A 162806-nucleotide genomic window follows, 5' to 3' on the forward strand; every position below is an offset into this window, starting at 1 on the left:
GACGGGCGGCTAACTCAGCCTTCGCTATGCAAGTAACAGGTGAAGATAGCGTTAGGAGCGCCCCGTAACCATGCCCCGCCAAGACACTGCAACTGCGCCTTATATACCAGTAACGATCTCGGACGCTGGTGGATGCCCGAGAAACGCAGTCGGGCTGGCGCTCGCCCCGTAGGCGCCGGCCATGAAGATCGCGATCAGGTCGCCGACGTGGACGGGGGGGAGCGCGACCTTGTCGCCGAGCCGGTCGAGCGGGGTGCAGAGCGGGCCGACGACGGAGACGGTTTCGGTTGGGGCGTGGCCCATCCGCGCGGCGACCGCGATCGGGTAGTTGCGGCGGACGACGGTGCCGAAATTGCCGCTGGCGGCGAGCTGGTGGTTGAGGCCGCCGTCGACGACGACGAAGGTCTCGCCCTGGCTCAGCTTTATGTCGATGACGCGGGTGAGGTAGACGCCGGCTTCGGCGACGAGCCAGCGGCCGAGTTCGATCGCGAATCGGGTTTTGGCGAGGATCGCGGGGCGGGATGCGAGCGCTTCGGCCAGCGCCTTGCCGACCCGTTCGACGTCGAGCGTCGCGTCGCCGGCGAAGTACGGCACGCCGAAGCCGCCACCAAGATTGACGAGCGGCGGTGCGACGCTCGCCTCCTCGGCCAACCGCGCCGCGAGCGCGATCGTCGCGGCCTGCGTCTCGATGATCGCACCGGCATCGAGCGCTTGGCTGCCGGCGTAGATGTGGAACCCGCGCCAGTCCGCGCCCGCTGCGACGATCGCTTTCACAAGCGCTGCCGCCCGTACCGCATCGACTCCGAACGGCGATGCGCGACCGCCCATTCGCATGCCCGAACCGCGGAGTTCGATGTCGGGGTTTACGCGGACCGCCATGTGCGGTGTTTGTCCGAGGCGGTCGCCGATCGCGAACGCCCGTGCCGCCTCGCCTTCCGATTCGACGTTGAGCGTGGCGCCGGCGGTGATCGCGGCGGCGAGTTCGTCGTCACGCTTGCCGGGCCCGGCGAAACTGATCGAGACAGCCGGTTTGACCGCTAGCGCTTTCGCAAGTTCGCCCGATGAGGCGACGTCGAGCCCGTCGACCAGCGGCGCGATGGCGGTCAGCAGGTCGGCGTGTGGATTGGCCTTGATGGCGTAATGGAGGTCGATCGCCGGCATCGCTGCACGAAACCACGCGATGCGGGCAGCGACGATCGCCATGTCGTAGACGAACAACGGCGTGTCGCCAGTGTACGCGGCCCAGTCGTCAGCCGTCCGTCCGCTGATTATCAGCGAACCATTTTGCTGCGCGAACTCCCGAGGAAGGGGACCCATCGGTTTCATGACGCACTCCCCTCCTTGTTCCCCCGCGAAGGCGGGGGCCCAGACTGGACTCCCGCCTTCGCGGGAGAACAAGCTTTCACCTCCGACGCAATGGCAGACCGGTCCAGCTTCCCATTGGCATTACGCGGTAATTCGTCCCGCCAGAGGTATATCCCCGGCTGCATGAAGCTCGGTAGAGCTGTCCGCAATCGCGCCCGCAACGCCGGCTCCTCACCCGCATCCCCGGCCAGCATCACGACGATCGCCTGCCCCAGCCGCTCGTCCGGCACACCGACTGCGACTGCCTCGCGCGCTTCGCCGCCTGCCAGCACCGCCTCCTCGATTTCGAGCGGGCTGATCCGGTTGCCTGCGCTCTTGATCATCTCGTCATCGCGGCCGACGAATCGGAGCAGGCCGTCCTGGCCCTCGACGACGGTATCCCCCGACCAGACCGCCATGCCGCTGCCACCGGGCGCCGGGCGGAACCGCTCCCTCGTCCGCTCCGCGTCCTGCCAATAGCCTTGCGCGACGAGTGGCCCCGAATGCACGAGTTCCCCCGCCTCCCCCGGCGCAGCGCGCGTGCCGCCGGGTTTCACCACCGAAACCTCGGCGAACGGGATTGCACGCCCCATCGCGTCGGGATGCGTATCGATCAGCGCCGGGTCGAGATACGTCGATCGGAACGCCTCGGTCAGTCCGTACATCGCGTACACTTCCGCCGCCGGGAACCGCTCCCGCAGGCCCCGCACGAGTCGCGGCGTCAGTGCGCCGCCCGAGTTGGTCAGCCGCTTCAGCCGAGCGGCGGTTTCCACCGGCCACTCCGCTTCCAGTAGCTGAACCCACAAGGGCGGCACGCCCGCCAAGGTCGTCGCCTCGACCCGCTCGACCGCCTTCACCACGTCGCGTGCGACGAGGTAGTCGAGCGGCGCTACCGACGCGCCGGCTGCCCATGTGGAGAATAGCTGGTTCTGGCCGTAGTCGAACGACAAAGGGAGTACGCCGAGTACGCGGTCTTCAGACGTCAGCTCTAGATAGTGCGCGACGGAGATCGCGCCGAGCCACAGGTTGGCATGGCTTAGCATCACGCCCTTGGGCCGGCCGGTGGAGCCGGACGTGTAGAGGATCGCGGCCAGGGTATCGGGGTCGGCGTCGGAGGGACCCATCATTCCATTCCCCCGCGAAGGCGGGAGGCCAGGAATCACGGGCGTCGCGCTCTGCAATCCTGGGCCCCCGCGTTCGCGAGGGAAAAGAGAAAGAAGATCGGCCTCGTCCACGATCGCGCAGCCATCCGGTACGTCGCCATCGTCTAGCGTCCCGGCCCGCGCGCTTTGGGTCACCAGTAGGCGAGCGCCGCTATCCCCCAGGATATGCGCGACCTGCGCTCGGCGGAGCAGAGGGTTGACCGGGACATGCACCAGCCCCGCTCGCGCCACGGCGAGCGGCATCAGGCAGGCGATGCGCGTCTTCGGTAGCCACGTCGCGACGCGGTCGCCCACCGACAGCCCTCGGCCAGCGAGCCACCCCGCCAATGCACCGACCCCTGCCTCAAGCTCGGCAAACGTCATCGCCCCCGCCTTGTCGACCAGCGCGACGGCATCCGGCGCGCCACGCAGCGCGATGTGGTCGATAGGGTACGGCTTGGGGTCGAGCGCGATCATGCGCCCCTAATAGCGCCAAGCCCCGTTAGCGCGAACCCGTTGCCGAATTCACCCCCACACGCTAGCGGGGCCGGGTTCCTAACCGTTCAGGCGATGCTCGTGATCTTCGAAGGCACTTCCCAAGTCGAAACGACGGTACGCGCCGTCCTGGCCGATATCCTCGGTCTCAGCGCCGATCGCGTCGCTGCGTTCACGCCGGACACGCCGCTGTTCGGCGCGCTGCCCGAGCTCGATTCGATGGCGGTGGCAAGCGTGCTGACCGAACTCGAAGACCGGCTCGGCATCCTGATCGAGGACGACGAGATCGATGGCGAGATGCTCGAGACGTTCGGCGCGCTGGTGACGTTTGCCGCGGGTAAAGCGCTGGTCTAGCTTCGACCATGATGTCCGGTCTGCGCTTCGATACATATGACTGGACCGGTGGCCGCGAAGCGATGCTCCGATTCGGCCCCGATACCGGCCCGATCGTCATCGCCGCCCTCCCCTTGTTCGAGGAAGCGAATCGCACACGCCAGTTCGCCTGCACGATCCTGCGCGCGCTGGTAGGCCACGGGATCGCCAGCGTCCTCCCCGACTTTCCCGGCACCGGTGAGAGCGAGGTCGCGACCGTAGAAGCCAGACTGTCCGACCAGCGCAGAGCCTATACCGATCTATCCCAACACCTTGGCACGCGAAGTTATGCGCTTTCGATAAGAAGCGGGGCGCTTCTCGATGTCGACGCGGACGTCGCCGGTCGCTGGCAACTTGCACCTCAGACGGGCGGGAACCTCGTCCGAGACCTCGAACGTACGCGCGCCACCGGCAAATCCGCCCGCGCGCCCGAGGGCGAATACGCAGGCAACCATGTGTCCCTCGATATGCTCGACGAATTGCGCGGCGCCACACCGCGTGACGATGGCCGATACCGGGTCGTGCGCCTGGATACCGATCCCCGGCCCTCCGATGCGACCTATGCCGGCGCACCGCTCTGGCGCCGATCGGAACCGGATAACGATGTCGTTCTCGCACAGCACCTTGCGGACGATATCTCGTACTGGATCGCATCGTGCGAAGGCTGATCGGTTTCACTTGCGGAGGCGAAAGCCTCGCCGCCACGCTGGACGAGGGACATGGCTCGACCGGTCTGATCATCGTATCCGGCGGCAATGAAATTCGCAGCGGGGCGCACCGCGGCATGGCGATGCTCGCGCACCGTCTGGCCGCCACCGGCACGCCCGTGTTCCGCTACGATCGCCGCGGTGTCGGCGACTCGACCGGCGACAATCGCGGCTTCCTCGGCGCAAAACCCGACCTGATCGCCGCCGCCACCGCCTTCCGATCCGCCGCTCCCCACCTCACGCGGCTGATAGGCTTCGGCAATTGCGATGCCGCCACCACGCTCGCCTTGTTCGGCCGATCGGCAGCGATCGACCGGATCATCGTTGCCAACCCCTGGGTCGTCGAACCGATCGACGACCTTCCTCCCGCCGCCGCGATCCGCGCCCGTTACAGAACAGCGCTACGCGATCCTGCGACGTGGCGCAGGGCCCTGCTGGGCAGCATAAGCTTTCGCAAGTTAATTAGAGGCTTACAGCGCATATATGCCTCTCAGCCTGAGCTACTCACGACGCGAGTCCTGACGGAACTGGCGCGCTGGCACACCAACGCCGCGGTCATCCTGGCCCGCGGCGATGCGACCGCCATCGCGTTCGCCGCAGCCGCCGGGGCCATCGTCCCAGCCGAGACGATCGACACCGAATCGCACAGCTTCACCGGCCCGGCAGGCGCCGCGCTGGAGACCGCACTTAGGCGTAACCTGGCCTAAACTACTTTCCCGATTACGCCGCTTATTCAGCGGCTTCGGCAAGCTCCGCAAACTCGGCCGCCGCGAGGAAGCGCTCGGCATCCAGTGCCGCCATGCAGCCCGTGCCAGCCGCGGTCACGGCCTGCCGATACACCTTGTCCGCGACGTCGCCGCACGCGAACACACCCTCGACGCTGGTCCGCGTCGAGCCAGTCTCGACCGAGATATAGCCGTCCGAATCGAGAGCGATATGCCCCCGGAACAGCTCGGTCGCCGGGTGATGCCCGATCGCCACGAACCCGCCATCGACCGCCAGCCGCGAGCGCTCGCCCGTCACCGTGTCCTCGAGCTCCAGCGCGACGAGCCCCGCATTGCCGCCACCATCGACGAACTCGCGAACCTCCTTGTTCCAGAGCACCGTCACGCCCTTGTGCGCGAACAGGCGCTCCTGGAGGATCTTCTCCGACCGCAGCGAATCGCGACGGTGGATCAGCGTCACGTCGGGCGAATGGTTGGTGAGGTACAGCGCCTCCTCGACCGCAGTGTTGCCGCCGCCTATCACCGCCACCTTCTTGCCGCGGTAGAAAAACCCGTCGCAGGTCGCGCAGGCGCTGACGCCCTTGCCCTTCATCGGCTCCTCGCTGTCGATGCCGAGCCACTTCGCCTGCGCGCCAGTCGCGATCACCAGCGTATCGCCCTCGTACACGTCGCCGCTGTCGCCGATCAGGCGGAACGGGCGGCTGGTCAGGTCGACCTGCACGATCGTATCCCACATCATCCGCGTGCCGACATGCTCGGCCTGTGCCTGCATCTGCTCCATCAGCCACGGCCCCTGGATCACGTCCTTGAAGCCGGGATAATTCTCGACATCGGTGGTGGTGGTCAGCTGGCCGCCGGGCTGGATGCCCTGCACGACGATCGGCGCCATCCCGGCACGCGCGCCATAGATCGCGGCGGAGAGCCCGGCGGGGCCCGAGCCGAGGATAAGCATGCGGGTCGTGTGCGTCGTCATCGGAGTTCCTTGGAGATTCGAGACTGCATCTAGGGGATGCGCGGCCGGATTTGAACCGCCGGTAAATCTGTGTCGCCTGCATCGAAAGCTTTGCCACTGCGTTGGACCATAAAAGCGGAGATGAGCATGAGCGACGACCGGACCGTAGAGATCGAGGATTACACGGCACCAGCAGGCGGCTGGGGTTCGATGAAGTCGCTCGTCGAGATTTCCGCGCGCGAGAAGGTCGGGCCGGAAGTGATCCGCGAACTCGCCCGGCAGAACAAGCCGGATGGCTTTGCGTGCGTCAGTTGCGCGTGGGGTAAGCCCGCGCATCCGCACGTCGCGGAGTTCTGCGAGAATGGCGCGAAGGCGACGGCGTGGGAGCTGACCTCGTTCCGCGTGACGCCTGCGTTCTTCGAGCAGCATACGGTCAGCGAGTTGATCGGCTGGAAGGACTACGATCTCGAACAGGCGGGGCGGCTCACGCACCCGCTAAAGTATGATGCCGCGACCGACAAATACGCGGCGTGCAGTTGGGACGAGGCGTTCGCGGGCATCGGCGCAAAGCTGAAGACGTACGATCCGACCAAGGTCATCTTCTACGCGTCGGGCCGCGCCAGCCTCGAGACGTCGTACATGTATAGCCTGCTCGCACGGATGTATGGCAGCCAGAACCTGCCGGACAGTTCGAACATGTGCCACGAGACGACCTCGGTCGGGCTCAAGTCGGCGATCGGTTCGGCGGTCGGCACGATTCACCTGTCGGACTATGAGAAGTGCGACGCGATCTTCTATTTCGGGCAGAATCCCGGTGTGAACAGCCCGCGGTTCCTGCATCCGTTGCGCGATTGTGCGAAGCGTGGCGTCGAGATCGTCGTGTTCAACCCGCTCAAGGAGCGTGGGCTGGAGAAATTCCAGGATCCTCAAAACCCGATCGAGATGGTGACGGGCAAGTCGACGTCGATCGCCTCGCAATACCACCAGTTGAAGACCGGTGGCGACGTCGGCGCGATCATGGGGATGTGCAAATATTTGATCGAAGCCGACGACAACGCCAAGCGGATCAACGGCTCGCCGGTGCTCGATCATGCGTTTCTTGCAGAGCACACCACCGGGTTCGAGGCGTTCGCCGATGTCGCGCGCGCAACCGAGTGGGCGACAATCGAGCATGAGAGCGGCCTGCCCCGCACCGAGATCGAGGCGGCGGCGAAGGTCTATGCCAAGTCCAAGGCGGTCATCGCTGTGTACGGCATGGGGCTGACCCAGCATGTCGGCGGGATCGACAACGTGCACATGCTCGTCAATTTGATGCTGCTCCGCGGGAATATCGGCAAGCTCGGAGCGGGCATGGGGCCGGTCCGTGGTCATTCGAACGTCCAGGGCCAGCGCACGGTCGGCATTACTGAGAAGCCCGAACTCGCGCCGCTCGACAAGCTTGCCGAGCAATACGGGTTCGAACCGCCGCGCGAGAAGGGTTGGGATACGGTCGAGGCGTGCGAGGCGGTGCTCGATGGCAGCGCGCAGGCGTTCGTCGGGCTTGGCGGCAACTTCGTGCGGGCGATCCCGGATCATGCGCGGATGGAGCCCAAGTGGCGCGCGCTCGACCTGACGGTGCATATCGCGACCAAGCTCAACCGTTCGCACCTGCTACCCGGCGAGACGTCGTATTTGCTCCCCTGCCTCGGCCGGATCGAGACCGACATGCAGGGCACTGGGCCGCAGAGCGTGTCAATCGAGGATTCGTTCAGCCAGATTTACGGCTCGAAGGGCAAGGCTACGCCAGCGTCCGAGACGTTGCTGTCCGAGCCCGCGATCGTCGCGGGAATCGCCAAAGCGACGCTCGCGCCCAATCCGAAGCTCGATTGGGATGCGTGGGTGCGCGATTATGCGCGGGTTCGCGATGCGATCGAGGTGACGTATCCGGACCTGTTCAAGAACTTCAACGACCAGATGTTCACGCCCGGTGGCTTCTGGAAGGGCGTGCCGGCGGCACATCGCGAGTGGAAGACGAAGAGCGGCAAGGCGGAGATCAACGTGCCGCAGTCGCTGAACGTGACTGGGTTCGAGGAGGCGGAGGGCCGTTTCCGGCTAATGACGCTCCGGTCGAACGATCAGTTCAACACGACCGTCTACGGCTATCACGACCGCTTCCGCGGCGTGAAGGGCACACGCGACATCGTGTTCATGAACCGCAGCGACATGATCCGGATGGGGTTCACCGATGGCGACGACGTCGATCTGGTCGGCGACGCAGGCGACAATTCGGATCGCCGCCTGAACAAGCTGCGCGTGGTCGAATATGCAATTCCCGAGGGCTGTCTCGGCGCGTATTACCCTGAGTGCAATTTGCTCATACCGGTTGCTCACCATGCCCGCGAAAGTCATGTTCCGGCAGCGAAATCGGTCCCGGTGCGGATCGAGAAGACGCGCTGACCGAGCAGCGTATTCTCGGCGTCGTACTGGCGGGCGGGCGGTCGTCTCGCTTCGGGTCCGACAAGGCGATGGCGATGTTGGACGGACGCGTGCTGGCCGAGCATGCGCGGGCGCTGCTGGTGCCTCATGTCGAGACCGCGGTGATCGCGGGACGCGATGGGGCGATCCCGGACCTGCCAAGAGGGGATATCGGGCCACTGGGGGGCATCGCAGGCGCGCTCAGTTATGCGGCCTCGCGCGGGTTCACGTCGGTGCTGACAGTTGCGTGCGACATGCCTTGGTTGCCGGAAGGGTTGCTGACGGCACTCTCCCGTCGAACCTCTGCCTACTGCCCCGACGCCCCGGTGCTGGGGCACTGGGAGACGAGTCTGCTCGGCAACCTGCTCATCCATATCGAAACCGTACCGCGGCGATCGGTGCGCGGGTGGGCGGAGGCGATCGGGGCTATCCCGATCCCGGCGGGTGCGCCTATCCCGAACGTCAACACGCCGCAGGACCTCGATACCTTATGACCACGTCGCGCAACCAAGCGATCAAGATGCTGCGGCCGGACTCGATTGCCGCGGGCGAGCGCGCCATCGCGATCGAAGTCCCGGTCGCGATCGAGATCGACGGGCTGGGCTATGCGGTGATGATGATGACGCCCGCCGACCTGGCCGAGTTCACCACCGGCTTCCTGCTGACCGAGCGGCTCGCGGACAGTGCCGACGACGTGCGCGACATCGATATATTCGAGGCGGAGGCTGGCTGGATCGTCCGCGTCGAGCTTTCCGATCGCTGCAAAGGCCGCATCCACGACCGTGTCCGCCACCGGACCAGCGACACGAGTTGCGGGCTATGCGGCATCTCCGGGCTCGAACAACTCCGCAAACCGGTCCCGAGGACGCCGCCAAAGCCCGACACGCCTGTCGACGCGCTGTTCGCCGCGCTGGATGGTCTGCGCGCTCATCAGCCTCTTAACGCGGCTACAGGCGCGATCCATGCCGCCGCTGCCTGCGACCGTGAGGGTCGTATCGTTGCGGCGTATGAAGACGTCGGCCGTCACAATGCGCTGGACAAGCTCGTCGGCGGCATCGCGATCAGCAGGCAGCCGATCGACGGCTTCATCCTCGTCACGTCGCGGATCAGTTTCGAGATGGTCGACAAGGCGCTGATCGCCGGGGCCCCGATGCTGGTTGGGATCTCCGCGCCGACCAGTCTGGCGATTGATCATGCACGCGAGCACGGCCTGACGCTGCTCGCGCTGGCCCGAAGCGACGCGATCCTGGTGGTCAACGATCCGTGGGAGGTGTTCGCGTAGCAGCAGGCTCGCCGCTGCCACGCGAAACCGGGATTACTTAGCGGCCTGTACCGCGTCCGTCTTCGACGCGACCAGATAGCCGCCGACGACGAAGACCAAGGCACCGATCGTGTTACCCACCGTGACGATCGCAAGGTTGCGGATCATGCCGGCGAGGTCGATCGACGAGTTGGGCACCAGCAGGCCGAGCGTCAGCGCGGTCATGTTGGCGACCGAATGCTCGAACCCGGCGGCGACGAACGCGAGCAGGATCCAGGCCATCGCGATGCACTTGGCGGTGTCGCCGGTCATCCGGGCCGCGGTCCAGATCGCGAGGCAGACGAGCCAATTGCACAGGATTGCACGGGCCATCAGCGCGGTCGCGTCGACCGACACCTTGTGCAGGACATAGCCGTGGAACATCGTATCGGCGTTGGCGAAGATCGCGCCGCCGCCGCCCGCCGCGAACACCAGCGATAGAACGACACCACCGACGAGATTGCCGATCCACACGACGACGGCGAGCTTGAGCGCGTCTCCGATCGTGATCGTCCGGCGCGCCAGGCCGAAGCCGAGATACATCACGTAACCGGTGAACAGTTCAGCCCCGGCGAACACCGTCAGGATCAGCCCGAGCCCGAAGGTCGCGCCCATCACCAGTGGTCGTACGCCGGGTTCGAGGCCCGAGCCCGTGCTGAGCGCGAGGATCATCGCGATGCCGATATACGTGCCCGCAAGGATCGCGCCGGCGAAGAACCCCGCGGGAGAGCGCCGCAACGCCTCCGCCTTGGTCGCTGCGAGGGTCGCGTAGGTGTCGATCGTCGACGAATAGCCGGTGCTCATGCGTGTACTTTACTCTCGTGCCCGACGATCCCCGCGCGCACCACGCCGCGATCCGACCCCAGGTCGGCGGCGGCGGGACGGACGGTCACCGGGATGGATTTATAGGAGGGGGTGAAGCTCTGCGGATCGTGATCCTCGAGCGCGATCAGCGGCTGCGTCTCGGGGTAATAGGAGGCGACGCAGCCGTCGGGCAGCGCGTACCGCACCAGCATCAGCTTCTGCACGACGCGATCGGGCCGCGCGAACTGGAGCGCGGTGGCGATGTCGACGACGTCGCCTTCCTTGTGCCCGAGCCGTGCCATGTCGCGCTCGTTCATGAACAGGATGTCGCGGCGCCCGAACACGCCACGATAGCGATCGTCGAGGCTGTAGACGGTGGTGTTGTACTGATCGTGCGCGCGCAGCGTGGTGAGCCGCAGCACGGTCGGATCGCCTGCGCTCTCGTCCTCCTCGACGCCCTTGGCGACGAGGAAGTTCGCCTTGCCGCTATCCGTCTTCCACTCGCGCATCGCCGCCGAGTTCGGCAGATGGAAACCACCCGGCTTGCGGATACGTGCGTTGTAGTCGGCGAACGCGGGGAACACCGCCTCGATCTTGTCGCGGATCAGGCTGTAATCGCCGACGTAGGCGTCCCAGTCGATCTCGACCGGCGTGTGGCCCTTGGCGGCGAAGGTCGCCTTGGCGATCTCGCCGACGATCCAGATTTCCGACTTCACGTGATCGCCCGGCGGCATCAGGAAGCCGCGCGAGGCGTGGACCATCGACATCGAATCCTCGACCGTCACCGATTGCTGGCCAGTCGCCTGCATGTCGAGTTCGGTCCGACCGAGGCACGGCAGGACGTAGGTCGCCTTCGCCATCAGCAACTGCGTGCGATTGAGCTTGGTGGTGATGTGGACCGCGAGATCCAGGTTGCGGAACCCTTCCGCGCACGCCTGCGGATCGGACGACGCGATCGCGAGGTTGCCGCCGAGGCAGACGATCGCCTTGGCATGGCCGTCGCGCATCGCGGCGATGCTCTCGACCACCGAATGGCCATGCTCGCGTGGCGGCTCGAACCCGAACACGTCGCGCATGTTGTCGAGCAGCAAGGGCATCGGCCGCTCGGTGATGCCGACGGTACGGTCGCCCTGGACGTTGCTGTGGCCACGCAGCGGACAGATGCCCGCGCCTGGCCGGCCCATATTGCCGCGCAGGAGAAGCAGGTTCGCGATCTGCTGGACGTTTGTCGTGCCGGTGCGGTGCTGGGTGACGCCCATGCCGTAGCAGCAGATCGTCGACTTCGACTTCGAATAGGCGAGCGCGACTTCTTCCAAGTCACTGCGGGAGAGGCCGCTGGAACGCTCGATATCCGCCCACTCGGTCGTCGCGAGGTCCGCGATATAGTCGTCGAGGCCCGCGGTATGCTCGGCGATGAACGCGTGATCGAGCGCGCGCTCGGTGCCGGAGACCATGGCCGCCTCGTCGAGCGCAACCAGCGCCTTGGCGATGCCCTTCAGTGCGGCCGCGTCGCCGCCGACCTTTACCTGGTAATAGCTGCTGGCGATCGGGGTTGCCGACATTGTCGCCATCTCGACCACCGACTGCGGCGATTCGAAGCGTTCGAGCGAGCGTTCCTTGAGCGGGTTGAAGACGATGATCTTGCCACCGCGCTTCGACACTTCGCGCAGGGTCGCCATCATCCGCGGATGGTTGGTGCCGGGGTTGTGGCCGATCGACAGGATCAGGTCGGCGTGGTCGAAATCCTCGAGGCTGACGGTGCCCTTGCCGATGCCGATCGACTTCGGCAGCCCGACCGACGTCGCCTCGTGGCACATGTTCGAGCAGTCGGGGAAGTTGTTGGTGCCGTAGAGCCGCACGAACAGCTGGAACAGGAACGCCGCCTCGTTCGAGCAGCGGCCCGAGGTGTAGAACTCGGCCTGGTTCGGATCGGGGACGGCGGCGAGGCCTGCGCCGATCTCGCGCATCGCGTCCGCCCAGCTCACGACTTCATAGTGATCGGTGGCGGCGTTGTAGCGGAGCGGCTCGGTGACGCGGCCCTGGTCCTCGATCCAGTGATCGCTCTGCTTCCAGATGTCGGACACGCTATGCTTGGCGAAGAAGTCCGCGCCGATCGTCTTGGCGGTGGATTCCCACGCGACAGCCTTCGCGCCGTTCTCGCAGAATTCGAACGAGGAGGTATGTTTCGGGTCGGGCCATGCGCAGCTCGGGCAATCGAAGCCGTCGGGCTGGTTCGACTTAAGCAGCGTCTGGCCGCCGCGGACGACGATCTGCTGCGCCTTGAGCGAGACGGCGACCGCCTTCAGCGCACCCCAGCCACCAGCCGGACCCGTATAATCGGCAATCCCATCAGGGCGTTTGTCGCGCATACTCGTATCTCCCGAACGGCCGGGCCGACGCGTGCGCCCAAGATGCGGCACACTGGCTGACCATTAACCCAAGGCAATAGAAGCGCATTTTCGATTGCGAAGACGAGTTTCCCGCAGTTGGTGATCGCTTGCGTCGGTCTGCGGGGATGTGCCGGCGGCGCCATGCGCCAGGTCTGAAATGGTAGCGAAGGAGGGACTTGAACCCCCGACCCCAGGATTATGATTCCCGTGCTCTAACCAACTGAGCTACTTCGCCGTACCGTCCGTCAGGGAAGCGTTCTTCCCTGCGAGGCGCGGCCTATAGGAAGCGGTTTCGAGGCGGTCAAGCGAACATGTGCCGGGAAATCGCTTCCCATGGTCCGCCGCGATACCACCACGCGCCCAGACCGGCGATTTCCACGTCTTTCGGGGTGAAATCGCGCTGCAGATTGCCGAGCAGAAGCTTGGCGACTTGCGGGCTGACCTTGTTCTGGATCGTGACGTGCGGACGCCAGCCGCCGGCGTCCTGCGGGGTGAGCATGCCGGTGAATGCGTCGGCGAGGCGCGCCCGGATGCCGACAAGCTCGGGGGACTCGATCCGGTAGGCCACACCCCGCCCTAGCGACATCAGGCCGCCCACCCGGGCCTGTGGAGCACGGATGCCGCGCGTTTCCTGGTTGAGGCGGTGCTTGAGCTCGTCGAGGCCCGAGGGCGGCAGGTGGTGAAACAGCGTCAGGTGCGCGTCGAGCTGGTTACGCTCGGGCGGGAAATGCTCGCGGCGCATTGAGTCGAAGAACGCGGTGTCTTTGCGGCCGAATAGCGCGGTGACGATGATCGGGGCGACTTCGGTTGGGCCGGTCATCATAGAGGCTCCCCCCCGGCGGCGGCCGGGGTCCAATTGGGGGACGTCAATGACGATCGCTGCGCTTCGTTACTGCAACCTCTCCAATTGGGCCCCGGCCTTCGCCGGGGGGGTATTACTGTTTGCAGATGATACGTGCCTATCAAGCTGAGGCTTACGAGGTGGACCGAAGGAGCCATCAAATCTCGACCTGGCTACCCAGCTCGACCACGCGATTCGTCGGCAGGCGGAAGAACTCCATCGCGCTTTCCGCGTTGCGCAGCATCCACGCGAACAGCTTTTCCCGCCAGATCATCATGCCGGGCTTGTCCGACGCGAGCAGCGTCTGGCGCGACAGGAAGAAGCTGGTGTCCATCATCTTGAAGTCCGCACCGCAATTATGGACCTGCCGCAGCGCCGCGGGCACGTCGGCGTCCTCCATGAAGCCGTAGCGCAGCACGAGGCGGTGGAAGCCGTCGCCAAGCTCCTCGCGCACCGCACGGTCGTTGGCGGGCCAATAGGGCTGGCCGACGATCTTGACGGTGAGCAGGATGACGCGCTCGTGCAGCACCTTGTTGTGCTTGAGGTTGTGAAGCAGCGCATGCGGCACGCCGTCCGCGGTCGAGGTCATGAATACCGCGGTGCCCGGCACGCGCGACGCGGAACTGGCCGCCGAGCCGATGAACACCTTTATCGGCATCGCCGCTTCGTGCATCCGGTCGATCATCAGCTGCCGACCCTTCGACCAGGTCGTCAGGAAGGTGAAAATGATGAAGCCGACCAGCAGCGGGAACCAGCCACCGGCGGGCACCTTGGTCAGGTTGGCCGCGAAATAGGCGCCGTCGACCGTGAAGAAGATCGCCAGCAGCGGGATCGCGGCGATCTTCGGCCAGTTCCAGAGGCGGAACAGCACCACGCCGAGCAGGCACGTGTCGATGAACATCGCCCCGGTCACCGCGATCCCGTACGCGCTCGTCAGGTTCGACGAGGTGCGGAAGAACAGCACGAGCAGGATCACCATCACCATCAGCGCGCCGTTGACGAGCGGGATGTAGATCTGGCCCGCGGTCGAGGCGCTGGTGTGCTCGATCCGCAGGCGCGGAATGAAGCCGAGCTGAATCGCCTGCTGCGTCACCGAGAACGCGCCGGAGATCACCGCCTGCGACGCGATCACCGCCGCCATCGTCGCGAGGATGACGAGCGGGAGCTGCAGGCTTTCGGGGGCAAGGTTGTAGAACGGGCTGACCAGCGCCTCGCGGCCTTCGCGGAACAGCAGCGCGCCCTGCCCCATATAGTTGAGGATCAGTGCGGGGAGCACGAAGAACAGCCACGACAGGCCGATCGGCTTGCGGCCGAAATGGCCCATGTCCGCGTACAGCGCCTCCGCGCCGGTGACCGCGAGTACGACAGAACCCAGTGCGAGGAACGCCCGCTCGGGATCGATGATGAAGAACTCGACCGCGTAGTGCGGCGACAGCGCCCACAGCACCTCGGGGGTCTGAACGATGCTGAGAATGCCGAGCACCGCGATGACGCTGAAATACACCAGCATGATCGGCCCGAACACGAGGCCGATGCGCGCGGTGCCGCTCTTCTGCACCCAGAACAGCCCGATCAGGATGACGATCACGATCGGCAGCACGAGGCCGCCAAAAGCGGGCGCGGCGACGGCGAGGCCTTCGACCGCGGACAGCACCGAGACGGCGGGCGTGATCATGCTGTCGCCATAGAACAGCGCCGTTGCGAACACGCCGAGCAGGATGATGCCCTTGCTCCACCGCTTCGTCTTGGTCTTGCCCGAGACAAGCGCGAGCAGCGCGAGGCTACCCCCCTCGCCCTTGTTGTCCGCGCGCATGATGATGATGACGTACTTGACGGTCACGACGATCATCATCGACCAGAACATCAGGCTGATGACGCCCATGATGTGCGCCGCGTCGAGCGCGAGCTTGTGATGGCCGGCGAAGGTCTCGCGGAAGGCGTAGAGCGGGCTGGTGCCGATATCGCCGAAGACGATGCCGATCGCACCAAAGGCGAGCTTCAGCGTGCCGTCGGAGTTGTGATGCCCCGTCTCGAGATCGAGATTGGCGGGTGGCACGGTCGAGGCCGCGGCGGTCTGGTCGACGCTCACTGGACGGTGAATCGACCCGGAAGTGCAGCAATCTTCATCGAATTTCCGATTTCACCCTGTGCCCCAAGCGCGCGCATTTAGCATGCGGGCTGGAAGGCGGCAACGGCGAGGCGGGCAACGTGGATTAACTGGGGCTGATCGGTATAGTATCGAAGCGTTGCCTACACTTGCTCCCCTCCCGGGAAGGGAGGGGTTGGGGGTGGGTCGGCCTGCTTGTGCCGCCGACGTTCGGTAATGCGGAAGCCAACCCACCCCCGCCCCCTCCCTTCCAGGGAGGGGAGAAGAATTGCGTATGCGCCGAACGTCCGGCCGCCAGAATCTAGCGCCTGATGACTTCACGGATGACGAAGTGCGACGCCAGCCGCGTTACCCCGGGCAGTTGCGACAAGGTCTCGCGGTGGATGCGCTCGAACGTCTCGCCGTGGCGGATCTCGACGTGGAGCATGTAGTCCGCCTCCCCGCTCATCAGGAAGCATTGCACGACCTGCGGACACTCGACGATTACCGCCTCGAACGCCGCCATCGTCTCCTTGCGCTGATCCCGCAGCGTGACGTTGACGAGGACGATGCTGGGATCGCCGCGCGCCGCCTGCGACAGCACCGCACGATACCCCGTGATCGCGCCGCTTTCCCGCAACTGCGCGACCCGGCGATGCGCGGCGCTCGCCGACAGGCCTACCGCATCGCCGAGCTCGGCGCTGGTCAGGTCGGAATTGGCGGCGAGCAGGTCCAGTATCCTGCGTTCGATCGTGATGCTCAAGAATATCCCGTTTCGGCGTCGACGGATGCAATCATCTTGCAGATGCGGTATCGCACCGATACGAGTTTGCGAACCCTTCCCGTCCAAGGCGCGCTACTATCGCGCAAACGATAATGGAGTGGAATCAATGCGCGTCGGTGTCCCCAAGGAAATCAAGAACCACGAATATCGCGTCGGCCTGACCCCGCCATCGGTCGCCGAACTGGTCGCAGCCGGTCACGAGGTCGTCGTGGAGACGCAGGCCGGATCGGGCATCGATTTCGAGGACCAGGACTATGTCGAGGCGGGCGCGACGATCCTGCCGACGGCCGCCGCGGTGTTCGCCGGCGCCGACATGATCGTGAAGGTCAAGGAGCCGCAGCCGAGCGAGATCGCAATGCTCGAGCCGCGCCATCTGCTGTTCACCTACCTCCACCTTGCCGCGGACAAGCCGCAGGCCGAGGGGCTGATGAAGTCCGGCGCGACCTGCATCGCGTACGAGACCGTCACCGACAATCGCCGCGGGCTGCCGTTGCTCAAGCCGATGTCCGAGGTCGCGGGCCGCATGTCGGTGCAGGTCGGCGCGCATTACCTCGAGAAGGAGCAGGGCGGACGTGGCGTCCTGCTCGGCGGCGTCCCCGGTGTGGCTCCGGCCAAGGTCGCGATCCTCGGTGGCGGCGTGTCGGGCGTCAACGCCGCGCAGATGGCGGTCGGCATGCGCGCCGACGTGACGATCTACGACATCTCGAACGATCGCTTGGCCGAACTCGACATGTTCTTCTCCAGCCAGATCAAGACGGCGTATGCGTCGAAGGCTGCGATCGCGGCAGCGGTGAAGAACGCGCATCTGGTGATCGGTGCGGTGCTGGTGCCGGGCGCCGCTGCGCCGAAGCTCGTCACGCGCGAGATGCTGAAGACGATGAAGCGCGGTTCGGTGCTGGTCGACATCGCGATCGACCAGGGCGGGTGCTTTGAAACGTCGCACGCCACCACGCATGAGGATCCGGTTTTCGAGGTCGACGGCGTGATCCATTACTGCGTCGCCAACATGCCGGGCGCGGTGGCGCGGACCTCGGCGTTTGCGCTGAACAATGCGACTCTGCCGTTCGCGCTCAAGCTGGCGAATCTGGGGGCCGAGGCAGCTATGAAGGCCGACCCTCACCTCGCCAACGGGCTGAACGTCTACAATGGCAAGATCGCGTACAAGGCGGTCGCCGATGATCTAGGTTTACCTTACGAAGCATGGGCTGGCTGACTCGGGAACGGATACGGAACATGGGTGTTGGACAGGGGAAAGGAATTTCCAATGTCCGACACCCCGAACCCCAAGTCCGAACCCTTCTCGAACGCCGAGAAGGACCCGGACGACTGGACCACCGGCGACGAGAAGATGACCGGTGCGCAGGCGAGTTACCTCAAGACGCTGTCCGAGGAGGCGCATGAGGAATTCGACGAGACGCTGACCAAGGCGGATGCGTCGAAGAAGATCGACGAATTGCAGTCGAAGACTGGCCGCGGACAGTAAGTGCTTCATCCCGTCATCCTGGGCTTGCCCCAGGATGACGGGATTATTTTTGGCCGGCGTCCGGCGTATCCTGCATAGCCAGAAACCGATCCAGCAGCGCGAGCCGAGTGGCGATCTCGCCCCGGTATGAGATGTTGGCTGGCGTCAATGCCAGCGCCTTTGCCCAATACGGGCGAGCCGTCGCGAACTCTCCCGCTCGCACATAGGCCAGTCCGAGAAAGAACGGTGGAGCGGGATGCTTCGGCGCCAATCGCATCGCTTGCTGGAAGGCGAACAGCGCGGGCGGCGAAACCTGGTTGGCATCGTGCGCCGCCAGCGCGTTGGCGAGCCCGGTCCACATCACCACGCTCTTTGGGGCGATCCTGAGCCCCCCGAGCAATACCTGCACAGCCGCGCGACGGTCGCCGATCCGCGTCATCGCGTCTGCGGCAACCAGGTACGCTGCGGCGCCCGTATACCGCTCGAGCATCTGATCGCGCAGTTCGAGCATGGCGCTGTCGTCCGGCGTTGCCGCAAGTCCGGGCGACACTTCGTGGCCGGCGAGTCCTGGCTGCCCCTGCCACGCGTATCCCGCCGCACCGAGCATCAGCGCCGCCGCGACCATCGTCCAAAGAACGCGGTTCACCTTCAGCACCGCGAGCAGCGCGAACGCTCCCACCCCGATGGCAGCCAGCCAGAAATACCCCATCAGCGTGTCCTCCGCCGGAAGCTCGACCGCGCGATCCAGCCGCCGATGCCAAGCAGCAGGATCGGCGCTAGCCACAACGGCCATGTCAGGCCGGATAGGGGGGGATCGTACGTCACGTAGTCGCCGTAGCGCGCGATCAGCCAGTCGCGGATCGAGGCAGGCTTTTCGCCACGCTCGATCCGCTCGCGGACTAGCGCGCGCATGTCGGCCGCCATGTCCGCGTCGCTGTCGGCGATCGACTGGCCCTGGCAGACGAGGCAGCGCAGCGTTTCCATCAGCGCGCGTGCGGAAGCTTCCTGCGCGGGGTCGGTAAGTTGCACGTTGGCGTAATGCGCTGGTGGTGCAACCGGCTGGGCGAAAGCCGGCGAGATGCAGAGCAACATTGCGGCAAGAACCTCCCCTCCCGCTCGCGGGAGGGGTCGGGGGAGGGCATGACGCGAACGTGCGGTTGGTGAGGCATGAGAAGCCCCTCCCCTAACCCCTCCCGCAAGCGGGAGGGGAACTTGGTTAGCCCCCCTCACCGCGCGTCCTTCAACGCTTGCACGATCTCGGGCACATTCTCCGGCCGGATATCGCCGATGATCTGCTTCACTACGATCCCGCGACCATCGATCACGAACGTCTCCGGCACCCCCGACGAGCCCAGCGCCAACTGCACCTGGCTGGCCCGATCGCTGCCGATCCGCTCGTACGGATCACCGTTGCGGCGGAGGAACCCGGCGATCGCCGGCGCGGTGTCACGGATCGCGATCGCGTCGATCGGCACGCCCATCGCCTTCAGACGCATCAGTTGCGGCGCCTCGGCGATGCACGGGACGCACCAGCTCGCGAAGACGTTGAGCAACCGCGGCTTGCCCTGCCGGAACGACGCGCTGGCCAGGCCCGGTTTGCCGGGGACCATCGCGGGCAGCGCGAAATCGGGGAGCGGTTTGCCGACCATCGCCGACCGCACCACCTTCTCTGCCGGCCGGAACAGCCCGCTCGCCACCACTGCGAACAGCAGCGCGAAGATCGCAAGCGGCGCCCAGAGTGCGAACCGCTTCATGCCCATTCGGGCCGTATCGCGGCCCGTCGCTCGCGCAGCACCCGACCGATCAACGACAGCATACCGCCGAGCGCGATCAGCACCCCGCCGAACCAGATCAGCGTCACGAACGGCTTCCACCAGAGGCGGAGTTGCCAGCGCCCCTGCCCGTCCGGCTGGCCGAGCACGGTATAAAGCTGCCCGTCGAGCACCGTCAGGATGGCGGACTCGTTCGTGCTCGTCGGCGGGTTGGCAAAGAAGCGGAGTTGCGGGCGCAGGATGCTCTCGCTGCCCCCGCGCGTCGCGGTCAGCCGTGCTTCCAGGGCCGACCAGTTCTCACCGATCACCGGAGAAATGCCGTCGAGCGTCACGGTGTACGGCCCGACCCGTGCTGGTTCGCCCGCGCGCACTGCGACCAGCGTTTCCTTCGTGAAGGCGCTGTCCGACGCCATCCCGGCGAGACTGACCGCGATACCGAGGTGCGCGATGACCATGCCGTAGGTGAAGAGCGGCGTGCGCTTGAGATTGCGCTGCCACAACGGCGCGACGCTTGCGACCGCAAGCCCTGCGGCAAGCGACAGCCCGGCCCAGGGCAACACGCCCGGCCAGACGAACAGCAACGCGATTGCCGCCACCAACGTCGCGCCGATCGGCAGCATCACGCGGCCGAGCACCGCTTTCGCATCGTCCCGTCGCCAGCGAAGCAGCGGCCCGACCGCCATCACCGCGACGAGAAGCAACGCGATCGGCCCCGCTGCCTTGTTGAAGAACGGCGGCCCGACCGACAGCTGCACGCCGAAGCTGGCCGCGACGATCGGGTAGAGCGTGCCGATCAGGACGATCCCTAGGATCACCGACAATAGCAGGTTGTTCGCGACCAGCCCGCCCTCGCGACTGATCGGATCGAAGGTCGTGCCAGCACGGACGGTGCCGATCCGCGCGGCGAACAGCGCCAGCGCCCCGCCGATGTAGATTGCGAGCAACGCCAGGATGAACGCGCCGCGCTCCGGGTCGACCGCGAAAGCGTGGACGCTCGTCAGGATGCCCGATCGCACCAAAAACGTGCCGATCATCGACATCGAGAACGCGACGACCGCCAGCATGATCGTCCACGCGCGCAGGCCGTCGCGGGTCGCGAGTACGGTCACGGAATGGAGCAGCGCGGTGGCGGCTAGCCACGGCATCAGCGAGGCGTTCTCGACCGGATCCCAGAACCACCAGCCGCCCCAGCCGAGCTCGTAATACGCCCAGTACGATCCGGCGGTGATGCCGAGCGTCAGGAATATCCACGCGATCAGCACCCAGGGGCGCATCGCTTTCGCGAACGCCGGCCCGACATCGCGCGTGACGAGCGCACCGACCGCGAACGAGAACGCGACCGAGAGGCCGACATAGCCGGTGTAGAGCGTCGGCGGATGGAACGCCAAGCCGGGGTCCTGCAACAGCGGGTTAAGCCCGAGGCCATCGGCGGCAGCGGGATTGAGCCGCGCGAACGGGTTCGAGGAGAAGAGCAGGAACGCGTAGAAACCGAGCGCGATCGTCGCCTGCGCGCCGAGCGTCGCGGTGAGCGTGCGTTCGGGCAGCGAGCGCTCGAAGATCGCGACCGCACCGCCGGCCAGCCCGAGGATCGTCACCCAGAGCAGCATCGAGCCTTCGTGATTTCCCCACGCCCCGGCGAACTTGTAGAGCCAGGGCTTGGCCGAATGGCTGTTCTCGACGACCAGTTTGACGGACATGTCGGAGTCGAGGAACAGTTCGATCAGCAGCGCCATCACCAGCAATGCGAGCAGCCCCTGGACGATCGCCACCGGCCGGACCGCCGCCGCAACATCGTCACGACCGCGTGCGATGCCGATCGCTGCCATCACGAGCTGCAATGCCGCGAGCGCGCCCGCGAACCAGAGCGCGGCGAGGCCTGCTTCGGCGATCACTGCTTGGCGTCCGGTTCGAGAGTCTTGGTCTCATGCATCTTGCCGGCCATTTCCGGCGGCATGTATTTCTCGTCGTGCTTAGCGAGCAGGTTCGACGCGACGAAGCTGCCGTTGGGCTGGAACTGGCCTTCGGCGACGACGCCCGATTTCTCGCGGAACAGGTCCGGGACGATGCCGGCAAAGACGACCGGTGTGGTTGCCCGGCCGTCGGTGACGGTGAAATGCACGGTGATGCCGTCCGCGGCGCGTTTTACCGAGCCGCCTTCGACCATCCCGCCGAGTCTTACCGCGCGTCCGAGCGGGAGGCCGTCGCGACGCACGTCTGAGGGCGCATAGAAGAACGCGGCCTGGTCCTTCAGCGCGGACAGCGCGAGCAAGCCCGCGACGACGACCGCACCGAGTGCCAGGAGCGCTAGCGTCAGGCGTTGATGCTTGGCCTTCATTTCTCGGCCCTGCGCATCGCGAGGTAGCTCAGCAATGCGATGATCGCGCCGCCACCCAGCGTCACGACATACGCGGCAGTCACGAACGGCCAGGGGTTCATGCTCTTGCCATCCGGCGCATGCGGGCTTCGGACTTCGCCACGGCCAGCATCGTCCGCATCCGCATCAGCACGATGCCGGCGAACACGAAGGTGAAGCCGGCTAGCATGATCGGCAGCGGCCAGAGGATCGAACCGTCGATGGTCGATTGCGTGAGGCCGATGCTCGGCCCCTGGTGCAGCGTGTTCCACCACACCACCGAATAGCGGATGATCGGCAGCAGAACCGACCCGGCGATCCCGTAGAGCGCCGGCACGCGCCCGTCGCCGCCACGATCCGCATCGGCCTTCGCGAGCGCCACGTAGCCGAGATAGACGAAGAACAGCAGCAACATCGAGGTCAGCCGGCCGTCCCACTGCCACCACGTTCCCCAGGTCGGACGGCCCCAGATCGAGCCGGTCATCAGGCACAGTGCGGCGAACACCGCGCCCGGCAGAGCGATCGCGCGCGCGGCCACATTGGCGAGCGGGTGGCGCCAGACGAGGAACATGATGCTGGAGATCGCGATCCCACTCCACCCGCCCATGCCGAGCCAGGCGGCGGGGACGTGGATGTAGAGGATGCGGACGGTCTCGCCCTGGAGATAGTCGGGCGGGGTTTGCGTCAGGCCTGCCCAGCAGCCCAGCACGATCAGCGCGACGCCAGCCCAGAACAGCGCTGGCGTCAACGGCTTGGCGATCTTCAGGAAGCGCGCCGGGTTTGCGAAGGCGTGTAGGGTGGCCACTGGGGACAGCCATTATGGCAAGTCATCGCGGACTTAAAGCCCCTCTCCCGTCGAGGAGAGGGAGGGGCCCGCCCCACTTGCGGTGGGAGGGTGAGGGGGAGTGAGGCTAGGGTCGTTTACCAAACCGCCCCTCATCCGGCACTGCGTGCCACCTTCTCCCCGGAGGGGAGAAGGACCGTTACCGACCGATCAGGCGCTTGGCGATCGAGTCCGACACGTCCGACGCCGGCTGGCCGGTGCGGTCGCTCTCGTTCCAGACTTCGATCAGGCGCTCGGGGATACGCGCGATCCGGGCCTTCACCTCGGCTTCGTCGCCGTGACCCAGATACTCGAGGCCGACGTTGATGATCCCGCCTGCGTTGATCACGTAGTCCGGCGCGTACAGGATCCCGCGAGCATGCAGACGCGCACCGTCTTCGCGGACGCTCAACTGGTTGTTCGCACCGCCCGCGACGACCTTCGCCTTCAGCGCAGCGATCGACATCTCGGTCAGGATCGCACCGAGCGCGTTCGGGCTGAAGATGTCCGCCTCGGTCGTCAGGATCGCCTCGGCCGCCACCGCGGTCGCGCCGAGTTCACCGGCCAGCTTCTGCGCACGGCCCTCGTCGACGTCCGCCAGCGTCAGCACCGCGCCGTCCTTCGCGAGCAACCGCGCGAGCCCGCCGCCGACCGAACCGACGCCCTGGATCGCGACGCGCACGCCCTTCATGTCGGTCGCGCCGAGGCCACGCTGTGCGGCTGCCTTCACGCCGAGATAGATGCCGAGCGCGGTGTACGGCCCGGGATCGCCACCCGCAGCGCCGCTCGCGACCGGCAGGCCGGAGACGTAGCGCGTCTGGCTGGCGATCACCTTCATGCGGTCTTCGGACATGCCGACGTCTTCGGCCGTCACGTAGCGCCCGCCGAGCGAATCGACCGCACGACCGAACGCCTCGAGCTGGGCGGTCGTGATGACCTCGCCGGGCTTGGCCGCGAGGACCACGCCCTTGCCGCCGCCGAGTTCCAGACCCGCCATCGCGTTCTTGAAGCTCATGCCGCGCGACAGGCGCAGCGCGTCGGTCACCGCGCGGCCATTGTCGGCATAATGCCAGAAGCGTGCACCGCCCGCTGCCGGCCCGAGCTTGGTCGAGTGCACCGCGATCACCGCGTGCAGCCCCGATTCGGGATCGGTGAAGGCATGAACGCCCTCGTGGTCGTCGAAATCGGGAAGGTCCCAAACCGCTGTCATCGCCGGCTCCTGAGGAGAATAAAATTACCGGGAAGCGAAATATTATTTTCCGGCCGGTTTTACCAGCCCAAAGCGCTCACGTTTAGGAGGCTCGGAAAAATAACGGGAAAATGGGGCGACCGACGGGACTTGAACCCGCAACATCCGGCATCACAAGCCGACGCTCTAACCAATTGAACTACGACCGCCGCGTAGGCATCGCCCCCTAGCGGGGGTCGCCGGGCGGCGTCAACCGTCGACTTGCCAAAAAGACGTCAAAAACGTCCTTCGATGGCGAGCTTGTACCCGTTCGGGCCGCTCACGAAGCCCGCCTGCTCAAGCTTCTGGACCGCCAGCGGATCGGACGGACGCAGCGACAGCTCGGCGCGATAGGTCCCTGCCCCCTCGATCCGAAGCGCGATGCTTTCGGTCCCGGACTGGCTCGCCAGCGGCAACAGCAGCGCGGTGCCGTCGCAGCGTGCGGTGCCGCTGACCGACTGCGGCAAGGTGATCCCCCCGACGTCACCCGCCAGCGTTGCGCGGACGCGGCCCTCGGCGGCTTCGCACTGGCCATCGCGGAAGCGGACCGAGACGTCGTCGAGGTCGAGCGCGGAGACGGGCACCGGCGCGAACAGCCGGCCGGTCGCGACGCTGGCGGTCATATGGTCGACGCCGAAGCCGTGGCGACTGACGCTCGCCGACCCGCGCAACGGCTTGGCCGACACCGACTCGGGACCGGCAAAGACGATCGTCGCGCGGCCGACCAGCAGCGGCAGGGGCGACAGCCGCGCGTGCAGGTCGCCGAGCGCGAGATCGCCGAACCGCGCTTCGGTCAGCGTCGCGCCCCAGATCGTCCCCGACACGCGCCGCGCGACCAGCCCCTCGTCGCCGACGCCGACCCAGCCGAGCACCGCGCGCATCGGCAGGAAGACGATCAGCGCGATCAGCAGCATCCCGCCGAACAGCGCGGCCGGGCCGGTACGCAAACGGATCCGCCTCATGCCGCGCGTGCCTTCAACGTGAGCGCGACGCCGACGGTCTTGTCGCCCTTGTCGGTCATCGCCACCGAATCGACGAGGATGCCGAGCCGTTCGAGGCGCGCGAGCCACGCGACCAGTGCAGCAGGACGTGCCGGCTGGATACTAACCCGCACCCGGCTGGCCCCGTCCTGATCGAGCGAGGCGAGCACGAAGCCGGCCTGTTCCGCCTCGGCGCGCACCGCGTCGGCGAGCGTGCCGGTCAGCGGGGTGGCGCGCGTCCGCTGGATGTCGCGCAACGTCGCGACTTGCGCGCGCGTCTCGCCGAGCCGGGCGACGGCATCGGCGTGACGCTCGCGCGCACTCGACAGGCCGTCGCCGACCGGGCGGATGATCAGCGCCCACAGCAACGTCAACACCGCGAGCGCCGCCATCACGAGCAGCAATCGCCGCTCCCGCAGCGAGCGACCTTCGAACCACGTCTTCAGTCCGGTCATCGTCCGCTCTCCGGGCTGATCGTGAGTTCCCCCGTCACGCGGCCGGCTGCCGCCTGGAACACGCCGGCGCGGACCGAGAGGCCGGCAGCTTCGAGGGCGCGCTTCAGATCGGTCGCCAAGGCCTCCCGCTCGACCGCCACCGACAGGCGCAGGTCGCCGTTCGCCTGAAAATCGAGCGCGGTGACTTCGGTGCCGGGGGTTGCGCGCACCGCTGCGAACACCGCCGCGGTCGTGCTGGTGAAGCCTAGCCCCGGTCCCCGCACGCGCGACAGGCGCTCGTCGAGCTGACGGCTGGCGTCGACGACCGTCTCGCCGCGCGGCAGGCCAGTGACCGCCACCGTGTTGGCTTCCGCCTCCAACGCATCCGCGCCGAAACTGTACTTGGCGATACGAACGAGCGAGATCGCCAGCGTCACGGCCAGGATCGTCAGCGACAACAGCGCCAGCCGACGGATCAGCCCCCAGTCGATTGCGAACCTTCGCCGCCGCGCGAACGGCCCTTGTCGAAGATCCAGCGGGGGTGACGCGACGGCGGCAACGATCGCTGCCTCCAGCGTGTCGCGGTCGATCGTCGCGGGCGCGGTGCCGCCGGTCACCAGCTCCGTCAGTCGCGCCTCGTCAGCGAACCCGCTCGACGTGCCACGCACGACACCGCTGCCAGCGAGTTCCGCCCGCGCGTACCCCTCTTCGGGTCGCGGAAGGAGCATCGGCGCCGGAATGACCGCGACCGGATCCACGCCTGCCTCCGCCAGCATCAGCAGCCAGTCGCGCATCGTCGCGGCACCGACGACCCCGATCGGCCGGTCGCTGGCGCCTTCGTCACCGACTGCGACGTGGAGTTCGGCGAGTGGCGATGCACTCGCCTCGCTCGCCAGGATACGCGCAGCCGCCGTTGCCTGCGCCGCAGACCGCGACGGCAGTTCCGCCCAGTGCAACGTCACCGCGTCGGCGGGCGCGACCGCGATCGTCTCGCCATCGGCGGCGATGTCGGGAATCCCCTCCCCCTCCTCGACTACGCGCGCGTCCGCAACGCGCATCCAGCGATATCCGGTCTCGCCGGCGGGGAGGAACAGCAAAGTCGTCATGATGGCTCGCCCCATTGCCGCGATACGAGCTGCGCGGGAAGCCGGTTCGCGTCGATCAGTGCACGTTCCTGCATTTGAGTGGTGCCGAGCGTCACGTCGATATCGAGCGTGAACCATTTCGACAGCACCTGCGCGTCCGCGCCGGGCGCGATATTGGCGGCGCCGAGCAACGACGCGCCCTTCTGCATTTCGTCGAAGGTCGCATAGCCCTGCACCGGTCGCCGCAGCAGCAGTTGCTGGGCGGCACCGACCGACAGCGTATCGGGATACATCATCGCCAGCAGCACGGACTGTTCGGGCAGCAGCGTGTTGACGTTGATCGGCGAGGGCCTGGCGGAGGGCAGCGTGCAGATCCACGGCCGGATCTTCGTGTAGATCTCAGGCGTCATCCCGGCGATCGCGCGCAGTTCGCTGGGGTCGCTCATCAGCGTGCCGGCGGTGCGGTACGACGGCACGCGGCCAAGATATGCGCCGTCCTCGGCCCCCATCGGTGACTGGTCCTGATCGCTGTCGATCCAGTCGGTCGTGCCCGCCGCGACCTGTTCCGCGACCTGCACGGGTACGTCGAGCAACCGCATCAGGCGGACGAACTGCGGCCGCACGTCGCCACGCGCGACGTAGACGCCGGGGGTTGTCATGCCGACGAGAGAGTTCAGGTTGAAGCAGTTCGCCCCGTCGCGGACGCGCGCGGTTGCGAAGCCTCCGGGTACCGGGAGGCCGAACGGGGTGTTGCTCCAGCCGCCGGCCAGCGTGACCCGCGCAGGCTTTGGCGCGAGCAGGTTGGAGACGCGGGTCAGCGCCATCGTCTCCGCCGCGAGTGCATAGGCGCGCGCCTGCTCGCCGGTCGCGGCGTTGCTCGCGAGCCGGGTCGACAGCCGGAGTTTTTCCAGCGCCGCGCCGGCCATCACCGCGATGATCGCGACGAGCATCAGCACGGTGAGCAGCGCTGCACCCCGCTCTTGCCCGCGCGGAATGCCGCGATCAGGTGCGCGCACCGGGCGTCTCCTGTCCCGGAGGGGTGCCCGCCGGTGGCGTGACGGCGGGCCCGGTTCCATCAGATGGCGCCGGCACGTAGCTGGTGCCGACGAGGAACATCTGGCGGAACTGCGTACCGTCGTCGCGCTGGACGGTAAGTTCCATCGCGTCGGGCAAGGGCCTGCCGCTCGCACCATCCCAGCGATCGCTCCAGGCGCCCGCGATGCGATAGCGGAGTGCGACCTGGCGGACTTTGGTGAGCAACGCGGCAGGCGGCAGGGGTTGCGCGCCGTCGACCATTGGATACGCGATCCGCTGGAACACGCCGCCATCGACGCGGTAGGCGACCTTCTGCATGCTGGAACGCGCGGCCCCATCGATGTTGCTCCAGCCGGCGCGGACCAAACGCAGCATCGGCGTGACGCCCGATCCGCTCTCGCCGATGAATGCGGGAACGCTGGTGCCCGCCTCGTCGCGGGTAGCGCGGTTGGTGGCTTGGGCAAGATCGCCGGACAGGATCGACATCGTCCGGGTGAGCGCGCTGATGTCGTCGAGCTTGGCGCCGGTCGAACTCTGCGCCTTCACGCTGAACGACAGGATCGCGACGCCCGCTGCGGCGATCATGCCGAAAATCATGAGCGACACCATGACTTCGATAAGCGTGAAACCGGCCTCGGTTTTCGGAGGCGTCACATCACCATCCGCGGCGCTGGTCGCACCATGGTCAGGCGGCCGAGTTGCGTGCCGGTCCGGTCGGCGACCGCCACGTCGATCCGCAGCACGCTCGATCCGCCGAGCGCGATGACCTGGCGCGTCCACGTCCAGGGCTGGCCGCCGTTCGTCTCGATGCCGGTGACGCGGCCTGCGGTCGGGGGCTGCGCGCTGGTGACCGCATCGATCGCGACGTTGCGCGCGACCATCTGCGCGACGAGCGTTTCGTCGAGGATCGAGGCGCCGCGGATCGTCGCGCTTTCCAGACGCACGAGCGCCATCGCCGCAAGGCTGAACACCGCCAGCGCGACCATGATTTCGATCAACGTGAAGCCGTGTTCGGCGTAACGTCGACGAAGGGTAAATCCGCGCTCAGCCTGCATCGGCTCTTACGCTGCCGTCGGCGTCGATGTGGACGGTCGCCGCGACGCCGCCGCGATCCAGGCGGATCTCCGCGGGGCGGTCGACGAGGCCGGTCGGGTCGAACGTCACGCGCATCCGGCCGCTGGTGTCGTCGATGCTGGCCCTGGTGCCTTCGTTCCAGCGTTCGACTCGCATCGGTTTCTCCGCGATTGGGGTCCAGCCACCAGCGAGTCGACGGTCGAATCCATAACCGCCGCCGCTGATCCAGACGCTTACCGGGCGAGCTTCGACGATCGCCGAATCGTGCGCCGCGCGGGTGCGCAGGGCGAAACGCGTCGCCTCGTCGAGCACGCGGCCGCGCGGGTCGGGCATGACGAGGACGGCCACCGCCGATGCGAGCCCGATGATCGTGACGACGACCATCAGCTCGACCAGCGTGAAACCGACTTCGCGCTTATTGCCAGCTGCCGATATCGGCATCGATCCCCTCGCCGCCTTCCTTGCCGTCCGCGCCGAAGGTCCAGACGTCGGCCTCGCCGTGTGCGCCGGGCGAGGCATAGAGATACGGGCGCCCCCAGGGATCGTTCGGCAGCTTCTTGAGATACCCGCCACGCTGATACCGCGACGGATCGGCGAGACCCGCGGGCGCCGTGACGAGCGCGTTCAGCCCCTGCGTGGTGTTGGGGAAGGTCATGTTCTGGAGCTTGTAGAGCTCCAGCCCGCCCTCGATCTGGGCGATGTCGGCCTTCGCCTTCTGGATCCGCGCGGTGTCGCCCGAGGGCAGCACGTTGAGCGCGACGATCGTGGCGAGCAGGCCGATGATGACGATCACGACCATCAGCTCGACGAGGGTGAAGCCGGCCTCGCGGCGCTTCTTTTTATCTTCGGGACGCATACGAAACCTCATTGTCCGGCCAGCGTGTTGAGCTGGAGGATCGGGAGCAGGATGGATAGCACGATCGTCGCGACGATGCCGCCCATCACGACGATGATCAGCGGTTCGAGCAGCGAAAGTGCGGTGGCGGTGAAACGGTCGAACTCGCGTTCGAGATAGTCGGCGGCGCGCTCGAGCATCTCGTCGAGGCGACCAGCGGCTTCACCCGACGCCGCAAGATAGGTCAGCAGCGGCGGGAAGACGCCCGCGCGGCGCATCGCGGCTGAGAGCGAGCCGCCGCCGCGGATCGCGTCGACGATCTGGTCCGAGGCCTGGCGGAGGCGGCGGTTGTGGATCGTGCTGGCGGTGAGGTTGAGGCCGTCGAGCAGCGGCAGGCGGCTCGCGACCATCGTGCCGAGCGTGCGCGCCATGCGGGCCGCGTGAAGGTCTCGGATCAGGCGGCCGAGCAGCGGAATGCGGAGCAGCCAGCCGTCGAAGGCGAGCCTGAGCGTCGGGTCCTTGAGCGTCCGCCACCCGGCCAGGCCGCCACCGACGACGATCAGCAGCATCACCCACCAGTATCCGACGAGGAACGCCGAGAACGCCATCACCATCCGCGTCAGCAGCGGGAGTTGCTGACCGACCGTGTCGAACTGCTCGACGACCTGCGGCACGACGAACATCATAAGCGCGGTGACGACGCCGAACGCGACGAGCGCGAGGATCGAGGGATAGGCGAGGGCGGTGATGAGCTTGCCGCGGATCTCGGCCTGGCGTTCGAGCAGGGCGGCGAGCCGGTCGAGGATCGTCGGGAGCGAGCCCGAGCTTTCGCCGGCGGACACCATCGCGCGGTAGAGCGGCGGGAAGCTTTTCGGCTCGCGCGCCATCGCATCGGCGAGGCGGCGGCCTTCGACGACGCCGGCGTGGACGTGCTGGACTATCGTGCGGACGCTGTCCTGTTCGGTCTGGCGCGTGATCGTGCGGAGGGATTCTTCCAGCGGCGAGACGCGGTTCAGGGTGGCGAGCTGGCGAGTGAAGAGCGTGAGGTTCTTGCCCGACATCTTCGGTGTGCCGAGTTGGAGGCCGAACAGCGGGCGGCCCTTGGTGGCCTGTGGCGGCGCGCCGGGCGTGATCTTCACGACATAGAATTTGCGTGCGTCGAGAGTAGCGCGCGCGACGTCGATGTCCGAAGCGGCGACGTGACCGCGGCGTTCGGCGCCCTTGGTATCGATCGCGATATAGTCGAAATCAGCCATCATCCTCCCCTGCAAGGGGAGGGGGACCGCCGCGAAGCGGTGGTGGAGGGGGCGTGCCGCGAACGTTGCGTTGCGCTGCTGGCGGCGTACGGCTGATGGTGCGAGCGTGGTGAGCCCCCTCCACCAGCTTCGCTGGTTCCCCTCCCCGTTCCGGGGAGGAATTGCCGCGCGCTACGCAACTGCTGTATCCTCGACAACTTCAGTGGTGTCGCGTCGGGATACTCGGACGGCTTCTTCTGCGGTGGTCTGGCCGGAGAGGACCAGGTCGCGGGCCGACTGTGCCAGGTTCGGGGACTTCGCGAATGCGTGCGCTGTTATCTCCGATTCGTGACCGTCGGTGTTGATCAGGCGGCGGATCGTGTCGTCGATGCGGACGGCTTCGAAGACGCCGATGCGGCCCTTGTATCCGGTCTGGTTGCAGTCTTCGCAGCCTTGCGCGACGTAGACGACCGCGTCCGAGGCGATGCCGAGCAGCGGGGCTACCGTATCCGAAGCGGGCACGGCCTTGCGACACGTCGGGCAGAGCCGCCGCACGAGGCGCTGGGCGATCACTGCACGCAGCGTGGAGGCGAGCAGGAAGCTCTCGACCTTCATATCGCGCATGCGGGTGATCGCGCCGATCGCGTCGTTGGTGTGGACCGTCGACAGCACGAGATGGCCGGTCAGCGACGCCTGCACCGCGATCTCGGCGGTCTCGCGGTCGCGGATTTCGCCGACCATCACGACGTCGGGATCCTGGCGGAGGATCGCGCGCAACCCTGCCGCGAAGGTGAGGCCGACCTTGGGATTCACCTGGGTCTGGCCGACGCCGTCGACGGCATACTCCACCGGGTCCTCGACGGTGAGGATGTTGCGGCTGCCGTCGTTGAGCAGGCGGAGCGCGGCGTAGAGCGACGTCGTCTTGCCCGATCCGGTCGGGCCGGTGACGAGAATGATGCCATTGGGTTCGCTCAGTGCCTCGTTGAGCAACGCGAACAATGCGGGCGGCAGGCCGAGCGCTTCGAGGTCGATGCCGGCGTTTTCCTTGTCGAGGATACGCAGCACCACGCGCTCCCCTGCGCGCGACGGCAGCGTCGACACGCGGACGTCGAGCAGCTTGCCCCCGAGCGTCAGTCCCATGCGGCCGTCCTGCGGGACGCGGCGCTCGGCGATGTCGAGGCGCGCCATGACCTTGATGCGGCTGACGACGACGGGCGCGACGTTGGGCGGCATGCGCAGCGTTTCGCGGAGCACACCGTCGATGCGCATGCGGACGACGAGGCCGGACTCATACGGCTCGATGTGGATATCCGACACGCCGTTGCGTGCAGCGTCGGCGATGATGCCGTTGATGAGACGGATAGCGGGGGCATCGTCGGCGGTGTCGAGCAGGTCCTCCGCGGTCGGCATGTCGCCGGCGAGCAGGTCGAGTTCGTCGCCCATGCCGACTGCGGCGAGCGCGTTGGCCTGACCGTCCATCGCGTAGACGTTCGACAGAAGGCGATCGAACGCGACCTGCTCGACGAAGGTCACGTCGAACGGACGCGCGAGGTAGCGGCGGAGTTCGAGCAGGACCTTCGGGTCCGCGCCGGCGCGCATGGCGATCGTTAGGTGGGAATCGGTGTCGGTGTGGTCGACGACGACGCCGAACTTTCGGGCGAAGGCGTAGGGGATGGTGATCTGGGGGAGGTCACTGCTCCCCTCCCGCTCGCGGGAGGGGTTGGGGGAGGGAATGACATATCCCTCGATCGCGTCGTCCGTGAGTAAGGCAGCCCCTCCCCCGACCCCTCCCGCAAGCGGGAGGGGAGCAGTTGCGTCGATCTCGTGGCCTTCGCGGATGATCATTTCCTGGGCCGCACGACCATCGTCGAGGTGCGGACCGGCACCGCGATGCGCGGGTCTTCGATGTTGCCGGGGATCGGCGCGCTCGGGATCGGCGGGGCGGCACCCATGTAATCGCGGACGAGCTGGTCGATCGACGGCTCCGCACCGGGCTCCTGCAAGCCCTGTTGCAGGCGGACATAACCGTAGCGCTGCTCGGTCAGCTTGCGGCTGTCCTCCGCGGTGCGCAGGATCGTCGGGCGGATGAAGATCATCAAATTGGTCTTCGACCGCTGTTTCGCCTTCGACGTGAACAGGTGGCCGAGCACGGGCAGGTCGCCGAGCAGCGGGATCTTCTCGATCGTCCGGCGTTCGTTATCGTCCAGCAGGCCGCTGATCACCGCGATCTGCCCGTCGTCGACGGTGCGGACGGTCTCCACCTCACGCTTGTTGAGGATCAGGTCGCTGTTGTCGCTCGATACCGGCCCGGCGATCGAGCTGACCTCGAGCCGCAGATTGAGCTTCACCGTACCGGACGAGTTCACCTGCGGGCGCACGGTCAGCTCAATACCGACATTCTGGCGCTGCGTGGTGCGGAAGGCGTTGTCGAAATTGGTGCTGAGTGCCTGTCCCGTGGTGATCGGAATCTCCTGCCCGACGAGGCTGTGCGCCTCCTGGTTGTCGAGCGTGACGAGGTGCGGGACCTGGAGCAGGTTCGACGTCGTGTCGCTCTTCACCGCGTTGATGATCGCGCCGAAGAACGTGCTGCCGATCTTGCCGCCGAACCCACCAAAGCCACCGGCAGCCGCGAGGATCGAGGCGATTGCCGACTGCTGGAGCGTATCGGCTGCCGGACTGGTCGTGTTCGTGACGGTCGTGCTGCCATCGGTGTTGGTCGTCGTGGTGCTCGACGTATTGAGCTGGGTAGCGCCGATCGCGCCGGCGATCTGAAGGATGTTCGGTGCAGAGTTCGAGAAGGTCGACGCGCCAAACGCGCCGCCGCTGGGATCGCCGACGATGAACTGCGCGCCGAGCGTTTTCGCCGTCGAGTCCGATACTTCGGCGACGATCGCCTCGACCAGCACCTGTTCGCGGCGCGTGTCGAGCTGTCGGACGACCTCGTTCAGCTGCCGTTGGATCTCGGCAGGCGCGGCGATGACGATCGCGTTGGCGCCAGCAAAGCGCGTGACGACCACGGCCGACCGGCCAGCAGACGTGATCGCGGCTTGACCGGAGCCGGACGCGCCGCCGGATGAGGGGCCAGACTGTGGGATCTGCGGTTGCGAAACATTCGACTGGCCGCCGGACGCGCCATTGGTGCTGCTCGATCCGAAGTTCGAGCGCGACAAGGCGGTCTGCACCGGCTGCGTCGGAGTCTGGCCGACCAGTTCCTGCAACACCGGCAGCAACTGTTCGGCATCGGCGTTCTCGAGGAAGACGACCTTGATCTCGGTGCCATTACGCGCCTTCTGGTCGAGGTCGGCGGCGACCTGCGCGAGGCGGGCGACGGTGGTCGGATCGCCCCGCAGGGCGACCGCGTTCGAGCCCTCGACCGCGACGACCGAAGCGCTCGGACCGGAGCCAGCACCCCCGCCCTGCCCACCTTGACCGCCGCCGGTGCCAGCACCGATCAGACCCTGAAGCGCAGTCGCGATCTCCTTGGCACTGGCGTTCTTCAGCGCGACGACGCGGGTGGAGGACGTGTCGGTGTCGATCCGGCGAAGGACTTCGCGGATGCGGCGGATGTTGTCGGCGAAATCGACCACGACGAGACTGTTGCCGCCACGGTTCGCGCTGACCGAGCCCTGCGCGCTGACCAGCGGGCGAACGGTCTCGACCGCGGACTGCGCGTCGATCGCGCGGAGTCGGATGATCTCGGTGACGTAGCTGTTGCGCGCGGCGCCAGCGACGCCGATCCGGCTCGGCTGCGATGCGGCATTGTCGAGCGGCTGGACGCGGAACGCACCGCCCGAGGTCGGCACCGCGACGAGGCCGTTGGCGCGCAACGTCGAAAGGAATATCTCGAAATATTCGGAGCGCGACAGCGGGCGATCGGTGACCACCGTCACCTTGCCGGCGACGCGGTTGTCGATGATGAAGGTGCGCCCGGTGACCTTGGCGGCATCGGCGATGAACGCGCGGATATCGGCATCGCGGACGTTGAGCGTGGTCTGGGCATGAACGCCAGCCGCCAGCGCGAGAGCCACGACGGGGCCGAGAAACAGTTTTTTCATTGGGGGGGCGCGATCGTGATGGCGAGCGGCAGGGTATCCTGGCCGCGTTCTACGGTAATGGGGACGTTGCCGCCGCCCGCGAAATCCTTGGCGATGCGGTCGAGATCGCCGGGACCGGAAACGGGACGCCCGCCGATCGAGGTGACGACGTCGCCGTCCTTGAGCCCTGCGGAGCGGAACGCGTTGCCCGAGCCTTGCGAGCGGACGGTGAGCCCGCTGATGCGGCCGCCGTCGATGCGGGGGATGAAGCCGATCTCGCTGCGCAACTGCGCGACGGGGATGCCGACGACGGGGGCAACAGCACCGGCCGCACCCGCCGGTGCCGCGCCTGGGACGACCGGCGTGACGGCGCCCGACTGATCGAGGAACAGGTCCTCGTCGGCACCGCCCCGGTCGATCGTGACGTGATCGAAGGCGACCGCTTTGAGACGCACGCCGGGCTGAATCTCATCGCCGACCGCGACGCTCTGCTGGACGCCGTCGGGACCGGCGATGATCGCGGAACTGCGGCCCATCGCTTCATCCATCCGCGTGCCGAACAGGGTCAACTGGAGCGACGTGACGGTGGCGGGTGCGCCAGCCGCGCCACCGAGGCGGAAAAACGGATCGAAACCGCGCAGGATATCGGCGGGCGAGCCCACCACCATCGGCGCGGCCGGGCGCCAGTCGCCGAGCGGCGTGATCGGCGTCACGATCGTCCACGCCAGCCGCGCGCACTGCACCGCCAGCCCGGCCAGCAGCGCGAGTTCGACAACACTATAGACATTCACGACCGGCATACGCCGCAAGATACGGCGCGCCCGCGCGTCCAGCTTCAATCGCATCCGCGACCCACCCCAATTTCCCGCTCTCTTCGTCGCGTAGGCATGCCATGTTACAATTCCGCGTCAATGGCTTGCGCGTTGGTTGCTTCGATTCTGATGGGGTAGCGCTTCGCGTCGGCGATGGGCAGAAGACGCTCATGTCCGATCCTCTCCCGTCCAGCGGCTCCGGCCTGCCTCCCGAAGCGATCATCGCGCGGCTGTCCGTGCCTGGCGTGCAGCGCGTACCAAGCCCCAAGCTCGACCTGTTCGTGCGGCGCGACTTCCTGCCGCCGGACCTGTGCGCGACTCTGATCGAGCGGATCGACGCGGTGCGACGGCCGTCGACGATCTCCGATTCGAACGGCGATGCGAACTATCGGACGAGCGAGACGGGCGATCTGTCGCCGCTCGATCCGGTCGCGATCGAGGTCGAGCGCCGGATCGCGGCACTGACCGGACTCGACCCGGTGTACGGCGAACCGCTCCAGGGGCAGCGCTATGCGGTCGGGCAGGAGTTCAAGGGACACACCGATTATTTCGAGCCGAACGGCGTCGATTATCAACGCTATTGCGGGGTCGCGGGCAATCGGACGTGGACCGTCATGATCTACCTCAACCAGCCGGAAGCCGGCGGCGCGACGCGGTTCAAGGCGATCGACAAGATCGTCCAGCCGGAAACGGGCAAGCTGCTCGCTTGGAACAACCGGCGTGCGGATGGGAGCATGAACCCGGCGACGCTGCATCACGGGATGAAGGTGCGCGCGGGGGTCAAGTATGTGATCACCAAATGGTTTCGCGAGAAGCCCTGGGGTTAGGCTTGGTCTAGGACCATGATTGGTCCGGCGAGAACGGGCGGATTGGCGCAGCGGCGACTCCCGCAACTCAGCACCTAGCAATCTCAAAGCACCTCCCCGGCGAAGGCCGGGGTCCAGTTGGGCAACGTTGCTGACGGAGGACGGCGCTACGTTACACCGACCTTTCCAACTGGGCCCCGGCCTTCGCCGGGGAGGTTGCTCTTCTTGGGAGGTAGGTCGCTCCGACTGCGCTCCCCACTGGAGCGGAACCCGAACGACCGCCCCCTTCCTCAGAACGTCGTGCTGATCCCCAGCGTGAACACCTGACCCAGGTTATACCGGTTGATGTACACCTTGTTGCCGTTCTCGAACGTCTGGCCCTCGGTGAAGCGCGTCTTGGTGAGGTTGCGGGCCTCGGCCTTCACCTCGAACTTGGCGCCGCGCAGTTCGACACCCTGACGGGCGACGAGATCGAGGCGGATGCCGGGCTTTTCGATGATGTCGGGCAGAAAGCCCGTGCCGCCGAGGTTCGACGGGCCGCGGTTGGTTACGCGGTCGCTGGCGTAGTTGAACAACAACGTGATCTGCGACAGCCGCTTGGTATCCTCCAACCCGAGCTGGACGTTGACGAGGTGGTCCGACTGGCCGGTGAGCGGCGCGCCGTCGCGGAAGTTACCCGTGGCGGGCGCGAAGCCGGCCTGGCAGCCCGCGACCTTGGTCGTCTGGTCTACCACGTTCGGGACGCAGCTGCCGTCCACCGTGATCGACGACTGCGTATAGGTGTAGTTGGCGATGAACAGCAGGCGGCGCGTCGCGAAGAAATCGCTGCCGAGCGTGTCGAGCGGCACGTATTTCTGGAACTCGACCTCGCCGCCGTACAGCTTGGCCTTGGGCAGGTTGGTGAAGCCGGTCTGGAGACGATCGTCGGCGCCGGTGTAGAAACCGACCTGCTCGATCGGCTTGTCGATCCGCTTGTAGAACGCGCCGAGCGTGAAGCGCTGGTCACGCGCGAAGAACCACTCGTACCGCGCATCGAGATTGTAGAGCTTGGTATCCTGCAACAGCGGGTTACCGAAGAACAGGCGATCCGATTCGGGATCGCGGAACTGCTGTGGTGCAAGCTCGCGGAACTGCGGGCGCGAGATCGTCTTCGAGGCGCTGGCGCGAAGCTGCATGTCGGGCGCGAAGTTCCAGGTCAGCGTCGAGGCCGGCAGGAAATAATCGTTCTTCAGACGCGTCGTGGTCGCACCGATCGGGGTAACCCGCTCGTCCGCCGTCTCGTAGCGCACGCCGATCGTCGCGCGGACGCCGTCGGTCGCCTCGGCCTCGGCCTGGACATAGCCCGCATGGATCCGCAGCGACGCATCATATTGATACGCACCGAGCGGGGTGTTGAACTGCAATTCGAGCGAGTTGAGCGGATCGTTGGTATCGATCGCCAGCAGGTAATCCGGACGGAGCAGATTGTACGGATAGCCCGGCGCCGTGCCACCACCGCGCGGCGTCTGGTAGTTGAACTGGAGGCGCGACGACGTACGCTTCGTATCCGAGTAGAAATAGCCGGTCGACAGCGTCATCGGCCGATCGGTCGACAGCTTGTACGCCGCGTCCGCCTGCCCGCTGTAAAGGTCTTCCTTCAGTTCGCTGAAGATGATCGACGCGAACGGCGAGAAGCGCTGCGTCACCTGGTACGCGCCGTTGCACTGCGCGCCGCCGGTCCCGTTCGGATCCTGCACCGTGATCGGCTGGCCGGTCGTGGTGGTGTTCGAGCAGAGATAGTCGAACTGCCGCTCGTACGGCGCGTTACGCTTCGAATTGGCGTACGCTCCGCGGACATCGAGCGTCAGCGCATCGACGGGCTTGAACGCGCCGACCAGCTGGCTCTCGAACAGCTGGCGTTCGAACCAGTTGGTGTTCTGCTGGAAGCGCAGACCGCTCGAGTTGTTGTAGGTGGTCGCCGCCGACCCACGCGCCTGCTTCAGCGTGTCGTGGATGTAGACGTTGGTCAGCTTGATGCTGTTCTCGCCGAACTCGTAGCCTACGCCGATCAGCGCGTTGGCGACGATCCGGTTGTCGGTCAGCAGGGTCTGGAAATCGTTGCGGAGCAGCCCTTCGTTGGTGACCGAATCCTGCTGCGTGATGCTGCGTGTGCGGAAGGTGTTGCTCGCGCTGACCGACGCGATCACGCCAAGCCGGCCCGAACCGATGTCGAACACCGAGCCGCCGCTGATCTCGCCCGAGAAATTAGCGGGGAGCTGGTTGTTGCGCTGGAGCAGCGAGGTCGAGGCGTTGCTGAGCGTCGCGGCCTGCGCGGCCGAGATGTTGCCGGTGCCGCTCGGCGCGTTCTTGATGAAGCTCGGCACTTTCCGCGTGCCGTCGTCGAAGCCGATCCAGTCGGCATCGCCACCGTAATAGGTGTAGCCGAGTTCGCTGGTGGTCGCGGTGTCGGCCGAGACCGAGCCGCCGAACGATAGGAAGTTCTTGTCCGGGATCGCCTTGGTCGTGAGGTTGATCACGCCGCCGCCGAATTCACCGGGATAGTTCACCGAATAGGTCTTCTGGACCAGCGCAGAACCGACGATCGTGGTCGGGAAGATGTCGAGCGGGACCGAACGACGCAGCGGCTCGGGGCTCGGCAATGGCGAGCCATTCAGCAGCGACGACGAGTAGCGATCGCCGAGACCGCGGACATAGACGAAGCCATTGCCGACGATGCTGAGACCGGTAACGCGCGACAGCGCGCCGGCGATGTCGCCTTCGCCAGTGCGTGCGATGTCTTCGGTCGACAGGATCGAGACGACCTGCGGGGTCGCGCGGACGAAATTCGGGATGTTGCGGCCAACGACGACGATGTCCTCGCCGCCATTGGGATCATAGCCCGGCGTCGACACTTCGGCCTCTGCTCCGGCTGCTTGTGGCGCAGACACGTCCACCGGCGTCGAGGTCGGACCGGTCTGCGTCGTCGAGGCGGGTGGCGAGGCGGCTGGAGCGGGTGCAGCGCCGCCGGTCTGGGCGAGCACCGCGGGCGCGACCAGCTGCGAGGTCAGGAGAAGTAAGGTGGCATAGCCGAAGCGCGTTTGCATGGCCGAATATCCAGATCAGGGGGTCTATGGGCGAATGCCGGGGTGGTCTTTGGAACCACCCCGGCATCGCTGCTCACATCATCGACTGCGGAGAGCCGACCGGAAGCGTTACCGGCCGTTGCAGTTGAAGTAGACCGAGGTGAAGATCGGCGGGCCCTGGTCCTGTTTCGAGGCATCGGCCGCGCGGATCGTCGAGCGATCGGCCTGGCTGGTTTCCTGCGCGATCAGGTTGAGACAGGCGACGGTCGCCGGCGACTTCACGATGCCGTTGATGAAGCGCATGTCCGAACCACCACGCTGGCGGATCGCTGCCGGCGCAAGCGCGGTCTGCACGAACGTGAAGTTCGAATACTGACCGAAGGTACGGGGCAGCAGGTCCTCGGCACCGTTCGAGTCGATCTCGGTCGAGAATGAGTCGGCGGTCGCACCCAGCAGGCGCTGTGCGGCGATGATGAACTGCATGAAGCCGCGATAGCCGTTGTCGATATCGTAGCCGTCGTCGTCTGCGCCGGTGACCGCGAAATACTTGATGTTCGTGGTGCCGCCGAAGATCTCGATGCCGTCATCGGCCGAGTTGTGGCTCTGGACGTGATCGATCGTCGTGCCCGAACCGGTACCGCCGAGCGTCAGGCCCTGAAGCTCGTTGCCGTCGCTGATCGCGATGCCGCTGTAGCGGATCTGGACATACTGCATCGTGCCGCTGTTGTCGGCTGCCGTCGGGCCACCGTAGAAGCGCCCGGTGACGCCTTCGATCGCCTGCTGGCAGGTCGTGCTCGTGCCGCCGGCGTTGTTCGGGCCGGTTCCGGTGGCGCAGACCGCGACGGGTGCGCGACCGAGCAGGATGATCCCGCCCCACTGGCCCTGCGTCGCATCGCTGACGCCGTTGGCGGTCAGGTTCTGCTGCGACGTGAAGATGATCGGTGCATCGCGCGTACCGACGGCGCTGATCTTCGACCCGCGATTGACGAGCAGGAGATCGGCGGTGACTTCGGTCGAGTCCGCGGCGACGACGACGCCCGGTGCGATCGTCAGCGTCACGCCGGTATCGGCACCGGTCGTGCCGACATCGGCGCCGACTTCGGTCTGGCCGCGCAGGCGGTAGAACACGCCGGCGATCTTCGGCAGCGTCAGGCTGGACGTGATGTTGGTCGGCAGGCGGCAGGCGCGGAACGTCTGGACCAGGCCGTCATCGATCGTGCCGGTCGGGCACGCTGCGGCCGAACCGCCAGCGCCGACGGCAGGAACCGCGGTGCAGCGCGCGGTCGTGCTGCCGCCGAACTCGGCCGACGTGGAGGCGCAGGTCCAGCCCTGGAACGCGGTGTCGGTCGGGCCGTTGAGCGCGCCGACGAAGTTGGTGCTGGCGAAGAACGGGTTGATCGACGACGGGTCGGTCGCGGTCGTGGCGGACGTCGCGGCGGTCGGGTACACGCCGGTCAGGACGTTGGTGCCGCTGACGTTGTTGTTGGTGCCGGCGTTGACGATCGCAAGCTGCTCATCGGCGCTGATCGTGATCGTGCCGTCCGAGCGGCCGCCCGAGGTCGAGGCGAACTGCGCTGCCGTGATCGCCGACGGGGTTGGCGTCGGGGTGGACGGCGTCGGGGTCGGCGTAGCTGGCGGGGTGATGATCACCGTGCCTGCGCCCGGCGAAGCGACGTCGTCGGCACCGCCGCAAGCGGTGAGTGCGAGGCAGGCCGTGCCGGTCAGCAGGATCGTGCCGAGGCGAGTAAAGCTGGTCATGCGAAGGACTCCCGAGTCGTACCGTTGATTGTTCGGATCGACCCAGGCTCCCCCCTGCCGACCGTGACATGGCGGTTAGGCTGGCCAGATGACGCCGCGATGCGATTTCGATGACGCTTGCATGACTATGATATGACGGTTCGATGACTGTCGATTGGGGCGCCGCTGGCGTTCGGGGTTGAAAACCGCGCTATCGAACACATCTCTTCCGATCCGGCGCGCGATGATTTACAGGCGCTGCTAGAGTCACTGCCCACGCATTCCTGCGTGCGGACGGTCAGACCGATATTACAGGATTATCTCACGACAATGGCCTCTTTCAAGGACCCCAGCTTCCAGGACCGTACGAGCAGCGCAGCCGCCGCCAAGCAGAAGGCGCTCGAAGCGCTGCGCGCCAAGCCGCCGATCGACGAAGCCGTCGTAGCCGAGCGCCTTGCCGCGCGCGAGGCCAAGGAATTGGCCGAGCGCGAGAAGCGCGCTGCGAAGCGTGCTGCAGAGGATGAGGCCAAGGCTGTGAAGAAGGCTGAGGCCGAGGCTGCTGCTGCCAAGAAGCGCGAGGCTGAGGCTAAGGTCGAATTGACCGACGCCGAGAAGAAGGCGATTCGTGACGCTAAGTATGCGGCGCGGAAGAACAAGAAGAAGTGATTTTGGGCGGTCGTTTGGCCACCCATTTTTGATTTGCCCATTACCCGCTTGAAGCAACCGTCTCCAAAAAGACCGCCACCCCGGCGAAGGCCGGGGCCCAGTTGGCAAGGTCGAGGTAACGAAGCGCAGTCTACCGTTGGCAACGTCCCCCAGCTGGGCCCCGGCCTTCGCCGGGGTGGTGGCTAAGGAATGGACGAACCCCACCAACTAACTTGTTCTCCCGCGAAGGCGGGAGCCCAGTCTGGGCTCCCGCCTTCGCGGGAGAACAACTAAGTGTGAGTAACAGAAGGGTTGAAGCGGCCCCTACTCCGCCTGCTCCCAACCACCACCCAGCGCCTTGAACAGCGCCACCGTCAGCTGCCGCAACTGCGCGTCGCTCGACACCAGCTGTTCGCGCGCTGTCAGCACGTCCGTCTCCGCATTCAGCAGCGTCGTCTGCGCCACGAAGCCGGTCCGGTACTGCGACTCCGCCGCCTTCGCGCTGCTCTGCGCATCGACCACCGCGCGCTGCAAAGCCGCGTTCCGCCGCCGCTCGGCAGCAATCTGCGCGAGCGGATCCTCGACGTCGCGCAACGCCTGCAACACCGTCGAGCGATAGCGCAGATACGCCTGCTCGCGGTCTTCCTCGCGCGACTTCACGGTCGACTTGCGCCGGCCCCAGTCGAGCAACGGGAACTGCGCAGCGCCCGATGCGGTCAGCTGGAGGCTGTCACCCGAAAACAGATTGCCCAAAGCGGTCGAGATCAGCTGACTCATGCCGGTGAGGCTGAACTTCGGATACATATCCGCCACCGCAACGCCGATATCCGCAGTCGAAGCCGCCAGATCGCGTTCGGCTGCGCGGATGTCGGGGCGACGACGCAACAGCTCCGACGGCAATCCCGCCGGGATCGTTGGCACACCGAGCGGTGCGACCGACGGCGCCGCGAGTTCGGCCATCAGCGTCGCGGGCGGCTCGCCGAGCAGGATCGCCAGCGCGTGCATGCGGACGTCGACATCGGCGCGGACCGGCTCGGCTCGCGCTTCGGTCGAGGTGATCGACGCGCGCTGACGCGTGACGTCGATCGGCGGGACGAGGCCGACCTTGGCCGTGTTGCCCGCGATCTCGAGCGCCCGACGCTGGCGGACGATCTCGCCCTCGATCGTCGCGATCTGCGCCTGGTCGAGCCGCAACGCGAAATAGGCCTGCGCGACTTCCGCGGCCAAAGTCACTGCTGCGTCGCGCTTCGACCAGACCGCCGCTTCGGTCCGCGCCCGCGCGCCTTCGGTGCTGCGCCGGACTCCACCGAACAGGTCGAGCTCCCAGCTTGCATCGAAGCCGACCGAGTAGGTCGTGATCCCGCTGCCGGGGAGCGCGATGCCGCCGGTCGAGCCGGTGCCCCCTGCCCCCGTGCCGCCGCTGAACGCGCGTGCGATCGACGAGAGGCCGGCATTCTTGCTGAACTCGATATGGCTTGGGCTGGCGCTGGCGTTGACGCTCGGCAACCCTTGCGAGCGTGCGACGATCTCCTGCAACCGCGCCTGGCGCACGCGCGAGGCGGCGATCGCGATGTCAGGATTGCCCTTCAGCGCGCGCTCGACCAGCCCGTCGAGTTGCGGATCGCCGAATACCGACCACCAGCGGGCCAGGTCAACCGAAGTACCGACGCTAGCCTGCGGACCGACGAACGCCGGCGGTACCGCCATTTCGGGGGCGACGTAATTCGGGCCGACGGTGCACCCCGCGAGCAGGGTCGCAACCGCAACCACCATGAACCGCGCACGCATCAATGCATCCCTCCCGAGGGGGCGCTGCCGGTCTTGCCGGAGCGCATGAATAGAACCAGTGGCGCGACGACCAGCACGACTACCATCATCGCGCGGAACACGTCGAGGAACGCGAGCATCGTCGCCTGCCGCTGCATCTGGCTGTAGAGAACGGCCAAGGGCGTCGTCGCATCGCCCTGCCCGCCGAACACGCTCGTCGCCTTCTGCATCCAGTCGTTATAGTTCGGATCGAGCGGGTTGAGCGTCTGCGTCAGTTCCGACTGGTGACGCTGCAATCCGCCCGCGAGCTGAGTCTGCGCGAAGCAGATGCCAATCGTGCCGCCAAGATTGCGCGAGACGTTGAGCAGGCTCGATGCCTGCGCGGTCTGCGTCTGCTTGAGCCCGACATAGGCGATCGCGTTGATCGGCACGAACAGGAATGGCAGCGCCATCGCCTGGAACAGCCGCGCGAACGCCGCGTCGGAGAAGGCGATGTCGGCGGTCAGGTGGCTCATGTTCCACAGCGCGAACGCCTGCACCAGCAACGCCGGGAACAGCAGGAAGCGAACGTCGACCAGCCCGCTCAGCCGGCCCGCGAACGGCACCATGACAAGCGTCGCGAGACCGCCGGCGGTCAGCGCGAGCCCTGCATCGAGCGAGCTGTAGCCGAGCACCTGTTGCAGCATCTGCGGAATCAGCTGCGTGGTGCCGAACAAGATCATGCCGGTGACGCCCATTACGCCGATCGTCAGCGCGAAGTTGCGGTTCTTCAGCAGCTTGAGGTCGATCACCGGGTCCTCGTGGTTCAGCTCCCAGATGACGAGCGTGACCAGCGACACCGCGGCGATGATCGCCGACATGACGATGAACCCACTCGAAAACCAATCCTCGCGCTCGCCGCGATCGAAGGTGAGTTCGAGGAAGCCGAGCCCGAGCGCGACCAGCGCGACGCCGACATAGTCGATCGTCAGGCCGTTCTTGAAGCGCTCGTCACGGTCCTTCTTCACCTGGTCCGGCTCGTCGACGAAGGTCTCGACCAGGAACCACGCGGCGATGCCGACCGGCACGTTGATCAGGAAGACCCAGTGCCAGCTCGAATATTCGACGATGTAGCCGCCGAGCGTCGGCCCGAGCACGGGGCCGACGACGACGACGATCGCGAAGGCGGCGAACGCCATCCCGCGTTGTTTCGGCGGGAAGGTGTCGGCGAGGATCGACTGCTCGACCGGCGCCAGGCCACCGCCGCCAATGCCTTGCAGCACGCGGGCGACGACGAGCGTAGCGATATTGGGCGCAAGGCCGCACATCAGCGAGGCAAGCGTGAACAGGGCGATCGACAGCAGGAAATACCGCTTTCGACCGATCGCGTCCGACAGCCAGCCCGAGATCGGGATGACGATCGCGTTGGCGACGAGGTAGCTGGTCAGCACCCAGGTCGCCTGATCGGTGGTGATCGACAGCCCGCCCGAGATATGATCGAGCGCGACGTTGGCGATCGAGGTGTCGAGCACCTCCATGAAGGTCGGGATCGAGATGATCGCGACGATCAGCCACGGGCTGTACTTGCCCGCCGCCGACCGGCTTGGCGACCAGACATGGCCGCCGCCCGCATCAGCTTTCGCGGGAGCTTTCGCCACCTCAGCGGACCTTGACGGTCGGCACCACCGACATGCCGGGGCCGATCGGATAGCGCTTCGGATCGGGGCCGTTCTTGGCGTCGAACACGATCCGTACGGGGACGCGCTGGACGACCTTCACATAGTTGCCGGTCGCGTTCTGCGGGGGCAGCAGGGCGAACGCCTGGCCAGCGCCGCGCTGGATCGAGTCGACATGACCCTTGAAGTCGACGCCGGGATACGCGTCGACATGGATCTCGACGGGCTGGCCGATCTTCATCAGCGTGAGCTGCGTTTCCTTGAAGTTGGCCGTCACCCACATTTTATCAGGGACGATCGCCATCAGCTGCGTGCCGGGCGCGACATAGGAGCCGACATTGACCGAGCGGTTGACGACCTGGCCCGCGACCGGCGCGGTCAGGCGGAGATCGCCGATCGTTACGTTCGCCTGATCGACCTGCGCGCGGCGGGCGTCGATCACCGACTTGGCCGCACCCACCTGCTTCCTGGCGACGCTGATCTGGGCGGTGGCGGTGTCGATCTGCTCGCGGGCGGCGGCGGCATCGGCGGCGGTCTGGCGCGCGGTGGCGCGCGCCTGATCGAGCTGTTGGCCGGCGACCGCGCTCGGATCGAGCCGCAGCAACGCCTCGTAGCGCGCGAGATCCTGCTGGGCCTTTACCGCGGCGGCCATTGGGACGCGTGCCTGTGCCGCGGCCTGCTGGCGTTGCGCTTCGGCAGCGGTGACCTGCGCCTGAGCCTGCGCGAACTGTGCGCGGGCCTGCGATTCGTTCGCCTGCGCCTCGGCGACCTGCGCGTCGCGGCCGGATGCCTTGATGACCGCGAGCAGGCGGCCCGCCTCGACGTGGCGGTTGTCGATGTCCGCGACCTGCACCAGCGTGCCCGCGACCTGGGGCGCGAGGCGGACGATGTGCGTGTCGACGAACGCGTCGTCGGTCGACTCGAACTGGCGCGCGTGGAGCCAGTAAAGCACGCCGCCGATGATCAGCCCGCCGACGACGATGACAAGGATGATCCAGAACAGCGGCTTCTTGAAGACCGACGGCTTCTTGTCGGCCTCGTCCTCAGACTCGTCCTGCTGATCGGTATCGGACTGCTGGTCCTCGCCGTTCGGATCGTCTTTGCGATCCTCATCGTCATGGTTGGCGTCGGAGTGGTTCGTCTGGTCGGTCATGCCTGGCCCTGTTCTTCAGCACGCATCGAATCGAGAATGGCGTCGATATTGGCGTCGATACGCGCCTTGATATCGAGGATGTCGTTGGGTTCGAGCACATCGCGCTCGAGCAGTTTGAGACAGGTCGCGCGGTTCGCCCGCAGCGTGATGACCTGCCCCATCAAGGTGATCGTCGCGATCCTGCCGGTGCGGATCTCGGCGCAGCCGGTGGCGATGCAGACCAGGTCGCTCAGCCTGCGCACCATCTGGCCCATCACGCCGCCATAGATGCGCTCGAACGCCTCGCCCGGCTTCATCTGTTCGCGGAGCACGAACAGCGTCCAGTCGGCGCTTTCGTTGCTGGCCATCTTGTCCGCGAGTCGGCCGAAGATGCGGTGGATCTGGGCGCGCGCTTCGCTGGCGTCGTCCGCTGCTACGTCGTGCGACAGCTCGGATGGGTCGCCCATCACGGCCGACATACGCTCGGCGATCCGGTCGGCGGCGGCGAGGTACAAGCCCTCCTTGCCACCGTAATGATAGGTGATCGAGGACATCGCGGTGCCCGCGGCGGCGGCAATGCCGCGCGTGCTCGCCCCCTCCAGCCCCTTGATGCCGAATTCGCTGATTGCGATGTCTAGGAGTCGGGACTGGACCACGGAGGGCGTTTAGTTCGATCGAACGAACCAGCCTAATGAAGAAGCTGTCATGTTGCGTTGAGAGCTTACGTCGGAACCCCTTCCTCGCCGATGTCGTCATCCCGGCGCAGGCGGGGATCCATACCGGCGAACGTCACGCGTCTATCGCTCACGCTTGAGTTTATCGGTTCCCGCCTCCGCGGGAATGACGGCAGTGCCGTGCACGCCAGAAACAGCAACGCCGGCCCCTTCGTGCGAAGGAACCGGCGTAAATCTGGTGGGCGCGGCTGGGATTGAACCAGCGACCCCACCCGTGTGAAGGGTGTGCTCTACCACTGAGCTACGCGCCCGAAACTCGTTCGGAAGCGGGCCTTTAGGCAGGGGATGCCCGCCTGTCCAGCCCTTTGACGTCGATCACTTCGATCCTCCCCCGCAAGGGGGAGGTGGCGCCGAAGGCGACGGAGGGGGAGGACCACGCAACGAAGGGTACCGCTTACCGCCCCCTCCGTCAGGCTACCGCCTGCCACCTCCCCCTGGCGGGGGAGGATCGAGGGGTTGTTAGTTGACCGCGTCCTTCAGGCCCTTGCCGGCCTTGAACTTTGGCTGGGTCGAGGCCTTGATCGTCATCGGCTCGCCGGTGCGGGGATTGCGGCCGGTCGACGCCTTGCGCTTCGAGATCGAGAACGTGCCGAAACCGACCAGGCGAACCTCGTCGCCCTTCTTGAGCGATGCCTCGATCGCGTCGAACACCGCCTCGACCGCCTTGACTGCGTCGGCTTTTACCAGACCGGACGTATCGGCGACCGTCGCGATCAGCTCCTGCTTGTTCATATAATCCCCCGGAAAAACTCGAATCGGCCACGATAGACTCGCGACCGCAATCAGCGCGCAATAATGCGGCGGCCCCGTCTGCTGTCAAACGAAACCGCCGTATTGTCGCTTACGATCCAAACATGGATCAGTGGTGAAGACCACCCCCAACCGGTGCGATCGGTGCCGGCGGCAGTGCCGCCAGCTCGTCCGCATCGGTCCACTCGATTGCTTCCAGCGGTTCGGTCAGCGCCAAACGAAGCACCTCGTCGACGTGCGAAACGGGGATGATCTTGAGCCCCGCCTTGATGTTCACCGGGATCTCCGCGAGGTCCTTCTCGTTTTCGGCCGGGATCAGCACCGTCTCGATGCCCCCGCGCAACGCCGCGAGCAGCTTCTCCTTGAGGCCACCGATCGGCAGCACGCGACCACGCAGCGTCACCTCGCCGGTCATCGCCACCTCGCGGCGGATCGGCACGCCTGTGAGTGTCGAGACGATCGACGTGACCATGCCGATACCCGCCGACGGACCATCCTTCGGCACCGCACCCTCGGGCAGATGGATGTGGATATCCTTCCGCGCGAAAAGGCTCGGCTTGATCCCGTAGCTCGGCGCACGTGCCTTCACATAGCTGAACGCGGTCTCGATCGACTCCTTCATCACGTCGCCGAGCGTACCGGTAAGCTTGGCCTGCCCCTTGCCCGCGACCGTGACGCTCTCGATCGTCAGCAACTCACCGCCGACTTCGGTCCAGGCGAGGCCGGTGACCGCACCGATCTGGTTCTCGGTTTCGCCGAGGCCATGGCGATACTTCTGCACGCCGGCATATTCGCCGATGTTCTCGGGCGTGATCGTGACGCTGGTGGTCTTGTTCTCGAGAATCTGGCGCAGCGCCTTGCGGCACAGCTTGGCGATCTCGCGCTCCAGCGTACGCACGCCGGCCTCCCGCGTGTATTGCTGGATGAGCGTGCGAAGCCCCTCCTGCGTCAACGTGAACTCACCCGGCTTCAGGCCATGTGCCTCGATCTGCTTCTCGACCAGATGACGCTCGGCGATCTCGACCTTCTCGTCCTCGGTGTAGCCCTCCAGACGGATGATCTCCATGCGGTCGAGCAGCGCCTGCGGCAGATTGAGAGAGTTGGCCGTGCAGACGAACATCACGTCTGAAAGGTCGATATCGACCTCCAGATAGTGATCCTGGAACTTGCCGTTCTGCTCAGGATCAAGAACCTCGAGCAGCGCCGAGGCGGGATCGCCACGGAAGTCTTGGCCGAGCTTGTCGATCTCGTCGAGCAGGAACAGCGGGTTCGACGTGCCGGCCTTTTTGAGGTTCGTCACGATCTTGCCCGGCAGCGAGCCGATATAGGTGCGGCGATGCCCGCGGATCTCGGCTTCGTCACGCACGCCACCCAGCGACTGGCGGATGAACTCGCGCCCGGTCGCCTTGGCGATCGACTTGCCGAGCGAGGTCTTGCCGACGCCGGGAGGGCCGACGAGGCACAGGATCGGCCCCTTCAGCTTGTTGGTGCGCGCCTGCACGGCGAGATACTCAACGATCCGGTCCTTGACCTTCTCGAGCGCGTAATGATCCTCGTCCAGCGTCACCTGTGCGGCGGCGATGTCCTTCTTGATCTTCGACTTCTTGCCCCAGGGGAGCCCGAGCAGCACGTCGAGATAATTGCGTACGACGGTCGCCTCGGCGCTCATCGGCGCCATCGTCTTGAGCTTCTTCAGCTCCGACGTCGCCTTGCCGCGCGCCTCCTTGCTCATCTTGAGCGTCGCGATCTTCTGCGTCAACTCGGCGATCTCGTCGCCTTCGCCCTCGCCGTCCTCGTTGCCGAGTTCGCGCTGGATCGCCTTCAACTGCTCGTTGAGGTAATATTCGCGCTGCGTCTTCTCCATCTGGCGCTTGACGCGGCTCTTGATCTTCTTTTCGACCTGCAGGACGCCCAGCTCGCCCTCCATCGCCGCGAACGCCATTTCGAGGCGCTTCGACGGGTTGGTTTCGAGCAGGATCGCCTGCTTCTCGGCGACCTTGATTTGGACGTTGGCGATCACCGCGTCGGAGAGCTTCGACGCGTCCTCGATCTCCGACAGCTGCACCGAGGTTTCCGACGAGAGCTTGCGGTTGAGCTTGGCGTAGTTCTCGAACTGGTCGACCACCGAGCGCATCAGCGCGATGAGTTCTGGCCCTTCGACCTCGGCATCGGCGACCGGCTCGACCGTCGCGGTGAGGAAGTCGCCGCTCTCGTCGAGCGTTTCCAGAGTCGCGCGGCCCTTACCCTCGACCAGCACGCGGACGGTGCCATCGGGCAGCTTCAGCAACTGGAGTACGGTCGCGGTGACACCCATCGAATACAGGTCGTCGCGCGAGGGATCGTCCTCTGCGGGATCGACCTGCGCGACGAGATAGATCTCCTTGTCCGCCGCCATCGCCGCTTCGAGCGCGGCAACGGACTTATCGCGGCCGACGAACAGCGGCACGATCATGTGCGGGAACACGACGATGTCGCGAAGGGGAAGGACGGGGTACTGGGTCATGAACGCTCCGGTGGGTGCCTGCATGGGGGCATAATCTACAGCTTATATGGTGAGGATGAACCGTCCATCAATTGGTTGGCGGTGGTTAGGGGTTTTGGCGCCTTGCCCGAAGGCCTGCCGTTCTCCTGCGAACGCAGGAGTCCAGGGTAACGGGCGGCGGTTTTCGTGATCCTGGGCTCCTGCGTTCGCAGGAGAACGGAAGATGCTGGATCGCACTTGTATGCGTGCCGCTCAGGCGCGAGAACGCGGCATGATTGCACGCCTTCTACTTGCCGCCAGCGCCACCGCACTCCTTGCAGCCGCCCCGCTTCCCAAGAAGGGCGAGCCCGCGATTACCGCGCAGACGCAGCGGTCTGGCGGGGTGCTGACACCCGAGCAGACTGCGCTTCGGTTCGACAGCGCCGACCTTGCGTTCGAAGTGCTGCCCGAGACGGAGAGCCTGAACGGCGTCGCGACATTGGTGTTCACCGCGAAGGCCCCCCTCACCCGCCTGCCGATCGACCTCGACCGCAATCTGCCGGTGAGCGCGATCGCGATCGACGGCGTCCCGCTCGCTTCGTCGGCGTGGAGCAATCCCGAGGGACGGCTGACGATCACGCTGCCAAAGCCCGTCCCGGCGGGCGGCAAGGTCACCGCGAAGATCACCTATGGCGGCACGCCGCACGTCGCGGTGAAGGCGCCGTGGGACGACGGGATGGTCTGGTCGAAGACGCCCGACGGCCGCACGTGGTTCGCGACGACCGCGGAGGGCTATGGCTGCGACCTGTTCTGGCCGTGCCTCGACTTCCCGACCGGCGAGCCCGCGCTGGTGACGCTCCACATCACCGTGCCCAAGGGGCTGAAGGCGCCATCGAACGGCGTGCTGCTCGGGGTCGATACGCTGGCGGACGGCCGGACGACGTGGAACTGGCGTGCCAAGCATCCCAATACCTATGGCATCGCGCTGAACGTCGGGCCGTATGAGGAGATCAGCGGCACCTACAAGAGCCGCTTCGGCGACAGCATTCCGATGTATTACTGGTATTTGCCGGGCGAGAAGGTGCAGGCGGAAAAGCTGTTCGCCGAGTTCGCGCCGACGCTCGACTTCTTCGAGAGCATGATCGGCCCCTACCCGTTTGGCGACGAGAAGGTCGGCGTGGTCGAGACGCCGCACAAGGGCATGGAGCACCAGACGATCAACGCGTACGGCAACGAATACGCGAAGGCGCCGGAGGGGTTCGACTGGCTGTTCCAGCACGAGTTCGCGCATGAGTGGTTCGGCAACCAGCTGACCGCCGCGAACTGGGACGATTACTGGCTGCACGAGGGGTATGGAACCTACATGCAGCCGCTCTACGGCCAGTGGCGCGAGGGGCGTGCGCGCTATGCGGCGATGATGCAGGGCGAGCGCACCTCGATCATGAACCTCAAGCCGATCACGCAGCAGCGCGTCACCACCGAGGAGGAGGTGTACGAACTCGACAAGGGCGGCGCGGGGCAGGACATCTACTACAAGGGCTCGTGGATGCTCCACACACTGCGGGCGCTGATCGGCGACAAGGCGTTTTTCGACGTCACGCGGCTGGCGGTGTACGGGCGCGCGGATCCGAGGCCGGGCAATTTCGCGCCGCGGTTCGGGTCGACGAAGGAATATGAAGCGCTCGTCCGGAAGGTGACGGGGAAGGACTATGCGTGGTTCTTCGACGTGTATCTTCGGCAGGCGGCTTTGCCTGAACTGGTCGAGACGCGGACGGGAAATACGCTGGCTTTGGCCTGGAAGGTGCCGGGTAATGGCCCCTTCCCGCTGCCGGTGCAGGTGCAGATCGACGGCAAGACGCGGACCTTGCCGATGACTGGGGGGAAGGCGAGCTTGTCGGTCCCGGCGGGCGCGCATGTCGTGATCGACCCGGATGCGCTGGTCCTCCGCCGCAGCATTGCGCTGGAAGACGTGGCCGCCTGGAAAGCCGAGCAAGCCGCGAAGGCCAAGCCCCAATGACCTCTCCACCGTTCCCCCGCGAAGGCGGGGGCCCAGGGTCCCAGGAGACGACGCCCGTAACTCCTGGACTCCTGCGTGCGCAGGAGAACATCTGGGCGTCTCGCGCGGCAGAGATGGCTGCCATCTTCATGGTTGGGGACGGGTTGATCGGCTTGCTCCAACCCAGCCGCCATGTCGATCTCTGGAAAGACGATGCGCTTGGCACCGAGAAACTGGTGAAGCCCTTCGTCGACCGGCCCGGCCGCCGTCGCCTCTACGCCGTCGTGCAGATCGCCGCCGGTCTCGCCTTGGCCGCACGTCAGAAGCGATGACCCTGCCGCGGTGGCCCCTGCTGGCGCTGGCGCTCGCCGGCTGCGGTTCGAGCCCCGACGCCGGCACGACCAGCCAGATCGCCAGCGGCGAACGCGTCTTCCGCCGCTGCACCGCCTGCCACACGATCGGGCAATATGCGGGCGATACCGATGGGCCGAACCTCTATGCGGTCATGGGCAACCCGATCGGCGAGCGGCGCCCGCGCTTCTCCTACACCGCCGGGCTGAAGGCGCTTGGTGGCAACTGGGACGCCAAGCGCATGGACGTTTGGCTCACCAACCCGCGCAAGATGGTGCCCGGCACGACCATGGCGTTCGCGGGCCTGCCCGACCCTCAGGACCGCGCCGACGTCATCGCCTATCTGTCGACGCAGGGCCCCTGAGCTTACGGCACCACCGTCGTGAACAGATAGGCCGCAAAGATCACGAGGTGGACGACGCCCTGCAACACCGTCGTCCGCCCTGTGCCTAGCGACAGCGTCGCAACAAACAACGACAGCGCGAGCAGCGTCATGCTCTTCGCATCGATGCCGAGCGCGAGCGGTAGGTCGAGCACTAGCGACACGATCGCGACACTCGGGATCGTGAGCCCGATCGTCGCCAGCGCCGAACCGAGCGCGAGGTTGAGGCTGGTCTGCAACCGGTTGCGCCGCGCCGACTTGTATGCGGCAAGGCTCTCGGGCGCGAGCACCAGCGCCGCGATTACGACACCAACCACCGTCAGCGGCAGGCCGGCACCGAGCACCGCAGCCTCGATCGTCGGCGACAGCGTCTTCGCGAGCAGTACCACCGACACCAGCGCCACCAGCAACGCGGCGAAGGCGATACCCGTTGCGCGGCCCGATGGCGGCGCGGCGTGGTCGTCCTTGTCGTCGGTCGAGGGCAGGAAATAATCGCGGTGGCGCACCGTCTGTACCAGCACGAACGTCCCGTAGAGGATCAGCGAGACGACCGCGACGAACATCAACTGCGATGCCGCGTAGGTCGGGCCCTGTGTCGACGACGTATAGTTCGGCAGGATCAGCGACAGCACGGCCATCGCCGCGAGCACGCCGAGCGCCGCCGTCATGCCCTTCAGCGTGAACCGCTGCTCATGATGCCGCACCGCGCCCGCGAGCAGGCAGATGCCGATGATGAAATTGAGGATGATCATGATCGCCGCGAACACCGTGTCGCGCGCGAGCGTGGTGGCGTCGCCGGCGTTGGAGAGCATCAGCGAGACGATCAGCGACACCTCGATCACGGTAACCGCGATCGCGAGGACGAGCGTGCCGAACGGCTCTCCGACCTTGTGCGCGATCACTTCGGCGTGATGGACCGCGGCGAGCACGCTGCCGATCAGCACGATCACGGCGGCGGCGGTGCCGAGCGGGCCCATTTTCGCGAGGCCGACGAGGACGGCGAGCAGCCCCAGGCCCGGCGCGATCACCGTCCAGATCGGCAGTGCCAGACGGTCCGGCATCGTCTCCACCACGTGTTCGTTCGGTCGGTCGGCCACTTCGATCGTCATGCATGCTCCCTCGTTCCACTTGGACAACGAATGCGTGAAGGCCGATAAGGGTCCGAGTCGGGGCGATTGCGGGGCGGTCAGGATCGGGTAGGTTGCGGCGATGCTGTCCGCCGATCTTTGCCAGACTCTCGTCATGACCGCCGATGCGATGCGGGATGCTCGATACCCGTGGTGGGTCATTTCCAGCGCTGCGGTCGCGCTGCACGGGGTGACGCCGGTCGAGGTCGGCGATGTCGATGTGCTCATGAGCGTGGCAGATGCCCAGCGGGCGATGGACCGGCTCGGGGTCGTGCCCATCGAAGACGGTGCAAGCGCGCTCTTCCGGTCGATGCTGTTCGGGCGGTGGGAGACGCCGCCTTTGGTCGTCGAGATCATGGCGGGGTTTCATGTTGCGACAAGCGCGGGTTGGGCGGAGGTACTGCCTCGGACGCGCGTGCCGATCTTTGTGGATGAGCGCGTTGTTTATGTGCCTGACCGAGCGGAACTGGCCGAGATGCTCAGGCTGTTCGGACGTCCCAAGGATTTGGAGCGGGTTCGGCTTTTGACCTTGTAGTTCTGTCCTTACTTCCTCAAGGCGACGGGTGAGACAAGGCAACACGGTTTGGTGGTACGCCCCCTCCCGTCATCCTGACGAAAGTCAGGATCCAGGGTAACTAGCGCGAGCCTTAATGGCTCTGGATCCTGACTTTCGTCAGGATGACGGACCAGGGTCTCTGGGGCGCGTATGCCCCAAACGAAAAAGGGGCGCCGATCGCTCGACGCCCTCTCCCGTATCTCAAACCAGTCCCGCTTTAAGCAGCGTCGCCGGTCTTCTTCTTCTCGGCATAGACGCGGATCGGTTCCTTGCGGCCTTCGATCACGTCCTTGTCGATCATCACCTCGTCGACGCCGTCCATGCCGGGCAGGTCGAACATCGTGTCGAGCAGGATGCTCTCCAGGATCGAGCGAAGCCCGCGGGCGCCGGTCTTGCGTTCGATGCCCTTCTTGGCGACCGAGACCAGTGCGTCGTCGGTGAAGCCGAGCGCGACGTCCTCCATCTCGAACAGCTTCTGGTACTGCTTGACCAGCGCGTTCTTCGGCTCCTTCAGGATCTTCACCAGCGCGTCGACATCGAGATCCTCGAGCGTCGCGATGACCGGCAGGCGGCCGACGAACTCGGGGATAAGCCCGAACTTCAGGAGATCTTCGGGCTCGACCGACTTCAGCGTCTCGCCCGTCTTGCGCTCGTCCGGCCCGGCGACATACGCGCCGAAACCGATCGACTTGCCCTGGAGACGATCGCCGATGATCTTCTCGAGACCCGAGAACGCGCCGCCGCAGATGAACAGGATGTTGGTCGTATCCACCTGCAGGAATTCCTGCTGCGGATGTTTCCGGCCACCCTGCGGAGGAACCGACGCCGTCGTCCCTTCCATCAGCTTGAGCAACGCCTGCTGCACGCCTTCGCCCGACACGTCGCGCGTGATCGAGGGGTTCTCCGCCTTGCGCGAGATCTTGTCGATCTCGTCGATATAGACGATCCCGCGCTGCGCCCGCTCGACGTTGTAGTCCGACGCCTGAAGCAGCTTGAGGATGATATTCTCGACATCCTCGCCGACGTAACCCGCTTCGGTCAGCGTCGTCGCATCGGCCATCGTGAACGGCACGTCGAGGATGCGGGCGAGCGTCTGCGCGAGCAAAGTCTTGCCGCAACCGGTCGGGCCGACGAGCAGAATGTTCGACTTGGACAGCTCGACATCGGCACCCTTGGCGCCGTGGTTGAGCCGCTTGTAGTGATTGTGCACCGCCACCGACAGCACGCGCTTGGCGCGCTTCTGGCCGATCACGTAATCATCGAGGACGTCGCAGATCTCCTGCGGAGTCGGCACGCCGCCGTCCTTCTTGGACACCAGCGCAGACTTCGTCTCCTCACGGATGATGTCGTTGCATAGCTCGACGCACTCGTCGCAGATGAAGACCGTCGGCCCGGCGATCAACTTGCGGACCTCGTGCTGCGACTTCCCGCAGAACGAGCAATAGAGGGTGCTCTTCGAGTCGCCACCGCTCAGCTTCGTCATTCAATCACCTCTCGCGCATGTCGGTGCACGTGCCGTTTCCGGGGCCGCTACCGTAACGCACCCCGGAGTTCCTACAATCAAATAAACCGGCGGGGTTTACGATTCGCCCCATGCCAGTGTCGCTTAGGCGGGTTTCGCACCATCCTCGGATACCGCCGGACGCTTGTCGAACACCTCGTCGATCAGCCCGAAATCCTTCGCCTCGTTCGCTTCGAGGAACGTATCGCGGTCCATCCGGCGCTCGATCTCTTCGATCGGCTGGCCGGTATACTGCGAATACAGTTCGTTCATGCGCTTGCGGATGCGCAGGATCTCGCGGGCCTGGATCTCGATGTCGCTGGCCATGCCCTGTGCACCACCCGATGGCTGATGGATCATGATGCGTGCGTTGGTCATCGCAACGCGCATGCCGGGCTCGCCACTCGCGAGCAGGAAGCTGCCCATCGACGCGGCCTGGCCGATGCACACCGTGCCGACGCGCGGACGGATGTACCGCATCGTGTCGTGGATCGCCATGCCCGCCGTGACGACGCCGCCCGGCGAGTTGATGTACATGAAGATGTCCTTCTTCGGGTTCTCGGACTCGAGGAAGAGCAACTGCGCGGTGATCAGCGACGCCATGCCGTCCTCGACGCCACCGGTCACGAAGATGATGCGCTCGCGGAGCAGGCGCGAGAAGATGTCGAACGAACGCTCGCCGCGGTTCGACTGCTCGATGACGATGGGAACCAGGCCTGCTTGCGTCTGCGGCAGGCCGAGCCCGGCGCTGGCCAACGGGCTCGCGAAATCGCCGGTCTCGAACGGATTGTGCATGGAAATCTCTCTTATGCCCCAGTGAACCGCTAACATCGGCGGTCCGAGAGGGGAGTTCAAGCCCTCCTTAACCCTCGCCCCTCCGGGGAGAGGGAGGGGCCCGCCCGTACTTGCGGGTGGGAGGGTGAGGGGCGGTTGGGATCCGCCAACCGCCCCTCACCCTCCCGTCGCCAAGTGGCTCCTCCTTCCCTCTCCCCGGAGGGGCGAGGGAGTCAGATGCCTGGGGCGGGGTAGGCCAGGTACGCCAGGCGGCGGACTTCTCGGCGGCCTCTTACGACCGTGTCCAGGATCAGGCCGGTGAAGACGTTGAGCGCGGCGAATATGCCGAGGCCGGTGATCAGGATCGCAGTCGGGAAGCGGGGGACCTGGTGGATCTCGATGTAGGTGAGTACCAGTGGGATGCCGAGGATCAGCGCGAGCAGGCCGAACACGCTGCCGATCGCGCCGAAGAACCACAGCGGCCGCTCGATCCGGTACAGCGTCATGATCGTGCGGAGGATGCGCCAGCCGTCGCCGTAGGTGCTGAGCTTCGATTCGGAGCCTTCGGGACGCGCGTAATAGGGCGTCTCGACCTCACCGATCGGCATCTTCAATTCGAGCGCGTGGACGCTGATCTCGGTCTCGATCTCGAACCCGGCGGACAGCGACGGGAAGCTTTTCACGAACCGGCGCGAGAACACGCGGTAGCCCGAGAGGATGTCGGTGAAGCTCCGGCCGAACAGGCGGGCGAGCATGCCAGTGAGCAGCGCGTTGCCGAAGCGGTGCCCGCGGCGATAGCTTTCCTGGACCTGGCTGATGCGCGAGCCGACGACCATGTCGAGTTGCTCCTCGAGGACGCGAACGACCAAATTCGGGGCAGAGGCGGCGTCATAGGTCGCGTCGCCGTCGGCCATGACGTAGATGTCCGCATCGATATCGGCGAACATGCGGCGGACGACCGCGCCCTTGCCCTGGATGCGCTCGGTTCGGACGACGGCTCCAGCGGCGCGTGCGACCTCGATCGTGCGGTCGGCGCTGTTGTTGTCGTAGACGTAGATCGTGGCGCCCGGCAGCGCATCGCGGAACCCGGCGATCGTCTGCGCGATCGCGGCTTCCTCGTTGTAGCAGGGGAGCAGGACGGCGATTCTCGGTTCGGTCATGGCCTGCCCTGCCCAGCGAAGTTTAAAACGGTATTATCGGCCACCGAACCACCCTGAAAACGCACTTCCCCGGCGGAGGCCGGGGCCCAATTGGGAAAGGTCCATAACGAAGCATCGCGCATCGTTACAGCTACCTTTCCAATTGGACCCCGGCCTCCGCCGGGGAGGTGACCCGGTGGGCTAGAGCGCCTCAATTACTGAGGCGCTCGAACGTAAGTTACCCCTCGGTCTTGGTCGGAGCCTTCTTCGCGCGCGGCTTCTTCGCCGGTGCGTCTGCGGCTTCGGCGCCCTCTGCGTTCTCGGCAGCAACCGGCGACGACTCCGTCACGGCGGTCTCCGCTTCGACAGGAGCCGCCTTCTTCTTAGCAGGCGCCTTCTTCGCAGGCTTGGCCTCTTCCGTCGCGTCCGAAGCAGCTGCCTCGTCCGTCACGGCGTCATCCGAAGCAGCCTCGTCCGAAGCTGGCTTGGCCTTCTTGGCAGCGGCCTTCTTCTTCGGCTTGTGGTTGTCGTGATCATGCGTGTGGGTGCCGCTGGCGAACCCGTCCTCGCTCTCGATCGCGGCCTCAAGCTCCTCGCGCGTGGCTTCACGGTCAGTGATCTCGGCCTTCTCGAACAGGAAGTCGACGACTTTGTCCTCATACAGCGGCGCGCGCAGCTGGGCAGCTGCCATCGGCTCCTGCTGGACGTACTGCATGAACTGCTGGCGCTGTTCGGCAGGATACTGCTGCGCGGCCTGTGCGAGCAGACGCTGCATCTCCTGGTTCGAAACCTCGACGCCGTTCGCCTGACCGATCTCGGACAGGAGCAGGCCAAGGCGCACGCGACGCTCGGCGATCTTGCGGTAATCGTCGCGCTCGCCTTCCATCTCGGCCATCGCGGCCTCGGGATCGGCTTCGTGCGTGGCTTCATGCTGGAGCTGCGACCAGATCTGGTTGAACTCGGCTTCAACCATCGACGGCGGCACTTCGAAGTCATGACCCTCGGCGAGCTGGTCGAGCAGCTTGCGCTTCATGTGCGTGCGCGTGAGACCGTTATGCTCCTGCTCGATCTGACCCTTCAACAGCCCCGTGAGCTGCTCGAGGCTCTCGAGACCCAGCGACTTCGCCAGATCCTCGTCGATCTTGCTCTCGCCCGCGGTCTTCACCGACTTGACGGTGATGTCGAACGTCGCCGGCTGGCCCGCGAGCGACTTCTCCTGATACTCTTCGGGGAAGGTCACGTTCAGGACCTTGTCGTCGCCGGTCTTCACGCCGACGAGCTGATCCTCGAAGCCGGGGATCAGACGGCCCGAACCAAGCTCGACGCCCATGTCGGTGCCCGTGCCGCCCTCGAACGCGACGCCGTCGGCGGTCTTGCCGGCGAAATCGACGGTAACGAGATCGCCCATCGCCGCGACGTAATCGTCGGCCGCGTCATCCCACTTCTTCTGCTGGTCGGCAAACTTCTGGAGCTGCTCGGTGACCGCGTCGTCCGCGACGGGCACGGTCAGGCGCTCGAGCTTGATGCCGTCGATCGCGGGTGCGGGGACCTGCGGAAGGACCTCCATCTCGACCTTGACCACGGCGTCCTTGCCGAGGTCATAGCCGTCTTCCAGCTCGACCGAAGGCTGCATCGCGGGGCGAAGCTGCTTCTCGGCGACGAGCGTCTGGACGCTCTCCTGGATCGCCGCGTTCAGCGCGTCCTGCGTCAGCGCCGGACCGTGCATCTTGCGGATGAGGTTCGCCGGCACCTTGCCCGGACGGAAGCCCGGCATCTTCATCTGCGGCGCGAGGCGCTTCAGCTCGACATCGACCTTGGCATCGATATCCTTCGCGGTGATGGTGAGCGTAAAGGCGCGCTTGAGGCCCTCGTTCAACGTCTCGACAGTCTGCATGTCCGGCCTTTGTCTAAAAGAGCATTCAGGATAATTCTTCGGGCGGTCGCCTCGCCTGCGCGGCGGGCTGGTGCGGGCGAAGGGACTCGAACCCCCACATCTTGCGATACTTGGACCTAAACCAAGCGCGTCTACCAGTTCCGCCACGCCCGCACAGGACATCGCCGTAGCGGGCGCGTCTATACCAACGTTGCATGCGGGGGCAAGCAGATAGGCAACTCCCAATGATTACAGGCGTTGAACATTTAGAAGGAGAGACATCATGGCTACCCAACCCCCGGCAGAATTCCCGACCCCGACGTCGCCCGTCGAGCCGACGGCGCCGCCGCCCGAGTTCAATCCGCCCGCGCCGGACATCGACGTCCCTGCCCCCGGAACGCCGTCGAGCGATCCCGCACCCGTCCAGCCGGAGTTTTGAACGTGAATGATCCGCATTCCGGCACGAACCCCGAAACGCTCCCCAGGATCGTGACGAGGATACTCGCAGCGATATCGAACAGGCGGTGGATTCGCGCTCCGACGCGGTCGAGCGCGGCGAAGGCGGCGACGAGCCTGAGACGTTCACGGATACCGGCCTGCCCGATGGCGTCGGCGGCACCGGCGGCGTCGTGAAGAACCAGGACAACGACGCGCAGTAAGCTGGCGTCAGCAACCATACAGGCGGGGGTGGCTATCTATACGATACCATCCCCACCAATCAGGACCCGATAATCTCTACGATTCCCACCTTTGCCGAGCACGAGAGCCTGTATATCGTGCTCGGGATTGCCGTATTGCTGCTGATCCTGGCTCAGCGCATCCCGATCATTCGCACGCTCGTCAATCTGGCGATGACGCTTGTCCTTGTCGGACTGCTGTTCGTCGCGATCGACCAGCGGCGTCAGTTCGATCCCTATGTCGGCAAGATCGCGCGGTTCTTGAAGATCGAGGACCAACAGGTGGTCGGCGGCGAGGTGCGTATCCGGATGTCGCCGGATGGGCATTTCTGGGCACGTGCTACGATCGACGGGGTAAGCCAGCGGCTGCTGATCGATAGCGGCGCGACGATTACCGCTATTTCGGAGAAGACGGCGGAGGCTGCGGGAATTGAGGCCCGGGTTGGCGTGGTGCCGATCGTGTTGCAGACTGCCAATGGGTCTATCGCGGCGAAGACAGGGACGGTTGCCTCGCTACGGCTCGGCGCGATCGTCGCGCGGGATTTGCAGGTGGTGGTATCGCCAGCGTTTGGCGCGACCAACGTGCTGGGGATGAACTTCCTGTCGCGCCTCGCGTCGTGGCGGGTGGAGGAGAACACGCTGATCCTCGTGCCGCATCATCCGCAGAAGGTGGACGGGTAACGCTCCTCCGTACACAGGTGCTCCCCGACTCCACCCAACTACTCCCACCCCGGCGGAGGCCGGGGCCCAGTTGGAAAGGCCGCAGTAACGAAGCGCCGCGCTCAGTCAGCAACGTTCCCCAACTGGGCCCCGGCCTTTGCCGGGGTGGTGCCTGTCGAGAGCGGGCGAACTACACTTCTGCTAGTTCCCTCGCGAACGCGGGGGCCCAGGAATCAAGCAGCGCCGCGTTTCGTTACCCTGGACTCCCGCCTTTGCGGGAGAACGGACATGGGCGGGAAACCGGTAGGTGCGGGAAAGAGAGAAAGTCGATAGCTTTACGAAGCCACCGACTTCCCAAGCATCCCCTTCAAAACCTCGTTTACGACAGCAGGGTTAGCCTTCCCCCCCATCGCCTTCATCGTCTGGCCCACAAAGAACCCGAACAGCTTGTCCTTACCGCCCCGGTAATCCGCAACCTTGTCAGCGTTCGCCGCCATCACGTCGGCGATCACAGCCTCGATAGCCCCGGTATCGCTGGTCTGCTTCAACCCGCGATCCTCGACCACCTTCGCCGCGCCGTCGCCGGTCTCGAGCATCACCTCGAACACCTGCTTGGCAAGACTCCCCGACAACGTGCCGTCCGCGATGAGCCCCAGCAACTCAGCCGCCTGCGCCGGCGACACCGGCGAATTCTCGATATCCTTGCCAGTCCGGTTCAGCGCACCGAACAGCTCCGACGTCGTCCAGTTCGCAGCCGCCGCCGGCTTCACGCCCGCGTCGAGCAACGCATCGAACCACCGCGCCGCCTCGACCTCGGCGGTCAGCACCGTCGCCTGATACGCGGTGATCCCGAGCGCCTCGTACCGCGCGCGCTTGGCATCCGGCAGTTCCGGCAACGAAGCACGACACTCGGCGAGGAACGCATCGTCGAGCACCAGCGGCAACAGGTCCGGATCGGGGAAGTAGCGGTAATCATGCGCGTCTTCCTTCGACCGCATCGAGCGCGTCTCGTTGCGATCGGGATCGTAGAGCCGCGTTTCCTGCTGGATCTTGCCACCGGCCTCCAGCACCTCGACCTGACGCTTGGCCTCCTGCTCGACCACCGCCATCACGAAGCGCACCGAATTGACGTTCTTCGTTTCGGTCCGCGTGCCGAGCTCGTCGCCGGGCTTGCGCACGCTGACGTTGACGTCGGCGCGCATCGAGCCCTCTTCCATATTGCCGTCGCACGATCCGACATAGCGCAGGATCGATCGCAACTTCCGCAGGTAAGCCCCTGTTTCCGCTGGCGATGCCAAGTCGGGCTTCGATACGATCTCCATCAGAGCAACGCCCGACCGGTTGAGATCGACGTACGACTGCGTTGGATGCTGGTCGTGCATCAGCTTGCCCGCATCCTGCTCGACATGGATTCGCTCGACGCCGATCCGCTTGCCCGCAGCATCGGGGTTCTTCTCGTCGAGGCTGATGTCGATCGCGCCTTCACCGACGATCGGATGATAGAGCTGGCTGATCTGATAGCCCTGAGGCAGATCGGCGTAGAAGTAATTCTTCCGGTCGAACCGCGACCATTTGTTGATCTGCGCCTCGATCGCCATGCCGGTGCGGACCGCCTGGCGGATGCACTCGCGGTTCGGCACCGGCAGCATGCCCGGCATCGCAGCATCGACCAGCGACACCTGCGTATTGGGCTCTGCGCCGAACGCGGTTGCCGCACCCGAGAAGAGTTTGGCGTTCGACGTCACCTGCGCGTGCACTTCGAGGCCGACCACGACCTCCCACTCGCCGGTTTCGCCCTGGATACGATAATCGCTCATGTTACCACCAAGCCTCTGGTCGCGCGGTAAATCCTGCTCGCTGTTCGATCGCGAGCCCTGCGTTCAGCACGCCTTGCTCGTCGAGCGGCTTGCCGATGATCTGCAGCCCGAGCGGCAGGCCCTGCTTGTCGAGACCACCCGGCACCGACATCGCCGGCAACCCGGCGAGCGACGACGGCACGGTAAAGACGTCGTTCAAATACATCGCGATCGGATCGGCCGACTTCTCGCCGAGCGCGAAAGCCGCCGACGGTGCGGTCGGCGTCAGCAGGACGTCGCACGTCTCCCAAGCCCGCTCGAAATCGCGCGCGATCAGCGTCCGGACCTTCTGCGCCTGCGTGTAATACGCGTCGTAGAAGCCGGCCGAGAGGACGTACGTGCCGATCATGATGCGGCGCTTGACCTCGGGGCCGAAGCCGTCGGCGCGGGTCGCTGCGTACATGTCCTGCAGGCCGGCACCGGTCGGCAGGTCGCGGATCCCGTAGCGGACGCCGTCATAGCGCGCGAGGTTCGACGAGGCTTCGGCGGGCGCGATGATGTAATAGGCGGGGAGTGCGTATTTGGTGTGCGGGAGCGAGACCTCGACGATCGTCGCGCCGGCATCCTTCAGCCAGTCGATGCCCTGCTGCCAGAGCGCCTCGATCTCCTCGGGCATCCCGTCGACGCGATATTCCTTGGGAATACCGACGCGCAGACCGTTGAGATTGCCGGACAAACCCGCTTCCCACTTCGGCACTTCGAGCTGCAACGAGGTGCCGTCCTTGGCGTCGAACCCGGCCATCGCCTCGAGCAGGATCGCGCAGTCGCGGACGTCGCGTGCCATCGGTCCGGCCTGGTCGAGCGACGAAGCGAACGCGATCGTCCCCCAGCGCGAGCAGCGGCCATAGGTCGGCTTGATGCCGCTGATGCCGGTGAAGGCGGCGGGCTGGCGGATCGAGCCGCCGGTGTCGGTGCCGGTCGCGCCGGGGCAGAGCCGTGCGGCGACTGCCGACGACGAACCGCCCGACGAGCCGCCGGGGGCGAGCGAGGCGTTACCGCCGTCGTTGCGCTTCCAAGGCGAGATCACGTTGCCGAACGCGGAGGTCTCGTTCGACGAGCCCATCGCGAACTGGTCCATGTTCAGCTTGCCGAGCATCCCGGCGCCCGCGTCCCACAAATTCTGCGAGACGGTCGATTCGTAGGTCGGCGTGAAGCCTTCGAGGATGTGGCTCGCCGCGGTCGTCGTGACGCCCTTGGTGCAGAACAGGTCCTTCATGCCGATTGGCACGCCCGCCAGAGGCTTGAGCGTCTCGCCGGCTTCGCGCGCGGTATCGGCAGCATTCGCGGCGGCGATCGCGTGCTCAGGAGTTTCGACTAGAAACGCGTTCAACGCCTTGGCCTGGCTCACCTTTACGATGAACGCATCGGCGACTTCGCGCGCCTTGAAGCTGCCGTCGCGGACGCCGTCGCGGATGCCTGCGATCCCGAGATCTGTAAGGTCGGTCATTATTCGATCACCTTCGGCACGGCGAAGAACCCGTGTTCGGCCACGGGTGCATTGGCGAGGACCTGCTCGCGGATGCCGCCGCCGGTCAGCGGGTCGGCGTTGACGACGTCGTCGCGCAGCCGCAGCGTGTTGGGGATGACGGCGGTCATCGGCTCGATACCGGTCGTATCGACCTCTTCGAGCATCTCGATCCAGCCAAGGATGTTTCCGAGTTCCGGCGCCATGCGGGCGGCGTCCTCGTCGGTGATCGCGATGCGCGCAAGGCTCGCGATCCGCTTCACGGTTGCAGTATCTACGGACATGCCGTGCGGCTAGCACCGGGCGCGGCGGGGGCGCAACACCCTTCTAGCGCAGCATCCTCTTCTGGTTCCCCCGCGGAGGCGGGGGCCTAGGATTACAAACGATACCGCCCGAGATCCTGGGCCCCCGCCTCCGCGGGGGAACGAGGGATTTCCGCGCCGCCGCCAGTTTCCCCAATAAGAACGCACCGATTGCAACCTTCCCCCGCATACGGCACGGGAGCGGGACCGCCTGCACGGAAGGTCCCGCTTGGCCCGCAAGTTTCTCTATTTCGTCGCCGCGATGATCGTCCTCGCGATCGCCGCCCTGCTCGCCTACCGCCTGTTCGGCACGCAGTTGATGCGCGCAGTGATGGTGCCGAGCGAGACTTTCCAGGCGCAACGCGAAGCCCCGCACAACATCTATGCGCGGAAAATCATGTGGCTCGCCCGCCCCGACGCGCCCGGCAACCCAGCGCTCTGGACGCCCCCCGGCTACACCGCCGGCAGGCCCGGCACGGGCGCGGCGATCTTCTTCATTCACCCGACCTCGTACATCAACCGCGACCATTGGAACGCACCGATCGACGATCCCGAGACCAACGCGCGGGCGGAGTTGTTCCTGCGCGGCCAGGCGAGCGCGTTCAACGAGGCCGGCGACATCTGGGCGCCACGCTACCGTCAGGCGACGTTCGGCGCGTTCCTGACCAGCGTTGCGGACAGCGAACGCGCACTGGCATTGGCTTACGGGGATGTTTCTGCGGCGTTCGACCGGTTCCTCAAGGAAGCCGGCCCGACCCGTCCGATCATCCTTGCCGGGCATAGCCAGGGCGCATTGCACCTCACTCGCCTGCTCCGCGACCGCGTTGCGAACGACCCGAAGCTGAAGGCGCGGATCGTTGCGGCGTATGTCGTCGGCTGGCCCGTCTCACGCGCGACCGATCTTCCGAAGATGGGCCTCGCCGAATGCCGCACTGCCGATCAGACCGGCTGTATCCTGTCGTGGGAAAGCTTTGCCGAACCTGCCGATCCGTCGCTGATCGTCGATGCCTATGACCAGACCACCGGCTTCAACGGCCAGCCGCGGAAAGCCACGCCGATGGTATGCACCAACCCGCTGACCGGCACCGCCGACGCGACCGCGCCCGCGACCGCCAACCTCGGCACGCTCGTCCCGTCCGCGGACCTCAAGACCGCGACGATGGCGATCGGCAGCGTACCCGCACGCTGTGCCGACCGCGGCTTCCTGCTGATCGGCGAGAGCCCGAACCTCGGACCGTACGTGCTGCCCGGCAACAACTATCACGTCTACGACTACAGCCTGTTCTGGGCGAACGTCCGCGCCGACGCCAACCGCAGACTGGCGGCCTTCAAATGATTACGCTCTCCGCCGCCCTTTTCCGCGACTCACTCCCGAACGGCGGCCGGCTGATCGGTCTCGACGTCGGCACCAAGACGATCGGCACCGCGCTCTGCGATGCGGGCTGGAGCTTCGCGAGTCCCGCGCTCCTGATCCGCCGCACCAAGTTCCAGAAGGACAAGGCCGCGCTCGCCGAGATCATCAAGGCGCAGGCGGTCGTCGGGCTCGTCATCGGCCTGCCGATCAACCTCGACGGCAGCGAAAGCCCGCGGTCGCAGTCGACGCGGGCGTTCGCGCAGAACCTCAAGGACATGGGCCTCCCGATCCTGCTCCAGGACGAGCGCTGGTCGACCGTCGCGGTCACCCGCACGCTGATCGAACAGGACGCCAGCCGTGCCAAACGCGCCGAACTCGTCGACAAGATGGCCGCCGCCTACATTCTCCAGGGTGCGATCGACGCGCTGGTGACGGCGCAGATCTAGCGCGCGACCCGGTATAGGGTGGACTGGCCATCGGTCCAGATGACGCGCAGGTCGGCGGCCTTTGCAGCCCCTGGCGGGAAGCCGATCGTCCAGACGTGTGTGAACGCGGCGCGGGGAAACCGTGCGATCGCCTTGGCGAAGTTGGAGCCGACGGTCGAACAGATCGACGGAAAGACGCTCTGGGTCGGGTCCCCGGTATAGGGTGCGGCGATCGCGTAGCGGATGTGCAGCGATTGCTGTCCTTCGATCGCCCATTGGTCGTTGGTAAATACGTCGCGTCGGACGATCGCGAGGGCTGGAAGGTGATTGCGCCGCGCGTCGTCCCACGCGCCTCCACATGGCAACTCGACTAACGAGAGTACCGCAGCGCCGTGCGGGATGGCTGCAACGGCCGCGAGTTCGCGTTGTTGATCGCTGGAGCGTTCGACAAAGCTCAGCGTCGTGCCTGCCAAGCGCAGGACCAGGAATGCAGTGGCCATCACGGCCAGCGTGCGTGCCATTCGCGAATCTCGCGGCGCAATCGCGATCAATCCCAGCATCACCGCGGCGGGAGCCATCCGCATGTCGACATAGGCGCCCCCCATCAGCAATCGTGGGAGGACGACGAACGCTGCGAGGCACAACAGCGCGGGTATGCCCAGCAGCGGCGAGAACCCGAGGCGAGCGCTCCGCATTCCCGCATACAGCATGGCGATCAACGGCAGCAGCGAGAGAAGATCGAACCATGGCCAGTGATCGCGGAACAGCGAAACGAGCCATACCAGCTTCACCGGTGCGTCGAACCAGCCCTCGCCACCGAGCCCGCCCGCTGCCGCGCCCGTCCCGGCCCCGATAGACGCCAGCATGACGAGGAGCGGGACCGTCATCGACAGACACTGGATCGCCGCGCCGACGAGCGCCGCCGGCCAGCCACGGCCTGCCGTGCGGAGCCGCGCGATGTCGGCGCCTGCTGCCATCAGCCCCAGAAGCCCCCAGCCGAAGCTGTGCGAAATCCATATCACGCATGCGATGGGTACGAAGAGCAGCGCGCGTACGATCAGGCGATCCTGTCGCCCTAGCCGGATCCACAGTGCCAGTGCGCAGAACGCCAGCGCCTGAGACAGCGCGAAATTGACGAAGCCGAACTGGAACGGCCAGGCATAGGCGAGCGGCAACGCGAACATCGCGGTCGGCGGTATTCGCCCATGCGCCTCGCGCGCGGCCCACAACAGTCCGGTGGCGGTCAGCATCGGGATCGCGATCACCGCCAGCTTGGTCGCGACCTCGAACGGGAACAGGTGCGACAGCGCTGGTACGAGCAGGTCCATGCCCAGGTTGGGGATGAGCGCCCAGTGATATGCGTAATAACGCTGCAGATCGGGGGAAGTCGGCAGCGCCATGGCGATATGCCAGCGCCCCATATGGCCGGGCAGATCGCCGAGCGGGGGCAGCGCCGGCCATAGCAACGGCACCGCTGACGCCAGGACGAGTGCCAGCGCGAACCACCGCGTTTCCCACCATCGCCCCATCGCCCGTACCGCTGCGTCCTGCATCATTTTCCCCGTTCGCCATCGCCATCCCATGCCCGCGCTAAAATGCAGTTAACCATGCGGTTGTGGCGAGGCGTCGCGACGCTTGCTCCCTGCCCCCGCGGACACTATCCCGCGGCTTTAATGCGAACCTCAGATCACCGCCCCGCCGCCCTCATCGAAGGCGGCGCCGTCTTCCCGCACCGGCATCTCACCGGTATCGACGGGCTCCAGCCACACGAGATCGCGTTCCTGCTCGACGAGGCGGAGACGTGGGTAGAGGCGAACCGGACTCATGCCACGCCGGACAAGCGGCTTGCGGGGCTTACCCAGATCAACGCGTTTTTCGAGAACAGCACGCGGACTTTGCTGTCGTTCGAGATCGCGGGGAAGCGGCTGGGGGCGGATGTCGTCAACATGCATGCGGCGCAGTCGAGCGTGAAGAAGGGCGAGACGCTGATCGACACGGCGATGACGTTGAACGCGATGCGGGCGGACGTGATCGTGATCCGGCATATGTCTAGCGGCGCGGTGCGGTTGATCGCGGACAAGGTCGATTGTCCGGTATTGAACGCGGGCGACGGGCGGCATGAGCATCCGACGCAGGCGTTGCTCGATGCATTGACGATCCGGCGGCGGAAGGGCTCTATCGCGGGGCAGCGTGTCGTGATCTGCGGGGATCTGCTGCACAGCCGGGTCGCGCGGTCTAACATCCTAGCGCTCACCGCGCTTGCAGCCGAGGTCCGCGTCTGTGCGCCGTCGACGCTGATGCCGCCGATGATCGAGCGGATGGGCGTGCGTGCCTTCACCGATTTCGACAAGGCGTTGGAGGGTGCGGACGTGGTGATGATGCTGCGATTGCAGAACGAGCGGATGGATGGGGCTTATGTGCCCTCCACGCGCGAATACCGTATGCGCTACGGCCTGACCCTCGACCGGTTAGCGAAGGCGGCGCCCGACGCGCTGGTGATGCATCCTGGGCCGATGAACCGGGGTGTGGAGATCGACTCTGCTGTCGCCGATCACGCTCGCTCGGCGATTACCGAGCAGGTCGAGATGGGGGTGGCCGTCCGGATGGCGTGCCTTGACGTGCTGACGCGAAGAGCGCGCGGCGTGGAGGGTTGGGCATGATCCTCGCACTCACCAACGCGACGCTCGCCTGCCCGGTCGGCGGCGTGACGAAGGGTAATGTGCTGGTTCGCGACGGTGTGATCGTCGCGACCGGGATCGTCGATATTCCTGCCGATGCGGACATCGTCGACTGTGGCGGCAAGACGGTCGCGCCGGGGATCGTCGATCTCGGCGTGGCAAAGGTCGACCGTGCCGCCTTCCGCGCTGGCGGGATCGTGCGGATCGGTCTCATGCCCGACCAGTCGCCGGTGCTGGACGACCCCGGTATCGTCCAGCGCGCTGCCTTGATCGGCAAGCCCGACCTCTGGATCCACCCGATCGCCGCCGCCACGCGCGGACTTGCAGGCCATGACCTTGCCGAGATGGCGATCTGTCTTTCGGCTGGCGCGAAGGCGGTGGGCACGGGCAAGCACTGGATCGCCGATAGTGGCGTGATGCGGCGCGTGCTGGCCTATGCGCGCGATCTCGACGTGACGGTCATGGCGCATGCCGAGGACGGGGGACTTACCGCCGGCGCGGTTGCGACCGAGGGCGAGACGGCGACCCGGCTCGGCCTGCCTGCCGCACCGGCGGTGGCGGAGGCGTTGGCGATCGCGCGCGACCTGATGCTTGCCGAGGATACCGGGGCGCGGATCCACATTCGCCAGGTGACGACGGCGGCCGGGTTCGACCTGATCCGTGCGGCGAAGCGTCGTGGCGTGTCGGTGACCTGCGGGATCACGCCGGCGCATCTGCATCTGTCGGAGATCGCTGTCAGTGATTTCCGGTCGTTTGCGCTGCTATCGCCGCCTTTGCGGGGCGAAAGCGACCGTCGTGCGGCGCTCGATGCTATCGCCGATGGTACGATCGACGTGCTGTGTTCGGGGCATGAACCGCGCGGGCCGGAGGAGAAGCGGCTGCCGTTCACCGATTCGAGTAGCGGGATGGCGGGGGCGGAGACGCTGTTGCCGCTCGCGCTGATGCTGGTGCGTGACGAGTTGTTGACGCTGGAGCGGCTATTCGCGCTGTTAGCGAGCAATCCGGCGCGGGTGCTGGGGCTGGATACGGGGACGCTGGAGGTCGGCAAGCCGGCCGACCTGATGCTGTTCGACCAGCAGGCGCCTTGGCAGATCGTCGGGGAGGCGTTCCTTGCCGAGGCGGGGAATACGCCGTTCGATGGCTTGCCGGTTCAGGGGCGGGTGTTGCGATTGTGGAAGGGTGGGCGCGAGGTTCGGTGAGTTCGTCAGACACCTGATCCATTGTGCACCACCCCGGCGGAGGCCGGGGCCCAGTTGGAAAGGTCGGCGTAACGAAGGGCCGGCTTCAATTAGCGACGTTCCCCGACTGGGCCCCGGCCTTCGCCGGGGTGGTACCCTAAGAATGGGTAGGCCTTTTAGACGCCGGTTATCGCGACGCCATCTGCATGCCGGGCTTGCGCAACCATTGCGCCATGACGTCGCCCGCGCCTTGGCGGACGAAGCAAGCGCCGCCCTTCGTCCGGTACTGGCGGCACATCGCATTCGCTGCCGACTTGCTGAACCCGCCGACCGAGAGGCGATAGACATCCTCACCCTTCGCCTTGAACGTCATGCCGTTCGGCGAATAACTGGCAAGTACCGCGAACCGGCGTGCGGCGCGTGCCCAGCCGTCCCTTGCGACCCCCGCGCTCTCGAAGGCGCCGAGTTGGACGTACCAATTGCCGGTCGCCGGCGCCTTCACCTGATACGCCGCAGTCGCCATGGCGCGACCCGACGACGCGGGTGTGGCCGCGACCTTGATCGGGCCGCCGGCCTGACGGAGCATCATCGTCGGCAACGCCTGGACGATTTCCTGTCGCGGTCCGAACGCGATTCTCGAGACGCCAGCTGCTGATACCGAAGCGATCTGCACAGGGGCGGCTTCGGTCGGCGCGACGACCGGATCCGCTGCCGCCAAGGCCTGTTCGGGAACACCCGGTGTCTCCGGCGAACGCGCGTTCAACGCCAGCGCGACTGGCTGTCCTGCATCCGCCACTGCGCGAACGCCGAGCAGGCTCGCCACCTGGTCCGACGCCTTGGCCGGCTGAGCGAACAGCGCCCATTGCTCGAGCCGCGCGTCGACGTCTGCTGGTGCCATGTCCGTTGCCGCGACCACGCGTGCCTCCTGCCAGCGTCCCGCCAGTGCGAAGCTGAGCGCGAGGTTCTGGCGCACCTTTGCGTTCGACGCGGGCGAACGGGCGGCTTCGGTCAGGACCGCGATCCCGCCCGCGGTATCGCCCGCGAGCGACAGGGCAAGGCCACGATCGACCGCCGGGATGATCGCGGCGTTCGCTTCAAGGCCGTGGCGCGCCGACTGCCAGTCTCCGGTCGCGATCTGCGACAGCGCGAGGTTGAGCGCCGCCCTGCCGTTGGTCGGCGATAGTTGCAGCGCGTCGGCGAACGCGTGCGAGGCCGAGGCGAATCGCCCGCCCTTGAGATAGCTCTGCCCGAGCAGCATCCGGTAGTCCGCCTGCTGCGGCATCAGCGCCACCGCACGCTCCGCATAGCCGATCGCCACAGGACCATCGTTGCGCGCGAGTGCCGCCTGTGCCTGCCCCGCATCGCCCGCCGCGCCCTTTGTCGCGAGTGCTGCGTTGCGATCGCTGGCAGACGCGATGCCGCCCCCGTTCGCGGCACAGCCGACCATCGTACCCCCGAGCAGGAGGGCGGAGATGCCGCCGAGGAGGAGAGCGCGCGTGGTCATCGGGGCAATCCCTGTTTCATGGCAAACGCTAGACCGCACATAGTTCCCACTCCCGGTATTCGCGTACGGAGTGCCATGTCGGTTTAAAGAAGCGGTTAACGCGACTTCATAATGACTTACCGAAGCGCGATGTTGGGCATCGGGAACGGTCGCCCTTTGCCTTGCGCGACGAACGGCGGCATGGTGGCGGCGAGACGGTATGAGGGATGGCGATGACGGTTCGGCGTAAGCTTTTGGTGGGTGCGATCGCGTTGAGCGGAATGCTGGCCGCCGCCCCCGCGTTTGCCGATGTGAAGGCCGGCGTCGATGCCTGGGCGAAGGGCGATTATCCGCGTGCGATCACCGAGTGGCGCCCGCTGGCGGTGGCGGGCGATGCGGATGCGCAGTTCAACCTGGCGCAGGCGTACAAGCTCGGGCGCGGCGTACCGCTGGATCCGGTGCTGGCTGAGAGCTGGTTCCGGAAGGCGGCGATGCAGGGGCATGTGCAGGCCGCCGACAATTACGGGCTCGCGTTGTTCCAGGCCGGAAAGAAGACGGATGCGCTGCCGTGGCTGCAGAAATCGGTCGCGCATGGTGAACCGCGGGCGCAGCTGGTGCTCGGGACGATGCTGTTCAACGGCGACGGCATACCGCGCGATTTCCCGCGGGCCTATGCGCTGATGACGCGGGCCTCGGCGTCGGGCTTGCAGTCGGCCTCGCAGACGCTCGCGCAGATGGACCAGTATATCTCGCCCACCGACCGCGAGAAGGGCACCGCGCTGGCGCAGCAATATGCGTTGCAGTCCCCGCCGCCGGGGCCTTCGCGTGCGACGGTCGGGCAAACGCCGATGGCGCCGCCGCGTACCGCCAGCGCGCCGCGTCCGTCGAAGCTGCCACCGAGTTCGCTTCCCGCGCGCATTCCCGGGCCGACCCGCGAACCGGCCCCGACGCGGGAACCGACGCCGACGCGCGAGCCGGCACCGGTCAGGCAGGCGCAGGTGAAGCCGCCCAAGCCTGTGCCGGCAAAACCTGCGCCGGCAAAAGCTGTTGCGGCCAAGCCCGCGCCGGTGCGTAAGAAGGGCAATTGGCGCGTGCAGCTTGGCGCGTTCCGCGACCAGGGCAATGCCGAGACGCAGTGGAACAAGGTTCGCGGCAAGCTGCGCGGTGCACAGCCCTTCTACGCGAAGGCGGGCGGCGTGACGCGTCTCCAAGCGGGTGGTTTTGCTTCGAAGGCGGATGCGACGCGGGCTTGCTCGGCGTCTGGCGTGGCGTGCGTGATCGTCGCGCCCTGAGCGGATGTGCGGGTCTGCGGCGATACTGATGACGAGGATGTTCGTATGTTCTTCCTGACCTTGGCGTTGTTGTCCGCGCCATCGACTAGCACCGAGATCAAGCAGCTGTGTCGCGCGTGTCCTACCTCGGGTAGCGTCAAAGGGTGTTCGACGGTCGGGATTGCGTGCCAACCGACGCGTCGCATCTGCGAACCTGCCGGGCCGCCGAAGTCCGTCGCGCGGGCGGACCGGGTGGCTGACAAGAAGGCGCGCTGAGCGATCGGGCCTTTGCCCGGCGGGCGGGCGATCGGGTGCGGCAGGGATCAAATAGCCGGACCGGTCGTTTCGTTCCGACATCGACCGGGAGCTAGATGCATGATTTCGAAGACCTTGGCGCTGGCAGTTGCCGGCGCAACGCTGTTGGTCGCGTGTTCTGGCGAGCAGCCTGCGACGACTATGAGCAACGACGCGATGGTGGATAATGGCGTGTCGTTGCGCAATCTGGCCGAGACCGAGGTGGCGGTGCCCAAGCCCGAGCAACTGACCGTGAAGGGGCGGCTGATCCCTACCCCGTCCGATCCGACGTCACGGCATTTCCTGTTGCGGGAGCGGAAAGCGGCAAGCGGCACGATCATCGCGATCCTGCGGCAGGAGCATGATGGCAAGGTCGCCTATGCGCGTACCGAGACCGATTGCGGCAAGCGGCTGTTCCATGTGCTGGGCGTCGGCCCGAACCGCGCGCTGGTCGAGACCAACGTAGCGCACGACGGCCCTCTGCGGCCGATCAAGGGGCTGCCGTTGCGCGAGGAACTCGCGACGTATGTTTGCGAAGCGAGCGGCACGCCGCTGGCGAAGGGGTAAACCTCAATCCAGCTTCACTTCTGTACCCCTCCCTGGAAGGGAGGGGTTGGGGGTGGGTTGGCCGGCTCGAGCCACGACGGTCCGAACTCGCGGAAACCGACCCACCCCCTGCCCCTCCCTTCCAGGGAGGGGTAAGAACTTAGTCCAGCACCCAGTGCTGCTTCGCGATACCCTGCGCATAGAGAAGCACCGTCAGATCCCCATGATCGATCCGCGCGGCGGCTGCCGCGGCAACGATCGGCTTGGCGTGATACGCTACCCCCAGCCCGGCCGCCTCGATCATCGCCAGATCGTTCGCGCCGTCACCAACCGCGAGTGATTCCTCCACAGTAATCCCCCGCTCGGCGATCGCAGCACGCAGCGTCGTCAGCTTTGTGTTCGACCCGACGATCGGCTTGGTCACCTTGCCCTTCAGGACGCTACTCTCGATCTCCAGCACGTTGGCGATCGCGCGATCGAACCCTATCTGCTTCGCCACCGGCTCCGCGAAGCGCGTGAAGCCCCCCGACACCAGCACCGCCAGCGCGCCGCGCGACCGCATCGTTCGCACCAGCGCCTTCGCGCCCGGCATGATCGTGACCCGTTCGGCCAGACAGCGTTCAATGTCGCTTTCCGCCAGCCCCTTGAGCAGAGCCACGCGAGCATCGAGCGCCGCCTCGAAATCGAGTTCACCGCGCATAGCGCGCTCGGTGATCTCCGCGATCTGCGGCTTGATACCGGCATAGTCGGCGAGTTCGTCGATGCATTCGACGGTGATCATCGTCGAGTCCATGTCGGCGACCAGCAGCTTCTTGGTGCGCGTCAGGCTCGACTGCACGATCACGTCTGTCGCGGGGAATGCGCCCTCGAGCGCAGTCCGCGCCGTATCGGGCGCCACCCCGAAGATCAGGTCGGCAGCCTCGCCCTCGTCGATCCAGCCGCTCGCGCCCGGTGCGCAGCCTGCGTCGCGCAAGCGGTCCATCGCGGTTGAAATATCGCCTGCGGTCAGCGTGCCCGAGGCTATAAGCGTTGCCGTGAACATAGAACATCTCCCGAAGGTCGCGCTCATCGCAGGGCCGACCGCGAGCGGCAAGTCCGCGCTCGCGCTGGCCATCGCCGCGCGCCACGACGGCGTCGTCATCAACGCCGATTCCGCGCAGGTCTACGCCGACCTCCGCATCCTGACCGCGCGGCCTTCGGTCGAAGAGGAGGCGAGTGCCCCGCACCGGCTGTTCGGCCATGTCGATGCCGCCGACGCGACCTACTCCGCCGCGCGCTGGGCCGCCGAGGCAACGCTGGCGATCCGCGATACGCTCGCCGAGGGGAAGCTGCCGATTTTGGTGGGTGGCACGGGGCTTTATATCCGCACCTTGCTCGACGGTATTGCGCCCGTCCCAGAAATCGACCCAGCCCTTCGCGAGCAAGTCCGCGCCCTCCCCGTAGCCGGAGCGCACGCCGCACTCGCGCAACTCGACCCGCAGGCTGCCCAGAAACTGAACGCAGCCGACACCACCCGCGTCGCCCGCGCGCTCGAAGTCGTCCGCGGGACCGGCAGGACGCTTGCCGACTGGCAGACCGAGAAGGTCGGGGGGATCGGCGATACGATCGACGTCCGCGCGCTCATCCTGATCCCCGACCGCGACTGGCTCAACGCTCGCATCGACCAGCGTTTTGCAGAGATGGCCGACACCAGCCGCGACGAAATCGCCGCGCTGCTCGCCCGCACCGATATCCCGCAGGACGCCCCGATCCGCCGCGCGATCGGTGTGCCCGAGATCGCCGCCCTGGTCCGCGGCGAGACCTCGAAACCCGACGCCATCGCCGCCGGATCGCTCGCCACGCGGCGCTATGCCAAGCGGCAATATACGTGGCTTCGACACCAGCCGCCGCCCGAATGGAACCGCACCGAAGCCCTCAATCTCTCAACGCGCCTGCAGCAATTTGAAACTATATTGCGCAGATGATGTTTGACACGCATCTTTAATATCGGTAGCTGGCCCCTCCACGAGACGCTAAAGGCAGCGTTCTCGCAAAGGATGATATGAAATGACCGAGAAGAGTGGAGCCGATATCCTGATCGAGGCGCTGTGCGATCTCGGCGTGGAGGTCGTCTTCGGCTATCCGGGTGGTGCCGTGCTGCCGATCTACGACGCGCTGTTCCGCAGCGGCCGGATCAAGCACATCCTCGTGCGCCACGAACAGGCTGCAACGCATGCCGCGGAAGGCTATGCCCGCTCCACCGGCAAGCCCGGCGTGGTGCTCGTCACCTCGGGCCCCGGCGCGACCAACGCGGTCACCGGGATCACCGACGCGCTGATGGATTCGGTCCCGATGGTCGTGATCACCGGCCAGGTGCCGACCGCGCTGATCGGCACCGACGCGTTCCAGGAAGCCGATACGGTCGGCATCACGCGCCATTGCTCGAAGCATAATTACCTCGTGAAGGATCCCGCCCGCCTGGGCGACGTGATCCACGAGGCGTTCCACATCGCCACCTCGGGGCGTCCGGGACCGGTGGTCGTCGACATTCCCAAGGACGTGCAGGTCGCCACCGCGCGCTACAAGAAGCCGGGGCCGATCCAGCACAAGACCTATCGCCCGCAGGTGAAGGCCGACCAGTCGCAGATCGAGCAGCTCGTCGACATGCTCGCGGCAGCCGAACGCCCGATCCTGTACACCGGCGGCGGCATCATCAATTCGGGCCCGGCCGCGAGCCAATTGCTGTGCGAACTCGTCCGCATCACCGGCGCGCCGGTGACGTCGACGCTGATGGGCCTCGGCGCCTATCCAGCCTCCGGGCCGCAGTGGCTCGGCATGCTCGGGATGCACGGCACGTACGAGGCCAACATGGCGATGAACCAGGCCGACCTCGTCGTCGCGCTCGGGTCGCGCTTCGACGACCGCGTGACCGGGCGGCTGGACGCGTTCAGCCCGAACTCGAGGAAGGTGCATATCGACATCGATCGCTCGTCGGTGAACAAGACCGTGCGCGTCGATCTCGGGATCATCGCGGATGTCGGCCATGCGCTCGAGGACATGGTGCGGATCTGGAAGAGCCGCCAGCATCCGAAGCCCGACACGACCGACTGGCAGCGGCGGATCGCCGGCTGGCGCGCGGTGAAGTGTCTCGATTTCCCCGAGAACGACCCGAACGAGATCATGCCGCAGCGTGCGATCCGCGCGCTGTTCGACGCGACGCACGCGCGCTCGCCGATCATCACGACCGAGGTCGGCCAGCACCAGATGTGGGCGGCGCAGCATTTTGGGTTCGAGAAGCCGAACAAGTGGCTGACCAGCGGTGGTCTCGGCACGATGGGGTACGGCCTGCCCGCGGCGATCGGCGCGCAGCTCGGCAACCCGAACGCGCTGGTGATCGACATCGCCGGCGAGGCGTCGATCCAGATGAACATCCAGGAGCTGGCTACCGCCACGCAATACCGGTTGCCGGTGAAGATCTTCATCCTCAACAACCAGTATATGGGCATGGTCCGCCAGTGGCAGGAGCTCACTTATGAGAGCCGCTATGCCGAGAGCTATTCGGATTCGCTGCCCGATTTCGTCAAGCTGGGCGAGGCGTATGGCTGGAAGGGCATCCTGATCGAGACGCGCGACCAGCTCGACAGCGGGATCGCGGAGATGCTCGCCTATGACGGCCCGGTGATCGTCGATTGCCGCGTGTCGCAGCTGACCAACTGCTTCCCGATGATACCGTCGGGGGCGGCGCATACCGACATGATCCTTCAGGCGAACGAAGTGTCCGGCACGATGGACGACGAAGCGAAGGCGCTGGTGTGATGACGGCCCAGATCGCAACAGAATCCCCCTCCCGCTTGCGGGAGGGGTTAGGGGAGGGCCTGATGACCACGTCGTCGGCAGCCCTCGCCTCCCCTCCCCCGACCCCTCCCGCAAGCGGAAGGGGAGAGTAAGAAACCATGCACATTTCCCAGGAAAAGGCCGAGCGGCACACGCTCGCCGTCATCGTCGACAACGAACCCGGCATCCTCGCCCGGATCGCCGGTCTATTCACCGCGCGCGGCTATAATATCGAGAGCCTGACGGTGAGCGAGATCACCGCCGACAAGTCGGTCAGCCGGATCACGATCGTCACCAGCGCGTCGCCGGCGACGATGGAGCAGATCATCGCGCAGCTCGACCGGCTCGTGCCGGTGCACAAGGTCACCGACCTCACCGCACAGGGCGCGCACGTCGAACGCGAGCTCGCCCTAGTGAAGGTCCGCGGTACCGGCGACCACCGGATCGAGGCGCTGCGCCTCGCCGACGTCTACCGGGCGCGCGTCGTCGATGCGACGACGTCGAGCTTCGTGTTCGAGGTCACCGGCGGCATCGACAAGATCGACAAGTTCGTCGAACTCATGGGTGAAGTCGGTCTGATCGAAGTCGCCCGAACCGGCATCGTCGCGATCGCCCGCGGCAAAGAGCCGGCCTGAATTACTGCGTCATCCTGACGAAAATCAGGATCCAGAGCCACAATCGGCGCCGCCTGCAACCCTGGGTTCCGGCGTCCGCCGGAATGACGAAAGAAGGAAGAATCCAATGCGTGTGTATTACGATCGCGACGCCGACCTGAACCTCATCACCGACAAGAAGATCGCGATCGTCGGTTACGGCTCGCAGGGTCATGCGCACGCGCAGAACCTCCGCGATTCGGGCGTCAAGGACGTCGCGATCGCGCTGCGCGAAGGCTCGGCCACCTCCAAGAAGGCGATCGAGGCGGGCTTTGCGGTCAAGTCGAACAAGGAAGCTGCCGCCTGGGCCGACATCGTCATGATCCTCGCGCCCGACGAGCATCAGGCGGCAATCTATGCTGCCGACCTGCACGACAACCTCAAGCAGGGTGCGACGATTGCGTTCGCACACGGCCTCAACGTTCATTTCGGCTTGATCGAGCCGCGCGCCGATCTCGACGTCATCATGATCGCGCCCAAGGGCCCCGGCCACACCGTGCGCAGCGAATATGTCCGCGGCGGCGGCGTCCCCTGCCTGATCGCGATCGATCAGGACAAGTCCGGCAACGCGCATGACATCGCGCTCGCCTATGCCAGCGGCGTCGGCGGTGGTCGCTCGGGCATCATCGAAACCAACTTCCGTGAGGAATGCGAAACCGACCTGTTCGGCGAGCAGGCCGTGCTGTGCGGCGGCATCACCCACCTGATCCAGGCCGGGTTCGAAACGCTGGTCGAGGCCGGTTACGCGCCCGAGATGGCGTATTTCGAGTGCCTCCACGAGACCAAGCTGATCGTCGACCTGCTGTATGAGGGCGGCATCGCCAACATGCGCTATTCGATCTCGAACACCGCCGAATATGGTGACATCACCACGGGTCCGCGGATCATCACGTCGGAGACCAAGGCCGAGATGAAGCGCGTGCTGGCCGACATCCAGTCGGGGCGGTTCGTGAAGAACTTTATCCTCGATAATCGCGCGGGGCAGCCTGAACTGAAGGCGGCTCGGAAGCAGGCGCTGGCGCATCCGATCGAGAAGATCGGGTCGGAGTTGCGCGGGATGATGCCTTGGATCGGGAAGAATGCTCTCGTTGATAAGGCGAAGAACTGACGCGAGCGAGCGTTAGCGCGTGAGCGCGGCCGGCACGGCGAAGCCTGCCCATAGGGCACGGCTTCGCCGGGTCCGACGGGCTGGCGTGAGGAAAATCCTGAGGTCAGCGTGAAGCCTGCCCCCACCCTACCACCCCGGCGAAGGCCGGGGCCCAGTTGGGGGACGTTGCTAACGGACGACTACGCTCCGTTACCTCGACCTTTCCAACTGGGCCCCGGCCTTCGCCGGGGTGGTGGCGTTTTGGGAGAAGCGTCAATCGCTGCCTAACCTGTTCCCTCGCGAACGGGGGGGGCCAGGATCTCGGGCGGTGCTCGTGGTTTTAGCTGGGCCCCCGCGTCCGCGGGGGAACGAGCGCTGGCGGTGCACTCTACCGAGAGCGGGAGCGCGACGCCCCACCGACCCAATTCCGAAACACAGCGTTGGCATAACGTCGTTTGACGCGCCCGCCCCGCTCGGCCAGCATCGCGCGTCAAACAGGAGACCCCGCATGCGCCTAGTCCTAGCCACGATCCTCGCCCTCACCGCCGCGCCCATCATGGCGCAGACCGCCGCCATCCCCGGCGCCCCCGTCAAGGCACGCGTCGCCGCCGGCACCTACGCGGTCGATCCCAACCACACGCAGGTCACGTGGGCCGTCAACCACATGGGCTTCTCGATGCTGGAAGGGCAGCTCGGCGCATCGGGGGGCAGCATCACGATCGATCCCGCCAAGCCGAACGCGACCAAGGTCGAAGTGAACTTCGCGATCGACCAGCTTTCGGTCACCGCTGCACCGTTCGCCGGCCATCTGAAGTCGAAGGACTTCTTCGACGCCGCGACCTACCCGACTGCCAAGTTCGTCTCGACCAAGGTCGTCGCGACCGGCGACAAGGCGACGATCACCGGCGACCTCACGCTCAAGGGCGTCACCAAGCCGGTCGTGCTCCAGGCGACCTTCATCGGTGCCGGCGCGAACCCGATGAACAAGAAGCTCAACTTCGGCTTCCGCGCGACGACGTCGATCAAGCGCAGCGACTTCAATATCGGTGCTTACGCTCCGGTCGTGTCGGACAAGGTCGACCTGACGATCAACGCCGCGTTCTCGGCGCAATAATCTGTCAAAATTTCTATCGCGCTGGACACGGGACGTGTCCGCGCGATAGGACGCCATCAATGACGCACGGCCGCCTCCTGCTGCTTCGACTTACGCGCCCTTAGGCGCGCCGATCGTTTGCGCGGTGGCCATGCCCCGCGCCTCGCGCCTAAGGGCTGACCCTAACGCTCCCGACGACACGAGAGACTGGCCATGCTGCGCGACCCATCGACCAAATACCGACCCTTCCCGCAAGTCGACCTGCCCGACCGCCAATGGCCGTCGAAGACGATCGTCAAGCCGCCCCGCTGGCTTTCCACCGATCTGCGCGACGGCAATCAGGCGCTGATCGACCCGATGGATGCGGAGAAAAAGACGCGCTTCTTCGACCTGCTCTGCAAGGTCGGGCTGAAGGAGATCGAGGTCGGCTTCCCGAGCGCCGGCGCGACCGAATTCGACTTCATCTCGGGCCTCGTGAAGACCGGCCGCATCCCTGACGACGTATCGATCCAGGTGCTGACCCAGTCACGCCGCGACCTGATCGAGACGAGCTTTGCCAGCCTCGTCGGCGCTAAGACCGCGATCGTGCACCTCTACAACGCGGTGTCGCCGGCATGGCGCAAGATCGTGTTCGGGATGGACCGCGCGCAGGTGAAGCAGATCGCGATCGACGGCGCCAAGGTGCTGCGCGACGAAGCCGCCAAGCAGCCTAACGTCCGCTGGCAGTTCGAATATTCGCCGGAAACCTTCTCGACCGCCGAACTCGATTTCTCGCTGGAAGTTTGCGAGGCGGTGATGGACGTGCTGATGCCAACGTCCGACAATCCGATCATCTTCAACCTGCCCGCGACCGTCGAGTGCGCGACGCCGAACATCTATGCCGACCAGATCGAATGGTTCGGCCGCAACATCCGCAACCGTGACGCGGTGGCGATCTCGCTGCACACGCACAACGACCGCGGCACCGGCGTCGCGGCGGCTGAGCTCGGCATGATGGCGGGCGCGGACCGCGTCGAGGGCTGCCTGCTCGGCAATGGCGAGCGCACCGGCAATTGCGATCTCGTGACCGTCGCGCTCAACATGTACACGCAGGGCGTCGATCCGAAGCTCGACCTGTCGGACATCGACGGCGTCGTGAACACGGTCAATTACTGCACCAACATCCCCGTCCACCCGCGCACGCCCTATGCCGGCGACCTGGTCTTCACCGCGTTTTCCGGGTCGCACCAAGACGCGATCAAGAAGGGGTTTGCGGCGCAGGAGGCGAAGAACGACACGCTGTGGGAGGTGCCGTATCTCCCGATCGACCCCGCCGATCTGGGCCGCAGCTACGAGGCGGTGATCCGCGTCAATTCGCAATCCGGCAAGGGCGGCGTCGCCTGGGTGATCGAGCAGGACAAGGGGCTGAAGCTGCCCAAGCGGTTGCAGGCCGACTTCAGCCGGCACGTCCAAGCCTATGCCGACGAGACCAGCCGCGAACTGAACGCGGCCGACATCTGGAGCCTGTTCGAGCGGACGTACATGCCGCAGGCGGACGACCGCGTGGAGCTGCGCGACTACGAGGAGAGCGGTGCGTCGGGGCAGCGCGTGTTCATCGGCCGCGTTGCGATCGACGGCGAGGAGCGGTCGATCTCGGGGCGCGGCAACGGGCTGATCTCGGGCGTGATCGCGGCGATCGCGGAGTCGACCGGGCCTACGCTCGACGTCGTCGATTATAACGAGCACGCGATCGGCCACGGGGCGGACGCGCAGGCGGCGGCGTATGTCGAATGCCGGACTGCCGAGGGTCGGACGGTGTTCGGCGTCGGCATGGATACCGACATCGCGACTGCCTCGGTGCGTGCGGTCCTGAGCGCCGCCAACCGCGCCTGACCTTATGAAAGACGGCCACCGGCTGAACCGGTGGCCGTTTCTCCTTACGCCAGCTTCGCCAGCAACGCCTGTGCCGCCTTTGCCGACGAGGCGGGGTTCTGGCCGGTGATCAGCAAACCGTCCTCGACCACGTACACACCCCAGTCGGCGGTCTTCGAGTAGGTGCCGCCCTTCTGCTGCAGCATGTCCTCGACCAGGAACGGCACGACATCGCTGAGCCCGACCGCGGCCTCCTCGCTGTTGGTGAAGCCGGTGACCGTCTTGCCCTTCACGAGCGGCGTGCAGTCGGCAGCCTTCACGTCGCGCAACACGCCGGGTGCGTGGCAGACCAGCGCGACGGGCTTGCCTGCGCCGATCGCGGTTTCGATCAACGCGATCGATGCCGGATCGTTGGCGAGATCCCAGAGCGGCCCGTGCCCACCGGGATAGAACACTGCATCATAATCGGCGATCTGCATATCGGACAGCACGCGCGTATCGGCGAGCGCCGCAGTGGCATCTGCGTCTGCCTCGAAGCGCCGCGTCGCATCGGTCTGCGCGTCGGGCTTGGCGCTGCTTGGATCGAGCGGCGGTTGGCCACCGGCCGGCGACGCGAGCGTCATGTCGGCACCCGCATCCTTGAACACGTAATAGGGCGCGGCGAGTTCCTCGAGCCAGAAGCCGGTCTTGCGGCCGGTATCGCCGAGATCGGCATGCGAGGTGAGGACGACGAGAATTTTCAAGATTGATCTCCGGATCGGGTTCGTGGGGAGAGAACGAACCGGCTCTAGGATCGGCGCCTTCCGACTGTGAAACCAAATGCGCCCGGTCGAAGGACTATCGCTCTCGGTCGATCCGTCGCTCGCGTACGATCCGGCAGCCGATCGCGGCGTCTGGGTAGACGTCGGTCTTCATCGTCTCGATCTCGACCCGCCGCACCCGCTCGTCACTCAAGCACAACGCGGCGATCGCTTCGCACAGCGTCTCCTGCAGCGCGAACGGGCGCTCCGCTACCATTGCCAGGATGCCTGCGCGGACGAAGTCGTAATCGAGCACTTCCTCGATCGCATCCTCGCCGAGCGGGTCTGGATACATCACCGTCATCTCGACCGAGACGACTACGCGTTGCGGCACGACCTCGTGCGGGTGGATGCCCAGCCGCATCATGACCTCAAGCCCGTCGAGGATCGTCGTGAACTCAGCCATGTCGTCCCTCAAACATCACGTCGCCATCGCGGCGAAGAAACCGCTGCCCGCAATCGACGAACACATTCTGCCCCGTCACGCCCCTCGTGGTCAGCAGCCACGCGACCGCATCGGCCACTGCCTCCGCGCCGACCGGCCGCTTTAGCAGATTGTCGCTCGCCACCGCCGCGAACTCTTCCTCACTCTGGTCCCCGCTCGGCAAGGTCAGCCCCGGCGATACCGCGTTCACCGCGATGCGCGACCCGAGTGCCTGCGCCAGCATCGTCGTCGCCCCCTCCAGCGCGATCTTGCCGCAGCTGTACGAGAAGAAGTCCGGATTGAGGTTCGCCACCTTCTGGTCGAGCACATTGACCACCGCGCCGTCCGCGACGTCGTCCTGCGACGCGAGCGCCGACGCGAGCAGCACCGGCGCGCCGCAATTGATCGCGCCAAGCTCGGCGAACAACGCCGGATCGACGGCCGGTGGTCGATCGAACTCGAACTTCGACGCGCAGTTCACCAGGCCGCCGATCGGCTCGCCGATTGCCGACCGTGCTGCCGCGAACAGCTCGCCGATCGTGCTCAGATCGCTCAAATCGCCCGCTACCGAAACGCCACGACCGCCCTTGTCAACGATCTCCGCCACCAGCGCCGCCGCCTCGTCGGGCGAATGTCCCTGATGCACGACCACGGCATGCCCGTCCGCAGCCAGCCGCCGGACGATCGCCGCGCCCAGCCGCTTCGCCCCGCCCGTCACCAGGACGGTTCGCATCAAACGCCACGCCCCATCAAGGCCAGCACTTCCTTGCGGCTGCGCTCGTCGTCGCGGAACACGCCCATCATGCGGCTCGTGACCATCGTCACCCCCGGCGTGCGGACACCGCGCGCGGTCATGCAGGCATGGCTCGCCTCGATCACCACCGCGACGCCCTGCGGCTTGAGATTGTCCCAGATGCAGTCGGCCACCTCCGCGGTCAGCCGCTCCTGCACCTGCAGCCGCCGCGCGAACCCGTGCAGCACGCGCGCGAGCTTCGAGATGCCGACGACATGGTCGCGCGGCAGGTACGCGATGTGCGCCTTGCCGATGATCGGCGCCATGTGATGCTCGCAATGCGACTGGAACGGAATGTCCTTCAGCAGGACGATCTCGTCATACCCGCCGACTTCCTCGAACACGCGTTCGAGGTGTTTCGCAGGATCGTCGCCATAGCCCGCGCAATATTCCTTCCACGCACGTGCAACACGACGCGGCGTATCAAGCAGGCCCTCACGGGTCGGATCGTCACCCGCCCAGCGTATCAGCGTACGGATCGCCGACGCTACGTCATCGGGCACAATTACCTTGCCGTCGGGACCGATCACATCGTCTTCAACCGGCCGCTCGTCGGACCCGTTCAGTTCATCCCGCATCGCAACACCCTTTGACAGCATACCCAAACATCGGAACATGGGTCCTCTTTTGCAACTGTTTCATTTCAGCAACGCACCGTAAATCCCAGTAATCCGGGGTTCAAAATGCGTTGACGCTAGATTGTTTTCGTCGTTACTTCGCCATACCTGAAAAACTAAATCGTGAATCGGCATAGACCGGCACGATCGGGGAGAGGACTGACATGGCCAAGTTCGAATTGCTCGCCGCCTCGGCGATGATACTCCTGTCGATTGCGCCGGCAATGGCCCAGACGGCCACCACATCGGTTGGAAACGCTGGCCCCACCAACGGCCCCGGGCAGGAAGCGCCGTCGACGCCCAGCACATCGACGCAGACCACCCCCGCCGAGACCGCAGCCAGCGCCTATGCGTCGCAGGATATCGTGGTTACCGCGCAACGCCAATCGCAACGTTTGCAGGATGTTCCGATCGCAGTGAGCGCTTTTACCGCGGACGCGATCTCGAAGCAGCAGATCGTCAACCCGAGTGCGCTCCAGCAGACGTTGCCCAACGTCACCTTCACCAAGACCAATTTCACCACGTCGAGCTTCACGATCCGCGGCATCGGCGATCTCTGCGTCGGCGCGACCTGCGACCAGGCGACCGCGATCCACGTCAACGACATGCCGCTGGTCACCACGCGACTGTTCGAAAGCGAGTTCTTCGATCTGGAGCGGATCGAGGTTTTGCGCGGACCGCAGGGTACGCTGTTCGGCCGCAACGCGACGTCGGGCGTGGTCAACTTCATCACCGCCAAGCCGGACCTGTCGGGCATCCACGCCGCCGCCGAGGCCGAGTACGGCAATTACGATTCGAAGCGCGCGCGGGCGATGATCAACCTGCCCTTCACCGACACGCTCGGCATCCGCGTCGCGGGCACGTATCTCAACCGCGACGGCTATACCAAGAACACCTATGACAATTCGAAGATCGACGGGCGCGACCTGTATTCGATCCGCGGCACGTTGTCGTGGGAGCCGACCAGCGATACCCGCGTCGACCTGATCGGCTATTATTTCCGCGAGAAGGACAATCGCAGCCGCATCCAGAAGCAGCTCTGCCACCGCGATCCGACCGGCATCCTGGGCTGCCTTCCCGATCGGCTCGCCAACGAGACGCCGAACGGCAACTCGACATTGGCCGCGACGCTCGCCTCGACACAGTATTTCGGGATTGCCGGCACGCAGCTCGGGCACCCGGAGATTGCCGCGATCGGCTTGCAGAACCTGTATGCGACCGACACCTATGCCGGGGTCGTCAATCCCGGCGACGTCCGCACCGTCCGGATCGATTCCAACCCGACCTATTTCGCCGAGGAAGAGCAGTACACCGCCAAGATCTTCCATGATTTCGGTCCGGTCTCGTTCAACTTCACCGGCGGGTTCTCCCGCAACACGGTCGACAGTACAACCGACTTCAACCTCGCGGTCGAGAACCCGCTCGCGGGCAATGTCGGCCTGAACACGCTGAACGCGATCGGACGCCCCGGCGTCGTGATCCCGCTACCCGGCGGTGCGCTGGTCAATACCGGCTATCTCAATGGCGTCCGCTCCGTGCTGATCCCCAATGGCCCCGCCGGCGGCGCGTGCCAGTCGGGCGCCGATCCGAACAATGTCGGCGTGTTCGGCGGCAACGGCATCGGCTGTTATGCGCAGAGCCTCGACGTCGATCGCTCGCGCCAGGTGAACCGGCAATATTCGGCCGAAGCGCATATCGACAGCTCGTTCGACGGCATGTTCAACTTCCTGCTCGGCGGCATCTATGTGGACTCGCGTAGCCAGAACACCGACTATTTCGTCAACGCGTTCGGGCTGGATTACGCATCGGGCGTGCTCGGCGCGGCCAGCTCGGCGGCGATCCCGGGCGTCAACGGCAACGCGTTCCTCGCGACGCCGTTCTACCGCAACGACGGCGACGATTTCCGCCTGAAATCCTACGGCATCTTTGGCGAGACCTATTTCGAGTTCAACGACAAGCTGAAGCTGACGCTCGGCCTGCGCTACAACCACGACGAGAAGGACGTGAAGGCGCGCAACATCACGCTGAACGTGCTGACCCCGATCGGCGCGTCGAACATGACGCAGGGGCTGAACTACACCACCACCGACTTCGACTCGACGCGCGCCGGGGTGCAGGAATATGCGCTCGACAAGGTCAGCTTCTCGCGGCTGACGGGGCGTGCGGTGATCGACTACAAGATCTCGCCCGACAATCTGATCTACGCGTCCTATTCCCGCGGCTACAAGTCGGGCGGCATCAATCCGCCCTTGCCCGCGACGTTCTCGGTGCCGACGACGTTCACGCCCGAGAAGATCGACTCGTTCGAGATCGGCTCGAAGAATACCTTCGGCAACGGCGCGTTGCGGCTCAACGTCACGGGGTTCTATTACAAGTACAAGCAGTTGCAGCTGAGCCGGATCGTCGCGCGGACCGCGGTCAACGACAATGTCGACGCCAATGTCTACGGCGTCGAGGCGGAGGCGATCCTCAGCCCGATCCCAGCGTTCGTCGTCAACATGAACGCGAGCTACCTCCACAGCGAGGTGTCGGCGGACAAGTTCCTGGTCAATCCGCGCGATCCGTCGGGCGGCCGCTCCGACGCGGTGATCATCAAGGACCTGCAGAGCGCCGCCAACTGCGCGGTCGTGCCGACCACCGCAGGCAATATCGTCGGGGTGAACACCTATGTCGGCGCGGTGAACTCAGGTCTCGGCTTGCGCGCACCCGTGGCGATCCCGACGACCAACACCACCGGTGCGTACAGCCTGTGTTCGGTGCTGGCGTCGACTGCGGCCAATCCTCCGGCGGCGCTGCGTGCGCTGTTCGGCGTGCCGACCGGTGCCCTGCCATACAGCGTCATCGACGGCGTCGGCGTCAACATCCGCGGCGGCAAGCTGCCCCAGGCGCCGACCTATAAATTCTCGGCGGGCGCGCAGTACACCATCGCGTTCGGCAACGGCATGTCGTTCGTGCCGCGCGTGGACCTCAACTACACCGGCGGCTTCACAGCATCGATCTTCAACCAGCTGGTCGACCGCGTACAGGGCTATGAGGTGATCAACGCGCAGGTGCAGCTGAACGGCGCCGAAGACCGCTGGTTCCTGCGCGGCTTCGTGCAGAACTTGACGAACAATGACTCGATCACGGGCCAGGCGGTCGGCGACCAGTCGTCGGGGCTGTTCACGAATATCTTCACGATCGATCCCCGCCGGTATGGCATCGCGGCTGGGTTCAAGTTCTGAGGGGGGACATAAACGATCCTCCCCCGCCAGGGGGAGGTGGCACCGAAGGTGAGGGAGGGGGCGGACAAGGAGCAGAGGTTGGCGTGTGCCTCCCCCTCCGTCTGGCAAGGGCCAGCCACCTCCCCCTTGCGGGGGAGGATTTCAAGGAGGCCTCCCCTTTCGCAAGGGCGGGGACGCTGACAGGGCTCCCGCCTGCGTGGCGGAACCGGGAAGAGTAGGGTCGCGTACAACCACCAACCCTTATGGTCCGAAGGGGCTATCCACCGATTTTCTCCCCTCCCTGGAAGGGAGGGGTTGGGGGTGGGTCGGTCTGGATTGGCCGCGGCGTTTACCAAGCAGCCTACCCACCCCCGGCCCCTCCCTTTCAGGGAGGGGGGAAGATAGCAAATGCCCCACCTTACCGGTGAGGGGAGACGATCACTTCAGGCGCTTGGCGTGCCACGCGACATGATCCGCCATGAAGGTCGAGATGAAGTTGTAGCTGTGGTCATACCCCGGCTGCATTCGTAGCGTCAGGTCGATCCCCGCCGCCTTGCAAGCGTCCGCCAGCAACTCCGGCCTCAACTGCTCGACCAGGAAGCCATCGGCTTCGCCCTGATCGACCAGGATGTCCTCCACCCGCGCGCCATCTTCGATCAGCGCGCACGCGTCGTACGCCCGCCACGCCGTCCGGTCCGGCCCGAGATATCCGCCGAGCGCCTTCTCGCCCCAGGCGCACTGCAACGGCGCGACGATCGGGGCGAACGCAGACACGCTCCGGAAGCGATCTGGATTGCGCAGCGCGATCGTCAGCGCACCATGGCCGCCCATCGAGTGGCCAAAGATCCCCTGCCGCGCCATGTCCGCCATCGAAAACTCCACCGCGATCAACGCCGGCAGTTCGTCCTCGACATAAGACCGCATGCGAAAATTCTTCGCCCAGGGCTCCTCGGTCGCATCGACGTAGAAGCCTGCGCCCTTGCCGAAGTCGTACGCATCGTCGTCCGGCACGTCGTCCCCGCGTGGCGAGGTATCCGGCGCGACAAGAATCACGCCTAGTTCGGCACAAGCGCGGCGATACTCGCCCTTGTCCATGACGTTGGCGTGCGTGCAGGTCAGCCCCGACAGGAACCACAACACCGGCAACCGCGCGCCCTCGTCGTGCGGCGGCACGTACACCGCGAAGGTCATGTCGGTGCCGGTCGCGGTCGAGGCGTGGCGGTAGACTGCCTGCGTGCCGCCATACGCCTTGCTGGTAGAGACGGTCTCCATCATGAGACCCGGTGCAATGCGCAAAGCTTGTTGCCCGACGGATCGCGCAGATAGGCGAGATAGAGCGTGCGGCCGGCGGTACCCTGTCGGATACCGGGAGGGCTCTCGCACGCGGTCCCGCCGTTCGCGAGACCAGCGGCGTGCCACGCATCGGCGGCCTCGGGCGAGGTTGCGACGAAGCCCATCGTGCTGCCGTTGCCATGGCTCGCAGGCTGCCCGTCGATCGGCTTGGTCAGCAGGAAGCGGCCGCCGGCGTGGGCGTAGACCACCCGCCCCCATTCATCGACGACGCCTTCCGGCACGCCGAGCGCGCCCAGCGCCGCGTCGTAGAACGCCTTCGACGCCGCGATATCGTCGGCGCCGAGCATGATATGGCTGAACATGGCCCCGCTTCTCAATAGATCACGACGGAGCGGATGCTCTCGCCGGCGTGCATCAGGTCGAAGCCCTTGTTGATCTCGTCGAGCGTCAGGCGGTGCGTGATCATCGGGTCGATCTCGATCATCCCGTTCATGTACCAGTCGACGATCTTCGGCGTATCGGTCCGCCCCCGCGCCCCAGTCGTTGAAGTCGCCGACCACNTTGATCTCGTCGAGCGTCAGGCGGTGCGTGATCATCGGGTCGATCTCGATCATCCCGTTCATGTACCAGTCGACGATCTTCGGCGTATCGGTCCGCCCGCGCGCGCCGCCGAACGCGGTGCCGCGCCAGTTGCGCCCGGTGACCAGCTGGAACGGCCGCGTCGAGATCTCCTTGCCCGCCTCGGCCACGCCGATCACGATCGAGGTGCCCCAGCCGCGATGGCACGCCTCCAGCGCCTGCCGCATCACCGTCGTGTTGCCGGTCGCGTCGAAGGTGTAGTCCGCGCCGCCGTCTGTGAGCGCGACGATGTGCTGGACGATGTCGCCCACATCCTTGGGGTTCGCGAAGTGCGTCATGCCGAAGCGACGGCCCCATTCCTCGCGGTCGGGATTGATGTCGACACCGACGATCATCCCCGCGCCGGCCAGCCGTGCACCCTGGATCACGTTCAACCCGATCCCGCCGAGCCCGAACACGACAACCGTGTCACCCGGCTGCACCTTCGCCGTATGCACCACCGCGCCGACCCCCGTCGTCACGCCGCAGCCGACGTAGCACGAGGTATCGAATGGCGCGTCCTCGCGGATCTTCGCGACCGCGATTTCGGGCAGCACGGTGAAGTTCGAGAAGGTCGAGCAGCCCATGTAGTGGAAGATCGGCTGGCCCTTGTAGCTGAACCGCGTCGTCCCGTCGGGCATCAGCCCCTTGCCCTGCGTCGCGCGGATCGCGGTGCACAAATTGGTCTTCTGGCTGAGGCACGACTTACACTGGCGGCATTCGGGCGTGTAGAGCGGGATGACGTGATCGCCGACCGCGACGCTGGTCACGCCCGCGCCGATCTCGCGCACGATGCCGGCACCCTCATGGCCGAGCACGCTCGGAAACAACCCTTCCGAATCAAGCCCGTCGAGCGTGTACGCGTCGGTATGGCAGATGCCCGTCGCCATGATTTCGACGAGCACTTCGCCGAATTTTGGTCCTTCGAGGTCGAGTTCGACGATCTCGAGCGGTTTTTTTGCCTCGAAGGCAACAGCGGCGCGGGTCTTCATGGGTGGGTCTCCTTGATTGCCGCCCTGATGGCCCCCGTGCCCTGCGTCTGCAACCCATACGCGATGCAACCAATGCCGCGTTGCCGCGCTTGATCCTTTCAAATCAAGGAGATGGCGCGATGAAGGATCCGAAGAAGGGCGACGAGGTCACCTGGAAATCGCACGGCGGCGAGGCGCACGGCACGGTCGAGAAGAAGCAGACCACCGATACGAAGATCAAGGGACACACCGTCAAGGCGTCCAAGGAGGAGCCGCAGTTCATCGTAAGGAGTGACAAGGGCGGCAAGGCAGCGCACAAGGCGGACGCGCTCACCAAGGCGTGACCACGCGCGCAGTGCCCAACGCACGCGCGCAACAGGAAGGAATGCTTATGGCTACAGCTCCCAAGACCGGCGGCATCCACGCCCCCGTCCAGCCCTCTCCCGAGCTCGGCGAGATCGTCGGCAATGACAAGCTGCCGCGCAGCGAAGTGATCAGCAAGGTGTGGGTCTACATCAAGGCCCACAACCTGCAGAACCCCGAGAACAAGCGCGAGATTCTGGCTGACGAGAAGCTGAAGAAGGTCTTCGGGCGTGACAAGTGCACGATGTTCGAGATGAACAAGTACATCTCGCAGCACGTCAAGGCCTAACCGCCCGCACTGCACGGCAAGCGGCGACGGGGCATCGTAAGCGATACCCGTCGCCCCTTGATCGAACCCCGCATAGGGTTCCTAATATCGAGATCATCGTCGTGGCTCGAACGTTACCGCGCACGACCGGACGCTAGCCCCGCGCTTGATCGTCCCACCCGACCGGCGTATTGCGCCCGCCAATGCCCCCGTAGCTCAGCCGGATAGAGCGACGGTTTCCTAAACCGTAGGCCGCGTGTTCAAATCTCGCCGGGGGCACCAGCTTTTCCGCCACATGCCGCTGCCGTTTTCGGTGGCATCCGGACGCCGGACGGCCGGCACTTCTATCCGCAGCAGCGTTTGGATTTCTTCCCCGAGCCGCAGGGGCACGGATCGTTTCGGCCGATCTTCGTCGGCGTGGCGACCACCGGTGTGTCTGATGATGCACCCGCGTTCTGGGAATGCGCGGCATGGAGTTTCAGGATGGCGGCGACGATCTGCGCTGGGGCGTGCGCGTCGAGAGCGTTGACCTCGACGCTGTCGAGCGTGGTCTCGTTGGTGACGATCGCGATCAGCGCCATGATCTGCGCCATGGCGTCGGCGGTATCGGGCTCGGTGGCGTCGCCCAAGGCCGTCCAGCTTTCTGGCCTCAGCGCCACCGCTTCGGCGAAACCGTCGATCCAGGCTTCCCAGAGGACATCGCCATTGCGGTCGTCGGTGTCGAAGATCGGCTGAGGCTTGCCGCGGATCAGGTCGCGAACGATCTCGGCGTAGCGTGCCGTTACCGCATCGACGAACCACTGGACGTCGGCGGGATCGTCGAACGGCGGGTCGACGCTATCGTCCGAACCCCAGATACTCTGGAGCCACTCGCTCTGCGGGATCGTGTCGGGGCCAACCACCAAGCCTGTCAGAAAGCCGTCGAGTTCGGTGAGCAGCATCGGCTCCTCGAGCGGAAGATCGGCGAGCGCGCCGTCGAGGCGACGGAAACGGGAGGGAAGGTTTTTCATGGGTTCGGGTCGGCTGCCTTGGAGAATGCAGTGCGTCATAGCCTGCCGATGATGTGCGCTGCCAGTGACGAGTGGTGCAAAGCCCTGCGCCAACCGGAATGGACGGGGCGCGTGACACTTGCCTCGTGCGGGCGATCCTTCCATTGCATTCGCGTCGCCCACCGGATCGGGAAATTCGTACGTGATCAGAACCCTTTGCCGTTTCGCCGGGCTGGCCTCGATCGCGACGATGGCTCCCGCACAGCAGACTTCGTCTTCGTCGGTTCGATCACCCGCCGACCTCTACGGCGCGCTGTTCGAGGCCGTGCAGCAAGGCCAAGTGTTCGCGGATGGGAAGACGTTCGTCGACGCGGTGCCGAAGCGTCCGGCCGAGGCGATCATGGTCGACTATGTGCGGGCTAAACCTGCCGGCCCGGCACTAAAGGCGTTCGTGCTCGCCAATTTCGTGGTGCCTCGCGAGAATGACCGTGGCTCGGGCGATCTCAGGACGCATGTCCGGACGCTCTGGCCGCAACTCGTGCGCCAGCCGGTCGCGCCGGTGGCGGGTAGTTCCGCGCTGCCGCTCCCGGCCCCCTATGTCGTGCCGGGCGGGCGCTTCCGCGAGATCTATTACTGGGACAGCTATTTCACGATGCTCGGGCTGAAGGTCGATGGTCAGCAGCCGCTGGTAGAGTCGATGCTCGAGGATTTCACCAGCCTGATCGAGCGCTATGGGCATATCCCGAACGGGACGCGGACCTATTATCTCAGCCGGTCGCAGCCGCCTTATTATGCGCTGATGCTCGACCTTTCGAGCAACACCGACCCCGTGGTTGCGAAGCGTCGACTGGCGGCGCTGCGGGTCGAGCACGCGTTCTGGATGAAGGGCACGGGCTGCTTCGACGGCAAGCCTGCCTGCTCACGCGTGGTGCGGATGCCCGACGGGAGCGTGCTGAACCGCTATTACGACGACCGCGATACGCCGCGTGACGAATCCTATGCCGAGGACGTCGCGACCGCGGCGAAGGCGGCGCCTCGACCCGTTGCCGACACGCAGCGCAACCTCCGGGCGGGTGCGGAAAGCGGGTGGGATTTCAGTTCGCGCTGGCTGCGTGATCCGCAGTCGCTCGCGACGGTCCATACCACCGACATCGTGCCGGTCGATCTCAACAGTCTTTTATGGGCGATGGAGCGCCGCATCGCCGAGCGCTGCCAAACTGTGGGCGACGCGCCGTGCGCCACCAGTTTCACGACGCTCGCGGCGAAGCGTAAGACGGCGATCGACCGCTATCTCTGGCAGGCGACCACCGCGCGCTACGCCGACTGGGACCTGTCGATGCGCAAGCCCACCGCGAGCATCAACGCAGCCATGCTGCACCCGCTGTTCGTAGGTCTCGCCTCGGCTACGCAGGCGAAAGCCGTGGCCGCGACGGTGCGCAAATCGCTGCTAGCGGAGGGCGGCTTGCGGACGACGACGCTGAACACCGGGCAGCAATGGGACGAGCCCAATGGCTGGGCGCCGCTGCAATGGGTGGCGATCGCCGGGCTGGCGCGGAACGGCGAACCGGCGCTTGCGAAGGACATCGCCAAGCGCTGGCTCGGGACGGTTGGCGCGGCCTATGCCGAAACGGGCAAGATGCTGGAGAAATACAATATCGAGCAGCGTACGCCGGGTGGTGGCGGCGAATATCCGGTGCAGGACGGCTTCGGGTGGACCAACGGCGTGACCAGCGCGATCCTCGACCGCTATCCCGACCTGGCGCAGAAGGCGAAGTAAGGCAGGCGCCAGCGAACGTTCCGGCGGCAATGGTTGCTTACGGCACCCGGCGCCACATATGGACGTGCAATGCTCGACCCAGCGCCCGCCAGCCAGACCGACGTCGCCGATATGCTCACACCGGATTTCGTCGTCATCGACGTCGAGACGGCATGCTCGCGCGTCAGTAGCATCTGCCAGGTGGGGATCGTCGGGTTTCGCGACGGCCGCGAGATCTTCGAGTACGAGACGCTGGTCGACCCGCGCGACGAGTTCAACGTGTTCAACACCCGGATCCACGGGATCACCGAACAGGACGTCACGGGCAAGCCGTGCTTCGGCGACATCCACGGCATCGTCGACGGTCATTTGTCGGGCCGGACGACGGTGGCGCATTCCTATTTCGACAAGGGCGCGCTCGCCGCGGCGTGCCGCATCCATGACCGTCCCCCGATCGAGACGGTCTGGCTCGACAGCGTCCGCGTCGCGCAGCGCGCCTGGCCCGATCTGGCGAGCCACCGGCTGGGCGGCCTCGCGCAATATCTCGGGATCGCGCACCAGCATCATGACGCGCTGAGCGATGCGCGCGCCGCCGGCTGGGTAATCGTCAAGGCGATCGACCATACCGGCATCGCGCTCGACGAATGGCTGAAACCACCGCGCAAGCCCGGCCCGGCCCCGCGCCCCGCTCCCACCGGACCGCTCAGCGGCGAACGCATCGCGATCCTTGGCGAGCCTCGCGATGGGCGGCTTGCCAACGCGATTGCGGCGCTTGGCGGAAGGATCGTATCGGCGGTCGGCAACACGACGACGATGCTGGTCATCACCGGGCGTGCGCCGTTCAGCTATTCGGTGCGCAACAGCGGCGCGTATCGTCGCGCGGAGCAGTATCGGCGGCTTGGCGGAACGATCCGTGTGGTATCCGAGGTCGAGCTCGATCTGCCGGCTATCGCGGCCAGCTTTACGGCAGCCTGAGCAGGCGCGTGCTGCCGGCAATGTGAAGGAATAGCGACCGTCCGCCTTGGCAAACGCCGGGTGGGGTGCGACCATCGTACCAAAGCGATAGCGGAGGGCGATATGCGGTGGGCGACTTGGGGAATGGCGGTCGGCTTGCTGGCCGCACCGGCGATGGCGCAGCGCGTGCAAGTCACGAGCGGAACGCTCGAAGGCACGCACGTTTCGACCGCCGCAACGCCGATCGATGCGTATCTCGGCATCCCCTATGCGGCGGCACCGATCGGCCCGTTGCGGTGGCAGCCGCCGCGGCCGGCCGCGCAATGGACGGGTATGCGCAAGGCAGATCGGTTCGGTGCGCGTTGCATGCAGCAGCCGCTATTCGCCGACATGAAGTTCCGCTCGCCGGGTATCAGCGAGGACTGCCTGACGCTCAACGTCTGGACGCCGGCGGCCGCAAAACCGGGCGCGCGGCTGCCCGTGTTGTTCTACATCCACGGTGGCGGCGCGATCGCGGGTGACGGGTCGGAACTGCGCTATGACGGGGCGGCGATGGCGCAGAAGGGCATGGTCGTCGTGACGATCAACTACCGGCTCGGCGCGTTCGGGTTCCTCGCGACCAGCGCGCTGGCCGCGGAATCGCCAACGCATTCCGCGGGGAATTACGGTTTGCTGGATCAAGCCGCGGCGCTGGCCTGGGTCCGTCGCAACGCCGCCGCGTTCGGGGGCGATCCCGCGCGGATCACGATCGGCGGGGAGAGCGCGGGTTCCATGTCGGTTAGTGTGCTGATGACATCGCCGCTGACCCGCACGCAGTTCGCCGGGGCGATCGGCGAGAGCGGTGGTGTGCTGCCGCCGACCTTCCGCCCCAAGCCTCTCGCGGTGGCGACGAAGGATGGCGATGCGTTCGCGGTGGCGGCGAGGGCGCCATCGCTCGACGCGCTTCGGGCGATGCCGGCCGAGGCTTTGCTTGCTGCGCAAGGGACGCAGCGGTTCCGCGCAGACTTCATCGTCGACGGGCAGTTTCTGACGGAGCCGCCGATCGACACCTACGTGGCGGGGCGCGCGGCGCGCGTGCCGTTGCTGGTCGGTGCGAACTCGCAGGAGGGAAGCTGGACGAGCATCCTTGCCGGGCAACCACCGACGGTGGCGAATTACCGCGCAGGCGTCGCGAAGCTCTTTACCGATCCGGATGCGCTGCTCGCCTTGTACCCGGCGAAGTCGGATGCCGACGTGCCCGTCGCGGCGACCGCGCTGGCAAGCGATGCGTTTCTCGGCGCGTCGACGTGGCAGTGGTTCGACCTGCACCGCCGGACGCGCCAGCCAACCTATTATTATCATTTCGCGCATCCCCGCCCTGCCGCACTGCCGCCGCTGACCAACCCCGACGTGCCGCCGATCGGGGCGGTGCACAGCGCGGAGATCGAATACGCGCTGGGCAACCTCCACACGAACCCGGCCTATGCCTGGACGGCGGACGATCGCCGGATTTCGACAGTGTTCCAGGGGTATTTCGCCGCGTTCATCAAGACCGGCAACCCGAACGCGGCCGGGTTGCCGAACTGGTCGCCTGCACCGCCCGCGGGGGGCGTCATTCCGCGCCAGATCGTCGACGTACAGACGCGTTCGGAACCGTTCGTCGAGCAGGCACGCTATGTCGCGGCGACGCCGTTGCTCGAACGGCGAGTGCCCTGAACTAGCGGACGCGTTCTAGATCTGGCCGACGAAGACCGCGCCTGGCACAGACAGCGTCCGTCCGGTTGCGGTCAGCCGGCCATCGGGTTCGATCCTGAAGATCGCCAACGTGCCTGATCGCTCGTTGCCGACGAGGACACGGCGCTGCGCTTCGAGAACTAGCAGGAAGCGCGGCCACTTGCCGCCGCTGGGGATATGCTGGAGCAGGCTCGGCACGCCTGACGCGTCGAGCGCGAAGACGGCGACGCTGTCATGGCCGCGGTTCGAGACGTAGAGCCGCCGCCTGGCCTGGTCGATCGCAATATGCGCGGCCTGCGAGGCGCCCTCGTACCCGTTCGGCAGTGTCGACCCCGTGTGGCGGGTCGCGAAACTGCCGTCTGGGCGGGCGTCGAGCATGATGACCGTATTGGACAGTTCGCATACGACGTAGGCGAGTGGACGGCGTGGATGATGGACGAGATGGCGCGGCCCAGCTCCCGGCGGCGCTCGCCATGCGGCGATCGGCTCGGCCAGTGCGCGCGCGCGCGGATCGAAGCGATAGGCGAAGATCGTGTCCGTCCCCAGGTCGACCGAGTGCAGCCATCGGCGATCCGGACTGAAGCCGACCCAGTGCGCATGCGGGGCCTCCTGTCGGGCCTTGTTCGGGCCATGCCCCGTGTGGCGGAACACGACCGGTTCGCCTGGCACGCCGGTGCGCGGGTCGAGGCGGTGGAACGCGACGCTGCCGCTTGAATAATTGGCGACCGCGAGGCAGGCACTGGCGCGGTCGATCGCGACGTAACACGGGTCGGCGCCTGCCGTAGGAGCGATGCCGCGGTGCGACCAGTTGGGCGCATAGGCAGCGATCTCGCCCGCGGCCTTCTCACGGACGAAGTAATACGCGTCGCCCGGCCCGCCGCCGACGCCGAACGAAGCGTCGTCGATCCCCGATATCGGCGCGCCGACCTGCCACGTGTCACGATCCGGGTCGAACGAGATCGGATACACGCCCTTGCCGCCTTCGCGCGCGTAGGTTCCGGCGATCAGCCGTACCGCTCGCTTGCCGCGGCCGGCCGCGACCGCCGGGAAGGCGAGCGTTGCCGCCATCGCGGTCAGGGCCGACCGTCGTGTCATGGTCCAGTCGGTCATGCCCGTTCCTTTGCAGCTATCGGCGCGTGTCATGCTTCAGCGGTGCCACCGAGGCAACGAACGCGGCTCAGGTTTCGACCGCGTAGAGCGCGTGGTGCGCCAGGATGAACAGCGTGCGGCCGTTCGCGCCGCCGAAGATCAGTTGCAGCGGCCGTTCGGGCACGTCGATCCGTCCGGACTCGCGTCCATCCGCGTCGTGGACGAACACCTGGCCGTTCGCGAGGTAGACGCGGCCGTCCGGGCCGACTGCAACGCTTTCGCCGCCGCGATTGGCGAACGGCTTCAGATCGGTGACACTGCCGCCGGCGCCGAGCAGCCCGCTATAGGTTTTGGCTTCGGAGCCGTTGCTGACGAACACGCGCTCGCCGAGCTTGGCCTTCACGAAGCCGTAGGTGTCGAGTGCGTCCGAGAAGCGCCAGCCGAGGTGGTTGGCTGGCCCCTGCTGGACGGTGCGATACGCGGGCAGGACCAGCGAGCCGTCGGGCGAGACATATTCGCGGGGTTTGGGCACGGCCATGTCGCGCGCGAACATCTCGCCGAGCGTCGTGAACTGGTAGGTCGTCGGATCGATCTGATCCTTGAACTCGCCATTGACCCAGAAATTGCCCGGTAGCGCGATGTTCGCATCGCGGTGCGGAGTCACCGGCGTCGGGGGGATCACGGCGATGCTGTCCGGATCGCCGGGCTTGATGCTGTAGACCGTCCCCGCCGCGCCGTCCGACGACAGCACCATGAGGTTACCCGAGCGATCGACCGCGAGGTTGACCGGATCGACGGGCGCATCGGCGGCGACCGTCAGCCCCTCGCCCGCCGTCCAGCCATAGATGCGGTGAGTATTATGCTCGACGAAGTAGAGCTTGCCCTTCGCATCCACCGCCGCACCGGCGATCGAGTAGAACCCGTCTTCCAGCTTGCGAACGGCCGGGCCAGTGGTCGTCGCGACAAGCGTGGCGCTGCGTTTCACGTCCAGCACCGCGAACTCGCGTTCGCGCACCTCCGCCCCGGAGGTCATGTCCTGGATCGCGTTCTCGTACGGGAACTTGCTCGCGCGCAGGTCGGTGCCGCAGCCTTCCGCATCGCAGAACGCCAGCCCGCTTTCCCCGTTCACATGCACGTTGCGGAAGCGGATATCGTCGGAATTGTAGATCCTCACCGCCGATGGTGCCGGCTGGAGCGACCGCGTCACGCGGTAGGCGTGATAGTTCGCGAACAGGATGTTGCTCGAATTGCGAACCTCGAGCGACAGCGCGTTGCGGCTTTCTCCCGCCTCTTCCTCGGTCTGCGGTGCGAGGAACTCCCAGTTCTTGACGCCGTCCAGGACGATCTCGGCGCGTGCGTGATGCTCGGCGGACATCTCGTATACGTGGCCGGGCGTGCTGGTGTTCGAGACGTGGAGCCCGGCGGCGGCGAAGGTGTTGGGGGTCCACAAATTGTTGAACGTGCCGCCGCCGCCATCGGTGACCGACAGGCTCGCATATTGCCCGTCCCAGCGCTTGCGCGGATCGGCGTCGCCGGTGTGGTCGGCGTTGTACGGATCGATCCGACTGCCGTCGGCGCGGCTGGTACCATGGCCGCCGTGGAAGCGGACGTCGTCGACCAGCGAGTCCGCGCCGGCCTTCCATAGCAACGCGGTCGCGCGTGGGTTGATGCCGCCGGTGGTCAGGCCGATGCCGGAGACGATCGCGGCGCCACCCTTCACGCTTTCGATCAGCCCCTTGACGGCACCGATGCCGCGGAACGCCGGCGTGTCGTCGGCGAGCACGATCTGGGTCATGTCCGGGTGCAGGCCGATCAGCACCGTGTCGGGCCGCAGCTTGAGCGTATCGGAAACGCGGTAAAAGCCGGTGGGGAAATAGACCACGCGGTGCGTATCGATTGCGTGCTGGATCGCCGCTGTATCGTCGGTCGCATCGTCGCCCTTCGCGCCCGCGCTCCGCACGTCGAACCACTGCGCGACAGGCGGCAGCGCGCGGATCGCCGGCGGTATCCGCTTGGGCATCGCCGGGATCGGCGCGGCATCGACGCGCGTCTCGTACTTGCCGGTCGCGCCGAGCCCCGGCAGCGTCAGGCCATAGCTGAACGCCTTTACCCGGTATCGCGCGCCCTGCCCGGCCACGGTCTTCCCGCTGTCACGGAACCGCGCGAAGATCGGCACCGCGCTGGCAGTGGCGTCCTGGAAGCCGATCTGCGTGTAGACATTGTCCTCGTTGCTGATGACTACGGCGGCGTCCGAGACGTTCTCGAACCGCACGTCGCGGCCCCATAGCCAGTCGCCATAGCCACGGTCGATCTCGATCCCGACGGGGACGTTGTGGATACTGGTGTTGACGAGCGTCAGCCCCGCCTCATGCTCGCGGATCGCGGCGTCGCGCTGGCCCTCGAACGACGAATCCAACAATGTGTACTGCCATGCGGGTGAGGTCTTCTCGCTGAGGATGCCGTAGCGCCCGCCGAAGAAGCGCAGGTCCTGCCCGACATTGCCGACTTGATAGATACCGGCTAGCCCGGAGCCGATGTGAAAGTCGACATGGCTCAGATACGCGTGCTGCGCCAAGTGGAACCGCACTGCGGTCGCCGCCGGATTGCCGTCGCCGATCTCGAAATCGACGTTGCTGAGCGCGGAATAGAACGTCCCCGAATTGGCGTCGGCGATGGTCGCGTCGAACGGTACGCTGGTCGGCGGTGGCACCGGCACCTTTGGCGGCGCGGCCCGAGTGTCGGCGCGCGAACCGGTGAAGAACAGCATGTTCGCCACGCCGGTCTGGAAACCGGGGGTCGCCGCGCCGAGCGTGATGACGGGGCGCGTCTTGCCCGTGCCGAACACGCGCACGCCCGGCCAGACGAAGATCGTCCGCGAGATGCGGTAGCGGCCGGCGGGCAGGAAGACGATGCCCTCGCCCCCTTTAGCGCTTGCCGCGCTATTGATCGCGGCCTGGATCGCGGCGGTATCGTCTGCTCGGCCGTCACCGCGCGCCCGTACCGTGACCGAACGCGGATCTGCCGGTGCGGTCAAGAACGCGGACTTTGAGGGCAAGGCCGAACGGGGGGCCGCGAAGGCTGGAACCGTCGTCCCCAGAAGCGCGATCGCTAGCGTCAGTTTCACAGGCTCACCCGAAATTGGTGTGGGACGCGCCGGACGATGTCCGCCAGTCTGCACCGCAGGTAGAGATGCATGCGACCATAGGCGATCACGACCAAGGTCGTAGTAGCCGATCCCGCGTGCTCGGACGATAGACGGTGACGAACCGACCGCGCGCAGCTTATGGAGAGCCAGTGCCTCCTTCCCCCGAAACGATCCCCAATCCGGCCGACGCGCTACCCTATGCCATCATAGTCATGGGCGTCAGCGGCAGCGGCAAGTCTACGCTGGGTGCCGAACTTGCGCGGCGTCTGCGCTGCGAATTCCTCGAAGGGGATGCCTTCCATAGTGCCGACAGCGTCGCGAAGATGCGGTCGGGCCAGCCGCTCGACGACCAGGATCGCTGGCCTTGGCTCGATAGGATCGCAGCCGGATTGCACGATGCGGCCCGGACGGATGGTACTGCGGTTGCAGCGTGTTCGGCGCTGAAGCGGGCCTATCGCGATCGACTAGTCCACGCCGTCGGTATGCCGTTGCTGTTCGTGTTCCTCGATACGAAGGACAGCGGCGAACTCGCCCGACGGCTGGTCCACCGTGCGGACCATTACATGCCGGCCAGCCTGCTCGCGAGCCAGCTCGATACGTTGGAAGCACTCGGCCCCGACGAGCGCGCCGTCACGCTCGATGCGGAAGATGCGCCCGATCGGCTTTGCGCCGAAGCGCTCGGGTGGATCGGACGCGAGATGTCTGGCGCGTCCAAGATACCGGAAGACGCACGACGAAGGTCGTAATAGCCAAGGCGACCGGCAAGGCCGACACTCGGTGGCAGTACTCGCGCAGGAGTGCGGTCGAGGGTCGTTGATGTCGCTACGCGTTGCTTTCGCCCTCATGCTGGTAGCAGCGCCCGCCGCTGCGCAACAGGCGCCCGTCGTGGCGCTCTGGCCGAACGGTGCACCCGGATCGGAAGCGCGGCGGACCGAAGCCGAGACGGTAAAGGACAGCTATGTCAGCAACGTCCACAACCCGACGCTGACGATCCACCGCCCCGCCCCGAGCCATGCCAACGGCGCCGCGGTGATCATCGCGCCCGGTGGCGGTCACCGCATGCTGGTGTGGATCAACGAGGGCGAGGGGCCCGCCAAAGCGCTCAACCGCTACGGCGTCACGACGTTCGTCCTGAAATACCGCCTCGCGCGTGATCCCGGCTCATCGTACGATATCGAGCGCGACGCGGCAGCCGATCTGCGGCGCGCTGTCCGGTGGGTCCGCGCGCATGCGATCGACTACACGATCGATCCTGCCCGGATCGGCGTGATGGGCTTTTCGGCAGGCGACGAACTCGTGTCGCTCGTCGCCGACAACCCTGCGCCGGCGCAGACGCCGACGGACTCGGTCGACCGCGTGAGTGCACGGCCGGACTTCCAGGTGCTCGTCTATCCGGGGCCGCTCGGCACGCCGGCCAAGGCCGTCGCAAACGCGCCGCCGGCATTCCTCGTTGCGGGGTCGCTCGACCAGTGCTGCGCGACATCGGCCATGACGCTGTATTCGCAGCTCCGCGCGGCGGGCGTTTCGGCGGAGCTGCACCTTTACGCGGACACCGATCATGCGTTCAATCTCGGCACGCGGTCGGAGCGCATCTCGATCCAGCATTGGCCGGATCGGTTGGCTGACTGGCTTGCCGACGGAGGCTGGCTCGTCCCTCGCGGATCGGCGAAGATACCCCCAGTTTCTCGAAAGGAACCCTGATGGAATTCGGCAGGCGTGATCTCCTGGTCGCCGCGGCAACGCTGGCCATAACGTCGAGCGGCGTGGCCCGTGCCGCCCCCGATCGCAAGCTCGGCTATGCGATCGTCGGACTCGGCTATTACGGGTTGCAGACGATCCTGCCGCAGTTCGTCAATTGCGAGCATTCGCGCGTGACTGCGCTGGTCAGCGGAGACCGAGCCAAGGCGCTCGCAACCGCAACGAAGTACGGCGTGCCCGAGCGGTCGATCTATACCTACGCCGATTTCGACCGCATCCGCGACAATCCGGACGTCGACATCGTCTATGTCTGCCTGCCCAATTCGATGCATGCCGAATACACCATTCGCGCGGCGAAAGCGGGCAAGCACGTCATGTGCGAGAAGCCGATGGCGATCTCGATCGCCGAATGCGAGGCGATGATCCGGGCGTCCAAGACCGCGGGCAAGAAGCTGATGATCGGCTATCGCTGCCACTTCGAGCCGTTCAATCTCGAAGCGATGCGGCTCGCTAAGACGGGCGCGGCGGGCAAGATCCGCTACGTCCGTTCGGAGCATGGTTTCGTCCAGGGCGATCCGAACAAATGGCGGCTCAAGCGCGCACTGTCCGGTGGCGGATCGCTGATGGACATGGGCATCTACAGCCTGCAAGCGGCGCGCTACATGACCGGCGAGGAGCCGATCGCGGTCACGGCCCGCGAATCCACCGACCGCCGCGATCCGCGGTTTCGCGAAGTCGAGGACATGATCGAGTGGACGCTCGAATTCCCGTCGGGCGCGATCGCCGGGTGCCAGTCGATGTACAGCGCCAACCAGAACCATATCCTGCTGATGGGCGACAAGGGCCGCATCGAGCTGGAGCCGGCGACGCGCTATGACGGTAACAAGATGTGGACTGGCCGTGATGGTCGCGAGACCGCGATCACCAGCCCCCCGCCCGGCCCTGGCAAGACGCAGTTCGCGGGGCAGCTCGATCATCTGGCCGAATGCATCCTCGACGGGCGCGAACCGATCGTCTCGGGCGAAGAGGGCTTGCGCGACATGCGCATCGTCGAGGCGATCTATCGGTCCGTGCGCGAAGGCCGGACGGTGAAGCTGTGATGCGGCCGTTGCTTGCGGTCGTGCTAGCTATTGGCGCGACCTCCTCCCTGCCCGCACAGACCACCAGCGATCCGACGAGCTTCGCTGCATCGGCCGACGTTCGCGCGCGGATCGTTGCGCTCGAGAAGACGATGAAGCCGGGCCAGGGGTTCGCCATGGCGCCGCTGGTGCAGGCGGACGTGACGAGTGCCTCGCTCGAATATTGGAAGGCGCCGGGCAAGCCTGCGGTGCATCCGGACGAGGCCGAATACGCGACCGTGATGGCGGGATCGGGGACGCTCGTCTCCGGTGGTACGCTGGTCGCGCCGAAGCTGCGCTTTCCGGGGCTGGTCGAAGGCGACCGGATCGAGGGTGGCACGACGCGGAAGCTTGCGGTCGGCGACGTGTTCCTGATCCCGGCGGGGACGCCGCACTGGTTCGGCATCGATGGCAAGCTGGTCATGCTCGGGACGAAGATCAGGACATCAGGTCAGCGGAAGCCCAGCCAGTAGAGCAAGCCGATATTGACCGCGAGCAACGGCAGCGCGGTCGGTATCTGCGCGCGGATGACCGCGTTCTTGTCCTTGAGATCGAGCAAGGCGGCGGGGACGAGATTGAAGTTGGCGGCCATCGGCGTCATCAGCGTGCCGCAGAACCCGCTGAGCATGCCGATCGCTGCGACCACCGCCGGGTCGCCGCCGTAATGGCGGACGAGCAGCGGGATGCCGATCGCCGCCGCCATCACCGGGAACGCCGCGAACGCGTTGCCCATGACCATCGTGAACAGCGCCATGCCGAGTGTGTAGGCGAGCACTGCGCCGATCAGGCTGCCCTCCGGGATCGCGTGGCCGGCGAGACCGCCGACGACGTCGCCGACGCCGGCGAGCGCGAATACTGCGCCCAGGCTCGCCAGCATCTGGGGTAGGACGGCGGCCCAGCCGATTGCGTCCATCAGCCTGACGCCTTCCGCGAGCGGCGTGGCGATACGGGGGCGGAACCATAGGTGCATCGCGACCAGCGCGATCAGGACGCCGCAGGTTAGCGCGACGAGCGTTGCTTGCTTGGGATCGACGAGGCTGGGGACTGCGCGGAACAGGACCGTTCCGCCGAGTGCTGCGGCCGGGATGATCAGTGCGGGTAGGAATATCCGGTTGCCGAGCCTTGCGGCTTCGGTGCGACGCTCGTCGAGTGTGGTAGTGGCACGCCCGCCCCGACCCATCGCGCCCGAGCCGGCGATTGCGACGAGCGCCAGGACGAGAACGCCGTTGCCGATATCACCCAGCCGCCCGCCGAGCAGGAAGCTGATCGCCAGCACCGCGTAGAACGCCGCGTTGCCGAAGCGCTTTGGGTTGGCGTTGTCGGTCGCGCTCAGGATCGCGAATGCCGCGAACATCAGGCCGGCGATGCCGTAGATAAAGCCGGTGCCGATCATGCCGATCATCGGCCGCGCGCCAGTCGGCGGTCGAGCAGCCAGAGGCGGAAGCCGTGGATCACGAACGCGGCGATCGCGGTCGGGATCGCCCACATAGAGAGGTGGAGCGGCTGGATGACGATGCCGTAGCCTTCGAGGACGCCCTTCATCAGCAGGATGGAGCCGATCGCGATGAAGATATCCTCGCCGAAGAAGAGCCCGAGATTGTCCGTGGCGGCGGCCATTGCGGGGATGCGGTCGCCGCCTGGCGCAATGCCCTGCGCTTCGGCGGCGGCTTCGGCCATCGGTGCGACCAGGGGGCGGACGCTTTGTGCGGGGCCGGCGATCGAGGTCAGGCCGAGCGCTGCGGTGAGCTGGCGGAACAGCAGGTAGCCGGTGAGGAAACGCCCCACGGTGGCGCCCTTGAGCTTGCCGATCGCGAGCCGGGCGCGTTCCTGAAGTCCTTGGCGTTCGAGCATCCCAATCACCGGGAGGACGATGTAGATCACCGTGACGTAGCGGTTCTCGTTGAACGCTTTCCCGAACGCGGCGAGGATCGCTAGCGGGGCGAGTCCAGCGGCAAGGCCGGTGACGAGCGCGGAGACGGCGACGACGAGCAGCGGATTGAACCGGAGCAGGAAGCCCGCGACGATCACCGCGATGCCGCAAAGGACCAGCATCGCCGCTCAGCGCGCCTGCTTGGCGAGATCGGTGTCGAACGCGGTCTTGGCCTTCGCGACGATCTTAGGGAGCAACGTCGGATCGACGAACACGGTCGTGTCGCCGGCTTGGCGACGTTTGCCCTTGGCGATCACGTCGGCGAGTTCGGGGTGCGATGGCAGAAGGATGTCGGCGTGCAACGTGCCGAGCATCGCGATGCTGCGGCGGTAGTCGGCGACGATGCCGGGATACGCGCGGTTGCCGATCAGGCGGTTGCCTGCGACGCTGACGCTGCACGGGAAGACGACGTCGAGCGGGCGCGGCTTGGCGGGGATTCGCATCGTCCAGGTCGTGCAGCCGGGCGTGTGTCCCGGCGTGGCGCGTGCGGTCAGCGTGACATTGCCGAGCGTGACCTTGTCCCCATCGTGGACGCCGCGATCGACATGGACGGGCGGGAAACGGATGACGCCGTAGCTGGTCTCGCCGGGTGGCACGCCGGTTTCGAGCGCGCGGACGTCGCGGGCGCCAGCAACTACGCGAGCGCCGGTTGCGCGCTTGAGCGCGGCTACACCTGCCGCGTGATCGAAGTGCGCGTGCGTGACGAGGATCAGCTTTACGTCGCGGGGGCGGACTCCGGCGTTGGCGATGTTGCGTTCGATCATGCCGGCATTCTCTGCGAGCGTACCGTCGATCAGGATCGCGCCGGCGCTGGTCTTGATGAGGTAGGCGGCGATACCTTCGCTGCCGACATAGGTAATTGGGCCGGCGATCGGGAACGGCGCCTGCGGGCGCGTCCACGTGGGAGGATCGGCCGCGCCGAGAAGCAGCGGTGCGCTGGTAGCGATTGCTAGGACGCCGACCCATGACCTAACGCGGGAGCCGAGCGATCCTCCCCCGCTAGGGGGAGGTGGCAGGCGTAGCCTGACGGAGGGGGCGGTAAGTGGTAACCTCTGCATCTTATCCTCCCCCTCCGTCTGGCAAGTGCCAGCCACCTCCCCCTTGCGGGGGAGGATTACATGCTTCGACTTATTCCCACTCGATCGTGCCGGGCGGCTTCGAGGTGTAGTCGTAGGTCACCCGGTTGATGCCCTTGACCTCGTTGATAATCCGGGTCGCAACGCGCGGGAGGAAGTCGCCGGGGAACTGGAACGCCTGAGCGGTCATGCCGTCGGTCGAGGTGACCGCGCGCAACGCCAGCACGTTGTCGTAGGTGCGGCCGTCGCCCATCACGCCGACGCTGCGGACCGGGAGCAGCACCGCGAACGCCTGCCAGATCGTGTCGTAGAGCCCCGCCGCGCGGATCTCCTCGAGGTAGATCGCATCCGCCTTGCGCAGGATGTCGCAGCGTTCCTTGGTGACTTCGCCCGGGATGCGGATCGCGAGGCCCGGTCCGGGGAACGGGTGACGGCCGACGAAGATCTCGGGAAGGCCGAGTTCGCGCCCCAACACGCGGACCTCGTCCTTGAACAGCTCGCGCAACGGCTCGACCAGCTTCATGTTCATGCGCTCGGGAAGGCCGCCGACATTGTGGTGGCTCTTGATCGTCACCGACGGACCGCCGGTGAAGCTGACGCTCTCGATCACGTCCGGGTACAGCGTGCCCTGCGCGAGGAACTCCGCACCGCCGAGCTTCTTCGCCTCGGTATCGAACACGTCGATGAACGTCTTGCCGATAAACTTGCGCTTCAACTCGGGGTCCGTGATCCCGGCGAGACCGCTGAGGAACAGCTCCTCGACGTTCACGTGGATCAGCGGGATGTTGTAGGCGCCGCGGAACAGGCTGACGACCTGCTCACTCTCGCCCGCGCGCATCAGGCCGTGGTCGACATAGACGCAGGTAAGCTGCTCGCCGATCGCCTCGTGGATCAACACCGCGGCCACCGCCGAGTCGACGCCGCCCGACAGGCCGCAGATGACGCGGCCCTTGCCGACCTGCGCGCGGATTTCGGCGATCTTGGTCTCGCGGAACTCGGCCATCGTCCAGTCGCCGCTGAGCCCGCAGACGTGGCGCGCGAAATTGGCGATGAGCTTGCCGCCATCGGGGGTGTGGACGACCTCGGGGTGGAACTGGACGCCGTAGAAGCGCCGCGCTTCGTCGGCGACGATCGCATAGGGCGCGCCGGTCGAGGTCGCGACGGGGGTGAAGCCGGGCGGGATCGCGTCGACCTTGTCGCCGTGGCTCATCCAGACCTGGTGGCGCTCGCCCTCGGCCCAGAGACCGTCGAACAGCGCGCAGTTGGACTTGACCTCAATGAAGGCGCTGCCGAACTCGCCGCCATCGCCCGAGACGATCACGTTGCCGCCGAGCTGCGCGGACATGACCTGCTGGCCGTAGCAGATGCCGAGGATCGGGATGCCCGCCTCGAAGAAGCGCTGCGGCACGCGCGGCGAGTTCTCGGTGGTGACTGACGCGGGGCCGCCAGAGAGGATGATGCCCTTGGGCTGCATCCGGTCGAACGCGGCCTCGGCGGACTGGAAGGGGGCGATCTCGCTGTAGACGCCAGCCTCGCGCACGCGGCGGGCGATCAGCTGGGTTACCTGGCTGCCGAAATCGACGATGAGAATGCTGTCTGGGTGCTCCATGTCGGGCGCATAGCCGGATGGGACCCGTAACGAAAGAGGCCGCGCCCATTGCTGGACGCGGCCCTTACGGTTTCCATGTTCTCCTGCGAACGCAGGAGGCCAGGGTAACGGACGATTTCGCTTGTGATCCTGGGCTTCTGCGTTCGCAGGAGAACAGTCTTACGCTGCGTCGTCGTACTCAGCGTCCGACATCACCGGACCCGAATCCTGGCCCTTCGCCGAGACGTCGCGGTCGACGAACTCGATGACGGCCATCGGCGAGGCGTCCGACATGCGGATACCGGCCTTGATGACGCGGGTGTAGCCGCCGTTGCGATCCGCATAACGGGTCGCGAGCGTGTCGAACAACTTGATCAGCTGCGCATCGTCGAGCAGCTTGCCGTGCGCGAGACGACGGTTGGACAGGCCACCCTTCTTGGCGAGCGTGATCAGCTTCTCAACGTAAGGACGCAGTTCCTTCGCCTTGGCGACGGTGGTGGTGATCTGCTCGTGCTTGATGAGCGCAGCGCTCATGTTGCGGAACAGAGCAAGACGGTGGGCCGAGGTCCGCTGAAGCTTACGGCCGCCTACGCGATGGCGCATGTTTAATACCTTTTCGTTCGTTCAGGGGCCGTATGAGGTACCCGGGAGCAGGTCGCCGTTTAGGCCGCGACCGATCGCCTTTCCGTTCAAAAGTTAGGATAAGGTTGCGCCTGGACGCTTCCTTTGCCCTTCCCTTCGTCTCCAGCCGGATGGCGACCCGGCAAAGCCGTGTCGTCGAACGGGTCGGTCTAGACCGACCCGCCTGCCGGGCTGTTTGGTCTCCGGTGCAGCAGCGCTGCACCGGTGCCAAATCAGCCCATTATCTCTTGCTCGAGCTTCTTGGCCATCTCTTCGATGTTCTCAGGTGGCCAGCCGGGGATTTCCATACCCAGGCGAAGACCCATCGACGACAGCACTTCCTTAATTTCGTTCAAGGACTTGCGGCCGAAGTTAGGCGTACGCAGCATCTCGGCTTCGGTCTTGCCGACCAGATCGCCGATATAGATGATGTTGTCGTTCTTGAGGCAGTTCGCCGAACGCACCGACAGTTCCAGCTCGTCGACCTTCTTGAGAAGGTAACGGTTGATCTGCTGGGTGTCGCCTGCGGGCTCAGCACCACCGGCAGCGGGAGCTGCCTGGCCGATCGGGGCCGATGAACGCGTCACCGACGAATCGTCGAAGTGGACGAACAGCGCGAGCTGGTCCTGGAGGATGCGACCGGCATAGCCGACTGCGTCTTCCGGGGTGATCGTGCCGTCGGTTTCGATCGTCAGCGTCAGCTTGTCGTAATCCAGGTCCTGACCGACGCGGGTCGGGTCGACCTTGTACGAAACCTGACGTACCGGCGAATACAGCGCATCGACCGGGATCAGACCGATCGGCGCATCGGCCGGGCGGTTTGCGGTCGCGGGCACGTAACCCTTACCGATGTCGGCGGTCAGCTCCATGTTGAGCGTCGCACCCTCATCGAGGTGGCAGATCACGAGATCCTTGTTCATGATCTCGATGTCGCCCGAGACGGCGATGTCGCCGGCCTTGACTTCACCCGGACCCGTTGCCGAAAGCTGGAGGCGCTTGGGCCCCTCGCCCTGCATGCGAATCGCGATCTGCTTCACGTTGAGGACGATGTCGGTCACGTCCTCGCGGACGCCGGCCAGAGACGAGAACTCATGCAGCACGTTCTCGATCTTGATCGAGGTGACGGCCGCACCCTGCAGCGACGAGAGCAACACGCGACGCAGCGCGTTGCCGAGCGTCAGGCCGAAGCCACGCTCGAGCGGCTCGGCGATGAAGGTCGCCTTGCGCTTGGTGTCGCCACCGGCCTTTTTCTCCAGGCCGCTGGGCTTCTTGAGTTCCTGCCAGTTCTTTGCGTTGACAGACACATGCTTCCCCTAATTTGGGGGCCGACGGAAAGGACTTCCGCCGGCCATTAAAATGCATCCGCGACGCACGTTCGACCTGATCAGGGACGACCGCGCGCGGACAACGTCGGAGAAATCAGACGCGACGACGCTTCGAAGGGCGCACGCCGTTGTGCGGGATCGAGGTCACATCGCGGATCGACGTGATCTGGAAACCGACTGCCTGAAGCGCGCGCAGTGCCGATTCGCGACCCGAGCCGGGGCCCTTGACCTCGACTTCGATCGTGCGGACGCCGTGCTCGGCGGCCTTCTTGCCGGCGTCTTCCGCTGCGACCTGGGCCGCGTACGGAGTCGACTTGCGCGAGCCCTTGAAGCCCATTGCGCCGGCCGACGACCACGAGATCGCGTTACCCTGGGCATCGGTGATCGTGATCATGGTGTTGTTGAAGCTGGCATTCACGTGAGCGACGCCAGAGGTGATGTTCTTGCGCTCGCGCCGCTTAATGCGCTGAGGTTCGCGTGCCATGGTGTATTTCCTGACCTGTATCTGCGTGACGCCGGGCGGCCCGTTGGGATCAGCGCCGGCGGAGTAATCCATTGAAAAAGTGGATTACTTCTTCTTGCCGGCGATCGGCTTGGCCTTGCCCTTGCGGGTGCGCGCATTGGTATGCGTGCGCTGGCCGCGGACCGGGAGGCCCTTGCGATGACGCAGGCCGCGATAGCAGGCGAGATCCATCAGGCGCTTGATGTTCATCGAGGTCTGGCGGCGCAGATCGCCCTCGACGGTGTGATCGGCGTCGATCGTCTCGCGGATGTGCAGGACTTCCTGGTCGGTCAGGTCCTGGACGCGGGCGGTATCGGCGATGCCGAGCTTCGCGACGATTTCCTTGGCCTTGGTCGAACCGATGCCGTGAATATAGGTCAGCGCGATCACCACGCGCTTGTTGGTCGGGATATTAACACCCGCGATACGTGCCATGAACTTGGTTCTCCTGCTCCACGAGGTCCGGCATGGCTGCACAGACCCCATCTCTTAGCGATGAACCGAAACGCACGATAGCGACGAACGCAAACAAGCGCCGCCGGAACCGTCGTGTCGGGGAGAGTTCAACTAGGCCCGGGCGAACGCAGTGTCAAGCGAGCGGTTCCACGGCGGACGGTGCATCCTGTCGCAGATTGAGCCAGCGACGGAACGAGACGACCGTCCAGATCAGCTCGACCACCCCGAACGGCCACGCACCCTGGAGGAAGCCGTAGATCGAGCCGAGCACACAGCCGAATGCGAAACCGAGCGTCCACCAGTGCGACCCGGCTTCCTTGGCGTAGCATAGCAGGGTGAACGATACCGCGGCTAGGCCGAATAGGGAAAGTGCGTCCATTTGCGACGCTGTGCCCCCATTAAGAAAAAAGCGCCATGCCCTCACCCGCTATTCACCACGGGAAGTAGAGCGGCGCCACGCTATAGCGATCGAATTGACGCATTTACGAAAAAGGCCTCCGCCAACCGGCAGAGGCCTTTTCCATTACGCGAGGCGCGATTTACTTCTCGCCATTGTCCTTCACGCCGATCGTCGGAACGTCGACGGTTTCCGTCTCGGTCTTGACCTTCGGGACTTCGACCTTGGTCTTCGATGTTCCGACGACGACTTCCTTCGAGTCCATGTCGACCTTGGGCAATGCCCCGCCCTTGACCGAGACCTCGGGAAGCGCACCACTCTTGGTGACGTTGGCGCTCCAGAAGCCGGTGGCGAACAGCAGGCCGACGATCACGACGATGACGAGCAAGACGATGGCGATCGTGGTACCCGGGCCGCGGCGTTTCACGACTACGGTATCGGTGGTGCGGTAATCTGACATTATACTCTCCCTGTTACTGTCCGGAAAACACCCGGAAGAACAGGTTGTTCCGTCGGCGCAACGGTAGGAGCGAAAGCCCGCATTTGCTCGACGAAACCACCTTGAGCATCTTGCGCGCGCCAGGCGTTTACGGCCGAACAGCATTCCGATGTGGCCGCGCGTAAATTTCACCCAGGCCAAGGTCACAATCGCAACCATGCGTTCCGACGGTGAATGTCCGAAATGGGAAGGAAAGCGGACGCGCTGCTACTCTTTCAGGTAGCGAACCTTCGCGCCGCCCGGCACGACAGATGCGACACGGGAAGCTAGGTTTTCTCCCTCGGCGTTCAGTCGGGCGATGGCGCTCGAAGTCTCGGTATCTGCAAGCACCGCCTCGCCCATTCTCTCGTTCCACGAGAGCAAGTCTGCTAGGAGTTCAGGGGGAAGACTCACGGGCATCTCAGGACCGCGCAGTTCATTCTCGGCCCCGAGAGGGCGATCACCGGCGAGGTCGCAGCTCAAGACCAAGTACATCATGTCGCACTCTTACGGCTTGATGGACCGCTTGGCCACGACCGGCTTTGGGCGGAAGCGGTCGTTCCGTGGTGGTTCCAAGACCTTTACTATGACCACCGAGCAAAATTCGTAAGCCGTTCACTTACGCCCGAAGAGCTTCTCGATATCCGAATGCGCGAGCTTCACCCAGGTGGGGCGGCCGTGGTTGCATTGGCCGGAGTGGGGGGTGACTTCCATTTCGCGGAGGAGCGCGTTCATTTCTGGGACCGACAGGATGCGGCCGGCGCGGACGGAGCCGTGGCAGGCCATCGTACCGGCTACCGCGTCGAGGCGCTCCTTCAGGGAGAGGGCTTCGTCGAACGCGGCGAGTTCGTCGGCTAGGTCGGTGACTAGGCCCTTTGGGTCGCTTTGGCCGAGCAAAGCTGGGGTGGCGCGGACCAGCATCGCGTGGGGGCCGAAGCGTTCCAGGTCCAGGCCGAATTCCGACAGCTCTTCGGCGCGGGATTCGAGGCGGTCGCAGGCGGATTCGTCGAGTTCTACGACTTCGGGGATCAGCAGGGCTTGGCTCGCGATGGTGCCGCCGATCAGAGCAGCGCGCATGCGTTCGAGGACGAGGCGTTCGTGGGCGGCGTGCTGGTCGACCAGGACGAGGCCATCTTCTGCTTCGGCGACTATGTAGGTCTTGGCGACCTGGCCTCTTGCTACGCCCATGGGGAAGGCCGCGGTTTGTGGTGGAGGTGCCCAGGCGGGTTCGGCTCTTGCCTGCGGGGGCGCAGCGAAGAAGGTCGGACGGGCTTCGTTGACGGTGCTGTAGCTGCGGCTTTCCAGCGGGAGCCTTTGGGGCGTGCCCTCACCTTCCCATCCGCTTTGCGGACGGGACCCTTCCTCTCCCCCGGGGGGAGAGGAGATGTTTTCCGGTTGCCACATCGAGAGGGCGGATTCGCTGGCGCGTTGGCTGCGGTGGCCGGCGGCGTCAAGGGCTCGGCGTAGGCCAGAGACTATGAGGCCTCTGACCATCGCGGGGTCGCGGAAGCGGACTTCGGTCTTGGCGGGGTGGACGTTGACGTCGACCTGGTCGGTAGGGATGTCGAGGAACAGCGCCACCACCGCGTGGCGGTCGCGCGGGAGCATCTCGGCATAGGCGCCGCGGATCGCGCCCATCAGCAGGCGGTCCTTTACCGGGCGGCCGTTGACGAAGAGATACTGGTGGTCGGCTATGCCGCGATTGTACGTCGGCAGGCTGGCGACGCCGCCGAGCACCAGGCCTTCGCGTTCGAGGTCGATCGCGACCGAATTGTCGGCGAGTGCGCGGTCGGTGAGCGTGGCCACCCTGCCCGGCCGGTCCTCGACTTGCGTCGCGGATAGCGCGCGGCGGCCGTCATGCTCCAGCGTGAAGCCGATGTCGGGGCGTGCCATTGCGAGCCGGCGGACGACGTCGAGACAGGCGGCATATTCGGCTCGGGGGGAGCGGAGGAACTTGCGGCGCGCGGGGACGCGGGCGAACAGGTCCTCGACTACGACGCGGGTGCCGGGCGGGAGCGCGGCGGGGCCTTCGCGCTCGACCTTGCCATTGTCGACGGTGCGCGCCCAGCCTTCGGCGCCGCGGATCCGGCTTTCGATCGTCAGCCGTGCGACGCTCGCGATCGAGGGCAACGCCTCGCCGCGAAAACCGAGCGTCACGACCGATTCGATATACTCGTCGGGCAGCTTGGAGGTCGCGTGGCGTTCGAGCGCCAAGGCCATGTCCGCGGGGGTCATGCCGCAGCCGTCATCGGCGACTTCGATCCGCGACGTGCCGCCCTCAACGAGGAGAATCGCGATGCGTCCTGCCCCTGCGTCGATGGCGTTTTCGACTAACTCCTTCAACGCGCTGGCGGGTCTTTCCACCACTTCACCGGCGGCGATGCGATTGACCAGATGCTCGGGGAGACGCCGTATTGACATGGGTTTGCGTCTAGACCAAGCGACGGCATCCCGCGACCCGCAAACGCCATTTAAACAGGCACCCGGTGCTCGACATCACCGGCGGGTCACGCGAGATGATGTGTGCGATGTGCCGCCCGTCCGGCGGCCAGGATTACGGGACCCTGATTGAATGGCCTTCTACTCGCGTTTCTTCAAGTTCATGTCGCACGACATGGCGATCGACCTCGGCACCGCGAACACCGTCGTCTACGTCCGTGGCCGCGGCATCGTCCTGAACGAGCCGTCGGTGGTCGCGGTCGAGACGATCAACGGCATCAAGCGCGTGAAGGCGGTCGGTGACGACGCCAAGATGATGATGGGCAAGACGCCGGGTAACATCGAGGCGATCCGGCCTTTGCGCGACGGCGTGATCGCGGACATCGACGTCGCCGAGCAGATGATCAAGTATTTCATCCAGAAGGTCCACGGCCCGCGCAAGTTCGCGCGCTGGCCCGAGATCGTGATCTGCGTGCCGTCGGGCTCCACCAAGGTCGAGCGCCGCGCGATCCGCGATGCCGCATCGAACGCGGGCGCGTCGCAGGTGTGGCTGATCGAGGAGCCGATGGCGGCGGCGATCGGCGCGGACATGCCGGTCACCGAGCCGATCGGTTCGATGGTCGTCGATATCGGTGGCGGCACGACCGAAGTCGCGGTGTTGTCGCTGCGCGGTCTCGCCTACACGACCTCGGTGCGCGTCGGCGGCGACAAGATGGACGAGGCGATCGTCTCGTACGTCCGCCGCAACCATAACCTGCTGATCGGCGAAGCGACCGCGGAGCGGATCAAGAAGGAGGTCGGCATCGCCAAGCCGCCGGTCGACGGCATCGGCATGATCATCCAGATCAAGGGCCGCGATCTCGTCAACGGCGTGCCCAAGGAGATCCAGATCAACCAGGGCCAGATCGCCGAAGCACTCAGCGAGCCGGTCGCGACGATCGTCGAGGGCGTCCGCGTCGCGCTCGAGAACACCGCGCCGGAACTGGCCGCGGACATCGTCGACCAGGGCATCGTGCTGACCGGTGGCGGCGCGCTGCTCCAGGGTCTGGACGAAGTATTGCGCGACGAGACCGGGCTGCCGGTGACGGTCGCCGAGGACCCGCTGACCTGCGTCGCGCTCGGCACCGGTCGCGCGCTCGAGGACCCGCTGTTCCGCGGCGTGCTGATGAGCGGCTAAGGGTTTGTTTTTGCTTTAAGACACGCGGACACGAAATCGCGTCGTCCGAGTCGCGGGGGTAGGTCCCCCTGCGCTTTGGCGGCGCCCGAGACAGGGGGACAGGCGCATGGCGCCAGCCCGCGACCGGCGCACGGGGTTTTCCCGGCGTCGGCAATATGGTGTGTTCATGGGCTATGTGCTCGCCGTCGCTGGTGCGGTGGTGGGCCTGGTGCTGCTCGTCGCGTCGACCTTCAATCCGCCGGCGTTTTCGGCGCTGCGGATGGGCGTGGCGGGGGTGACGACGCCGGTTTCGACGGGGCTTGCGACAGTCGGATCGTCGATCTCGGGCATTCCCGATGCGATCGGCAACTATTTCTTCGTGAAGCAGGAGAACGTCGCGTTGCGGGCCGATCGCGAGCGGACACGGGCGCTGCTGATGCGCGCGCGGACGATCGCGTATGACAATCGCCGGTTGCGCAGCCTGCTCGCAATCCGCGAACGCTCGACCGCGCCCGTCGTGACCGCGCGGCTGGTTAGTTCGAGCGCGTCGAGTGGGCGGCGCTACGCGTTGCTCAATGCGGGTCGTTGGAACGGCGTATTGCCCGGCATGCCGGTGCGTGGCCCCGACGGTCTGATCGGTCGCGTCGTCGAGACTGGCCCCAACGCGGCGCGCATCCTGTTGCTCAGCGACGGGGACAGCATCGTGCCCGTCCGCCGCACGCGCGACGGGATGCCCGCGATCGCGGCAGGACGCGGCGACGGGATGATCGACATCCGCTCGGTCAACGCCACCAACGTGCGCTTCAATGCGGGCGACCTGTTCGTGACGACGGGCACCGGCGGGATCTACGCACCCGGCGTGCCTGTTGCGCGCGTGACCAAGGCGGGCTCGGACTCGGTGATGGCGCGCGCGTTCGCCGATCCCGACACGCTCGACTTCGCGCTGGTCGAGCGGATGTTCATGCCGGTCCCGCCCCCTCGCCCGGTGACCGAGCAATGAGTCGCGCCCGCGTCGTCGATAGCGTCGACTACAAGCCGTTCGAGACCAAGATCCCGGCTGGCCGGTCGCGCGTGATCCCCTGGGCGACCGTCATGGCGGGATCGCTGATCACGATCATCCCGGTGGTCGCGACGATTCCCCTCCTCCCCCCGTTCGGGTTCGTCATGCTGCTCGCGTGGCGGTTGCTCGCGCGGTTCGCGTTCAAGCCCTGGGCCGCCGCGCCGCTCGGTTTGTTCGACGACCTCGTCAGTGGCCAGCCGCTTGGCAGCGCCGTGCTGATGTGGTCGCTCGCGTTCGTCGCGATCGACATGATCGAACAACGCTTAGCCTTCCGCGACTATTGGCAGGACTGGCTGATCGCCGGCGGGCTGATCGCCGCGTGCATCCTGGTCGGGCGCTTCATCGCGGTGCCGGTCGGGGCGCATGTCGACACCATCCTGATCGCGCAGATCGCGGTGACGATCCTGATGTTCCCGCTGGCGGCCCGCATCGTCGCGGCGATCCAGAACAAACGGGGCGCCGAGTGAGGAATACCCCGCGGATCGTCACCGAGATGTCGCAGGCGTACAGCTTCTCGCGCCGCGCGTGGATGCTGGGCGCGGCGCAAGGCAGCGTCGGGCTGCTGCTTGCGGGGCGTATGGCGTGGCTGTCGATCGCGCAGAACGAGCGCTACACGCAAATGTCGGAGAGCAACCGCGTCAACATGACGTTGTTGCCGCCGCGCCGCGGCTGGATCGTCGACCGCCACGGCGTGCCGATCGCCAACAACCGCACCGATTTCCGCGTCGACATCATTCCCGACCGCCTGCGCGACAAGGAGCGCGTGCTGCCGCTGCTCGGTCGCATCCTCCAGCTGCCGCCCGAGGAAGTCGAGCGGATCGCGATCGACCTGGAACACGCCGCCGGGTTCCAGCCCGTCCAGGTCGCGGAGAATCTCGACTGGGAGCGGTTCGCCGCGGTAAGCGTGCGGTTGCCCGAACTGCCCGGCGTCGCGCCCACGCGGGGGTTCGCGCGGAGCTATCCAGCAGGCGCGGCGGTCGCGCACCTGACCGGCTATGTCGGCGTCCCCAACGCGGAGCAGTACAAGAAGACGCACGACCCGCTGCTCGTCACCCCCGGCTTCAAGCTCGGCAAGGACGGGCTCGAGAAGATGCTCGAGGCCGAACTCCGCGGCGTCGCCGGTGCCAAGCGCGTCGAGGTGACCGCGCGCGGCAAGCTGGTCGCCGAACTCGCGACCAAGCCCGACGTCCCCGGCAAGACCGCACGGCTGACGATCGACGTGGGGCTTCAGGAATACGCGGCAAGGCGCCTCGGCACGAACTCCGGTTCGGTCGTCGTGCTCGACACCCGCACCGGCGAGATGCTCGCGATGGTGTCGATGCCGGCCTATGATCCGAACAGCTTTTCGGACGGGATCAGCCATCTCGAATGGCAGATGCTGAGCGACGACGATCACGTGCCGCTGATGAACAAGGTCACGCAGGGGCTGTATCCGCCGGGTTCGACGGTCAAGCCGATGAATGGCCTCGCGCTGATGAATGCGGGCGTCGATCCATCGACGCGCGTCAATTGCTCGGGGGCGATGCGGCTCGGGACCAGCGTGTTCCACTGCCACAAGAAAAGCGGCCACGGTCCGCTCGATCTCAAGAACGCGATCATGCAGAGCTGCGACATCTATTTCTATGAGATGGCGCGGCGGGTCGGCTACAACGCGATCGCGCCGATCGCGCGGACGCTGGGGATGGGCCAGAAGTTCGACCTGCCCTTCTCGACGCAGCGTTACGGCACGGTCCCCGATCCGGCGTGGAAGCTGAAGAAGTACAAGCACGACTGGACCGTCGCGGATTCACTCAACGCGTCGATCGGCCAGGGCTATGTGCTGGCGAACCCGTTGCAACTCGCGGTGATGGCGGCGCGGCTCGCGTCGGGGCGCGCATTGCAGCCGAGTATCCTCGCTGCCCAAGTCCACCGCGACTCCCCTGCCCTCGCGATCGACTCCGAGCATCTCGCGCGCGTCCGCGATGCGATGTTCGGCGTGATCAACCAGGGCGGTACCGGCGGCGCGGCGAAACTGCTGATCCCCGGTGTCGCGATCGCGGGCAAGACCGGCACCGCGCAGGTCCGCCGCATCACGATGGCGGAGCGGCGCTCGGGCGTGCTCAAGAACGGGCAGCTGCCGTTCAAGATGCGCGACCACGCGCTGTTCATCGGCTTCGCGCCCGCCGATAATCCTCGTTACGCGCTCGCGGTGGTGCTCGAGCATAACGGCCACACCGTGCGCAATCTCGACACGCCGATGATCGGCCGCGACATCATGACCTACATGCTCGACCGCGAGCGCGCGTTGAAGTCGCTTGCAGAGGTCGAACCGACCTGGGGTGGCGACATCCGCACGCGCATGGCGGCGACCGCGGAGACGTACCGCAAGGCGCAGTCCGCACCGCCTGCTGCGATCGCCACCAAGACCGACGCAATCGTGCCCAGCGACGCCCCCGCAGTCGAGAACGCGACCGACATGGCCAACGCCACGCAGGAAGCGCTGACGGCACCGGGCGCCACCGTGGCAGAGGACGATTCGCGGGACCGCCAGCAATGATCACATCCAAGCCATGCCCATGAACCGTATCGTCCCCGAACCGCTCGCCAAGCTGCCGTGGCGCGTCCTCCTGCTGGTGGTCGCGATCGGCTGTTTTGGCCAGGTCGTGCTGTATTCCGCGGCCGGCGGCTCGCTCAAGCCCTGGGCGCTGTCGCAGGGCATCCGCTTCTTCGTCCTGCTCGCCGGTGCGATCGCCTTGTCCTACGTCCCCGAGCGGACGTGGAAGGCGGGCTCGCTGCCGGCCTATGCGCTGATCGTCGTGTCGCTGGTCGCGGTCGAGATTCTCGGCAAGGTCTCGGGCGGGTCGCAGCGCTGGCTCGACCTAGGCTTCATCCGCCTGCAACCGTCCGAATTCATGAAGCCGGCGATCGTGCTCGCCTGCGCCAAATTCTACGACATGCTCCCGCCCGGCGAGACGCGACGGTTCAGCGCGGTCTGGCCCGCGGCGCTACTGATCGGCGTCCCCGCCGCGATCGTCATGAAGCAGCCCGATCTCGGCACCGCGCTGATGATCTGCGCGGGCGGCGCGACGGTGATGTTCCTCGCGGGGATCCCGCTGCGCCTGTTCGTCGGTGGCGCGATCACCGCCGCAGTGGCCATCCCGCTCGCGATCAACTTCGCGCTGCACGATTACCAGCGCAACCGCATCCTGATCTTCCTGGATCCAGAGAGCGACCCGCTCGGCACCGGCTATCACATCAGCCAGTCGAAGATCGCGATCGGTTCGGGCGGGATCTGGGGCAAGGGCTTCCTCCAGGGCACGCAGAGCCATCTCGACTACCTTCCCGAGGGCCATACCGACTTCGTCTTCGCGACGATGGCGGAGGAATGGGGCCTGGTCGGCGGCTGCCTGCTGATCCTCGCCTTCCTGCTGGTGATCCGCTGGGGCATCGAGGTCGGCCAGCGCGCACAGACCCGCTTCGGCCGGCTGACCGCCGCCGGGCTGTCGACGACGATATTTTTCTACGTCGCGATCAACCTGATGATGGTGATGGGCCTCGCCCCCGTCGTCGGCATCCCGCTGCCGCTGGTGAGCTTCGGAAGCTCGGCGCAGATGACCGTGCTGCTGTGCCTCGGCATCCTGATGTCGATCGACCGCCAGAACCGCAAGACGGTCGGCTGGTGACCCGAAAACCCGCTTAATTCGCGAAAAAGCGGCCTGATCGAGCAAAACGGACTCGGATCGACGAAAAGGGGGTTGCGGCCCCCGATGAGTCTGCTAACAGCGCGCCTCCAGCAGCGGGGCGCCACACCAGGGCGCCACTCAAAACCGCCCCGGAATGGACGCATAGCTCAGTTGGTAGAGCAGCTGACTCTTAATCAGCGGGTCCTTGGTTCGAGCCCAAGTGCGTCCACCATCCACCACCATGAAAATAAACGATTTTCCCGGTGGCGGAGCTTTGTTCTCCCGACATGTTCCGACACGGTCTTCCGACAAATATCGGTACAAACCACAGCAGATTGCTGCACGATGCGGAGCTTGGGCACGCACAAGACAGCCGAGGAAGTTCATGCCGGCCTAATCGCGTTGATGATGGCTGCCTGGGCTAGACGCAGGCTGTAGCTTGATAAGGGGGTATGGACGCGGTCAACTAGAACCACCCTAACTTCGCCCGCCGAGTGCTAGCCCAGAAGCTTGTCCAGGTCGTCCCAGCCGGTCGAGAAGTCCAACGTTTGAATGAACGTGACCGGGTGCATCCATTGCACGTTGCAATCGTCACAAACGTCCGGAACATGCCTACGCGGCCCGGTACGCTTCGCCTTAGAAACTTCCGCGGTCACAACGCAGCGAACTGTATGGCCGAGAGCGGCGGCAATGAGGAATGGGTCCTGCCCGATCGTGATCAGGTCGGACTCGTTGAGCAGGCTCCCGTAGCGAGCGAGGACAGCCTGCACCTTCTGAGGATCGCTCGTTTCGTTTAGCAGTAAAGCTTTTCTGGAGCTTGCGTCCTTCATCCAAGTCGCTAGCTCATCCTTGCCGGTTTCTACTTCAGCGTAGATTTCAGCCGGCATCTTGAGCGCGTTCAAACCGCCGTGATAGCGAAGCCAACTCCAGAACTCCGGCACCCGTTTCATACCGTACCAAGTCCGGTGAGCGGATATTAGCGCGTTGGCGTCCAGCAGGTAGAGCATCAGGCGGCAACTCGCCTAGTCTCGGCGAGCAACGGATAGACGTTCATTGGATTGACCCCCAACATCTTGGCGGCACGAGTCGGCGTCAGGGAGCCGTCTGCCATTCCTTGGCGAGCGACTGCGAGGAGCGCGGCGCCTAAACGATGACGTCGAACGATGTACCAACTTGGGCCGCCGTCAGTGGTACGGTTCCGTTCCTTGTCCCGATCCTTCTTGGCCAACCACTCCGCTTGAAAGGCGTCCCTGAGGCCTTCCCATACGACCAGAGTTATCCGACCGGCGCGGTACAGTTGGTACGCTATCATCGCACGGCTAACCTTTGCTCGGTCGGCAAGGGCGTTAATGTGCCGTAAGTCGGCCACCCCACCCTCCAAGGGGAGATCCCTGATTTCGGAGATAGAGATCAGTGTTGCCGCGGCAGTGTCGTTACACAGCTGCTCCACAGCGCCTTGCGGCGGTCCGCCGCTCACACCGCTTTCGCCGAGCAAAAGATGGGCTAACTCATGGAGCAACGTAAACGACCAGGCAGACTTTGCGTCTTGATCATTAACGACAACAAACGGCGCCAAAGCATCAGCAATCGCAAAGCCGCGAAACACGCTCACATCGATCGCCGTGGACCAATGCCCACAGTCGCCTGCCAAAAGTACGAACACTCCGCGCGCTTCGACTAAAGCCCTCAGATAGCTAAAAGCTTCTTCCGCCGAGCTACGAGCACGATAAGCTTCGCGATCAAACCCGATCGCGTCTATGAGAGCGTCAGATAGGCGCCCTGCGTTACGCGTCGAGACCTCTGCGCCAACGAGTTGAACCGGCGTAACATCGTCGTCATCTTCAAGAGCTTCTCGAACAAGCGCTTGCCGGGCCTTCACATCGCGCAAAAGGGTCTCAAGCAGCGCATTGGATGGATCGCTTCGGTCAGGAAGCGTCCGGAAGTCCTGACCGACGTTCACTCGGGCAGGAACCTCCGCCATGTAGAACGTCAGCAGGGGCCGATGATATTGCTGCGCCATCCTCTTGAGCAGTGTTGGGGAAGGAACCTCGTCCCCTGCTTCAAACTCGGCGAGCCGATCGGCTCCGGTCAATCCGCGAGCAGGACCTAGGGCGATCTTGCGGGCAGCGGCGTCCAGGCCGAGACCAGCAGTCTCGCGCGCCCATTTCAGGATCTCGGGATTAAGCCCAGCCACGGTACATGCATGCACCCGAACGGGCTAACATGTCATTGCGAAAATCGATGCTACCTAACGAGAACCGACGTCAGTTAGCTTATAGCCTGCCTTCGGGTGGTGAAGTTACGGCAAGAACGGCTTAAACGTCGGCTAGCTCTCTCACATGAGCCCGGCGAACTGTCGCTATCCTCCGCGCTTTGTCGGCATTAGCCTTGTTGTATATGCGAGTGACCGCAAGCGTCTTATGACCGGAAACGGCCCGCACATCGTCTTCACCAGCGTCACCAATCTCGGTGATCCCACCGTGCCGGAACCCGGTGAAAGTCATATCCTTGGGTAGACCGGCCTCCACGCAGATTTTGCGATGGACCGACGACATGCGCCGCTCCCGATACTTCTTCCCGCTGCGCTCCTCGAGCACGATCACCTCGGCGTCGGCGGCAACCACCGCGCGCGATCTGGCCAGCTCTTCCTCCAGTTCGGGATAGAGCGACACCGTCTCCGGTTTGCCGTCCTCGCCGATCACAACGATCGACAGTGGTAAGGTCACCGGGTTGCCGGTCTTTGACTGAACCAGGCTAATTTCCTGGCTCGGTCGATACCCTGCCCATTCGATGCCGCGGTGTTCCCTGCCGTCCGGATCCTCGAACCCGAACGCATCCCATACGCGCTGACAGCATTCGAAGCATAACGCGGCGGCGGTCGCCATCGACTGGAAGCCCAACTTACGTGCGGTTTCGCGGTAGAGGTTGTACTCGGCTCGGCTAGTCTCGCGGTTGCCCTTGGCGGCCGTACTGGAGAGCCCCATGCCTTTGAACGGGTTCTCCTTTACGCCGGTCACCCGATGATGACGAGCCGCCCAGGTCCAAACGAGCCGGCAGACCTGCATGGCATACGACGCCTGTCGATCGCCCTTCTCCTTGAGCTTCTGGTACAGCTTGTCCGCGACGGTCGCGTTGACCTTTGACGCCATGCGCTTACCGAGCGGCGGCTGACCGGCTTTCGGTTCGAACGCCACCAGCATGTCCATCAGCGCCTTGTAGTCCTTTCGCGTCTTCGCCTTGTTCTTGGTGAAGCGCTCCTGCTCACGGTACCACTGGAACAGCCAGGCGACGCTACCCTCGGCGATACGCCCCTGCCCCATCTCGCCGGTCCGCCATTCGCGCAGTGCCGCGTTCAGAGCTGCGCCCTTCGCATGAACCTGCGCTAGGTCAGTGCCGAGCGCTGTCGAGATCACCGGGCATGCTTGGCCATGACGCACGGCAGGTGCCAGCTTGCCGGTCTTTGGATCTTTCGTCGGCCGCGCCCAGGCCGGGAGCTCGAAATAGTAGCCGGTCTTGTCGCCAGCGAGCTTCATCGGCCGTACGTATGCCGGCAGTCGCGCGATCGCCATCAGTCGAACTCGATCGCGCCATCGTCGGCCGCGCCGGCGAACAAGCTCTGCACGGCAGCGTCGAGCGACGAACGGGCTGCGATCGCCGCGCCACGAGGTCCGCGCATACAGAAACGAACGGTGCCGCGACGCTCCCATTCGCGCAGCTGGGCATCAGCTACGCCGGTGTAGGCGAGCGCCATCTCCCGAGTCATCGCAACCGGCCAGTCGGGCAGTCGTTCCAATGCAAGGCCCATCAGCGGAGGCTCCCGGATGTTAACGTGGGATAGGACGTTCGATCGGCCCCTGCCCGCGCCGTTCGCGCGTTGTTACCGTTCCAGCACAGGAGCGGACCATGAGCGACAGCGAACCCAACTCCGACGAAGGCGCGAGCCCCGCCGAGGATATCAAGAAGCAGAACCCGACTGGCACGACCACCGGCGATCAAACCGGAGAGTCCGGCGATGATCACAAGGTCGAGGATCTGGCCAAGGCGGGCCGCGACGACATGGATACCGACGACGAAGCCGAATAGCCGGCTAACCAAAACCCAACTGTAAAGGAGCAGACCATGACCGACGGCAAGCAGACCGACCCGAGCAAAGCTGACTTCAAGGATACGGCCCGGAAGAGTGCGGAAGCTGGCATCGCGGACGAAAGCGCTGCGTACGAGCAGGCGATCGGAGGCGACGACGACACGGTCGCCGAGGGTAAATGGAAGTCGACCGACGACGGTAGCGGCACGAGCGAAACCGACTGAACTACCAGTGATTGGCATGCTCTGCTGGTCTAAAGGCCGCAGAGCGTGACCGTCCCTTGCAACAGTACAATTCCACCGTGTGACAACCGCTCCGCCTCCGTCTTGCGGCAAATCAATTCCAATTCTTGAGTGCGCCGGTAAAGGAAGCAGCAGAACGGAATGAAGGGGGAACACGGTGGGCATTCCATGGAATGAACTGGCGACGCTCATTCGGATCAAGGGTCGAACGAACGAGGCCGAGGCTGACCGTGAGATCCTTTTTGAAGGACCGCTATATCGGGTGATCGAGAAGGTCGCTGGAACACCGGTGGAAGCCCGGCGCGGTTTCTCGGTATCCTTGCCCGATCGCAAAGTAAGACCGCACACGTTTGATGGGCATGCCCTCCTTGCACTGATTGCCGATCTCAAACGTCCACGAACTCGGGACGACAAATCCGGCTGATAACGGCGTTGATCGACCGCAGCCTGACGTTGCAATCGCTGCGGTATCATGCGGCGATCCGTCGGAATGGCATAACGTTGGCGTCGATCTCGCCGCCCTGCCCTACTCGCTCCCCACCATCTGGCCCACCACGCGGGCCCGCCCACCGCCCGCAGCCGCGAGAAGCCAAAGTCTCAGGGAAATAGCTCCCCTGTATCCCCGCCTGCCGAACCACGATGGGCGGGGCGATCGTGCAGGTGCCGATCTCGGGATCGGCACCTGCCGCGCGGCGGAAGCCGGTGGCAAGCGGCGGTTGCTCGTTCGACCACCAGGCGCAGCTGGCGCAGGTCCGCTCGCAAGTCATGCCGCCATCTCGCGATGACGTGCGTCCGCCGCGGCATTGAGCGAACCAATGCCAACAACACGGCGAGCATCGATCAGCGCGGACGCGCACCAGTCGGGATCTGGTGAGCTACCTTCGAGAGCGGTCTGGACGATAAGCGCGAGCTTGGCGATCACTCCAGAGGCCGATCCCGCCGGCGTGGCGGCAATGTCGCCCTCTAGTGCGGTTGCAATAGAGCACTGCTCGCTAGCCAGTTCCTCACTCAACTGGGCCTCGGTCGCACGATTGACCTTGAGCAGGGCGAGGTTCCGGTCTGCCAGCCACGAGGCATGGGGATCGGCGGGGGTGGGGGCATTTGCGAGGTGCCTGATATCGGCCACGATGCCGCGGGCGTGATCGCCGAAAAGCACGTCTTCGAAGCACTCTGCTCGGCCAGCCGCAAAGTCCAGTTTGAGGCTCAGTGCCGCCAGATTGGGGGCACGAACTTTCTCAATTAGATAGTCCATCGCCTCACAACACGCGTCGACCTTCTCGTCCGCTTGGGGATCGTCCGGCAGCATGACATTGCACAGGTGATCAGCTGCTATATACGCGCCCATGGCGGCATCCCATGACGTCCCCTGTTCGACGTCGACATTCTCACGTTGGGCGGCGGCCGAAAACGCACCGACGATCATAGCGCCGACCGGCCGCGCGAACGGAAAGCCCAGCCCAGGCGGTGAGTAGGATGATGCCCGGCGCGAGAGGCGCTCGATGGCCGCGATCAGTGGAGATAGCACTGTCAGGTCACTACCCAGGCCGGTGGCGACGCGATTAAGGGCATACGACGAGTCTTCGGGTCGAAAGCGCAGTGGCCCGAAGGAATGGCTGTCGGAAATCTCGAGATTGAGTAGCCAAGCTTTGAAGAGGATGTCCTGCAAGCCGTGAGCAGGCACGGCCGACAGATTGCCAAGCGCCTCCATCAACGCCGCGCAGAGACCGTCACTCAATCCATCGTCGCGGTCCGTCTCGAACGCGACGGCGGCCCGGCCCCATTTGAGGAACGCCGTGTACATGCCTGGCGACAGGACGGGCTTCGCCTCGGCGATCGTCGAGGATGCCCATTCTCCGATCGAGAGCTCGTCCAGCGTTGCTTCGGGGACTTCGGCCGGCAGTTTCGCCAAGGCGGTATCCACTGCGATCGCAGCATCGCCGGCGATGAAAGCTATCCGGACAGTAGGCTTGCCCATGACAGGTGCAGGCGGGTTGTACGACTGATAAAGCGAATGCGTTGCCATAACCACCTCGGTAGACTAAGAACAACCTTGTTCTACCTATTCCGTCAACTCCGCGCAAGGGAAAAGATCAATCATGTTCTCTACGCCTGATGGCTGCTTCAATGTCGACTCGTGGACCGTGGTCTCGGGGGTATACTCCAAATTCCGCCTTGTATTCCTCATCGTCTGCAGCGCGTTCCGCGTCGTCCCAATCTAAATACGCCGTTCTAAGACCGGCGAAGTCACCCGAATAGTGAGCGATGCTATCAAGAACGATGGTAAGGTTTATAAGTGCCAAACGCCGCCACTCCAGTCGCTTACTGTCGGTAAGTTGGCGTGCCATCTCCGGCGCAGAAGTGTAGAAGAATGTGTCATCAGTAGGATCTTCTTCCGCGTCAGTTAGACTCGACAACGATTTTGGATCGCAAAATAAAAATACATCGAATCCACCGTTATCATCTTTTACCAGGGTAGTAAGCTCAGGGTGAGCATTAATCGCGAGTGATGTAGCGGTTCTAATATTATACCAATTTTTCTTGAGAAGCTTCGCTGCTCGCTCTGGCGTTACTCCGATTTGGAGAAGCTCAAACCCTAGGCAAAGCTTCAGTACCGCGCCAAAGTCATAGGATGCGGCCTTACCTTTCCCCGTGTTGGTTCCCCCAGGCCAGCCATTGCGCTGAAAATGTTTGATGCGACCTTGCAATGCAACTCGATTTTGAGGCGCCACGTCGTGCATCTCAGCTAGCAGGTCTTCGAGACCGCGATATGTCAGCCGCACGCGTACCCTCCGTTAAAAGAAGGCCTTTGATCTTCCCCCTTGCACGGAGTCAACGGAAACCATATAAAGGAGAAGAACAGTCTTATTCTGCAGGAGCGCATATGTTATCGTCCGATCTACTTGTGGGGGCTAAGGCGGCTGCTACCTTCACTGGGCTGACCGAGAGAGCGATCTATCACCTTGTAGAGACCGAGCGATTGCCGGTAATTCGGAAAGGTAGAAGCCTTTTTTTTCTTCGCAGTTCGCTCGAGCGAGCCTTCTCGGAGGTGACCACGAACTCCCCCACGAAGTTAAGATGATGGGGTTTATCACTCGGGGAACGGCTATCGCGCCGCCGAGCGATGGGGCACCCCCTTCGGAGGGCGGCGCTCTCTTGCCCTTCCCCACCGAACAGAGAACCCGGCTGCGCAGAATCGTGCAGGAAGAATGCTTCCAACATCGGCGTGGCTTGCCAATCTCTCCCGGTTCAGCCGCTATGCGCGCCGCGCCTGGCGCGACGGATGCCCCGGTCATCGCGCTCCCCAAGATGCCTGCGGTGATCCCACCCTCAGTCATTGTCTGCCACCGTCCCCCGAATAACATCGACAAAATCGCCCATAATGGCCGCGGGCATCCCGGACAGACTGACGGAGTTGAGTGCGGTGAGGCGATCCAAGAAATCATGAATAATGTCGTTCGGTACGCCAACGTCCCGCATCGCATCGACTATCGCCGCCAGCATGTTTGCCAGCGCCATTACGGTGACATGAGTCTCGGCACGCGCTTTCTTGTCCTTCGCCATGCAGAGGCAATTGCCGCATGAACGCACCGTACATCCACGGACGCCGTCGTACGTTCTCCGCGTCAGCCGCGGTCGATACGCAGAACGTCGTAATCACTTCGATCAAGACGGACGACGGCGCAACCTGGGGCGACATGGGTCGCGTGCTGGGCAAGTCGGAAGATCGGGCGGCGGCGTATGCCAACACCGCATCGCCGATCGATCTGCCGACATTCCTCGCTGGTTGCCATGAGTGGGGCGGCAGGTTCGCGGACCCGCTGCTGGCGCTAGTCGGCGGTCGCTGGGCGGATGCCGGTTCGGTATGCTCGGGCGACGACCCTGCGTCAGTTACCCTCGCTACGTTGCTGCCGTCGATCATTCGCGCCGAACTGGACGGTGAAACGACAGTCGAAGAAGTGGCACCGCATGAGGCCCTGATTCGCCGTGCACACGCGATCACCTGCCAGTGGCTCGAGATGATCGCAGCTTCCAAAGGCGGCGCGAAGTGAGCCGCAATACGGCTCGGGCAGAACGCGATGCCGCCTTTCGCCAAGCGGTGGACGAGGCCAAGCAGCGCTACAACATCAGCGACGTCGTCGCCCGCACCCGCAAGGTCGTCCGCGCTGGCAAGAACGAGAAGCGTGCCCTGTGCGCCTTCCATCACGAGCGCACGCCATCGATGCAGTTGAACGATGCCAAGGGCACGTATCACTGCTTCGGCTGCGGTGCGTTCGGCGACATCGTCAAGTACGTGATGACGACCGAGAACATCGGCTTTCTCGAAGCGATGAAGTGGCTGGGTGCCGCCAGCCTGCCCGGTGTGGATCCGGCGCAGCGCGCTAGGGCGGCAGCCGAGGACGAAGATGATCGGCAACGTGCCATCGATCGCGCGCAGTCAGTCTGGGACAAAGCGATCCCCGCCCCCGGCACGCCTGCTGAGGTCTATCTGCGCAGCCGCGGCATCATCATGCCGGCTCCTCATACGATCCGGTTCTCGAAGACGCCCGCCTGGTACGACGATGATACGGGTCAGTGTGGTCCCGACCTGCCCGCCCTTGTCGGTGCGGTGGTCGATGGTGACGATCAGCTTATTGGCCTGCAGCGGATCTTTCTCGCCGACGGTGGCAAACATAAGGCGCGCATGGAGAAGCCCAAGCGGAGCCTTGGTCGGATCAAGGGCGGCGCGCTCCGGTTCAACTCTGACGCTTACAGTGTCGGTGACGAACTGATCGTGACGGAGGGGCCTGAGGACGGGCTGAGCCTAGCGCAGGAACTGGGTGCCGAAGTCTGGGTCACGCTTGGCACCGCGATGATGCCGTACATCGAATACCCCCGTCGGATCGTCTCGATCGTGATCGCCGGCCAGAACGATGCTGCCGGTCGCGCCGCGGTCGAGAAGGTCGAGGAAGAGCTGATCGAGCAAGGTTACTCGACGCGGATCATGTGGCCTGCCGACGGCTTCAAGGATTGGAACGATCAACTCCGGGGTATCCGGGCATGAGCGGCGCGTTCGAAGAGCAGTTCGCGACTGCCGAGACCGCCAGCCCACTTCACAACGTCGAGGCAGAGATCGGCTTTCTCGGTGACCTGCTGGCGAACAACCGGCTGATCGATGAGGTCGCCGATCGCTGCCGCCCGGCCGACTTCTCGGTCTCGCTGTACGGTCGCATCTACGGCAAGATGATTGAGCAGTCCGCGTCGGGCGCGGTCGACGTGGTGACGCTGGCGCCTCACTTCGCTGAGGATGAGGAATGGCCGCGCGCATATTCGGTGCTGGCCGCAGCCAACCTCAACGCAGGGCCCAAGGCACGGACCAGGGCGTACTTCGACCAGATCACTATGCTGTCGAGCCGCCGGCGGATGGTTGCAGGCCTGAAAGATGTTGTCGCCTCAGCGCGCGACCTGTCAGTGACGCGAGAGGAACTGGTTGCGAACGCAGATGAAGCAGTCGCCGAGTTGGCGGAGCAGGTCGTCACCGCGCAGGGATCCGTTGGTCAGTATGCCGACGCGGTCATTAACAGCTTCGGCAAACCGATCATTGGCGTCCGCTGCGGGACCATCAACTCGCTCGACAACGCCATCGGCGTGTTGCGCCCGTCGAACCTAGTCGTCGTCGGTGGCCGTCCCGGTATGGGCAAGACCTCTCTGGTCACATCATACTCAATCGGTGCGGCTGGCATGGGACACGGGGTCCTTATTTTCTCGCTCGAGATGAGCGCCGACGAGCTCACCCGCCGCATGCTCGCTGACATGACGTTCTCGCCACGCGGCGGCGTACCGTACGAACACGTTCGCGATGGGACGGTTCGCTCGCATGAAATAGGCGCCGTCATCGCAGCCAAAGAACGGTTCGACGAACTGCCGATCGAGATCAACGAAACCTCGGGCCTGACGCTCGCCAAGCTGATCCGCCAGGCGCGCAGCCACAAGCGCCGCCTCGCCGCCCAAAGCGAGAAGCTCGAGTTGGTCGTCGTCGATTACCTTCAACTGATGGCGCACAGCCGCAAGGGCATGTCGCCGTACGAGCATGCCAGCGAGGTCAGCGTCGGGCTCAAGCAGTTCGCCAAGTCCGAGGGTCTTGTGGTGATGGCGGTGGCGCAGCTCAGCCGCGACGTCGAGAAGCGTCCGGACAAGCGCCCAATGCCGTCCGACCTCCGCGACAGCGGACAGATCGAGCAGGACGCTGACGTGATCCTCTTCGTCTACCGCGAGGAGGAATACCTGAAGAAGCAGGAGCCGGACGACCAGTTCGGCGCCAAGTACGAGGCGTGGCGGACCGACATGGAAGCCGTGCGCAACAAGGTCGAGTTCCTCGTCCCCAAGCGCCGCAGCGGCCCGTCGGGGAAGGCTCTCGGCTGGTTCTTCGGCGCAAACTCAGCCGTCCGAGGCAGCGATTTCTACAGTTCGAGGGAAGGTGCATAATGGCGCGTATTAGATCGATCCATCCCGGCCTCTGGACCGACGAGACCTATGTCTCGCTGTCGCCCTTCGCGCGGCTCATGTTCCTCGGCATCTGGAACGAATGCGACGACATGGGCTCATTCGAGTGGTCGCCGATTAAGCTGAAGATGCGGCTGCTGCCGGCGGACAGCGTCGATGCTGTCGCGCTGCTGGATGAACTGGCCGAGGCGCGCTGCATCATGTCGTACGAGGCTAGCGGCAAGCGCTACGGCGCGGTGCGCAACTTCTGCCAGTACCAGCGCCCCAAGAAGCCTACTTCGACATATCCGCAGACGGAAGCGGTTCGGAACTGGGTGAACATCAAGGCCCGTTCAACACGCGACGGTGGTGAACTGGACACCGCTTCAACTAAGCCCAGTGGGGAACTTACCCCCCCTTCAACCAAAGCCAGTGGGGAACCGAAGGCCCGTAAAGGGGGTGCCAGTGGGGAAGCGGTGGGGAACCAGTTACCCACCAGTGGGGAAAAGTCTCGCCAGAGGAAGGAGGGAGGAGATAGTTCAGTAGATAAATCTACTGACGCTGTCGCGTCGCCGATCGATCCGAAAAAAGCTTTGTTCGACGCTGGTGTCGCACTGCTGGGCGTAGCGGGTCTGTCGGCCAAGTCGGCTAGAGCCCTAATCGCCAAGTGGTTCAACACTCACGGCGAGGAGGCGACGAACGCAGCGTTGCTCAGCGCTGCCGGGCGCGCTGAGCCCGTCTCGTGGATCGAGGCACGGTTGCGAATGAAGGTTGCGGCGCAGGACGAGGCCCGGGAGGCCAGTCGGTCAACCGCAGAACGCTACCGTCGAATGGCCATACCGGGTCCGCCAGCCGACCAGCGCAAGCTGGAGGAGCACGCGTGACCTTGGCCGCTAAATCGTGTTCAGGGGTTGTCGCCGGAGGTTCGGCGTTCGCCGTGCCCGCTGGGGCCGGACTCCGGGATATCTCCTCGGGCCCAGCGTCCCAGCATTTTCAGATAATCAGCTTGGTCGGAGGGAGAGCGGTTGATCGGATGCTCGCCGCTGTTCGAGCTGTTGCTGTCCGTTGGCATGCGCTGCTCCCCCAAATTCGTGATCGAAATCGCTCTTTTGACTTAATTTCGATCTACTTTTTCAATCCTTACAATTACTTAAAGACTGGAAGATCAGTCCTCTGGACCGCTCCGCGACGTGTCGAGATCGATATCCTCGCCGGGGTTGCCACCACCGGCCCCCGATCCGCTACCGTGCACTTCACCGGTTTTGTTGTCGATGTAGGCGCGCTTGCCAGCTTCCGGCGGGATGTCGCGACCGTCGGCAGGCTCGTCGGCTCCTGCGTTGTGAGCACCATCACGGTTCTGCAGGTGGCGTTCCGCCGCATGGTCCGCGCTGTCGTATTCGTCGCCGGAGTAGCCCTTGCCTTTGCCGAAGCCGTCAGCGGTTCGATCGGCATCGCCCGACTTGATGCTGACGTTGTCGACGGGCTCGGGCACGTTCTTGTCGGTCATGATGATCTCCGTGGTTTGGAACCCGTCAACGCACGACGAGCCGGAAATCGGCAGGCGAGCGGTGCGCCCCCGCGACATTCTCGAACAAAGGCAGGACTGAACTCATGAGCCGGGGAAATGACTGGTGCATTCTTCGAACCGGAGCGTCTCGTACGCTGCCGCTGGTCGCCTCGCTTCAGGCGGCCGGCTTCGACGTATGGAGTCCGGTGCAAACGCTGACCCGGCGCCATGGCCCTGCCCGGGGTCGCGTTGAGTACGCAGCTCCGATCATGCCGACGTTTGTCTTCGCCCGTGCCGACCGCCGGAATGAGCTTGCGCAGATCGCCGCACAGCCGTTCTCGGAACATCCGAGTTTCTCAGTCTTCCGCTACCTCGGCGCGATCCCGACGATCGCCGACGCAGAGATCGCTGAAGCAAGGCGCGTCGAGGAGCGCGGCCAGCGCGCTGCTCGCATGGGTCAGCGGAAGGCGTTCACGATCGGTCAGCCCGTCACGGTTACGGAGGGCCCCGGCGCCGGTTTGTCAGGCGAGGTTGTAAAGGACGGCGACGGCAAGTTCGTGCTGGTTGCGTTCGCCGGCATCAATATGAAGATTGGGTCTTGGCTGCTTGGAACGGATACGGTACAAGATACGCCTATTGCCGCATAAGCGGACCGCGATGATCGCAGTGGCATGCCACCGTCATCCCCTAAGCAGGAGTAGCGCTCCGAGCGATTGTCCTACGGTATGGAAGCGTTCATTGGTCGTTCGCTGAATATCGGCGCGTATTCTCGATTGTTGGCTCACCGAAGATCGATGCCTTGATACGACGTGAGCACATGCTTGCGGCTCCGATCCCAACCGAGGCAACCGCGGACGTGCCCCACACGTACTTCGCTGCGATGAGTAGCATAGCGATCATAACCGACTCCCCCTGCTGCACTGCAACAATGGTGGAGACCTTCGCGAATACTAATCTTGTTCGGTGGAATGCCCGAAATACGGGCCACTTTGGTTCCAATCGCTGCAATCTTTGCAACGGAGGTTAACATGGCAGCGCCGCAATCGAGGCTCACCACCGCTGACCACGTCGAGGCGATTGGCATGCGCGTTTTGCGTATTGCCGAGGACATGGCCTCAGGGTCACGTAATCAGGGGCACAGCGAGCGCCTGATCGAGCAGGCTGAGCAGGCAGCGATTGACCTTCGGGCTGCCGTGCGAGGGAGGTGACCCTACCGCCCGTCTACACCGCAGCTGCGGCGTGACGGGCTATCGGATCAGACTTTTATACGTCCGCCAGTATGGCGGTTAAGCGGCACATCAGTCGTGGCAACGGATGTGGTGGCGCAGCTTGTAGTCATTGCAATGCCAGGGATACGCGCTTTGCGGCAGGTTACGCCGTACGCGGGTGTTGTGGTTGCCATACCGGCCGCTCTGACCGTGCGCATTGCGGTAGGCGCCGCGATCGCGCTGGTTGTATTCACCGGACCGATCATAGTGGCGTTGCGCATCCGCAACCGACGGGACGGTAACACTAGCGGCCATCATTGCCAGGGCGGCTAAACCTGTGAGCTTCATCGTACCAACTCCGGCCCGGTGATCGGGCGAAGACGCAACTACGACGGCGAAACAAGCCTTTTGCTGAACCAACCTGTAGGCCTTCGTACATCTTGATGCACTTGGCTGACCGGGCAGGCTCAGAAGGCAGCGATTGACCTGCGCGCAACGGACGGGAACGCTGATGGGTAAGCTCCGATCTCTTCCTAACCGCCTTGGCACGCTACCCTCTCGCTTAACGACGTTCCAAAGCGGGGATCAGGGAAGGCGCGAGGCTGCACCGTGGCGCGCATGGTACAACACCTCAGCCTGGCGGCGCCTTCGCTGGGAAGTTCTTACTCGTGACTTGTTCACCTGCCAGTGGCCTGGGTGCGGTCGCGTCGAGTCCGACACGTCACAGCTAGTAGCTGACCACCGCGAGCCACATCGCGGTGACGTAGGTAGCTTCTGGGACAAGGCCAACCTTCAGACGCTCTGCAAGCCCTGCCACGACGGCCCGAAGGCGAAGGTTGAGGCGCGCTACGGCATCTGACCCAGGGGGGGTGGACCGAAAACCACCCATCCCCTGCTGCCCTATACCGCATCCGTCGCACGCGCGGATAATTTTCCTCTCAGCATTCGGGCTGCGAACTTCCGCCGGAGGGCGACCCTGATGGCGACCCGCAAAACTTCTTCGGACTGGGACCGGATCGAGCTCGAATACTTATCCGGTGAAGTATCGATCCGCGAAATTGCTGATCGGCACGAGATTTCGGACACGGCTATTCGCAAGCGCGCCAAGGCCGAAGGCTGGGTTCGCGCGGTTAGCAGGGCGAAAACTGCGCGAACTTGCGAACTTTCGCCCCGCGAACCGCGCGCGCCGCACGAACCCGCACCTGAAGCCTCAGTGATCGCCGAGCGTGGGCGTGGCCTCGTCGCGCGGATGCTCGACGAGCTTGACGCCACCACGACGCATCTCGGCGAGCTTGAAGAGATGATCGAAGAGATCACGGCGGACGATCGTGGAGCGGCGCGACGTGACGGCATGATGGCGGCCATCAGTCTGACCGGTCGCGCGAAAACGCTGAAGGAACTCGCGACCGCGTTCAAGACGATCAACGAAGCCTCCGCGCCGCAGGGCAAGAAAGCTGCCCAGCAGGAGAAGGCTGACCAGATCGCCAACCGCTTCCGCGGTGTCGGGCCACCGACGTTGAAGGCGGTCAAGTAGCTTGCCGACCTGGTCAACATCCTGCCCCGACTGGAAGGAGCGCATTCGGGGGCGCCGCTCGCTGATCCCATTCGACCCGCTGTTCCCCGAGGTGGCAGAAGCCAAGATGGCGCTGTTCACGTCACTGCGGCTGATGGACGTCACCGGCCAGCCGACGATCGGCGAGTCCTGTGACAAATGGCTGCTCGATTTCGTCGCGACGGTGTTCGGCGCGTACGATCCCGACCTCGGCGAGCAGATGATCAAAGAGTTCCTGCTGCTCGTCAGCAAGAAGAACACGAAGTCGACGATTGCCGCGGGCATCATGGTCACCGAGCTAGCGCTCGGCTGGCGGCACGAAGACGAGAACCTGATCCTCGCGCCGACGAAGGAGGTCGCCGACAACAGCTTCAAGCCGGCGGCAGCAATGATCCGCGCCGACGAAGAGCTAAACGACCTCCTGCACATTCAGGATCACATCAAACTGATCACGCAGCGGTCGACGAAGGCGACCATGAAGGTGGTCGCTGCGGACAGCGCTACCGTGTCGGGCAAGAAAGCCAGCCGCGTACTTATCGACGAGCTCTGGCTCTTTGGTAAAGTCGCAACGGCAGACTCAATGTTCCAGGAAGCGACCGGCGGGCAGGCGTCACGGCCGGAAGGCTACACGCTGTTCCTGACCACGCAGTCTGACCAGCCACCTCAGGGCGTGTTCAAGAGCGAGCTCAAGGAATACCGCGGCATTCGAGACGGCACGGTCAACGCGCCGACCAAGCTGCCAGTGCTTTACGAGTTTCCGCCCGAGATGATCGCGGCGGAAGAGCATATCGACCCGGCGAATTTCTACATCACCAACCCGAACCTTGGCCGGTCCGTCAGCCAGCCGTGGCTGCAGAACAAGTTCGAAGAAGCGCAGCGCGCCGAAATGTCGGAACGGCAGGTTTTCTACGCGAAGCACCTCAATGTTGAGATGGGCGTCGGCCTGCTGCACGATGCATGGGCCGGCGCGCTCTACTGGTTGAAGGCTACCGCGTCGCCGTTGGTCTGGGACGGCACGCTCGATCACTTCCTTGTGATCGTCGAGGTCGCAGTCGGCGGCATCGATGGCGGCGGGCTCGACGATCTGCTCGGGCTGACCCTAATCGGCCGGCACAGGGTCACGAAGCAGTGGCTGACATGGTCGCATGCGTGGGGACAGCTGGACGTTTGGGAGCGCCGCAAGGATATCGTGAGCGCGCTCGACGGCTTCGTTGCCGAGGGCACGCTCACCAAGTGCGACAACCCGACGCAGGATCTGATCGAACTCGCCGACATACTGGAACGGGTTAAGGATGCCGGGCTGTTCCCCGAGGAATATGCCATTGGCCTGGACCCTGCCGGGATCGCGGCGATTGTCGATGAGCTCTCCGGACGCGGCTTCACCGAGAAGCAAATGCTGGCGATCAGCCAGGGCTTCCGGCTTTCGGGCGCGGTTTGGGGTGCTGAGCGAAAGCTGAAAGACGGCACCATGATTCACGCCGAGCAATCGTTGATGACCTGGTGCGTGGGCAACGCAAAGGCCGAGCAGCGCGGCAACGCGGTCATCATCACCAAGCAGATCGCGGGCAAGGCCAAGATCGATCCTCTCATCGCGCTGTTCAACGCGGTCATGCTCATGGCTCGTAACCCTGAAGCGGCTGCGTCCTTCGACATCTCGTCAATGATCGCCTGATCCGGAGTATCTTATGGACGTAATGCATAAGGCCTCCGCGCGTGCGGCAGGCGCAAACCCCCTAACCTTCGTCATGAGCGATGCCACGGTCGATCGCTACGGCGACATCGTCGAACCGAAAGGCTGGGTTCTGGAGGCGTTTCGCCAGAACCCCAAGGCGCTGTTCAATCACAACTCGGACATGCCGATCGGCGAATGGGAAAACGTGCGCGTCGAGGCCGGCGCGCTGGTCGGCGACCTGAAGTTTGGGCCGGTCGGCGCGTGCCCGACGACCGACAAGATGCGAGCCTTCGTCGAGGCTGGCATGATGCGCGCCGTATCGGTCGGCTTCCGCGGCCTGAAGGCCGACCCGATCCCGGGTGGCGGCATTCGCTACACGAAAAGCGAGCTGGTCGAATGCTCCCTTGTGAGCATCCCAGCCAACCCGAACGCGCTCCAGAAGGCAGCGCAACTCAACCTTTCGCGCGAAGCAAAGCAGCTGATCTTTGGCGAGTCTGCCGACGAGATCAGCAGCGTGACGCGCGGCGTAACCGGCGAGCCCGCCTTGAACCTGACCCTTTCGAGGAACACCAACATGACGACCCTTTCCCAGCGCATCGAGTCCGCGCAGAACGAACTGACTCAGGCGCGCACCAACCTCGAGACTGCAGTCGAAACCGGCGGCGACATCGACGCGCTCACGACGGAGATCGAGACCAAGGACGCATCGCTCGTCTCGCTCAAGCGCGCAGAAGCAGCACTCGCTGGCGGCAATGGCAATGCGCTCACCATCGTCACCCCGCCCGCGGGGACCGTGACGATCGAACAGCGGAGCGTCGATCATCGCCGCCCCTTTGCCGTCCCGGCAAAGAAGATCGCGCCTGTCGACCACATCTTCCGTGCGATGACCGTCGGCCTGCTCACGCACGCGCTCGGCGGCACCGCCGTCGACATGATGAAGTCGCGCTACGGCGACGACGTCGCCACCAAGGCGGTGATGGACGTGCTGATGCGATCGACCACCGTGCCGGCCGACACCGTCACGCCGGCTTGGGCGGGCGCGCTCGTCGAGACCGCGATCGGCGAGTTCTTCGACCTCCTGCTCCCTACGTCGGTTTACCCGCGGTTGTCGGCGATCGGCGGGCGGTTCGGCTTCGGACGCGCCGGGAAGGTAAGCCTTCCGTCGCGGTCGGCTACGCCCACGATCGCAGGCTCTTTCGTTGGTGAAGGCGCTCCGATCCCGGTCCGTCAGGCCGGCTTCGTCAGCACCACGATCACGCCGAAGAAGATGGCAGTGATCACCACCATGACCCGCGAGATCACGGAGCACTCGACGCCCCAGATCGAGCAGATCCTGCGCGACGCGATCCAAGAAGACACCTCGATCGCGCTCGACGTCGTGCTGCTCGACGCCAACCCGGCGACCACGGTGCGTCCAGGCGGCATTCGCAACGGTGCAACGACCGCTGCGGGAACGGCTGGCGGCAACATGGCGGCGCTGGTCGCCGACGTGAAGGGCATGCTCTCCGACCTGACCACGAACACGTTGGGCAACCTGCGCAATCCGGTCTGGCTGATGAACCCGGCGCAGTCGATCAGCGCTGGTCTGATTCAGGACGGGACGGGGCAGTTCCCGTTCAAGGCGGAACTCGCGAACGGCAACTTCATGGGCTACCCGGCGATCATCTCGTCGACCGTCCCTGTGGGCGTCCTCGTGCTCGTCGACGCCGCTGACTTCATGTCGGCAACCGGCGATGTCCCGCGCTTCGACGTCAGCAGCCAGACGGTCCTGCACATGGAGGATACCGCACCCGCGCAGATCGCTTCGGCGGGTGCCGTCCCGACGGGCGGTTCGGTCCGCTCCATGTTCCAGACCGACAGTCTGGCGCTTCGCATGATCATGGATGTCTCGTGGGCGATGCGCCGCGCCGGCACCGTGATCGTGCGCACCGCGGTCACCTGGTAAAACCCACCGGCCGGGTACCCCACCCGGCCGGTCCCTCTTGAAGAAGGACGAGCAGATGCCGACCACCGCAGAATTGCTTGAGCAGTCCCGCAAGGACCTCGAAGCGCAGAACAAAGCCGCGATGGAACGGATGGACAACGTCCAGCCGACGCCAACGCAGTTCGAAGTGGACTCCGCCAAGATCAGCACGCCGACGCTCGACGAGCTCGACAGCAAGGAAGATCACGGCGCCCCCGAAGAGCGCTCGCTCGAAGGCGGTAACGCTGCCGAGTACCGCACCCGCGCGAGCCGCGCGGGCCGCGGGGCAAAGTCGACCTCGGCGGAATAATACGTGGCTGGGTCCCTCTCCATGGTGAAGTCGTTCTTCGGCTTCGGCGACACGACGACGAAGTCGGCAGAGGGACCCTCCCAGGTTATTTCCATCGGTGGTGGGCGCGCAGCGGATGCGCCGGTCAACTGGTGGCAGATGGGCATGGACATCTCGCGGGAAGGTCGCTCGTCGATGGTCGAGGCATGTGTCTCGGCGTACGCGCAGACCACCGCGATGTGCCCCGGCAACCACTGGCGCTCTAGTCCCGAGAAGGGCCGCGAGCGCGTGACCACGTCCGCGCTGACGCGGATCCTGCGCTATCCAAACGACTATCAGTCGATCTCGGATTTTCTGCTGAACGCGGTGCGTTTCCTGCTGGATGACGGCAACGCCTATGCGCTCGTCGTCCGCAATAACCGGTTCGAGCCGATTGAATTGCATCTGATGAGCTCGGCAATGTCAGGGCCGCAGATCGCATATGACGGCAGCATTTTCTATCACATGGGCGGCAACCCAATCGTCGATGCTCGCTACGGGACGCAGATTGTCGTTCCGGCCCGCGACGTGCTTCACCTCAAGTTACATACCCCTCGCCACCCGTTGGTCGGCGAAACGCCAATGGCAGCAGCGGCTCTGCAACTCGCAGCCGGCAACGCAGCGCTGACGAGCCAAATTACGTTCTTTCTGAATCAGTCGCGCCCCTCGTTCGTGCTGACGACCGACCAAAAGCTTACGCCCGAACAAGTCCAGCAGCTTCGAACGCTTTGGGACGATCAGTCCAAGGGCATGAACACCGGCGGCACGCCGATCCTCACCGCTGGCCTTGGCCCCAAGCCAATCGGCTCGTCGGCGAAAGACGCCGAACTTGCAGCCATCCTCAAGCTTTCCGATCAGGCGATTGCGCATGTCTTTCGCGTTCCCCTCCAGGTTCTCGGGACCGGCGACACACCTTTTGCCTCCACTGAGGCCCTAATGCATTCGTGGCGCGCTGGCGGGCTCGGCTTCATCCTTAATCACATCGAAGAAGCGATAGGCTTGCTCTTTCGCCTCTCCGGGCAGCCCGAAGAATATGTTGAGTTCGACACTAGCGCGCTGCTTCGCTCTGCGTTTGCGCAGCGGGTTGAAGGTTGGGCCACTGGCGTGAAGGCGGGAATCTTTGACCGTAATGTAGCACGCGCCGATTTCGAGCTGGCGCCGGTTGCAGGCGGGGAAGAGCCATGGGTCCAACAGCAGGACATCCCGCTTAGCGTCGCTGCCCAGATGGCGAAGAGCCCGCCCCCTGCACCAGCGCCCACAGCCCCGGCAGAGACGACCAACGAGGAGCCGGAAATGAGTAGCGACGAGGTATCCGCGTCAATCATGGCTTCCGTGCAGCGCCACTGGCCGGTGGAGGCGGCATGATCGAACGTGATCTCACCGCAATCATGGCCGGTGTTACACCGGTCCTGCGCGACCACTTTCACGGCTTGGCAACGCGACTGCTGCGCGAGGCGGAACAGGCGGAAACGCTCCGGGCGTCCGAGCATCGAGCTATAATGGCCGAGCATCGCGCCTGGATTGTCGAGGAGCGCGCCGCGCTCGCAGACCTCACCCGGCAAGTGAATGAGCGCCTCGCAACCGTTCGAGACGGAGTCGACGGCCAGAATGGCACTGACGGAACGCATGGACGCGATGGTGTCGACGGGAAAGATGGCGCAGACGGCGCGCCCGGCACAAATGGCAACGACGGACGTGACGGTGTTGATGGTCGCGACGGGGAAGCCAAGGACGGGATTGACGGTCAGAACGGTGTCGATGGCGCACCCGGACGCGATGGCATTGATGGTGCAAACGGCAATGACGGCGCACCCGGCCGCGATGGCGCAGACGGGAAACACGGTACCGATGGCGTTGACGGCGCTCCAGGCCGCGATGGCGTTGATGGAAAAGACGGCACGAACGGTACCGATGGTGCTCCCGGCATCGACGGAAAAGACGGCGCGAACGGCGTTGACGGCAGAGATGCCTACGCCGGTGAAGCCCGCGGACTTTATGACGAGACCGGGCTCTATCGTGCGCTCGACGTCGTCAGTTTCAATGGTTCCGAGTGGCGGGCCAAGACAGACAACCCCGGTGCGCTGCCAGGCGACGGCTGGATGTTGTCGGCGCAACGCGGCAAGCGCGGTGACCGCGGCGAGCAGGGGCCGATCGGTAAGGCCGGTGCTCCCGGCCCGGCTATCATCGCCGGCAAGGCGGATGGCTCGTCGATGCAACTCACGCTCGCGCGAGACGACGGCGAAGCCGTTACCGTAGATCTGTACGACCTCGCTGACGCGATTCGGAGCGTCTGATGATCACGATTATTGAGCCCCCCAAGCCAGTCGTCACGTGGGAGGACATGGCACCGCAGCTGGCGCTTGAAGCCGATGATATACGAAAGCCGCTGGTCGAGGCCTACGTCGCTGCGGCAACCTCTCACATCGATGGTCCGACCGGATGGCTGCAGCGTTGTATCGGCGTCCAAACGTTAGAGATCAGGTTCGAGGCGGCTCGCAGCCGATGCGTTGCACTCCCCTGCCCCCCGGTCATTGATATCGTCAGCCTATCCTATCTCGATCTTGACGGCGTGCTGCAGGAGGCTTCGGTCGACGGCGTTGAATTGGTCGATGGCACGCTGCACCCGATCACTGGCGCCTGGTCGTGGGAAACCGCATCGGCCCGTCGCGACGCCGTTCGGGTTCGCTATCGTGCCGGTTACGAAACCGTGCCGCCATCGATCAAGGTCGCGATCATGATGATGGCGACGGACCTGTTCCGTAACCGTGGCACGGTCGCTGTCGGGTTGTCCGCGACGTCCGTTCCAATGTCGACGACGGTAGAGGCGCTGTTAGGCCCCTTCCAGGTGTTTCGATGATCGTCGACCCGGGTTCTCTCAATCGCCGGCTACGGATCGAGAAGCCGGTTGCGGACACGGAGTTTGACGGCGCGGGGTCCGGATCGTGGGAGCTCGTGGCAGATGTCTGGGCGAGCGTTCAGGACGTGTTGCCAAGCCGGGCTGAGAACCTTGCCGATGGAATGAACGTCTCGGCTCGACCCGCTCGTGTCAGGATGCACCACCGTACCGGCATCACTGCCGCCATGCGGTTCGTCGAAGGCGAGCGCATCATGCAAATCATTTCAGGTCCCGCCGAACTTGGATTTCGCGAGGGGCTTGAGTTCATGGTCGAGGAGTACAGTGCGGCCGGCAACGGCGCCTGATGCCTATTCTGAAAGGGCGCGAGGGTATGCAGCGCCGTCGGAACGAGGTCCCTGACAAGATCAGGAAGATTTTGCGCGGTGCCGCCCGCGCGGGTGCGACGGTGATCGCTGACGATGCGAAGCAACGGGTCGCATCCGATGCGGTTCGCGAAGGCGTCATCATCGGGCGATCAAAGGAAGTCGACGAACGGATAACGGTCAAGATCGCCGTCAAAGAAGGCTGGGCTCGCTCGCTCGGTACATGGCTGGAGTACGGCACCAGCGCCCACTTCATCAGCGTCGACCCGAACTTCGCCGAAGGCCGGACCGCTGCCCGGGTCAACAAGCTCGACACGGACGCTGCGAAGGAAGGCCGGTCTGGCCCCGGCGCAACGCTCGTCATCAACGGCAAGCCGGTCGGCGCGACTGTGTTTCACCCTGGCACAAGCGCCGAGCCCTGGTTGCGGACGGCGCGCGACGTGAAGGCGCGAGACGCCATTCAAACGGCGCAGGAATACATCACCACCCGCGTGAAGCGCTCCACGCCTACCACCGACGGGGAAGTCTGATGGACGGTGCAGGGATCATGGGCGACGTGCTGCGCAAGAACGTAGCCCTGACCGCCGTCATTCGCCCTGAGGCGATCAAGGGCGGACGTCTCGCCGATGACGAGGGGTTGCCCGTTCTGCTCGTCCGATCGCTCAGCATCGTCGACCGGCAATCGCTGGCGCTGGAAGCCATGGTCCGAACGACGGAGCGGATCTCGGTCACCGTGCGCGCGGCCAGTTACCGCGACCGCAAGACGATCATGGGGCTGCTGCGCTCTGCCGGCCGCGCCGGGCTCGTGATCGCCGCGCTGGACGATGCGCGCGACATATCCGTGCTGACCGCCGGCGCAGGCCCCGAACTGAACGGCCCCGGCAACAGCTTCGAACGCAACCAAGATTTCTACGTCTCGTACGACGCACCAGCCTGAAGGAGAACGATCATGGCAGCCAAGAACGACAAGAAGACCCTCTATGCGACGCGCGACTTCAAGGATGCGGGCACGACCCGTTTCTTCGAGCGCGGCACCGAGATCAGCGACGCGGAAGATGGCGTGATCGCCAACTACGTCGCCGCAGGCCTCGTCTCGCACGAGAAGCCAGTGCCACCCGCTGAAGCCGAGAAGGCCGCGCTCGACGCCGTCCTCGGTTAATCTTCTTTCCTGCCCGCGACAGGACTGACCCGCCGGCACCGCCGGCTCGCTGACTGGAGAATACCATCATGAGTTCCACGACTGCGGCGGGTTCGAAACTCGCCATTTCCGCGGGCGTCCCCTCTGCCCAGACTGCCACCGCCTACAAGGCGCTGACCTACACCACGGTCGGCGGCGTTGAATCGATCGGCGGCTTCGGCGCGTCGACCGAAGTCGTCACGTTCACGCCGCTCGATGGCCCTGTTGAGAAGTATAAGGGCCCGACCAACTACGGCCAGCTGAGCCCGACCATGAAGGTCGACGACGCTGACGCCGGGCAGGCATTGATCCAGGTCGCCTCGCTGCCGACGAGCCTCGACCTCTATGCTGTCCGTATCACCAAGCCAGACGGCACGCTTCGATACTTCCAGGCACGCGTCTTCGGCTTCCCCGAGACGATCGGTGCCGCGAACTCGATCATTACCGCCGCACCGGCGATCGAGATCAACACCGTCGTCATCAAGGACGTGGCGGCAGCCTGACTCAAGGTTACGGCGCCCGCGACGCCGGCTTCTCTACGCATCAACCTGCTCTCGCTGTCGCGGGTGCGGAGCAGGTTGATGCACCCATCATACCCGCGAGGTAATACACCATGGACATTCTCACGCAGGCAATCGCCGACACCGCCCCGCTGCATCTCAAGGATGCCAATGGCGTTCTCATGTATAGCGGCGAGGGTGCCGATCGTCGGCCGGTTCGCGTCATTCTGCATAGCCCCGGCAGCGAGGCTTATGCCCAGATCGAAACCAAGCAGACGCAGCGCGTCCTCAAGCGCCTCGACGACAACGATGGCAAGCGCACAGCGATGAGCGCGGAAGAGCGCCTCGCCCAGACGGCCGAAGACCTCGCTGATGCTACCGTCGAGTTCGAGAACCTGACGCTCGCCGACAAGACCGGTCGCGCCCTCGCTCTCGCAGTGTACGGCAACCGTAGCCTTGGCTTCATCGCCAACCAGGTGAGCAAGGCGCTGGCTGACTGGGGAAACTTCAAGGGCGCGCCAGCAACGCCCTAATCCTCTACGCGAAGCGACTGGCGTGGCTGAACGCCACGCCGCGCCCGCCGGCAGGGACGCCGCGAGCCGCTGCGTTCAATCTGGCAACAGCCCCGTCACGGCTCGACACGCTCAAGCGTGACCGCATTCCGGTGCAGATGCCGCCACTTCCCCTGCCGCATCTGATCGAGCGATGGACCGAGATCGGCATGACCGGATCGAACGGCATGTCAGCCACGCCGCTTAGCTGGACTGAGATCGCCGCGTGGCAGGCGAACACCTGCATCCGGCTGTCGCCATGGGAAGCCCGGATCATTCGGGCGTTGTCGCTAGCCTATGTCGGTCAGAGCCGAGACAGCGAAGAGGAAACCTGCCCGTCCCCGTGGCGCGGTGCGGTGACCGAAGCGGAAAAGGCGGCCGAGGTCGCGATCCTGGACTCCGTACTCGGCTGACCCGTCGGCCAATCCCGCAATCTGAAAACCGGTGGAAAGGACGCATCATGGACGAAGATGACGGCATGCTTTCCGCCGGTTTCGCGATCGACACACAGGGTGCGTTCAGCGAGCTCCAGCGGTTCTATCAGTTCTTTGATAGCGGCACGATCAAGGTGCTCGACGAGATGCGCAAGGTCGAGGTCGCTACTGGCGGCATGATGAAACTAGGTGGGGCGACCCGCGAGGTAGCGGCGTTTAGTGCTGCGGCGAAAGGTGAACTAACCTCCGTCCGACAGACGGCCGAAACGATCGTTTCGAGCGTCGGAGGGCTCTCTGCCGCCATCAGCGTCACCGGTGCAGCGGCCAGTCGTGAGGCCCGTGCGCTTGCCCGTGAGAAGACGCTAACCGCGACCGCGGGCGAAGCTTTGATCCGGACGCTTGAGCGTGAAGCGATGGCGCTGGGTAAAACCAAGGAAGAGATGCGTGCGGCCAAGATCGAGGCCATCGCGCTCTCAGCGAACCAGCAAGGCAACACCGACCTCGCCGATCGCCTGCTCGCTGCTGCCCGCCAGCGTAAGTTTGCAGCAGACTCGGTCGCCGAGGCCGAAGAAGAGGCCGGCCGCAAGGTAGCGGCGTCGGCAGCGCAGCAGGAACAGGCTCTGCGATCGGCTGCATTTGCACATGATCAGTTCGAAGCAGCCGCGCGGCGTGGAGTCTCGGCGATGCGCGAGCAGGACGCGGCAGCCGAACGCGATGCCGCGTCGCTTGCGCAGTTGCGCGCGATGGTCGACCCGGCTGCTACCGCTCAGGAACGGCTGAACCGCGAGATCGCCGAGGCGCGTCGGGTTATGACCGCCGCCGGTGCGTCGGCAGCAGAGCTTGGCTTGGCCGAGAAGATGCTCGGCGACCGTGCGGAGTCTGCTGCCCAGCGGCACGACATGATGGCGGGTTCTGCGCGCAAGAGCGGGTTTGCCTTGCAGACGGTTGCCCTCCAGCTGCCGGACATCACGCAGGGGCTGCTCACCGGGCAGAAGCCGATGACGGTCTTCATTCAGCAGGGCTTTCAGATTGTCCAGGTCGGTATGATGGCAGAAGGTGGTCTGCGCGGGTTCGGCAAAGAGCTTGGCGCTTTGGCACTCCGCTTTTCGCTGCTGTTGATCGGTCTGGCCGCTGCCGGCGCTGGCTTTGCGCTGTTCAACCGGTGGATCAACGAAGGCGTCAAGAACGAGCAGCTGACCAGCGGGCTCGGCAAGATCACCGGCGGTGCCGACGCCACGAAGCAGGAGCTCTTCAAGCTTAAGGACGCGACGATCACCTGGGCGGACACGTCGTCAGCGCTCTTCACTGTGGTCGGCAAGGACGTCGCTGCGGTCTTCGTCGGCGACATGAAGACGATGGGCAAGGACGTGAAGAGCGTCCTCGACGATCTGACCTCCTATGGCCGGCAGGCGCTCGCGGGTCTGTATGCCGGCGTCGCGGGCATGAAGGCATACCTTGGGGAGGTCGAGAAGGGCGGCGTGCTCGGCATCGGCAAGATGCTGATCGGTCAGGGCGATCCGAAACTGATCGAGAAGACCTTTGGCGCGCAATACGACATCGCGGACAAGTATCTGACGAAGCTGGGCGGCCGTGTGCGGACCGAAGCGATCAAGAACGCTCGGGAGCGCAACGCCAAGACGATCGGCTTCAATAACGAGCCGAAGCCTAAGACCGATCAGCATGCGGCGTCGCTGGCGCGGGATGCCGAAGCGACTGAAGCGCAGATCCGCAACCTCTACAAATTGGCGGAGGCCTATGGCGTATCTGGTGCCGCGGCATTGATCGCCGAGGCGCGCGTCAAGGCGGAGAGTGCAGCGATCCGCAAGCGGGCCGATATTGAGGCGTCGGTCGATCGGCAGGTTCGATTGTCGATCGCTCAACGTGTCTCGGACTCCGAGAAGGGTTCGGCGACGATGCGCGATCAGGCGCGCATCCAGACGATGGTCAACGGCGAGGTTGCCGCTGGTAACGTCTCGGCATCGCACGCGAATGAGTTGATGCAGCAGCGCTTAGCTGAGCTACCACTGCTCTTCGCCCTCGAAGCGGCACAGCAGCGTGGACTGAAGACCGAGGTCGAAAAGGCCACGAAGGCGCTCGACGATCAGCGCAGCGCGCAGGCCGATCTCGATGCGTCCGCGATGGGTGCGCGGTTTGTCGCGGCGGACAGCGCAGCCAATGATCGGCTGGCCGATCTGCGCGAAGAGCTTTCGCTTATCGGTGCGACCGACGCTGCCCGTACTGCAGCACTTGCGACAACGCGTGCCACCCGCGAGGCGGAGGTCATGTTCCCCGGCGCCCTGGCAAACCAGCGGGACTATATCGCCAAGCAGGTCGAGATCTCCGGGCTCGAATTGCAATCGAAGCTTCGCGCTGACGCTCTCAACGACAGTCTGAGCTACCAGGGCGACCTGCTCGACCAGATCGCGACGAACGTTTCTAACGCTGCGCAGGGGATGGCTGATGCGTTCGGCGAGGTAGGCCGCGCGATCGGCGATACCGTTTCGATCTACGCCTCCTTCGCGGCGCAGCAGGAACGCGTCGGCGCCGCGCACAAGCAGCAGCTGATCATCCTGAACCAGAACACGAACGCCGAGCAGCGTGACGCGTCCATCAAACGCGAAAACGGGCTCTTCGCGACAAAGAACGCGACCGCGCAGGTCGGGCTGTACGGCGACATGACGCACGCGGCGAAGGGGTTCTTTAAGGAAGGCTCGGACGGTTACAAGGCAATGGCGACCGCTGAGAAGGTGTTCCGCGCCGTCGAGTTCGCCATGTCGATCCGCTCGATCGCGCAGGATGCCATCGAGACGATCACGTCGATCACGAACAGCGGCGCGCGTGCAGCAGCTGCGGGTGCGGAAGGCGTCGCCAACCAATCGAAGCTGCCCTTCCCGGCGAACCTCGCAGCCATGGCCGCCACGGCTGCGGCGCTGGTTGGTGCCGGCATCGCGGTCGCTGGCGGCTTTGGCGGCGGCAAGAACACGCTGCCGAAGGCCAATGACGGCACCGGAACCGTGCTCGGTGATACCGAGGCCAAGTCGGAAAGCATCAAGCGCGCGATCGACGACCTAAAGAATGTCGATACGCTCATGCTGACCTCGTCGCGCGAAATGGCTGGGTTGCTGCGTTCGATCGATAGCCAGATTGGCGGCGTCGCGTCGCTGATCGTGCGCGCCGGTGACGTCAACGCGTCGGGCGGTGTCAGCGAGGGCTTCAAGACGAACGCTGTCGGCTCCGTGTTGAAGGCGATCGTCCCCGTGTTCGGCGGTGCGCTCGCCTCGCTGTTCGGCACCAAGACGAAGGTCGTCGGCAGTGGCCTATCGGGTGGGCCGCAGTCGCTCGACTCGATCCTGAACGGGGGCTTCGATGCGTCCTACTATTCGGATGTTCAGAAAAAGAAGAAGCTGTTCGGCATCACGACCAGCACGAAGTATGCTACCCAGTATACGGGCGCCGATGCAGGCCTCGAAAATCAGTTCACGCTGATCCTCAAGAACTTCAACGGCGCCATTGCGGCAGCCGCTGGCCCGCTCGGCGAGTCCACCGCCGAGATCCAGCGCCGGTTGAGCGGCTTCATCGTCGACATCGGTAAGATCGACCTTCAAGGCCTCACCGGCGACGAGATCCAAGAGAAGCTATCGGCCGTGTTCGGTGCGGCAGCCGATAAGATGGCGCTAGCAGCCTTCCCCGGCTTCGAGCGGTTCCAGAAGGTCGGCGAGGGTGCTTTCGAGACGCTGGTCCGTGTCGCTTCGACCGTCGAGGCCGTCAGTGCATCGCTCGATCTGCTGGGCGGTTCGGCGCGGGGCCTTGGGATCGACGCCAAGCTTGGCCTGGCGGATCAGTTCGACAGCGTCAGCGACTTCAACAGCGCGGCTGATGCATACTTTCAGACATTCTACAGCAAGGAAGAGCAGGCTGCGGCGAAGACCGCCCAGTTCGCCAAGGTGTTCGATAGCCTCGGGATGGCGATACCTGAAACGCTCGCTGGCTTCCGTCAGCTCGTCGACGCGCAGAACCTCACCACGTCGGCCGGCCAGTCGACCTATGCCACGCTCCTGCAACTCGCGCCCGCATTCGCCGATCTCAAGTCGGCGATGGACGGTGCCAAGAGCGCGGCCGACATCCTCGCCGAGCGGCAGGATCTTGAACGCAAGATGCTTGAGCTCAACGGCGACACCGCCGCGATCCGCGCGCTCGATCTCGCCAAGGTCGATGTCAGTAACCGCATGCTTCAGCAGCAGGTCTGGGCGATTCAGGACGCCCAGGCAGCAGCGAGCGCAGCCAAGCAGCTGAGCTACGCATGGTCGAGCGTTGGCGACAGCATCGATGCAGAGATCAAGCGCATCCGCGGCCTGTCCGACGGCGCGGGCGGCACGACGTTCGCTACGGCGATGGGCGAGTTCAACGCGGCGACGAATGCGGCGCGCGGCGGTGATCAGGACGCAGCCAAGCTGCTGCCGGGTCTCAGTCAAGCGCTGCTGAAGCTGGCCGGCGACAACGCTACCAGTCGGCAGGAACTCGACCGGGTCCAGTCGCAGACCGCGGCCAGCCTCGAACAGACCAGCGCCGTGATCGCTGCGATTGCCAAGGGCAACCTGCTGACAAGCGCAGGAACGGTAGCCGCGGCAGCGGTCGCGGCAAGCGCGGTCGCACCGGCGCCGACGGTCGCGAACGATGCCCGAGATCCTATTGCTCAACTCCGTGACGAGATCGCCCAGATGCGCGCTGACAATAATGCCGGGCATTCCGCCACGGCCGGGAACACGGCACGCATGGCGAAGAAGCTCGACGATGTCACGTCGCAGAGCGGCGGTGATGCTATCGCGATCGTGGCCGCAGCATGAGGGTCGTTCTCGACAACGGCACGTTGTTCGACCTCGGCGAGACCGAGGCAACGCCGTCGATCGGCATCACCGACTTTAGCCGACGCGTCACCGATGACTTCGGCGTCACGACGGTCGTCGAGCGCGGCTTCTCGCGCCGGTTGTCGGTGAAGCTGGCGCTGCCGTTCGACGGCGTCAGTGCGTTGCAGCAGCGGCTCGCCGATCTGCGCGCGACGTCGGCACTCTGGGTGGCAAGCGATCGGCTCGATTGGCTGTCGGTGCGCGGGTTCTACAAGGACTTCGATCTCGACCACGCCGTTCCGCCGGTCAGCTATTGCACGCTGACGGTCGAGGGGCTTGCCGAGACGACTACGGCTCCCGACGACGGCAGCGATCCGGCGCCGATCGGCGCGACCTCGACGCTGCGACTGATTCAGCCGGTGACGATCGACGGTGCGGCGCTGGCGAACAGCAGTGTTACCGAAGACGATTATCCCGAGTGGGCGGCCAGCGCGACGTACGCCACCGGTACCCGCGTCGTTAAAGCGGCGACGCATCGCGTCTACGAGAGTGCGGCGAACGCGAACGTCGGGAACGATCCGGCAGGCGTGTCGGGCAAGTGGCTCGATGTCGGCCCGACGAATCGCTGGGCGATGTTCGACCAGGCGCTCGGCTCGGTTACGAGCGCGGCCGACACGATCACGGTAGCGCTCGACGTCACCGGCGCCGATGCAGTCGCGCTGCTCGACGTCACCGGTGCCGCGGTTCGCGTCCAGGCGGACGGCTACGATCGCACCACGGATGTAGCGGCCGGCGCCATAACCTTTCTCGATCTCCCGCTGGTCACCGGCCGGGTGACGGTCACGATCGCCGGGACCGTTCAGGTGTCCGTCGGTACGCTGTTGATCGGCCGGTTGCGCAGCCTGGGGATCACCGAAGCGTCGCCAACGGCGGGTATCACCGACTTCAGCCGCAAGGTGGTCGACGACTTCGGTGACGTGACCGTTGTGCAGCGTGCGTGGTCGAAGCGGATGGCTGCCAAGGCGCTTATCCGCACCGATGCGGTCGACGTTGTTGCCAACCGCCTTGCCGCAGTTCGCGCGCGGCCATCGCTGTGGATCGGTCGAGCCGGTCTCGACAGCCTCACGGTGTACGGGTTCTTCAAGGACTTCTCGATCGAGGTCGGCGTCAATGTCAGCAAGCTGTCGCTGACCATTGAGGGACTGAGCAAGGCGGCCCCCGTCGTGCCGTTCTCATCGGGCGGGTCGGTCGCATGGCCTGACGTCACAGACCCGACCGGCACCAAGCCGACGGACAACGCGGACGTCACCAGCGACAACACGTCCAAGGATACGAACGCGGTTGGCGGTAAGCCCGCAACCGATCTGCTCAAGTCGCTCGACGAGCTCGAAAAGGTAACGATCCCGGCGGTCAACGCCGCGGTCGCGCAGGCCGACGCCCGGATCACGGCAGCAGCCGGGGAGGCCGCAGCAGCGGTCGCCGAGGCCAATGCGCAGATTGTCGCGGCCAATGGCCGGGTGACGGCTGCGCAGGCTACGCTTGATCAGGCCGTGACGGATCTGAACGCGGAGATCTCGCGCGCGCAGGGCAAAGACGAGCAGCTGTCGCAGCGCATCGATGCGCTGATCGTCGAAGGTAACGGCTACGACGACACGAACGTGCGCGCCCTTATCGAGCAGGCGGAGACGGTGCGGGCCGACGGAGACCGTGCGCTGGCCGAACGGATCGACCGGGTCGTCACGTCATATCAGGATCTCGACACCGCCACGAATGCTCGGATCACCGATACCGCGCAGGCGCTTGCGAGCGCAGACGAGGCCATCGCCCGACGCGCAACCGAGATCGAGTCCCGTGCAAGTACCTCGGGCGGCAACCTCGTGCCGAATAGCAGCCTCAGCACGCTGGACGGCTGGCTGCTCACATACAACTCAGGGCTAGCGTCCGAAGTCGGTTTGAACGGGGCCGGCGTGCCGTTCATGATCGGCGGCGTCGAGAACAACCTTGTGCTGCATCGTACTGCAGCCGGCGCGGGATTGTGCAGCGAAGCCCAAAGCAGCCCCTTCGCCGTTCGGCCCGGGTCGAGCCTACAGTTCTACGTGTTCACCGCGTCGCATCGCTGCCGTGCGTGGGTCTCTGTTTTCTTCCTCAATTCAGAGAATGCAACGATTGGTTACGGTGGCGAAAATCCCGGTGCCCGCATCAACGCCGGCGGCCAAGACCTCAACCAGTGGGACCAGACAGGGCTGAAGGAGACCGTCGTTCCCGACGGTGCGGTTCGAGCCACGATCGTCTTGCGATCGTACGACGTCGAGGTTGACGGCTATGCGTGGTTCTCCCGTCCGTTCGTTACTGAGGTCCGCCCGGGCACGACTACCTGGGCACCGTACAGCGCGGGCAACGATCGCGGCATCCTGTCGGCGACGCGTGCCCTCGTCAGTTCGGTCGCGACAACGCTGGCCGATGCCGATCAGGCGATCGGACGGCGGATGGACAGTGTCACTGCTGACTACCAGGGCCGTGATTCCGCAACGAACACGCGGATCACCGATACGGCGACCGCTTTGGCGAACGCCGACGAAGCCATTGGGCAGCGTATCAGCGAAGTGCAGAGCGGCTTCACGTCTGGCGGCGGCAACCTGCTGAGCAACACCGACTTCGTCACTTCGGACGGGTGGAGCGAAAGCTTCAACGTCTCGCCCCGCCCGAGTTACCTGATCAACGCTGCCGGCGCTCCGTATCATCCTGTTGGCGAGAGCGTACTTTCGATCGTTCAGGGCGAGCCCACCGGTGGTGATGCTTATTACGCCGACTGGGTTTCTCCCGTCGTCGCTGTCGTGCCCGGCTCCTTCATCCAGTTCTCGGCGATGTGCGCTTCTCATCGCGCCGACACGCAAATCTTTCTTGGCTGGATCGGCACAGACGGTGTGATTTTCGCCTTTGCCCCCGGCAACCTCAATAGTTCGACAGAGAAACTTGCGAACGATCCGACGCTTTATAAGCGCTCTGGTTTGGTAGCCGTTCAGGCGCCTGCGAACGCCGTCGCGGCTTTAATGCTGATGCGAAAGGGGGACACCTACGACGGGCAGGGTAACAGCTACGCCTGGTTCTGGCGGCCGTACATTGGGGGAGCTCGTCAGGGGCAGAACGGATGGAACGACTGGTCACCGGGTAGCGGTCGGGCGGTCCAGATTGCCACCGATGCGCGCGTATCGACGAGCATCACCACCCTTGCCAATGCCGACCAGGCGCTGGGGCAGCGGATCGACAGCGTCACCGCCGACTATCAAGGGCGCGATGCGAACACGAACGCCCGCGTCGACCAGGTGGCAACGTCGTCGGCAAATGCCAACCAAGCGGTGGCGGATCTCTCGACTACCGTCTCGACGCGGTTCGACGGCGTCAACCTGACGCTCAGCGGATACGACCAGCGCATCACCAGCCTTTCCAACGATCAGCAGGGCTATGTCGGGCGTACGAGCTCGCTGGAAGCTCAGATGTCGCGGCAGGCCCCTAGCGCGCTCAACAGCTTCACCGACGACGTTAACAATCGGCTGACGCAGGTCGATACGAACGTGAACGCGCGGATCAAGTCGAGCGAAGACGTCATTGCCGACCTGCCGAACCGGTACGCCGCGGCAAGCCGAACGGCGACGCTCGAGGCGCAGTTGAATGAGCGCGCCCCTAGCACTCTCCGCGGCGACCTCGACACCGTCAACGGGCGCATTGATACCGTCAACGGCAGCACGGTCACGTCTCTCAGTGCCCGCATTGAAGATCGCGCCACTGCCATCGCCGACGCCAAGGCCGGTGCGGTCGCATCGACACTGTCGCAGCTGCGCGCCGAGTATAACGGCACAGTTGCCTCGGTGACGCAGCAGGCGGGCGCGATCGTCAATCTGCAAGGCAAGGCCTCGGCGTACGTTCGCATCGTTGCGGATGCCGGCAACGGTCGCGCGGCGCTAAGCCTGTGGTCTGATCAATATGGCGGCGCCTGGACGCTTACCGGCAACGGCCAGATCGATGGCGACCTGACGGTCAATGGCACGATCACCGCCCGCAAGTTCGACAGGACCAGCATGTCGCGCGAGGGCACCGCTACGTGGTCGGGCTACATCACGCCAAGCGCCGGGCAGGTCATTACCGTGCCGTGGTCATTGTCGCTCACACAGATCCCACCAGTGGGGCGGTTCATCTACGAGTATTCGTTCGCCCTCACTACGAACGAAGGGCAAGCTGCCTATGGTGGTACGGACCCGCGCGGGCGGCCCATCACGATTTACTACGTCTCGGATGGGGGTGGGCTCGCTGTCTTTTGCGCCGATGGGCAGGGCAACGCCTATACACCGCGGCCCAACTCGTCGGATCCTGTTCTCGCAAGCACCGACTTCGTGCCGACGTTCACCGCCTCGGTGCGCATGGGGACGCGCAACGAAACGATTGACGATGGTGACAACGTCCAACGCTACGTTGCCGCCACCTACACCCTGACTGGCATCAATCTCAAAGTCACATGGGTAGCGATCTGATGTACCTGACCTATGAAACCAGGACGGGTGCGATCTGCGGGCAGTCGACGAGCGAGCCGCCTAACTATCCCGGTTATGCATCGATCGCCCTTCCAATCGCGCCGGATATCAACGCAAACTATGTCGACGGCCCCGCGGTAAAGCCACGGGTGACGATTGACTGGGCGAAAGTCCCCTCGGACGCTTTCGTCAGCACGAATGATGCAGTGCCGGTCACCGGGTTCGTCCTGCCGACCGCGCCGGGCACCTGGCGGTTACGCGCCGTGGGTAAGTACCGTGGCGAGCGGACCTTGACGATCCAAACGCCGGCAGAGGTCGACGCAACGCTAATCGATCAGACCAAGACCGAAGGTGAGCGCCGGCGAATGCTGGTGATGTCTCCGGGTGGCTCGAAGAAGACGGTCTATTCGCTGAAGCAGTCCGAGGTCGACAACTGGAACGATCTTGGCAGCAGCATCGCGACGTCGCTGACCGCCTTCCTCGGTCTGCCGGTGATCAAGCAAAAGCGGAAGTTCCGCTTCGCTCTCGCCGAGGCGGCATTCCGTGGCGAGCCAAACCCTGCTGCCGCAATCGCACGGTTCGCGGCAGGATCGGACGCGGCGAACGCCGAGGCTGCGCGCATCGAGGCGATCGAGCAGGCAGGTGTAGCGGCGATCAAGGCCGCAACGACGATCGCGGCCAAGCGCGCGGCGTATGCCGCCATCAACTGGAACTGGTCGGCCTGACGGCCGTCGCAACCCAAGGACAGACCATGAGCAATACAAGCTTCGCGGCCCAGGCGGTCGCGACATGACCCCGCTCGGCCATATCATCAGTGTCGTCGCGATCTGGACCATGATGCTCTTCGGACTTCGGTTCGCCGCGGCGGCCGGGGGCTGGCTGGTGCCCATCGGGATCGCAGGTTGGCGCCTTGCTCGCTGCAAAGAAATCGACAAACGAACGTGCAAAATCCGGTTCGTTCGAGCAGTCGACATACTTCATCTAGACCTCAATCGTGCGATCACGACGCCGTGGTCTGGGACGCTTCTGTTCGCTGGGTCAGTGCTGATCGGGCTTAGCTATTTCTTTGGATCGTCCGGCGACGCTGCGCAGCTGGTGTCGCGCTATCCCGAGACATGGAAGTCCTACGACATCGCAACCGACGCCGCAGCTGCGGTGATGTCGGTCACAGGAATGTCGTTCGTCCAAGCTGCGACCGCACAACGCCGCACGGCTAGTTTTCTCGTCTCTGGCGCGCTGATCGCCACAGGCATCGGCATCGGGGTGGTGACACTGTGAAAGACTGGCAGGCCTACGCCCTATCCGCATTTGCCGTTTTCGCTGGTCAGATGCTCCGTGTCGGACAGAAGATCGAAACCGGCAAGCCTGTCACTTGGCGCGACATCTTCGTCATGTGTTCACTTCTACCCGCCTTCGGCTCGATGGCCGGCGCCGCAGCATTGCACTTCGGCTGGCCGACTTGGTCGATCCTCGTTACCGGCACCAGCGCCGGATGGATTGGCTTCGGAACAATGCGCTTCGTCCTCCTAATCGCGCGCAACGTGGCGTCCCAGCTGACCAAGGGTGACTGAGTAACGGCCCGCTCTAACGGGGTGGCGAGAGCGGGCCGACCGTGGTCGGAGGACGACCACAGCAGGGGGAAAAACGCCCGACGTTGATTTGGTTCCACGCCCCGTAACGGCCCGCCTCGATAGCCAAGAGAAAACACGAAGCGGGCCGACCAGGCCACTGCCAAGCAAGCCCGGCAAATACTATCGCGCCAAAAGGGGCTTGTTCCTCGAGGTAACGGCCCGCCCCGACGGATCAAGAACGGAACGGGCCGACTGAGGTCAGGTGCGATCCGAACACTCAGCCGCGCTTGAACGGGCTGACGACAAAAAAGCTTCACATCGGAGAAAGAAAATGGCGACGGCACTAGAACCGGCGTGGCTTTCGGCTGCGCGGGCAAAACTCGGCACGCGTGAAGCAGCGGGCACGGCGAACAGCCCGACCATCATGGGATGGGCTAAGAAGCTCGGCACGAAGGTGCTGGGCATGGTCTACAACGCGGACAGCGTGCCGTGGTGCGGCCTGTTCGTTGCGACGTGCCTTGCCGAAGATGGCGTTCCGGCCGCACCGATCGCGGTGCGCGCGAAGGCCTGGGCAACGTGGGGCGCTCCCCTCCCGGCTGATCACCTAGCGCCCGGCGCAGTCCTCGTTTTCGAGCGTCCCGGTGGCGGTCATGTCGGCTTCTACGTCGGCGAGGATAAGACGAGCTACCACGTCCTCGGCGGCAACCAGGGCGACCGGGTTAGCATCATGCGGCTCGAGAAGTCCCGCTGCGTCGCGCGGCGCTGGCCGATCGGGCGGACCGTCATCGGGAAGCCGAAGATGATGACCGCGATCGCGGGCGTCCCCTCTTCTTCGAACGAAGCATGACCTGGGCGGCGGGCTTCGCCCTTCTGCGCCGGTTCTGGTGGGCCTTTCCGATGCTCGGCCTGTGCATAGCCCTGTGGATAACACGTGGAAAACTCGACGACCGCACGGCGACGTTGAAGGCCGAGCGCGCCGCGTGGACCACTGAGATCGCCAAAGCCGACAAGCTCCGAGCCGAAGCCGAGCAGCGGTTTGCCAGCCAGCAGAGCACCGCCCTGACGACATTCGCCAGCCGGCTCGTCGATCGTGAACCGATCATCCTTCGCTCCACCGACACTGTGAGGACCTATGCGCAAACTGATGCTGGCCGTGCTGCCTGCCTTCCTGCTGACCGCGTGCGCGGGATCGACGCGCTCGACGCTGAGCTATTCTCCGGTGATCCCACCAGTGCCAGCGGAGGCGACCAAGCCCTGCACGGTAACGCCAGTGCGCCGGCAGCCCGACGGTAGTTCCAACTCGTCCGACGCTGAAGGCACGATCCGAGACGCTCGAGCCGACGTCGCCCTCTGCGACGTGCGCCGACAACTCGCTGTCGACGCTTGGCCTCGCTGACCAACCAAACCTGACTTCACCGACCTTCAAGAGGAACGACACCCCATGTCTTATCCGATCACAACCCGCGGTGGCCGCGGCTCCGGCAATGCTACGCCCTACGTCCCCGCTCTTGGCGACCTCGTTCTTTCCGGAGCGTTAATCGCTGGCGTGCCGTCGTCGGGTACGATCCTAAACGCCACGACCGGGTCGGCGATCGTCAGCACCGTGTCTGGCCTGACGGTGAACAGCGCGGCGCGGACCTATAGTTATAACGGCTCGGGCTCGGCGGGCTCGACGAATAACGGCCTTACCGAAACGCTAGCCGGTGCGACGTTCAGCCCGCGCGGCAACGTCGTGACCATTGTGTCGGCTGCCGTCCCCGCGTTCACGTCGAACCCCTCGATTTCGCCCCAGGGCGGCAATGTTGGCGGTACGTTCAGCGGCATCGACGGCGCCATGAGCAACGGCGGGTCAATCCTCAGCCGGCGCTGGCTTCTTAACGGCACTTCGATCGGCAGCGGCACGACTGTCGTGCCAGCCTCGGCCGGGTCGCTTGTCTTCGAGAATACCGGCACCGGCAACGTAGTGGCGTCGTCGACTGCGGTCACGGTCGCTGCCGTCGCCGGTACGCCGAGCATTGCGTTCGCTGCTCCTACTGCGTCGGTCGCCGAGGGTGACAGCGGCACGAAGATCGTCAGCAACGTGATCAACGTCACCCGCAACGGTGTCACTGGTCCGCTCACGGTCTCCCTGTCCTATTCTGGGACGGCTACGAGCGGCACCGACTACGTGGCCGGACCGGTAAGCGGCACGATCGCAGACGGCCAGACTTCCCTGAGCTTCGACCTCACAATCAACGGGGACACCGGGGTTGAGAGCGACGAGACGATCGTGATCAATGCCGTCTTGGACGGATACTCGTCTGCGACCACTAGCAAGACGATCACGGTTACGAACGATGACGTCACGTCGACACCGGGCAGTACGCCTTCGGCAGTCGCCGGGCCGACGCCAACGGCAGGCACGCTCTCGACGTTCTCTTACGAGCCCGAAGCCGCGACGTTGTTCAGCGCCTATGCTGCCAAGGGATACACCCCGACGACCGGCCGCAAGCGCACTATCAATCGCTATATCCAGCGCAGCAAGGCGGCGGGTATCTGGGCGCTCGATATTGCCCGTTACATTCCGATCCCTGACTCCCCGGCGGCTTCGCTAATCAACATCAAGAACCCCGGCGTCAACGATCTGGTTGTCGAAGGATCGCCTAGCTTTGTCGATCCTCGCGCTGGCGTGAACGCCATCGATCCGAACACATTGACCAACGGCTATAATAGCTCCCCATCCGGTGCCACTACCTTCACCGCAACCCCTGGCAACCGGCTGAACACCGGTATTCAGTTGAAGGATTTGCCGGTCAACGACGTCCGTCTCGGTGGATTCTTCACCGGCTCGGGATCGACCAATTTCGAGTGCGGCGCACAAGATCCGACAACGGGTTACGGTATTGCGTTCGCCATGAAGTCGGGCGGCGGCACTATGGCCGCGAAGGCAATGGGTGCGGCATCTAACACGATGGGCGCTACGGCATCGTGGTCTGCAAACAAGATGGCTACGGTACAGCGTCGCAACGCCACGCAGATCGAAGGCTGGAGCGGACCGACCTTAGCTGCAACGGTGACCAATGCCGCGCAGACGATGACGTCGTTCACCCAGCCCATCACGTTCCTCGAGATGAACGGCCTCGCGACCCCGGCCTCAACGGCCAAGGGGTTCCTAGGCGGTGTGATCGGTCGAGCACTTAGCATGACCCAAATGCAAGAGGATTGGGCGGCGTATAAGGATCTGGTCGACTCGATTCAGTGGGGCGATGTCGATATCCGCGGTCCGGGCTTCCTGCCCGCACAGGTCGACGTCGACGTGGTTGTTAACGGCTGGACCGCATTTGGTTGCGCAGCTTCGTACCGCGTCGTGAGCCGCGGTAAGTCGTGTGCGTTCGTCGGCGCCTTTAACGACTTCACCACTTCCGACTTCGGCGGCGTCACCGCGAATGGACTGGGGTACACCGACGTCAAGGATACCGTGGCGTTCGGCGGTCTCGCTCGCTGGATGGTCACGCGCGCTCGCGCAGTTGACGGTGCGGTTACTGCTGCCGGATCAGGCGCTGCTTTCCAACTGCGTCCACGGTCTTTCAACGTCATCTGTCGGCAGATGCTGGATGGCTCTCGTCCGCAAGGTCGCAGTGTCACCGCTTATGCTACGGGTGGCGTCATCGCCGTCACCAAGAACGGGACTGGCGCCGGGACGACGTACACCGTCAAGACCCTGGACGGTCGGACGTTCACCTGCAAGCGCTACATCGACTGCTCTTACGAAGGTAATGCCGGCCTCGCGCTCGGCCTGCCGCTTACCTACGGCCGCGAAGCCTCGGGCAGCGGCTTGGAATCGCTTGGCGGTTGGAGCGGTACAACCTCTAACACGACGCGAGGTGATGGTCGCCCGCAGGGCATGACGGTTGACCCGTGGAAGACCCCCGGCGACCCATCGTCGGGAGTTATTTTCCCGCTCAAGGGCATCATGCCAACCGACAAGACAGTCGGTCAGGCTGACGATCAAGTACAGATGTCCAATTACCGGTTCACGGCTGGTGGGTCTGCAGTCAACGGCTGGAACTGGTCGCAGATCATGCCACAGGGCTCGCCGCCCCCTGGCTATGATCCGGCAAACTACGAGTTGCCCAAGCGCATGAGTGTGCAGACCGCTTACTCGCAGACGAGCTCGTGGTTCATGCTGCAAACAGCATTGCCGGGCGTGAATAACCAGTTCGACCACAACACGAATGCGTTCTCGACCGACTTTTCGGACTCGGGTAACATCATCGCGAACGCTGGGCTCGACCGCGACAAGCTTGTTTCGATCTCGAACAAGATACGCGATAACATCCTGGGGTTCTATTACGACACGATGTATTCGGGCGATACGCGGTACGCCTCGACTCTCGCGGCGAACATGGCGGCCGACGTCCTGCCGGTCGACAGCCATCTTGATCCAAGTCCGCTGACCGGTCGCCTGGGCTTCCCGAACCAGATGTATCTGCGCGAGCGGTTCCGTATGCGCGGCGGCGTTGGTGGGGCATTCTTCCTCGCCAGCGATGCAGTAGGTTGAGCTGCTGCCGGTCCCATGGACACCAAGTTAGGCTACATGAGCCTGCTTCTCGAAGTCCATGGGGCTGAGATAGCCCAAGGTCGAGTGCCKGCGCCTGGGATTATAGAAGCGTTCGATGTAATCGAACACGTCCTGCCTTGCCTGATTGCGCGTGCGGTAGGTTTTGCGCGCGATAAATTCGGTCTTCAACGAGGAGAAGAAGCTCTCCATCGCAGCGTTGTCCCAGACATTGCCGGACCGGCTCATCGAGCAGGTGACGCCATTGTCGGCCATCAGTCGCTGGAACTTCTCGCTGGTATATTGGCTGCCCTGGTCGGAGTGATGCAGCAGCGCATCGGGCTTGCCGCGCCGCCAGATCGCCATGACCAGCGCATCGGTGACGAGCTGCGCTGTCATCGTGTCGCTCATCGACCAGCCGACCACCCTCCGCGAGAACAGATCGATCACCGCGGCAGCATACAGCCACCCTTCGGCGGTCCAGATGTAGGTGAAGTCGGCTACCCACTTTTGGTTCGGCGCGTCGGCGCTGAACTGCCGATCGAGTAGATTGCTCGCGATCACCGAACGCACACCATCGTCCTTGGGAAGACCCCGACGACGCGGGCGTGCCATCAACCCGTGCAGGCGCATCAGCCGCTCGACACGATGCAGGCCACATGAAAGGCCTTCGGCCAAGAGATCGTGCCAGACCCGACGCGCACCATACGTGCGGTAGCTGGAGATGAAGCTGGCGCGGATCTTCCCCGCATACTCTTCATCGCTGCGCGACCGGGCACTTGCCGCCCGCACGAGCCAGGCGTGGAAACCACTGCGCGAGACATCGAGCGCCCCGCAAAGCCACGACACCGGCCAGATCCCTCGATGCTTTGCGATGAACCCGAACTTCATATCGAGTCCCTGGCAAAGTAGGCCGCGGCTTTTTTTAGGATGTCACGCTCRGCCTTCATCCGGGCCAGCTCGCGGCGCAGCCGCTCAATCTCCTGCTGTTCGGGCTTCATCTGACCGTTGCCTGGAAACGCTGACTGGGGATCAGCTTCCGCTTCGCGGACCCATTTGCGCAGCACGTTCTCGTGCAGGCCCAGGTCGCGGGCGGCCTGTGCCACCGCCACGCCCCGATCGCGGACCAACTTCACCGCCTCGAGTTTGAACTCTCGGCTGAACTTCCGTCGTTGCATTTACACCCTCCGGTTCCGAAAACACCTTATCTCGGTGTCCACGAAACCGGCAGCAGCTCA

Annotated in this window: 155 protein-coding genes, 6 tRNA genes and 2 pseudogenes; 79 read left to right on the top strand and 84 right to left on the bottom strand. The window is 65.0% G+C overall.

The window, feature by feature from the left end:
- Nucleotides 1–99 precede the first annotated feature (99 nt).
- Both ASE69_RS02815 and ASE69_RS02820 read right to left on the bottom strand, forming a co-directional pair.
- Nucleotides 100–1326, bottom strand: a complete 1227-nt coding sequence (locus ASE69_RS02815; protein WP_056482479.1) for a pyridoxal-dependent decarboxylase, exosortase A system-associated — start codon at nt 1324–1326, stop codon at nt 100–102.
- Nucleotides 1323–2963 (bottom strand): acyl-CoA ligase (AMP-forming), exosortase A system-associated, encoded by a 1641-nt coding sequence (locus tag ASE69_RS02820; RefSeq protein WP_056482482.1) that lies wholly within the window; start codon nt 2961–2963, stop codon nt 1323–1325. Before ASE69_RS02820 ends, ASE69_RS02815 begins: the two co-directional genes overlap by 4 nt.
- A 93-nt stretch (nt 2964–3056) precedes the next feature.
- On the opposite strand from ASE69_RS02820, the gene ASE69_RS02825 reads away from it, so the two are divergent.
- From ASE69_RS02825 to ASE69_RS02835, 3 genes are read left to right on the top strand one after another with little or no spacing between them, the layout of a single operon-like run.
- Nucleotides 3057–3335: an acyl carrier protein gene (locus tag ASE69_RS02825; RefSeq protein WP_156362093.1), complete on the top strand. Its 279-nt coding sequence runs from the start codon at nt 3057–3059 to the stop codon at nt 3333–3335.
- Nucleotides 3336–3346: 11 nt separating this feature from the next.
- On the top strand, nt 3347–4021 hold the full coding sequence (locus ASE69_RS02830; protein WP_056483070.1) for a hypothetical protein: 675 nt from the start codon (nt 3347–3349) through the stop codon (nt 4019–4021).
- Nucleotides 4009–4767 (top strand): hydrolase 1, exosortase A system-associated, encoded by a 759-nt coding sequence (locus ASE69_RS02835; RefSeq protein WP_056482485.1) that lies wholly within the window; start codon nt 4009–4011, stop codon nt 4765–4767. The genes ASE69_RS02830 and ASE69_RS02835 overlap by 13 nt, the downstream gene beginning before the upstream one ends.
- 22 nt (nt 4768–4789) lie before the next feature.
- Here the strand turns inward: ASE69_RS02835 and trxB are convergent, their stop codons facing one another.
- A complete protein-coding gene (trxB, locus tag ASE69_RS02840) occupies nt 4790–5758 on the bottom strand; it encodes a thioredoxin-disulfide reductase (RefSeq protein ID WP_056482488.1) in 969 nt (322 codons plus the stop codon).
- Between the two features lie 126 nt (nt 5759–5884).
- Between trxB and ASE69_RS02845 the strand changes: the two genes are divergently transcribed.
- Genes ASE69_RS02845 through fdhD form a run of 3 tightly spaced genes read left to right on the top strand, consistent with a single transcriptional unit; the run spans nt 5885 to nt 9473 of the window.
- Nucleotides 5885–8173 (top strand): FdhF/YdeP family oxidoreductase, encoded by a 2289-nt coding sequence (locus ASE69_RS02845; RefSeq protein ID WP_056483073.1) that lies wholly within the window; start codon nt 5885–5887, stop codon nt 8171–8173.
- Between the two features lie 26 nt (nt 8174–8199).
- A complete protein-coding gene (locus tag ASE69_RS02850) occupies nt 8200–8685 on the top strand; it encodes a molybdenum cofactor guanylyltransferase (RefSeq protein WP_268795470.1) in 486 nt (161 codons plus the stop codon).
- On the top strand, nt 8682–9473 hold the full coding sequence (gene fdhD / locus ASE69_RS02855; protein WP_056482491.1) for a formate dehydrogenase accessory sulfurtransferase FdhD: 792 nt from the start codon (nt 8682–8684) through the stop codon (nt 9471–9473). The genes ASE69_RS02850 and fdhD overlap by 4 nt, the downstream gene beginning before the upstream one ends.
- A gap of 33 nt (nt 9474–9506) precedes the next feature.
- On the opposite strand, the gene ASE69_RS02860 is transcribed toward fdhD, so the two are convergent.
- The 6 genes from ASE69_RS02860 to ASE69_RS02885 form a co-directional block, all read right to left on the bottom strand.
- A complete protein-coding gene (locus tag ASE69_RS02860; RefSeq protein WP_056482494.1) occupies nt 9507–10295 on the bottom strand; it encodes a formate/nitrite transporter family protein in 789 nt (262 codons plus the stop codon).
- Nucleotides 10292–12664 (bottom strand): FdhF/YdeP family oxidoreductase, encoded by a 2373-nt coding sequence (locus ASE69_RS02865; protein WP_056482497.1) that lies wholly within the window; start codon nt 12662–12664, stop codon nt 10292–10294. The genes ASE69_RS02860 and ASE69_RS02865 overlap by 4 nt, the downstream gene beginning before the upstream one ends.
- A 179-nt stretch (nt 12665–12843) precedes the next feature.
- A tRNA-Met gene (locus ASE69_RS02870) sits at nt 12844–12920 on the bottom strand.
- 66 nt (nt 12921–12986) lie between these two features.
- The gene (locus tag ASE69_RS02875; protein WP_056483079.1) at nt 12987–13505 is read right to left on the bottom strand and encodes a 2'-5' RNA ligase family protein; all 519 of its coding nucleotides are present in this window, start codon (nt 13503–13505) and stop codon (nt 12987–12989) included.
- A gap of 178 nt (nt 13506–13683) precedes the next feature.
- Entirely contained in the window at nt 13684–15582 is a 1899-nt protein-coding gene (locus ASE69_RS02880; RefSeq protein ID WP_056483082.1) for a potassium transporter Kup, read from the bottom strand.
- A 352-nt stretch (nt 15583–15934) separates the two neighbouring features.
- On the bottom strand, nt 15935–16375 hold the full coding sequence (locus tag ASE69_RS02885) for an Lrp/AsnC family transcriptional regulator (RefSeq protein WP_056482500.1): 441 nt from the start codon (nt 16373–16375) through the stop codon (nt 15935–15937).
- A gap of 127 nt (nt 16376–16502) precedes the next feature.
- Here ASE69_RS02885 and ald point away from each other — a divergent pair, with 127 nt between their 5' ends.
- Together ald and ASE69_RS02895 are read left to right on the top strand one after the other, a co-directional pair.
- Entirely contained in the window at nt 16503–17609 is a 1107-nt protein-coding gene (gene ald, locus ASE69_RS02890) for an alanine dehydrogenase (protein WP_056482503.1), read from the top strand.
- Nucleotides 17610–17660: 51 nt separating this feature from the next.
- A complete protein-coding gene (locus ASE69_RS02895; protein WP_056058060.1) occupies nt 17661–17879 on the top strand; it encodes a DUF3072 domain-containing protein in 219 nt (72 codons plus the stop codon).
- A 43-nt stretch (nt 17880–17922) separates the two neighbouring features.
- Here the strand turns inward: ASE69_RS02895 and ASE69_RS02900 are convergent, their stop codons facing one another.
- From ASE69_RS02900 to ASE69_RS02995, 20 genes are all read right to left on the bottom strand, one after another.
- The gene (locus ASE69_RS02900) at nt 17923–18651 is read right to left on the bottom strand and encodes a tetratricopeptide repeat protein (RefSeq protein ID WP_235517959.1); all 729 of its coding nucleotides are present in this window, start codon (nt 18649–18651) and stop codon (nt 17923–17925) included.
- A complete protein-coding gene (locus ASE69_RS02905; RefSeq protein ID WP_056482509.1) occupies nt 18567–18950 on the bottom strand; it encodes a cytochrome c-type biogenesis protein CcmH in 384 nt (127 codons plus the stop codon). Before ASE69_RS02905 ends, ASE69_RS02900 begins: the two co-directional genes overlap by 85 nt.
- A gap of 134 nt (nt 18951–19084) precedes the next feature.
- Complete coding sequence (locus tag ASE69_RS02910; RefSeq protein ID WP_056482512.1) at nt 19085–19612, bottom strand: DsbE family thiol:disulfide interchange protein; 528 nt, start codon at nt 19610–19612, stop codon at nt 19085–19087.
- Nucleotides 19609–21522: a heme lyase CcmF/NrfE family subunit gene (locus ASE69_RS02915; protein ID WP_056482515.1), complete on the bottom strand. Its 1914-nt coding sequence runs from the start codon at nt 21520–21522 to the stop codon at nt 19609–19611. The genes ASE69_RS02910 and ASE69_RS02915 overlap by 4 nt, the downstream gene beginning before the upstream one ends.
- Nucleotides 21519–21965, bottom strand: coding sequence for a cytochrome c maturation protein CcmE (gene ccmE, locus ASE69_RS02920; protein WP_056482518.1), 447 nt, complete (start codon nt 21963–21965; stop codon nt 21519–21521). The genes ASE69_RS02915 and ccmE overlap by 4 nt, the downstream gene beginning before the upstream one ends.
- Before the next feature lie 97 nt (nt 21966–22062).
- Nucleotides 22063–22788, bottom strand: a complete 726-nt coding sequence (gene ccmC / locus ASE69_RS02925; RefSeq protein ID WP_056482521.1) for a heme ABC transporter permease CcmC — start codon at nt 22786–22788, stop codon at nt 22063–22065.
- Nucleotides 22789–22966: 178 nt separating this feature from the next.
- Nucleotides 22967–24016, bottom strand: a complete 1050-nt coding sequence (locus ASE69_RS02930) for a Leu/Phe/Val dehydrogenase (RefSeq protein WP_056482524.1) — start codon at nt 24014–24016, stop codon at nt 22967–22969.
- 111 nt (nt 24017–24127) lie between these two features.
- Nucleotides 24128–24204, bottom strand: a tRNA-His gene (locus ASE69_RS02935).
- 66 nt (nt 24205–24270) lie between these two features.
- Nucleotides 24271–24996: a type II secretion system protein N gene (gspN, locus tag ASE69_RS02940; RefSeq protein ID WP_056482527.1), complete on the bottom strand. Its 726-nt coding sequence runs from the start codon at nt 24994–24996 to the stop codon at nt 24271–24273.
- A complete protein-coding gene (gspM, locus tag ASE69_RS02945) occupies nt 24993–25469 on the bottom strand; it encodes a type II secretion system protein GspM (RefSeq protein WP_056482530.1) in 477 nt (158 codons plus the stop codon). The genes gspN and gspM overlap by 4 nt, the downstream gene beginning before the upstream one ends.
- Complete coding sequence (gene gspL / locus ASE69_RS02950) at nt 25466–26554, bottom strand: type II secretion system protein GspL (protein WP_056482533.1); 1089 nt, start codon at nt 26552–26554, stop codon at nt 25466–25468. Before gspL ends, gspM begins: the two co-directional genes overlap by 4 nt.
- The gene (gene gspK, locus ASE69_RS02955; protein ID WP_235517960.1) at nt 26551–27549 is read right to left on the bottom strand and encodes a type II secretion system minor pseudopilin GspK; all 999 of its coding nucleotides are present in this window, start codon (nt 27547–27549) and stop codon (nt 26551–26553) included. The genes gspL and gspK overlap by 4 nt, the downstream gene beginning before the upstream one ends.
- The gene (gspJ, locus tag ASE69_RS02960) at nt 27536–28222 is read right to left on the bottom strand and encodes a type II secretion system minor pseudopilin GspJ (protein ID WP_235517965.1); all 687 of its coding nucleotides are present in this window, start codon (nt 28220–28222) and stop codon (nt 27536–27538) included. Before gspJ ends, gspK begins: the two co-directional genes overlap by 14 nt.
- Nucleotides 28219–28623 (bottom strand): type II secretion system minor pseudopilin GspI, encoded by a 405-nt coding sequence (gene gspI / locus ASE69_RS02965; protein ID WP_056482536.1) that lies wholly within the window; start codon nt 28621–28623, stop codon nt 28219–28221. Before gspI ends, gspJ begins: the two co-directional genes overlap by 4 nt.
- A complete protein-coding gene (locus tag ASE69_RS02970; protein ID WP_056482539.1) occupies nt 28613–29083 on the bottom strand; it encodes a GspH/FimT family pseudopilin in 471 nt (156 codons plus the stop codon). Before ASE69_RS02970 ends, gspI begins: the two co-directional genes overlap by 11 nt.
- The gene (gspG, locus tag ASE69_RS02975; protein WP_082452780.1) at nt 29058–29498 is read right to left on the bottom strand and encodes a type II secretion system major pseudopilin GspG; all 441 of its coding nucleotides are present in this window, start codon (nt 29496–29498) and stop codon (nt 29058–29060) included. Before gspG ends, ASE69_RS02970 begins: the two co-directional genes overlap by 26 nt.
- Before the next feature lie 8 nt (nt 29499–29506).
- Nucleotides 29507–30733, bottom strand: a complete 1227-nt coding sequence (gene gspF / locus ASE69_RS02980) for a type II secretion system inner membrane protein GspF (RefSeq protein ID WP_056482541.1) — start codon at nt 30731–30733, stop codon at nt 29507–29509.
- A 171-nt stretch (nt 30734–30904) separates the two neighbouring features.
- Nucleotides 30905–32557, bottom strand: coding sequence for a GspE/PulE family protein (locus ASE69_RS02985; protein WP_082452781.1), 1653 nt, complete (start codon nt 32555–32557; stop codon nt 30905–30907).
- Nucleotides 32554–34767, bottom strand: coding sequence for a type II secretion system secretin GspD (gspD, locus tag ASE69_RS02990; protein WP_056482544.1), 2214 nt, complete (start codon nt 34765–34767; stop codon nt 32554–32556). The genes ASE69_RS02985 and gspD overlap by 4 nt, the downstream gene beginning before the upstream one ends.
- Nucleotides 34764–35591, bottom strand: a complete 828-nt coding sequence (locus tag ASE69_RS02995; protein WP_056482547.1) for a type II secretion system protein N — start codon at nt 35589–35591, stop codon at nt 34764–34766. The genes gspD and ASE69_RS02995 overlap by 4 nt, the downstream gene beginning before the upstream one ends.
- 137 nt (nt 35592–35728) lie before the next feature.
- Between ASE69_RS02995 and ASE69_RS03000 the strand changes: the two genes are divergently transcribed.
- Nucleotides 35729–36385, top strand: a complete 657-nt coding sequence (locus ASE69_RS03000) for a prolyl hydroxylase family protein (RefSeq protein ID WP_056483095.1) — start codon at nt 35729–35731, stop codon at nt 36383–36385.
- A 269-nt stretch (nt 36386–36654) separates the two neighbouring features.
- Here the strand turns inward: ASE69_RS03000 and ASE69_RS03005 are convergent, their stop codons facing one another.
- A complete protein-coding gene (locus tag ASE69_RS03005) occupies nt 36655–39447 on the bottom strand; it encodes a TonB-dependent receptor domain-containing protein (protein WP_056482550.1) in 2793 nt (930 codons plus the stop codon).
- A gap of 108 nt (nt 39448–39555) precedes the next feature.
- Nucleotides 39556–41184 (bottom strand): hypothetical protein, encoded by a 1629-nt coding sequence (locus tag ASE69_RS03010; protein WP_056058006.1) that lies wholly within the window; start codon nt 41182–41184, stop codon nt 39556–39558.
- A 309-nt stretch (nt 41185–41493) separates the two neighbouring features.
- Here ASE69_RS03010 and ASE69_RS03015 point away from each other — a divergent pair, with 309 nt between their 5' ends.
- The gene (locus ASE69_RS03015) at nt 41494–41829 is read left to right on the top strand and encodes a DUF6481 family protein (RefSeq protein ID WP_056048201.1); all 336 of its coding nucleotides are present in this window, start codon (nt 41494–41496) and stop codon (nt 41827–41829) included.
- A 303-nt stretch (nt 41830–42132) separates the two neighbouring features.
- On the opposite strand, the gene ASE69_RS03020 is transcribed toward ASE69_RS03015, so the two are convergent.
- The 7 genes from ASE69_RS03020 to lon form a co-directional block, all read right to left on the bottom strand.
- On the bottom strand, nt 42133–43596 hold the full coding sequence (locus ASE69_RS03020; RefSeq protein ID WP_056482553.1) for an efflux transporter outer membrane subunit: 1464 nt from the start codon (nt 43594–43596) through the stop codon (nt 42133–42135).
- Nucleotides 43596–45212: a DHA2 family efflux MFS transporter permease subunit gene (locus tag ASE69_RS03025; protein WP_056482556.1), complete on the bottom strand. Its 1617-nt coding sequence runs from the start codon at nt 45210–45212 to the stop codon at nt 43596–43598. The genes ASE69_RS03020 and ASE69_RS03025 overlap by 1 nt, the downstream gene beginning before the upstream one ends.
- Before the next feature lies 1 nt (nt 45213).
- On the bottom strand, nt 45214–46383 hold the full coding sequence (locus ASE69_RS03030) for an HlyD family secretion protein (RefSeq protein ID WP_056482560.1): 1170 nt from the start codon (nt 46381–46383) through the stop codon (nt 45214–45216).
- Nucleotides 46380–47018, bottom strand: coding sequence for a CerR family C-terminal domain-containing protein (locus tag ASE69_RS03035; RefSeq protein ID WP_056482563.1), 639 nt, complete (start codon nt 47016–47018; stop codon nt 46380–46382). The genes ASE69_RS03030 and ASE69_RS03035 overlap by 4 nt, the downstream gene beginning before the upstream one ends.
- Before the next feature lie 254 nt (nt 47019–47272).
- Nucleotides 47273–47347, bottom strand: a tRNA-Val gene (locus ASE69_RS03040).
- Between the two features lie 208 nt (nt 47348–47555).
- The gene (locus tag ASE69_RS03045) at nt 47556–47852 is read right to left on the bottom strand and encodes an HU family DNA-binding protein (protein ID WP_268795398.1); all 297 of its coding nucleotides are present in this window, start codon (nt 47850–47852) and stop codon (nt 47556–47558) included.
- Nucleotides 47853–47955: 103 nt separating this feature from the next.
- Complete coding sequence (gene lon, locus ASE69_RS03050; RefSeq protein ID WP_056483098.1) at nt 47956–50349, bottom strand: endopeptidase La; 2394 nt, start codon at nt 50347–50349, stop codon at nt 47956–47958.
- 250 nt (nt 50350–50599) lie between these two features.
- On the opposite strand from lon, the gene ASE69_RS03055 reads away from it, so the two are divergent.
- The 3 genes from ASE69_RS03055 (at nt 50600) to ASE69_RS03065 (ending at nt 53018) form a co-directional block, all read left to right on the top strand.
- Nucleotides 50600–52324, top strand: coding sequence for a M1 family metallopeptidase (locus ASE69_RS03055; protein WP_056483101.1), 1725 nt, complete (start codon nt 50600–50602; stop codon nt 52322–52324).
- Nucleotides 52325–52437: 113 nt separating this feature from the next.
- Entirely contained in the window at nt 52438–52635 is a 198-nt protein-coding gene (locus tag ASE69_RS03060; protein WP_056482566.1) for a hypothetical protein, read from the top strand.
- Nucleotides 52632–53018, top strand: a complete 387-nt coding sequence (locus ASE69_RS03065) for a c-type cytochrome (protein WP_082452782.1) — start codon at nt 52632–52634, stop codon at nt 53016–53018. Before ASE69_RS03060 ends, ASE69_RS03065 begins: the two co-directional genes overlap by 4 nt.
- A 2-nt stretch (nt 53019–53020) precedes the next feature.
- Here ASE69_RS03065 and ASE69_RS03070 read toward each other — a convergent pair whose 3' ends face one another.
- Nucleotides 53021–54145, bottom strand: coding sequence for a calcium:proton antiporter (locus tag ASE69_RS03070; RefSeq protein ID WP_056482570.1), 1125 nt, complete (start codon nt 54143–54145; stop codon nt 53021–53023).
- Nucleotides 54146–54245: 100 nt separating this feature from the next.
- Between ASE69_RS03070 and ASE69_RS03075 the strand changes: the two genes are divergently transcribed.
- A complete protein-coding gene (locus ASE69_RS03075) occupies nt 54246–54698 on the top strand; it encodes a hypothetical protein (protein WP_056482573.1) in 453 nt (150 codons plus the stop codon).
- Between the two features lie 238 nt (nt 54699–54936).
- Here the strand turns inward: ASE69_RS03075 and clpX are convergent, their stop codons facing one another.
- The 5 genes from clpX to ASE69_RS03100 all read right to left on the bottom strand — a co-directional run bounded on the left by clpX (nt 54937) and on the right by ASE69_RS03100 (nt 60180).
- Nucleotides 54937–56202, bottom strand: coding sequence for an ATP-dependent Clp protease ATP-binding subunit ClpX (clpX, locus tag ASE69_RS03080; RefSeq protein ID WP_056048170.1), 1266 nt, complete (start codon nt 56200–56202; stop codon nt 54937–54939).
- A 123-nt stretch (nt 56203–56325) separates the two neighbouring features.
- Nucleotides 56326–57015, bottom strand: coding sequence for an ATP-dependent Clp protease proteolytic subunit (locus ASE69_RS03085; protein WP_056482576.1), 690 nt, complete (start codon nt 57013–57015; stop codon nt 56326–56328).
- 212 nt (nt 57016–57227) lie between these two features.
- Nucleotides 57228–58154, bottom strand: coding sequence for a glycosyltransferase family 2 protein (locus tag ASE69_RS03090; protein WP_056482579.1), 927 nt, complete (start codon nt 58152–58154; stop codon nt 57228–57230).
- Between the two features lie 217 nt (nt 58155–58371).
- A complete protein-coding gene (tig, locus tag ASE69_RS03095) occupies nt 58372–60027 on the bottom strand; it encodes a trigger factor (protein WP_056482582.1) in 1656 nt (551 codons plus the stop codon).
- Between the two features lie 68 nt (nt 60028–60095).
- Nucleotides 60096–60180, bottom strand: a tRNA-Leu gene (locus ASE69_RS03100).
- A 109-nt stretch (nt 60181–60289) separates the two neighbouring features.
- Here ASE69_RS03100 and ASE69_RS22485 point away from each other — a divergent pair.
- From ASE69_RS22485 to ASE69_RS03105, 3 genes are all read left to right on the top strand, one after another.
- Nucleotides 60290–60445 (top strand): hypothetical protein, encoded by a 156-nt coding sequence (locus ASE69_RS22485; RefSeq protein WP_181321082.1) that lies wholly within the window; start codon nt 60290–60292, stop codon nt 60443–60445.
- An 85-nt stretch (nt 60446–60530) separates the two neighbouring features.
- Entirely contained in the window at nt 60531–60665 is a 135-nt protein-coding gene (locus tag ASE69_RS23175) for a hypothetical protein (RefSeq protein ID WP_268795468.1), read from the top strand.
- 117 nt (nt 60666–60782) lie between these two features.
- Entirely contained in the window at nt 60783–61364 is a 582-nt protein-coding gene (locus ASE69_RS03105; RefSeq protein WP_235517969.1) for a TIGR02281 family clan AA aspartic protease, read from the top strand.
- Nucleotides 61365–61678: 314 nt separating this feature from the next.
- Here ASE69_RS03105 and gatB read toward each other — a convergent pair whose 3' ends face one another.
- Genes gatB through gatC form a run of 3 tightly spaced genes read right to left on the bottom strand, consistent with a single transcriptional unit; the run spans nt 61679 to nt 64948 of the window.
- Nucleotides 61679–63160 (bottom strand): Asp-tRNA(Asn)/Glu-tRNA(Gln) amidotransferase subunit GatB, encoded by a 1482-nt coding sequence (gene gatB / locus ASE69_RS03110; RefSeq protein WP_056482588.1) that lies wholly within the window; start codon nt 63158–63160, stop codon nt 61679–61681.
- A gap of 1 nt (nt 63161) precedes the next feature.
- Nucleotides 63162–64646: an Asp-tRNA(Asn)/Glu-tRNA(Gln) amidotransferase subunit GatA gene (gene gatA / locus ASE69_RS03115; protein ID WP_056482591.1), complete on the bottom strand. Its 1485-nt coding sequence runs from the start codon at nt 64644–64646 to the stop codon at nt 63162–63164.
- Entirely contained in the window at nt 64646–64948 is a 303-nt protein-coding gene (gene gatC / locus ASE69_RS03120) for an Asp-tRNA(Asn)/Glu-tRNA(Gln) amidotransferase subunit GatC (protein ID WP_056048145.1), read from the bottom strand. The genes gatA and gatC overlap by 1 nt, the downstream gene beginning before the upstream one ends.
- Before the next feature lie 247 nt (nt 64949–65195).
- On the opposite strand from gatC, the gene ASE69_RS03125 reads away from it, so the two are divergent.
- Together ASE69_RS03125 and ruvX are read left to right on the top strand one after the other, a co-directional pair.
- Nucleotides 65196–66302, top strand: a complete 1107-nt coding sequence (locus ASE69_RS03125) for a DUF3089 domain-containing protein (protein WP_056482594.1) — start codon at nt 65196–65198, stop codon at nt 66300–66302.
- Complete coding sequence (ruvX, locus tag ASE69_RS03130) at nt 66299–66766, top strand: Holliday junction resolvase RuvX (protein WP_056482597.1); 468 nt, start codon at nt 66299–66301, stop codon at nt 66764–66766. The genes ASE69_RS03125 and ruvX overlap by 4 nt, the downstream gene beginning before the upstream one ends.
- On the opposite strand, the gene ASE69_RS03135 is transcribed toward ruvX, so the two are convergent.
- Complete coding sequence (locus ASE69_RS03135) at nt 66763–68301, bottom strand: hypothetical protein (protein ID WP_082452783.1); 1539 nt, start codon at nt 68299–68301, stop codon at nt 66763–66765. The two genes, ruvX and ASE69_RS03135, sit on opposite strands and share 4 nt — an antisense overlap.
- 117 nt (nt 68302–68418) lie before the next feature.
- Here ASE69_RS03135 and ASE69_RS03140 point away from each other — a divergent pair, with 117 nt between their 5' ends.
- Nucleotides 68419–69405 (top strand): aspartate carbamoyltransferase catalytic subunit, encoded by a 987-nt coding sequence (locus ASE69_RS03140; protein WP_056482600.1) that lies wholly within the window; start codon nt 68419–68421, stop codon nt 69403–69405.
- A complete protein-coding gene (locus ASE69_RS03145; RefSeq protein ID WP_056482603.1) occupies nt 69402–70622 on the top strand; it encodes a dihydroorotase in 1221 nt (406 codons plus the stop codon). The genes ASE69_RS03140 and ASE69_RS03145 overlap by 4 nt, the downstream gene beginning before the upstream one ends.
- A 166-nt stretch (nt 70623–70788) precedes the next feature.
- On the opposite strand, the gene ASE69_RS03150 is transcribed toward ASE69_RS03145, so the two are convergent.
- On the bottom strand, nt 70789–72105 hold the full coding sequence (locus ASE69_RS03150; protein WP_056482606.1) for a tetratricopeptide repeat protein: 1317 nt from the start codon (nt 72103–72105) through the stop codon (nt 70789–70791).
- 212 nt (nt 72106–72317) lie between these two features.
- Between ASE69_RS03150 and ASE69_RS03155 the strand changes: the two genes are divergently transcribed.
- The 3 genes from ASE69_RS03155 to ASE69_RS03160 all read left to right on the top strand — a co-directional run bounded on the left by ASE69_RS03155 (nt 72318) and on the right by ASE69_RS03160 (nt 74216).
- Nucleotides 72318–73376, top strand: a complete 1059-nt coding sequence (locus ASE69_RS03155; RefSeq protein WP_056483106.1) for an SPOR domain-containing protein — start codon at nt 72318–72320, stop codon at nt 73374–73376.
- A gap of 45 nt (nt 73377–73421) precedes the next feature.
- On the top strand, nt 73422–73631 hold the full coding sequence (locus ASE69_RS21740) for a hypothetical protein (protein WP_156362096.1): 210 nt from the start codon (nt 73422–73424) through the stop codon (nt 73629–73631).
- Nucleotides 73632–73730: 99 nt separating this feature from the next.
- Nucleotides 73731–74216 (top strand): hypothetical protein, encoded by a 486-nt coding sequence (locus ASE69_RS03160; protein ID WP_056482609.1) that lies wholly within the window; start codon nt 73731–73733, stop codon nt 74214–74216.
- 139 nt (nt 74217–74355) lie between these two features.
- Here ASE69_RS03160 and serB read toward each other — a convergent pair whose 3' ends face one another.
- The gene (gene serB, locus ASE69_RS03165; protein ID WP_056482612.1) at nt 74356–75237 is read right to left on the bottom strand and encodes a phosphoserine phosphatase SerB; all 882 of its coding nucleotides are present in this window, start codon (nt 75235–75237) and stop codon (nt 74356–74358) included.
- Between serB and miaA the strand changes: the two genes are divergently transcribed.
- The 6 genes from miaA to leuA all read left to right on the top strand — a co-directional run bounded on the left by miaA (nt 75230) and on the right by leuA (nt 82713).
- Nucleotides 75230–76159: a tRNA (adenosine(37)-N6)-dimethylallyltransferase MiaA gene (gene miaA / locus ASE69_RS03170; protein WP_056482615.1), complete on the top strand. Its 930-nt coding sequence runs from the start codon at nt 75230–75232 to the stop codon at nt 76157–76159. The two genes, serB and miaA, sit on opposite strands and share 8 nt — an antisense overlap.
- An 82-nt stretch (nt 76160–76241) precedes the next feature.
- Nucleotides 76242–77990 carry an acetolactate synthase 3 large subunit gene (locus ASE69_RS03175; protein ID WP_056482618.1) on the top strand — a complete coding sequence of 583 codons (1749 nt, stop codon included), beginning with the start codon at nt 76242–76244 and terminating at the stop codon, nt 77988–77990.
- A gap of 137 nt (nt 77991–78127) precedes the next feature.
- Nucleotides 78128–78643 carry an acetolactate synthase small subunit gene (ilvN, locus tag ASE69_RS03180; RefSeq protein WP_056048113.1) on the top strand — a complete coding sequence of 172 codons (516 nt, stop codon included), beginning with the start codon at nt 78128–78130 and terminating at the stop codon, nt 78641–78643.
- A gap of 106 nt (nt 78644–78749) precedes the next feature.
- The gene (gene ilvC, locus ASE69_RS03185) at nt 78750–79769 is read left to right on the top strand and encodes a ketol-acid reductoisomerase (RefSeq protein ID WP_056482621.1); all 1020 of its coding nucleotides are present in this window, start codon (nt 78750–78752) and stop codon (nt 79767–79769) included.
- 487 nt (nt 79770–80256) lie between these two features.
- Entirely contained in the window at nt 80257–80862 is a 606-nt protein-coding gene (locus ASE69_RS03190; protein ID WP_056482624.1) for a YceI family protein, read from the top strand.
- A 192-nt stretch (nt 80863–81054) separates the two neighbouring features.
- Nucleotides 81055–82713 (top strand): 2-isopropylmalate synthase, encoded by a 1659-nt coding sequence (gene leuA, locus ASE69_RS03195; RefSeq protein WP_056482627.1) that lies wholly within the window; start codon nt 81055–81057, stop codon nt 82711–82713.
- Nucleotides 82714–82757: 44 nt separating this feature from the next.
- Here the strand turns inward: leuA and ASE69_RS03200 are convergent, their stop codons facing one another.
- From ASE69_RS03200 to folE, 4 genes are all read right to left on the bottom strand, one after another.
- Complete coding sequence (locus ASE69_RS03200) at nt 82758–83435, bottom strand: type 1 glutamine amidotransferase domain-containing protein (RefSeq protein ID WP_056482630.1); 678 nt, start codon at nt 83433–83435, stop codon at nt 82758–82760.
- 94 nt (nt 83436–83529) lie between these two features.
- Nucleotides 83530–83898 carry a dihydroneopterin aldolase gene (locus ASE69_RS03205; RefSeq protein WP_056482633.1) on the bottom strand — a complete coding sequence of 123 codons (369 nt, stop codon included), beginning with the start codon at nt 83896–83898 and terminating at the stop codon, nt 83530–83532.
- Entirely contained in the window at nt 83891–84649 is a 759-nt protein-coding gene (locus tag ASE69_RS03210) for an SDR family oxidoreductase (RefSeq protein ID WP_056482636.1), read from the bottom strand. Before ASE69_RS03210 ends, ASE69_RS03205 begins: the two co-directional genes overlap by 8 nt.
- On the bottom strand, nt 84649–85287 hold the full coding sequence (folE, locus tag ASE69_RS03215) for a GTP cyclohydrolase I FolE (RefSeq protein ID WP_056483108.1): 639 nt from the start codon (nt 85285–85287) through the stop codon (nt 84649–84651). The genes ASE69_RS03210 and folE overlap by 1 nt, the downstream gene beginning before the upstream one ends.
- Nucleotides 85288–85490: 203 nt before the next feature.
- Between folE and ASE69_RS03220 the strand changes: the two genes are divergently transcribed.
- Nucleotides 85491–88550: a TonB-dependent receptor gene (locus tag ASE69_RS03220; protein WP_056482639.1), complete on the top strand. Its 3060-nt coding sequence runs from the start codon at nt 85491–85493 to the stop codon at nt 88548–88550.
- Nucleotides 88551–88967: 417 nt separating this feature from the next.
- Here the strand turns inward: ASE69_RS03220 and fghA are convergent, their stop codons facing one another.
- From fghA to ASE69_RS22495, 4 genes and pseudogenes are all read right to left on the bottom strand, one after another.
- Complete coding sequence (fghA, locus tag ASE69_RS03225) at nt 88968–89801, bottom strand: S-formylglutathione hydrolase (protein WP_056482642.1); 834 nt, start codon at nt 89799–89801, stop codon at nt 88968–88970.
- On the bottom strand, nt 89801–90184 hold the full coding sequence (locus ASE69_RS22490) for a VOC family protein (RefSeq protein WP_200924107.1): 384 nt from the start codon (nt 90182–90184) through the stop codon (nt 89801–89803). The genes fghA and ASE69_RS22490 overlap by 1 nt, the downstream gene beginning before the upstream one ends.
- An 11-nt stretch (nt 90185–90195) precedes the next feature.
- A pseudogene (locus ASE69_RS23315) lies at nt 90196–90382 on the bottom strand (S-(hydroxymethyl)glutathione dehydrogenase); the annotation flags it as partial.
- Between the two features lies 1 nt (nt 90383).
- Nucleotides 90384–91432 (bottom strand): annotated as a pseudogene (locus tag ASE69_RS22495) (S-(hydroxymethyl)glutathione dehydrogenase/class III alcohol dehydrogenase); the annotation flags it as partial.
- Nucleotides 91433–91551: 119 nt separating this feature from the next.
- On the opposite strand from ASE69_RS22495, the gene ASE69_RS03235 reads away from it, so the two are divergent.
- From ASE69_RS03235 to ASE69_RS03245, 3 genes are all read left to right on the top strand, one after another.
- Nucleotides 91552–91755, top strand: coding sequence for a DUF2945 domain-containing protein (locus ASE69_RS03235; RefSeq protein WP_056482645.1), 204 nt, complete (start codon nt 91552–91554; stop codon nt 91753–91755).
- 47 nt (nt 91756–91802) lie between these two features.
- Nucleotides 91803–92063 carry an SWIB/MDM2 domain-containing protein gene (locus tag ASE69_RS03240; protein ID WP_031394799.1) on the top strand — a complete coding sequence of 87 codons (261 nt, stop codon included), beginning with the start codon at nt 91803–91805 and terminating at the stop codon, nt 92061–92063.
- A gap of 184 nt (nt 92064–92247) precedes the next feature.
- Nucleotides 92248–92324, top strand: a tRNA-Arg gene (locus tag ASE69_RS03245).
- 62 nt (nt 92325–92386) lie between these two features.
- Here ASE69_RS03245 and ASE69_RS03250 read toward each other — a convergent pair.
- Nucleotides 92387–93052 carry a UPF0149 family protein gene (locus tag ASE69_RS03250; protein ID WP_056482648.1) on the bottom strand — a complete coding sequence of 222 codons (666 nt, stop codon included), beginning with the start codon at nt 93050–93052 and terminating at the stop codon, nt 92387–92389.
- Between the two features lie 181 nt (nt 93053–93233).
- Here ASE69_RS03250 and treF point away from each other — a divergent pair, with 181 nt between their 5' ends.
- The 3 genes from treF to ASE69_RS03265 all read left to right on the top strand — a co-directional run bounded on the left by treF (nt 93234) and on the right by ASE69_RS03265 (nt 97436).
- Nucleotides 93234–94808 carry an alpha,alpha-trehalase TreF gene (treF, locus tag ASE69_RS03255; protein ID WP_414882875.1) on the top strand — a complete coding sequence of 525 codons (1575 nt, stop codon included), beginning with the start codon at nt 93234–93236 and terminating at the stop codon, nt 94806–94808.
- Nucleotides 94809–94877: 69 nt separating this feature from the next.
- Complete coding sequence (locus ASE69_RS03260) at nt 94878–95762, top strand: exonuclease domain-containing protein (protein ID WP_235517973.1); 885 nt, start codon at nt 94878–94880, stop codon at nt 95760–95762.
- 102 nt (nt 95763–95864) lie between these two features.
- Nucleotides 95865–97436: a carboxylesterase/lipase family protein gene (locus ASE69_RS03265; protein WP_082452784.1), complete on the top strand. Its 1572-nt coding sequence runs from the start codon at nt 95865–95867 to the stop codon at nt 97434–97436.
- 15 nt (nt 97437–97451) lie between these two features.
- Here the strand turns inward: ASE69_RS03265 and ASE69_RS03270 are convergent, their stop codons facing one another.
- Together ASE69_RS03270 and ASE69_RS03275 are read right to left on the bottom strand one after the other, a co-directional pair.
- Nucleotides 97452–98564, bottom strand: coding sequence for a lactonase family protein (locus ASE69_RS03270; protein ID WP_162236824.1), 1113 nt, complete (start codon nt 98562–98564; stop codon nt 97452–97454).
- Between the two features lie 67 nt (nt 98565–98631).
- Nucleotides 98632–101667 carry a glycosyl hydrolase family 28-related protein gene (locus ASE69_RS03275; protein ID WP_056482654.1) on the bottom strand — a complete coding sequence of 1012 codons (3036 nt, stop codon included), beginning with the start codon at nt 101665–101667 and terminating at the stop codon, nt 98632–98634.
- Nucleotides 101668–101837: 170 nt separating this feature from the next.
- On the opposite strand from ASE69_RS03275, the gene ASE69_RS03280 reads away from it, so the two are divergent.
- The 4 genes from ASE69_RS03280 to ASE69_RS03295 all read left to right on the top strand — a co-directional run bounded on the left by ASE69_RS03280 (nt 101838) and on the right by ASE69_RS03295 (nt 104977).
- Nucleotides 101838–102434, top strand: a complete 597-nt coding sequence (locus tag ASE69_RS03280; RefSeq protein ID WP_414882877.1) for a gluconokinase — start codon at nt 101838–101840, stop codon at nt 102432–102434.
- A 70-nt stretch (nt 102435–102504) separates the two neighbouring features.
- Nucleotides 102505–103389, top strand: a complete 885-nt coding sequence (locus ASE69_RS03285; RefSeq protein ID WP_056482660.1) for an alpha/beta hydrolase — start codon at nt 102505–102507, stop codon at nt 103387–103389.
- Complete coding sequence (locus ASE69_RS03290; RefSeq protein ID WP_056482663.1) at nt 103389–104486, top strand: Gfo/Idh/MocA family protein; 1098 nt, start codon at nt 103389–103391, stop codon at nt 104484–104486. Before ASE69_RS03285 ends, ASE69_RS03290 begins: the two co-directional genes overlap by 1 nt.
- Nucleotides 104486–104977 (top strand): cupin domain-containing protein, encoded by a 492-nt coding sequence (locus ASE69_RS03295; protein WP_056482666.1) that lies wholly within the window; start codon nt 104486–104488, stop codon nt 104975–104977. Before ASE69_RS03290 ends, ASE69_RS03295 begins: the two co-directional genes overlap by 1 nt.
- Here the strand turns inward: ASE69_RS03295 and ASE69_RS03300 are convergent.
- The 12 genes from ASE69_RS03300 to mutL form a co-directional block, all read right to left on the bottom strand.
- Entirely contained in the window at nt 104956–105897 is a 942-nt protein-coding gene (locus ASE69_RS03300; protein ID WP_056483119.1) for a DUF979 domain-containing protein, read from the bottom strand. The two genes, ASE69_RS03295 and ASE69_RS03300, sit on opposite strands and share 22 nt — an antisense overlap.
- Nucleotides 105898–105902: 5 nt before the next feature.
- Complete coding sequence (locus ASE69_RS03305) at nt 105903–106556, bottom strand: DUF969 domain-containing protein (RefSeq protein ID WP_056482669.1); 654 nt, start codon at nt 106554–106556, stop codon at nt 105903–105905.
- 6 nt (nt 106557–106562) lie between these two features.
- Entirely contained in the window at nt 106563–107492 is a 930-nt protein-coding gene (bla, locus tag ASE69_RS03310; RefSeq protein WP_082452785.1) for a subclass B3 metallo-beta-lactamase, read from the bottom strand.
- Between the two features lie 70 nt (nt 107493–107562).
- The gene (gene guaA, locus ASE69_RS03315; RefSeq protein WP_056482672.1) at nt 107563–109119 is read right to left on the bottom strand and encodes a glutamine-hydrolyzing GMP synthase; all 1557 of its coding nucleotides are present in this window, start codon (nt 109117–109119) and stop codon (nt 107563–107565) included.
- A 159-nt stretch (nt 109120–109278) separates the two neighbouring features.
- On the bottom strand, nt 109279–109701 hold the full coding sequence (rplQ, locus tag ASE69_RS03320) for a 50S ribosomal protein L17 (protein ID WP_056482675.1): 423 nt from the start codon (nt 109699–109701) through the stop codon (nt 109279–109281).
- A 251-nt stretch (nt 109702–109952) separates the two neighbouring features.
- Nucleotides 109953–111023 (bottom strand): DNA-directed RNA polymerase subunit alpha, encoded by a 1071-nt coding sequence (locus tag ASE69_RS03325; protein ID WP_031395236.1) that lies wholly within the window; start codon nt 111021–111023, stop codon nt 109953–109955.
- 115 nt (nt 111024–111138) lie between these two features.
- Nucleotides 111139–111528, bottom strand: a complete 390-nt coding sequence (gene rpsK, locus ASE69_RS03330) for a 30S ribosomal protein S11 (RefSeq protein ID WP_031395237.1) — start codon at nt 111526–111528, stop codon at nt 111139–111141.
- Between the two features lie 84 nt (nt 111529–111612).
- Nucleotides 111613–111981, bottom strand: coding sequence for a 30S ribosomal protein S13 (gene rpsM / locus ASE69_RS03335; protein WP_056015521.1), 369 nt, complete (start codon nt 111979–111981; stop codon nt 111613–111615).
- 154 nt (nt 111982–112135) lie between these two features.
- Nucleotides 112136–112381 (bottom strand): hypothetical protein, encoded by a 246-nt coding sequence (locus ASE69_RS03340; protein WP_056482678.1) that lies wholly within the window; start codon nt 112379–112381, stop codon nt 112136–112138.
- Between the two features lie 160 nt (nt 112382–112541).
- Complete coding sequence (locus tag ASE69_RS03345; RefSeq protein WP_056482681.1) at nt 112542–112859, bottom strand: hypothetical protein; 318 nt, start codon at nt 112857–112859, stop codon at nt 112542–112544.
- 246 nt (nt 112860–113105) lie between these two features.
- Entirely contained in the window at nt 113106–113375 is a 270-nt protein-coding gene (locus ASE69_RS03350) for a hypothetical protein (protein WP_056482684.1), read from the bottom strand.
- Nucleotides 113376–113492: 117 nt separating this feature from the next.
- Entirely contained in the window at nt 113493–115298 is a 1806-nt protein-coding gene (gene mutL / locus ASE69_RS03355) for a DNA mismatch repair endonuclease MutL (RefSeq protein WP_056482687.1), read from the bottom strand.
- A 151-nt stretch (nt 115299–115449) separates the two neighbouring features.
- Here mutL and ASE69_RS03360 point away from each other — a divergent pair, with 151 nt between their 5' ends.
- From ASE69_RS03360 to ASE69_RS03385, 6 genes are all read left to right on the top strand, one after another.
- The gene (locus tag ASE69_RS03360; RefSeq protein ID WP_055878614.1) at nt 115450–116493 is read left to right on the top strand and encodes a rod shape-determining protein; all 1044 of its coding nucleotides are present in this window, start codon (nt 115450–115452) and stop codon (nt 116491–116493) included.
- A gap of 106 nt (nt 116494–116599) precedes the next feature.
- Complete coding sequence (mreC, locus tag ASE69_RS03365; protein ID WP_056482691.1) at nt 116600–117472, top strand: rod shape-determining protein MreC; 873 nt, start codon at nt 116600–116602, stop codon at nt 117470–117472.
- Complete coding sequence (mreD, locus tag ASE69_RS03370) at nt 117469–117999, top strand: rod shape-determining protein MreD (protein WP_082452786.1); 531 nt, start codon at nt 117469–117471, stop codon at nt 117997–117999. Before mreC ends, mreD begins: the two co-directional genes overlap by 4 nt.
- 26 nt (nt 118000–118025) lie before the next feature.
- Nucleotides 118026–120068: a penicillin-binding protein 2 gene (gene mrdA / locus ASE69_RS03375; protein ID WP_200924108.1), complete on the top strand. Its 2043-nt coding sequence runs from the start codon at nt 118026–118028 to the stop codon at nt 120066–120068.
- A 19-nt stretch (nt 120069–120087) separates the two neighbouring features.
- On the top strand, nt 120088–121194 hold the full coding sequence (rodA, locus tag ASE69_RS03380; RefSeq protein WP_107953933.1) for a rod shape-determining protein RodA: 1107 nt from the start codon (nt 120088–120090) through the stop codon (nt 121192–121194).
- A 156-nt stretch (nt 121195–121350) separates the two neighbouring features.
- Nucleotides 121351–121426 (top strand) — tRNA-Lys (locus ASE69_RS03385).
- A gap of 265 nt (nt 121427–121691) precedes the next feature.
- Here the strand turns inward: ASE69_RS03385 and ASE69_RS03390 are convergent.
- The 4 genes from ASE69_RS03390 to ASE69_RS03405 form a co-directional block, all read right to left on the bottom strand.
- Nucleotides 121692–122201, bottom strand: coding sequence for a DUF4411 family protein (locus ASE69_RS03390; RefSeq protein ID WP_056482700.1), 510 nt, complete (start codon nt 122199–122201; stop codon nt 121692–121694).
- Entirely contained in the window at nt 122201–123388 is a 1188-nt protein-coding gene (locus tag ASE69_RS03395) for an ImmA/IrrE family metallo-endopeptidase (protein WP_056482703.1), read from the bottom strand. The genes ASE69_RS03390 and ASE69_RS03395 overlap by 1 nt, the downstream gene beginning before the upstream one ends.
- A 121-nt stretch (nt 123389–123509) precedes the next feature.
- Nucleotides 123510–124763 (bottom strand): tyrosine-type recombinase/integrase, encoded by a 1254-nt coding sequence (locus tag ASE69_RS03400; RefSeq protein ID WP_056482706.1) that lies wholly within the window; start codon nt 124761–124763, stop codon nt 123510–123512.
- Nucleotides 124763–124999: a hypothetical protein gene (locus ASE69_RS03405; RefSeq protein ID WP_056482709.1), complete on the bottom strand. Its 237-nt coding sequence runs from the start codon at nt 124997–124999 to the stop codon at nt 124763–124765. Before ASE69_RS03405 ends, ASE69_RS03400 begins: the two co-directional genes overlap by 1 nt.
- A gap of 98 nt (nt 125000–125097) precedes the next feature.
- On the opposite strand from ASE69_RS03405, the gene ASE69_RS03410 reads away from it, so the two are divergent.
- From ASE69_RS03410 to ASE69_RS21750, 3 genes are all read left to right on the top strand, one after another.
- Entirely contained in the window at nt 125098–125277 is a 180-nt protein-coding gene (locus tag ASE69_RS03410) for a hypothetical protein (protein WP_056482712.1), read from the top strand.
- A 36-nt stretch (nt 125278–125313) separates the two neighbouring features.
- A complete protein-coding gene (locus tag ASE69_RS03415) occupies nt 125314–125502 on the top strand; it encodes a hypothetical protein (protein WP_056482715.1) in 189 nt (62 codons plus the stop codon).
- A 175-nt stretch (nt 125503–125677) separates the two neighbouring features.
- Nucleotides 125678–125944: a hypothetical protein gene (locus tag ASE69_RS21750; protein ID WP_156362099.1), complete on the top strand. Its 267-nt coding sequence runs from the start codon at nt 125678–125680 to the stop codon at nt 125942–125944.
- 46 nt (nt 125945–125990) lie between these two features.
- Here the strand turns inward: ASE69_RS21750 and ASE69_RS03420 are convergent, their stop codons facing one another.
- From ASE69_RS03420 to ASE69_RS03430, 4 genes are all read right to left on the bottom strand, one after another.
- Entirely contained in the window at nt 125991–126287 is a 297-nt protein-coding gene (locus tag ASE69_RS03420) for a hypothetical protein (RefSeq protein WP_056482719.1), read from the bottom strand.
- Complete coding sequence (locus ASE69_RS03425) at nt 126284–127543, bottom strand: hypothetical protein (RefSeq protein ID WP_156362100.1); 1260 nt, start codon at nt 127541–127543, stop codon at nt 126284–126286. The genes ASE69_RS03420 and ASE69_RS03425 overlap by 4 nt, the downstream gene beginning before the upstream one ends.
- 67 nt (nt 127544–127610) lie before the next feature.
- Entirely contained in the window at nt 127611–128300 is a 690-nt protein-coding gene (locus ASE69_RS21755) for a hypothetical protein (RefSeq protein ID WP_156362101.1), read from the bottom strand.
- 547 nt (nt 128301–128847) lie between these two features.
- A complete protein-coding gene (locus ASE69_RS03430) occupies nt 128848–129081 on the bottom strand; it encodes a hypothetical protein (RefSeq protein ID WP_056482724.1) in 234 nt (77 codons plus the stop codon).
- Nucleotides 129082–129098: 17 nt separating this feature from the next.
- Here ASE69_RS03430 and ASE69_RS03435 point away from each other — a divergent pair, with 17 nt between their 5' ends.
- From ASE69_RS03435 to ASE69_RS03450, 4 genes are read left to right on the top strand one after another with little or no spacing between them, the layout of a single operon-like run.
- Nucleotides 129099–129569, top strand: coding sequence for a hypothetical protein (locus ASE69_RS03435; protein WP_056482727.1), 471 nt, complete (start codon nt 129099–129101; stop codon nt 129567–129569).
- Entirely contained in the window at nt 129566–130561 is a 996-nt protein-coding gene (locus ASE69_RS03440) for a CHC2 zinc finger domain-containing protein (RefSeq protein WP_056482729.1), read from the top strand. The genes ASE69_RS03435 and ASE69_RS03440 overlap by 4 nt, the downstream gene beginning before the upstream one ends.
- Nucleotides 130558–131982 carry a replicative DNA helicase gene (locus ASE69_RS03445; protein ID WP_056482731.1) on the top strand — a complete coding sequence of 475 codons (1425 nt, stop codon included), beginning with the start codon at nt 130558–130560 and terminating at the stop codon, nt 131980–131982. Before ASE69_RS03440 ends, ASE69_RS03445 begins: the two co-directional genes overlap by 4 nt.
- Nucleotides 131982–132863 carry a hypothetical protein gene (locus tag ASE69_RS03450; RefSeq protein ID WP_056482734.1) on the top strand — a complete coding sequence of 294 codons (882 nt, stop codon included), beginning with the start codon at nt 131982–131984 and terminating at the stop codon, nt 132861–132863. The genes ASE69_RS03445 and ASE69_RS03450 overlap by 1 nt, the downstream gene beginning before the upstream one ends.
- Nucleotides 132864–133144: 281 nt before the next feature.
- On the opposite strand, the gene ASE69_RS03455 is transcribed toward ASE69_RS03450, so the two are convergent.
- Nucleotides 133145–133486 carry a hypothetical protein gene (locus ASE69_RS03455; RefSeq protein ID WP_156362102.1) on the bottom strand — a complete coding sequence of 114 codons (342 nt, stop codon included), beginning with the start codon at nt 133484–133486 and terminating at the stop codon, nt 133145–133147.
- Between the two features lie 206 nt (nt 133487–133692).
- On the opposite strand from ASE69_RS03455, the gene ASE69_RS03460 reads away from it, so the two are divergent.
- Together ASE69_RS03460 and ASE69_RS03465 are read left to right on the top strand one after the other, a co-directional pair.
- Complete coding sequence (locus tag ASE69_RS03460) at nt 133693–134133, top strand: hypothetical protein (RefSeq protein WP_156362103.1); 441 nt, start codon at nt 133693–133695, stop codon at nt 134131–134133.
- A 381-nt stretch (nt 134134–134514) separates the two neighbouring features.
- Nucleotides 134515–134694, top strand: a complete 180-nt coding sequence (locus ASE69_RS03465) for a hypothetical protein (RefSeq protein ID WP_156362104.1) — start codon at nt 134515–134517, stop codon at nt 134692–134694.
- Nucleotides 134695–134784: 90 nt separating this feature from the next.
- Here ASE69_RS03465 and ASE69_RS03470 read toward each other — a convergent pair whose 3' ends face one another.
- Nucleotides 134785–135042 carry a hypothetical protein gene (locus tag ASE69_RS03470; protein WP_156362105.1) on the bottom strand — a complete coding sequence of 86 codons (258 nt, stop codon included), beginning with the start codon at nt 135040–135042 and terminating at the stop codon, nt 134785–134787.
- Nucleotides 135043–135205: 163 nt separating this feature from the next.
- Here ASE69_RS03470 and ASE69_RS20965 point away from each other — a divergent pair, with 163 nt between their 5' ends.
- The 23 genes from ASE69_RS20965 to ASE69_RS03580 all read left to right on the top strand — a co-directional run bounded on the left by ASE69_RS20965 (nt 135206) and on the right by ASE69_RS03580 (nt 161571).
- Nucleotides 135206–135553 carry an HNH endonuclease gene (locus tag ASE69_RS20965; protein WP_082452789.1) on the top strand — a complete coding sequence of 116 codons (348 nt, stop codon included), beginning with the start codon at nt 135206–135208 and terminating at the stop codon, nt 135551–135553.
- A gap of 120 nt (nt 135554–135673) precedes the next feature.
- The gene (locus ASE69_RS22720; RefSeq protein WP_235517975.1) at nt 135674–136228 is read left to right on the top strand and encodes a hypothetical protein; all 555 of its coding nucleotides are present in this window, start codon (nt 135674–135676) and stop codon (nt 136226–136228) included.
- 1 nt (nt 136229) lies between these two features.
- On the top strand, nt 136230–137918 hold the full coding sequence (locus ASE69_RS03480; RefSeq protein WP_056482748.1) for a terminase large subunit: 1689 nt from the start codon (nt 136230–136232) through the stop codon (nt 137916–137918).
- Between the two features lie 13 nt (nt 137919–137931).
- Nucleotides 137932–139863, top strand: a complete 1932-nt coding sequence (locus ASE69_RS03485; RefSeq protein ID WP_056482753.1) for a phage major capsid protein — start codon at nt 137932–137934, stop codon at nt 139861–139863.
- A 37-nt stretch (nt 139864–139900) separates the two neighbouring features.
- Nucleotides 139901–140191, top strand: coding sequence for a hypothetical protein (locus tag ASE69_RS03490; protein ID WP_056482756.1), 291 nt, complete (start codon nt 139901–139903; stop codon nt 140189–140191).
- 21 nt (nt 140192–140212) lie between these two features.
- Complete coding sequence (locus tag ASE69_RS03495; protein WP_056482760.1) at nt 140213–141574, top strand: phage portal protein; 1362 nt, start codon at nt 140213–140215, stop codon at nt 141572–141574.
- Nucleotides 141571–142503, top strand: coding sequence for a collagen-like protein (locus tag ASE69_RS03500; protein WP_056482763.1), 933 nt, complete (start codon nt 141571–141573; stop codon nt 142501–142503). Before ASE69_RS03495 ends, ASE69_RS03500 begins: the two co-directional genes overlap by 4 nt.
- A complete protein-coding gene (locus tag ASE69_RS03505; RefSeq protein WP_156362106.1) occupies nt 142503–143066 on the top strand; it encodes a head-tail connector protein in 564 nt (187 codons plus the stop codon). Before ASE69_RS03500 ends, ASE69_RS03505 begins: the two co-directional genes overlap by 1 nt.
- Nucleotides 143063–143410 carry a head-tail adaptor protein gene (locus tag ASE69_RS03510; protein ID WP_056482769.1) on the top strand — a complete coding sequence of 116 codons (348 nt, stop codon included), beginning with the start codon at nt 143063–143065 and terminating at the stop codon, nt 143408–143410. The genes ASE69_RS03505 and ASE69_RS03510 overlap by 4 nt, the downstream gene beginning before the upstream one ends.
- Nucleotides 143411–143436: 26 nt before the next feature.
- On the top strand, nt 143437–143958 hold the full coding sequence (locus tag ASE69_RS03515) for an HK97 gp10 family phage protein (RefSeq protein WP_056482772.1): 522 nt from the start codon (nt 143437–143439) through the stop codon (nt 143956–143958).
- A complete protein-coding gene (locus ASE69_RS03520; protein ID WP_056482775.1) occupies nt 143958–144365 on the top strand; it encodes a hypothetical protein in 408 nt (135 codons plus the stop codon). Before ASE69_RS03515 ends, ASE69_RS03520 begins: the two co-directional genes overlap by 1 nt.
- A gap of 12 nt (nt 144366–144377) precedes the next feature.
- Nucleotides 144378–144587, top strand: a complete 210-nt coding sequence (locus ASE69_RS03525; RefSeq protein ID WP_056482778.1) for a hypothetical protein — start codon at nt 144378–144380, stop codon at nt 144585–144587.
- 68 nt (nt 144588–144655) lie between these two features.
- Entirely contained in the window at nt 144656–145108 is a 453-nt protein-coding gene (locus tag ASE69_RS03530) for a hypothetical protein (protein ID WP_056482781.1), read from the top strand.
- Between the two features lie 110 nt (nt 145109–145218).
- The gene (locus tag ASE69_RS03535) at nt 145219–145638 is read left to right on the top strand and encodes a hypothetical protein (protein ID WP_056482784.1); all 420 of its coding nucleotides are present in this window, start codon (nt 145219–145221) and stop codon (nt 145636–145638) included.
- A gap of 137 nt (nt 145639–145775) precedes the next feature.
- Nucleotides 145776–146069 (top strand): hypothetical protein, encoded by a 294-nt coding sequence (locus ASE69_RS22725; RefSeq protein ID WP_082452791.1) that lies wholly within the window; start codon nt 145776–145778, stop codon nt 146067–146069.
- A 47-nt stretch (nt 146070–146116) separates the two neighbouring features.
- Nucleotides 146117–150934: a phage tail length tape measure family protein gene (locus ASE69_RS03545; RefSeq protein ID WP_056482790.1), complete on the top strand. Its 4818-nt coding sequence runs from the start codon at nt 146117–146119 to the stop codon at nt 150932–150934.
- Complete coding sequence (locus tag ASE69_RS03550; RefSeq protein ID WP_056482793.1) at nt 150931–155460, top strand: hypothetical protein; 4530 nt, start codon at nt 150931–150933, stop codon at nt 155458–155460. Before ASE69_RS03545 ends, ASE69_RS03550 begins: the two co-directional genes overlap by 4 nt.
- Entirely contained in the window at nt 155445–156185 is a 741-nt protein-coding gene (locus ASE69_RS03555) for a hypothetical protein (protein ID WP_056482796.1), read from the top strand. Before ASE69_RS03550 ends, ASE69_RS03555 begins: the two co-directional genes overlap by 16 nt.
- A 64-nt stretch (nt 156186–156249) precedes the next feature.
- The gene (locus tag ASE69_RS03560; RefSeq protein WP_056482798.1) at nt 156250–156738 is read left to right on the top strand and encodes a hypothetical protein; all 489 of its coding nucleotides are present in this window, start codon (nt 156250–156252) and stop codon (nt 156736–156738) included.
- Nucleotides 156735–157031 (top strand): hypothetical protein, encoded by a 297-nt coding sequence (locus tag ASE69_RS03565; protein WP_056482801.1) that lies wholly within the window; start codon nt 156735–156737, stop codon nt 157029–157031. The genes ASE69_RS03560 and ASE69_RS03565 overlap by 4 nt, the downstream gene beginning before the upstream one ends.
- 331 nt (nt 157032–157362) lie before the next feature.
- Complete coding sequence (locus ASE69_RS03570) at nt 157363–157878, top strand: TIGR02594 family protein (RefSeq protein ID WP_056482804.1); 516 nt, start codon at nt 157363–157365, stop codon at nt 157876–157878.
- Complete coding sequence (locus ASE69_RS03575) at nt 157875–158324, top strand: hypothetical protein (RefSeq protein ID WP_056482807.1); 450 nt, start codon at nt 157875–157877, stop codon at nt 158322–158324. Before ASE69_RS03570 ends, ASE69_RS03575 begins: the two co-directional genes overlap by 4 nt.
- A 148-nt stretch (nt 158325–158472) precedes the next feature.
- On the top strand, nt 158473–161571 hold the full coding sequence (locus tag ASE69_RS03580; RefSeq protein ID WP_082452792.1) for an FAD-dependent oxidoreductase: 3099 nt from the start codon (nt 158473–158475) through the stop codon (nt 161569–161571).
- Between the two features lie 27 nt (nt 161572–161598).
- On the opposite strand, the gene ASE69_RS03585 is transcribed toward ASE69_RS03580, so the two are convergent.
- Nucleotides 161599–162746 (bottom strand): IS3 family transposase gene (locus tag ASE69_RS03585; RefSeq protein ID WP_156362107.1). Its coding sequence is split into 2 segments (ribosomal slippage): nt 161599–162488 and nt 162488–162746, totalling 1149 coding nucleotides; the frame shifts between segments, so codons are not numbered across the junction.
- Nucleotides 162747–162806: the final 60 nt, after the last annotated feature.

Origin of the sequence: Sphingomonas sp. Leaf208 (assembly GCF_001421415.1) — a bacterium.
Taxonomy (GTDB): domain Bacteria; phylum Pseudomonadota; class Alphaproteobacteria; order Sphingomonadales; family Sphingomonadaceae; genus Sphingomonas.

Coding starts and splice junctions, on each gene's coding strand:
- ASE69_RS02815 (WP_056482479.1), bottom strand. CDS start 1,326: ATGAAACCGATGGGTCCCCTTCCTCGGGAGTTCGCGCAGCAAAATGGT.
- ASE69_RS02820 (WP_056482482.1), bottom strand. CDS start 2,963: ATGATCGCGCTCGACCCCAAGCCGTACCCTATCGACCACATCGCGCTG.
- ASE69_RS02825 (WP_156362093.1), top strand. CDS start 3,057: ATGCTCGTGATCTTCGAAGGCACTTCCCAAGTCGAAACGACGGTACGC.
- ASE69_RS02830 (WP_056483070.1), top strand. CDS start 3,347: ATGTCCGGTCTGCGCTTCGATACATATGACTGGACCGGTGGCCGCGAA.
- trxB (WP_056482488.1), bottom strand. CDS start 5,758: ATGACGACGCACACGACCCGCATGCTTATCCTCGGCTCGGGCCCCGCC.
- ASE69_RS02845 (WP_056483073.1), top strand. CDS start 5,885: ATGAGCGACGACCGGACCGTAGAGATCGAGGATTACACGGCACCAGCA.
- fdhD (WP_056482491.1), top strand. CDS start 8,682: ATGACCACGTCGCGCAACCAAGCGATCAAGATGCTGCGGCCGGACTCG.
- ASE69_RS02860 (WP_056482494.1), bottom strand. CDS start 10,295: ATGAGCACCGGCTATTCGTCGACGATCGACACCTACGCGACCCTCGCA.
- ASE69_RS02865 (WP_056482497.1), bottom strand. CDS start 12,664: ATGCGCGACAAACGCCCTGATGGGATTGCCGATTATACGGGTCCGGCT.
- ASE69_RS02875 (WP_056483079.1), bottom strand. CDS start 13,505: ATGACCGGCCCAACCGAAGTCGCCCCGATCATCGTCACCGCGCTATTC.
- ald (WP_056482503.1), top strand. CDS start 16,503: ATGCGCGTCGGTGTCCCCAAGGAAATCAAGAACCACGAATATCGCGTC.
- ASE69_RS02895 (WP_056058060.1), top strand. CDS start 17,661: ATGTCCGACACCCCGAACCCCAAGTCCGAACCCTTCTCGAACGCCGAG.
- ASE69_RS02900 (WP_235517959.1), bottom strand. CDS start 18,651: ATGGCCGTTGTGGCTAGCGCCGATCCTGCTGCTTGGCATCGGCGGCTG.
- ASE69_RS02905 (WP_056482509.1), bottom strand. CDS start 18,950: ATGTTGCTCTGCATCTCGCCGGCTTTCGCCCAGCCGGTTGCACCACCA.
- ASE69_RS02910 (WP_056482512.1), bottom strand. CDS start 19,612: ATGAAGCGGTTCGCACTCTGGGCGCCGCTTGCGATCTTCGCGCTGCTG.
- ccmE (WP_056482518.1), bottom strand. CDS start 21,965: ATGAAGGCCAAGCATCAACGCCTGACGCTAGCGCTCCTGGCACTCGGT.
- ASE69_RS02930 (WP_056482524.1), bottom strand. CDS start 24,016: ATGACAGCGGTTTGGGACCTTCCCGATTTCGACGACCACGAGGGCGTT.
- gspN (WP_056482527.1), bottom strand. CDS start 24,996: ATGAGGCGGATCCGTTTGCGTACCGGCCCGGCCGCGCTGTTCGGCGGG.
- gspM (WP_056482530.1), bottom strand. CDS start 25,469: ATGACCGGACTGAAGACGTGGTTCGAAGGTCGCTCGCTGCGGGAGCGG.
- gspL (WP_056482533.1), bottom strand. CDS start 26,554: ATGACGACTTTGCTGTTCCTCCCCGCCGGCGAGACCGGATATCGCTGG.
- gspI (WP_056482536.1), bottom strand. CDS start 28,623: ATGCAGGCTGAGCGCGGATTTACCCTTCGTCGACGTTACGCCGAACAC.
- ASE69_RS02970 (WP_056482539.1), bottom strand. CDS start 29,083: ATGCCGATATCGGCAGCTGGCAATAAGCGCGAAGTCGGTTTCACGCTG.
- gspG (WP_082452780.1), bottom strand. CDS start 29,498: ATGCGTCCCGAAGATAAAAAGAAGCGCCGCGAGGCCGGCTTCACCCTC.
- gspF (WP_056482541.1), bottom strand. CDS start 30,733: ATGGCTGATTTCGACTATATCGCGATCGATACCAAGGGCGCCGAACGC.
- ASE69_RS02985 (WP_082452781.1), bottom strand. CDS start 32,557: ATGATCATCCGCGAAGGCCACGAGATCGACGCAACTGCTCCCCTCCCG.
- gspD (WP_056482544.1), bottom strand. CDS start 34,767: ATGAAAAAACTGTTTCTCGGCCCCGTCGTGGCTCTCGCGCTGGCGGCT.
- ASE69_RS02995 (WP_056482547.1), bottom strand. CDS start 35,591: ATGCGATTGAAGCTGGACGCGCGGGCGCGCCGTATCTTGCGGCGTATG.
- ASE69_RS03000 (WP_056483095.1), top strand. CDS start 35,729: ATGTCCGATCCTCTCCCGTCCAGCGGCTCCGGCCTGCCTCCCGAAGCG.
- ASE69_RS03005 (WP_056482550.1), bottom strand. CDS start 39,447: ATGCAAACGCGCTTCGGCTATGCCACCTTACTTCTCCTGACCTCGCAG.
- ASE69_RS03010 (WP_056058006.1), bottom strand. CDS start 41,184: ATGACCAGCTTTACTCGCCTCGGCACGATCCTGCTGACCGGCACGGCC.
- ASE69_RS03015 (WP_056048201.1), top strand. CDS start 41,494: ATGGCCTCTTTCAAGGACCCCAGCTTCCAGGACCGTACGAGCAGCGCA.
- ASE69_RS03020 (WP_056482553.1), bottom strand. CDS start 43,596: ATGCGTGCGCGGTTCATGGTGGTTGCGGTTGCGACCCTGCTCGCGGGG.
- ASE69_RS03030 (WP_056482560.1), bottom strand. CDS start 46,383: ATGACCGACCAGACGAACCACTCCGACGCCAACCATGACGATGAGGAT.
- lon (WP_056483098.1), bottom strand. CDS start 50,349: ATGACCCAGTACCCCGTCCTTCCCCTTCGCGACATCGTCGTGTTCCCG.
- ASE69_RS03055 (WP_056483101.1), top strand. CDS start 50,600: ATGATTGCACGCCTTCTACTTGCCGCCAGCGCCACCGCACTCCTTGCA.
- ASE69_RS03060 (WP_056482566.1), top strand. CDS start 52,438: ATGGCTGCCATCTTCATGGTTGGGGACGGGTTGATCGGCTTGCTCCAA.
- ASE69_RS03065 (WP_082452782.1), top strand. CDS start 52,632: ATGACCCTGCCGCGGTGGCCCCTGCTGGCGCTGGCGCTCGCCGGCTGC.
- ASE69_RS03070 (WP_056482570.1), bottom strand. CDS start 54,145: ATGACGATCGAAGTGGCCGACCGACCGAACGAACACGTGGTGGAGACG.
- ASE69_RS03075 (WP_056482573.1), top strand. CDS start 54,246: ATGCTGTCCGCCGATCTTTGCCAGACTCTCGTCATGACCGCCGATGCG.
- clpX (WP_056048170.1), bottom strand. CDS start 56,202: ATGACGAAGCTGAGCGGTGGCGACTCGAAGAGCACCCTCTATTGCTCG.
- ASE69_RS03085 (WP_056482576.1), bottom strand. CDS start 57,015: ATGCACAATCCGTTCGAGACCGGCGATTTCGCGAGCCCGTTGGCCAGC.
- ASE69_RS03090 (WP_056482579.1), bottom strand. CDS start 58,154: ATGACCGAACCGAGAATCGCCGTCCTGCTCCCCTGCTACAACGAGGAA.
- tig (WP_056482582.1), bottom strand. CDS start 60,027: ATGCAGACTGTCGAGACGTTGAACGAGGGCCTCAAGCGCGCCTTTACG.
- ASE69_RS22485 (WP_181321082.1), top strand. CDS start 60,290: ATGGCTACCCAACCCCCGGCAGAATTCCCGACCCCGACGTCGCCCGTC.
- gatB (WP_056482588.1), bottom strand. CDS start 63,160: ATGAGCGATTATCGTATCCAGGGCGAAACCGGCGAGTGGGAGGTCGTG.
- gatA (WP_056482591.1), bottom strand. CDS start 64,646: ATGACCGACCTTACAGATCTCGGGATCGCAGGCATCCGCGACGGCGTC.
- gatC (WP_056048145.1), bottom strand. CDS start 64,948: ATGTCCGTAGATACTGCAACCGTGAAGCGGATCGCGAGCCTTGCGCGC.
- ruvX (WP_056482597.1), top strand. CDS start 66,299: ATGATTACGCTCTCCGCCGCCCTTTTCCGCGACTCACTCCCGAACGGC.
- ASE69_RS03135 (WP_082452783.1), bottom strand. CDS start 68,301: ATGATGCAGGACGCAGCGGTACGGGCGATGGGGCGATGGTGGGAAACG.
- ASE69_RS03140 (WP_056482600.1), top strand. CDS start 68,419: ATGCGAACCTCAGATCACCGCCCCGCCGCCCTCATCGAAGGCGGCGCC.
- ASE69_RS03145 (WP_056482603.1), top strand. CDS start 69,402: ATGATCCTCGCACTCACCAACGCGACGCTCGCCTGCCCGGTCGGCGGC.
- ASE69_RS03150 (WP_056482606.1), bottom strand. CDS start 72,105: ATGACCACGCGCGCTCTCCTCCTCGGCGGCATCTCCGCCCTCCTGCTC.
- ASE69_RS03155 (WP_056483106.1), top strand. CDS start 72,318: ATGACGGTTCGGCGTAAGCTTTTGGTGGGTGCGATCGCGTTGAGCGGA.
- ASE69_RS21740 (WP_156362096.1), top strand. CDS start 73,422: ATGTTCTTCCTGACCTTGGCGTTGTTGTCCGCGCCATCGACTAGCACC.
- ASE69_RS03160 (WP_056482609.1), top strand. CDS start 73,731: ATGATTTCGAAGACCTTGGCGCTGGCAGTTGCCGGCGCAACGCTGTTG.
- serB (WP_056482612.1), bottom strand. CDS start 75,237: ATGTTCACGGCAACGCTTATAGCCTCGGGCACGCTGACCGCAGGCGAT.
- ASE69_RS03175 (WP_056482618.1), top strand. CDS start 76,242: ATGACCGAGAAGAGTGGAGCCGATATCCTGATCGAGGCGCTGTGCGAT.
- ilvN (WP_056048113.1), top strand. CDS start 78,128: ATGCACATTTCCCAGGAAAAGGCCGAGCGGCACACGCTCGCCGTCATC.
- ilvC (WP_056482621.1), top strand. CDS start 78,750: ATGCGTGTGTATTACGATCGCGACGCCGACCTGAACCTCATCACCGAC.
- ASE69_RS03190 (WP_056482624.1), top strand. CDS start 80,257: ATGCGCCTAGTCCTAGCCACGATCCTCGCCCTCACCGCCGCGCCCATC.
- leuA (WP_056482627.1), top strand. CDS start 81,055: ATGCTGCGCGACCCATCGACCAAATACCGACCCTTCCCGCAAGTCGAC.
- ASE69_RS03205 (WP_056482633.1), bottom strand. CDS start 83,898: ATGGCTGAGTTCACGACGATCCTCGACGGGCTTGAGGTCATGATGCGG.
- ASE69_RS03210 (WP_056482636.1), bottom strand. CDS start 84,649: ATGCGAACCGTCCTGGTGACGGGCGGGGCGAAGCGGCTGGGCGCGGCG.
- folE (WP_056483108.1), bottom strand. CDS start 85,287: ATGCGGGATGAACTGAACGGGTCCGACGAGCGGCCGGTTGAAGACGAT.
- ASE69_RS03220 (WP_056482639.1), top strand. CDS start 85,491: ATGGCCAAGTTCGAATTGCTCGCCGCCTCGGCGATGATACTCCTGTCG.
- fghA (WP_056482642.1), bottom strand. CDS start 89,801: ATGGAGACCGTCTCTACCAGCAAGGCGTATGGCGGCACGCAGGCAGTC.
- ASE69_RS22490 (WP_200924107.1), bottom strand. CDS start 90,184: ATGTTCAGCCATATCATGCTCGGCGCCGACGATATCGCGGCGTCGAAG.
- ASE69_RS03235 (WP_056482645.1), top strand. CDS start 91,552: ATGAAGGATCCGAAGAAGGGCGACGAGGTCACCTGGAAATCGCACGGC.
- ASE69_RS03240 (WP_031394799.1), top strand. CDS start 91,803: ATGGCTACAGCTCCCAAGACCGGCGGCATCCACGCCCCCGTCCAGCCC.
- ASE69_RS03250 (WP_056482648.1), bottom strand. CDS start 93,052: ATGAAAAACCTTCCCTCCCGTTTCCGTCGCCTCGACGGCGCGCTCGCC.
- ASE69_RS03260 (WP_235517973.1), top strand. CDS start 94,878: ATGCTCGACCCAGCGCCCGCCAGCCAGACCGACGTCGCCGATATGCTC.
- ASE69_RS03265 (WP_082452784.1), top strand. CDS start 95,865: ATGCGGTGGGCGACTTGGGGAATGGCGGTCGGCTTGCTGGCCGCACCG.
- ASE69_RS03270 (WP_162236824.1), bottom strand. CDS start 98,564: ATGACCGACTGGACCATGACACGACGGTCGGCCCTGACCGCGATGGCG.
- ASE69_RS03285 (WP_056482660.1), top strand. CDS start 102,505: ATGTCGCTACGCGTTGCTTTCGCCCTCATGCTGGTAGCAGCGCCCGCC.
- ASE69_RS03290 (WP_056482663.1), top strand. CDS start 103,389: ATGGAATTCGGCAGGCGTGATCTCCTGGTCGCCGCGGCAACGCTGGCC.
- ASE69_RS03295 (WP_056482666.1), top strand. CDS start 104,486: ATGCGGCCGTTGCTTGCGGTCGTGCTAGCTATTGGCGCGACCTCCTCC.
- ASE69_RS03300 (WP_056483119.1), bottom strand. CDS start 105,897: ATGATCGGCACCGGCTTTATCTACGGCATCGCCGGCCTGATGTTCGCG.
- ASE69_RS03305 (WP_056482669.1), bottom strand. CDS start 106,556: ATGCTGGTCCTTTGCGGCATCGCGGTGATCGTCGCGGGCTTCCTGCTC.
- bla (WP_082452785.1), bottom strand. CDS start 107,492: ATGCAGAGGTTACCACTTACCGCCCCCTCCGTCAGGCTACGCCTGCCA.
- guaA (WP_056482672.1), bottom strand. CDS start 109,119: ATGGAGCACCCAGACAGCATTCTCATCGTCGATTTCGGCAGCCAGGTA.
- rplQ (WP_056482675.1), bottom strand. CDS start 109,701: ATGCGCCATCGCGTAGGCGGCCGTAAGCTTCAGCGGACCTCGGCCCAC.
- rpsK (WP_031395237.1), bottom strand. CDS start 111,528: ATGGCACGCGAACCTCAGCGCATTAAGCGGCGCGAGCGCAAGAACATC.
- rpsM (WP_056015521.1), bottom strand. CDS start 111,981: ATGGCACGTATCGCGGGTGTTAATATCCCGACCAACAAGCGCGTGGTG.
- ASE69_RS03340 (WP_056482678.1), bottom strand. CDS start 112,381: ATGGACGCACTTTCCCTATTCGGCCTAGCCGCGGTATCGTTCACCCTG.
- ASE69_RS03345 (WP_056482681.1), bottom strand. CDS start 112,859: ATGTCAGATTACCGCACCACCGATACCGTAGTCGTGAAACGCCGCGGC.
- ASE69_RS03350 (WP_056482684.1), bottom strand. CDS start 113,375: ATGATGTACTTGGTCTTGAGCTGCGACCTCGCCGGTGATCGCCCTCTC.
- mutL (WP_056482687.1), bottom strand. CDS start 115,298: ATGTCAATACGGCGTCTCCCCGAGCATCTGGTCAATCGCATCGCCGCC.
- ASE69_RS03360 (WP_055878614.1), top strand. CDS start 115,450: ATGGCCTTCTACTCGCGTTTCTTCAAGTTCATGTCGCACGACATGGCG.
- mreC (WP_056482691.1), top strand. CDS start 116,600: ATGGCGCCAGCCCGCGACCGGCGCACGGGGTTTTCCCGGCGTCGGCAA.
- mreD (WP_082452786.1), top strand. CDS start 117,469: ATGAGTCGCGCCCGCGTCGTCGATAGCGTCGACTACAAGCCGTTCGAG.
- mrdA (WP_200924108.1), top strand. CDS start 118,026: ATGTCGCAGGCGTACAGCTTCTCGCGCCGCGCGTGGATGCTGGGCGCG.
- rodA (WP_107953933.1), top strand. CDS start 120,088: ATGAACCGTATCGTCCCCGAACCGCTCGCCAAGCTGCCGTGGCGCGTC.
- ASE69_RS03390 (WP_056482700.1), bottom strand. CDS start 122,201: ATGCTCTACCTGCTGGACGCCAACGCGCTAATATCCGCTCACCGGACT.
- ASE69_RS03400 (WP_056482706.1), bottom strand. CDS start 124,763: ATGGCGATCGCGCGACTGCCGGCATACGTACGGCCGATGAAGCTCGCT.
- ASE69_RS03405 (WP_056482709.1), bottom strand. CDS start 124,999: ATGGGCCTTGCATTGGAACGACTGCCCGACTGGCCGGTTGCGATGACT.
- ASE69_RS03410 (WP_056482712.1), top strand. CDS start 125,098: ATGAGCGACAGCGAACCCAACTCCGACGAAGGCGCGAGCCCCGCCGAG.
- ASE69_RS03415 (WP_056482715.1), top strand. CDS start 125,314: ATGACCGACGGCAAGCAGACCGACCCGAGCAAAGCTGACTTCAAGGAT.
- ASE69_RS03420 (WP_056482719.1), bottom strand. CDS start 126,287: ATGACTTGCGAGCGGACCTGCGCCAGCTGCGCCTGGTGGTCGAACGAG.
- ASE69_RS03425 (WP_156362100.1), bottom strand. CDS start 127,543: ATGGCAACGCATTCGCTTTATCAGTCGTACAACCCGCCTGCACCTGTC.
- ASE69_RS03430 (WP_056482724.1), bottom strand. CDS start 129,081: ATGGCGAAGGACAAGAAAGCGCGTGCCGAGACTCATGTCACCGTAATG.
- ASE69_RS03435 (WP_056482727.1), top strand. CDS start 129,099: ATGAACGCACCGTACATCCACGGACGCCGTCGTACGTTCTCCGCGTCA.
- ASE69_RS03445 (WP_056482731.1), top strand. CDS start 130,558: ATGAGCGGCGCGTTCGAAGAGCAGTTCGCGACTGCCGAGACCGCCAGC.
- ASE69_RS03450 (WP_056482734.1), top strand. CDS start 131,982: ATGGCGCGTATTAGATCGATCCATCCCGGCCTCTGGACCGACGAGACC.
- ASE69_RS03455 (WP_156362102.1), bottom strand. CDS start 133,486: ATGACCGACAAGAACGTGCCCGAGCCCGTCGACAACGTCAGCATCAAG.
- ASE69_RS03465 (WP_156362104.1), top strand. CDS start 134,515: ATGGCAGCGCCGCAATCGAGGCTCACCACCGCTGACCACGTCGAGGCG.
- ASE69_RS03470 (WP_156362105.1), bottom strand. CDS start 135,042: ATGAAGCTCACAGGTTTAGCCGCCCTGGCAATGATGGCCGCTAGTGTT.
- ASE69_RS20965 (WP_082452789.1), top strand. CDS start 135,206: ATGGGTAAGCTCCGATCTCTTCCTAACCGCCTTGGCACGCTACCCTCT.
- ASE69_RS22720 (WP_235517975.1), top strand. CDS start 135,674: ATGGCGACCCGCAAAACTTCTTCGGACTGGGACCGGATCGAGCTCGAA.
- ASE69_RS03485 (WP_056482753.1), top strand. CDS start 137,932: ATGGACGTAATGCATAAGGCCTCCGCGCGTGCGGCAGGCGCAAACCCC.
- ASE69_RS03495 (WP_056482760.1), top strand. CDS start 140,213: ATGGTGAAGTCGTTCTTCGGCTTCGGCGACACGACGACGAAGTCGGCA.
- ASE69_RS03500 (WP_056482763.1), top strand. CDS start 141,571: ATGATCGAACGTGATCTCACCGCAATCATGGCCGGTGTTACACCGGTC.
- ASE69_RS03505 (WP_156362106.1), top strand. CDS start 142,503: ATGATCACGATTATTGAGCCCCCCAAGCCAGTCGTCACGTGGGAGGAC.
- ASE69_RS03510 (WP_056482769.1), top strand. CDS start 143,063: ATGATCGTCGACCCGGGTTCTCTCAATCGCCGGCTACGGATCGAGAAG.
- ASE69_RS03515 (WP_056482772.1), top strand. CDS start 143,437: ATGCAGCGCCGTCGGAACGAGGTCCCTGACAAGATCAGGAAGATTTTG.
- ASE69_RS03520 (WP_056482775.1), top strand. CDS start 143,958: ATGGACGGTGCAGGGATCATGGGCGACGTGCTGCGCAAGAACGTAGCC.
- ASE69_RS03525 (WP_056482778.1), top strand. CDS start 144,378: ATGGCAGCCAAGAACGACAAGAAGACCCTCTATGCGACGCGCGACTTC.
- ASE69_RS03530 (WP_056482781.1), top strand. CDS start 144,656: ATGAGTTCCACGACTGCGGCGGGTTCGAAACTCGCCATTTCCGCGGGC.
- ASE69_RS03535 (WP_056482784.1), top strand. CDS start 145,219: ATGGACATTCTCACGCAGGCAATCGCCGACACCGCCCCGCTGCATCTC.
- ASE69_RS22725 (WP_082452791.1), top strand. CDS start 145,776: ATGCCGCCACTTCCCCTGCCGCATCTGATCGAGCGATGGACCGAGATC.
- ASE69_RS03545 (WP_056482790.1), top strand. CDS start 146,117: ATGGACGAAGATGACGGCATGCTTTCCGCCGGTTTCGCGATCGACACA.
- ASE69_RS03550 (WP_056482793.1), top strand. CDS start 150,931: ATGAGGGTCGTTCTCGACAACGGCACGTTGTTCGACCTCGGCGAGACC.
- ASE69_RS03555 (WP_056482796.1), top strand. CDS start 155,445: ATGGGTAGCGATCTGATGTACCTGACCTATGAAACCAGGACGGGTGCG.
- ASE69_RS03560 (WP_056482798.1), top strand. CDS start 156,250: ATGACCCCGCTCGGCCATATCATCAGTGTCGTCGCGATCTGGACCATG.
- ASE69_RS03570 (WP_056482804.1), top strand. CDS start 157,363: ATGGCGACGGCACTAGAACCGGCGTGGCTTTCGGCTGCGCGGGCAAAA.
- ASE69_RS03575 (WP_056482807.1), top strand. CDS start 157,875: ATGACCTGGGCGGCGGGCTTCGCCCTTCTGCGCCGGTTCTGGTGGGCC.
- ASE69_RS03580 (WP_082452792.1), top strand. CDS start 158,473: ATGTCTTATCCGATCACAACCCGCGGTGGCCGCGGCTCCGGCAATGCT.